Origin of the sequence: Actinosynnema pretiosum (genome assembly GCF_024171695.1) — a bacterium.
GTDB lineage: Bacteria > Actinomycetota > Actinomycetes > Mycobacteriales > Pseudonocardiaceae > Actinosynnema > Actinosynnema pretiosum.
Window position 1 is genome coordinate 115,344 of record NZ_JAMTCF010000009.1, and the last position, 230,686, is coordinate 346,029.

206 protein-coding genes, 3 tRNA genes, 2 pseudogenes and 1 riboswitch (2 of these 212 only partly in view) are annotated in these 230,686 nt (G+C 72.5%); of the genes and pseudogenes, 131 read left to right on the plus strand and 80 right to left on the minus strand.

From position 1 onward, the window contains the following. Window positions 1-402: the 3' portion of a hypothetical protein gene (locus LV78_RS19725; RefSeq protein ID WP_253846742.1), read on the plus strand. The gene continues 561 nt to the left of window position 1, outside the view; the window shows 402 of its 963 coding nt (coding positions 562-963); its start codon lies off the left edge, out of view; its stop codon occupies window positions 400-402. Between the two features lie 207 nt (window positions 403-609). On the opposite strand, the gene LV78_RS19730 is transcribed toward LV78_RS19725, so the two are convergent. Continuing rightward, entirely contained in the window at window positions 610-3,507 is a 2,898-nt protein-coding gene (locus tag LV78_RS19730) for a penicillin acylase family protein (protein ID WP_253846743.1), read from the minus strand. A gap of 346 nt (window positions 3,508-3,853) precedes the next feature. Here LV78_RS19730 and LV78_RS19735 point away from each other — a divergent pair, with 346 nt between their 5' ends. Beyond that, a complete protein-coding gene (locus tag LV78_RS19735; protein WP_253846744.1) occupies window positions 3,854-4,501 on the plus strand; it encodes a response regulator in 648 nt (215 codons plus the stop codon). A 43-nt stretch (window positions 4,502-4,544) separates the two neighbouring features. Here LV78_RS19735 and LV78_RS19740 read toward each other — a convergent pair whose 3' ends face one another. The 7 genes from LV78_RS19740 to LV78_RS19770 all read right to left on the minus strand — a co-directional run bounded on the left by LV78_RS19740 (window position 4,545) and on the right by LV78_RS19770 (window position 8,976). Continuing rightward, entirely contained in the window at window positions 4,545-6,479 is a 1,935-nt protein-coding gene (locus LV78_RS19740; RefSeq protein ID WP_253846745.1) for a diguanylate cyclase, read from the minus strand. A 76-nt stretch (window positions 6,480-6,555) separates the two neighbouring features. After that, window positions 6,556-7,188 carry a 5,6-dimethylbenzimidazole synthase gene (gene bluB, locus LV78_RS19745; RefSeq protein WP_253846746.1) on the minus strand — a complete coding sequence of 211 codons (633 nt, stop codon included), beginning with the start codon at window positions 7,186-7,188 and terminating at the stop codon, window positions 6,556-6,558. Window positions 7,189-7,287: 99 nt separating this feature from the next. Then, window positions 7,288-7,521: a 30S ribosomal protein S18 gene (gene rpsR, locus LV78_RS19750; protein ID WP_253846747.1), complete on the minus strand. Its 234-nt coding sequence runs from the start codon at window positions 7,519-7,521 to the stop codon at window positions 7,288-7,290. Between the two features lie 11 nt (window positions 7,522-7,532). After that, window positions 7,533-7,829 carry a 30S ribosomal protein S14 gene (rpsN, locus tag LV78_RS19755; protein ID WP_253846748.1) on the minus strand — a complete coding sequence of 99 codons (297 nt, stop codon included), beginning with the start codon at window positions 7,827-7,829 and terminating at the stop codon, window positions 7,533-7,535. 1 nt (window position 7,830) lies between these two features. Further along, window positions 7,831-7,998, minus strand: coding sequence for a 50S ribosomal protein L33 (rpmG, locus tag LV78_RS19760; protein WP_253846749.1), 168 nt, complete (start codon window positions 7,996-7,998; stop codon window positions 7,831-7,833). Beyond that, the gene (rpmB, locus tag LV78_RS19765; RefSeq protein WP_253846750.1) at window positions 7,998-8,237 is read right to left on the minus strand and encodes a 50S ribosomal protein L28; all 240 of its coding nucleotides are present in this window, start codon (window positions 8,235-8,237) and stop codon (window positions 7,998-8,000) included. Before rpmB ends, rpmG begins: the two co-directional genes overlap by 1 nt. A gap of 94 nt (window positions 8,238-8,331) precedes the next feature. Further along, window positions 8,332-8,976 (minus strand): histidine phosphatase family protein, encoded by a 645-nt coding sequence (locus LV78_RS19770; protein WP_253846751.1) that lies wholly within the window; start codon window positions 8,974-8,976, stop codon window positions 8,332-8,334. 55 nt (window positions 8,977-9,031) lie between these two features. Between LV78_RS19770 and LV78_RS19775 the strand changes: the two genes are divergently transcribed. The 5 genes from LV78_RS19775 to LV78_RS19795 all read left to right on the plus strand — a co-directional run bounded on the left by LV78_RS19775 (window position 9,032) and on the right by LV78_RS19795 (window position 13,615). Further along, a complete protein-coding gene (locus LV78_RS19775; protein WP_012783234.1) occupies window positions 9,032-9,382 on the plus strand; it encodes an EthD family reductase in 351 nt (116 codons plus the stop codon). After that, a complete protein-coding gene (locus tag LV78_RS19780) occupies window positions 9,379-10,209 on the plus strand; it encodes a 3-hydroxyacyl-CoA dehydrogenase family protein (protein ID WP_253846752.1) in 831 nt (276 codons plus the stop codon). Before LV78_RS19775 ends, LV78_RS19780 begins: the two co-directional genes overlap by 4 nt. A gap of 68 nt (window positions 10,210-10,277) precedes the next feature. Then, window positions 10,278-11,414: a GNAT family N-acetyltransferase gene (locus LV78_RS19785; RefSeq protein WP_253846753.1), complete on the plus strand. Its 1,137-nt coding sequence runs from the start codon at window positions 10,278-10,280 to the stop codon at window positions 11,412-11,414. Window positions 11,415-11,504: 90 nt separating this feature from the next. After that, complete coding sequence (locus LV78_RS19790; protein ID WP_253846754.1) at window positions 11,505-12,191, plus strand: response regulator transcription factor; 687 nt, start codon at window positions 11,505-11,507, stop codon at window positions 12,189-12,191. Then, window positions 12,188-13,615: a sensor histidine kinase gene (locus LV78_RS19795; protein ID WP_253846755.1), complete on the plus strand. Its 1,428-nt coding sequence runs from the start codon at window positions 12,188-12,190 to the stop codon at window positions 13,613-13,615. Before LV78_RS19790 ends, LV78_RS19795 begins: the two co-directional genes overlap by 4 nt. 60 nt (window positions 13,616-13,675) lie before the next feature. Here LV78_RS19795 and LV78_RS19800 read toward each other — a convergent pair whose 3' ends face one another. Genes LV78_RS19800 through LV78_RS19810 form a run of 3 tightly spaced genes read right to left on the minus strand, consistent with a single transcriptional unit; the run spans window position 13,676 to window position 16,745 of the window. Beyond that, window positions 13,676-14,536 (minus strand): carbohydrate ABC transporter permease, encoded by an 861-nt coding sequence (locus tag LV78_RS19800; RefSeq protein ID WP_253846756.1) that lies wholly within the window; start codon window positions 14,534-14,536, stop codon window positions 13,676-13,678. Then, entirely contained in the window at window positions 14,533-15,450 is a 918-nt protein-coding gene (locus LV78_RS19805; protein ID WP_253846757.1) for a carbohydrate ABC transporter permease, read from the minus strand. Before LV78_RS19805 ends, LV78_RS19800 begins: the two co-directional genes overlap by 4 nt. Beyond that, window positions 15,447-16,745, minus strand: coding sequence for an ABC transporter substrate-binding protein (locus LV78_RS19810; RefSeq protein ID WP_253846758.1), 1,299 nt, complete (start codon window positions 16,743-16,745; stop codon window positions 15,447-15,449). Before LV78_RS19810 ends, LV78_RS19805 begins: the two co-directional genes overlap by 4 nt. 234 nt (window positions 16,746-16,979) lie before the next feature. Between LV78_RS19810 and LV78_RS19815 the strand changes: the two genes are divergently transcribed. The 4 genes from LV78_RS19815 to LV78_RS42035 all read left to right on the plus strand — a co-directional run bounded on the left by LV78_RS19815 (window position 16,980) and on the right by LV78_RS42035 (window position 23,148). Continuing rightward, window positions 16,980-18,998 carry a beta-galactosidase gene (locus LV78_RS19815; RefSeq protein ID WP_253846759.1) on the plus strand — a complete coding sequence of 673 codons (2,019 nt, stop codon included), beginning with the start codon at window positions 16,980-16,982 and terminating at the stop codon, window positions 18,996-18,998. Window positions 18,999-19,000: 2 nt separating this feature from the next. Then, entirely contained in the window at window positions 19,001-19,801 is an 801-nt protein-coding gene (locus tag LV78_RS19820) for a DeoR/GlpR family DNA-binding transcription regulator (RefSeq protein WP_096497579.1), read from the plus strand. Then, window positions 19,798-20,892, plus strand: coding sequence for a galactose-1-phosphate uridylyltransferase (galT, locus tag LV78_RS19825; RefSeq protein WP_253846760.1), 1,095 nt, complete (start codon window positions 19,798-19,800; stop codon window positions 20,890-20,892). The genes LV78_RS19820 and galT overlap by 4 nt, the downstream gene beginning before the upstream one ends. Window positions 20,893-21,210: 318 nt before the next feature. Next, window positions 21,211-23,148, plus strand: a complete 1,938-nt coding sequence (locus LV78_RS42035) for a trypsin-like peptidase domain-containing protein (protein ID WP_372494964.1) — start codon at window positions 21,211-21,213, stop codon at window positions 23,146-23,148. 168 nt (window positions 23,149-23,316) lie between these two features. On the opposite strand, the gene LV78_RS19835 is transcribed toward LV78_RS42035, so the two are convergent. Next, window positions 23,317-23,502 carry a hypothetical protein gene (locus LV78_RS19835; RefSeq protein WP_253846761.1) on the minus strand — a complete coding sequence of 62 codons (186 nt, stop codon included), beginning with the start codon at window positions 23,500-23,502 and terminating at the stop codon, window positions 23,317-23,319. A 159-nt stretch (window positions 23,503-23,661) separates the two neighbouring features. Between LV78_RS19835 and LV78_RS19840 the strand changes: the two genes are divergently transcribed. Beyond that, window positions 23,662-24,162, plus strand: a complete 501-nt coding sequence (locus tag LV78_RS19840; protein WP_012783247.1) for a MogA/MoaB family molybdenum cofactor biosynthesis protein — start codon at window positions 23,662-23,664, stop codon at window positions 24,160-24,162. Beyond that, complete coding sequence (locus LV78_RS19845; RefSeq protein ID WP_253846762.1) at window positions 24,159-24,329, plus strand: hypothetical protein; 171 nt, start codon at window positions 24,159-24,161, stop codon at window positions 24,327-24,329. Before LV78_RS19840 ends, LV78_RS19845 begins: the two co-directional genes overlap by 4 nt. Window positions 24,330-25,110: 781 nt before the next feature. On the opposite strand, the pseudogene mscL reads toward LV78_RS19845, so the two are convergent. The 4 genes and pseudogenes from mscL to LV78_RS19865 form a co-directional block, all read right to left on the minus strand. Then, window positions 25,111-25,494: pseudogene (gene mscL, locus LV78_RS19850) on the minus strand (large conductance mechanosensitive channel protein MscL); the annotation flags it as partial. Window positions 25,495-26,140: 646 nt separating this feature from the next. Beyond that, on the minus strand, window positions 26,141-26,779 hold the full coding sequence (locus LV78_RS19855; RefSeq protein WP_253846763.1) for an SAF domain-containing protein: 639 nt from the start codon (window positions 26,777-26,779) through the stop codon (window positions 26,141-26,143). A gap of 90 nt (window positions 26,780-26,869) precedes the next feature. Beyond that, window positions 26,870-27,175 carry an FmdB family zinc ribbon protein gene (locus LV78_RS19860; RefSeq protein WP_253846764.1) on the minus strand — a complete coding sequence of 102 codons (306 nt, stop codon included), beginning with the start codon at window positions 27,173-27,175 and terminating at the stop codon, window positions 26,870-26,872. Between the two features lie 101 nt (window positions 27,176-27,276). Next, entirely contained in the window at window positions 27,277-27,843 is a 567-nt protein-coding gene (locus tag LV78_RS19865) for a 5-formyltetrahydrofolate cyclo-ligase (RefSeq protein WP_253846765.1), read from the minus strand. Window positions 27,844-27,881: 38 nt separating this feature from the next. Here LV78_RS19865 and LV78_RS19870 point away from each other — a divergent pair, with 38 nt between their 5' ends. From LV78_RS19870 to LV78_RS19890, 5 genes are all read left to right on the plus strand, one after another. Further along, a complete protein-coding gene (locus tag LV78_RS19870) occupies window positions 27,882-28,763 on the plus strand; it encodes a UTP--glucose-1-phosphate uridylyltransferase (RefSeq protein ID WP_253846766.1) in 882 nt (293 codons plus the stop codon). A gap of 32 nt (window positions 28,764-28,795) precedes the next feature. Then, window positions 28,796-30,019: a molybdotransferase-like divisome protein Glp gene (gene glp, locus LV78_RS19875; RefSeq protein ID WP_096491420.1), complete on the plus strand. Its 1,224-nt coding sequence runs from the start codon at window positions 28,796-28,798 to the stop codon at window positions 30,017-30,019. Between the two features lie 4 nt (window positions 30,020-30,023). Then, complete coding sequence (locus tag LV78_RS19880; RefSeq protein ID WP_253846934.1) at window positions 30,024-30,683, plus strand: GNAT family N-acetyltransferase; 660 nt, start codon at window positions 30,024-30,026, stop codon at window positions 30,681-30,683. A 153-nt stretch (window positions 30,684-30,836) separates the two neighbouring features. After that, a complete protein-coding gene (sepX, locus tag LV78_RS19885; protein ID WP_253846767.1) occupies window positions 30,837-31,478 on the plus strand; it encodes a divisome protein SepX/GlpR in 642 nt (213 codons plus the stop codon). 70 nt (window positions 31,479-31,548) lie between these two features. Next, window positions 31,549-31,624 (plus strand) — tRNA-Ala (locus LV78_RS19890). Here LV78_RS19890 and LV78_RS19895 read toward each other — a convergent pair. After that, window positions 31,613-32,890 carry a type IV secretory system conjugative DNA transfer family protein gene (locus LV78_RS19895; RefSeq protein ID WP_253846768.1) on the minus strand — a complete coding sequence of 426 codons (1,278 nt, stop codon included), beginning with the start codon at window positions 32,888-32,890 and terminating at the stop codon, window positions 31,613-31,615. The two genes, LV78_RS19890 and LV78_RS19895, sit on opposite strands and share 12 nt — an antisense overlap. A 483-nt stretch (window positions 32,891-33,373) precedes the next feature. Here LV78_RS19895 and LV78_RS19900 point away from each other — a divergent pair, with 483 nt between their 5' ends. From LV78_RS19900 to LV78_RS19945, 10 genes are all read left to right on the plus strand, one after another. Continuing rightward, complete coding sequence (locus tag LV78_RS19900; protein ID WP_253846769.1) at window positions 33,374-35,806, plus strand: type I restriction-modification system subunit M; 2,433 nt, start codon at window positions 33,374-33,376, stop codon at window positions 35,804-35,806. After that, complete coding sequence (locus LV78_RS19905) at window positions 35,803-37,056, plus strand: restriction endonuclease subunit S (protein ID WP_253846770.1); 1,254 nt, start codon at window positions 35,803-35,805, stop codon at window positions 37,054-37,056. The genes LV78_RS19900 and LV78_RS19905 overlap by 4 nt, the downstream gene beginning before the upstream one ends. A 5-nt stretch (window positions 37,057-37,061) precedes the next feature. Beyond that, complete coding sequence (locus LV78_RS19910; RefSeq protein ID WP_253846771.1) at window positions 37,062-40,139, plus strand: type I restriction endonuclease subunit R; 3,078 nt, start codon at window positions 37,062-37,064, stop codon at window positions 40,137-40,139. Next, entirely contained in the window at window positions 40,126-40,848 is a 723-nt protein-coding gene (locus tag LV78_RS19915) for a M48 family metallopeptidase (RefSeq protein WP_253846772.1), read from the plus strand. Before LV78_RS19910 ends, LV78_RS19915 begins: the two co-directional genes overlap by 14 nt. Continuing rightward, window positions 40,845-41,735, plus strand: coding sequence for a nucleotidyltransferase domain-containing protein (locus tag LV78_RS19920; RefSeq protein ID WP_253846773.1), 891 nt, complete (start codon window positions 40,845-40,847; stop codon window positions 41,733-41,735). Before LV78_RS19915 ends, LV78_RS19920 begins: the two co-directional genes overlap by 4 nt. Continuing rightward, window positions 41,732-42,358: a Cap15 family cyclic dinucleotide receptor domain-containing protein gene (locus LV78_RS19925; protein ID WP_253846774.1), complete on the plus strand. Its 627-nt coding sequence runs from the start codon at window positions 41,732-41,734 to the stop codon at window positions 42,356-42,358. The genes LV78_RS19920 and LV78_RS19925 overlap by 4 nt, the downstream gene beginning before the upstream one ends. A 354-nt stretch (window positions 42,359-42,712) precedes the next feature. Next, on the plus strand, window positions 42,713-43,012 hold the full coding sequence (locus tag LV78_RS19930) for a helix-turn-helix domain-containing protein (protein WP_253846775.1): 300 nt from the start codon (window positions 42,713-42,715) through the stop codon (window positions 43,010-43,012). A 79-nt stretch (window positions 43,013-43,091) separates the two neighbouring features. Further along, entirely contained in the window at window positions 43,092-43,682 is a 591-nt protein-coding gene (locus tag LV78_RS19935; RefSeq protein WP_253846776.1) for a hypothetical protein, read from the plus strand. A gap of 10 nt (window positions 43,683-43,692) precedes the next feature. Next, a complete protein-coding gene (locus LV78_RS19940) occupies window positions 43,693-46,698 on the plus strand; it encodes a UvrD-helicase domain-containing protein (RefSeq protein ID WP_253846777.1) in 3,006 nt (1,001 codons plus the stop codon). Between the two features lie 273 nt (window positions 46,699-46,971). Further along, window positions 46,972-49,095, plus strand: coding sequence for a serine/threonine-protein kinase (locus tag LV78_RS19945; protein WP_253846778.1), 2,124 nt, complete (start codon window positions 46,972-46,974; stop codon window positions 49,093-49,095). Between the two features lie 177 nt (window positions 49,096-49,272). On the opposite strand, the gene LV78_RS19950 is transcribed toward LV78_RS19945, so the two are convergent. Then, window positions 49,273-50,838, minus strand: coding sequence for a dolichyl-phosphate-mannose--protein mannosyltransferase (locus LV78_RS19950; RefSeq protein WP_372494972.1), 1,566 nt, complete (start codon window positions 50,836-50,838; stop codon window positions 49,273-49,275). Between the two features lie 30 nt (window positions 50,839-50,868). On the opposite strand from LV78_RS19950, the gene rsmI reads away from it, so the two are divergent. Next, window positions 50,869-51,714: a 16S rRNA (cytidine(1402)-2'-O)-methyltransferase gene (gene rsmI / locus LV78_RS19955; protein WP_253846779.1), complete on the plus strand. Its 846-nt coding sequence runs from the start codon at window positions 50,869-50,871 to the stop codon at window positions 51,712-51,714. Here rsmI and LV78_RS19960 read toward each other — a convergent pair. The 4 genes from LV78_RS19960 to LV78_RS19975 form a co-directional block, all read right to left on the minus strand. Next, on the minus strand, window positions 51,701-52,144 hold the full coding sequence (locus LV78_RS19960) for a hypothetical protein (RefSeq protein ID WP_253846780.1): 444 nt from the start codon (window positions 52,142-52,144) through the stop codon (window positions 51,701-51,703). The two genes, rsmI and LV78_RS19960, sit on opposite strands and share 14 nt — an antisense overlap. Window positions 52,145-52,181: 37 nt before the next feature. Next, window positions 52,182-52,340 carry a hypothetical protein gene (locus LV78_RS19965; protein WP_253846781.1) on the minus strand — a complete coding sequence of 53 codons (159 nt, stop codon included), beginning with the start codon at window positions 52,338-52,340 and terminating at the stop codon, window positions 52,182-52,184. Between the two features lie 282 nt (window positions 52,341-52,622). Beyond that, window positions 52,623-52,997: a hypothetical protein gene (locus tag LV78_RS19970; RefSeq protein WP_253846782.1), complete on the minus strand. Its 375-nt coding sequence runs from the start codon at window positions 52,995-52,997 to the stop codon at window positions 52,623-52,625. 3 nt (window positions 52,998-53,000) lie between these two features. Then, a complete protein-coding gene (locus LV78_RS19975; RefSeq protein WP_253846783.1) occupies window positions 53,001-53,621 on the minus strand; it encodes a hypothetical protein in 621 nt (206 codons plus the stop codon). 95 nt (window positions 53,622-53,716) lie between these two features. Here LV78_RS19975 and metG point away from each other — a divergent pair, with 95 nt between their 5' ends. The 11 genes from metG to LV78_RS20030 all read left to right on the plus strand — a co-directional run bounded on the left by metG (window position 53,717) and on the right by LV78_RS20030 (window position 66,691). Next, on the plus strand, window positions 53,717-55,507 hold the full coding sequence (metG, locus tag LV78_RS19980; RefSeq protein WP_253846784.1) for a methionine--tRNA ligase: 1,791 nt from the start codon (window positions 53,717-53,719) through the stop codon (window positions 55,505-55,507). Next, window positions 55,504-56,328 carry a TatD family hydrolase gene (locus LV78_RS19985; RefSeq protein WP_253846785.1) on the plus strand — a complete coding sequence of 275 codons (825 nt, stop codon included), beginning with the start codon at window positions 55,504-55,506 and terminating at the stop codon, window positions 56,326-56,328. The genes metG and LV78_RS19985 overlap by 4 nt, the downstream gene beginning before the upstream one ends. Before the next feature lie 298 nt (window positions 56,329-56,626). Next, window positions 56,627-58,042: a resuscitation-promoting factor gene (locus tag LV78_RS19990; RefSeq protein ID WP_253846786.1), complete on the plus strand. Its 1,416-nt coding sequence runs from the start codon at window positions 56,627-56,629 to the stop codon at window positions 58,040-58,042. Window positions 58,043-58,375: 333 nt separating this feature from the next. After that, the gene (gene rsmA / locus LV78_RS19995; RefSeq protein ID WP_253846787.1) at window positions 58,376-59,272 is read left to right on the plus strand and encodes a 16S rRNA (adenine(1518)-N(6)/adenine(1519)-N(6))-dimethyltransferase RsmA; all 897 of its coding nucleotides are present in this window, start codon (window positions 58,376-58,378) and stop codon (window positions 59,270-59,272) included. Window positions 59,273-59,359: 87 nt separating this feature from the next. Continuing rightward, window positions 59,360-59,452, plus strand: a riboswitch (SAM riboswitch). A 216-nt stretch (window positions 59,453-59,668) separates the two neighbouring features. Next, window positions 59,669-60,670, plus strand: coding sequence for a methionine ABC transporter ATP-binding protein (locus LV78_RS20000; protein WP_012783271.1), 1,002 nt, complete (start codon window positions 59,669-59,671; stop codon window positions 60,668-60,670). Further along, window positions 60,667-61,350 (plus strand): methionine ABC transporter permease, encoded by a 684-nt coding sequence (locus LV78_RS20005; RefSeq protein WP_012783272.1) that lies wholly within the window; start codon window positions 60,667-60,669, stop codon window positions 61,348-61,350. The genes LV78_RS20000 and LV78_RS20005 overlap by 4 nt, the downstream gene beginning before the upstream one ends. A gap of 62 nt (window positions 61,351-61,412) precedes the next feature. Further along, window positions 61,413-62,234 carry a MetQ/NlpA family ABC transporter substrate-binding protein gene (locus LV78_RS20010; RefSeq protein ID WP_253846788.1) on the plus strand — a complete coding sequence of 274 codons (822 nt, stop codon included), beginning with the start codon at window positions 61,413-61,415 and terminating at the stop codon, window positions 62,232-62,234. A gap of 103 nt (window positions 62,235-62,337) precedes the next feature. Next, the gene (locus tag LV78_RS20015) at window positions 62,338-63,303 is read left to right on the plus strand and encodes a 4-(cytidine 5'-diphospho)-2-C-methyl-D-erythritol kinase (protein WP_253846789.1); all 966 of its coding nucleotides are present in this window, start codon (window positions 62,338-62,340) and stop codon (window positions 63,301-63,303) included. 18 nt (window positions 63,304-63,321) lie between these two features. Next, window positions 63,322-65,094: an ABC-F family ATP-binding cassette domain-containing protein gene (locus LV78_RS20020; RefSeq protein WP_253846790.1), complete on the plus strand. Its 1,773-nt coding sequence runs from the start codon at window positions 63,322-63,324 to the stop codon at window positions 65,092-65,094. A gap of 157 nt (window positions 65,095-65,251) precedes the next feature. Further along, window positions 65,252-65,980, plus strand: a complete 729-nt coding sequence (locus LV78_RS20025; RefSeq protein ID WP_253846936.1) for a type IV toxin-antitoxin system AbiEi family antitoxin domain-containing protein — start codon at window positions 65,252-65,254, stop codon at window positions 65,978-65,980. Between the two features lie 132 nt (window positions 65,981-66,112). Continuing rightward, window positions 66,113-66,691 (plus strand): nucleotidyl transferase AbiEii/AbiGii toxin family protein, encoded by a 579-nt coding sequence (locus LV78_RS20030; protein WP_253846791.1) that lies wholly within the window; start codon window positions 66,113-66,115, stop codon window positions 66,689-66,691. A gap of 52 nt (window positions 66,692-66,743) precedes the next feature. On the opposite strand, the gene LV78_RS20035 is transcribed toward LV78_RS20030, so the two are convergent. Then, a complete protein-coding gene (locus LV78_RS20035; protein WP_308208734.1) occupies window positions 66,744-68,609 on the minus strand; it encodes a DivIVA domain-containing protein in 1,866 nt (621 codons plus the stop codon). Window positions 68,610-68,712: 103 nt separating this feature from the next. Here LV78_RS20035 and LV78_RS20050 point away from each other — a divergent pair, with 103 nt between their 5' ends. Continuing rightward, window positions 68,713-70,353, plus strand: a complete 1,641-nt coding sequence (locus LV78_RS20050; RefSeq protein ID WP_253846792.1) for a fatty acyl-AMP ligase — start codon at window positions 68,713-68,715, stop codon at window positions 70,351-70,353. A 53-nt stretch (window positions 70,354-70,406) separates the two neighbouring features. Here the strand turns inward: LV78_RS20050 and pth are convergent, their stop codons facing one another. The 8 genes from pth to LV78_RS20090 form a co-directional block, all read right to left on the minus strand. Continuing rightward, window positions 70,407-70,976 (minus strand): aminoacyl-tRNA hydrolase, encoded by a 570-nt coding sequence (pth, locus tag LV78_RS20055; RefSeq protein WP_253846793.1) that lies wholly within the window; start codon window positions 70,974-70,976, stop codon window positions 70,407-70,409. Further along, entirely contained in the window at window positions 70,966-71,448 is a 483-nt protein-coding gene (locus LV78_RS41655; protein ID WP_253846794.1) for a DivIVA domain-containing protein, read from the minus strand. Before LV78_RS41655 ends, pth begins: the two co-directional genes overlap by 11 nt. Before the next feature lie 85 nt (window positions 71,449-71,533). Further along, window positions 71,534-72,127, minus strand: coding sequence for a 50S ribosomal protein L25/general stress protein Ctc (locus LV78_RS20065; RefSeq protein ID WP_253846795.1), 594 nt, complete (start codon window positions 72,125-72,127; stop codon window positions 71,534-71,536). A 563-nt stretch (window positions 72,128-72,690) separates the two neighbouring features. Continuing rightward, entirely contained in the window at window positions 72,691-73,662 is a 972-nt protein-coding gene (locus LV78_RS20070) for a ribose-phosphate diphosphokinase (protein WP_253846938.1), read from the minus strand. Window positions 73,663-73,678: 16 nt separating this feature from the next. Then, window positions 73,679-75,154, minus strand: coding sequence for a bifunctional UDP-N-acetylglucosamine diphosphorylase/glucosamine-1-phosphate N-acetyltransferase GlmU (gene glmU / locus LV78_RS20075; RefSeq protein ID WP_253846796.1), 1,476 nt, complete (start codon window positions 75,152-75,154; stop codon window positions 73,679-73,681). Window positions 75,155-75,220: 66 nt separating this feature from the next. Next, entirely contained in the window at window positions 75,221-76,846 is a 1,626-nt protein-coding gene (locus LV78_RS20080) for a GGDEF domain-containing protein (RefSeq protein ID WP_301306945.1), read from the minus strand. 120 nt (window positions 76,847-76,966) lie between these two features. Next, window positions 76,967-77,037 (minus strand) — tRNA-Gln (locus LV78_RS20085). A gap of 126 nt (window positions 77,038-77,163) precedes the next feature. Beyond that, the gene (locus LV78_RS20090; RefSeq protein ID WP_253846798.1) at window positions 77,164-78,279 is read right to left on the minus strand and encodes an alpha/beta hydrolase family protein; all 1,116 of its coding nucleotides are present in this window, start codon (window positions 78,277-78,279) and stop codon (window positions 77,164-77,166) included. Between the two features lie 205 nt (window positions 78,280-78,484). Here LV78_RS20090 and LV78_RS20095 point away from each other — a divergent pair, with 205 nt between their 5' ends. The 4 genes from LV78_RS20095 (at window position 78,485) to LV78_RS20110 (ending at window position 82,364) form a co-directional block, all read left to right on the plus strand. Further along, window positions 78,485-79,510: an acyl-CoA desaturase gene (locus tag LV78_RS20095; RefSeq protein ID WP_253846799.1), complete on the plus strand. Its 1,026-nt coding sequence runs from the start codon at window positions 78,485-78,487 to the stop codon at window positions 79,508-79,510. Window positions 79,511-79,634: 124 nt separating this feature from the next. Continuing rightward, window positions 79,635-80,231, plus strand: coding sequence for a TetR/AcrR family transcriptional regulator (locus LV78_RS20100; RefSeq protein ID WP_253846800.1), 597 nt, complete (start codon window positions 79,635-79,637; stop codon window positions 80,229-80,231). A 50-nt stretch (window positions 80,232-80,281) separates the two neighbouring features. Continuing rightward, on the plus strand, window positions 80,282-80,812 hold the full coding sequence (locus LV78_RS20105; protein ID WP_253846801.1) for a DUF4291 domain-containing protein: 531 nt from the start codon (window positions 80,282-80,284) through the stop codon (window positions 80,810-80,812). A gap of 448 nt (window positions 80,813-81,260) precedes the next feature. After that, on the plus strand, window positions 81,261-82,364 hold the full coding sequence (locus tag LV78_RS20110) for a PQQ-dependent sugar dehydrogenase (protein WP_253846802.1): 1,104 nt from the start codon (window positions 81,261-81,263) through the stop codon (window positions 82,362-82,364). A gap of 4 nt (window positions 82,365-82,368) precedes the next feature. Here LV78_RS20110 and LV78_RS20115 read toward each other — a convergent pair whose 3' ends face one another. Then, entirely contained in the window at window positions 82,369-83,238 is an 870-nt protein-coding gene (locus LV78_RS20115; protein ID WP_253846803.1) for a hypothetical protein, read from the minus strand. A gap of 272 nt (window positions 83,239-83,510) precedes the next feature. Here LV78_RS20115 and mfd point away from each other — a divergent pair, with 272 nt between their 5' ends. The 5 genes from mfd to LV78_RS20140 all read left to right on the plus strand — a co-directional run bounded on the left by mfd (window position 83,511) and on the right by LV78_RS20140 (window position 93,533). Continuing rightward, window positions 83,511-87,074 carry a transcription-repair coupling factor gene (mfd, locus tag LV78_RS20120; RefSeq protein WP_253846804.1) on the plus strand — a complete coding sequence of 1,188 codons (3,564 nt, stop codon included), beginning with the start codon at window positions 83,511-83,513 and terminating at the stop codon, window positions 87,072-87,074. 13 nt (window positions 87,075-87,087) lie between these two features. Next, window positions 87,088-88,029, plus strand: coding sequence for a peptidylprolyl isomerase (locus tag LV78_RS20125; protein ID WP_253846805.1), 942 nt, complete (start codon window positions 87,088-87,090; stop codon window positions 88,027-88,029). A 47-nt stretch (window positions 88,030-88,076) separates the two neighbouring features. Beyond that, window positions 88,077-89,036 (plus strand): nucleoside triphosphate pyrophosphohydrolase, encoded by a 960-nt coding sequence (locus LV78_RS20130; protein ID WP_372494973.1) that lies wholly within the window; start codon window positions 88,077-88,079, stop codon window positions 89,034-89,036. Between the two features lie 173 nt (window positions 89,037-89,209). Then, window positions 89,210-92,386, plus strand: coding sequence for a S41 family peptidase (locus LV78_RS20135; RefSeq protein WP_253846806.1), 3,177 nt, complete (start codon window positions 89,210-89,212; stop codon window positions 92,384-92,386). Between the two features lie 226 nt (window positions 92,387-92,612). Then, on the plus strand, window positions 92,613-93,533 hold the full coding sequence (locus LV78_RS20140; protein ID WP_253846807.1) for a lytic transglycosylase domain-containing protein: 921 nt from the start codon (window positions 92,613-92,615) through the stop codon (window positions 93,531-93,533). Window positions 93,534-93,761: 228 nt separating this feature from the next. Here LV78_RS20140 and LV78_RS20145 read toward each other — a convergent pair whose 3' ends face one another. Next, window positions 93,762-94,145 carry a tetratricopeptide repeat protein gene (locus LV78_RS20145; protein WP_253846808.1) on the minus strand — a complete coding sequence of 128 codons (384 nt, stop codon included), beginning with the start codon at window positions 94,143-94,145 and terminating at the stop codon, window positions 93,762-93,764. A gap of 197 nt (window positions 94,146-94,342) precedes the next feature. On the opposite strand from LV78_RS20145, the gene eno reads away from it, so the two are divergent. The 10 genes from eno to LV78_RS20195 all read left to right on the plus strand — a co-directional run bounded on the left by eno (window position 94,343) and on the right by LV78_RS20195 (window position 105,473). Continuing rightward, complete coding sequence (gene eno, locus LV78_RS20150; RefSeq protein WP_253846809.1) at window positions 94,343-95,629, plus strand: phosphopyruvate hydratase; 1,287 nt, start codon at window positions 94,343-94,345, stop codon at window positions 95,627-95,629. Next, window positions 95,629-96,348, plus strand: a complete 720-nt coding sequence (locus LV78_RS20155; protein ID WP_253846810.1) for an FtsB family cell division protein — start codon at window positions 95,629-95,631, stop codon at window positions 96,346-96,348. The genes eno and LV78_RS20155 overlap by 1 nt, the downstream gene beginning before the upstream one ends. A 71-nt stretch (window positions 96,349-96,419) precedes the next feature. Further along, complete coding sequence (locus LV78_RS20160; RefSeq protein WP_253846940.1) at window positions 96,420-96,842, plus strand: DUF501 domain-containing protein; 423 nt, start codon at window positions 96,420-96,422, stop codon at window positions 96,840-96,842. A gap of 210 nt (window positions 96,843-97,052) precedes the next feature. Further along, a complete protein-coding gene (locus tag LV78_RS20165) occupies window positions 97,053-98,345 on the plus strand; it encodes a lytic transglycosylase domain-containing protein (protein ID WP_253846811.1) in 1,293 nt (430 codons plus the stop codon). A gap of 463 nt (window positions 98,346-98,808) precedes the next feature. Further along, complete coding sequence (locus LV78_RS20170) at window positions 98,809-99,771, plus strand: Ppx/GppA phosphatase family protein (RefSeq protein ID WP_253846812.1); 963 nt, start codon at window positions 98,809-98,811, stop codon at window positions 99,769-99,771. A gap of 177 nt (window positions 99,772-99,948) precedes the next feature. Then, the gene (locus LV78_RS20175; protein ID WP_253846813.1) at window positions 99,949-101,574 is read left to right on the plus strand and encodes a peptide ABC transporter substrate-binding protein; all 1,626 of its coding nucleotides are present in this window, start codon (window positions 99,949-99,951) and stop codon (window positions 101,572-101,574) included. A 69-nt stretch (window positions 101,575-101,643) separates the two neighbouring features. Beyond that, window positions 101,644-102,570 (plus strand): ABC transporter permease, encoded by a 927-nt coding sequence (locus LV78_RS20180; RefSeq protein WP_253846814.1) that lies wholly within the window; start codon window positions 101,644-101,646, stop codon window positions 102,568-102,570. Beyond that, window positions 102,563-103,486, plus strand: a complete 924-nt coding sequence (locus LV78_RS20185; RefSeq protein WP_253846815.1) for an ABC transporter permease — start codon at window positions 102,563-102,565, stop codon at window positions 103,484-103,486. The genes LV78_RS20180 and LV78_RS20185 overlap by 8 nt, the downstream gene beginning before the upstream one ends. Window positions 103,487-103,498: 12 nt before the next feature. After that, entirely contained in the window at window positions 103,499-104,482 is a 984-nt protein-coding gene (locus tag LV78_RS20190) for an ABC transporter ATP-binding protein (RefSeq protein ID WP_372494967.1), read from the plus strand. Continuing rightward, on the plus strand, window positions 104,475-105,473 hold the full coding sequence (locus LV78_RS20195) for an ABC transporter ATP-binding protein (protein ID WP_253846816.1): 999 nt from the start codon (window positions 104,475-104,477) through the stop codon (window positions 105,471-105,473). The genes LV78_RS20190 and LV78_RS20195 overlap by 8 nt, the downstream gene beginning before the upstream one ends. Before the next feature lie 51 nt (window positions 105,474-105,524). On the opposite strand, the gene LV78_RS20200 is transcribed toward LV78_RS20195, so the two are convergent. After that, the gene (locus LV78_RS20200) at window positions 105,525-107,006 is read right to left on the minus strand and encodes a S10 family peptidase (RefSeq protein ID WP_253846817.1); all 1,482 of its coding nucleotides are present in this window, start codon (window positions 107,004-107,006) and stop codon (window positions 105,525-105,527) included. Window positions 107,007-107,234: 228 nt separating this feature from the next. On the opposite strand from LV78_RS20200, the gene LV78_RS20205 reads away from it, so the two are divergent. The 11 genes from LV78_RS20205 (at window position 107,235) to LV78_RS20250 (ending at window position 117,202) form a co-directional block, all read left to right on the plus strand. Next, the gene (locus tag LV78_RS20205) at window positions 107,235-107,933 is read left to right on the plus strand and encodes a uracil-DNA glycosylase (protein WP_253846818.1); all 699 of its coding nucleotides are present in this window, start codon (window positions 107,235-107,237) and stop codon (window positions 107,931-107,933) included. Window positions 107,934-108,129: 196 nt separating this feature from the next. After that, window positions 108,130-108,801: a DUF4129 domain-containing protein gene (locus LV78_RS41660; protein WP_253846819.1), complete on the plus strand. Its 672-nt coding sequence runs from the start codon at window positions 108,130-108,132 to the stop codon at window positions 108,799-108,801. After that, window positions 108,798-109,259, plus strand: coding sequence for a hypothetical protein (locus LV78_RS20215; protein ID WP_253846820.1), 462 nt, complete (start codon window positions 108,798-108,800; stop codon window positions 109,257-109,259). Before LV78_RS41660 ends, LV78_RS20215 begins: the two co-directional genes overlap by 4 nt. Further along, window positions 109,256-110,209: an AAA family ATPase gene (locus LV78_RS20220; RefSeq protein ID WP_253846821.1), complete on the plus strand. Its 954-nt coding sequence runs from the start codon at window positions 109,256-109,258 to the stop codon at window positions 110,207-110,209. Before LV78_RS20215 ends, LV78_RS20220 begins: the two co-directional genes overlap by 4 nt. Before the next feature lie 26 nt (window positions 110,210-110,235). Continuing rightward, a complete protein-coding gene (locus LV78_RS20225; protein WP_301306955.1) occupies window positions 110,236-111,516 on the plus strand; it encodes a DUF58 domain-containing protein in 1,281 nt (426 codons plus the stop codon). A gap of 34 nt (window positions 111,517-111,550) precedes the next feature. Further along, window positions 111,551-112,519: a hypothetical protein gene (locus LV78_RS20230; protein WP_253846823.1), complete on the plus strand. Its 969-nt coding sequence runs from the start codon at window positions 111,551-111,553 to the stop codon at window positions 112,517-112,519. Between the two features lie 148 nt (window positions 112,520-112,667). After that, entirely contained in the window at window positions 112,668-113,993 is a 1,326-nt protein-coding gene (locus LV78_RS20235) for an NAD(P)/FAD-dependent oxidoreductase (RefSeq protein ID WP_012783313.1), read from the plus strand. A gap of 239 nt (window positions 113,994-114,232) precedes the next feature. After that, on the plus strand, window positions 114,233-114,355 hold the full coding sequence (locus LV78_RS40880; protein WP_012783314.1) for a hypothetical protein: 123 nt from the start codon (window positions 114,233-114,235) through the stop codon (window positions 114,353-114,355). Then, window positions 114,352-115,989: an ATP-grasp domain-containing protein gene (locus LV78_RS20240; RefSeq protein ID WP_253846824.1), complete on the plus strand. Its 1,638-nt coding sequence runs from the start codon at window positions 114,352-114,354 to the stop codon at window positions 115,987-115,989. Before LV78_RS40880 ends, LV78_RS20240 begins: the two co-directional genes overlap by 4 nt. Then, entirely contained in the window at window positions 115,970-117,040 is a 1,071-nt protein-coding gene (locus LV78_RS20245; RefSeq protein ID WP_253846825.1) for a SagB family peptide dehydrogenase, read from the plus strand. The genes LV78_RS20240 and LV78_RS20245 overlap by 20 nt, the downstream gene beginning before the upstream one ends. Window positions 117,041-117,127: 87 nt before the next feature. Next, window positions 117,128-117,202, plus strand: a tRNA-Leu gene (locus tag LV78_RS20250). A gap of 234 nt (window positions 117,203-117,436) precedes the next feature. Here the strand turns inward: LV78_RS20250 and LV78_RS20255 are convergent. Beyond that, entirely contained in the window at window positions 117,437-119,080 is a 1,644-nt protein-coding gene (locus LV78_RS20255; RefSeq protein ID WP_253846826.1) for a DUF885 domain-containing protein, read from the minus strand. Between the two features lie 141 nt (window positions 119,081-119,221). On the opposite strand from LV78_RS20255, the gene LV78_RS20260 reads away from it, so the two are divergent. Then, on the plus strand, window positions 119,222-119,845 hold the full coding sequence (locus LV78_RS20260; RefSeq protein WP_253846827.1) for a GyrI-like domain-containing protein: 624 nt from the start codon (window positions 119,222-119,224) through the stop codon (window positions 119,843-119,845). A 92-nt stretch (window positions 119,846-119,937) separates the two neighbouring features. Here the strand turns inward: LV78_RS20260 and LV78_RS20265 are convergent, their stop codons facing one another. The 3 genes from LV78_RS20265 to LV78_RS20275 all read right to left on the minus strand — a co-directional run bounded on the left by LV78_RS20265 (window position 119,938) and on the right by LV78_RS20275 (window position 123,315). Continuing rightward, on the minus strand, window positions 119,938-121,107 hold the full coding sequence (locus LV78_RS20265) for a polysaccharide deacetylase family protein (RefSeq protein WP_253846828.1): 1,170 nt from the start codon (window positions 121,105-121,107) through the stop codon (window positions 119,938-119,940). Between the two features lie 81 nt (window positions 121,108-121,188). Then, the gene (locus LV78_RS20270) at window positions 121,189-121,875 is read right to left on the minus strand and encodes a class F sortase (RefSeq protein WP_253846829.1); all 687 of its coding nucleotides are present in this window, start codon (window positions 121,873-121,875) and stop codon (window positions 121,189-121,191) included. 72 nt (window positions 121,876-121,947) lie between these two features. Next, window positions 121,948-123,315, minus strand: a complete 1,368-nt coding sequence (locus tag LV78_RS20275; protein ID WP_253846830.1) for an MSCRAMM family protein — start codon at window positions 123,313-123,315, stop codon at window positions 121,948-121,950. A 276-nt stretch (window positions 123,316-123,591) separates the two neighbouring features. Here LV78_RS20275 and LV78_RS20280 point away from each other — a divergent pair, with 276 nt between their 5' ends. Continuing rightward, window positions 123,592-124,401, plus strand: coding sequence for a Bax inhibitor-1/YccA family protein (locus LV78_RS20280; RefSeq protein WP_253846831.1), 810 nt, complete (start codon window positions 123,592-123,594; stop codon window positions 124,399-124,401). Between the two features lie 988 nt (window positions 124,402-125,389). Here the strand turns inward: LV78_RS20280 and LV78_RS20285 are convergent. Further along, on the minus strand, window positions 125,390-126,610 hold the full coding sequence (locus LV78_RS20285; protein WP_253846832.1) for an acetyl-CoA C-acetyltransferase: 1,221 nt from the start codon (window positions 126,608-126,610) through the stop codon (window positions 125,390-125,392). A 224-nt stretch (window positions 126,611-126,834) separates the two neighbouring features. Here LV78_RS20285 and LV78_RS20290 point away from each other — a divergent pair, with 224 nt between their 5' ends. From LV78_RS20290 to LV78_RS20300, 3 genes are all read left to right on the plus strand, one after another. Then, complete coding sequence (locus LV78_RS20290; RefSeq protein ID WP_253846833.1) at window positions 126,835-128,205, plus strand: cystathionine beta-synthase; 1,371 nt, start codon at window positions 126,835-126,837, stop codon at window positions 128,203-128,205. Between the two features lie 260 nt (window positions 128,206-128,465). Continuing rightward, window positions 128,466-129,584, plus strand: a complete 1,119-nt coding sequence (locus LV78_RS20295; RefSeq protein WP_253846834.1) for an RDD family protein — start codon at window positions 128,466-128,468, stop codon at window positions 129,582-129,584. Between the two features lie 246 nt (window positions 129,585-129,830). Next, window positions 129,831-130,982 (plus strand): cystathionine gamma-synthase, encoded by a 1,152-nt coding sequence (locus LV78_RS20300; protein ID WP_253846835.1) that lies wholly within the window; start codon window positions 129,831-129,833, stop codon window positions 130,980-130,982. 109 nt (window positions 130,983-131,091) lie between these two features. Here LV78_RS20300 and LV78_RS20305 read toward each other — a convergent pair whose 3' ends face one another. From LV78_RS20305 to hppD, 3 genes are all read right to left on the minus strand, one after another. Further along, the gene (locus tag LV78_RS20305; protein WP_012783328.1) at window positions 131,092-131,364 is read right to left on the minus strand and encodes a DUF2277 domain-containing protein; all 273 of its coding nucleotides are present in this window, start codon (window positions 131,362-131,364) and stop codon (window positions 131,092-131,094) included. A gap of 33 nt (window positions 131,365-131,397) precedes the next feature. Next, window positions 131,398-131,622 (minus strand): hypothetical protein, encoded by a 225-nt coding sequence (locus LV78_RS20310; RefSeq protein WP_096491478.1) that lies wholly within the window; start codon window positions 131,620-131,622, stop codon window positions 131,398-131,400. A gap of 133 nt (window positions 131,623-131,755) precedes the next feature. Continuing rightward, window positions 131,756-132,937: a 4-hydroxyphenylpyruvate dioxygenase gene (gene hppD, locus LV78_RS20315; RefSeq protein ID WP_253846836.1), complete on the minus strand. Its 1,182-nt coding sequence runs from the start codon at window positions 132,935-132,937 to the stop codon at window positions 131,756-131,758. Between the two features lie 75 nt (window positions 132,938-133,012). Here hppD and LV78_RS20320 point away from each other — a divergent pair, with 75 nt between their 5' ends. Further along, entirely contained in the window at window positions 133,013-133,525 is a 513-nt protein-coding gene (locus LV78_RS20320) for an Lrp/AsnC family transcriptional regulator (protein ID WP_253846837.1), read from the plus strand. Window positions 133,526-133,659: 134 nt separating this feature from the next. Here LV78_RS20320 and greA read toward each other — a convergent pair whose 3' ends face one another. Then, window positions 133,660-134,154 (minus strand): transcription elongation factor GreA, encoded by a 495-nt coding sequence (gene greA, locus LV78_RS20325; RefSeq protein WP_253846838.1) that lies wholly within the window; start codon window positions 134,152-134,154, stop codon window positions 133,660-133,662. Window positions 134,155-134,360: 206 nt separating this feature from the next. Then, on the minus strand, window positions 134,361-134,780 hold the full coding sequence (locus LV78_RS20330; RefSeq protein WP_253846839.1) for a DUF4307 domain-containing protein: 420 nt from the start codon (window positions 134,778-134,780) through the stop codon (window positions 134,361-134,363). Between the two features lie 109 nt (window positions 134,781-134,889). Here LV78_RS20330 and mca point away from each other — a divergent pair, with 109 nt between their 5' ends. Together mca and LV78_RS20340 are read left to right on the plus strand one after the other, a co-directional pair. Next, the gene (gene mca / locus LV78_RS20335; protein ID WP_253846840.1) at window positions 134,890-135,771 is read left to right on the plus strand and encodes a mycothiol conjugate amidase Mca; all 882 of its coding nucleotides are present in this window, start codon (window positions 134,890-134,892) and stop codon (window positions 135,769-135,771) included. Further along, window positions 135,768-136,136, plus strand: coding sequence for a hypothetical protein (locus LV78_RS20340; protein WP_253846841.1), 369 nt, complete (start codon window positions 135,768-135,770; stop codon window positions 136,134-136,136). The genes mca and LV78_RS20340 overlap by 4 nt, the downstream gene beginning before the upstream one ends. Before the next feature lie 49 nt (window positions 136,137-136,185). Here LV78_RS20340 and LV78_RS20345 read toward each other — a convergent pair whose 3' ends face one another. Next, window positions 136,186-136,746: a hypothetical protein gene (locus tag LV78_RS20345; protein ID WP_253846842.1), complete on the minus strand. Its 561-nt coding sequence runs from the start codon at window positions 136,744-136,746 to the stop codon at window positions 136,186-136,188. Window positions 136,747-137,289: 543 nt separating this feature from the next. Between LV78_RS20345 and LV78_RS20350 the strand changes: the two genes are divergently transcribed. The 3 genes from LV78_RS20350 to LV78_RS20360 all read left to right on the plus strand — a co-directional run bounded on the left by LV78_RS20350 (window position 137,290) and on the right by LV78_RS20360 (window position 140,933). After that, window positions 137,290-139,263: a thioredoxin domain-containing protein gene (locus LV78_RS20350; RefSeq protein ID WP_253846843.1), complete on the plus strand. Its 1,974-nt coding sequence runs from the start codon at window positions 137,290-137,292 to the stop codon at window positions 139,261-139,263. A gap of 363 nt (window positions 139,264-139,626) precedes the next feature. Further along, window positions 139,627-140,286: a Panacea domain-containing protein gene (locus tag LV78_RS20355; RefSeq protein ID WP_253846942.1), complete on the plus strand. Its 660-nt coding sequence runs from the start codon at window positions 139,627-139,629 to the stop codon at window positions 140,284-140,286. 2 nt (window positions 140,287-140,288) lie between these two features. Continuing rightward, complete coding sequence (locus LV78_RS20360) at window positions 140,289-140,933, plus strand: hypothetical protein (RefSeq protein WP_253846844.1); 645 nt, start codon at window positions 140,289-140,291, stop codon at window positions 140,931-140,933. Window positions 140,934-141,072: 139 nt separating this feature from the next. On the opposite strand, the gene trhA is transcribed toward LV78_RS20360, so the two are convergent. Further along, complete coding sequence (gene trhA, locus LV78_RS20365; protein WP_301306962.1) at window positions 141,073-141,699, minus strand: PAQR family membrane homeostasis protein TrhA; 627 nt, start codon at window positions 141,697-141,699, stop codon at window positions 141,073-141,075. A gap of 133 nt (window positions 141,700-141,832) precedes the next feature. Here trhA and LV78_RS20370 point away from each other — a divergent pair, with 133 nt between their 5' ends. After that, window positions 141,833-142,612 (plus strand): isoprenyl transferase, encoded by a 780-nt coding sequence (locus tag LV78_RS20370; protein WP_253846846.1) that lies wholly within the window; start codon window positions 141,833-141,835, stop codon window positions 142,610-142,612. 265 nt (window positions 142,613-142,877) lie between these two features. Here the strand turns inward: LV78_RS20370 and LV78_RS20375 are convergent, their stop codons facing one another. Continuing rightward, a complete protein-coding gene (locus LV78_RS20375; protein WP_253846847.1) occupies window positions 142,878-143,204 on the minus strand; it encodes a hypothetical protein in 327 nt (108 codons plus the stop codon). Window positions 143,205-143,378: 174 nt separating this feature from the next. On the opposite strand from LV78_RS20375, the gene LV78_RS20380 reads away from it, so the two are divergent. Next, the gene (locus LV78_RS20380) at window positions 143,379-144,617 is read left to right on the plus strand and encodes a DUF885 domain-containing protein (protein WP_253846848.1); all 1,239 of its coding nucleotides are present in this window, start codon (window positions 143,379-143,381) and stop codon (window positions 144,615-144,617) included. Between the two features lie 499 nt (window positions 144,618-145,116). After that, window positions 145,117-146,367: an RNA 5'-3' helicase PhoH2 gene (gene phoH2, locus LV78_RS20385; protein ID WP_372494974.1), complete on the plus strand. Its 1,251-nt coding sequence runs from the start codon at window positions 145,117-145,119 to the stop codon at window positions 146,365-146,367. An 87-nt stretch (window positions 146,368-146,454) separates the two neighbouring features. Here phoH2 and LV78_RS20390 read toward each other — a convergent pair whose 3' ends face one another. From LV78_RS20390 to LV78_RS20400, 3 genes are all read right to left on the minus strand, one after another. Next, complete coding sequence (locus LV78_RS20390; protein WP_253846850.1) at window positions 146,455-147,888, minus strand: GuaB1 family IMP dehydrogenase-related protein; 1,434 nt, start codon at window positions 147,886-147,888, stop codon at window positions 146,455-146,457. 12 nt (window positions 147,889-147,900) lie between these two features. Continuing rightward, window positions 147,901-149,496, minus strand: coding sequence for an ATP-dependent DNA ligase (locus LV78_RS20395; RefSeq protein ID WP_253846851.1), 1,596 nt, complete (start codon window positions 149,494-149,496; stop codon window positions 147,901-147,903). A gap of 86 nt (window positions 149,497-149,582) precedes the next feature. Then, window positions 149,583-150,977, minus strand: coding sequence for a class II fumarate hydratase (locus LV78_RS20400; protein ID WP_253846852.1), 1,395 nt, complete (start codon window positions 150,975-150,977; stop codon window positions 149,583-149,585). A 65-nt stretch (window positions 150,978-151,042) separates the two neighbouring features. Here LV78_RS20400 and LV78_RS20405 point away from each other — a divergent pair, with 65 nt between their 5' ends. Next, the gene (locus tag LV78_RS20405; protein ID WP_253846853.1) at window positions 151,043-152,014 is read left to right on the plus strand and encodes an NAD(P)/FAD-dependent oxidoreductase; all 972 of its coding nucleotides are present in this window, start codon (window positions 151,043-151,045) and stop codon (window positions 152,012-152,014) included. A 91-nt stretch (window positions 152,015-152,105) separates the two neighbouring features. Here LV78_RS20405 and LV78_RS20410 read toward each other — a convergent pair whose 3' ends face one another. The 7 genes from LV78_RS20410 to LV78_RS20440 all read right to left on the minus strand — a co-directional run bounded on the left by LV78_RS20410 (window position 152,106) and on the right by LV78_RS20440 (window position 157,236). Next, window positions 152,106-152,540, minus strand: a complete 435-nt coding sequence (locus tag LV78_RS20410; RefSeq protein WP_253846854.1) for a L,D-transpeptidase — start codon at window positions 152,538-152,540, stop codon at window positions 152,106-152,108. A 166-nt stretch (window positions 152,541-152,706) separates the two neighbouring features. Further along, window positions 152,707-153,471 (minus strand): S1 family peptidase, encoded by a 765-nt coding sequence (locus LV78_RS20415; RefSeq protein ID WP_253846855.1) that lies wholly within the window; start codon window positions 153,469-153,471, stop codon window positions 152,707-152,709. 200 nt (window positions 153,472-153,671) lie between these two features. Continuing rightward, on the minus strand, window positions 153,672-154,724 hold the full coding sequence (gene glpX, locus LV78_RS20420; RefSeq protein WP_253846856.1) for a class II fructose-bisphosphatase: 1,053 nt from the start codon (window positions 154,722-154,724) through the stop codon (window positions 153,672-153,674). A gap of 47 nt (window positions 154,725-154,771) precedes the next feature. Then, window positions 154,772-154,981 carry an exodeoxyribonuclease VII small subunit gene (locus LV78_RS20425; RefSeq protein WP_253846857.1) on the minus strand — a complete coding sequence of 70 codons (210 nt, stop codon included), beginning with the start codon at window positions 154,979-154,981 and terminating at the stop codon, window positions 154,772-154,774. Further along, window positions 154,978-155,391 carry a sugar ABC transporter substrate-binding protein gene (locus LV78_RS20430; RefSeq protein WP_253846858.1) on the minus strand — a complete coding sequence of 138 codons (414 nt, stop codon included), beginning with the start codon at window positions 155,389-155,391 and terminating at the stop codon, window positions 154,978-154,980. Before LV78_RS20430 ends, LV78_RS20425 begins: the two co-directional genes overlap by 4 nt. Next, a complete protein-coding gene (xseA, locus tag LV78_RS20435) occupies window positions 155,369-156,631 on the minus strand; it encodes an exodeoxyribonuclease VII large subunit (RefSeq protein ID WP_253846859.1) in 1,263 nt (420 codons plus the stop codon). Before xseA ends, LV78_RS20430 begins: the two co-directional genes overlap by 23 nt. Beyond that, window positions 156,628-157,236, minus strand: coding sequence for a lipid droplet-associated protein (locus LV78_RS20440; RefSeq protein ID WP_253846860.1), 609 nt, complete (start codon window positions 157,234-157,236; stop codon window positions 156,628-156,630). Before LV78_RS20440 ends, xseA begins: the two co-directional genes overlap by 4 nt. Window positions 157,237-157,300: 64 nt before the next feature. On the opposite strand from LV78_RS20440, the gene LV78_RS20445 reads away from it, so the two are divergent. After that, window positions 157,301-158,245, plus strand: a complete 945-nt coding sequence (locus LV78_RS20445) for a 4-hydroxy-3-methylbut-2-enyl diphosphate reductase (RefSeq protein WP_253846861.1) — start codon at window positions 157,301-157,303, stop codon at window positions 158,243-158,245. A 311-nt stretch (window positions 158,246-158,556) separates the two neighbouring features. Here the strand turns inward: LV78_RS20445 and LV78_RS20450 are convergent, their stop codons facing one another. Continuing rightward, a complete protein-coding gene (locus LV78_RS20450) occupies window positions 158,557-159,327 on the minus strand; it encodes a DUF6542 domain-containing protein (protein WP_253846862.1) in 771 nt (256 codons plus the stop codon). A 101-nt stretch (window positions 159,328-159,428) separates the two neighbouring features. Next, window positions 159,429-160,370: a DNA recombination protein RmuC gene (locus LV78_RS20455; RefSeq protein WP_253846863.1), complete on the minus strand. Its 942-nt coding sequence runs from the start codon at window positions 160,368-160,370 to the stop codon at window positions 159,429-159,431. 113 nt (window positions 160,371-160,483) lie between these two features. On the opposite strand from LV78_RS20455, the gene LV78_RS20460 reads away from it, so the two are divergent. Together LV78_RS20460 and LV78_RS20465 are read left to right on the plus strand one after the other, a co-directional pair. Beyond that, window positions 160,484-161,632: an exonuclease SbcCD subunit D gene (locus tag LV78_RS20460; RefSeq protein WP_253846864.1), complete on the plus strand. Its 1,149-nt coding sequence runs from the start codon at window positions 160,484-160,486 to the stop codon at window positions 161,630-161,632. Continuing rightward, window positions 161,629-164,682 carry an AAA family ATPase gene (locus LV78_RS20465; RefSeq protein WP_253846865.1) on the plus strand — a complete coding sequence of 1,018 codons (3,054 nt, stop codon included), beginning with the start codon at window positions 161,629-161,631 and terminating at the stop codon, window positions 164,680-164,682. Before LV78_RS20460 ends, LV78_RS20465 begins: the two co-directional genes overlap by 4 nt. 50 nt (window positions 164,683-164,732) lie before the next feature. Here the strand turns inward: LV78_RS20465 and LV78_RS20470 are convergent, their stop codons facing one another. Together LV78_RS20470 and LV78_RS20475 are read right to left on the minus strand one after the other, a co-directional pair. Further along, window positions 164,733-165,227 carry a methylated-DNA--[protein]-cysteine S-methyltransferase gene (locus LV78_RS20470; protein WP_253846866.1) on the minus strand — a complete coding sequence of 165 codons (495 nt, stop codon included), beginning with the start codon at window positions 165,225-165,227 and terminating at the stop codon, window positions 164,733-164,735. After that, window positions 165,224-166,621, minus strand: coding sequence for an AlkA N-terminal domain-containing protein (locus LV78_RS20475; RefSeq protein WP_253846867.1), 1,398 nt, complete (start codon window positions 166,619-166,621; stop codon window positions 165,224-165,226). Before LV78_RS20475 ends, LV78_RS20470 begins: the two co-directional genes overlap by 4 nt. Before the next feature lie 78 nt (window positions 166,622-166,699). Between LV78_RS20475 and ychF the strand changes: the two genes are divergently transcribed. After that, window positions 166,700-167,779, plus strand: coding sequence for a redox-regulated ATPase YchF (gene ychF / locus LV78_RS20480; RefSeq protein WP_253846868.1), 1,080 nt, complete (start codon window positions 166,700-166,702; stop codon window positions 167,777-167,779). 129 nt (window positions 167,780-167,908) lie between these two features. Here ychF and LV78_RS20485 read toward each other — a convergent pair whose 3' ends face one another. Further along, the gene (locus LV78_RS20485) at window positions 167,909-168,589 is read right to left on the minus strand and encodes a DUF4232 domain-containing protein (protein WP_253846869.1); all 681 of its coding nucleotides are present in this window, start codon (window positions 168,587-168,589) and stop codon (window positions 167,909-167,911) included. A gap of 675 nt (window positions 168,590-169,264) precedes the next feature. Between LV78_RS20485 and LV78_RS20490 the strand changes: the two genes are divergently transcribed. Then, window positions 169,265-170,461, plus strand: coding sequence for a mannosyltransferase (locus LV78_RS20490; protein ID WP_253846870.1), 1,197 nt, complete (start codon window positions 169,265-169,267; stop codon window positions 170,459-170,461). A gap of 3 nt (window positions 170,462-170,464) precedes the next feature. Next, entirely contained in the window at window positions 170,465-170,653 is a 189-nt protein-coding gene (locus LV78_RS20495) for a type II toxin-antitoxin system Phd/YefM family antitoxin (RefSeq protein ID WP_253846871.1), read from the plus strand. A 33-nt stretch (window positions 170,654-170,686) separates the two neighbouring features. Here LV78_RS20495 and LV78_RS20500 read toward each other — a convergent pair whose 3' ends face one another. Next, window positions 170,687-170,980 (minus strand): 4a-hydroxytetrahydrobiopterin dehydratase, encoded by a 294-nt coding sequence (locus tag LV78_RS20500; protein WP_253846872.1) that lies wholly within the window; start codon window positions 170,978-170,980, stop codon window positions 170,687-170,689. A gap of 135 nt (window positions 170,981-171,115) precedes the next feature. Between LV78_RS20500 and LV78_RS20505 the strand changes: the two genes are divergently transcribed. The 3 genes from LV78_RS20505 to LV78_RS20515 all read left to right on the plus strand — a co-directional run bounded on the left by LV78_RS20505 (window position 171,116) and on the right by LV78_RS20515 (window position 174,902). Next, window positions 171,116-172,150 carry a thiamine ABC transporter substrate-binding protein gene (locus LV78_RS20505; RefSeq protein WP_253846943.1) on the plus strand — a complete coding sequence of 345 codons (1,035 nt, stop codon included), beginning with the start codon at window positions 171,116-171,118 and terminating at the stop codon, window positions 172,148-172,150. A 182-nt stretch (window positions 172,151-172,332) separates the two neighbouring features. Beyond that, window positions 172,333-173,880 carry an ABC transporter permease gene (locus LV78_RS20510; protein WP_253846944.1) on the plus strand — a complete coding sequence of 516 codons (1,548 nt, stop codon included), beginning with the start codon at window positions 172,333-172,335 and terminating at the stop codon, window positions 173,878-173,880. After that, window positions 173,880-174,902 carry an ABC transporter ATP-binding protein gene (locus LV78_RS20515; RefSeq protein WP_253846873.1) on the plus strand — a complete coding sequence of 341 codons (1,023 nt, stop codon included), beginning with the start codon at window positions 173,880-173,882 and terminating at the stop codon, window positions 174,900-174,902. Before LV78_RS20510 ends, LV78_RS20515 begins: the two co-directional genes overlap by 1 nt. Window positions 174,903-174,959: 57 nt before the next feature. Here the strand turns inward: LV78_RS20515 and LV78_RS20520 are convergent, their stop codons facing one another. The 4 genes from LV78_RS20520 to LV78_RS20535 are packed head-to-tail and all read right to left on the minus strand — an operon-like array spanning window position 174,960 to window position 181,301. Continuing rightward, window positions 174,960-175,841 (minus strand): ABC transporter permease, encoded by an 882-nt coding sequence (locus tag LV78_RS20520; RefSeq protein ID WP_253846874.1) that lies wholly within the window; start codon window positions 175,839-175,841, stop codon window positions 174,960-174,962. Next, complete coding sequence (locus LV78_RS20525) at window positions 175,838-179,089, minus strand: hypothetical protein (protein ID WP_253846951.1); 3,252 nt, start codon at window positions 179,087-179,089, stop codon at window positions 175,838-175,840. The genes LV78_RS20520 and LV78_RS20525 overlap by 4 nt, the downstream gene beginning before the upstream one ends. Then, the gene (locus LV78_RS20530; RefSeq protein ID WP_253846875.1) at window positions 179,086-180,114 is read right to left on the minus strand and encodes an ABC transporter ATP-binding protein; all 1,029 of its coding nucleotides are present in this window, start codon (window positions 180,112-180,114) and stop codon (window positions 179,086-179,088) included. The genes LV78_RS20525 and LV78_RS20530 overlap by 4 nt, the downstream gene beginning before the upstream one ends. Then, complete coding sequence (locus LV78_RS20535; RefSeq protein ID WP_253846876.1) at window positions 180,111-181,301, minus strand: LolA family protein; 1,191 nt, start codon at window positions 181,299-181,301, stop codon at window positions 180,111-180,113. Before LV78_RS20535 ends, LV78_RS20530 begins: the two co-directional genes overlap by 4 nt. A gap of 154 nt (window positions 181,302-181,455) precedes the next feature. On the opposite strand from LV78_RS20535, the gene LV78_RS20540 reads away from it, so the two are divergent. The 3 genes from LV78_RS20540 to LV78_RS20550 all read left to right on the plus strand — a co-directional run bounded on the left by LV78_RS20540 (window position 181,456) and on the right by LV78_RS20550 (window position 184,667). Beyond that, window positions 181,456-182,175: a response regulator transcription factor gene (locus LV78_RS20540; RefSeq protein WP_253846877.1), complete on the plus strand. Its 720-nt coding sequence runs from the start codon at window positions 181,456-181,458 to the stop codon at window positions 182,173-182,175. Further along, window positions 182,172-183,455 carry a sensor histidine kinase gene (locus LV78_RS20545; protein ID WP_253846878.1) on the plus strand — a complete coding sequence of 428 codons (1,284 nt, stop codon included), beginning with the start codon at window positions 182,172-182,174 and terminating at the stop codon, window positions 183,453-183,455. Before LV78_RS20540 ends, LV78_RS20545 begins: the two co-directional genes overlap by 4 nt. A 408-nt stretch (window positions 183,456-183,863) precedes the next feature. Then, window positions 183,864-184,667 carry a (deoxy)nucleoside triphosphate pyrophosphohydrolase gene (locus tag LV78_RS20550; protein ID WP_253846879.1) on the plus strand — a complete coding sequence of 268 codons (804 nt, stop codon included), beginning with the start codon at window positions 183,864-183,866 and terminating at the stop codon, window positions 184,665-184,667. A 165-nt stretch (window positions 184,668-184,832) separates the two neighbouring features. On the opposite strand, the gene trpS is transcribed toward LV78_RS20550, so the two are convergent. Then, window positions 184,833-185,798, minus strand: coding sequence for a tryptophan--tRNA ligase (trpS, locus tag LV78_RS20555; protein ID WP_253846880.1), 966 nt, complete (start codon window positions 185,796-185,798; stop codon window positions 184,833-184,835). A 198-nt stretch (window positions 185,799-185,996) separates the two neighbouring features. Here trpS and LV78_RS20560 point away from each other — a divergent pair, with 198 nt between their 5' ends. Beyond that, window positions 185,997-186,299: a YciI family protein gene (locus LV78_RS20560; RefSeq protein ID WP_096491513.1), complete on the plus strand. Its 303-nt coding sequence runs from the start codon at window positions 185,997-185,999 to the stop codon at window positions 186,297-186,299. 343 nt (window positions 186,300-186,642) lie between these two features. Here LV78_RS20560 and LV78_RS20565 read toward each other — a convergent pair whose 3' ends face one another. Further along, a complete protein-coding gene (locus LV78_RS20565) occupies window positions 186,643-186,801 on the minus strand; it encodes a hypothetical protein (RefSeq protein WP_253846881.1) in 159 nt (52 codons plus the stop codon). Between the two features lie 164 nt (window positions 186,802-186,965). Between LV78_RS20565 and typA the strand changes: the two genes are divergently transcribed. The 10 genes from typA to LV78_RS20615 all read left to right on the plus strand — a co-directional run bounded on the left by typA (window position 186,966) and on the right by LV78_RS20615 (window position 200,215). Next, a complete protein-coding gene (gene typA, locus LV78_RS20570; protein WP_253846882.1) occupies window positions 186,966-188,867 on the plus strand; it encodes a translational GTPase TypA in 1,902 nt (633 codons plus the stop codon). Between the two features lie 279 nt (window positions 188,868-189,146). Then, window positions 189,147-190,847, plus strand: coding sequence for an ABC transporter family substrate-binding protein (locus LV78_RS20575; RefSeq protein WP_253846883.1), 1,701 nt, complete (start codon window positions 189,147-189,149; stop codon window positions 190,845-190,847). 300 nt (window positions 190,848-191,147) lie between these two features. Then, window positions 191,148-192,962 carry an ABC transporter family substrate-binding protein gene (locus LV78_RS20580; protein ID WP_253846884.1) on the plus strand — a complete coding sequence of 605 codons (1,815 nt, stop codon included), beginning with the start codon at window positions 191,148-191,150 and terminating at the stop codon, window positions 192,960-192,962. 162 nt (window positions 192,963-193,124) lie between these two features. Continuing rightward, the gene (locus tag LV78_RS20585) at window positions 193,125-194,123 is read left to right on the plus strand and encodes an ABC transporter permease (RefSeq protein WP_253846885.1); all 999 of its coding nucleotides are present in this window, start codon (window positions 193,125-193,127) and stop codon (window positions 194,121-194,123) included. Window position 194,124: 1 nt separating this feature from the next. Further along, on the plus strand, window positions 194,125-195,063 hold the full coding sequence (locus LV78_RS20590; protein WP_253846945.1) for an ABC transporter permease: 939 nt from the start codon (window positions 194,125-194,127) through the stop codon (window positions 195,061-195,063). After that, window positions 195,060-196,238 (plus strand): ABC transporter ATP-binding protein, encoded by a 1,179-nt coding sequence (locus LV78_RS20595; RefSeq protein ID WP_253846886.1) that lies wholly within the window; start codon window positions 195,060-195,062, stop codon window positions 196,236-196,238. Before LV78_RS20590 ends, LV78_RS20595 begins: the two co-directional genes overlap by 4 nt. Further along, a complete protein-coding gene (locus tag LV78_RS20600; RefSeq protein WP_253846887.1) occupies window positions 196,235-197,284 on the plus strand; it encodes an ABC transporter ATP-binding protein in 1,050 nt (349 codons plus the stop codon). The genes LV78_RS20595 and LV78_RS20600 overlap by 4 nt, the downstream gene beginning before the upstream one ends. A gap of 127 nt (window positions 197,285-197,411) precedes the next feature. Further along, window positions 197,412-198,263 carry an N-acetyl-1-D-myo-inositol-2-amino-2-deoxy-alpha-D-glucopyranoside deacetylase gene (mshB, locus tag LV78_RS20605; protein WP_253846888.1) on the plus strand — a complete coding sequence of 284 codons (852 nt, stop codon included), beginning with the start codon at window positions 197,412-197,414 and terminating at the stop codon, window positions 198,261-198,263. Further along, window positions 198,263-198,736, plus strand: a complete 474-nt coding sequence (locus LV78_RS20610) for a hypothetical protein (protein ID WP_308208735.1) — start codon at window positions 198,263-198,265, stop codon at window positions 198,734-198,736. The genes mshB and LV78_RS20610 overlap by 1 nt, the downstream gene beginning before the upstream one ends. Before the next feature lie 276 nt (window positions 198,737-199,012). Further along, window positions 199,013-200,215, plus strand: a complete 1,203-nt coding sequence (locus LV78_RS20615; RefSeq protein ID WP_253846889.1) for a hypothetical protein — start codon at window positions 199,013-199,015, stop codon at window positions 200,213-200,215. On the opposite strand, the gene LV78_RS20620 is transcribed toward LV78_RS20615, so the two are convergent. Then, window positions 200,194-201,057: a GNAT family N-acetyltransferase gene (locus tag LV78_RS20620; RefSeq protein ID WP_253846890.1), complete on the minus strand. Its 864-nt coding sequence runs from the start codon at window positions 201,055-201,057 to the stop codon at window positions 200,194-200,196. The genes LV78_RS20615 and LV78_RS20620 overlap by 22 nt on opposite strands. 158 nt (window positions 201,058-201,215) lie before the next feature. On the opposite strand from LV78_RS20620, the gene fdxA reads away from it, so the two are divergent. Further along, window positions 201,216-201,542 (plus strand): ferredoxin, encoded by a 327-nt coding sequence (gene fdxA, locus LV78_RS20625; RefSeq protein WP_253846891.1) that lies wholly within the window; start codon window positions 201,216-201,218, stop codon window positions 201,540-201,542. Continuing rightward, window positions 201,539-202,630: a succinyldiaminopimelate transaminase gene (gene dapC, locus LV78_RS20630; protein ID WP_253846892.1), complete on the plus strand. Its 1,092-nt coding sequence runs from the start codon at window positions 201,539-201,541 to the stop codon at window positions 202,628-202,630. The genes fdxA and dapC overlap by 4 nt, the downstream gene beginning before the upstream one ends. Before the next feature lie 67 nt (window positions 202,631-202,697). Here dapC and dapD read toward each other — a convergent pair whose 3' ends face one another. After that, complete coding sequence (gene dapD / locus LV78_RS20635) at window positions 202,698-203,672, minus strand: 2,3,4,5-tetrahydropyridine-2,6-dicarboxylate N-succinyltransferase (protein WP_253846893.1); 975 nt, start codon at window positions 203,670-203,672, stop codon at window positions 202,698-202,700. 25 nt (window positions 203,673-203,697) lie between these two features. Between dapD and dapE the strand changes: the two genes are divergently transcribed. The 3 genes from dapE to LV78_RS20650 are packed head-to-tail and all read left to right on the plus strand — an operon-like array spanning window position 203,698 to window position 206,097. Further along, on the plus strand, window positions 203,698-204,768 hold the full coding sequence (gene dapE, locus LV78_RS20640) for a succinyl-diaminopimelate desuccinylase (protein ID WP_253846894.1): 1,071 nt from the start codon (window positions 203,698-203,700) through the stop codon (window positions 204,766-204,768). A 19-nt stretch (window positions 204,769-204,787) separates the two neighbouring features. Beyond that, window positions 204,788-205,555 carry an LOG family protein gene (locus LV78_RS20645; protein WP_253846895.1) on the plus strand — a complete coding sequence of 256 codons (768 nt, stop codon included), beginning with the start codon at window positions 204,788-204,790 and terminating at the stop codon, window positions 205,553-205,555. Then, entirely contained in the window at window positions 205,555-206,097 is a 543-nt protein-coding gene (locus LV78_RS20650; RefSeq protein ID WP_253846896.1) for an LOG family protein, read from the plus strand. The genes LV78_RS20645 and LV78_RS20650 overlap by 1 nt, the downstream gene beginning before the upstream one ends. 65 nt (window positions 206,098-206,162) lie before the next feature. Here the strand turns inward: LV78_RS20650 and LV78_RS20655 are convergent, their stop codons facing one another. Then, window positions 206,163-207,707 (minus strand): CocE/NonD family hydrolase, encoded by a 1,545-nt coding sequence (locus tag LV78_RS20655; protein ID WP_253846897.1) that lies wholly within the window; start codon window positions 207,705-207,707, stop codon window positions 206,163-206,165. A 93-nt stretch (window positions 207,708-207,800) separates the two neighbouring features. Between LV78_RS20655 and folP the strand changes: the two genes are divergently transcribed. The 5 genes and pseudogenes from folP to LV78_RS20680 all read left to right on the plus strand — a co-directional run bounded on the left by folP (window position 207,801) and on the right by LV78_RS20680 (window position 210,785). After that, entirely contained in the window at window positions 207,801-208,661 is an 861-nt protein-coding gene (folP, locus tag LV78_RS20660) for a dihydropteroate synthase (protein WP_253846898.1), read from the plus strand. A gap of 94 nt (window positions 208,662-208,755) precedes the next feature. After that, entirely contained in the window at window positions 208,756-209,115 is a 360-nt protein-coding gene (locus LV78_RS20665; protein WP_253846899.1) for a PadR family transcriptional regulator, read from the plus strand. 125 nt (window positions 209,116-209,240) lie between these two features. After that, window positions 209,241-209,549, plus strand: a pseudogene (locus tag LV78_RS20670) (DivIVA domain-containing protein); the annotation flags it as partial. Window positions 209,550-209,799: 250 nt separating this feature from the next. Then, window positions 209,800-210,231: an SRPBCC family protein gene (locus LV78_RS20675; protein ID WP_253846900.1), complete on the plus strand. Its 432-nt coding sequence runs from the start codon at window positions 209,800-209,802 to the stop codon at window positions 210,229-210,231. Between the two features lie 2 nt (window positions 210,232-210,233). Further along, window positions 210,234-210,785 (plus strand): DNA-3-methyladenine glycosylase I, encoded by a 552-nt coding sequence (locus tag LV78_RS20680; RefSeq protein ID WP_308208737.1) that lies wholly within the window; start codon window positions 210,234-210,236, stop codon window positions 210,783-210,785. On the opposite strand, the gene LV78_RS40885 is transcribed toward LV78_RS20680, so the two are convergent. After that, complete coding sequence (locus LV78_RS40885) at window positions 210,782-211,726, minus strand: TetR/AcrR family transcriptional regulator (RefSeq protein ID WP_308208736.1); 945 nt, start codon at window positions 211,724-211,726, stop codon at window positions 210,782-210,784. The two genes, LV78_RS20680 and LV78_RS40885, sit on opposite strands and share 4 nt — an antisense overlap. A gap of 118 nt (window positions 211,727-211,844) precedes the next feature. Here LV78_RS40885 and LV78_RS20690 point away from each other — a divergent pair, with 118 nt between their 5' ends. From LV78_RS20690 to LV78_RS20700, 3 genes are all read left to right on the plus strand, one after another. After that, window positions 211,845-212,888, plus strand: coding sequence for a medium chain dehydrogenase/reductase family protein (locus LV78_RS20690; RefSeq protein WP_253846902.1), 1,044 nt, complete (start codon window positions 211,845-211,847; stop codon window positions 212,886-212,888). 2 nt (window positions 212,889-212,890) lie between these two features. Next, entirely contained in the window at window positions 212,891-213,460 is a 570-nt protein-coding gene (locus tag LV78_RS20695) for a TetR/AcrR family transcriptional regulator (protein WP_253846903.1), read from the plus strand. An 89-nt stretch (window positions 213,461-213,549) separates the two neighbouring features. Next, window positions 213,550-214,152 (plus strand): ABC transporter permease, encoded by a 603-nt coding sequence (locus LV78_RS20700; RefSeq protein WP_253846904.1) that lies wholly within the window; start codon window positions 213,550-213,552, stop codon window positions 214,150-214,152. A 113-nt stretch (window positions 214,153-214,265) separates the two neighbouring features. Here the strand turns inward: LV78_RS20700 and LV78_RS20705 are convergent, their stop codons facing one another. Beyond that, window positions 214,266-215,048 carry an enoyl-CoA hydratase-related protein gene (locus LV78_RS20705; protein WP_253846905.1) on the minus strand — a complete coding sequence of 261 codons (783 nt, stop codon included), beginning with the start codon at window positions 215,046-215,048 and terminating at the stop codon, window positions 214,266-214,268. A gap of 141 nt (window positions 215,049-215,189) precedes the next feature. After that, window positions 215,190-215,996: a PaaX family transcriptional regulator gene (locus tag LV78_RS20710; protein WP_253846906.1), complete on the minus strand. Its 807-nt coding sequence runs from the start codon at window positions 215,994-215,996 to the stop codon at window positions 215,190-215,192. 263 nt (window positions 215,997-216,259) lie between these two features. Between LV78_RS20710 and LV78_RS20715 the strand changes: the two genes are divergently transcribed. Then, window positions 216,260-216,427 carry a DUF3117 domain-containing protein gene (locus LV78_RS20715; protein ID WP_012783412.1) on the plus strand — a complete coding sequence of 56 codons (168 nt, stop codon included), beginning with the start codon at window positions 216,260-216,262 and terminating at the stop codon, window positions 216,425-216,427. A gap of 106 nt (window positions 216,428-216,533) precedes the next feature. Then, a complete protein-coding gene (locus LV78_RS20720) occupies window positions 216,534-217,901 on the plus strand; it encodes a leucyl aminopeptidase family protein (protein WP_253846907.1) in 1,368 nt (455 codons plus the stop codon). A 142-nt stretch (window positions 217,902-218,043) separates the two neighbouring features. Here the strand turns inward: LV78_RS20720 and LV78_RS20725 are convergent, their stop codons facing one another. Then, the gene (locus tag LV78_RS20725) at window positions 218,044-219,204 is read right to left on the minus strand and encodes a LysR substrate-binding domain-containing protein (protein ID WP_372494975.1); all 1,161 of its coding nucleotides are present in this window, start codon (window positions 219,202-219,204) and stop codon (window positions 218,044-218,046) included. 56 nt (window positions 219,205-219,260) lie between these two features. Here LV78_RS20725 and LV78_RS20730 point away from each other — a divergent pair, with 56 nt between their 5' ends. Further along, window positions 219,261-220,472, plus strand: coding sequence for an MFS transporter (locus LV78_RS20730; RefSeq protein ID WP_253846908.1), 1,212 nt, complete (start codon window positions 219,261-219,263; stop codon window positions 220,470-220,472). Between the two features lie 6 nt (window positions 220,473-220,478). Here the strand turns inward: LV78_RS20730 and LV78_RS20735 are convergent, their stop codons facing one another. Together LV78_RS20735 and glgA are read right to left on the minus strand one after the other, a co-directional pair. Then, window positions 220,479-221,864, minus strand: a complete 1,386-nt coding sequence (locus tag LV78_RS20735; protein ID WP_253846909.1) for a hypothetical protein — start codon at window positions 221,862-221,864, stop codon at window positions 220,479-220,481. Between the two features lie 152 nt (window positions 221,865-222,016). Next, complete coding sequence (gene glgA / locus LV78_RS20740; protein WP_253846910.1) at window positions 222,017-223,180, minus strand: glycogen synthase; 1,164 nt, start codon at window positions 223,178-223,180, stop codon at window positions 222,017-222,019. Window positions 223,181-223,294: 114 nt separating this feature from the next. Between glgA and glgC the strand changes: the two genes are divergently transcribed. The 5 genes from glgC (at window position 223,295) to tatB (ending at window position 228,390) form a co-directional block, all read left to right on the plus strand. Beyond that, entirely contained in the window at window positions 223,295-224,515 is a 1,221-nt protein-coding gene (gene glgC / locus LV78_RS20745) for a glucose-1-phosphate adenylyltransferase (RefSeq protein WP_253846911.1), read from the plus strand. A gap of 543 nt (window positions 224,516-225,058) precedes the next feature. After that, entirely contained in the window at window positions 225,059-225,643 is a 585-nt protein-coding gene (sigE, locus tag LV78_RS20750) for an RNA polymerase sigma factor SigE (protein ID WP_253846912.1), read from the plus strand. Continuing rightward, window positions 225,640-226,287 (plus strand): anti-sigma factor family protein, encoded by a 648-nt coding sequence (locus tag LV78_RS20755; protein ID WP_253846913.1) that lies wholly within the window; start codon window positions 225,640-225,642, stop codon window positions 226,285-226,287. The genes sigE and LV78_RS20755 overlap by 4 nt, the downstream gene beginning before the upstream one ends. Window positions 226,288-226,354: 67 nt before the next feature. Next, window positions 226,355-227,896, plus strand: coding sequence for a S1C family serine protease (locus LV78_RS20760; protein ID WP_253846914.1), 1,542 nt, complete (start codon window positions 226,355-226,357; stop codon window positions 227,894-227,896). A 101-nt stretch (window positions 227,897-227,997) separates the two neighbouring features. Then, window positions 227,998-228,390, plus strand: a complete 393-nt coding sequence (tatB, locus tag LV78_RS20765; protein WP_253846915.1) for a Sec-independent protein translocase protein TatB — start codon at window positions 227,998-228,000, stop codon at window positions 228,388-228,390. Between the two features lie 168 nt (window positions 228,391-228,558). Here tatB and LV78_RS20770 read toward each other — a convergent pair whose 3' ends face one another. After that, complete coding sequence (locus LV78_RS20770; RefSeq protein ID WP_253846916.1) at window positions 228,559-229,704, minus strand: Mrp/NBP35 family ATP-binding protein; 1,146 nt, start codon at window positions 229,702-229,704, stop codon at window positions 228,559-228,561. A gap of 138 nt (window positions 229,705-229,842) precedes the next feature. Here LV78_RS20770 and LV78_RS20775 point away from each other — a divergent pair, with 138 nt between their 5' ends. Next, on the plus strand, window positions 229,843-230,301 hold the full coding sequence (locus LV78_RS20775; RefSeq protein WP_253846917.1) for a MarR family winged helix-turn-helix transcriptional regulator: 459 nt from the start codon (window positions 229,843-229,845) through the stop codon (window positions 230,299-230,301). Window positions 230,302-230,358: 57 nt separating this feature from the next. On the opposite strand, the gene LV78_RS20780 is transcribed toward LV78_RS20775, so the two are convergent. Continuing rightward, window positions 230,359-230,686 carry the 3' portion of a DUF1003 domain-containing protein gene (locus LV78_RS20780; RefSeq protein ID WP_253846918.1) on the minus strand. It continues 284 nt past the right edge of the window, so 328 of the gene's 612 nt are visible here — the last part of the coding sequence; its start codon lies beyond the right edge, outside the window; it ends in the stop codon at window positions 230,359-230,361.

Genomic DNA, 230,686 nt, shown 5'->3' on the forward strand with positions numbered 1-230,686 from the left:
CACCGCAACGGCTACCAGGTGGAGCAGGCCGTGGGGCTCGCCCAGCAGCTCGGCGACCTCGTCCGGATCGCCGCCCAGCGCCGCGACCAGCACTGGGCCGACGCCCTCGTCGCCAGCTTCGAGAGCGCCATCCCGCGCCTGTCCCACGACCACCGCACCGACCTGCGCCAGCACCTCGCCCAGGCCCTCGGCGTCTACGGGGGCACCTCCGTCGCGGCCGAGTTCGCCGACCAGGTCGGGCTTCCCCAGGGCCAGCCCCAGCAGAACCAGCAACCACCGCCCCCCACCATCCCCGCCCAGAAACCCCCGGAGCAGCTCACCACCGGCCCCGACGACCCCCGCGACCGGCTCGAACCCGGTGACGCCACCCCGCGCAACGGCGTCGCGAACCCGCACCGCTGACCCCGCCCCGCGCCGGAACAGCCGGAACAGCGGAAGACCCCGGTCCCTGGGGGTGGACCGGGGTCTTCCTGTGGGCCGGTCCACGGTTCGTAGACCTCAAGTTCGTACAGCGAGTATCCGGAACCGGGCCCTGGTTGGGAACCCGTCATTTGTACGAACCCCTTCTGGCGGGGTCACGTGAAATACCGGAAAACCCGCTCCCACCAGCTACTTCGCGCGCAGTGAAGCCCATTCCACGTCGTTCCGGAAGACTTCGACCGAATGCGCGCTGCCGAACACCGAAGCGGTTCGCCGCGACGGGAACTGCACCACCTGCTGGTAGGTCGGCCGGTTCTGCCAGCTGATCTTGTCCTGGGTGATGCCGCCCATCGCCCGGTGCACGATGGTGTCCGCGCACCACTGGTCGCCCGCCGAGCAGCTGTCGTCACCGGGGTAGGTCGTGGTCGCGGGCACCGCGATCGCCCGCCGCAGGCTGTCCAGCAGCACCTGCCTGCACCGCGCCAGGTCGCCGTCACCGCAGTACTCCGCGCCCAGCGGCCCGGCCACCTGGTCGCCCAGCACCGCCCGCAGGTCCTTCTGCGCGAAGCCCCACCAGCCGTACTGGAACGCCGACCCCTTGTGCTGCTGCACGCCGCGCGGGTCGGACGGCGACTCGTCCACCTGGAGCGCCCCGACGAGCGCGCTGTTCAGCGCGTCGCCGAGCCCCGGCCGGAACTGCGCGTCCACCAGCAGCGTCCACCACGCGTCCAGCGTCCGGATGGCGTCGGCGTGCGCGTACACCTTGCTGCCCTTGGCGGTCTCGGTGCGCAGCGACCCGGAGGCCACCCACGCCCTGAGCTTCTGCACGGTCGGCGCCAGGTCCGCGTCGGTCACCGTCCCCAGCACGCGCAGCACCTCCGGCAGCACCCGCTCGGCCCGCAGGTCCGCGAGCCCGGCCTCGGCGACCGCCTTCGTCACCGCCGCCCGGTCCACCTTCGCGCCGTTCGCGATGAGCGCCCGCACCCGCTTGTCCAGCAGGTCGCCGCGGTGCACCGACGACATCCCGTAGCCGCCGGACGAGTGGTCCAGCGCCTGCTTGTTGTTCCAGCTCACGTAGAAGTCCTGGTTCACCGACTGCGGGTGCTGCGCGAACGTCGTGTACGACGCCGAGTTGTCGTCGGGGTTCCAGTTCTGCCACTCGTACGCCTGCTCGGCCTTCACCGGCAGGTCCGGGTCGACGTCGGCCTTGCGCACCGGGTTCAGCCCCGAGTTGAAGTAGGCGATGTCGTTCGCGTCCGCGTAGAACCAGTTGAACGCGTACCCGACCCGCTCGGCCGCCCGCTGGAACGCCTGCGCCGAGGTGATCGCGCCGGGGTCGTTGAACTCCTGGAACCCGATGATCGGGTCGACCTCGCGCATGTAGGTGGACCGCAGCGCCGTGTAGGCCACGAACTTGCCGCCGACCTTCGCCCGCGACTGCACCAGCCCGTACTTGGTGCGGTACACCACGAGCGTGTAGGAACCGGCGGGCGTCGGGTCGGCGACCGTCGACTTCCAGGCGTTCTTGCGCTCCAACCGCTCCATCGGCACGCACTGCCCGCGCAGCAGGTAGTGCGCCGAGCCCGCCGTCGGCTGCCCGTTCGGCTCGCACAGCTCGACCGCGTAGGTGTCGGTGATGTCCTGGCCCGACGAGGTCGCGCTCCACGAGTAGTCCAGGCCGCGCCCGAGCTGCACGTACATGTTGACGCCCGCGAACGACACGCCGCGCGCCCGCAGGCCGGGGCCGTTGAGCTCCTGGAGCATCAGCAGCTGCGGCGCGAAGTAGCCGGTCTGCGGGCCCCACACGGCGATCGGGTTGCCGGTGGTGGTGTGCGCGCCGGAGATCGCGACCGCGTTCGACATGCCGCGCGGGCGGGACAGCAGGTCCTTGGGGAGCACGCCGTCGGCGAAGATCCCCTCCAGCGCCTTGAGGTCGTCCGGGGTGTCCACAGTGGACTGGCGGGCGGAGGTCTGGTCGTAGACGATCGGCTCCGGCGTCACCGCCCCGCCGTCCGGCAGCGCCACGCCCCTCGGGTTCGCGGGCTCGGTCGCGTACGGGAAGCGCTGGCCGTCGTGCAGCGTCAGCGTCGCCTCGGGGTCGTTGCGCGCCCGGAACGAGCGCCACACCCGGTCGCCCGCCTCGGCGCCGTACTTGTTCTGCGCGGCCAGCCGCACCAGCGCGTTCTGCACCTCGCCGCCGCCGCCCGCGCCGAACAGCCCGCCGACGACTGCCGCGATCGCGACCAGGTCGGTGGCCTTGAACGGCTGGATGTCGTTCCAGTTCGTGATCGCGTCGGCGTGCCCGGTCAGCACGTACTCGCCGGGGAAGTTCCGGTTCGCGATCGCCTGCGTGATGTAGGCGTTGACGCCCTGCAGGTAGTCGGTGACGTCCTGGAACGCCTGCCGACCGCGCTCGCCCTGCGCGGCGACCCGGTCGATCTGGGCCTGGAGGTCGGCCTCGGTGTAGGCGATCTGCTTGACGAAGCTCTGCTCCAGCACCCGGTTGCCCTCGGCGCCGCCCGCGAACCCGGACAGCTGCCCGCGCCCGAGGTGCCGGAACAGGTCCATCAGCCACAGCCGGTCCTGCGCGGCGGCGTACCCGGCGCCGAACTGGGTGCCGGAGCGGGTGGTGCCGGTGATGTGCGGCATCCCGATCAGCTTGTCGCGCACGATGGTCACGTCGGCGCGCGGGCTGATCGTGCTCTCGACCTGGTTCGCGGGGACGCCGAACGAGGCGTCGTTGAAGAAGGTGGTCAGCTGGGCGTTGGTCAGCCCCTTGTGGCCGCTCGCCAGCGCGTCGTACTTGCCGAGCTGGTCGGCGGAGTGCGCGGGCCGGGTGCCGAAGACCTTGTGCGCCAGGATGTCGGCGAGGGTGGCGTTGCCGCTCTGGCCGGGCGGGACGATGTCGTGGCACTGGCCGAGGCAGGGGTCGTCGGCCAGTGCGGTCGGGCCCGCCACCGGGGCGGCGGGCGCGGGCGCCGTGATCGGCGGCTCGGTGACCGGGGCCGCCGACGCGGTCGCGGCGGTCACCGTCGTCGTGGCGGTGAGCAGTGCCACCGCCAGTGCTAACCGGGCGTTCTTCCGCACGGGGATCGGGCTCCTCTCCGAGGGGTTGCCTGTGACGGAGGCTACGTTTGGCGGGGTGTTTGCGAAAGGCTTTCGCGTTTTATGAGTACGCGGTGAGCGGTGGAGCGGCAGCGCGTCCACGTGGCGTGGAACTGTGAAAACGGCCGATTCGGCGGACCGTTTCCGCACCTCCCGACGGGGGCGGTCCGCGCTGCTCCCGGTTATTCCTGGTAACTGTGAACGAGGTCGGGCCGTACTTCGGCGCGCCGGGACCGTGGTGAGATAACGGCGTATTAACACCGGCTTGCGCATTGCCGCGCGGGTTCGGTTGCCGCACAAGCACGAAACGCCAACTCGGGGAGGCGTCGTGATCAAGGTTGTGCTGGCCGACGACGAGGACCTCGTCCGGTCGGGCCTCCGGCTCATCCTCAGCAGCGCGGGTGACATCGACGTCGTCGCCGAGTGCGACGACGGGCACCTGGTGGCCGAACTGGCCCGCCAGCACCGGCCGCACGTGGTGCTCCTGGACATCCGGATGCGCACCTCGGACGGGCTGGTCGCCCTCAGGAGGCTGCGCGCGCTGCCGGACCCGCCGAAGGTCGCGATGCTGACGACCTTCGACGTGGACGAGTACGTCAGCGAGGCGCTCCGGTTGGGCGCCAGCGGGTTCCTGCTCAAGGACACCGAGCCGGAGCAGCTGGTCAAGGCCGTCCGGGACCTGGCGCGCGGCGGCGCGGTGCTCGACCCCGGCGTCGCGGCCCGCGTGCTGGCCGCCGTCGCGGACGGGGAGCGGGCCGCCGAGCCCGCGCGCAGACTGCTGTCCTCGCTGTCCGAGCGGGAGCGCGAGGTCCTGGTGCTGATCGGGCAGGGCATGTCCAACGCCGAGATCGGCGGGACGCTGCACCTGTCCGAGGCCACGGTCAAGGGCTACGTGTCGTCGGTGCTGGGCAAGATCGGCGCCGTCAACCGGGTCCAGGCCGCGCTGGTGGCCTATCGGGGCGGGCTGATCGCCTGAGCGCGCACCGCCGGACCCCGGCGGGCGCCGGGGTCGCGGCGCGCTAACCCACCGAGCCGGGACCCGCCGAGGGGACGCTGGACCGGTCGGCGGCGGGCTCGTCGGCGGCGGGTGCGCTGACGTCGGGTGCGCTGACGTCGGGCACGTTGACGTCGGCCGCGCCTGCGGTGCCGACCTCGGATCCGCCGACCTCGAAGTCGCCGACCTCCGAGTCGTCGCTGCCGGGCGCCTCGGCGTCGAGCGCGGGCAGCGGCAGCTCTTCCACCACAACGGTTTCCGGCTCCTCGGCGACCGGCTCGACCGCGGGCCGGTCCGCCTCGGCGGCCGGGACCTCGGCGGCTTCCACCGCCGCGACCGCCGCGGGTTCCCCGCGCTCCGCGTCACGTCCCGGCCGCCCGCGCCCGGCGCCGTCCCGCCCGCGCCTCGTGCCGTCCACCCCGGAGGCACCCGAGCCGTCCACCACCGCGCAGTCCACCTCGGCGCCTGCGGTCACCGCTTCCCCGGCGTGGCCCTCCGAGTCCGGTCCCTCGACCTCGACCCGGTTGCGCCCCAACCGCTTCGCCCGGTACAGCGCCATGTCCGCCGCCGCGAACAGCTGGTCCAGCTTCGCGGGCCCCGCCGCGACCCCGATCGACACCGTGGGCCGCCGGGTGATCCCGAGGACCACCTGCCAGTCGTGCCCGTCCACCGCCGCCCTGATCCGCTCGGCCACCACCGGACCGGCCTCCGGGCCGCCGCCGCCCGCCGAGTTCCCCAGCAGCACCACGAACTCGTCGCCCGCCCACCGCGCCACCAGGTCGTCCGACCTGGTCTCCCGGCGCAGCAGCTGGGCTATCTCGCGCAGCGTCGCGTCACCGGCCGCGTGCCCGGCGTCGTCGTTGACGTCCTTGAACCAGTCCACGTCCACCAGCACCAGCCACGGCACCCGCCCGCGCGCCGCCGTGCCCTCCAGCAGCGTCGCGGCGGCCCGCTCCAGGCCGAGCCGGTTCGCCAGCCCGGTCAGCGGGTCGCGCGCCGCGGCCTCCTGCGCCGCCAGCGCCAACCGCTGCGCCTGCACCGCGACCCTGCGCTGCTCCAGGGCCTGCCCGAGCCCCTCCTGCAGCGTCACCGTCGCGGTCGTGCCCGCCGACACGCTGCACCGCAGCGCCGCCGCCTCGCCCACCGGGTCGCCGAGGCCCGCGCAGATGTCCGCCAGGTCCTGGGAGAACCGCAGCAGCAGCGACGGGTCGTTGATCGACTCGGCGGCGGTCACCGCCCGGCTGCCCAGGGTGCGCGCCCGCAGCAGGTCGCCGCGATCGCGGTGCACCACGGCCAGCACCCAGTTGCCGACCGCCAGCGCCCACTTGTCGTCGGCCACCAGCGCCCGCCGCACCGTCTCGTCGGCGTGCAGCTGGGCCTGCCACAGCTCGCCGACCCCGGCCAGCGAGCGGCTGTACGCGCCCAGCAGCGCCCGCGCCATGTGGTCGTCGTCCACCAGCGGCAGCCCCTCGGCCAGGCACTGCCGCGCCTCCTCGAACGCGGCCCGCGCCACGTCGGGCGGCGACGAGATCGCCCGGAAGTTCAGCAGCCCGCCGAGGCCCTGCAGGGAGATGGCGAGCACCTCGGGGTCGCCCGCGCGGCGCGCGATGCTCACCGCGACCCGCATCATGTCCACCGCCGCCCTGCGGTTGCCGATGCCCTCCAGCAGGTAGGCGAGGGCGTGCGTGGCGCGCGCGGCGTCCGGGTGGTCGGGGTCCTCGCCCTCCAGGTCGCTCCAGCCCTCGGCGGCCAGCTCCAGCGCCAGTGGGATGCGGCCGAGCCGCCACGCCAGCTTGGCCCGGTTGACCAGGGCGGCCGAGCGCGCCCAGCGGTCGACGTCCGGCGGGGGCCGGTTGACCACCTCGTCGAAGGTGGTGTTGGCCTCCGCCAGCCTGCCCGCGTTCAGCAGCGCCTTGATCCTGGCCTCGGGGTCGGAGACCTCGTCCGCTCGCTGGTCCACTCGTGCTCGCCACTCCATTCCGACTCGGCGCGCTGGGCACGCTGACCCGCTCGCCCGCCGTCACGGCTTCACCAGGCTACCGGGAGGAGCGCTGCGTGTATCGCTCCTGGTGCAGTACCGCCTCCAGGGGCACTCGGTTGCGCCACCCGTGGCGTTCCAAGTCGGGTGCACCGGGGAGTTCCGTGACCGGTCCGAGGCACAGCCACGCGACCGGGCGAACCCCTTCGGGTAGTCCGAGCAACCCGCTGAGCACCTCCTCGCGGTAGAAGCTCACCCAGCCGACGCCCAAGCCCTCCTCGGTGGCGGCCAGCCACAGGTTCTGGATGGCCAGGCACACCGAGTACAGCCCGGCGTCGGCGATCGCGTGCCTGCCGAGCACGGCGGGGGAGCCGCGCTCCGGGTCGTAGGCCACGGCCACGCCGAGCGTGGACTCCATGATCCCCTCGACCTTGATCCGGGAGAAGACCTCGGCGCGCTCGCCGGTCAGCTCGGCGGCGAACACCTCGCGCTCGGCGGCGACGTGGTCGCGGAACGCCGAGCGGGTCGCCGCGTCGCGCACCAGCACGAAGTCCCACGGCTGGGTCAGCCCCACGCTCGGGGCGGCGTGCGCGGCGGACAGGACGCGGCGCAGCACGTCGTCCGGGATCGGGGCCCCGGTGAACTCGCCCCTGGTGTCCCGGCGGCGGTGCAGCACGTCGTAGAAGCTCATTCGGGTGATCGTGCCCGACGCGGACCCGCGAGCGGGGTCGGCGTGGTGATCACCACCGGCGCGCGCCGGGCGGTGCGGCGGACCGCACCGCCCGCGCGCCTACCTGCCCTTCGAGGGGTAGGGGAGCAGCGCCATCTCGCGGGCGTTCTTCACCGCGGTGGCCACCTGCCGCTGCTGCTGGGGCGTCAGCCCGGTCACCCGGCGGGAGCGGATCTTCCCCCGGTCCGACAGGAACTTCCGCAGCAGCGACGCGTCCTTCCAGTCCACCGCCTCCACGCCTTCGCGGCGCAGCAGGTTCGCCCGCTTCTTCGGGGCGCGTTCGGGCTTGGGCATCGCGGTCCTCCTCACCAGCTCGACTTGCGCACACCCGGCAGTTCACCGCGGTGCGCCATCTCCCGCAGCCGCAGCCGCGACAACCCGAAAGCCCGGTTGAAGGCGCGCGGCCTGCCGTCCACCGAGTCCCGGTTGCGCAGCCTGGTCGGGCTCGCGTCGCGCGGCAACCGCTGCAGCGCCCGCTGCGCCTCGTCCCGGCGCTCGGGGTCGGTGCGGATCAGCTCCTTCAGCTCGGCCCGCCGCTCGGCGTGCCTGGCCACGACCTCGCGCCGCTGCCGGTCCTTGGCGATCTTGGACTTCTTGGCCACGTCAGCGCTCCTCGCGGAAGTCGACGTGCCTGCGCACGACCGGGTCGAACTTGCGCAGCACCAGGCGGTCCGGGTCGTTGCGGCGGTTCTTGCGGGTCACGTAGGTGTAGCCGGTGCCCGCCGTCGACCGCATCTTGATGATGGGCCGGATGTCGTTGCCCTTGGCCATCAGACCTTCTCCCCACGCCCGCGCAGCTCGGCGACGACGGACTCGACGCCGCGCCGGTCGACGGTCTTGATGCCCTTGGTGGACAGGGTGAGCACGACGTAGCGGTTCTCCGACGGCAGCCAGTACCTGCGGCGCTGGGTGTTGGGCAGCCAGCGGCGGTTGGTGCGGCGGTGGGAGTGCGAGACCTGCTTGCCGTAACCGGGTTTGCGCCCGGTCAGCTGGCAGTGGCGCGCGGACAAGGGTGGCCCCCTCCTGTAGGGAATGACAATCATTTTCACCTAGAGGGTAGCCGAGGAGCGCGCACCGCCGCGAGCGGGCGCGCCGAGCCGGGGCTCAGCCCTGGGTCTCGCCGTCCGGGGAGTCGCGCCACTGGTCGAACGGCCGGTCCAGCCGCCACCGCTCGCCGTCGTGCTCCAGCACCCGGTGCCCGCAGGTCTCCAGGTTGGACAGCGACTCGAACAGCTCCACGCTCCACCCGAACAACCGCCTGCACAGCAGCCGGATGGTCAGCCCGTGCGACACGACCAGCGAGGTGCCGGGGTGCCCGCCCGCGCGCGCCCGCGCCTCGAGGCCGTCCAGGAACGCGGCGACCCGGTCGTCCACGTCCGCGCCGGACTCGCCGTTGGGCAGCCGGAAGAAGAAGTGCCCGAACGCGTGCCGCTGGTGCTTGAGCACCTCCTGCTGCACCGGGTCCTGCAGGTTGCCCCAGTCCTGCTCGCGCAGCCGGGGCTCGGCGACCACCCGCTCGGCCAGCGCGCCCAGCTCCAGCAGCCGCAGCGTGCTCCTGGTGCGGGTGTACGGGCTCACGTAGACGGCCGCGGGCACGTCCTGGAGCAGCGCTTTCACCCGATCGCCCGCTTCCTTCGCCTCTCGCTCCCCCAGCGGGGTGAGAGGCATGGTGTGATCGGGTACCCGGCAGTAGGCCAGTTCGTCGACGTTGCCCAGGCTCTGGCCGTGGCGCAGCAAGATGATCCGCACAGGACCCATCGTGCCGGTGTTACAGTCCGGCGGCGAGGGTGACGGAAGGTGTTACATGATCAAGTGCATCGCGCTGTACCGGCGGCCCGACCGGCCCGAGGAGTTCGACGAGGCCTACTTCGCCTCGCACCTGCCCCTGGTGCTCAAGACCCCCGGCCTGCTGCGCGTCGAGGTCGCCAGGGCCGGTCAGCTGCTCATCCCCGGCTTCCTCGCCGAGAACGAGCCGCACCTGATCGCCGAGATGTACTTCGAGTCCGAGGACGCCATGAACCGGGCCTTCGGCTCGCCCGAGTGGCAGGCGGGCGGCGCCAACCTCAGCGAGATCGGGGCCGCCGAGCTGATCTCCCTGTTCACCGCCGAGGTGCTCCAGTCCGGGGCGGTCGTGGACGGGGTGGCCGAGCGGTGATCGCGGCGGTGATCGGCGGCGGCACCATGGGCGCGGGCATCGCGCACGTGCTGCTGGCGGGTGGCCACCGCGTGGTGCTGGTGGAGGCGGGCGCCGAGCGGGTCGCGGCGGCCGGGCAGCGGGTCGAGCGGTCCCTGGCCAAGGCGGACGAGCGCGGCAAGCTGCCCGCCCCGCCCGCCGAGCTGCTCGCCCGGTTGACCGTCGCGCGCGAGATCGCCGACCTCGCACCCGACGTGGAGCTCGTGGTCGAGGCCGTGCCCGAGGACGCCGCGCTCAAGCGCGCCGTGCTCGCCGCCGCCGCGACCGCGTGCCCGAACGCCGTGCTGGCCTCCAACACCTCGTCGCTGTCGATCACCGCCCTCGCCGAGGGGCTGCCCGGCCACCGGGTCCTCGGCCTGCACTTCTTCAACCCCGTCCCGGTCCAGCCGCTGGTCGAGCTGGTCAGGCACGACGGCGCGGACCCGGACGTGCTCGCGCGGGCGCGGGTCTGGGCCGAGTCGCTGGGCAAGACCGTGATCGAGGTCAGGGACAGCCCCGGCTTCGCCACCTCCCGGCTCGGCGTCGCCGTCGGGCTGGAGGCGATCCGGATGCTGGAGGAGGGCGTTGCCGACGCCGAGGGCATCGACACCGGGATGCGGCTCGGCTACAACTGGCCGGTCGGGCCGCTGCGGCTCACCGACCTGGTCGGGCTCGACGTGCGCCTGGCCATCGCCGAGCACCTGGAAGCCGAGCTGGGACCGCGCTTCGCCCCGCCCGCGCTGCTGCGCGCCAAGGTCGCGCGCGGCGAGCTGGGACGCAAGAGCGGGCAGGGCTTCTTCGCTTGGTAGCCCCCACCGCCACCTGGTAGTCCTGGGGGCGCGCCACGACCCGGCGCCGCTCGTGGAGGGGGTACCCGGTGCTGATCAGGACCACCGAGCAGGCCGACGCCGCAGCCGCCGCAGGACTGAGGTCCACGGCGTTCGGCGGGCCCAAGCCGGTCGACCCGGTGCTCCCGCCTGGCCAGGACCCGCTGGTCGCCGAGGTCGACGGCCGCGTCGTGGGCGCCCTCACCGTGTGGCGGCACCACCAGTTCTGGGGCGGGCGCACCGTGCCCGCAGGGGGCGTCGGCGGGGTCGCGGTCGACCCGCACGCGCGCGGCCGGGGCGTGGCCACCGCGATGCTCACCCGCGCCGTCGAGGACATGCGCGAGCGCGGGCAGGCACTGTCGCTGCTCTACGCCACCGTGCCCGCCCTGTACCGCTCGTGCGGCTGGGAGCGCGCGGGCGTCCACGAGTGGATCAGCCTCACCCCCGGCCAGCTGCCCTCCGGCGGCAGGCCGCTCTCCCGCGCCGCCCGGCCGGAGGACGCCTCCGCCGTGCACGCCTGCTACACCGACCTCGCGTCCACCGTGGACGGGATGCTCGACCGCTCCGCGCCCGCGTTCGACCCGGCGGACGCCCTGGAGCACAACGTGGTCTCCGTCGTGCCCGGCCACGACGGCGAGGTGCGGGGCTACCTGCTGGCCGACCGCGACGCCGAGGGGCTGCGCGTGCAGGACGTCGTCGCCCGCGACCTCGACACCCAGCTCGGGCTGCTGGGCGAGCTGGCCAGCTGGGGCGGCGTGCTGCCCTCGTTCGACCTGCGCGTGCTCGACCCGGCCACCACCGGCCTGCTCACCGACCAGGCGATCAAGCACACCGTCACCACCCGGACCTGGCTGATGCGCGTGGTCGACCTGACCGCTGCCGTGGCCGCGCGCGGCTGGCCCGCCGCGACCGGGCTGCGCTCCGCCGCCGTCGACCTGGACGTCACCGACCCGATCGCCCCCTGGCACGCCGGGCGGCGCCGGATCGTGGTGGAGGACGGGCAGGTCAGGGTCGAACCCGGCGGCAGCGGCGCGGTGCGGCTGAAGGCGCGGGCGCTCGGGCCGTGGTTCAGCGGCTTCCAGAACACCCACGCCCTGCGCCGCGCCGGACTGCTCGACGGCGACGCGGCCCTGCTCGACCGGCTCACCGCGTCGACCGGCGTGCCCAGGCTCGGCGACTACTTCTGACCGCTCGGCCGACGGGCGCCCCCGGAACTTGACTGCCTCCTCACACCCGCTTCTCAGGCGGCTCTCAGGACCAGCGGCGAGACTGTCGACATGCGCATCCTCGTTGTCGACGACGACAGGGCCGTGCGTGAGTCGCTCCGCCGCTCACTGCAGTTCAACGGCTACCAGGTGGACCTCGCCGGTGACGGCCAGCAGGCACTGGAGTCGGTCCTGTCGCAGCGCCCGGACGCCATGGTCCTGGACGTGATGATGCCCAGGCTCGACGGCCTGGAGGTCTGCCGCAGGCTGCGCAGCACCGGCGACGACCTGCCCATACTCGTGCTCACCGCGCGCGACGCGGTGAGCGACCGGGTCTCCGGCCTGGACGCGGGCGCCGACGACTACCTGCCGAAGCCGTTCGCGCTGGAGGAGCTGCTGGCCAGGTTGCGCGCCCTGCTGCGGCGCACCGCCTCCGAGGTGGAGGAGACCGCCAACCTGCTGCGCTTCGCCGACCTGGAGCTGGACCCCGGCACCAGGGACGTGCGCAGGGGCGAGCGCCCCATCAGCCTCACCCGCACCGAGTTCGCGCTGCTGGAGCTGTTCCTGGCGCACCCCAAGCAGGTGCTCACCAGGGGCCGCATCCTGGAGGACGTCTGGGGCTACGACTTCCCCACCTCCGGCAACGCGCTGGAGGTGTACGTGGGCTACCTGCGGCGCAAGACCGAGGCGGGCGGCGAGCCCCGGCTGCTGCACACGGTGCGCGGCGTCGGGTACGTGCTCAGGGAGACGCCCCCGTGACCGCGCCCGGCGGGACCCGGTTCCAGCGCGCCTCGCTGCGCACCCGCGTGACCCTGCTCGCCGCGCTGTGCGTGGCGGGCGCGGTCGCCGTGGTGTCGCTGAGCGTGTACATGACGGTGCGCGACAACATGATCACCTCGTTCGACGAGAACCTGCGCCAGCGCGCGCAGGCCGCCGTGAACGCGCCCAGGGTCAACGACACGGTCAGCGAGATGCCGGGCGCGTTCCTCGCCGCCGGTGACATCAAGATCGGCAAGCTGGACTCGGCAGGCCGCATCCTGTACCCGAAGTTCACCACCGCCCCGCCGACCAACTCGGACGACCTGGCGGTGGCGAACGGCGAGCTGCTGGAGCACATCTGGACCGACAAGCGCACCGAGTACCGGGTGCTGACGGTGCCGTACGGCGACGGCGAGGCGATGGTGCTCGCCCAGTCGATCAAGCCGCTGAACACCACGCTGGGCAAGCTGAGCCTGGTGCTGTTCGTGATCGGCGGCCTGGGCGTGGTCGCGGCGGCGGCGGCGGGGACGGCGGTGGCGCGCACCGGCCTGCGGCCCGTGCAGCGGCTCACCGAGGCCACCGAGCGGGTCGCGCTGACCGGTGACCTGCGGCCGATCCCGGTGTCCGGCGACGACGAGCTGGCCAGGCTCACCCAGCGGTTCAACGCGATGCTGGGCGCGCTGGCCGAGTCGCAGGAGCGGCAGCGCAGACTGGTCGCGGACGCGGGGCACGAGCTGCGCACGCCGCTGACGTCCATGCGCACCAACCTGGAGCTGCTGCTGGCGTCCGAGCGGCCGGGGTCGCCGACGCTGTCCGACGAGGACAAGGCGGAGATCAACGACGACGTGCGGGCCCAGCTGGACGAGCTGACCACGCTGATCGGCGACCTGGTCGAGCTGGCCCGCGAGGACGCGCCGCAGGTCGTGCACGAGCCGGTCGACCTGGTCGAGGTGGTCGAGCGGGCGCTGGACCGGGCCCGCAGGCGCGCGCCCGCCGACGTGGCGTTCGACGTGAGCCTGGAGCCGTGGTCGCTGCTGGGCGACTCGAACGCGCTGGAGCGCGCGGTGCTGAACCTGCTGGACAACGCGGTGAAGTTCAGCCAGGACACCGAGGGCGGCGTGGTGCGGCTGCGGCTGCGGCAGGTCGCGGAGGGCGCGGCGGTCGTCGAGGTGGCGGACTCGGGCCACGGCGTGGCCGAAGCGGACCTGCCGCACGTGTTCGAGCGCTTCTACCGCTCGTCCGAGGCGCGCACCCTGCCGGGGTCGGGCCTGGGGCTGGCGATCGTGAAGCAGGCGGCGGAGCGGCACGGCGGCGCGGTGTACGTGGGGAGCTCCCCGGAGGGCGGGGCGCTGTTCACCCTGCACCTGCCGGGGCGGCCCGCGCTGGTGCCCGCGAACAACGGCATGGGGTACGCGGGGGTCTGAGCCGACCACGAGGAGCGGGGCGGCGCCGGGACCACCCGACGCCGCCCCGCCGCTTCCCGCTCACCCCTTCGTCGACCCCAGCGTCAGCCCGCCCACGAACTGCCGCTGGAGCACGAAGAACACCACCAGCGTCGGCAGCGCCACCAGCAGCGCCCCGGCGGCCACCAGGTTGTTGTCGGTGAAGAACGCCCCCCGCAGGTTCTGCAGCGCCGACGTCACCGGCATCTTCTCCCCGGTCTGGATCAGCACCAGCGCCCACAGGAAGTCGTTGTAGATCCAGGTGAACTCCAACGTCGCCAGCGCCGCCAGCGCGGGCCTGCACAGCGGCAGCACCACCTGCCAGTACCGCCGCCACACCCCCGCCCCGTCCACCCGCGCCGCCTCGCCGATCTCGCGCGGGATGGTCTTCATGAAGTTGCTCAGCACGAACACGCAGAACCCCGACTGGAACGCCACGTGGATCAGCACCAGGCCCAGCCGCGAGTCCAGCAGCACCCCGCTGTCGCTCACCCAGCCCGGCACCGGGGTCAGCAGGTACAGCCGGTACAGCGGCGTCACCACCACCTGCTGCGGCAGCAGGTTCCCGGCGGTGAACAGCATCAGCAGGCCCAGGTTCAGCCGCCTCGGCAGGCGGGCGACGCCGAACGCCGCCATCGAGCTGAGCAGCAGCACCAGCACCACCGACGGCAGCGCCACCACCAGCGTGTTCAGGTAGTAGCGCGGCAGCTCGGCCCGCGTCCACGCCTCCGCGTAGTTCGCCAGCGTCAGCTCCTCCGCGACCGAGAAGTACCCGTTCCGCGCGGTGTCGTCGTAGCTGCGCAGCGACGCGTACAGCGCCCACAGCAGCGGCGCGATCGTCCCGAGGCAGGCCAGCACCAGGAACCCGTGCAGCGCGACAGAACCAGCCCGAACGCCCCTCACTCCGACTCCTCCCGCCGGAACACCTGCACGAGGTAGGTGACGATGAACCCGAGCGAGATCACCAGCAGCACCACCGCCAGCGCCGACCCCCACCCGATCCGGCTGGACTCGCCGATGATGTTGTCGGTCACCAGCACCGACAGCAGCTCCAACCCGTTGCGCCCCTTGTTGATGACGTAGACGACGTCGAACGCCCGCAGCCCCTCGATCACGGTCACCACCAGCACCACCACGTTCACCGGCCGCAGCACCGGGAACACCACCCGCGTGAACGCCTGCCACCCGTTGGCCCCGTCCAGCGCCGCCGCCTCGCGCAGCGCCGGGTCCACGGCCTTGAGCCCGGCCAGGTAGAGCACCATCACGTACCCGGTGTGCCGCCACGCCGCCGCGACGAGCACCGCGTACAGGTTGACGTCCTTGTCCCCCAACCAGTTCACCGGATCGCCGTCGGCGGTCCCGAGCAGGTTGTTCAGCAGTCCCTGCTCCGGCTGGTAGACCAGCTGCCAGATGAACCCGACCAGCGCCAGCGACAGCACCACCGGCAGGTACAGCACGCTCTGGTACACCCGCCCGAACCGCAGCTTCCGGTCCAGCAGCACGGCCAGCAGCAACCCCGCCGAGGTCGGCACGAGCACCAGGAACACCAGCCACACCAGGTTGTTGCGCACGGCGGGCCAGAACCTCGGGTAGCCGGTGAGGATGTCGACGTAGTTGCGCGCCCCCACCCACTCCAGGTCCTCGACCCCGCCGATGCCGTTCCACGAGGTGAACGACAGCCCGACCGACCCGAGCGCGGGCGCCCACACCAGCGCCACGTGCAGCAGCGCGGGCACGCCGATCATCAGCGCCAGCGCCACCCGCTCGCCGCGCGTCAGGGACGTGGCGCGCTTCCCCTTGCCAGCCAAGGGCTTCACTCGGAGAAGATGGTCTTGGCCTGCTCCGCCATCCCGCGCAGCACCGAGTCCACGTCACCGGGCTCGGACAGGAACGCGGTCAGCCCGTTGGTCGCCGCGTCGCTGGCGAACCTCGGATCGGTGTCCCGGTCGAGGAACTGGGTGATGTGCGCGGCCGAGGAGATCACCTCGGAAGCCTTGCGCTGCAACGCGCTGTACCCGCTCACGTCGACGCCGGTGTTGGTGGCCACGGTCGTCGGGTCGGCCTCCAGGTACGCCAGCTGCGCCTGCGGCGACGCCAGGTGCTCCAGCAGCTTCCGCGCCCCGTCGGGGTTGCCCGGCTTGCGGGAGAGCATGAACCCGTCGATCGGCGCCTCGACGGTGTCCGTGCCGAACTCGGGGTTCACCTCGGGGAACGGGAAGAAGTCCAGGTCGTCCCGGTCCGCGCCGGTGAACTGCTGGGCCAGGAACGAGCCGAGCAGGTACATCCCGGCCTCGCCGCGCTGGAGCGACTGGGCGGCCTCCTGCCAGTCGCGGCCGAGCGCGTTCTCCTGCTGGAACGGCAGCAGCCGCTTCCAGGTGTCGAACACCTCCCGCACCCGAGGCCCCTGCCAGTCCTCCTTCCCCGCCATCAGGTCCACGTGGAACCGGTAGCCGTTGACCCGGAAGTTGAGCTGGTCGAACGTGCCCATCGCGGGCCAGCCCTGCTTCTGCGCGAACGCGATCGGCGCCAGCCCGTCCGCCTTCATCCTGGTGGCCAGCGCGACCAGCTCGTCGAGCGTGCCGGGCGGGGCGTACCCGCGCTGCCGCCACACGCTCGGCCGGTAGAACATCCCCCACGGGTACTGGGTGAACGGCACCAGGTACTGCTTGCCGTCCGCCGCCGTCGCGGCCTCCTTCACGGCGGGGGAGAAGCCGGAGCCGACCTTGGCCCACACGTCCGACAGGTCGCCGGTGAGGCCCTGCTCGGCGAAGAACCTCATGCGGTAGCCGGAGAACCAGGACAGCACGTCGTCCGGCCGCCCCTGCAGGTAGTTGTTGATCTGCTCCTGGTACTGCTCGTGCTGCTTGGTGTTGATCCGCACGCCCAGCCCGGAGGAGCCCTCGAACGACTTCAGCACCGCCGTGATCGCGTCCTTCGGCACCGGGTCGGACTGGTTGTTGCCGAACGTCACGACGTCCGCCGACCCGCCGCCGGGGTCGCCGCCGCACCCGACCAGTCCGGGCGCCGCGCTCACCCCCGCTCCCAGCGCGAGGGCGCGCAGCACGGCGCGACGGCCTAATCGGGGGGACCGCTGGGGCGTGGGCCTGGACATGATCGCTCCTGTCGGGTTGACGCAGCGCTGAACCAACCGAACGCGAATCCAACAAAGTTGCGCATAATGTGTCCTCTGTCACAAGGAACGTCAATGGCTGTTACCGGCCCGTTAAGGCGCTAGTCCGAAGCTTCTCGCCGCGCATACCAGCGGGTCGGGTGACGTGTACCGCCAAACAGTGTCAAACGGGCGTTACTGTTTGACTGTGTTGAGTTTGTGGTTCACTCTTGCGCCATGACGAGCTGGCCGACCGGACTGCCGGGCCTCGCCTGGGGCGCCGACTACAACCCTGAGCAGTGGCCCGAGGAGGTCTGGGACGCCGACGTCGAGCTGATGCGCGCGTCCGGTGTGAACCTCGTGAGCCTCGGGATCTTCTCCTGGGCGCTGCTGGAGCCCCGCGAGGGCGAGCGCGACTTCGCCTGGCTCGACCGGGCCATGGACCGCCTCGCCGCGGGCGGCGTCCGGGTCGACCTGGCCACCGCCACCGCCGCGCCCCCGCCCTGGATGACCACCGACTACCCCGAGGTCCGCCCGGTCCGCGCGGACGGCGTCCGCCTCACCCACGGCTCCCGCCAGGCCTACTGCCCCACCTCCGAGGTCTACCGCACCCGCGCCGTCGCGCTGGCCCGCGCGCTGGCCGAGCGCTACCGCGACCACCCCGCGCTGTCCGCCTGGCACGTCGGCAACGAGTACGGCTGCCACGTCCCGCGCTGCTACTGCGACAACTGCGCCGAGGCGTTCCGCACCTGGCTGCGCGAGCGCTACGGCGACCTCGACGGCCTCAACGAGGCCTGGGGCACCCTGTTCTGGTCCCAGCGCTACAGCGCGTGGGAGCAGGTCGTGCCGCCGCGCGCGACCCCCACGTTCGGCAACCCCGGCCAGCTGCTCGACTTCAACCGCTTCGCCTCCGACGCGCTCCTGGAGCTGTTCAAGGCCGAGCGGGACGTGCTGCGCGAGGTCACCCCCGGCGTGCCCGTCACCACCAACTTCATGGTCGGCTGGACCTTCGCCGACCTGGACTACTGGTCGTGGGCCAAGGAGATGGACTTCGTCTCCAACGACCACTACACCCGCTCCGAGGACCCCGACCGGCACATCGAGCTGGCCATGGCCGCCGACCTCACCCGAGGCCTCGCGGGAGGCCGCCCGTGGCTGCTCATGGAGCAGTCCACCTCGGCGGTGAACTGGCAGCCCCGCAACATCGCCAAGCTCCCCGGCGAGCAGCGCCGCAACTCGTTCTCGCACGTCGCGCGCGGCGCCGACGGCACGCTGTTCTTCCAGTGGCGCCAGTCGAAGGCGGGCGCCGAGCGCTTCCACTCGGCGATGGTCCCGCACGGCGGCGAGGACACCCGCGTGCACCGCGAGGTGCGCCGCGTGGGCGGCGAGTACGCCAAGCTGAACGAGCTGCTCGGGTCCACCGTGGACGCCTCCGTCGCGATCGTCTACGACTGGCACTCGCGCTGGTCCCTCGGCCAGGAGGCCACCCCCACCGCCGACTTCTCCTACCAGGAGAACGTCTTCGGCCTGTACCGCGCGCTGTGGCGCTCCGGCGTCACCGTCGACTTCGTGCCCTCCGGCGCGGACCTGTCCGCGTACAAGGCCGTCGTGGTGCCCTCGCTGTTCCTGCTCGACGACGCCGAGTGGCTCACCTCCTACACCGGCCACCTGCTGGTCACCCACCTCACCGCGATCACCGACACGCGCGGCCACGTGCACCTGGGCGGCTACCCCGGCCTGCTCGGCGGGCTGCTCGGCGTGCGCACCGAGGAGTTCCACCCGCTGCGCGCGGGCGAGGTCGTCCGGCTCGACGACGGCGGCGAGGTCGCCGTGTGGACCGAGCTGCTGCGCGCCGAGGGCGCCGAGGTGCTCTCCCGCTACGCCGACGGCCCACTCGCGGGTGAACCGGCCGTCACCCGCAACGGCAACGCCTGGTACCTGGCGTGCGGTCTGCGCGGCACGGCGCTGGAAACCCTGGTGTGCTCGGTGGTGGCCGACGCGGGCGTCGAGCAGGTCCTGGTGACCGGCGAGGACGGCGGCGCGGACGTCGGAGCGGGCTCGGCGGGCGTCGAGGTCGTGCGCAGGCGCGGCGACGGCGGCTCGTGGCTGGTCGCGATCAACCACGCGGGCGAGCCCGCCCTGGTGCCCGCGCGCGGCGTGGAGCTGCTGTCCGGTGAGACCGTCGCCGGGACGCTCACCGTCCCGGCGGGCGGCGTCGTCGTGGTCCGGGAAGAACCCACCGCAGAAGGGGAGTGACCGTGCTCGCGCGGCAGAGGCAGGCGGTGATCCTGGAGGAGGTGCGCCGCACCGGCGCCGTCCGGGTCAGCGACCTCGTGGTCCGGCTCGGCGTGTCCGACATGACGGTGCGCCGCGACCTGGACGTGCTCGCGTCGCGCGGGCTCCTGGAGAAGGTCTACGGCGGGGCCACCACGGTGGTCGTGCGCAGCACCGACGAACCCGGCTTCGAGGCCAAGTCGGTGCGGCAGCTCCCGGAGAAGGAGGCCATCGCCGCGCGCGCGGCGGGCCTGGTGCGTCCGGGGACGGCCATCGGGCTGTCCGCGGGCACCACCACGTGGACGCTCGCCAGGTTCCTGGAGGACATCCCGGACCTGACCGTGGTCACCAACTCCATCCGGGTCGCCGACGTGCTCCAGCAGGGCGGGCGCACCGACCGCACGGTGGTGCTCACCGGCGGCGTGCGCACCCCGTCCGACGCGCTCGTCGGACCGGTCGCGGTGCAGGCGCTGCGCTCGCTGCACCTGGACGTGGTGTTCCTGGGGGTGCACGGCATGGCCGAGCGCTCCGGGTTCACCACGCCCAACCTGAACGAGAGCGAGACCGACCGGGCGCTGGTGGACGCGGCCGGTCGGGTCGTCGTGCTGGCCGACCACACCAAGTGGGGCACGGTCGGCATCTCCACCATCGCCGACCTCGACGAGGCGGACGTCCTGGTCACCGACGCCGGACTGCCCGAGGAGGCGGTCGCGGTGCTCGGCGAGCAGGTGGGTGAACTGGTCCTGGCGCACGTGCCCGGACGGGGAGAAGAGGAACTGGCGTGACTGGCGTCAAGCGCACGGCGGGCGAGCTCGCCGACGGCCGCGAGATCATCTACTACGACGACTCGGCCGACGCGCCCCCGCGCACCGCGGTCGACACGAGGGACCTGCCGAAGACGCAGCCGCTGTCCGAGGTGCGGCAGGACCCGCTGACCGGCGAGTGGGTCGCGATGGCCGCGCACCGGCAGACGCGCACCTACAAGCCCCCGGCCAACCTGTGCCCGCTGTGCCCGACCGAGCCGGGCAAGCCGACCGAGATCCCCGAGGCCTCCTACGACGTCGCGGTGTTCGAGAACCGGTTCCCGTCGCTGGCGCAGAACACGCCCGACCTGCCGGAGACGGTCGACGGGATGCCGATGGTCGCGCGGCGGCCGGGGCGCGGGCGGTGCGAGGTCGTGTGCTTCACCTCGGACCACAACACCTCGTTCGGGCAGCTCACCGCGCAGCGGGTGCGCACCGTCGTGGACGTGTGGGCCGAGCGCACCGAGGTGCTGGGCGGGCTGCCGGGCGTCGAGCAGGTCTTCCCGTTCGAGAACCGCGGTGAAGAGATCGGCGTGACCCTGCACCACCCGCACGGGCAGATCTACGGCTACCCGTTCGTGACGCCCAAGACCGAGAAGATGCTGGCCGTCGCGGAGCGCTACCACGCCGAGCACGGCCGTCACCTGATGGGCGACGTGCTGGCGGCGGAGCAGGCCGCCGAGGTGCGCGTGGTCGCGAGCAACGCCACCTGGACCGCGTTCGTGCCCGCCGCCGCCCGCTGGCCCGTCGAGGTGCACCTGGTGCCGCACCGCCACGTGCCGGACCTGCCCGCGCTCACCGACGCCGAGCGCGACGACTTCGCCACCCTGTACCTGGACGTGCTGCGCCGCCTCGACGGCCTGTACGACCGGCCGCTGCCGTACATCGCGGCCTGGCACCAGGCGCCCGCGAAGGTCGGGCGGGAGCACTCCTGGCTGCACCTGGAGGTGTTCTCGGTGCTGCGGACGGCGGACAAGCTGAAGTACCTGGCCGGGTCCGAGTCGGGCATGGGCGTGTGGATCAACGACGCGACGCCGGAGCAGATCGCGGAGCGGCTGCGCGCGCAGGCGTGACCGGTTGTCCGACGGCCGCCGGGCCGGCGCCCCTCGGGGTGCCGGCCCGGCGGTTTTCCGTCACTCCTCCGGCCGCCCGTCGCCCGAGCGCGCCCGCCGACGCGCGTCCGACCACCGGGAGATCCCTCCGCGCCCTCGCCGCGCCCTCGCCGCGCCCTCGCCGCGCCCCCTCCGTGCCCCCTCCGTGCCCCCGCTGCGCCCCCGCCGCGCCCCTGCGGCGATCCCTCCGCGCCCCTTCCCGGTGGCTTCGGAGGACTCACAAGTGATGCCCAGATTCGTTTAAGGCTCCTCTCAGGCGCACACCCCAGAGTTGTGGACATGACCGAGAACGAGCCGCAGCGCCAGCCGCAGCAGTCCGCCGACCAGAGTCCCTGGGCGCGCGGTGGCGGCGAGGCCGGTCTTCACGCCGGTGGCGGGCAACGGGATGTCCACCAGCCGGACTCCGCGCGGGAGAGCACCGCCCGCGACGGTCAGGAGGACCGACCGACCACGCGGCTCGGTTCGGACGACTCCGACCGGTCGGGCGCGCAGGGCGCCACGACCGGTGCGGACCAGGCCGGCAGGCCCGAGGCGTTGCAGGGCGCTTCGGCCGGAACGGCCGCCGACCGGCCCGCGAGGGCCGAGTCGGACACCACCGGTGGGGCGGAGGCTTTGCAGGGGGCCGACGCCGATCGGGGAACCGGAGGGCAGGGCGTGCAGGGCGCCCAGTCCCTCGCCGGGTGGCCGGGCGCTTCGCAGGGGGCGCCCGCCCACCCGGCCTCCGGGCCCGCCGCCCAGCACCCCGCGCAGACTTCAGCGCAGAACTCGGCGCAGACCTCCGGGCAGCCGCTCACCGCAGCCGCTCAGCCCGGTTTCGCCCAGCAGCCCGGTGTGACGCAGCAGATCAGCGCGTCCCAGGTCCCGCAGGGCGGTTCCACGCAGCAGATCACCCCCGGTCAGCGGCCCTTCGGCGAGCAGCCCACCCAGACGGGCCCGTTCGCGGGGCCGGGTGGCCGGCCGACCGAACAGGGGGTTCAGGTGAACGCCTTCGGCCAGCCCGTCCAGTCCGACCCCGCCACCGGGACCGCCTACGGCCCGCCCGCGCCCGGTCGGTTCCCCGGTCAGCCGGGGGGCGGACAGCCGGGGTCCGGCCCGTACTACGCGATGCCGGGCGCGGACGGCCAGCTCCCGCCGCAGCGCGTGAAGTCCGGCGGCAGGGGCAAGGTCCTCGCCGGGGTCGCCGCCCTCGTGCTCGTGGTCGGCGGAGTGGCCGGTGGGGTCGGCGGTTACGTCGGCTACCAGGCCGCAGGCGGCTCCGGCACCGTGGTCAACGCCCTGAACGCGGCCCCGCCCGCCCAGCAGACCGCCGACGCACCCGCCGGTTCGGTGGAGGCGGTCGCGCAGAAGGTCCTGCCCACGGTGGTCCAGGTGCAGGTCAGCGGCGGCGCCGGGTCCGGCTTCGTGATCAGCTCGGACGGCCTGGTCGTCACGAACAACCACGTGGTCGAGTCGGCCGCTCGCGGCGGCGCGGTCCGCGTGGTCTTCCAGGACGGCAGGACCGCCAGCGCCAAGATCGTCGGCCGCGACCCGTCGTCCGACCTGGCCGTGATCAAGGCGGACGGCGTCTCCGGTCTGGCCACCGCCGAGCTGGGCAACTCCGCCGACCTGAAGATCGGCCAGCAGGTGATCGCGGTCGGCTCCCCGTTCGACCTGACCGGCACGGTCACCTCGGGCATCGTCAGCTCGCTGAACCGCCCCGTGCGGGCCGGTGGCGAGACGGGCAGCCAGTCCACGGTGCTCAACGCCATCCAGACCGACGCGGCGATCAACCCCGGCAACTCCGGCGGGCCGCTGATCGACATGAACGGGCGCGTGATCGGCATCAACTCGGCCATCTACAGCCCGAACTCCAGCCAGACCTCGCAGGGCGGCTCGGTCGGCATCGGCTTCGCCATCCCGATCGACCAGGCCAGGCGCACCGCGACCGAGCTGAGCGAGACCGGCAAGGCCACCCAGACGGTGCTCGGCGTGCAGGTCACCGACGCCCAGCAGGGCGGCGCGGCGGTCCAGGAGGTCACCGAGGGCGGCGCGGCGGGCCAGGCGGGCATCAAGGCGGGCGACGTGGTCACCAAGTTCGGCGACCGCCGCATCGACAGCTCGGACGCCCTCGTGGCCGCCGTCCGCTCGGACACCCCCGGCGACAAGGTCACCCTCACCCTGGCCGACGGCCGCACGGTGGAGGTCACCCTGGGCAGCCAGGAGGCCCCGGTCAACTGACCGGTGCCGCGCCCCCACGACCCACCTCCGGCGAGCCAGTCCGATCCGCCCAACGCGGAGGCCCTCGCCCCCAGAACGGCCGACCGGCCCGGTCCCCCCTACCGAGCCGGTCGGCACGCCCACCCAGCCCAGCCGGGTTCAGCTCCACCGGGTTCAGCTCGACCGGGTTCAGGCTCCCGACTCACGCGCCTCCGAGTCGGTCCCGAGGCCGCGCTCCAGCCGGTACACGCCCTCGTCCCGGCTGGAGCGCGGCCTCGTCCACTTCCCGGCCCACGTCAGCCGGGTCCCCTCCCAGCACCTCCGCGCCCGCACCCCGTGCCTCCGCACCCGGTGGCAGCGCACCGGCGCTCCCACCGCACCACCATCACCACAATCACCACCACGGGACGGTCGATGTCCGAGCAGAGCGCACACCTCCGGGTAGCCCGATCCAGTGATCACCCCGAGCCGGTCCACCACGGGCAGCAAGGTGTCATCGCACCCCCGGATCCCCCATTGGTTACGGTGGCCCGCATGGAACGCAGCGCGCAGCGCCTGGGACGCGCCCTGGTCGTGATCGTGGACGACCGGGTGGCACACGGTGAGCACGAGGACAGCACGGGCCCCCTGGTCACCGAGCTGCTGGAAGAGGCGGGGTTCATCGTCGACGGCACAGTCGCGGTGGAGGGCGAGGTGGTCGACATCCGCGCCGCGCTGAACACGGCGGTCATCGGTGGTGTCGACCTGGTGGTCACCGTGGGAGGCACGGGCGTGTCCCCCAGGGACGTGACCCCGGACGCCACCCAGGGCGTCCTGGACCGCCCGATCGCGGGCATCGCCGAGGCGCTCCGCGCGTCGGGCCTCGCGGCGGGCGCGGTGGACGCGGGTATCTCCAGGGGACTGGTCGGGATCTCCGGCAGCACCCTGGTCGTGAACCTGGCGGGCTCCCGCTCGGCGGTCCGCGACGGCATGGCGACCCTGTCGTCGCTGGTGCCGTACGTCATCGAGCAGATCTCGGGCCTGGACGAGGCATGAGCACCCCGGACCAGCCCTCCCCCCTGACCCCGGCCGAGGCCGAGGCCAGGCGCAGGAGGCTGGCCGAGGTCTTCGGCGACGTCCTGCCGGAAACCCCGGACGAACCGAGGGCGCAGGGAAGACCGGACAGCTGGTACGAGGAGAACCGCCCCCCGCACCACGGCTGACCAGCACCGCACCACCCCGAGCCACCGGCCGACCACGACCGGAGCGAGGAAGAGCCAGGCCCACCCGCCCACCAGCCTTCGACTGCGGGCGTTCACCGAACGCCCGCAGGTCGAAGGCACGCAACACCCGCACAGCACGCCCGCACAGCCGCAGCCGTACCCACGCGCCCACCGCCCGACCGCCGCGCCGCAACCCTGGTGCCGCAGCCCTGGTGCGAGGCCCCCTGATGCCGTAGCCCTGGTGTCGCAATCCCGGCGCAGCAACCTCGACGCAGCCGATCCGGCACCGCAGCCCTGGTTCCGGAGTCCCGGCGCAGCCGATCCGTAGCCACCGCACCGCACGAGCGCACCCCGACGAGCAACGCCGCGAGCGATGCCGCGAAGCGACCACCCGCCGCGCACCCGTCCGGCCCGGCCCGCACGACGCCGTCCCGTTCCACGGTGCGACTGTCCCCACCGCAGGACAGTCACCACCGCAGCTCGTTATCGCGGGTCGTCGGCCACCGCAGTGCATCGGCCACCGCCGCTTGCCTGCGATCGCCGCGCGTCGGCTACCGCGACCGCGCGAGCCCCACCGCGAAGCGCCCCGCAGTCCGGTGCGACCGGTTGCCGGACGTGCCTGCGGTGGTGATCAGCCTCGGGGGTGCTGCTGGGTGTTCGGGCGAGGCGGCTGGGCCGGCCTCGGACCGGTGCCCGGCTGGTTCCCGTACTGCTGCGGGGCGCCCTGCTGGACGGACTGCTGGACGGACTGCCCCGAAGGCCGCTGGTTGCCCTGACCCGCCTGGGCCACCAGCAGGTCGCGGATCTCCTTCAGCAGCTCGACGTCGGTCGGTTCCGACGGACCCACCTCCTGACCGCGCTCCCTCCTCTCCTTGATCTTGTTCATGGGCATCACGAACACGAAGTAGACGACCGCCGCGATGATCACGAAGTTCATCACCGCGGTGACCAGCGCACCGAAGTCCATGGTCGTCTTCGGGCTGGCGCCGAGCTGCACGGCGAACCCGACGGGGTTCTCCATGCCGCCGACCAGCGCGACCAGCGGGTTGATCAGGTTGTTGGTGAACGCGGTGACGATCGAACCGAACGCGGCGCCGATGACCACGGCAACCGCCAGGTCGATGACGTTGCCGCGCATCAGGAAGTCCTTGAAACCCTTGATCACTGCCGCTTCTCCTCCTCGGGAAGTCTCAGAGCCAGCGGAGGGTAACCGCCCCTCACGATCCCCACACCAACCCGCCCGCACCGCGCCCAGACCACCCGCCCGGCCACCCACTTTCCCGCTCACCCGGCCACCACCCGCGCGGCCACCACGGGCGCAAGCACCACCCGCGCGATCACCACCTGCGCGGCCACCACGGGCGCAACACCACCCGTCCGGCCACTATGGGCGGCAACCACCCGGTCACCCGACCCTCGACCCCCACCTGCCTGCCCGGCCATCTGCCTGGCCACCAGGCAGGCAGTTTGGCTGCCGGGCCGACCGACCGTCGGGCCGACCAACCTGCTGGTTGACCAGCCGTCGGCCGCCCGGCCGACCAATCACCGGGTTGTCGGGCCGTCCAACCACCGAGCACCTGGATGGCCTTGATGACCTGAGCGGTCCGGCGGCCTGGCAGCCGTTCGACAGTCGAGCACCGGGTGGTCGGCTGGCGGAGAGCGCGTGGCTCGTGGGGCGGAGTCGTTCGGTGTCGTTGAAGAAGCCCGTTCTGGTCCACGGAGGTCGGATGACCGGCTTGATCGCCGGAGAACGCGGCTGAGCGGTCGTCCCGGCACCTTTGCGCCGAGTTGGCGCGAGCGCGTCCCGCGACTCAGTTCGAGCGCAGCGTCAGGCCCACCTCCTGCCCCAGCGCCTCGGCCGCGACCACCGCCGCCAAGTCGCGCGGCATCAGCAGGACCACGGCCTCCTCCCGCAGCGCCACCACCACCGCGTCCCGAGCCAGCACCCGTGCTTCCGGACCAGCCCAACCCGTCCCCGGCGGACCGGAACCGCTCGCGCCCGGCTCATTCGCATCCAGCCCGGCCGAACCCGGCCCACCGGCGCCCAGCCCGCCAGCACCGAACCCGCCAGCACCGAACCCGCCGCCCACCCCGACCACGTCCACCCGGCCGCCCGTGCGCAGCAGCCCCGCCGTCACCGGGTCGAAGCGCACCGCCACCGTCGCCGCGTCCGGGTCGACCCCCGTCAGCCGCGCGTCCGTCAGCGGCTCGCCCGCGCGCGCCGCCGACACCAGGGCGCGCCCCACCACGACGTCCGCCGCCACCGCGCCATCGGGCGCTAACCCCAGCGGCGCCTCGACCACCCGGACGTCCCCCGGCGCCAGCGCGACACCGGGCGGCAGGTCGCGTGCGGCCACCAGCACGGCGGTCGTCGGCGGGGCAGGCCACAGCAGCGCTCCCAGGCCGAGCAGGGCCAGTGCCAGCGCGAACAGCTTTCGGGCGAGGTTCATGCCTCGAAGTTAGAAGGCCCGGAGCGGGGCCGGGAAGCACAAAGCCCCCGAGTTGTGGACAACTCGGGGGCCTGTGGAGAACTCGGTGCGTCAGGAAGCGGCGGCCGTCTTCGAGGAGGACGATGCCGGCGCGGAAGACGAAGACGAGGACGTCGAAGAAGAAGACGTCGAGGAAGACGAAGACGAGGACGACTCGCTCTTCGGCGACGAGGACGACGATCCCCGGCTGTCGGTCCGGTAGAAGCCGCTCCCCTTGAACACGACCCCCACGGCGCCGTAGAGCTTGCGCAGCTTGCCGGAGCACTCGGGGCACTCGGTCAGCGCGGAGTCGGAGAAGGACTGCACCGCTTCGAACCGGTGGTCGCACTCGGTGCAGGCGTACTGGTAGGTCGGCACGATCGCCCCTCCACGAGTCCTGATTGGCACTCCCACGTCACGAGTGCCAACGACGATGATGCGCTGAGGGGCGCGCCGCGCGCAAACATGCCTGGTCAACGTCACAGCGGCAAGCGCACCACACCACTCTTGCGAGTGAGTACGGCACTCATCCGGACGTCATGAGCCTCCGCGGGCAGCGATTCCACGAACTCCTCGTCGCGCACCACCGCCACGACCGGACCACGGGCCAGCGGCAGCGTCCGGTCGTAGTACCCGCCGCCCTGACCCAACCGCACCCCGGCCCGGTCCACCGCCAGCGCGGGAACGAGCACCAGCGCCGCCCCCGCCACCGCCCCGACCCCCAGCACCGGCCCGTCCGGCTCCCGCAGCCCGAACGGCCCCGGCCGCAGCGCCCCGGTGAACTCCGCCCACTCCAGCGGCCCGACCCCCGCCACCACCGGCAGCAGCACCCGGAACCCCGCCCCCCGCAACGACTCCAGCATCCCCACGGATCCCGGCTCGCCCCGCACCGCGAGGTACGCGCACACCACCCCACCGGCCGGAACCCCGAAAGCGGCGGTCGCCAGCAGCACCTCGGACACCATCGGGACCGGCTCGGCCCCGCGCCGCGCCGCCCGCAGCCGTGCGCGCTCCGCGTCCTTGCGATCACGTTCACCGGACGTCATGGCAGGACAGCCTATGGACGCCGTTAGGCTCGCTGGGCATGAGCGCCTTCACGACAGCAATCGTGCCCGCGGCCGGGTTGGGCACCCGCTTCCTCCCGACCACCAAGGCCGTGCCCAAGGAGCTGCTGCCGGTCGTCGACACCCCCGGCATCGAACTCGTCGCCACCGAGGCGGCCGAGGCGGGCGCCACCAAGCTGATCATCGTCACCTCCCCCGGCAAGGAGTCGGTGGCGCAGTACTTCCGCCCCCAGCCCGAGCTGGAGGAGACCCTGGAGAGCCGGGGCAAGACCGAGCTGGTCGCCAAGGTCCGCCGCGCCCCCGCCCTGCTCGACGTGGAGACCGCGCTCCAGGAGAAGGCGCTCGGCCTGGGCCACGCCGTCGGCTGCGCCGAGGCCAACCTGACCGACGCCGACGAGGCCGTCGCCGTGCTGCTGCCGGACGACCTGGTGCTCCCCACCGGCGTGCTCTCCCGCATGGCCGCCGTCCGCGAGCGCTTCGGCGGCAGCGTCCTGTGCGCGTTCGACATCCCGCGCGAGCAGATCTCCGCCTACGGCGTGTTCGACGTGAACGACACCGACGACGACGACGTCAAGCAGGTCGTCGGCATGGTCGAGAAGCCCAAGGCCGAGGACGCCCCGTCCACCTACGCCGCCGCGGGCCGCTACCTCCTCGATCGGGCGATCTTCGACGCCCTCAAGCGGATCACGCCCGGCGCGGGCGGCGAGCTCCAGCTCACCGACGCCATCGCGCTGCTGATCTCCGAGGGCCACCCGGTGCACGTCGTGGTCCACCGCGGTGGGCGACACGACCTGGGCAATCCGGGAGGTTTCCTCAAGGCTGCGGTTGACTTCGCGTTGGAGCACCCCGACTACGGGCCGGCGCTCGGGGAGTGGTTGCGGGGTCGCCTCGGCAACTCCTGAACGAGGTATGAGCATGAACGAGGTATGAGCACATGAGGTCAGTGGACGAGCAGCTCGCCAGGGTCATCGCCGCCGCGGTGCGGCCTGCCCCGGTGCGCGTGGCGATCTCCGAGTCACAGGGTCTGCTCTGCGCCGAGGAGGTCGTCGCCGAGCGCGCTTTGCCCGGTTTCGACCAGGCGGCGGTGGACGGCTACGCGGTGCGCAGCGTGGACGTGCAGGGCGCTGGTGAGGAACCGGTGACGCTCCCGGTGGTCGGCGAGATCACCGCGGGGTCGCGCCAGCCGAGACGGCTCCAGCCGGGGCAGGCGGTCCGGGTGGCGACCGGCGCCCCGCTGCCGACGCTGGCCGACGCGGTGGTCCCGCTGGGCTTCACCGACGGCCACGCGGCCAAGGTGACGGTCCAGCGGCCCGTCCCGTCGGCGGCGTTCGTGCGCCGCACCGGCGAGGACGTGCAGACCGGGGACGTCGCCGTCCGCCGGGGCACGACCATCGGCGCCGCCCAGGTCGGCCTGCTGGCCGCGGTCGGGCGGAACAAGGTGCTCGTCCACCCCCGGCCCAGGGTGTCGGTCATCTCCGTCGGCGAGGAGCTGGTGGACGTCGACCGCACCCCAGGCCAGGGCCAGGTCTACGACGTGAACTCCTACGCGCTCGCGGCGGCTGCCCGCGACGCCGGGGCCGAGGTCAGCCGGGTCGGCATCCAGTCGGCCGACCCGCGCAGGCTCCGCGAGGTCGTCGAGGGCAGGCTGCTGCTGTCCGAGGTGGTCGTCGTGGCGGGCGGGGTCGGCGGGGCCATCGGCGACGAGGTCAGGGCCGCGCTCGCGGACCTGGGCGACGTGGACATCACGCGGGTCGCCATGCACCCCGGTTCCGTGCAGGGCTTCGGCAGGCTCGGGCCCGACGCGGTGCCGACGTTCCTGCTGCCCGCCAACCCGATGAGCGCCCTGGTGGTGTTCGAGGTGCTGGTCAGACCGCTGATCAGGGCGGCGCTGGGCAAGCGGAACCCGTACCGGCGCGCGGTCAGCGCCCGGCTGCTGTCGCCGCTGTCGTCCACCAAGGGGCGGCGCGGCTTCCTGCGCGCGCAGCTGCTGCGGGACGAGCAGACCGGCGAGTTCCTGGTCCAACCGCTCGGGCAGTCCGGGGCGCACCTGCTCGCCTCGCTCGCCGAGGCGAACTGCCTGGTCATGGTGGACGAGGACGTCACCGACGTCGCCGTCGGCGAAGAGGTGCTGGTCAGCTTCATCGCCCAGAAGGGGTAGGGAGATCGCACCGCTGGCGTGGGAGGGCGGACGGCACCCCGGTTGGCCCGTGCGGCTGGGGCCGCTGCGGGTGGCGGCCGGGGTGGTGGAGCTGCGCCCGCCGAGGCTGCTGGACGCGGCGGCGTGGGGCCGCATCAGGCTGCGCGACCGCGACCACCTGGAGGCCTGGGAGCCGACCGCCGTCGACGGGTGGCACGAGCGGAACTCGCCGCTCGCCTGGCCCGCCCAGTGGTCGGCGCTCAAGGGGCTGGCCAGGCGCGGCCAGGCGCTGCCGTTCGTGATCACCGTGGACGGCGAGCTGGCCGGGCAGATCACGGTCGGGAACATCGTGCGCGGGGCGCTGCGCTCGGCGTGGGTCGGTTACTGGGTCGCCGCCGACCGGGCCGGTGGCGGGGTCGCGACGGCCGCCCTCGCCCTTGTGGTGGATCACACCTTCGGGTACGCCGGGCTGCACCGGTTGGAGGCCACCGTGCGGCCCGAGAACGCGGCCAGCTCGCGGGTGCTGGCGAAGGCCGGATTCCGCCGGGAGGGGTTGTTCGAGCGGTACCTCGACGTGGCCGGGCAGTGGCGTGACCACCTGTGTTTCGCCATGACGGCGGAGGAGGCGTCCCCCGAGGGGCTGGTCCGCCGAATGGAGGCCCAGGGGTACGTCCGAACATCGTGAAGGGCGTGCCGAACGGGTCAACTTGATCCGCCGAAGGTGGGGTCTGGACCACACCCGCGTACCTCTCCCGGTCGGCGAGCCTCCGAGACAGGTGTGACTGTTGTGGCTAGCGTGGTGTCTGCACTACGCGCTGTCAGGGGGAGGTGAACGGGGATGCCGAGTTCGCTGATCGTCGTCGGGCTGGGGGTGGCCTGGCTGGTCGTCCTCGTGCCGATGGTGGTCCGCAAGCGGGCCGATGCGCGCAGCAGCGTGGAAGAGGAGTACGACCCCGTGTCCGAGCACGAGTACGAGCTGGACGACGAGTACGACGACTACGAGGACGAGCTCCCGCAGCGCGCCTACCGGCCGGGGCGGGGCGGCTACGACCCGGAGACCGCCGCCATCGTCGCCCAGGCCAAGTACGCGTTCCGGCGCCGGGTCGTCGCGGTCCTGCTGCTGCTGGCGGCGGTCACGGCCGTCGTGGCGGGCTTCCTGCTGCCGGTGCTGTGGTGGGCGCACGGGGCGGTCGACCTCGCGCTCGTCGGGTACCTGACGTACCTGCGCCGCCAGGTCCGCATCGAGGAGGACGTCCGGGCCCGCCGTCAGGCCCGGCTGGCGTCCCGGCGGCGCGCGGCCCGGCACGAGGAGCCGGTGGAGGACGAGGACGAGTCGCGGCACGACGTGCCCGCGCCCAGGCGCGAGCAGCAGCCGGTGGCGCCGGGGGCGGTCGTGGTGGACGCGGACGACGAGGACCCGGTGTTCCTGGAGCTCGACGGGCCCGGTGACCTGCGGTACCGGCGCGCGGCGGGGGAGTGATGGGGGGTGGTGAAACCACCCCCCGAAGTACTGCTATAGTTCTCCTGCACGACAACGAAGAACTGAACACGGGGCTGTAGCGCAGTTGGTAGCGCGACTCGTTCGCATCGAGTAGGTCAGGGGTTCGATTCCCCTCAGCTCCACCAGAGTAAGTACGTTCGAATCCCGGTCCCGGCCCCGGTTGGGGCCGGGGTTCGTCGTTTCGGCGGGAAGTGGGCCGCACGAACGGCGACTTCATAGACCGGCAGTTCCTTGAGGTCGGCTGCGGTCATGGCGGGGGCGAAGCGCTTCTCCAGTGTGCGAGCGTCGTCGTGGTCGAGCTGGAAGGCGACTTGTGATCGCGCGGTGCCGATAACGGCCGACTGCACCTGACGGGGAAGCTGGTCGAGGTACTGGTGTGCCAACGTCAGCCCCAGGCCGAGCCCGCGCGCCTGGGCCAGCATGTCGGCCAGCTCGTTGTCAGACCCGAGCCTCAGCACGTCTTGGAACTCATCGAGGTAGGCCCACGCCGGACGCCGCCTCTCGGCAGGGACGGCCGCCCGACCGAGGGTGGCTTGCCAGAGCGCAGCCATGAGCAGCGAGCCGAGGAGGTGCGCCGTTTCGGTGCCGACAACTCCCTTGCTGAGCGGTACGAGCACGATGCGCCGCTTGCGGAACACGTCCGCCAGGTCGATGCCCGTGCTCTGGCCGAGCATCAGGCGAAGTGACGTGCGGGTGGTCAGGGTGCGCAGCTTGTTGAGGCTTGGGCCGATGACCTGCGCGCGTTCGCCCTCGCTCATGTGCTCGCAGGTGGCCCAGAAGCTCCGCACCGAGTCCGGGACGCCGGCCTGCGACGTGACGAACCTACGGAAGGTCGGATTGAGCAGCAGCTCGGGAACCTCCGTCAGCGCGAAGGCCGAACCGTCCGCGGCCCGTGTGTGAGTCAGCGTCAGCAGGCAGTTGCGGAGAACGTCGCTCGTCCTCGGTCCCCAGGACGAACGCCACAGTTCCGAGAAGACGTGCACGACGTGATCCACAACAAGCTCGTGCTCGCTGCGACCGACCTGTAGGACGTTGAAGCCGACCGGGAAGTCCGTTGCGGACGGGGCGAGGACGATCACGTCCTCCGTCCTGCTGCTCGGTACGCGGGACAGGACGTCGGCCACAAGATCGCTCTTGGGGTCGAGCAGCACCAGGCCGTCACCGCGCTCGATATCCTGGAGCGCCGCGTTGGCGATGAGCGTGGACTTGCCGACGCCCGTTGGCCCGATGAGGTGCAGGTGCCTCAAGCGGTCTTCGGTCGTAAGGGTGAGTGGACGGTTTTGGGCGCCGGGGAAGTTGCTGTCAGCCAGCACGAGCCCCATGCGCGCCATGCCTTCCGGTGGCGGAAGCTGCCGCGAACGGCCGAGCTCCAGCCCTGTGAGGTACAGCACAGTAGGTGGACGATTGGAGTGCAGATAGAAGGCCGACCAGCTCTATTGAGCGACCTGCTGCAATTGAAGAAATGACCAGCCTCGACCATATCCTTATTATTCGCAGGGGGCAATCTCTATCCTGCTTTTCGAAGTGGATTCGTTGTCTTATAATTGACCTCAGAAAATGAAGCCGTATCTATTGCAATTCCGGTTGAGTGCAACAGCAAGCCGCTGCCACTTGTGGCTCCAGGGTGTCCATCGGGACGCTTCGCGCCGTCGTGACCTTTTCGTGACCCATCTGGGGCGAACTCGCGGTCGGCACGGCGGAGGTTGGCTGTCGGTGCCCAGCGCTATCGTGGGAGCATTCAGGGCTGGTGTCACTCTGTGTGATGAAGGCCGTACTGGTTGGCGCGCGAAGGATGGATACAAGAGTATGGCCAGGTCAGTCGCACCTTCCCCAGCGAGCCCAGCTCTCGACGCGGGCAAGGGGGTGGCGTGGTAGTGGCCCTCAAGAAGTCGGATCTGTACAGCTCGCTCTGGCGGAGCTGCGACGAGCTGCGTGGCGGCATGGACGCCAGCCAGTACAAGGACTACATCCTCACCCTGCTGTTCGTGAAGTACGTGACGGACAAGGCCAAGACCGACCGAACCTCCTTGATCGACGTCCCGGCGGGCGGCTCCTTCGATGACATGGTCGCTCTCAAGGGCGACAAGGAGATCGGCGACAAGATCAACAAGGTCATCGGCAAGCTGGCCGAGGCCAACGGGCTGGAGAAGGTCATCGACCTGGCCGACTTCAACGACGAGGAGAAGCTCGGCAAGGGCAAGGAGATGCAGGATCGTCTCTCCAAGCTGGTGACGATCTTCGCCGACCTGGACTTCCGGGGTAGCCGCGCTGAGGGCGACGACCTACTCGGGGACGCCTACGAGTACCTGATGCGGCATTTCGCCACGGAGTCGGGCAAGTCGAAGGGCCAGTTCTACACCCCAGCTGAGGTCTCACGCATACTCGCCAAGGTCATCGGCATCGGGCCGGGCACCCGGCAGGACCACACGGTCTACGACCCCACGTGCGGGTCGGGCTCGTTGCTCCTCAAGGTGGCTGATGAGGCGCCACGAGGCATCACGATCTATGGCCAGGAGAAGGACAACGCCACCTGGGCGCTGGCCAAGATGAACATGATCCTCCACGGCAACGAGGACGCGGACATCCGCAAAGGCGACACGATCACCAGCCCGCAGCTGATCACGGGTGTGCAGTTGCGGACGTTCGACTTCGCCGTGGCCAATCCGCCGTTCTCGATCAAGTCGTGGAGCAACGGCCTGGAGAACGAGTACGGCCGCTTCGAGTTCGGCCGGCCGCCGGAGAAGAACGGCGACTACGCCTTCCTGCTACACATCCTCAAGTCGCTAAAGAGCAACGGCAAGGCCGCGGTCATCCTGCCACACGGTGTACTCTTCCGTGGTAACGCTGAGGCCAGCATCCGCAAGGAGCTGCTGCGCCGCGGCTACATCAAGGGCATCATCGGCCTGCCCGCCAACCTCTTCTACGGCACCGGTATCCCGGCCTGCATAGTCGTCCTCGACAAGGAGAACGCCCAGGCGCGCACCGGCGTCTTCATGATCGATGCTTCCAAGGGCTTCATCAAAGACGGCAACAAGAACCGCCTCCGTAGCCAGGATATTCACAAGATCGTCGATGTCTTCAACAGGCAGATCGAGATCGAGCGCTACTCGCGAATGGTGTCGCTCCACGAGATCGCCGACCCGAAGAACGACTATAACCTCAACATCCCGCGCTACATCGATTCCTCCGAACCGGAGGACATCCAGGATCTCCACGCCCACCTGCACGGCGGGACCCCAGGCCGCGACTTGGACGCGCTCAGCGGGTACTGGGACGCGTTCCCAAGCCTTCGTACCGCGCTCTTCAAGCCAAACCGCCCCGGCTACAGCGACCTTGCGATCGGCGTGACCGAGGTGCAGCAAACCATCCTGGACTCCGACGAGTTCCAGAAGTTCGCGATCGACGTTCGTGGCCAGGTTGACGACTGGTTCGCCGCCCACCGGCCTATCCTGCAAGCGATCGACGCCAACACCGTCCCGAAGGATCTGATCGCTCACATCAGCGACGATCTACTGGCCCGGTTCAAGGACACTCCGCTGCTGGACGAGTACGACGTTTATGAGCAGCTCATGATGTATTGGCATGGCCTCATGCACGACGATGTCTTTCTCATCATGAACGACGGATGGCTCGACGCGGCGAAGCCTCGTAAGACTATCGAGGACAAGGAACGCAAGCTCTCCGAGACGCCGGACCTAGTCGTTGGCTCGGGGCGTAGTACCACGAAGTACAAGATGGACCTCATCCCACCTGCTCTCGTCGCCGCCCGCTACTTTGCAGACGAGCAGGCCAAGGTCGACACACTGAACGCGGCAGCCGAGGAAGCCGGCCGCGCCGTCGAGGAGCAAGTCGAGGAGCACGCTGTCGAAGACGGCTTGCTCGCCGAGGCGATGGACGACGGCAAGATCTCTAAGGTGCTTGCTTCGGCGCGGCTCAAGGTAGCCCGGCACGAAGGAGCTGACCCAGAAGAGATCAAGGCTCTCCAACACCTGATCAAGCTATACAACGAGGAAGTCGTCGCCAAAAAAGCCGCCAAGGAGGCCCAGGCCGCGCTCGACCTCGCGACCCTCAAGAAGTATGGCGACCTCACGTTGCCCGAGATCAAGCAGCTTGTACTCGACGATAAGTGGGCAGCTACTGTCAGCAACCGCGTCGCTGGCGAAGTCAACACCCTCACCCTGGCCCTCGTCGAACGCATCCAGCAGCTTGGCGAGCGCTATGCCGAGACAGTCGGTGCGCTCGACGCCGAGCTGAAAAGGCTTGATACCAGGGTCGCCATGCACCTAACAGAGATGGGGGTGGGATGAAACACAACAGCTGGAATTCGGTGTTGCTTCGCGATGTGGCTACGTTTGCTTCCGGCAAGACGCCCTCACGATCCCGTCAAGCCGATTACTTTGACGCAGGGACGGTGCCGTGGGTGAAAACCATGGACCTTACCAACGCTGGAGTTCTTCGAACAGATGAACGTGTTACCGAGCGTGCAATCTCGGAGACACGGCTCGCAGTCCTTCCAGTAGGTACTGTCCTGGTAGCCATGTATGGGGGCTTTAAGCAGATCGGACGAACTGGCATACTGCGTGTGCCTGCGGCTACCAATCAAGCCATCACGGCAATCCTGCCAAATCCTGAACGCTTGAACTCTGACTACCTGTTGTACTTCCTGAATTACAACATTGGCTACTGGCGGACCGTCGCAAGCAGCAGCCGAAAAGATCCGAATATCACGAAGGCGGATGTGAAGGCATTGCTATTGGCTCTGCCGTCGCTTCATGAGCAAACCGTGATAGCGAGAGTCCTCAATGGTGCCGACGAGCTAATTGCGACCCTGGAGCGGATGATCGCCAAGAAGCGGGCGATCAAGCAAGGCATGATGCAGCAGCTTCTAACCGGCAAGACCCGCCTCCCCAGCTTCACTGCTCCTTGGCGTGAGGTCCTGCTTGGCGAGCATGTGAGCTACGTCAAAACGGTTGCATTGTCGCGAGCGCAGCTTGATGGCGAGTCGCCAGTCCGCTACTTGCACTATGGCGACATCCATACTCGAAGCAGAGTCACGTTGGACGCAGCACACGAGGCGATGCCACGAGCGAGTTCGACGTTGCTGCGGAACGCCGGGCGGCTCCAGGTTGGGGATCTCGTGTTCGCCGATGCGTCAGAGGACCCGGACGGAGTGGGCAAGTCAGTCGAGGTGACGTCGGTGCCCGATGCGGGAGTGGTTCCCGGTCTTCACACCATCGCAGCACGGTTCGACGAGGCCGTGTTGGCGGACGGCTTCAAGGCGTACCTTCAGTTCATCCCGTCATTCCGGGATGCCTTGCTCCGCCTTGCTGCGGGTACCAAGGTGCTGGCGACGACGCGCTCGTTCATCTCCAGCATCACGTTGACGCTGCCGGATATCGACGAGCAGCGAGCAATCGCGTCGGTCATCGCCGCCGCTGATCGTGAGATCGCTATTCTCCGCGTTCGGCTAGCGAAGGCGAGGGAAATCAAACAGGGCATGATGCAAGAGCTGCTCACAGGCCGTACGCGCCTCCCCTTCACGGAGGGCACGGCATGAGTAACGTGGGACAACCCGAGCGTAAGGCTCAAGATCGTGTCGTCGAGCTGTTCCGGAACTTGTTGGGCTATGAATATCTCGGCAATTGGGAATATCGCGAGGGAAACTCCAACGTTGAGGTCGAGCTGCTTGCTCAGAACCTCCGTGCTCGCGGCTACAGCGACAACCTGATCAACAAGGCAGTCGACAAGCTGAAGAGCGACGCTTCGCTCGGTGGTGGACGTGACCTGTACGAGGCGAACCGTGATGTCTACGGCCTGCTGCGTTATGGGGTGAAGGTCAAGCCTGGCGTGGGTGAGCAGACGGAGACGGTGTGGCTAATCGACTGGGCGCGGCCGGAGGCCAATCACTTCGCCCTGGCCGAGGAAGTCACGGTGCTAGGTCAGCACACCAAGCGCCCAGACATCGTGCTGTACGTCAACGGCATTGCCCTCGAGACAATCGAGCTGAAGCGTTCGAAGGTCGCGGTCTCCGAGGGTATCCGGCAGAGCTACGGGAACCAGCGTCCGGAGTTTATCCGGTCATTCTTCACGACTGTGCAGCTCGTGATGGCTGGCAATGACGTGGAAGGGCTCCGCTATAGCGTCATCGACACGCCGGAGAAATACTGGCTGGCCTGGCGCGAGCCGTCTGACGTAGCCGACCCGCTCGACCGTTCCCTGACCCAGCTCTGCTCGAAAGGGCGTCTGCTTGAGCTGGTCCACGACTTCATGGTCTTCGACGCGGGGCAGAAGAAAACGTGCCGACACAGCCAGTACTTCGGCGTCAAGGCGGCGCAGGAGCGCATCGCCAAGCGCGAGGGCGGTATCGTCTGGCATACACAGGGGTCCGGCAAGTCGCTGACCATGGTGTGGTTGGCCAAGTGGATTCGCGAGAACCAGCCAGATGGCCGCGTGCTACTCATCACCGACCGCACCGAGCTGGACGAGCAGATCGAGAAGGTCTTCCGTGGTGTCAACGAGTCGATCTACCGCACCAAGAGCGGCGGCGACCTGCTGGCCACCCTCAACATGAGCGAGGAATGGCTGGTCTGCTCGCTGGTCCACAAGTTCCGCAGCTCGGAGGACGAGTCGGCCCGCGACCAGGCCGAGAGCGAGTTCATCCGCGAGCTGAACGCGACCGTCCCCAAGGACTTCCGAGCCAAGGGCAACCTCTTCGTCTTCGTCGACGAGGCCCACCGCACCCAGTCGGGCAAGATGCACGACGCCATGAAGGCGCTCATGCCGGGCGCTATGTTCATCGGCTTCACCGGCACGCCGCTTCTCAAGGCCGACAAGGCCACCACGATCGAGAAGTTCGGCAGCTTCATCCACACCTACAAGTTCGATGAGGGTGTAGCCGACGGCGTTGTGCTCGACCTGCGCTACGAGGCGCGCAACATCGACCAGGAGCTGACCTCGCCCGAGAAGGTTGACAAGTGGTTCGAAGCTAAGACCAAGGGCATGACGGACCTGTCCCGCGCTGAGCTTAAGAAGCGCTGGGGCACGATGCAGAAGGTCGTCAGCTCAGAACCGCGCGCCCGGCAGATCGTCAACGACATCCTGCTCGATATGGAGATCAAGCCGCGCTTGTCCGATGGCCGCGGCAACGCGATCCTGATCAGTTCGAGCATCTATCAGGCGTGCAAGTTCTATGAGCTGTTCACGCAGGCTGGGTTCAAGGGTAAGTGCGCCATCGTCACGTCGTATGCGCCGCAGGTCCGCGACATCGCCAAGGAAGACTCAGGCCACGGTGCTACCGAGCGACTGCGTCAATACGAGATCTACCGGCAGATGCTTGCCGACCACTTCAACGAGCCCGCTGACAAGGCGATGACCAAGGTCGAGCAGTTCGAGAAGGACGTCAAGGACCGCTTTATCAACCATCCCGGCCAGATGCGCCTGCTCATCGTCGTCGACAAGCTCCTGACCGGCTTCGACGCTCCGAGTGCAACTTACCTATACATCGACAAGAAGATGCAGGATCACGGCCTGTTCCAGGCGATCTGCCGAGTCAACCGCCTCGATGGCGATGACAAGGATTACGGCTACATTGTCGACTACAGGGACTTGTTCAACTCACTTGAGTCCGCCATCACCGACTACACCGGTGGCGCTCTGGAAGGCTATGAGAAGAAGGACATCGAGGGCCTGCTGTCCGACCGGATCGAGAAGGCTCGCGAAGATCTCGATGAGGCTCTGGAGAAGATCCGCGCGCTGTGTGAGCCAGTTGAGCCGCCGAAGAATACACTGCAATACCAGCAATACTTCTGCGCCCGCGAACAGGGCAACGTCGAGCAGATCAAGGCCAACGAACACAAGCGGGTCGCGCTGTACAAGGCGGTCGCGGCCGTGACCCGCGCGTACAGCAACCTCGCCAACGAGATGAACGCCGCTGGATACAGCGATACTGAAGCCGCAGCGATCAAGGACGAGATTGCCCACTACGCCAACGTGCGCGAGGAGGTCAAGCTCGGCGCAGGCGAGAACGTCGACTTCAAGCAGTACGAGGCTGGTATGCGCCACCTGCTCGATACCTACATCAGCGCTAAGCCCTCCGAGGTGGTCTCGGACTTCCAGGACGCCGGGCTGATCCAGCTGATCGTTCAGATGGGGGCCAGTGCGCTCGACAAGCTTCCTGCGGGCATCAAGAAAGACCCCGAAGCGGTGGCAGAGACGATCACTAACAACATGCGCAAGGTGATCATCGACGAACGCGCGATGAACCCCAAGTACTACGACAAGATGTCCGAGCTGCTCGACACCATCCTCGAAGAGCGGCGTCAAGGGGCTCTGGACTACAAGGAGTACCTCGCGAAGCTGCTGGAGCACGCGACCAAGCTCGGCAAGGGCGAGTCCGACACCGAATACCCAGAGTGGGCCAACAACGGTGCTCGCCGCGCCCTGATCGACTTCTTCTGGCCGTCAACCGAGATCGCTGTCGAGATCGACACGACGATCCGGCACACCAAGCCGGACTCGTGGGTGGGCAACCCGATCAAGGAGAAGAGGGTCAAACGCGCAATCGCTCGGGTACTGCCAGACGGCTTCGACCGGCTTGATGAACTGTTTGACCTGGTACGGACACGCCATGAGTACCGCTAGCGCCTACCTTACCATCCTTGGCATCGACGTCGATGTCATCTATAAGGACATCAAAAACCTGCACATCGGCGTCTATCCACCACTCGGTCGCGTCCGGGTTGCTGCTCCACACAAGCTTGACGACGAGCACGTCCGATTGGCCGTGATCCAGCGGCTGCCGTGGATCAAACAGCGGCGCGACCAGCTCCGCTCGGCCGCGCGCCAATCCGAGCGAGAGATGGTCACTGGCGAGTCCCACTACGTGTGGGGCGTTCGCCGCCGTATGAAGGTCATTGAGCGCCCAGGGCGAGCGCACTTCGAGGTAGACGGCGAACGGCTGCTGCTGTACGTCCCTGCTGGCACCACAGCCGAACGACGACGTGAACTGCTCGATCGGTGGTACCGGGAGCAGCTACGACAAGCGATCCCGAACCTCATTGCCAAGTGGGAACCGATCCTGGAAGTGTCGGTGCCGCGATGGACAATCAGGCGCATGAAGACCAAGTGGGGGTCATGCAACCGCGAGAGCGGGCACATTTGGTTCAATGTCGAGCTTGCCAAGAAGCACCCAGACTGCTTGGAGTACATCGTCGTCCATGAGATGACGCATCACCTTGAACGCAACCACGGCCCGCGCTTCACCAAGCTCATGGACCGGTTCATGCCCAACTGGCGGAGCCTCCGCGACCAACTGAACGACGCACCGCTGACACAGGAGCAGTGGACATGACTGCACTGGAGGACAAGCTCAGCAGCTGGACTGGGCCATCGAGTACGACCGAACAGGAGAAGCAGGAGCGGACTGAGCGGATGATCCGCGAGGCCGTGAAGGAGCATCCTGCCTTTGGCGGTATTGATCTCGATATCTACGCCAAGGGCTCGTACGCCAACAACACCAACGTTAAGGCCGACAGCGACGTAGATATCGCTGTCCAATGCGGAGAGTGCGTCTACTGGGATGAGGCGGCCAAGGGCACTCATCCATCCAGCTCGACCTACGAGGGGATCTGGACACCCACCAAGCTGCGTTCCGAGCTGGAAGCGGCCTTGAAGAAGAAGTTCCCCGGCCAGGTTGACTCGTCTGGCTCGACCGCGTTCCGCATTCACTCAGGTTCAGCTCGGGTGGATGCCGATGTTGTTCCCTGCTTCGACTACCATTACTACCTCTCGTCGGGCAGCTATCGGGAGGGTGCGAAGGTCTTCAAGAAAGACGGGAAGAGCCTAGTCAACTATCCGGCTCAACAGCTGGCGAAGGGGCGGGCGAAGAATGCTCGTACCAATCAGTACTACAAGAAGGCCGTTCGGATCATGAAGCGGGTCGAGAACGCTATGGTCGTCGACGGCGTTCACTGCGAAGTTCCGTCCTTCTTTGTCGAGTGTCTCGTATGCAACTGCCCTGACAGCGTTTTCCTTGAGTCGACGTGGACCAAAACGATCCGAGGTGTTATCGTCCACATCTGGAACGGCCTTGAAGGTTCAGAACCGACCGAGGAATCTGAGCGATGGCTAGAGGTAAGTGAATGCAAGTTCCTCTTTCACAACGCTCAGTCGTGGAGTCGTCAGGATGGGCGTGACTTCGCGAAAGCGGCCTGGAACTACTTGGGGTACGCCTCATGAAACGAACGATCACTATCCGCGTTATCGTCGCGGTGGTCGTCGTTGTTTTCGTGATTGGAGCCTGGGTACAAGACGGCCAGCCGGATCTGGCCGCGCTCAAGTTCTTCTCTGCCGCCGTCCTGGTCAGCACTGCCGTCTTCAACCTGTGGGACTTCTGGTTGTGGCGACTACCCCTCGTCCAGCGGATACCAGGAGTTTCGCGGAGCATCCGTGGCACTTGGAAGGGAACGCTGACCTCTTTCTGGGTCGATCCCGCCACCGGTAAGCAGCCAGAACCAAAGACGGTTTACCTCGTTGTGCAGCAAACCGGCTCGCTCGTCATTGTGAAGCTGCTAACCGATGAGTCCAGGTCTACCTCGGCATCGGCCAACGTCTCCGAAGTTGACGGATCTGTCTTGTTGACGTATCTGTATCTAAACAAGCCGGATATGCGTGTCGAGCACCGCAGCCGCATTCATCACGGCTCGGCTGTGTTTGATGTGTCAGGAAACCCGACAAGACGCCTAAAAGGTCGGTACTGGACTGATCGGGACAGCAAGGGCGAACTTGAGTTTGTGGAGCGGAGCAAGAAGCTCGCCGACGACTACGCAGAGGCAGCCGGATACTTTGGGAGCCAGGCATGACCGTGAAGGTACAACTTAGCCAGGTGTGAACTCTCGGGGAATGCATCGGCGGGTCGTTCACGTTCAGATCACCTGATGGTTGCCACCTAGAAGCCGAACATTCTGATTAGAAAATCGCTTTAAATGTCAGCGTGTTCATGGGGTCGGAGATAAAATTCCCTCTTTGCTAAATGGCAAAGATGTTTCATATTTAAATTGGCTCTTCAGTCAAGGGGTTGACACAAGACGTGCCGACCCCTTTTTCGTACGTTCACAACTAGGTATGAGAAAGCAGGTGAACCATGCGATGACGCGTGCGCGACGCTCCTCGCGATCCGGTCGGACGAGTACGAGAGCCGCCTGTTCTCCGGTGAGGTGGACGCGGGGGTCCTCCGCGCGCTGGTCGAGCTGGCGGAGCCCTCGGGCGCGGGGTGGGCGGTGCCGCTGAACCAGGAGGAGGTCGGCATGTACGTCCAGGTCTCCAAGGCGACGGTGCAGCGGACCGTGCGGAGGCTGCGCGGCGCGGGCCTCGTCGGCAAGACCGGCAGGGGCAGCCTGCCCGTCCCGTGCCTGCCGTGCTTGGCAGAGGCGCAAAAGTACGGGCAAGGCGTCAGGGGATGTCGAGGAGACAGGGGATGTGCTGTGAGGCTGCGCAGGGACACCGAGTACCGGTAGCGAAGCTCAGAGTGAGGTCCACCGCCGTGATGCCCGACACCCTGCCTCCCCGCCCCTTCCCCTGGCGGTCAACCAGTCCGTGCTGCGCCTGGACGTGGTCGGTTCGAGTTCCGGCGGGCCGCACCGCCAGGCGCACCTCGACCGCGCGTTCCGGGAGGTGCTGGACATCGCCCTGGAGCGGGTGCGGTTCGACCGGCGCTACGAGCAGTTCCTGTGGTTCGAGCGCATCGACGGGGACAGCGCCATCCTGTCCTTCGGCGCGTCCGTGCCCAAGGCGTTCGTGCTGGGGGATTTCGTGTTCCACGAGATCGCGATGGCGCTCGGCCACGTCAACCGCTCGGTCAACGACGCCTACCGGCTCCGCCTGCGCATCGCGGTCGACGACGGCGAGGCGGTGGTCAACCACCCGCAGATCGCGGGCGAGCCGGTGGTCACCACGTCCAGGATCATCGAGGCCGCCCCGTTCCGGGACGCCGTCGCCGAGGCGTCCGACCGGGACTTCGGGGTGATCGTGTCCGACCAGTTCCACAGCGAGGTCGTCCTGAGCGGTGACCAGGGGCTGGACCGGCTGCCCTTCCGGCGGGTCGACGTCGCGGTCAAGGCCTTCCGGGGTCACGCCTGGGTCCACGTCCCCGGTGGCTGTCACTGCGCGCCACCGCTCCACCACTAAGGTGTGCCCGGTGCGCTTCGTGGCCGATCTCCACATCCACTCGAAGTACTCGCGGGCGTGCAGCCGGGACTGCGACCTCGAACACCTGACCTGGTGGGCGCGCCGCAAGGGCATCGCCCTCGTCGGCACCGGGGACTTCACCCACCCCGCCTGGTACGACCACCTCCGCGAGAACCTCGTCGACGCCGAGCCCGGCCTCTTCCGGCTGCGCGACGACCTCGACCGCGAGATCGACCGGAAGCTGCCGCCCAGCCTCGCGGCCTCGCCCGTCAGGTTCACGCTCTCCGTCGAGATCTCCACCATCTACAAGCGCGGCGACCGCACCCGCAAGGTGCACCACCTCGTCTACATGCCCGACCTGGACGCCGCCGCCGAGTTCAACCGGCGCCTCGGGAAGATCGGCAACCTCGGGTCCGACGGGCGGCCCATCCTCGGGCTCGACTCGCGCGACCTGCTGGAGATCACCCTGGAGTGCGGCGGCTACCTCGTGCCCGCGCACCTGTGGACGCCCTGGTTCGCGGTGCTCGGGTCCAAGTCCGGGTTCGACGCGGTCGAGGACTGCTACGTCGACCTCGCCGACCACGTGTTCGCCGTCGAGACCGGGCTGTCCAGCGACCCCGAGATGAACTGGCGGATCTCCGGCCTGGACAAGTACCGGCTGGTCAGCAACTCCGACGCGCACTCGCCGCCCATGCTCGGCCGCGAGGCCACCGTGTTCGACACCGAGCTCGACTACTTCGCGGTGCGCCGGGCGCTGGAGACCGGCGTCGGGCACGCCGGGACGCTGGAGTTCTTCCCCGAGGAGGGCAAGTACCACGTCGACGGGCACCGCAAGTGCGACGTGCGCATGGAGCCCGCCGAGACCCGCGCGCACCGGGGGGTGTGCCCGGAGTGCGGCAAGCCGCTGACGGTGGGCGTGCTCAGCCGCGTCGAGGAGCTCGCCGACCGGCCGGAGGGGTTCCGGCCCGACGGGGTCGCGGGCTTCACCAGCCTCGTGCCGCTGCCCGAGATCGTCAGCGAGCTCCTGGGCACCGGTCCCAAGAGCAAGAAGGTCCTCGCCGAGGTCGACAAGCTCACCGCCGCGTTCGGACCCGAGCTGCGCATCCTCCAGGACACCCCGCTCGCCGACCTGTCCAACCACTCCGAGCTGCTCGGCGAGGCGATCATCCGGCTGCGGCGCGGCGAGGTGGTGCGGGACGCCGGGTACGACGGCGAGTACGGCGTGATCAAGCTGTTCCAGCCGGGGGAGCTGGCCAAGAAGGTCGCCGCGCCCGCGCTGTTCGAGGACCTCGTCGCGACGCCCGAACCGGAGAAGCCCAAGGTCCGGCGCGCCCCCGCCGTCGAGGCGCCGACCGCCGCCGAGTCCGCCGCCGAACCCGCCGTCGCGCCCGCGTCGGACCCGACCACCGGCCTGCTCTCCGGCCTCGACCCCGACCAGCGGGCCGCCGCGGGCGTCGAGGGCGGACCGCTGCTGATCATCGCCGGGCCCGGCACCGGCAAGACCCGCACGCTCACCCACCGCCTCGCCCACCTGGTCGTGGAGCGCGGCGTGCCCGCCGAGCAGTGCCTGGCGATCACGTTCACCCGCCGCGCCGCCGAGGAGATGACCGAGCGCATGGCCGCGCTCGCCCCCGCGCACGCGCCCGCGATGACGATCACCACCTTCCACGCCCTCGGCGTGCTGGTCCTGCGCGAGCAGCACGACCGGGTCGGCCTCAGCCGCTCCTTCGGCGTCGCCGACCCCGACCAGCAGCTCGCCGTCGCGCTCTCGGTCGCCGCCGACGAGAAGGCCGCCAAGGAGCTCCTGGCCACCGGCCACCCCGCCTACAAGGACGCCCTGCGCGCCCAGGACCTGGTCGACTTCGACGACCTGATCACCCTGCCGCTGGCACTGCTGGAGGGTGACGCCGACCTGGCCGCCGCCTACCGCGACCGGTGGCGGTGGGTGTCGGTGGACGAGTACCAGGACGTCGACGAGCAGCAGTACCGGCTGCTGCGCCAGCTCGCCCCCTCGGACGGCAACCTCACCGCCATCGGCGACCCCGACCAGGCGATCTACCGCTTCCGGGGCGCGGACGTCGGGTTCTTCCTGCGGTTCCGGGAGGACTTCCCGACCGCCCGCACCGCCCACCTCACCCGCAACTACCGCTCCAGCGCGCCCGTCGTCACCGGCGCGCTCCAGGTGGTCGCGCCGACCACGCTGGTCCCCGGCCGGGAGCTGCGGCCGTTCGGCGACCACGGCGACGCGCTGATCGGCGTGCACCACGCGGGCAGCGAGCAGGCCGAGGCGGTGTTCGTGTCGCGGACCATCGAGCAGGTGCTCGGCGGGGCCACGTTCCACGCCTTCGACAGCGGGCGGGTCGACTCGGACGGGACCCAGGACCTCGGGTTCTCCGACTTCGCCGTGCTCTACCGCACCGACCGGCAGTCGCGGGCCGTCGTGGACGCGCTGACCGCGTCCGGGATGCCGTTCCAGAAGCGCTCGCACGACCGGCTCGCCGACCGGCCCGGCGTGGAGCGGATCGTGCGGGAGCTGCGGTTCGCCGCCGGGGAGAGCGTGCTGGACCGGGTGCGCGCGGTCGCCGGGGAGGACCACACCGCCTACGAGCTGCTCAAGCCGCTGGCGGGGGAGTGCGGGGCGGACTTCGAGCGGTTCCACACCGAGCTGGCGCTGGGCGTCGAGGTCGACACCTGGGACCCCAGGGCGGACCGGATCTCGCTGCTGACGCTGCACGCCTCCAAGGGGCTGGAGTTCCCGGTGGTGTTCGTCGTGGGCTGCGAGGACGGGCTGCTGCCGCTGCGCTGGCCGGGCGCCGACCCGGTGCCGGACGAGGTCGCTGAGGAGCGGCGGCTGCTGTTCGTCGGCATGACCCGCGCCCAGCGGCACCTGTTCCTCAGTCACTCGACCGGGCGACCCAGGTCGCCGTTCCTGAACCAGCTCGACGGGGTGTTCGAGCAGGTCGGGGACGTGCGACCGGCCCGGAAGAAGAAGGAGACGCAGTTCAGCCTGTTCTAGGGGCGCTCCGGGGTGTTCCAGGGCGTTCCAGGGCCGCCGGAATTGTCGGACCTGCCCGCTAGCGTTCGTGACGTGGAGCACACCGCTGATCCGACGTCCCGCCGCACGCGCCCCGCCGACTTCGCCGGGAGTGCGGGCGCTCCCCGCGTCCGGGGGCGTCCGGCGCGCGTCCACCGGTGTGGGAATCGCGGGGGCGGGGCGGCGGATGCGCCCGTGGGCGGGCGGTCCTCACCCGTACCCTGAGAGGCGACTAGAAGGGGTGGGTGGTGAGGCGTGGATCTGGCCAAGTCAGTGCTGCTGTGGCTGCACGGCTGGTCCGTCGAGCTGTGCCCCGGTGACTGGGCGTTGACCACCACGGCCTTCGGCGCGCTGATCGGGGCGCTGCCGACGATCGCCTCGCTGCTGGCGATCGTGATCCGGCGGGTCGTGGGCAACTCGTACGGCCCGGTGACCGGCGGCCTGTTCGCCGTGCTCGGCGTGACCAGCACGCTGGTGCTGCCGTGGGTGATGTTCTCCGCGACGGTCAAGCTCCTCGGCAGCCGCGCGCTGCCCGGTTCCGAGACCCTCGACGACCGGCCCTGCGGCGCGTTCACGCAGCAGGAGTACCTGCTCGACGGGCCGTCGATCGCCAAGTCCTTCACGGACGGCAACCTGATGTACGTCATCGCGGGCGGGACCGCCGCGGTGCTCGCGCTGCTGTGCCTGCTGGTCGTGATGCTCCAGGCCGGTTCGACGTTCCGGCTCGGCCCGAGCTGGCCGCGCAAGGTGTTCTGGGTGCCGTTCATGGTGCTCCTCGTGGCCACCTCGGCACTGCCCGTGGCGCTGATGGCGCACCTGTACGCGGGGTTCTTCCCGGTTGCGCTGATCGGGTCAATCGTGGTGCGGATTTTCGGGTTGACTACGGCCATGCTGAACCGCCCAGGCCGTGATCGCGGCAACTCCGCGCCCCCGCAGCCGCAGGTGGCGCAGCCACCGGCGCACCAGACCCCGGTCGAGCGCAAGAAGCCCGCGCTGCCGCAGAGCTCGGCGCAGAGCTCGCCGCCGCCGTACCAGCCCGCCGGGTCGGAGAGCTCGGGACCGCACCAGAAGCCCCCGCCCTACCAGCCCGCGCCCTACGCGGCCGTGCCGCAGCGGCAGCAGTCCTCGACGTTCCCCCCGCAGCAGTCGGCCCAGCAGTCGGCGGCGCACCAGCCGTCCGCGCAGGCCAGGCAGTACCCGCCGACGCGCGTCGCCGACCTCGGCCAGGTCAGCGGGCCGAACGCGACCCGCGTGGGACCGCCGCCCTTCGACCACTCGGGCCAGGGGCCCGCCGTGCCGCAGGGGCCGAACCAGACCAGGATGGACGTCCCGCAGGGGGCGCGGGGCCCGAACCCGACCCGCGTCGAGCCGCTGCCGCTGTGGGCGACCGACGAGCCGACCGCCGTCGACCAGGCGCGCCTCGACGGGCCCGCGCGGCTCGCCGACACGCCCGGTCCGCTGCCGTTCGGCGCGGGCGCGGCGAGCGCGTCCATGCCCGCCGCCCCCCAGAAGGGCAAGGTGTGGAACCCGGCCAGCGGGCGGTTCCGGCGGGTCAAGCAGCTCGGCAGCGGTGGGTTCGGCACGGTGTGGCTGGCCGTCGACACCCAGCTCGACCGGACGGTCGCGGTCAAGCTCGCGCACGCCCCGGACAACGACACCGAGCAGCGGATGCTGCGGGAGGCCCGCGCGCTCGCCGCGCTGCGGCATCCGAACTGCGTGCGCGTGTTCGACATCGTGCAGGACCCGGACGGCCTGGCGATCGTCATGGAGTACATCGACGGCCAGGCGCTGTCCGACGTCGTGCAGAACGACGGGTTCCTCACCGACGTCCTCGCCGCCCGGCTGTGGATCAACATGGCCGACGCGCTGGCCGCCGCGCACGAGAAGGGCGTGCTGCACCGCGACGTGAAGCCGTCCAACGTCATCGTCGACGGCGAGGGCACCGCGCACCTGATCGACTTCGGCATCGCGCGGTCCAAGGGCGACAGCACGCTCACCGCGACCGGGATGATGGTCGGCACGCCGGACTTCCTCGCGCCGGAGACCGCGCGCGGTGACGCGGCCACGCCCGCGTCCGACGCCTGGCAGCTCGCCGCGACGGTCAGCTACGCGCTCACCGGCCAGCCGCCGCGCGGCACGCGGGAGAACCCGATCTCGTCGCTGATGGCGGCGGCGCAGGGCGAGCCGTGCGTGAAGCTGCCCCACCAGAGCACCCACCTGCGGCTGCTGACGGCCGCGCTGGACGCCGACCCGGCCCGACGCCCCACGCTCGCGGCCATCCGGTCCGAGCTGGGCTCGTGGCTGATGCGGGCGGGCGTGAGCAAGGAGGGCCCGGTGACCCAGATGATGAGCAAGCCGGACCCGCGGCAACATTCCTAGAAGCGGAGCTGTGACACTCCTAGAAGCGGAGGCCTGACCGCGCACGGGGAAAAGCGTCCCGTGCGCGGTCACCGCTCCGCTTCAGCACTTCTAGAAGCGGAGGCCTGACCGCGCACGGGGAAAAGCACCTCGTGCGCGGTCACCGCTCCGCTTCAGCACTTCTGGCGGCCGTCGTGGTCACCGCCAGCTGGGGAGCCAGCGCTGGGCGTCCCAGATCTCCGGGGTGATCGGGTTCCCGTTGAGGATCGGCCACAGCCACACGAAGTTCGCCACGACCAGGCCCACGTACAGCGACACCACCAGCAGCCCGGTGCCCCGGCGCTCCAGGCCCGCGCGGGCCGAGCCGAGGACGTCGCCCAGGCACAGCACGATGCCCAGCACCAGGAACGGCGCCATCGGGGTCACGTAGAAGAAGTACATCTGCCGGTCCACGTTCGTGAACCACGGCAGGAAACCGGCGCCGTAGCCGACCAGGACGGCCGCGTAGCGCCAGTCCAGCTTGGCGATCGCCTTCCACAGCGACCACGCCAGCACCGGGAACGCCAGCCACCACATCGCGGGCGTGCCGATCAGCATGATCGCGCCGACGCAGCTGCTCTGCCCGCAGCCCTGCACCGCGCCCTCGAAGTAGTAGAGCATCGGCCGCAGCCCCATCGGCCACGTCCACGGCTTCGACTCCCACGGGTGCTTGTTCGTCTCCGACGTCACCAGGTTCGTGTGGAACTCCAGCACGTTGCTGCTGTAGTACCAGAGCGCGCGCAGCGGGTCCGGGACCCAGCTGTCGCCAGTGACCTTGCCGCCGACCACGTGCCGGTCGATGGCGGTCTCGCTGCCGAACCAGGCCCACCACGTCGACAGGTACACCAGCAGCGCCACGGCGACCAGCGCGAACAGCGACGGCAGCACGTCGCGGACGATCGCGCCCGCCCACGGCCTGCGCACCCCCGCCGCGCGGCGCGCGCCCACGCACCAGAACACCGACAGCAGGCCGAACGCCATGATGAACCACAGGCCCGACCACTTGATCGAGCAGGCCAGGCCCAGCGACACGCCCGCGCCGAACCGCCACCAGCGGAACCCGAGCGTCGGCCCGAACGGCGAGTGGGCCGCCCAACCGCCCGCCACCGCCTCGCCGAGCCGCCGCCGCACCTGCTCGCGGTCCACCACCAGGCAGCCGAACGCGGCCAGCACGAACAGCGCCATGAAGATGTCCAGCATCCCCATGCGGGACTGCACGTGGCTCACGCCGTCCGCGATCAGCAGCACGCCCGCGATGGCCGCCAGCAGGTCGGAGCGGGTGAGCCTGCGGGCGATCCGCACGATCATCAGCACCATGAGCGTGCCCGCGACCGCGGAGGAGAACCGCCAGCCGAAGCCGTCGTAGCCGAACAGCCACTCGCCGATCGCGATCAGCTGCTTGCCCAGCGGCGGGTGCACCACCAGCTCGTAGCCGGGGTTGTCCTCGTAGCCGCCGTTGCGCAGCGCCTGCGAGGCCTGCGGGACGTAGTGCTTCTCGTCGAAGATCGGGGTGCCCTTGTCGGTCGGGAACCCGAGGTTCCAGAACCGCACCACCCCGCCGACCAGCGCGAGCGAGAGCGCGACCAGCCAGCCGCGCAGCCGGTCGGCCTGGGGGCCGGGGTCGAGCATCCGGGCCCGCTCCCGGCGGTCGCTACCCGGCGGAGGCGAGGTCGGCGGGAGCTCGCCGACGTTCACCACGTCGTCTGCGGACTGCGGTGCGCTCAGGGTCACGGCCCCGATCGTAGGGTGAGCGGCGTGAGCCCCGTATCCGGATCAGGCAGGCTCGTCCTCGCCGCCACGCCCCTCGGTGACATCCGCGACGCGTCCCCCAAGCTGGTGGAAGCGCTGCGCACCGCCGACGTCATCGCCGCCGAGGACACCAGGAGACTGCGGTCCCTGGTCGCCGCGCTCGACGTGACACCGCCCGGACGGGTGGTCAGCTTCTACGACCAGGTCGAGACGAGCAGGTTGCCGGGCCTGCTGGAGTCGCTGCGTGGCGGCGCGACCGTGGTCCTGGTGACGGACGCCGGGATGCCGAGCGTCTCCGATCCGGGATTCCGCATCACGGCGGCGTGCGTGACCGAGGGCATCACCGTGACGTGCGTGCCGGGCCCGTCCGCCGTGACCACCGCCCTGGCCGTGTCGGGCCTGCCGTCGGACCGCTTCTGCTTCGAGGGCTTCCCGCCGCGCAAGCAGGGCGAGCGGCAGCGGTGGTTCGCGGGGTTGGCGGCGGAGCAGCGCACGTGCGTGTTCTTCGAGTCCCCGCACCGGTTGGCGGCGACGCTCGCGGACGCGGCCGAGGTGCTCGGCGGGGAGCGGCGGGCTGCGGTGTGCCGGGAGCTGACGAAGACGTACGAGGAGGTGCGGCGGGGCGGGCTGGCGGAGCTGGCGGCGTGGGCCGAGGAGGGGGTGCGGGGGGAGATCACCGTGGTGCTGGAGGGGGCGGAGCCCGCGGAGGCGCCGTCGGTGGAGGTGCTGGTGGAGCGGGTGCTGGAGCTGGTGGCGGGCGGGGAGCGGATGAAGGCGGCGGCGGCGGCGGTGGCGGAGGCGGCGGGGGTGAGCAAGAAGGCGCTGTACGACGCGGCGGTCAGCCGTCCTTGACGGGGGAGTCGGGGGCGGGGGAGTCGGGGGCGGCGGCGCGCTTGGCGGCCTCGCGCTCGGTGATGCGGGCGGGGAGGTCGAACCAGCAGATGTCGCCCATGTGGATGCGCTCGCCAGTGCGCAGGTGCTCGGCGACCTCGCGTTCGATGCGGGCGACGGACTCCTCCGGGGTGAGCGGCCACGGGCCGAAGCCGTCGGTGCGCCAACCGAGGTCGCCGGGGACGATCGTGCCTTCGAGGATCAGCTCCTTGGCCGCCTCGAAGGCGGTGCGCAGGACTTCGTCGTGGCCCCTCAGCGCGGTCTCGGCGAGGACCATGCCCTCGAACTCGGCGAAGTAGACGTAGTCGTAGTTCATCGCCTCGATGGCGTGCTCGCGCAGATCGGGGTCCACGGGGCAGTCCCGGCCTTTCGCGTTGAAGTGGATCTTCACGCGTTTCTCGTTCGTCGCCTGCATGTCGATGGCGGGTTCAGGGGGTGCTGGAGGACTCGGGGCGGTAACCGATCGTGGTGCCGTCCGGCAGCTGGTAGTAGAAGCCGTCGTAGTCGGGAGGCGAAATTCGCCGCCCTCCGCGCACCAGCGTCCGAAACGCGCCGTCCAGCTCCTCGGTGGAGCGCACCTCGCGCACTGGGTACCTCTTCCTGCCCGGTGCTGGGCGGCCGATGTTCGTCGCCCCCTTACTGGCGTGCCCGTGGGCGTCCTCGCTGTGGAGTCGGCCCACCGGGAGCCGCCACAGCGGGATGGCCGTCGCCCAGCAGGTGCTCCAGGTAGGCCTCCACGTGCTCCTCGGCCGCAGCGAGGCGGTCGAGCAGGGCCTCGGCGGCGCGGTGGCAGTGCGCGAAGGCCCCGAGCAGCTCGGCGGCGGTGCGCAGGAGGTCGCGGGCAAGGAAGGCGCTGCGCGACGCGGCGGTCAGGCGTCCTTGACGGGCTCGTCCTTGCGGCGCTCGCGCTCGGCGATGCGGGCGGGGAGGTCGAACCAGCAGATGTCGCCCATGTCGGGATTGGTGCCCGCGCGCAGGTGCTCGGCGACCTCCCGCTCGATGCGGGCGACGGACTCCTCGGGGGTGAGCGGCCAGGGTGCGAAGTCCTCGTTGGCCCACCCCAGGTCGCCGGGGACGATGGCGCCTTCGAGGACGAGTTCGGTGGCAGCGGCGAGCGCGGCGCGCAGCACCTCAGCGTGGTCGGTCACGCCGGTGGACCTGATGACCATGCCCTCGAACTCGGCGAAGTAGACGTAGTCGTCGTTCGTCGCCTCGATGGCGCGCTCGCGCAGATCGGGTTCCATCGTTCAGGCCCACCCCTTCGTGTTGACGTGGATCTTCAAGCTCGGCTCGCCCGGAACGTTCAGGTCGACGGTCGGTTCCGGTGTGCTCGAGGACTTGACCCGGTAGCCGATCGTCGTGCCATCGGGGAGCCGGTACAACAAGCCCCGATAACTGGGCTTGTGCACGCGTCGACCTCCGCGCACCAGGGCTCGGAACACGACGTCCAGCTCTTCGGTGGAGCGCACCTCGCGCACGGGCTCCTTCTTGCTCCCCCTCGCCGGACGGCCGATGCCCACGCCCTCGCGGTCGGTGTGGCCGTGCGCGTCCTCGCCGTGGAGCCGACCGACCGGCAGTCGCCACAGCGGCACCCCGTCGCCGTCGCCCAGCAGGTTCTCCAGGTACGACTCCAGGTGCTCCTCGGCCGCGCCGAGCCGGTCGAGCAGGGCCTCCGCCAGTCGGTGGCAGTGCGCGAAGGTTCCCAGCAGTTGGGAGGCATCCGGGTTCGACGAGCCGAGCAGGGTGGTGGTGAGGTCGGCGGTCGCCTCCTCCAGCAGGTCAGCGGTGGTGCGCAGGAGGTCGCGGGCGCTGTCTGTCTGGTCCGTGACCTGACGCAGCACCGCCGCTATCTCCGCCAGTAACGACACCCGGTCACCCTATCCTCACCCTCCGTCGCAAACCCTTCGGATTAACCGCCCCGGCCCGTCGAAAACCGCTGGAGGCAACTCCGTAGGCTGGTCGCATGAGTGCCTCCGTGCTGACCGCGGTGGCGTGGCCCTACGCGAACGGCCCACGCCACATCGGTCACGTTTCCGGCTTCGGTGTCCCCTCCGACGTGTTCTCCCGCTACATGCGCATGTCGGGCCACCGGGTGCTCATGGTCAGCGGCACCGACGAGCACGGGACGCCCATCTCCGTCCAGGCGGAGAAGGAGGGGCTGTCCGTCCGCGCGCTCGCCGACAAGTACAACCGCGTCATCGCCGAGGACCTGCAGGGGCTCGGGCTGTCCTACGACCTGTTCACCCGCACCACCACCGGCAACCACTACAACGTCACCCAGGAGCTCTTCCTGGCCATGTGGCGCAACGGCTACGTCGTGGCCAAGACCGGCAAGGGCGCCATCAGCCCCTCCACCGGCCGCACGCTGCCCGACCGCTACATCGAGGGCACCTGCCCGCTCTGCGGCTACGACGGCGCGCGCGGCGACCAGTGCGACAACTGCGGCAACCAGCTCGACCCGGTCGACCTCAAGAACCCGCGCTCGCGCATCAACGGCGAGACCCCCAAGTTCGTCGAGACCGAGCACCTCTACCTCGACCTGCCGCAGTTCATCGACTCGCTCGGCTCGTGGCTCCAGACCCGCTCCGAGTGGCGGCCGAACGTGCTCAAGTTCAGCCAGAACCTCATCGGCGACCTCCGCCCCCGCGCGATCACCCGCGACCTCGACTGGGGCATCCCGATCCCGCTCGACGGCTGGAGCGACCAGTCGATGAAGCGGTTCTACGTCTGGTTCGACGCGGTCATCGGCTACTTCTCGGCGTCCGTCGAGTGGGCCCGGCGCAGCGGGAACCCGGACGCGTGGCGCGAGTTCTGGACCGGTGACGCCCAGGCCTACTACTTCATGGGCAAGGACAACATCGTCTTCCACTCGCTCATCTGGCCGTCGCTGCTCCTGGGCAACAACGGCGAGGGCGCGAAGGGCGGCGAGCCCGGCTCCTACGGGAAGCTGAACCTGCCGACCGAGGTCGTCTCCAGCGAGTTCCTCACCATGAGCGGCTCGAAGTTCTCCACCTCGCGGGGGACCGTCATCTACGTGACGGACTTCCTGCGCGACTTCGGGCCGGACGCGCTGCGCTACTTCATCGCGTCCGCCGGGCCGGAGAACCAGGACACCGACTTCACCTGGGAGGAGTTCGTGCGGCGCACGAACTTCGAGCTGGCGAACGAGTGGGGCAACCTGGTCAACCGCTCCATCTCCATGGCGCACAAGAACGTCGGCGCGGTGCCGACGCCGACCGCGCCCACGGCGGCCGACCACGAGCTGCTGGAGACCTCCCGCCGGGCGTTCGGCGTGGTGGGCGACCACCTGCGCCGCTCGCGCTTCAAGGCGGCCTCCTCGGAGGCGATGCGGGTGGTCGGCGCGGCCAACCGCTACCTGTCCGACCAGGAGCCGTGGAAGCTCAAGGACGACCCGGCGCGCCGCGACACCGTGCTGCACACCGCGCTCCAGGTCGTGCAGGACGCCAACACGCTGCTCACGCCGTTCCTGCCGCACTCCGCGCAGAAGGTGCACGAGCTGCTGGGCGGCACGGGCGTGTGGGCGGCGCAGCCGCAGATCACCGAGGTGACCGACCTGGACGTGCCCGAGCGCGAGTACCCGGTGCTGACCGGCGACTACGCGTCCGAGCAGGCCCGCTGGGAGTCCACCCCGATCGAGGTGGGCCGCCCGCTGGCCAAGCCGGCCCCGCTGTTCGCCAAGCTCGACCCCGAGCTGGGCGAGACCGGTCCCGAGTGGGCCCCGATCGTCAAGTGACACCACGTCGCGGGGAACGACCGCCGGCGCCGGAGACCCTTCCGGCGCCGGCGGTCGACGCCCACACCCACCTGGACGCCTGCGGCGCGAAGACCGCCGAGGACGTCCGGGCGATGCTGGACCGGGCCGAGGCCGCGGGCGTCAGCCGGGTCGTCACGGTCGCCGACGACCTCGCGGCGGCGCGCTGGGCCGCCGAGGCGGCCACCTGGGACGACCGGGTCTACGCGGCGGTGGCGCTGCACCCGACCCGCACGTCCGACTTCTCCGACGCGGACCGGGCCGAGCTGGCCGAGCTGGCCGCCCGGCCGCGCGTGGTCGCGGTCGGCGAGACGGGCCTGGACTACTACTGGGACTACGCCCCGCGCGACGCCCAGCAGGAGGCCTTCCGCTGGCACATCGAGCTGGCCAAGCGGGTCGGCAAGCCGCTGATGATCCACGACCGGGACGCGCACGCCGACGTCCTGGCCGCGCTGGACGCCGAGGGCGCCCCGGAGAAGGTGGTGTTCCACTGCTTCTCCGGTGACCTCGACTTCGCGCGCGCGTGCGTGGAGCGCGGGTTCGTCCTGTCCTTCGCGGGACCGGTGACCTTCCGCAACTCCTCGGCGCTGCGCGAGGCGGCGGCCTGGGTGCCCTCGGGGCAGCTGCTCGTGGAGACGGACGCGCCGTTCCTCACCCCGCACCCCTTCAGGGGACGGCCGAACGAGCCCTACTGCGTCAACTACACGCTGCGCGAGCTTGCCACTCTGCGTCACGTGGAATTGATCACCCTTGCCAATGAAGTCACTCGAACCGCCGAAAATGTTTTCGGAATAGGGGCCTGAAACCACTCTTAGTGGTTACTGCTGCCAATGGGTGACAGGGTTGCTCCCCTATGGGTGTGATGCGACACACAATCCGGAATGGGGGTGTTTGCAGAACCCCCGCCCACCCGTTACGGTCCCGTGACCGTGCCCCTCTTGCGCGACGGGGGCACCGGACCCGTTGTCGGGGCGGGAACCGGCACCAGGAGCGAGAAGTCGGAACCGAGCGAACGAAGGAGCTGTCGGCGGATCAGGAGCTGACCACTGGCAGCCCGCGCGCGGAGCCCGTGCTTTGCGCCTTCAGGAGGTATGGACACCCGTGACGTTCTTCAACCAGGACACCGACTGGTTCACGCCGGTCAGACCCGACACCGCGGTCGCCGTCGTGGACCGGCCGTTCGAGGAGTGGGACACCGCCGTCTTCTCGATCACGCCGGAAGACGTGATGGAGGCCCTGGGCCCGCAGGCCGACCAGGTGCTGGCCGACGCTGACGTCGACGTCGACGAGCTCATCCGCCTGATCAACGCGGAGACCACCCTCCTCCCGCCGATCATCATCCCCGACGAGGTCTCCCAGGACCGCGTCGCGCTCGCGGCCGAGGAGCCCGACGCGCCGCCCGCCGCCCTGGTCGAGGCCGCCGGGAAGTGGAAGCGCCGCTTCCTCAAGGCCGCGGTCGCCACCGTGCTGGTCACCATCTCCGGCGGCGGCGCCACCGCCATCGCCATGGACAAGTCGGTCACCGTCGACATCGACGGCCAGGCCCACACCGTCCGCACCTACGAGTCCACCGTCGGCGAGATCCTCGCCGACGAGGGCATCGCGATCGGCGAGCACGACGCGCTCAGCCCCTCCCCGCAGGCCAAGGTCGGCGACGGCGGCAAGATCAGCCTCGACCGGGGCCGCCAGGTCAAGGTCACCGTCGACGGCGAGCAGCGCGAGGGCTGGGTCCGCTCCGTCAACGTCGCCGAGGCGCTCGACCAGCTCGGCGTCAGCGCGGGCGAGGGCTCCTGGTTCTCCGCCGCCCGCGACGCCGACGTGCCCCTGGAGGGCATGTCGCTGGAGGTCAAGAGCCTCAAGGCGGTCACCGTCTTCGACGGCGCGAACGAGCCCCGCCAGCTCCAGACCACCGCGCTCACCGTCCAGGAGCTCCTGGACTCCGAGAACCTCACCCTCGGCCCGGACGACCGGGTCGAGTCGGCGCTGGACCTGCGCATCAGCAACGGCGCGGAGATCCACATCAGCCGCACCGGGGTGTCCGTGATCAACGCGACCGAGGCCATCGCGCCGCCGGTCGAGGAGGTCACCGACGCGAACATGATGAAGGGCACCAAGGAGACCGTCGAGGCGGGCGAGCCCGGCGAGCAGATCGTCACCTACCGCGTCACGGTCAAGAACGGCAAGGAGACCGGCCGGGAGAAGCTCGGCGTCAAGGTCACCAAGGAAGCCAAGCCCAAGAAGGTCAAGGTCGGCACGAAGCTGCCGCCGGACGGCGCCGTGTGGGACTCGCTCGCCAAGTGCGAGGCGGGCGGCAACTGGGCCATCAACACCGGCAACGGCTACTACGGCGGGCTCCAGTTCAACAAGAGCACCTGGGACGCCTACGGCGGCAGCGCGTACGCGGCGTACCCGCACCAGGCCAGCCGCGAGCAGCAGATCGCGATCGCGACGAAGCTGCGCGACGCCCGAGGCGGCTACTCGGCGTGGCCCGGTTGCAGCTCCAAACTGGGGCTCTGACTGTGACATTTCTAGAAGCGGAGGCCTGACCGACCAGGAGGTAAAGCGTCTCCTGGTCGGTCACCGCTCCGCTTCACTGCGACATTCCTAGAAGCGGAGGCCTGACTGCCCAGGAGGAAAAGCGCCTCCTGTGCAGCCACCGCTCCGCTTCACTGCGACATTCCTAGAAGCGGAGGCCTGACTGCCCAGGAGGAAAAGCGCCTCCTGTGCAGCCACCGCTCCGCTTCACGGAGCGGGTCCGAAGGTTTGCCGAAGGCCCCCTGCGCGTCCGGCGCGGGGGCCTTCGGCGTTACCGGGGGCGGGGTGGGTGTGGCCATCGTGGACAATGGTTCGGTGAGCGAAGCCCCCACCGGCACCCCGCAGAGCGACCCCGGCGCGGCATCGGCGCTGCTGGGCCCGGCGGACGTGCGCAGGCTCGCCGCCGAGCTGGACGTCCGGCCGACCAAGAAGCTCGGCCAGAACTTCGTGCACGACCCCAACACCGTCCGCAAGATCGTCGCCGCCGCGAACCTGCGGCCCGACGACGTGGTGCTGGAGGTCGGCCCCGGCCTCGGCTCGCTCACCCTCGCCCTGCTCCCGGCCTGCGCGAACCTGGTCGCCGTCGAGATCGACCCGGTGCTCGCCGCGCGCCTGCCGGCCACCGCCGCCGAGCGCGCCCCGTCGCTGGCCGCGAACCTGTCGGTGGTCACCGCCGACGCGATGCGCGTCACCGCCGACCAGCTCCCGCACGCGCCGACCGCGCTCGTCGCGAACCTGCCGTACAACGTCGCCGTGCCCGTCGTGCTGCACCTGCTCGCCGAGCTGCCGTCGCTGCGCACCGGTCTGGTGATGGTGCAGTCCGAAGTCGCCGACCGGATGGCCGCAGGCCCCGGCTCCAAGGTCTACGGGGTGCCCAGCGTCAAGCTCGCCTGGTACGCCGACGCCCGCCGCGCCGGTCCCGTCGGGCGCTCGGTGTTCTGGCCGGTGCCCAACGTGGACTCCGCGCTGGTCGGCTTCACCCGCCGCGACACCCCGCTGTCCGACGTGCCGCGCGAGGTGCTGTTCCCGCTGGTGGACGCCGCTTTCGCGCAGCGCCGCAAGACCCTGCGCGCCGCCCTGTCCGGCTGGGCTGGCTCCGCCGCCGAGGCCGAGCGCAGGCTCGTCGCCGCGGGCGTGGACCCCTCCGCCAGGGGCGAGCAGCTGGCCGTCGCCGACTTCGTCCGGATCGCCGAGGTCCCGGTCCGTCACTGACCGTTGATCTTTCGGCCGACAGTGTGATCTGACGAACGATCCTCTTACAGGCTTGCGTCAGGCGCGTTTCATCGGGTCTACTCGTTCCTGCCATCCCGAGCGGCCGAGAGACCTGGCTCTACGACGCCGCAGCAACCACCCTCCCAAGGGGGCAGGTGCTTCCGCCAGGGTCGATGGAGGATCACGTGCCCACGATGCGAATGCTCACGCGCAGGCGAGTAGTCGACCACGGCCGCCGCACGGCGACCGCCTGTCGCACCTGCCTCGTCTAGAGCGCATCCCCCCAGGCACTTCGTCGTCCCCTCTCTCCAGCAGCGGGACAACCACACCCTGAACTGGTCCCCGGTCGCCCACGCCACGAGCGTGCGCCGCCGCACGCAGTCGTGGAGCGAAAACGTGATCACTGTCGAGAACCTCACCAAGTCCTTCCCCGGCGGCACCCGCGCCCTCGACGGCGTCAACCTCGAGGTCGCCGCGGGCACCGTCATCGGCGTCGTCGGCCCCTCCGGGGCGGGCAAGTCCACGCTCGCCCGCTGCGTCGCGCTCCTGGAGCGCCCCGACAGCGGCGCCATCCGCGTCGACGGCACCGACCTCGTCTCGCTCGGCGGCACAGCGCTGCGGGCGGCCCGCAGGCAGATCGGCGTCGTCCCGCAGGGCGACTCGCTGCTGCGCCAGCGCACCGCCGCGGGCAACGTCGCGCTCCCGCTGGAGGCCGCGGGCGTCCCCGGCCCGCAGCGCCGCGCCCGCGTCGGCGAGCTGCTGGACCTGGTCGGCCTCACCGACAAGGCCGCCTCCTACCCCGACCAGCTCTCCGGCGGCCAGCGCCAGCGCGTCGCGGTCGCCCGCGCCCTCGCGGCCAGCCCGTCCGTGCTGCTGGCCGACGAGCCCACCTCCGCGCTCGACCCCGAGACCACCGGCTCCGTGCTGACCGTGCTCGACCGGGCGCGCGCCGAGCTGGGCGTCACCGTCCTGATCGTCACCCACGACATGGGCGTCGTCCGGAAGATCTGCGACGACGTCGCGGTCCTGGAGGACGGCCGGGTCGTGGAGAACGGCAAGGTCCTCGACCTGGTGGCCGACGCGAGCAGCCGCACCGCGTCCTCGCTGCTGCCCTCGGTCACCCAGAACCCCGGAGCCGAGCACGGCTACGACCGCACCGCCGACGTCGTCCTCGTCGGCTTCGCCGCGGTCGGCGCCCTGCTCCCGGAGGTCACCGCCCGGTTCGGCGTCGAGCTGAACCTGCTGGGCGGCGGCATGACCCGGCTCGGTGAGACCCCGGTCGCGCGCTTCCGCGTCGGCCTCAACGGTGAGCGCGCCGACTCGGCGCTGGAGTGGATCTCCGAGGCGGGCGGCTCCGTGCGCCGCGCCGCCAAGGGACCTCAGGGAGTAGCTGCGTGAGGAAGGCAACACCCTGGTCGACCGTGTTCGACTACCTCGTCACGGCAACGGGCGAGACGTTGTACATGGTGGCCGTGTCCACGCTGATCGCCACCGTGCTCGGCGTGCCGGTCGGAGTCTGGTTGCAGCTCACCGCACCCGGCGGGCTGCACCCCCGGCCACTGCTCCACAAGGTCCTGGGCTTCGTGGTCGACCTCGGCCGCGCCATGCCGTTCCTGGTGCTGCTGGTCCTGCTGACCTCGCTGACCAGGACCCTGATCGGCCAGTCGATCGGCCCGACGGCGGCGATCGTGCCGCTGTCGGTGGGCGCCATCCCGTTCGTGGCGCGGCTCGTGCAGAACGTGCTCTCCGAGGTGCACGTCACGATCGTGGAAGCGGCCGTGACCACCGGGGCGAGCACCCTGCGGATCGTGCGCAGCGTCCTGCTGCGCGAGTCGCTGCCCGCGCTGGTCAACGCCATCGGCGTGACCGCGATCGCCCTGCTCGGGTACTCCGCCATGGCGGGCGTGCTCGGCGGCGGCGGGCTCGGCGACCTGGCCGTGCGCCTGGGCTACCAGCGCTTCGACGACCGGGTCCTGTGGTCCACGGTCGCGGTGCTCGCGGTGGTCGCCACGGTCATCCAGTTCGGCTTCAACCGCCTGGCCCGAGGTCTCGACCGCAGGCGCCACGCGTCCATCTGAGTCAGGCTCAGGGCCTCCTCGAACCTCCCCACACCCGCACCACCACACCGAAGGAACACCCCATGCGTATTCGTGCTGCCCTCCTCACGCTGCTGCTGGCCGCCTCGGCGACCGCCTGCGGCAGCGGGGACTCCGCCGGGGGCGGTGCGTCGGCCGACCCGAACGCCCCGCTGAAGGTCGGCGTCAGCCCCGTCCCGCACGCCGAGGTCCTGCGCCACGTCGCCGACAACCTCGCCTCGGCCAAGGGGCTGAAGATCGAGGTCGTGGAGTTCACCGACTACGTCCAGCCCAACACGGCCCTGGTCGACGGCTCGCTGGACGCCAACTACTTCCAGACCGTGCCCTACCTGGACACCTTCAAGGCCTCCAGCGGCGCGACCCTGGAGTGGATCGCGGGCGTGCACATCGAGCCGCTGGGCGTCTACTCCGAGAAGCACGAGGCGCTCGCCGACCTGCCCGAGGGCGCCAAGGTCGCCGTCGCCAACGACGCCACCAACGAGACCCGCGGCCTCAAGCTGCTCCAGGCCAACGGCCTGATCAAGGTCAAGGCGGGCACCGAGGACACCGCGACCGTCCAGGACGTCGAGGACAACCCGAAGAAGCTGGAGTTCGTCACCCTGGAGGCGGCCCAGCTGCCCCGCTCGCTGGCCGACGTCGACGCCGCCGTGATCAACGGCAACTACGCCATCGACGCGGGCCTCAAGCCCGCCGACGACGCCCTGGTGCTGGAGAAGGCCGAGGGCAACCCGAACGCCAACGGCCTGGTCACCCGCGCCGAGCTCAAGGACGACAAGCGGATCAAGGACCTGGCCGAGCTGCTCCAGTCGCAGGACGTGAAGGACTACATCACCAAGACCTTCAACGGCGCCGTCCTGCCCGTCTGACGCGCGCTGAGCTGCACCGGAACGCCCCTCGCCCGCACGGGTGAGGGGCGTTCCGCGCGCGGGGCGGCAGCGCGCACCCCCGTCGCGCCCGTAGGCTTCACCTGTGCTCGCCGTAGTCCCACCACCGGTCACCGTCCGCGTCCCGGCCAAGGTCAACCTGCACCTGGCCGTGGGCGACCTCCGCGACGACGGGTACCACGACCTCGTCACGATCTTCCAGGCGCTGTCGCTGACCGACGAGGTCACCGTCGGCGCCTCCGACGACCCAGGGGTCGAGGTGCGCGGGGAGGGGGCCGAGTCGGTGCCCACCGACCCGTCCAACCTCGCCTGGAAGGCCGTCCGGTTGCTGGCCGAGCACACCGGCCGCGACCCCGAGGACGTCAAGGTCAGGGTCAGCATCCGCAAGGCCATCCCGGTCGCGGGCGGCATGGCGGGCGGCTCCGCCGACGCCGCGGCCACCCTCGTCGCGCTGGCCGCGCTGTGGAAGCTCGACACCACCCGCGACGAGCTGGCCGAGCTGGCCGGGCGGATCGGCGCCGACGTGCCGTTCGCGCTCTACGGCGGCACCGCGCTCGGCACCGACCGGGGCGACCGGCTCGTGCCCGTGCTCGGCAAGCACCCGTTCCACTGGGTGCTGGCGTTCGACAAGCAGGGCCTGTCCACGCCCGAGGTGTTCCGCGAGCTGGACCGGCTGCGCGCCGAGGGCAACCCGCCGCGCGTCGGCGAGGCCGAGGCCGTCCTGGAGGGCCTGTCCTCCGGCGACCCGCGCCAGCTCGCGCTGCTGCTGGGCAACGACCTGCAGGCCGCCGCCGTGTCGCTGCGGCCGAACCTGCGGCGCACGCTGCGCGCCGGGGTCAACGCGGGGGCGCTGGCGGGCATGGTGTCCGGGTCCGGGCCGACCTGCGCGTTCCTGTGCGAGGACGGCGACACGGCGGTGCGGGTGGCGGCGGAGCTGGCGGGCGCGGGCGTGTGCCGCACGGTGCGCGTCGCCCAGGGGCCGGTGCCCGGCGCGCGGGTGGTCGGGGCCGAGGAGTCACCTCGCCCCACGCCGCCCGAGGTCCACGCTTAACTACTTAAAGGTGAGTTGATGGCCAACTTGGTCAACTTGGAGAACGTCTCCAAGTCGTTCGGTGTGCGTCCGCTGCTCGACGGGGTGTCCCTGGGCGTGGGCGAGGGGGACCGGATCGGCGTCGTCGGCCTCAACGGCGGCGGCAAGACCACCCTGCTGGAGGTGCTGGCGGGCGTCGCCGAGCCCGACGACGGGCGGGTCAGCCAGAACCGGGGGCTGCGGATGGCCGTGGTCACCCAGCGCACCACGCTCGCCGAGGGCTCGACCGTGCGCGACGCCGTGATCGCGCCGCTGAACTTCGCCGCCGAGCACGAGTGGGCCGCCGACGCGCGCGTGCGGTCCGTGCTCGACGGGCTCGGCATCACCGCGCTGGGGCTGGACTCGCCGGTCGGCACCATGTCCGGCGGCGAGCGGCGCCGGGTGGCGCTGGCGGCGGCGCTCGTGCAGGAGCTGGACCTGGTGGTGCTCGACGAGCCCACCAACCACCTGGACGTCGAGGGCGTGCGCTGGCTCGCCGAGCACCTGCTGGCCCGGCGCACGGCGCTCGTCGTGGTGACCCACGACCGGTGGTTCCTGGACACGGTCTGCTCCCGCACCTGGGAGGTCGTCGGCGGGCGCGTCGAGCAGTACGAGGGCGGGTACGCGGACTGGGTGTACGCGCGCGCCGAGCGCGGCAGGCTCGCCGACGCGGCCGAGGAGAAGCGCCGCAACCTGGCCCGCAAGGAGCTCGCCTGGTTGCGCCGGGGCGCCCCGGCCCGCACGTCCAAGCCCCGCTACCGCATCGAGGCCGCCGAGGCCCTGATCTCGGACGTGCCAGCGCCGCGCGACGTGGTGGAGCTGATGGCGTTCGCCAAGCGGCGGCTGGGTCGCACGGTCGTGGAGCTGGAGGACGTGACCCTCACCGTCGGTGAGCGGACGCTGGTGCGCGACCTGACCTGGCGCGTGGGCCCCGGCGACCGGATCGGCATCGTCGGCGTCAACGGGTCCGGGAAGACCACGCTGCTGCGGGCGCTCGCCGGTGAGCGGGAGCTGGACGGCGGGAAGCGGATCGAGGGGCAGACGGTCAAGCTCGCGCACCTGAGCCAGGAGCTGCACGACCTGGACGGGTCGATGCGGGTGCTGGAGGCCGTGGAGGAGGTGGCGCGGCGGATCGTGCTGGGGAAGATGGAGCTGTCCGCGTCCCAGCTGGCCGAGCGGTTCGGGTTCTCCTCGCAGCGGCAGTGGACCCCGGTCGCCGACCTGTCGGGCGGCGAGCGGCGGCGGTTGCAGCTCGCGCGGCTGCTGATGGGCGAGCCGAACGTGCTGCTGCTCGACGAGCCGACCAACGACCTGGACATCGACACCCTCCAGCAGCTGGAGGACCTGCTCGACTCGTGGCCGGGCACGCTGGTGGTGATCTCGCACGACCGGTACCTGGTGGAGCGGGTGTGCGACAAGGTCGTGGCGCTGTTCGGCGACGGCGGGCTGACCGACCTGGTCGGGGGGATCGAGGAGTACCTCCAGCGGCGCGACCGGCAGAGCGCGGCGGCGGCGGCCCCAGGGCCCGCGGCGGCGACGGTGAAGGCGCCGTCGTCGGCGGCGGACCAGCGGGCGGCGCGCAAGGAGCTGTCGCGGCTGGAGCGGAGGCTGGAGGCGCTGCAGAAGAAGGAGGCCGGGCTGCACGCGTCCCTGGCCGAGGCGGCGACGGACCCGGAGCGGCTGATGGCGCTGGGGGCTGAGCTGAAGGCCGTGCTGGCGGAGGCGGCGGAGGTCGAGGAGCAGTGGATGGAGGCGGCTGAGGCCGCCGAGTAGGACGAGGTGGAGGTGGGGGCGTGCGCTTCGGTGCACGCCCCTTTTTTTCGCAGCGTTTGTTGCGGGGAAGTGCAGCGTTTGTCACTCTTGGGGGTGACAAACGCTGTTAGAGGGGGCGACAAACGCTGTTGAGTCGGGCGACAATCGCTGTGTGGAGATGACCGAGGCGCTGAGGGTGCTGTCCGGGCTGACCGCTGATCAGTGGGGCCTGGTGACCACGACGCAGGCCAACGCGATCGGGGTCGGAAACGCGACCCTGAACCGCATGGTCGCCGCCAACCTGCTCGACCGCGTCACCAGAGGCGTGTATTCGGTGACCACCGCCGTCCCGGACCCGTTGTGGCGGCACAAGGCGGCGTGGTTGTTGCTCGAACCGGCCGCGCCCGCCTGGAAGCGCGAGCCGCTGGGGCGGAACGGCGGGGTGGTCTCGCACGTCAGCGCGACAGTGGTCCTGGGGCTGGGCGACCTGGGAGAGGAGCACGTCGAGCTGTCGGTGCCGCGCAGGCGCACCACCCGCAACCCCGGCGTGCGCTTCCGGATCCGCGAGTTGGCGCCGCACGAGGTGACCGAGGTCGGCGGGCTTCCCGTGACCGGGGTGGAGCGCACCGTGGCGGATCTGCTCGACGACGGGGTGGACGGCGGGCACGTGGCTGACGTCGCCGCGCAGGCCTTGCGGCGCGGGATGGCCGATCGGGACGGGCTGGCGCGGTCGTTGGGCGGGCGCGCCAGGTCGTTGGGTGCGCGAGGCCAGGGGCACGACGCCGAACTCGCCGCTCTGGACCTGTTGCTGGCGCAGGCGACGATCCGTCCTGATGTGGAAGTAACACCCGAAATGATGAATGTTCTGTTCAAGTCGTTCAGGCTTCACCGCTCTGCACCAGGCTGACCCCTCGCAGAGGGGAGGTGGAAGGCGTGGTCGAACCATCGCGGGGCGGGAACCACTGCCCCGTCAGTACCGCCAGCGGTTGAACAGCAAAGCCCAGAAAGCGGGCAGACTGATGAGGCCCCCGGCGATGAAGTGCTGCACCGCTTCTACCTTGCACGGCTGCTGGCGCGCGTGTTCCACCACGATCCCGACAGCTGGGTCCTCAAAGGCGGGCAGGCCCTGCTGGTCCGCTACTCGGACGCCAGGCACTCCCGCGACGTCGACCTGATGCGCCCTGCGGTGGTGGACGTCGACGCCGCCATCGCACAGCTGATCGCCGCTGTGGGGCAGGACCTCGGGGACCTGCTGGTCTTCCGGCACCGGGACACCGCTCGCGCCACCGGAGACGGCTGCGTCACCACCGTGCGCTTCGACCTCCGGGTGGGCAACACGCCGTTGACCACGATCAGCGTCGACGTGGTCTTCGACCGGGCTCCTGTCGGCGCCCACACCATCAGGAGGCTTGACACCATCATCGACCTGTCCGGCATGGAGGACGTGCCGGGGCTGGCCATCTGTCCCGAGGTCCGGCTCTACCCGCTCCAGGACCACCTCGCGGACAAGATCTGCGCCATGGTCGAGCAGCGCGTTGCGGCGTTCGTGGACCTGCTCCTCGGCCGGACAGCACCCGGCCGCCGGTGCCCCGTCCAGCACGGCTGGCAGTCGAACTGACGCGGCGACCACCGGGCCCGCCGCGCTGCGAGCCCGGTCCTGCGGCGCGGCCCTACTTGCCCTTGCGCTTCAGCTCGGCCACCAGCATCGGCATCAGCTCGTCGACGAAGGCGCAGTCGTAGCCCTGGCCCGCCGTCATCGCCAGGGCGAAGCGGGTCTTCTCGACCTCCTCCGCGGACGCGCCCAGCATCCCGTCCAGCGCGATGCCGACCTCCTCCAGCACCCGGTCCACCTGCGTGGTCCGGTAGCCGCGCTGGCCGGGGGACGCGTCGGGGATGCGGATCGCCCTCAGCTGCTTCCACGACGTCACCACCGGCGGGCCCGCCGGTGGGGGCGGGGTCTGCGAGAGCTGCTTCTCCACCCTCGCCAGGAAGGCGTCGACCTCGGTCTCGTCGTAGCCCCTGCGGCCGATCATCGGGCGGCTGAACTGGATCTCGCGGACGTCCGACGCGGTCAGGTCGTCCTGGCCGAGGAGGGTGTTCTCGATGCGGTCCAGGAACTTGTCCACCTGGGACTCCTGGTAGCCGCGCCTGCCCCTCGTCGGCTTGCCGAACGCGGCGGTGCGGACGTCGCGCGCGGTCAGCGGGGCGTCCCTGGCGTCCTGCTGCTCCTCGTCCGGCTCGTCCTGCGGGGCGTCCCGGCGCGAGTGGGTCGGGCGCAGGGACGTGGAGGACGCCGTCGCCGGGGACTCCGGGCGCTCCTCGGTGAACGCGGACGAGCGCACCGGTGGGAAACCGGCGGATGAGGCCCCGACCGGAGGAAATCCGGCCGAGGACGCGTCCACCGGTGGGAAACCGGCCGAGGAGGCGCCGGCCGGGGGGAAGCCCGCCGACGACGCCTTGACGGGTGGGAAACCGGCCGACGACGCGCCTGCGGGTGGGAAGCCCGCCGACGACGAACCGGCCGGGGGGAACGGGGACGAGCCCACGGTCGGGATGGCCGCCGTGGGGGCGTCGTGCACGGGGGTGAAGATCGACTGGGCGGACGGCTTCGCGGGTGGGAAGACCGGGGGTGGCGGCTTGACCGGGGGGAAACCGGCCGAGGACGCGTTCACGGGCGGGAAGCCCGCCGACGAGGCGTTGACCGGGGGAAAACCGGCCGACGACGCGTTCACGGGCGGGAAGCCCGCGGACGAGGCGTTGACCGGCGGGAAACCGGCCGAGGACGCCCCCACCGGCGGGAAGCCCGCCGACGACGCCCCCGCGGGCGGGAAGCCCGCCGGGCGCTGGGTCGGGCCCGGCTGCTGCGGCCTCAGGTGCGGCTGGCCGCCGCGCGCCGGACCGCGCTCCAGGGTCAGCACGACCATGTCGAGGAACGTGTCCACGTCGTCCTCGTCGTACCCGATCTCCCCCGGCCCCACGTACGTGAAGTCCGCGTCCTGCACCTCGCGCGCCGTCAGCGAGTCCACCCCGGCCAGGGTCAGCTCGATCCGCTGGAGGAACGCGTCGACCTCGTCCTCCAGGTACCCCCGGTTCCCCGACCTCGGCTTGTGGAAGCGCACCGCGCGCACGTCCTGCGGGGACAGCGCGGGCGGCGTCGTCGCCGGTCTCATGCTCGTGGACGTCGCGTGCGCGCCCTGCGCGGGCGCCATCGCCTGACCGCGCTGCGGGGTCGACCGCAGCGTCTCGGCCACCAGCTCCAGGAACGCGTCCACCTCCGCCCCGTGGTAGCCCGGCCGCGCCGGTCGGAACCGCATGGTCCTGACCTGCTGCTCGGTCACCTCGTCCCGGCCGAGCAGGGTCTGCTCGATCCGGTCGAGGAAGTTGTCCACCTGCGCCTCGTCGTAGCCCGGTTGACCGGGCGGCGGGCGGTGGAAGGTGACCTGACCCAGGTCCCGCGCCGTCAGCAGCGGAGCCGGGTGTGCCGGTCTGTGCTGCTGGCGCGCGCCGTGTGGCACGTCGTACCCGGCCCGATCCACCTGAACCTCCTTCACGATCCGTTCCGGGGAGTATCGCGTTACCCAGGGCGAATTGTTTCGCCCTAACGGATTAATACCAGTGTGTCGCTCTACGCTGACGAGCATGAGCCGGTTCGTGGACACCGTCGTGGCGACCGCAACAGGGGAACGGGGGACCCGCAAAGGCATGACAACCGGGGAACCCAGCGCCCCCGAGCACCGAACGTGGGCCCAGGTGCACGCGCGCGCCACGCGCGTCGCGGGCGCCCTGGCGGAGGCGGGCGTCACACCCGGCGCGGCCGTCGCCGTGCTCGCGGGCGACCCCGCCGAGATCGCCCCCGCCGTGCAGGGCGCCTGGCTCGCGGGCGCCAGCACCACCATGCTCCACCAGCCGACAGCGCGCACGGACCTGGCCGAGTGGGCCGAGGACACCGTCCGGGTGCTCGGCATGATCGACTCCGGGCTGGTCCTGCTCGGCGCCCCCTTCGACGCCCTCTCGCCCGTGCTCGTCGAGCGCGGCATCGCCCACCACCGCATCACCGACCTGGACGCCGACCCGCTGACCACCCCCGTGGAGGTCCCCGAGAGCGCCACCGCCCTGCTCCAGCTGACCTCGGGCTCCACCGCCCACCCCAAGGCCGTCCGGATCACCCACGGCAACCTGTGGGCCAACATGGAGGGGATGCGCGAGGCCGTCCACCTCGACCCCGAGAGCGACCGCATGGTGTCGTGGCTGCCGCTCTTCCACGACATGGGCATGGTCGGCTTCCTGACCCTGCCGATGCTCTACGGCGTCGACCTGGTCAAGGTCACCCCCGTCGACTTCCTCGGCCGCCCGGTGCTCTGGCCCGAGCTGATCAGCCGCCACCGGGGCACCATCACCGCCGCCCCGAACTTCGCCTACGCCGTCGTGGCCAAGCGGATGCGCGGCGTCGAGGACGGCGAGCTGGACCTGTCCTCGCTGCGCATCGCCCTCAACGGCGCCGAGCCCATCGACCCGGAGGCGGTCCGCTCGTTCACCGCCGAGGGCGCCCGCTTCGGCCTGCCCCCCGAGTCGGTGCTCTGCGCCTACGGCATGGCCGAGACCACCCTCGGCGTCACGTTCGCGCCGGTGTTCACCGGCATGGCCGTGGACGTCGTGGACGCCGACCTGCTGGAGGCCGAGCGCCGCGCCGAACCGTCCGCCGAACCCGGCGCCCGCTCGTTCGCGCTCCTCGGCCCGCCCCTGCCGGGACTGGAGATCCGGGTCGTCGACGACGCCGGGACCCTCCTCGGCGACCGGCGGGTCGGGCGGCTCCAGGTGCGCGGCGAGGCCGTCACGCCCGGCTACCTGACCGTCGACGGCCCGGTGCCCACCACCGGCCCCGGAGGCTGGCTCGACACCGGCGACCAGGGCTACCTCGTGGGCGAGCAGGTCGTGGTCTGCGGCAGGCTCAAGGACGTCATCATCATGGGCGGCCGGAACATCTACCCGACCGACGTCGAGCGCGCCGCGAGCGCCGTTGACGGGGTCAGGGCGGGCAACGCGGTCGCCGTCCGGCTCGACGCGGGCACCCGGCGCGAGCGGTTCGCGGTGGTCGTGGAGTCCCGGCTCGCCGCCGACGAGGACGAGGTCAAGCGGCTGACCAAGGCGATCACGGCGAAGGTCGTGGACGCGGTCGGCGTGCGGCCGTTCTCGGTCGTCGTGCTGCCGCCGGGGAGCGTGCCCAAGACGCCGTCCGGGAAGCTGCGGCGCGCCTCGGCCGCCGCGCTCGTGGCGGTGTAGCGGCGACGCGAAGAGGGGCCCACCGGTGTGGTGGGCCCCTCTTTCGCGGAAGATCAGTGAAACTGGTTCTGCGCGGCTTCCAGGCCTGCGGACACCAGGGCCTCCACGGCGTCCGCCGCCCGGTCCAGCTCCAGCGCCAGCTGCTTGCGCTCCACCACCGAGAAGTCCTTCAGCACGTAGTCCGCCGGGTCCATCCGGCCGGGCGGCCGGTCCACGCCGAACCGCACCCGCAGGTAGTCCTTGGTTCCCAGCGACTTCGTGATCGAGCGCAGCCCGTTGTGCCCGTTGTCACCGCCGCCGAGCTTCATCCGCACCGCGCCGAACGGCAGGTCCAGCTCGTCGTGCACCACGATCACCGACGCGGGCTGCACCTTGTAGAACTTGGCGGTCCCCGACACCGGGCCGCCCGAGTTGTTCATGTAGCCGCGCGGCTTGGCCAGCACCACCCGCTGCCCGGCCAGCCTGCCCTCGACCACCTCGGCGCCGCCCTTGTGCGCCTTGAACCGCCCGCCGACCCGGTCGGCCAGCTCGTCCAGCACCAGGAACCCCGCGTTGTGCCGGGTGCCCTCGTACTTCGGACCGGAGTTGCCCAGGCCCACCACGAGGGTCAGCTCATCGCCCACGGAACCGCAACTCCCGCTCCAGCTCGTCCAACAGGTTGTCGACCTCGCGCACCCGGTACCCGCGCCGCATCCCCGACGTGGTGGTGAACCTGGTGTGGCGGACCTCGCCCGCCGTCATCCGGCGCCCGCCGTCCAGCGCGAGCGCGGCCCTGGCGAGGAAGGCGTCGACCTCGGCGCGATCGTATCCGGCGGCCCCGCGCGGGAGCACCACCGCCAGCAGGTCCCGACCGGACCGCAGCGAGGTGGGGGGCAGGGCCTGGTGGGTCAGCTGCCACTCCAGGGCGGCGAGGAAGGCGTCGACGGCCTGCTGCTCGTAACCGCCGGGCACCTCCCGGAACACCGCCGCGCGCACCTGCTCCGGGCGCACCCTGACCCTGCCGGAGAGGGCGTCGGCGATCCGGTCCAGCAGCGCGTGCACCTGATCGGGGTCGTAGCCCCTGGCCCGTCTTCGCGGGAAGCCGGCGGCCCGCACCTGCTCGGGCGTCGAACGCGGGAACGGCTCCCCACCACCGGCGTGCGGTGGTGGGGAGCCGTTCGACCAGCCCGACGTGATGGGCTCAGCTCTCCGGGGTCGCCTCGGCGCCCTCGTCGGTGCCCATGGAGGCGGCCGAAGGGGCGTCGTTGACGGCGAGGATCAGCACCTCGGCGTCGGTGGCGAGGGTGGAGCCCTTGGGGAGCTCCAGGTCGGACGCGTGCACCTGGGTGCCCGCGCCGAGACCGGCGATCGAGAACTCGATCTGGTCCGGGATGTTCAGCGCGTCGGCCTCCACCTGGATGGTGGTGCTCTCCTGGGTGAGGAGGGTGGCCGCGGCGGGCTCGCCGGTCAGCACGATCGGCACGTCGACGGTGACCTTCTCGCCGCGCTTGACCAGCAGCAGGTCGACGTGCTCGATGTAGTTCTTGAGCGGGTGGGTCGTGACGGTCTTCGTCAGTGCCAGCTCGGTGGCGCTGTCGATGTCCAGCGTCAGGACGGCGTTCTGACCGTGCTCACGGACGACTCGGGCGAACTCCAGCGCCGGCAGGGCCAGGTGCTTCGGGTCGGAGCCGTGGCCGTAGAGCACCGCGGGGATCTTGCCGGCGCGACGGGTGCGGCGGGCAGCGCCCTTGCCGAACTCGGTGCGCTGCTCGGCGGCGAGACGGACCTCGGACACGGTGGGGCTCTCCTTCGATATGGCCTTCGCACGTCGGGCAAGGCGTAAGCGGGGTGCTGGTCTGCGACGGAGGGCGGCGCGGAAGGGATGGGCACGCGCATCACCACAACCGCCGCGTCGATCACGCCGAGCGTGATGCTCGTCCTCGCCGAGGCAACCCGACCAGTGTAGGACGACCTGGACGCCCCGGCCTAATCGGGGGGTGGGGTGGGGTTTCGGGGTGGGGGAGCGCCGCTGCGGTGGTGGGGCTGTTCGGCCCGAGCGGTGATCACCCGGACGGGGGCGCAGGTGCTGCCAGGGGCGGTGGCAAGCGTTTGCGGGGGTGGGGGTGGGGTGAGAGCGGTGGGAGCGGGCGGTGGGGAGCTGGGGTGAGAGCGGGAGCGCGCGATCGGCGGGCGGCTGGACGGGGCGCGGGAAACCGGGCGGGTGAAGGGCGGGGCGGTCTCCGGGGGCGGGAGCGCACCCCGGCCCCCGAAACGGGCAGCGGCCCGACGGGGAGTCCCGTCGGGCCGCTGGTCCAGTCGATCGACTCCTCCGGAGCCGAAGCCTTGACGGCTGCGCCGTCAAGCGTTCCCGTCGAACAGGCTCGTGACCGAGCCGTCCTCGAAGACCTCCTGGATCACCCGCGCCAGCAGCGGCGCGATCGGGATCACCGTCATGGCGTCGAAGCGCTTCTCCTGCGGGATCGGCAGCGTGTCGGTGAACACCACCTCGCGCGCGCCGCAGTTCTGCAGCCGCTCGACCGCCGGGCCCGACAGCACCGGGTGCGTCGCCGCGATCACCACGTCGGACGCGCCCTCGGCGAGGAGCTGGTCCACCGCCTTGGTGATCGTGCCGCCGGTGTCGATCATGTCGTCGATCACCACGCACAGCCGGTCCTTGACCTGGCCGACGACCCGGTTCGCCACGACCTCGTTCGGCCGCAGCGGGTCGCGGGTCTTGTGGATGAACGCGATCGGCGTGCCGCCGAGCGTGTCCGCCCACTTCTCCGCCAGCTTGGTGCGCCCCGCGTCCGGCGAGACCACGGTGATGTCGTGGCCCGCGTACTTGTCGCGCACGTGCTCGGCCAGCAGCGGCATCGCCCACAGGTGGTCGACCGGGCCGTCGAAGAAGCCCTGGATCTGCGCGGTGTGCAGGTCGACGGCGACCAGGCGGTCCGCGCCCGCGGTCTTGAACAGGTCGGCGACCAGGCGGGCCGAGATCGGCTCGCGGCCCCGGTGCTTCTTGTCCTGCCGCGCGTACGGGTAGAACGGCATGATCACCGTGATGCGCTTCGCGGAGGCCCGCTTCAGCGTGTCGACCATGATCAGCTGCTCCATCAACCACTGGTTGATGGGCGCCTTGTGCGACTGGATGACGAACGCGTCGCACCCGCGCACCGACTCCTCGAACCGGACGAAGATCTCGCCGTTCGCGAAGTCGTACGCGGCCTGCGGGGTGACCGACACGTTGAGGTGCTTGGCCACCTCCTCCGTCAGCTCCGGGTAGGCCCGCCCGCCGAAGAGCATCAGGTTCTTCTTGGGTGTCCCGGACATGATCGGGTTCTTCACGTCAGCGCCCTTCCTCGTTCTTCTCCGCGACCTGAGACAGGGCGCGCTCGGCGGCATCAGCCGCAGCGGTTCCGGGCCTTCGGTTCAGGACCCAGTCCGCGAAGTTGCGCTGGGCGCCGCCCGAAACGGCCAGAGCACCGGGGGGCACGTCGCGCCGCAGCACGGTCCCCGCGCCGGTGTAAGCGCCGTCGCCCACGGTCACCGGGGCGACGAACATGTTGTCGGAGCCGGTCCGGCAGTGCGAGCCGATGACCGTCCGGTGCTTGTCGACGCCGTCGTAGTTGACGGTGACGCTCGCGGCGCCGATGTTCGACTTCTCGCCGATCGTCGCGTCCCCGATGTAGCTCAGGTGCGGCACCTTGCTGCCCGCGCCGATCTGCGAGTTCTTGACCTCGACGAACGTGCCGATCTTGCCGTCCGCGCCGAGCTCGGTGCCCGGCCGCAGGAAGGCGAACGGGCCGACGCTCGCGCCCGCGCCGACCACCGCGCCGCTGCCGTGCGTGCGCACCACGCTCGCGCCCGCGCCGACCGAGCAGCCGGACAGCGTGGTGTCCGGCCCGACGACCGCGCCCGCGCCCACGGTGGTGCCCGCGCGCAGCTGCGTGCCCGGCTCCACCAGCGCGTCCCGGCCCAGCTCCACGTCGGCGTCCAGCCAGGTGGTGTCCGGGTCGACCACGGTCACGCCCTCGCGCATCCAGCGCTCGACCAGCCGCCGGTTCAGCTCCTTGCCGAGCCTGGCCAGCTGCACCCGGTCGTTGACGCCCTCCACCAGCCACCGGTCGCCGGTCACCAGCGCGCCGACCCGGCCGCCGTCGCCGCGCGCGATGCCCAGCACGTCGGTCAGGTACAGCTCGCCCTGCGCGTTGTCGGTGCCCAACCGGGACAGCGCGTCGCGCAGCACGACCGCGTCGAACGCGTACACGCCCGAGTTGATCTCGGTGATGGCCCGCTGGGACTCGTCGGCGTCCTTCTGCTCCACGATGCCCAGCACCGAGCCGTCCGCGTCGCGCAGGATGCGCCCGTAGCCGGTCGGGTCGTCGAGCACGGCGGTGAGCACGGTCGCCGCGTTGCCGCGCGCCCCGTGCTCGGCCAGCAGGGCGCGCAGCGAGTCCGCGTCCAGCAGCGGCACGTCGCCGTAGGTGACCACGACGGTGCCGGTCAGGTCCTCGGGCAGCTCGGCGAGGCCGCAGCCCACCGCGTGCCCGGTGCCCTTCTGCTCCGCCTGGACCGCGACCACGACCTCGCGCCCCAGCGCGTCCGCGACGGCCCCCAGGTGCTCGGTGACGGCCTCCCGGCCGTGTCCGACCACGACGGCCAGGTGCTCGGGATCGGCGCCTGCGGCAGCCCGCACGGCGTGCTCGACCAGCGAGCGGCCCGCGAGCCGGTGCAGCACCTTCGGGGTGGCGGAGCGCATGCGGGTGCCCTCACCCGCTGCGAGGACGATAGTGCTGACCGGGGCGGGAACACCCTGGAGCATCAGCGGCTCTCCCTCTGCTGAGTCCGTGCCTGCGGCGGGAGGCCTGGCTCCCGCCAGGTGCCGATACTAAGCCTCCGCGGGTGCTTCCCCGTCTGCCGAAGCAACCTGGCAGCCACCTCTGCGCTTCGCGGTGTACATCGCGGAGTCCGCTCTGGACAGCACCTGGTTGTCGCTCTCCTGGGGGCGCACCGCGATCACCCCGACCGACAGCGTCACCCCCCTGGACAGGTCGGAAGGCAGGCCAGCGACGGCATCCACGGCTCTGGCCAGCGCGGCCTCGGCCAGCGACAGGGTGGTGCCCGGCAGCAGCACCACGAACTCGTCGCCGCCGTACCTGGCCACCATGTCGTCACCCCGCAGGGCGTGCCGCAGTGTGCCGGCAATCACGCGCAGGACGTCGTCACCCTCCGCGTGCGAGTGCTTGTCGTTGACGCCCTTGAACCCGTCCAGGTCGACCAGCGCCACCGCCATCGGCAGGGTCTGCGCGCCGAGCAGCGCGGCCAGCCGCTCGTCCAGCGCGCGGCGGTTCGGCAGCCCGGTCAGCGGGTCCTGCATCGCCTGCTGCGAGATCGCCCCGTGCGCCCTGGTGAGCCGCTCGTGGTCGCGCCGGGTGATCAGGGTGGCGGTGCGGGCCTCCTGCATCAGCCACAGCTCCACCTCCAGCGCGCTCGCGTAGGTCTGGAGGGCCGAGACGGTGTGCTCGCCCTGCGGGCCCGCCAGCCGGGCGTACTCGCGCACCAGGCACAGCATCAGCGTCGGCTCGGAGGTGTCGGTGGCCAGCTTGGTGCGGGCGTGCGTGAGCACCTGGAGGGCCTGCTGCGGCAGCTCCTCCATCTCCAGGCAGCGCGCCAGCGCGATCGACACGATGATCAGCTCGCGCGCGTACATGGACAGCTCGCGCAGCGTCCACAGCCGGGCGATGTGCTCGGGACCGGGGGACGCCAGCGCCTGCGCCGCGCCGATCACCGGCACCTGCTGCGCGGCGGTGCGGTCCCGCCTGCGCGGGTGCAGCGACTGGAGGAACGGCGCCTCGGTCGCCTCGGCGATCCGCGCGGCCATGGTGAACCGGGCGGCGGCCTCCTCGTGGTTGTTCACCCGCTCCAGCCGCAGCCCCCAGCCCAGCAGCATCCGCACCCGGTTCACCAGGTGCACGTAGATCAGGTGGGGGTTCGCGCTGTCGCGGATCGCGTTGTGGGCCCTGGCCAGGACCTCGTCGGCCATCTCGTAGACGCCGAGCTGGGTGAGCACTAAACCGGTGTTCTGCAGCGCCGAGGCCAGCAGGCGGTCCCAGGTGCGCTTGTCCAGCACCGGGTCGGGGGTGAGGTCCTCCTCCAGCATCGCCAGCCCGTTGGCGATCTCGCTGAGCGCCTTGTCCTCCAGCCCGACCAGCAGGTACCTGCGGCCGAGCAGGGCGTGCGCCTCCGCCTCCAGCACCACCAGGCCGTGCCTGCGGGTGTGGTTGAGCATCTCCTCCAGCAGGGAGTCGGACATGTCGCCGACGCCCGGCGTCACCAGGCGCACGATGGCGGCGGCGCGCAGCAGCTGCGCCACGATCCGAGGCTCGCCCCGGCTCTGCGCCTCGGCGAGGATCTCGTCGACCTCGTTCGCGGCGTCGAGCTGCTCGGCGACGTGGCTGCTCTGCGCGACGGCGACCAGCTCGCTGGCGCGGCCGACCAGCCAGGCGTCGGACATCTCCTGGAGCGCGGGCACGACGCTGGCCTGCTCTTCGACGGCTTCCCCCGGCAGCGACCAACACCCCCCTACGCAGGGCAGGCCGGGCCGGAGGGCCCGACCCGGTTCGAGACACTCTCGCTCCGCCACCAGGATTCGAACCTGGACCATCGGAACCAAAATCCGAGGTGCTGCCTTTACACCATGGCGGATCGGACGGGGACTGCCCCGGCCGTGGGAACACATCGTGTCACGGGCGGGGGTCCGCGGTCAGCACCACCACGCAAGTGGCGGCCACCTCCTCGCCAGTGGATCATAACGGAGCGTGTAGCGCCTGGTCACGACGGGGTGGTGAGCGAAGTCACGAAGTCGGCCAGCTCGCGCTCGTAGCGCGTCGGGTCGGCGTTCCAGGCCGCGACGTGCGCCGCGCCGGGCACCTCGACGTACCGCACGTCCCAGTCCAGCGCCCCGCTCGCGGCCCGCGCGGCGAGGTCCCTGCTGCCCTGCACCGGCACGGTCGTGTCCGCGTCGCCGTGGACCAGCAGCGTCGGCGGGCGGTGCGCGGGCGGGTGGTCGGCCAGGTCGAAGCGGGAGAAGTCCAGGTCCGCCCGCCAGCCGGAGACCAGTTCGGCCAGCGGCACCAGCCAGGTGGGCACGCCGCGCTCGCGGGACTGGAGCTCCAGGGTGCCGGTCCAGCTGGTCACCGGGGCGTCCAGGACGAGCGCGGACACCTCGCCCGCCAGCTCGGAGCGGGCCAGCAGCTGGCCCGCGATCGCGCCGCCCATGGACCAGCCGTAGAGGACGATCTTCCCGGCCCCGCTGTCCCTGGCGTAGCGGACGGCGGCTTCGGCGTCCCGCCACTCCGAGTCACCGAGGTGGTAGAGCCCGTCGGGCGAGGCGGGGGCGCCGTCGTCGTTGCGGTACGTGATCGACAGGACGGTCAGGCCCGCGTCGTGCAGCACGGGGAGCGCGCGGAGGGTCTCGGCGCGGGTGCCCGCCCTGCCGTGCACGGCCACGACCCAGGTGCCGCCGTCGCCGCCGCCGCCGGGCACCAGCCACGCGGGCGCGTCGCCCAGCTCGGTGGGCACGCTCACGTCCCGGTAGTCCAGGCCGAGCGCGCTGCGCGGGTCGCTCGCCCAGACCGAGCCCTCGACGCGGACGCGGGTTCCCGCAGCCGGCGCGGTCCCCTTCGTGATCGGCCTGCGGACCTCGCCGCCGGAGCGGGAGGCCACGTCGCCGACCTCCAGCTCACCGCCCGGCCACACCAGGCCCCAGGTGCCGCGCTGGGCGGTGTTCCCGGAGTCGGCCAGGACGACCTCGCCGTCCGACGCGCCCAGCACCACGTCCGGGAAGCCCGGTCGGGCGGTCGCCGGGTTGAGCAGTTGCTCGCTGTAGTGCCACCCGATGCCGCCCGAGGCGGCCACCGTCAGGACCAGCGAGGCCGCGACCACCATCGCCCCGATCCGCCGGAGGCGGTTGGACCGAACGCCAGAAGAATCCCGCACCCGATGATCCTGCCCGAACGGGTGACAGGTGGAGGAGCTTCCTGAGAACAACCGGTAAAAAGCCGCACCCCCCTGGCGGGAGCGGCGGGGACTAACTTACGCTGGCGTAAGTTACGGTTCCGTAGGTAGCTTCCGGACGACGACGAGGTATCGCATGACGAGCACCGTGGAGAGCAAGTCCACGTCCAGCCCGCCCGCCAAGGGCCCCAAGCCGCTGGTCGAGGGGCAGCGCGGCAATGCTGAGCAGTTCGGCGTGTACGTGTTCGTCCTGGTGCCCTTCCTGGCGCTGTTCGCGGCCATCCCCGTCGCGTGGGGGTGGGGTCTGGGCTGGGTCGACGTGGCCCTGTTCGCCGCGTTCTACTGCATCGCCGGGCTCGGCATCACCGTCGGGTACCACCGGTACTTCACGCACGGCTCGTTCAAGGCCAACCGGGCGCTCAAGATCGCCCTGGCCATCATGGGCAGCATGGCCCTGCAGGGCCCGGTCATCGTCTGGGTCGCGGACCACCGCAGGCACCACGCCTTCTCCGACCGCGAGGGCGACCCGCACTCGCCGTGGCTGTTCGGCAGCGGCCCGATCGCCCTGGCCAAGGGCTTCTGGCACGCCCACATGGGCTGGCTGTTCGAGCGCGACAAGACCAACGCCAGCCGCTTCGCCCCCGACCTGCTGGCCGACGACGACCTGGTGAAGGTCGACCGGCTGTTCTGGCTGTGGACCACCATCAGCGTGCTCGCGCCCGGCGTCCTCGGCGGCCTGATCACCATGTCCTGGTCCGGCGCGCTCACCGCGTTCTTCTGGGCGGGCCTGGTCCGGGTCGCGTTCCTGCACCACGTGACCTGGTCGGTCAACTCGATCTGCCACATGATCGGCGACCGGCCGTTCACCGCCCGCGACAAGTCCGCCAACTTCTGGCCGCTCGCGATCCTGTCGTTCGGCGAGTCGTGGCACAACCTGCACCACGCGGACCCGACCTGCGCGCGGCACGGGGTCAAGCGGGGGCAGATCGACATCTCGGCCCGGATCATCTGGGCGTTCGAGAAGTTCGGGTGGGCGACGAGCGTGCGCTGGCCGAACGCGCAGCGGTTGACCCGGATCTCGGCCAAGGGTGAGAGCAAGGGTGAAGGGAAGAGCAAGAGCAAGGGCGAGGGGAAGAGCAAGAAGGAGAAGCAGGCGGTCTGACTCTGTGACGCCACTGCGCGCCCCGAGGCCCGTGCGGGCTTCGGGGCGCGTTGGTGTTTAGGCTGGTCCTGACCGGGTGTCGGGAGAAGGAACAGGGACGGCTGTGCCAGCCCCAAGGGTTCGGATGACGGGCAAGGAGCGGCGCGAGCAGCTGCTCGACGTGGCGCGCGCACTGTTCGCGGAGAAGGGGTACGAGGTCACCTCCGTCGAGGAGATCGCGCACCGGGCCGGGGTGAGCAAACCGGTGGTGTACGAGCACTTCGGGGGGAAGGAGGGGATCTACGCGGTCGTGGTCGACCGGGAGATGCAGTCGTTGATGGATCACGTGGTCAACGCGCTGTCCGGGGGGCATCCCAGGGAGTTGTTGGAGCAGGCGGCTTGTGCGCTGCTTGATTATATTCAGGGGTCGACGGACGGGTTTCGGATTTTGGTCCGGGATTCTCCGGTTGCTTCCACGACGGGCACGTTCTCGTCGTTGTTGAACGACATCGCTTCGCAGGTCGAGCACATACTGGGGTTGCACTTCTCGCGGCAGGGGTACGACCGGAAGTTGGCCGCGCTGTACTCGCAGGCGCTGGTGGGGATGGTCGCGTTGACCGGGCAGTGGTGGTTGGAGGTGCGGAAGCCGAAGAAGGATGAGGTTGCCGCGCATCTGGTCAACCTGGCTTGGAACGGGTTGTCGAGCTTGGAGCACAAGCCGAAGTTGCGCATCCGGCCCTGAGGTGGGGTGGGGGGCGGAAAAGTTGTTGCGGATCGGTTGATACTGGGGGCGTGGAGCAGCGCAGGCAGATCCGGGCCGATTACGACGATCGCACGGTTGTGGTGTACCAGGCGTATTCGGATGAGATCGCGGAGCCTGCGCTCGCTGCGGGGACGTTCGTGCCGCCGTTCAAGCCTGGGCGGATGACCTGGGTGAAGCCCTCGTTCCTGTGGATGGCTTACCGGTGCGGGTGGGCCCGGAAGCCGGGGCAGGAGCGGGTGTTGGCGGTTCGGGTGTTGCGCGAGGCTTTCGACGAGGCTGTGCGGAGTGCGGTGCCCAGTCGGGAAGTGGTTCGGGGGAAGCCGGAGATCCGGGTGCAGTGGGACCCGGAGCGGGGGCTTCGGCATGAGGCTTTGGAGCAGCGGTCGTTGCAGCTCGGGCTTGGTGGGGACGCTTCTCGGCGGTACGTGGAGGAGTGGATCACCGGGTTGGTGGACGTCACCGGGGTGATGCGGCGGGTTGGGGCTGCGGTTGCCGCCGGGGAGTTGGAGCTGGCTCGGGAGTTGTTGCCGGTGGAGCGGGTTTATCCGTTGGAGGTTTGAGCGGGGAGGTGCCGTTTCTGGCGGCGCCTCGCCGGCGGGGCAGACCTCCAAAAAAGAGGGGACACGGGCTCTGCCGGCCGGTGGCGGTTGGTCTTGTGGTTGCGTTTACCCCTGCGGTGGGCGGGGTCCCTCTTCTCCGTTTGGCCTCCTTTCAGGCAAGCACACTCGTCAAGACGCCGGATGACTCGGGCGGTCTGCCGTGGCGGTGCGGCGGCATCTTGACGAGCGTGCTCGGGCTTCGCCAGGCCAAACGGAGAAGAGGGACGCGGGAGTGGGGCTGCTTGGGCTCGCTTCGCTCGCCCCGCAGCCCGCGAGTGCGGGGACGTTGGCGAGTGGGTGCGGCTGGCTGGTGCGTGCGGCTGCGGTGTGGTGGCCTTGGTGGGGGTGGACTGCCCCCTGACTTCTTGCTTGCACGTTGGGCTCACGTCGTGGTGGGCATCCTCGGGGTATGGGTCGAATCGCCGGATTTGCCGCTGTCCTCCTGTTGACCGGGTGCAGTGCTGCGCCTGCCAACGGTGACGGGTCCCCTTCGGGGAGTGCCGCGCCTACCGAGGGAGCTGCCGCTGGGCTCTCCGTTGAGACTGTCGCCTCCGGGTTGACGCACGCCTGGGGGATCGACTGGTTGCCCGATGGGCGGATGTTGGTCACTCAGCGGCCGGGCACGGTCAGTTTGGTGGCTGATGGGCAGGTCAAGGACCTCCAGGTGGACACCGGGGCGGTTGCCAGGGGGGAGGGTGGGTTGCTCGGGATCGCGGTTCATCCGGGGAGCAGTCGGTTCACCACGTGTCAGAACACCGCCTCGGACATCCGGTTGACCACCTGGGAGTTGGGGGAGGGGGACGTGGTCGGCAAGGTCGGGGATCTGCTGACCGGGTTGCCCGCCAATCCCAGTGGGCGGCACTCCGGGTGTCGGTTGGCGGTGGACGGGGACGGGAAGTTGCGGGTGGGGACCGGGGACGCTGCTCGGGCCGACACCTCTCAGGACCGGGAGGGGCTCGGGGGGAAGACGCTCGTCGTCGACCTCTCCAGTGGGGAGCACCGGGTTGAGAGCTACGGGCACCGGAACGTGCAGGGGATCGCGGTTCGGGAGGACGGGCTGGTGGTCAGCGCTGAGCACGGGCCGTCGGTGGACGACGAGTTGAACGTGATCAGGAGTGGTGGGAACTACGGGTGGGACCCCAGTCGGGGTGGGACGCAGGGTGGGTACGACGAGAGCGTGCCCATGACGGACCTGGAGCGGTTCCCGGACGCGGTGCCCGCGATCTGGTCCAGCGGGAGTCCCACGGAGGCCATTTCCGACGCGGCTTTCCTGCAGGGGGAGCAGTGGGGTGGGTTGGACGGGGTTCTGGCCGTCACCGCGTTGAAGGGGTCGAAGTTGTTCCTGTTCCAGATCACGCCCGAGGGTGGGGTGCACTCGGTGTCGGTGCCGCCTGAGCTGGACGGGACCAAGGGGCGGCTGCGGGCTGCCAAGCAGGGGCCGGACGGGGCGCTGTACGTGACCACGTCCAACGGGGACGGGGACGAGGTGCTCCGGGTGACCGTCGCTGGGTGAGGTCTCAGGTTGGGGTTGGGGCGTCTTCCTGGAGGCGGGACAGGGCGGTCAGGGTGCGGTGGATGTCCCTGAGGTCGGACTGGGCGCCTTTTTTGCCGGTTCGGTCGGTCGGTCTGGCGAAGGTGGGGCAGGCGGCTCGCATCAGGCGCATGGTGTCCCTGGTGACCCGCGCGCCGGACTCGGTGTAGCCGTCCAGGACCCTGCCGTGCTCCACGGCGCTCATCCACGGGCGTCTCGGGGGTGCGGCGTCGGGGTGGTCCAGGAGGAGGTCCAGGCGGTTCAGGTCGTAGTCGGGGTGGGGGCGGCGGGCCTGGTGGAAGCGGCGCTCCTCGTAGCGGGCGCGGCGTTCGGCCACTGCGGCTAGAAGGGCCTCGACCTGTTTTGTGGTGGTCACGCCCCACTCGCGCGCGTGTGCCCAGAGGGCCGCTGAGCGCTCGTCGTGGGCCCGGTTCTCGCTGTCCACCAGGAGGCGGAGCACGTCCAGGGCCGGGGCGGTGCTGCGGGGGACGTGGTGCACCGCGCGCACTCGGGGGCGCAGGGCGCGGTACTCGGGGAACGGGGCCAGGTCGGCCGGGGCGCCGACGTGCAGGACGTGGGTCGCGCAGGGGGCCAGGGCCGCCGCCAGTTCGGTGAAGCGGGCGCGGGCGGCGTTCGTCCTGCGGTTCGAGGCGGCCGAGGCCGAGGTGGGGAGGACCAGGACCGCGCCCCGGAATCTCGGGAGCGTGGCCGGGGCGACCTCCTGGATCGTGGTGAGCCAGGTCGTGGCGCCGCTGGCGCGCAGCTGGTCGGCCGCCCGCTGGGCCAGGCGGTAGGACAGGTCGCCGTAGCCGTAGACGACCAGCCACGGGGTTGGGAAAGCGCCGGGACCGGCCATTCGGGGATTGTGGGGGGCCGGGGCGAGTGGCGTCAACGAGGGAATCGGCAGGTCACGGGTAGCGCTGGGGAAGATTCACCGGAGCGGCGGAAGATTCGGGAATAATTCCAGAGGGGGTGGGGGAATGGGTGCGGGCGACCCGCCCGGCTCTTTCGGGGACCGGCGCGCCGTCGGGGCGCGGTCGTACCCTGGAGCGGAGCCCCCGACCCCGGCGCCTCGTCCGGGGGAGGGGTCTGTCCGCGTTTTCCACCAGTCACGGGAGCCGCACTCCGATGTCCCAGCCCGGCCCGCTGTCCGGCCTGCTGACCGCCGTCCTGCCCGACAAGGCCCTGCGCGCGCTGGCCGAGGCCGCGGGCTCACCCGAGCTGGAGCTGGAAGGACCGCCCGCCGCCCGGCCGCTGGTGGCCGCCGCGCTCTCGCGCACCTCGCCGGTGCTCGCCGTGACCGCCACCGGGCGGGAGGCCGAAGAGCTGGCCTCGGTACTGCGGGACATGGTCGGGCCCGAGGCGGTGGCGATCTTCCCGTCCTGGGAGACGCTGCCGCACGAGCGGCTCTCGCCCAGGGCGGACACGGTGGGCGCGCGGTTGCAGGTGCTGCGCAGGCTGGCCCACCCCGGCGACCGGCCGCTGCGCGCGGTGGTGGCGACGGTCCGCAGCCTCATCCAGCCCATGGCGCCGGGCCTGGGCGACCTGGAGCCGGTCGACCTGGCCACCGGGTCCGAGCACGACTTCGACGCCCTGCTGCACCGGCTGGCCGAGCTGGCCTACACGCGGGTCGACATGGTGGAGAAGCGCGGCGAGTTCGCCGTGCGCGGCGGCATCCTCGACGTCTTCCCGCCCACCGCCGAGCACCCGCTGCGGGTCGAGTTCTGGGGTGACGAGGTCACCGAGATCCGGCCGTTCTCGGTGGCCGACCAGCGGTCGCTGCCCAAGCAGGTGGACGCGTTCACCGCGCCGCCGTGCCGCGAGCTGCTGCTCACCGGGCGGGTGCGGGAGCGGGCGCGGGAGCTGGCCGCCGAGCACGAGGCCGACGCCCAGCTCGCCGAGATGCTCACCAAGCTCGCCGAGGGCATCCCGTCCGAGGGCATGGAGGCGCTGATCCCGGCGCTGTGCGAGGGCGAGCTGCAACTGCTCACCGACGTGGTCCCGGACGGCACGCACGTGCTGGTCAACGACCCGGAGAAGATCAGGGCCAGGGCGCGCGACCTGGTCCGCACCGGGCAGGAGTTCCTGGAGGCCTCCTGGATGGCCGCCGCCGGTGGCGGCAAGGCGCCGATCGACCTCGGGGCCTCGGCCTACCGCTCGCTGGACGAGGTCGCCGACGCCGCGCGGGCCGCCGACAAGCCGTGGTGGACGCTCAGCCAGCTCACCACCGAGGGCTCGGACGTGCTGCGGCTGGAGTTCAAGCACGTCCAGGCCTACCAGGGCGACGTGGACCGGGCGTTCGCCGACCTGCGCGCCCACACCGCGTCCGGCGGCACGGCCGTGCTGGTCGTGCCCGGCGCGGGCACCGCCCAGCGGGCCACCGAGCAGCTGCGCGAGGCCCAGGTCGGCGCGGTGTGCGTGGACTCGCTGGACGAGCCGCCGAAGACCGGCGCGGTCACCGTGGTGCGGGGCGCGCTGGAGGACGGGTTCGCGCTGCCCGAGCTGTCCCTGGTGGTGCTCACCGAGACGGACCTGACCGGCGGGCGCGGCGGGACGTCCACGAAGGACATGCGGCGGATGCCGTCCCGGCGGCGCAACGCCGTCGACCCGCTCGCCCTCAAGACCGGCGACTACGTCGTGCACGAGCAGCACGGCATCGGCCGGTACGTGGAGATGGTGCAGCGCACCGTCGCGGGCGCCACCCGCGAGTACCTGGTGCTGGAGTACGCCTCCAGCAAGCGCGGCCAGCCCGGCGACCGGCTGTTCGTGCCCACCGACCAGCTCGACGAGGTCTCCCGCTACGTCGGCGGCGAGCTGCCCACGCTGAACAAGCTGGGCGGCTCGGACTGGAAGAACACCAAGGCCAAGGCCAAGAAGGCGGTCAAGCAGATCGCCGCCGAGCTGGTGCAGCTCTACGCCGCCCGCCAGTCCGCGCCCGGCCACGCGTTCGCGCCCGACACCCCGTGGCAGCGCGAGCTGGAGGACGCGTTCCCGTTCACCGAGACCGTCGACCAGATGGCCGCCATCGACGAGGTCAAGGGCGACATGGAGCGCGGCGTCCCGATGGACCGGGTCATCTGCGGCGACGTGGGCTACGGCAAGACCGAGATCGCGGTGCGCGCGGCGTTCAAGGCGGTGCAGGACGGCAAGCAGGTGGTGGTGCTGGTGCCCACGACCCTGCTGGCGCAGCAGCACCTGAACACGTTCACCGAGCGGATGCGCGCGTTCCCGGTCGTGGTGCGGGGGCTGTCCCGGTTCACCGACCCGACCGAGGCCGAGCAGACCACGGCGGGGCTCGCCGACGGCGACGTCGACGTGGTGATCGGCACGCACCGGCTGCTGCAGAAGAGCCTGCGGTACAAGGACCTCGGCCTGGTGATCGTGGACGAGGAGCAGCGCTTCGGCGTCGAGCACAAGGAGCACATCAAGGCGCTGCGCACGCACGTGGACGTGCTGACGATGTCCGCGACGCCGATCCCGCGCACCCTGGAGATGTCGCTGGCGGGCATCCGCGAGATGTCCACGATCCTCACCCCGCCCGAGGAGCGGCACCCGATCCTGACCTACGTCGGCGGCTACGCAGACAAGCAGGTCGGCGCGGCCATCCGGCGCGAGCTGCTGCGCGACGGCCAGGTGTTCTACGTGCACAACCGGGTCTCCTCGATCGAGAAGGCCGCCCGGCGCATCCGCGAGCTGGCGCCCGAGGCGCGCGTGGTCACCGCGCACGGCCAGATGAACGAGGACAAGCTGGAGAAGATCATCCAGGGGTTCTGGGAGCGCGAGTACGACGTCCTGGTGTCCACCACGATCGTCGAGACCGGCCTGGACATCTCCAACGCCAACACGCTCATCGTGGAGCGCGGCGACCTGCTCGGCCTGTCCCAGCTGCACCAGCTGCGCGGGCGCGTCGGCCGGGGCCGCGAGCGCGGGTACGCGTACTTCCTCTACCCGCCGGAGTCCCCGCTCAGCGAGACCGCGCACGACCGGCTCGCCACCATCGCGCAGAACACCGAGCTGGGCGCGGGCATGGCGGTGGCCATGAAGGACCTGGAGATCCGGGGCGCGGGCAACATCCTCGGCGCCGAGCAGTCCGGGCACATCGCGGGCGTCGGCTTCGACCTGTACGTGCGGCTGGTCGGCGAGGCGGTCGAGGCGTTCCGCCGCTCCGCGGGGGCCGACGGCGAGGTGGAGGCCGAGTTGGCCGAGGTCCGGGTGGAGCTGCCGGTGGACGCGCACATCCCGCACGACTACGTGCCGGGCGAGCGGCTGCGCCTGGAGGCCTACCGGAAGATCGCGGCGGCCGTCGACGAGGCGGGGCTGACGGCGGTGCGGGACGAGCTCAAGGACCGCTACGGCGCGCCGCCGCTGCCGGTGGAGCGGCTGCTGGACGTGGCCAGGCTGCGGCACACCTGCCGCGCGCACGGCGTCACCGAGGTCGCCCTGCAGGGCAGCTCGATCCGGTTCGCGCCGCTGGAGCTGAAGGACTCGCAGACCGTGCGGCTGCGCAGGCTGCACCCCAAGGCGGTCTACAAGCAGGCGGTCGGGACGGTGACCACGCCTCGGCCCACCGAAGGCGCGGCGGGCGGCCGGATGGGCGCGCCCCCGCTGCGCGACCAGGAGTTGCTCGCCTGGTGCGCCCGCTTCCTCGAATCGCTCGCGGGAGCGCCCGTGAGCGGTGTCACGAGTTCGTGAGAGGGTACTGGGCGTGAGGACTGTGCAGAGGCGCTTCACCCTGACCGTCGCGGCCGTCGCACTGCTGGTGGCGGGCTGCGGCTCGGGCCCCGGCAAGATCGGGTCGGCGGCCATCGTCGGCGACTCGGTGGTGCCGCTGGCCGACGTCCAGCACCAGCTCGAACTGGTGCTCGCGAAGGAGCCCGACGTCAAGGTCGCCCTCCAGCGCGAGCGCAAGCTCGACCAGGTCGCCGACACCCTCGTGCAGATCAAGGTCTGGCACGAGCTGATCGCGAAGGCCGCCGCGAACGAGGGCGTGTCCGCCACCGAGGAGGAGGTGGCGGAGGCGGTCGAGAGCGCGGGCGGCGCGGAGGCGGCGTCCCAGGGCACCGTGTACACGAAGGAGACCTTCGCGGAGCGGGCCAGGGACCAGCTGCTGCTGGTGAAGCTGGCCAGCAAGTACGCGGACCGGATGGAGGTCACCTTCGACTACTTCTTCACCACCAGCGGTGAGGACGCGAAGGCGAAGGCCAGGCAGGTCGCGGCCGACCCGTCGAAGATGGCGGGCTTCATCGCCGCCGCCCCGAGCGGTCCCGAGGGCCAGCAGCTCGCCGGGCGCGGGCAGAAGGTCAGCTCGGCCGAGTCGCCCGAGGCCGCGCAGGCCCCGCTGTTCGGCGCCGAGCCCGGCACCGTGCTGGCGTACCCGCCGAGCCAGAGCAGCTCGCAGTGGCTGGTGGCCTACGTGACCGACCGCGACACCGACGCCACGGCGAGCGGGCTGGACGCGGGGGGCGCGCAGCTCACCCCGTCCGCGCTGGAGGGCATCGGGCTGCGGCTCATGCAGAGCCTGGCCGGGTCGCCGGACATCGAGCTGAACCCGCGCTACGGCGTGTGGGACGCGATCAACTACGGCCCGGTGCCGAGCGAGGGCGAGCTGAGCGGCCTGCAGCTGAAGGCGAGGCAGGTCCAGTCGTGACGTCGGACGTCCCACCCGCCACAGCGCCGACCGGGCCGGGCGCTGCGGTGCCGGGCGCCGTCGGGTCGAACGCGGCGCCGCCGGTCACCGTCATCGTGGTCAGCGCCCGCCTCGGCTGGGCGGTGCCCCTCGCGGAGCTGTCCGCGCTGCGGGCCGCGCCGGTGGTCTGCGCGAGCGCGGGCGTGCCCCTTCAGGAGGGGGTGCGCCCCGCGCCCGGCTCCGCGTCCGAGCTGGACGCGGGGTCGGTGCTGCTCACCTCCGACCCCGCCGAACCGCTGGCCGCCGAGCTGGTGGCGCGCGGCGCGCGGCTGGTGCGCGCGCCCGAGCCGCCGATCGTCGAGGCGGTCGCGGTGATGGACCGGCTGCGCTCGCCGGGCGGCTGCCCGTGGGACGCCGAGCAGGACCACGACTCGCTGCGCAAGTACCTCGTCGAGGAGACGTACGAGCTCCTGGAAGCCATCGAGGACGGCGACCGGGACGCGATGCGCGAGGAGCTGGGCGACGTCCTGCTCCAGGTGCTGTTCCACGCCCGCGTCGCCGCCGAGCACCCCGAGCGGCCGTTCGGGGTGGACGAGGTGGCCGCCGACCTGGTCGCCAAGCTCGTCGGCAGGCACCCGCACGTGTTCGCGGGCGGTGACCCGGCGGTGCGCGACGCCTCCACCCAGGAGCACCGCTGGGAGGAGCTCAAGCAGCAGGAGAAGAAGCGCGAGTCCAGCGTCGACGGGGTCGCCCTCGGGCAGCCCGCCGCGGCGCTGGCGGCGAAGCTCGTGCAGCGGGCCGCGCGCGCCGGGTGGCCCGCCGACCTCGTCCCGGACGGGGACGACACCGGCACGACGCTGTTCGGGGTGGCCGCGCTGGCGAAGCTGGCGGGGGAGGACCCGGAGGCCGAGCTGCGGGCGGTGGCGCGGGCGTTCGAGAAGAGCGTGCGGCAGACCGAGCTGGCGGCGCGCGCGGCTGGGCGGACGACGCTCACCGCTCAGGACTGGCGGGAGTTCTGGACGACCTGATTTCCCGGTGCTTGACGAGGGATCGTTCAACAAGAGGATTGTTGAACGATCCCTCGGCTTTTGTGGGCCCTTCTCGGCGAAATCGCGGTTCCGCTCATCCCATCCCCTGACCACCTTCGCCCTCACGGGTGTCCGATCCGGTGTTGACGGGGGTGGCCGCTAACGTCGAGGGGGTGACCGAACCCGCCTACCTCCGCTTCCCCCACCTGCACGGGGATCTCGTCACCTTCGTGGCCGAGGACGACGTGTGGCTGGCCCCGCTCGACGGTGGCCGGGCCTGGCGAGTGTCAGCCGACCAGGTACGCGCGTCGACCCCCCGCTTCTCCCCCGACGGCGCCCACCTGGCCTGGACCAGCCACCGCGACGGCGCCCCCGAGGTGCACGCCGCCCCCGTCTCGGGCGGCCCCGCCCGCAGGCTCACCCACTGGGGCGACCACATCACCGGCGTGCGCACCTGGACCCCGGACGGGCGCGTCGTCGCGATCAGCACCACCGGCCAGGCCACGAGCAACCGCGAGTGGGCGCACGCCGTCCCGCTCGACGGCGGTCCCTCGGAGAAGCTGCCCTTCGGCTGGGTCGGCGACGTCGCCTACGGGCCGGACCGCCAGGTGCTCACCTCCAGCGCGGCGGGCCGCGACCCGGCCTGGTGGAAGCGGTACCGGGGCGGCATGGCGGCCAAGCTGTGGGTCGACGTCGAGGGCGGCGGCGAGTTCACCCGCGTGCTGCCGGAGCTGACCTCCCCGCTCACCTCGCCGATGTGGGTGGGCGAGCGGATCGCGTTCCTGTCCGACCACGAGGGCGTCGGCTCGGTCTACTCCGCCCTCCCGGACGGCTCCGACCTGCGCAGGCACACCCACCAGGACTTCTTCTACGCCCGCGTCGCCACCACGGACGGCCGCCGCGTGGTCTACCAGTGCGCGGGCGAGCTGTGGCTGCTCGACGGCCTGGACGCCGAGCCGCGCAGGCTCGACATCGCCCTCGCCGGTCCGCGCACCGCGCGCACGCCCCGGCACGTCGCGCCCAGCCCCGACGACGCCCACCCGGACCGCACCGGTCGGGCCAGCGCCGTCGAGGTGCGCGGCACCGTGCACTGGGTGACCCACCGGGACGGCCCGGTGCGGGCGCTGGCCGAGGAGCCGGGCGTGCGGGCCAGGCTGCCCAGGGTCCTCGGCGACACCGTCGTGTGGGTGACCGACGCGGACGGCGAGGAGGCGCTGGAGTTCAGCCCGGTCGGCGGGCGCGAGCCGGGCGAGGAGCCGCGTCGCGTCGCCGCCGGGCAGCTCGGCCGGGTGCTGGAGCTGACCGCGTCCCCGGATGGCAAGAAGCTCGCCGTCGCCACCCACGACGGGCGGCTGCTGCTGGTCGACGTCGAGTCCGGCGAGGTCCGCGAGGTGCTCTCCGGGGCCAACCCGCACGTGGACGACCTGGTGTTCTCGCCCGACTCGCACTGGCTGGCCTGGGCGCAGCCCGGCCCCAGCCCGCTCCAGCACATCCGGATGGCGAGCACCGAGGACCTCGTGCCGGTGGACGTCACGCCGCTGCGGTTCTCCGACTTCTCGCCCGCGTTCACCGAGGACGGCCGCCACCTGGCGTTCCTGTCGGTGCGCAGCTTCGACCCGGTGTACGACGCGCACGTGTTCGACCTGTCGTTCCCGACCGGCTGCCGCCCGCACCTGGTCCCGCTGGCCGCGACCACCCCGTCCCCGTTCGACCCGCTGCGGCTGGGCCGGGCGGTGGGCGACGACTCCGGCGACAAGGACAAGGACAAGGAGGAGGAGAACCCGATCACCGTCGTCGACCTGGAGGGCCTGGCCGACCGGGTGGTCGCGGTGCCGGTGGCCGCCGGGCGGTACTCGGGGCTGACCACCGCCAAGGGCGGGCTGCTGTGGCTGCGCAGCCCGCTGCACGGCGTGCTGGGCGACAACCAGGCGAGCGCCGACTCGCGGCCCGCGCGCGCCGTGCTGGAGCGGTTCGACCTGGCCAAGAGCCGGACCGAGGTGCTGGCCGACGGCGTGGACGCGTTCACCGTCACCGGCGACGGGCAGCGGCTGCTCGTGCACGACGGCGACGAGATGCGGGTGGTGCCCAGCGACCGGAAGGTCGACGGCGAGGACACCGACTCGGTCGACGTCGACCTGTCGCGGGTGCGGGTCGTGGTGGACCTGGCCGCCGAGTGGCGGCAGGCCTACGCCGAGGCGTGGCGGCTCATGCGCGACCACTTCTGGCGCACCGACATGGGCGGCGTCGACTGGGCGGGCGTGCTGGAGCGGTACCGGCCGCTGGTCGACCGGCTCGGCAGCTACGACGACCTCGTCGACCTGCTGTGGGAGGTGCAGGGCGAGCTGGGCACCTCGCACGCCTACGTGATGCCGTCGCGGCGCGCGCGGGGGCGCAGGGTCGGGCTGCTCGGCGCGGACCTGGAGCGCGGCGAGGACGGCTCGTGGCGGATCGCGCGGGTCATCCCCGGCGAGACCTCGGACCCGGCGGCGCGCTCGCCGCTGTCCGCGCCCGGCGTCGCGGTCCGCGCCGGTGACGTGATCACCGCCGTGGACGGCCGCCGGGTCGACCCGGTGACCGGGCCCGCGCCGCTGCTCGTCGGCACGGCGGGCAAGCCGGTGGAGCTGACCGTGCGGCCCGGCGGCGACGGCGACCCCCGGCGGGTGGTCGTGGTGCCGCTGGCCGACGACGAGGCGCTGCGCTACCACGCGTGGGTGGCCGACCGGCGGGCCCGCGTGCACGAGCTGTCCGGCGGGAAGGTGGGCTACCTGCACGTGCCCGACATGATGGGCGCGGGCTGGGCGCAGCTGCACCGGGACCTGCGGGTGGAGGTGGCGCGCGACGCGGTCGTGCTGGACGTGCGGGAGAACGCGGGCGGGCACACCTCGCAGCTCGTGGTGGAGAAGCTGGCCAGGAAGGTCATCGGCTGGTCGGTCGGGCGGGGCTTCACCGCGCACGAGACCTACCCGGCGGACGCGCCGCGCGGGCCGGTGGTGGCGATCGCCGACGAGTACGCGGGCTCGGACGGCGACATCGTGAACGTGGCCATCAAGGAGATGGGCATCGGGCCGGTGGTCGGCACCAGGACGTGGGGCGGGGTGATCGGCATCGACATGCGGTACTCGCTGGTCGACGGCACCGGCGTCACCCAGCCCCGCTACGCGTCGTGGTTCGCCGGACCCGGTTGGGGGGTGGAGAACCACGGCGTCGACCCGGACGTGGAGGTGGTGATCACCCCGCAGGACCGGGTGGCCGGGCGCGACCCGCAGCTCGACACGGCGGTGCGGATGGCGTTGGAGGCGCTGGAGTCCCGTCCCGCCGCCGTGCCGCCCGCGCTACCTCCGTTGGGGTGAACTTGATCGACGGCCGGTTCCCCGCCGGGGGCGCTCGCGCCCGGCGGGGGACGCCCGGCCGCGTGACCACCGGGTTCTCCGGTGGTGGCGCTGCGTCAGCGCGGTGGTGAGCCCCCCTCGGGGGGCCACCCCTCAATCCCGGTCCCGACCAGTCCCTTCGGACAAACGGGACGTTCCGTCCGGGTTTTCCGGCGGGTAGCGCAGCGTGAACCCGTAGCCTGGGCAGGTGGTCGTCCCGCCGCAGTCCAAGCCCGCGCCGAACCGGCGTTCCCGCCGTGGAGCCTTCTTCGGCCGATTCGTGCTGGTCCTGATCCTGCTCGGCGTCGTCGCAGGCGGCGCCTACGGCATCGCCATGCTGGGGCGCACACCCAGGGCCGAGCCCGAGCCGCCCTTCCAGGTGCCGTTCCAGGAGCTGGAGCCGGGGAGCGCCGTGCCGAACGCGGCGGGCGAGCCGACGGCCGCGCCCAGCGCCTCCCCGTCAGGCTCCTCCTCCCCGTCCCGCTCCACGTCCCCCTCGGCGTCCACCTCCAGGGACGGTGGCGACACCTCCGCCGCCGTGGCCGCCTGGGCCGCCGAGCTGTCCAAGAAGATCGAGGTCCCCGCGCGGGCCCTGCGCGCCTACGGCGAGGCCGAGCTGCTGCTGCGCGAGGAGCTGCCCCGGTGCGGCATCACGTGGGCGACGCTCGCGGGCATCGGCCGCGTCGAGTCGCACCACGGCACCATCGGCGGGCTCAAGCTCGGCGAGGACGGCAGGCCCAACGAGCCGATCATCGGCATCCCGCTCGACGGCAGCCCCGGCGTGAAGGCCATCGAGGACACTGACGGCGGCAAGCTCGACGGCGACACCGAGTGGGACCGCGCGGTCGGGCCGATGCAGTTCATCCCGACCACGTGGAAGCAGTACGGGATGCGCGCCAACGGCGACGGGAAGGACCCGGACCCGCAGGACATCGACGACGCGGCGCTGACCGCCGGGCGGTACCTGTGCGTCAGCGGCGGCGACATGGCCAGCGGCGCCGGGTGGTGGCGCGGGGTGATGACCTACAACGAGTCGGTGGAGTACGCGCGCAACGTGTTCAGCGGGGCTGACGCGTACGCCCGCGCGAGCGTGGGCGCGCCCGCCCCGACCGGCAAGCTGACGGGCTGAGCGGGGCGCTCAGGGGTTCGAGCGGCGGGCGGTGGGCGCGGGTGGCCCACCGCCCGTTCTGCTCGTCGGGGGCCGTTCGGCGGGGGTGGTCGCGCGGGCGCCGGTTCCCGACCGTGCGACACGCCCGGCCGCGCGGGTGGTCTTGAGGTGCTCGCCACCCGCTTCGGCAAGCCGATCGGGGACGGTGGGGAGCGCTCTCCCGGCCCGTCCGCCCAGGCTCGGCGGGTCTCAGTCCGAGGCGTCGCGCTCCACGGCCAGGCGGGCGCTCAGCTCGCCCAGCGCCTCCTGGTACTCCGGCGTCGGGTTCATCGCGACCGCCATCCTGAACTGGGTCAGCGCCTCCGGCAGCCGGGACTGCCGCTGCAGGGTCCTGCCCAGCGCGAACCGCGCGTAGTAGTCGGACGGGTCGATCTCCAGGACCTTCCGGAACGCCTCCTCGGCGCGGCTGAACTGCGCCGACCCCAGGTACGCCCGTCCGGCGAGCAGGCGCACGGACGGTTCGTCGGGAGCCGCCTCCAGCACCGGTTCCAGCGCGCGCAGCGCCTCCAGCGGGCGGCGTTCCGCCAGCAGTGCCTCCGCCTTGCGGAAGGCGTCGAACGTGCTCTCGGCCATCGTTGCCACGCTACCCCCGTGCCGCGGAGCAGCGCGAGAGCGCGAACCACCGCACCGCGACGCCGTGGCCGCGCTCGTGCCGCCGGGCGCTTCCACCTGGACGAGCCGCCCCCGGCACCCCCCGTCGGAGCAGCTTCCCCGCCGTCACCAACTAGTCTCGTCACCGATACAGGAATGGTCTGACGAGGGAGCAGCACGTGGCTGTCATCGAGCAGGTCGGCGCCCGCGAGATCCTGGACTCGCGCGGCAACCCCACCGTCGAGGTGGAGGTGGCGCTGGACGACGGCACGCTCGAGCGCGCGGCCGTGCCGTCCGGCGCTTCGACCGGCGAGCACGAGGCGGTGGAGCTGCGCGACGGCGACGCGAAGCGCTACCTGGGCAAGGGCGTCGAGCACGCGGTCACCGCGGTGCTGGACGAGATCGGCCCGGAGCTGGTGGGCATCGAGGCCGTCGAGCAGCGCGTGGTCGACCAGAAGCTGGTCGACCTGGACGGCACCCCGGACAAGAGCAGGCTCGGCGCGAACGCGATCCTGGGCGTGTCGCTGGCCGTGGCCAAGGCCGCCGCCGCGTCCTCCGGCCTGGAGCTGTTCCGCTACGTGGGCGGCCCGAACGCGCACGTGCTGCCGGTGCCGATGCTGAACATCCTCAACGGTGGCGCGCACGCCGACACCGACGTGGACATCCAGGAGTTCATGATCGCGCCGATCGGCGCGGAGAGCTTCCGCGAGGCCCTGCGCTGGGGCGCCGAGGTGTACCACTCGCTCAAGTCCGTGCTCAAGAGCAAGGGCCTGGGCACCGGGCTGGGCGACGAGGGCGGCTTCGCGCCGAGCCTGTCCAGCAACCGCGACGCGCTGGACCTGATCCTCGTCGCGATCGAGAAGGCGGGCTACCGCCCCGGCCGCGACATCGCGCTCGCGCTCGACGTGGCCGCCACCGAGTTCTTCTCGGACGGCGCTTACACGTTCGAGAAGAACAAGCGCAGCGCCGAGCAGATGTCCGCGTACTACGCGGAGCTGGTCGACGCCTACCCGCTGGTGTCCATCGAGGACCCGCTGTCCGAGGACGACTGGGACGGCTGGGTGGCGATGACCGCCGCGCTGGGCGACAAGGTGCAGATCGTCGGCGACGACCTGTTCGTCACCAACCCGGAGCGCCTGGAGGAGGGCATCTCCCGCCGCGCCGCCAACGCGCTGCTGGTGAAGGTCAACCAGATCGGCACGCTGTCCGAGACGCTGGACGCGGTGTCCCTGGCCACCTCGTACGGCTACCGCTCGATGATGTCGCACCGGTCCGGCGAGACCGAGGACACCACCATCGCGGACCTCGCGGTCGCGGTCGGCGCGGGCCAGATCAAGACCGGCGCGCCCGCCCGAGGCGAGCGCACCGCGAAGTACAACCAGCTCCTGCGCATCGAGGAGGCCCTGGGCGACGCCGCGCGCTACGCCGGTGACACGGCCTTCCCGCGGTTCACGCCGGAGGGCTGATGGCTGGAAGGGAACGGGGCGCTCGGCGCGGCGGGTCCGCGCCGGGGTCCCGCTCTGCCTCGGGGGCCTCGGGCCGGACCTCGCGGTCCGGTTCGGGGCGCTCGGGGGCGCGGACGACCTCGGCCCGCGAGGGCGCGGGGGGCGGGGCCGGAGCTGGGGCTGGTGCTGGAGCTGGGACGGGTGCGGGGTCGGGTCCGGCTTCCGGCGGCGCCGCTCCGAAGGCCGGTGCGCGCGGGGCGGCCCGCGACGAGGCGGCCAAGGGGCGTGCCGGGGCGCGGCAGCAGCCCGCCCGGCGGCGGGCGCAGTCCAAGGCGCGCACCCGCGCGGGCGCGGGCACCGGTGGCGCGTTCGGCATGACCAGCACCCGCCAGGCCGCGATGCTGGCCATGGTGGTGTGCGCGCTGGCGCTCAGCATCGCCGTGCCGCTGCGGACCTACCTGGCGCAGCGGGACGAGCTGCGCGACGTGGCGACGTCGCAGCAGGCGCTGCGCGAGCAGGTGGCGCGGTTGGAGGAGCGCAAGGAGCAGCTCGACGACCCGGCCGTCATCGCGGCCGAGGCGCGGCGCAGGCTGCACTACGTGCGACCGGGCGAGACGCCCTACGTCGTCCAGCTCCCCGGTGACTCGGGGCGTCCGGAGCAAGAGGAGAGGCCGGCCAGCGAGCCGGTCGCGAACAAGGCTTGGTACCAGCAGCTGTGGGACTCGGTGGCGGCGAAGTGAACGGCGAAGCGAACGTGGACGAGCAGGACCTGGCGATCGTCGCGGAGCAGCTCGGGCGGGTTCCGCGCGGGATGCGGGCGATCGCGGCGCGGTGCCCGAGCGGGCACCCCTCGGTGGTGCAGACCAACCCGAGGCTGGAGGACGGCACGCCGTTCCCGACGCTGTACTACTTGACGTGCCCCCGGTTGACCGGTCAGGTCAGCAGGCTGGAGAGCGAGGGGGTCATGCGGGAGATGCAGGACCGGCTCGCCGAGGACGAGGAGCTGGCCGCCGCGTACCTGCGCGCCCACGAGTCGTACCTGGCCGAGCGGGACGCGATCGAGTCGCTGGGCACGAAGGTCACGGCCGGTGGGATGCCGGACCGGGTCAAGTGCCTGCACGTGCACGTCGGGCACGCGCTCGCGGTCGGTCCCGGCGTGAACCCGTTCGGTGACGAGGCGCTCGGGCTGCTCGCGGACGTGTGGCCGAGCGGGGACTGCGCCGCCCGGACGTGAGGAAGGCTCCCGTTCAGGGAACGGGAGTGTTGGCCACAGGTGAAAAGCTGACCGCGAGGGCAGACCTGGGGGCACAAAGCAGGTGCACGCCCGTGACAGGCACCCCTGGATCGGGCAGTCTGGTCGGCGGGAACGGGGGATCCACCGACTAGGGAGTTCGCTGCTGTGCCGAAGCGACGGGGACGCGGCCGAAGAGCAGATCGAGGCGCCATGACGCCCAGGCAGCGGGGTCTGGCGGCGACGGCGACGTGCGCCATGCTGGTGCCCGCGCTGCTGAACGGGGCGCTGGGCGTCGACTGGTTGCCGGTGTCCGCGCGGAGCGCGCTGAGCGCCGTGCCGCCGGGTGTCGGGGACGTGCTGAACGCGCTGTCGGCGGGGTCCGGTTCCGGGGCGGACACGTTCGGCGTCGGTGGCAAGCTCCCCCGGACGGACGCGCTCGGGGCGGACCTGATCGCGGACGCGGACGACGCGAGCGCGTTCGGCGACTACCTGCCGACCGGGGTGGACGGCCTGCCCACCGGGCCGCTGGGGGTGCCGGGGGTGATGCTCGACGCGTACACGCGGGCCGAGCAGCGGTTGGCGCAGACGACGCCGGGGTGCAAGATCCACTGGTCGTTGCTGGCGGGGATCGGGCGGATCGAGTCCGGGCACGCGCGCGGCGGGCGGGTGGACGCTCGGGGGAACGCGGTTCCGGCGATCCTGGGGCCGGTGCTGAACGGCGGGCCGGGGATCGCGGCCATTCGGGACACGGATGGTGGGCGGTACGACGGCGACACGACGTGGGACCGGGCCGTGGGGCCGATGCAGTTCATCCCGTCGACGTGGCAGGGGTACGCGGCTGACGGGAACGGGGACGGGGAGCGGAATCCCAACAACGTTTATGATGCGACTGTTGGGGCTGGGAATTATTTGTGCGCTTACGGGTCGGATTTGAGCGATCCGGCTCAGCGGGCCAAGTCGGTTTTTCGGTACAACCACTCCGAGGAGTATGTGCGGACGGTTTTGTACTGGGCTGACGCTTATCGCAACGGGGTGACGTTGCTGCCCGATCTGGCGGGGTCGGATGAGGACTTCACGCCGATCGCTCCGCCTGGGAATTCCGGTGGGACGGGGAGTGGGAACCAGGGAAGTGGGAACGGGCAGAGTGGTGGGTCGAGCACTTCGACCACCACGACGACCACGACGACAGATGGGTCGAGCGTGCCCTCGTCCAGCGGGTCGGGCAAGCCGTTGCCCGATGTGCCGAGCGTGCCGATGTCCAGCAGGCCGAGCGTGCCGCCGTCCAGCGGGTCGAGCGTGCCGCCGACTGGCGGGGAGTGCCCGAGCGCTCCGGTCGTCACGACGACCACCGAGACCAGTCCGTCTGAGCCGGTGACGGTGACCACCACGACCGAGGTTCCGCCGGGGTGCGAGTCGGCGTCCGCGACCAACGGCACGAAGGCGAAGCCGAGCGTGGAGTCGGCGCTGCCCCAGGGCAGTGCGGTTCCGATGACCACGGCTTGAGAGTTGAAGTGCTGGAGATCAAAAGCTGAAGAGCTCGCCTCGCCGGCGGGGCAGGCCTCCAAAAACGAGGGGGACTAGCCCTGTCGGCCGGTGGCGGTTTTGTTGGTGGCCCCGTCTACTGCGGAATACTGCGGTGGGCGGGGTCCCTCGTCTCCGTTTGGCCTCCTTTCAGGTAAGCACACTCGTCAAGACGCCGTTTGGCTCGGGCGGTCTGCCGGGTAGTGCGGCGGCATCTTGACGAGCGCGCTTAGGCTTCGCCAGGCCAAACGGAGACGAGGGACGCGGGATTGGGTGGCTGCGGGCTCGCTGCGCTCGCCCTGCAGCCCGCGAGTGCGGTGAGCCTGGGAGTGCGTGAGTGCGGTGAGCTTGCGTGTGCGGGGCGGGGCTTGGGTGGGTCTGGTGTGCCAGGACGTTGGGGTGCGGGTTAGCGTTTTGTGCTGGCTCGACAACGGAGGGCACCACCATGGCGCGCGTGGCCGCGATCGACTGCGGGACCAACTCGATTCGGCTTCTCGTCGCCGATGTCACCGCTTCCGACGACGGGTCGCGGTGGTTGCGGGACGTGTACCGGGAGATGCGGGTCGTCCGGCTCGGGCAGGGGGTCGACGCCACGGGGGCGTTGCACCCGGACGCGTTGGCGCGCACCCGTGCGGCGTTGGTGGACTACTCCGCCGTGCTCCGGCGCAAGGGGGCCGAGCGGGTGCGGATGGTGGCCACCTCGGCCACTCGGGACGCGTCCAACCGGGATGACTTCTTCGGGATGACCGAGGAGGTGCTCGGGCAGGTCGCCGAGGTGATCAGTGGGGACGAGGAGGCCGCGCTGTCCTTCACGGGGGCTGTGGCTGACCTTGAGGCCGAGGACGGGCCGTTCCTCGTCTCCGACGTCGGTGGGGGGTCCACCGAGATCGTGCTCGGGGGGTGGGACGGGGTTGTCGGGAGTGTGGAGGCTGCCCGGTCCGTCGACATCGGGTGCGTTCGGTTGACCGAGCGGCACTTGCACGACGACCCGCCCAGTGCGGCGCAGGTTGAGGACGCGGTGGTGACGGCCAAGGCCGTGTTGCAGCAGGCGTTCGACCACGTTCCTGTTGAGCGGGCGCGGACCTGGATCGGGGTTGCGGGGACGGTCACCACGCTTGTCGCGCTGGCCAAGGAGTTGGACACGTACCGGCCGGATGAGATTCATCTCGCGCGGTTGCCGTTGGCTCGGATCCAGGAGATCACGGAGCGGTTGTTGCTGATGCCGCACGACGAGCGCGCCGCGCTCGGGGCGATGCACCCCGGACGGGTCGACGTGATCTGCGGTGGGGCGATCGTGGTTCGGGCCATCGCGGAGCACCTCGCCGAGCGGGCCGGGATCACCGAGCTGGTCGCCAGCGAGCACGACATCCTGGACGGGATCGCCTTCTCGCAGGCCGTCGGGGGGTGAGCGCGGTGGGTGGAGTCCGCTCGGGGAGAACGGTCAACGGGGAATGTTCGTGATCAGGATGTAACCCCTTCACCCGTGTGGACTCCGCCACATCACGGATAGCGTCCCTCTCACGCTGTGCAAGCAAATGGCTCTGCTCGGTCACCGCCGATCGGGTCGGTTGTGAGGGGAGGACGCATGTCGCGTGTACGCTTGGTGCCCATCTTAGCCGCGTCTGTGATGGTGGTCACGGCCTGTGGTGGCTCTGCGGGCGACGGGGCAGGCAGCTCCGCGGACGCGGGGATCACGATCTTCAACACCGAGCCGGAGAACCCGCTGGTCCCCGGCAACACCACCGAGGTCGGTGGCAGCCGCATCCTCGACGCCATGTTCACCGGGCTGGTCGACTACGACGCCGACACCGGGCAGCCCGGCAACGCGATGGCCGAGTCGATCGAGACGACCGACTCCAAGGTCTTCACCATCAAGCTCAAGCCCGACTGGAAGTTCCACGACGGCACCCCGGTGACCGCCAAGAGCTACGTGGACGCCTGGAACTGGACCGCCTACGGGCCCAACGCCACCCAGGGCGCGTCGTTCTTCTCCCAGATCGAGGGCTACGCCGACGTCCACCCCGAGGACCCGGACGGCGCGGACGGGCCGCAGCAGGCGCCCACGCCGACCACCGAGACCATGTCGGGGCTGAAGGTCGTCGACGACAGCACCTTCACCGTCACCCTCACCGAGGCGTTCTCGGTCTTCCCGGTGACCATCGGCTACGAGGTCTTCTCCCCGCTGCCCGAGGCGTTCTTCAAGGACCAGAAGGCCTTCGAGGCCGCGCCGATCGGCAACGGGCCGTTCAAGTTCGTCTCCCGGCAGGTCGGGGCCGAGGTCAAGCTGACCCGGTACGACGACTACAAGGGCGACGACAAGCCGAAGATCAAGGACGTCACGCTCAAGGTCTACCAGAGCCGCGAGTCGGCCTACGCGGACCTGGTCGCGAACTCGCTGGACTTCATGGAGGAGCTGCCCCCGAACGCGCTGGCGGGCAAGAAGTACGAGGGCGACCTCGGTGAGCGGGTCCTGCAGAAGGAGACCCTCAACAACCAGACCATCGCCTTCCCGTTCTACCTGCCGCCCTACGACAACGTGGACCTGCGCCGCGCGATCTCCATGTCGATCGACCGCGAGCAGATCACCCAGGTGATCTTCGAGGGCAGCCGCGTCCCGGCCGACGGCTGGGTGCACCCGCTGACCGAGGGCTACACGCCGAACCAGTGCGGCGAGTACTGCGAGTACAACCCGACCAAGGCCAAGGAGCTGCTGGCCAAGTCCGGGTACAGCGGCCCGCTGCTGCTGCTGTCCAACACCGACGGCGGCCACCAGGAGTGGGCCGAGGCGGTGGCCAACAGCATCAAGAACGCGCTCGGCCTCGACGTGCGCTTCTCGCCGTCGACGAGCTTCGGCGAGTTCCGCCAGAAGGTCAACGCGCACGAGATGACCGGCATGTACCGCGCGGGCTGGATCGCCGACTACCCGTCGATCGAGAACTGGCTCACCCCGAACTACCGCACCGGCTCCTCCTCCAACGACGGCCTGTACTCCAACCCGGCCGTGGACGCGAAGCTCGCCGAGGCGGACAAGGCGGCCGACCCGGACGAGGCCATCGCCCTCTACCAGGAGGCCGAGAAGCTCATCGCCGCCGACATGCCGTCCGCCCCGCTGTGGACGCAGAACACCATCGGCGGCAGGTCCGACCGGCTCACCTCCGCCAAGATCGACCCCTTCCGCGCCCTTGACCTGGCCTCCGTCGAGGTCGGCTGAGTCCCCTAGCTCGACGCCCGGCCGCGCCCCCTCCGGCGCGGCCGGGCCCCTCGGGAGGAGAGTGCGCTCTTGGGGCGCTACGTGCTGCGCAGGCTGCTGCAGATGGTGCCGGTCTTCCTCGGCACCACGTTCCTCATCTACGCCCTGGTGTGGGCGGTGCCGGGCGACCCGTTCGAGGGCAAGTGCGGCGAGCGGGACTGCCCGGAGTCCTACGTCTCGGCCATGCGGGAGAAGTTCAACCTGGACGACCCGCTGCTCGTCCAGTACGGCAAGTACCTGCTGAACCTCGTCCAGGGCGACTTCGGCGAGACGTCCTCGGGCATCGAGGTCGCCGACCGGATCGCCGACACGTTCCCGGTCACCCTGCAGCTCGCGCTGGTCGCGCTGCTCATCGAGGCCGTCATCGGCATCGCGGCGGGCGTGCTGAGCGGGCTGCGCGGGCGGGGGTTCCTTGACAGCCTGGTGCTGGTGTCCACGCTGTTCCTGATCTCCATCCCGGTGTTCGTCACCGGGTACGTCGTGCAGCTGGTGTTCGGCCTGCAACTCGGCTGGATCGCGCCCACGGTCGGGTCGTCGCCGACGTTCGGCGACCTGCTCGTCCCCGGCTTCGTGCTCGCGAGCCTGTCGATGGCCTACGTGGCGCGGCTGACCAGGGCGAGCATCGCGGAGAACCGCCGCGCCGACTACGTGCGCACCGCGCTGGCCAAGGGCCTGCCGGACAAGCGGGTGGTGGGCGTGCACCTGCTGCGCAACTCGCTCATCCCGGTGATCACCTTCCTGGGGACCGACCTGGGGGCCTTCCTCGGCGGCGCGATCGTCACCGAGGGCATCTTCAACGTGCCCGGCATCGGCGGGCTCGTGTTCCGCTCGATCCTGACCAAGGACGGCGCGATGGTGACCGGCCTGGTCACCCTGCTGGTGCTGGTCTACCTGCTCATGACGCTGCTGGTGGACCTGCTCTACGCCGTGCTCGACCCGAGGATTCGCTATGACTGAGTCGGTGGCGGCCAGCGGTCTGGCCGAGGTGGGCGGCGCGCCTGGCGGCGAGTCGCGCGGGCTGTTCGGCGACGCCTGGCGGGAGCTGCGGTCCCGGCCGCTGTTCTGGGTGTCGACCGCGCTCATCGCGCTGGTGGTGGTCATGGCCGTGTTCCCCGGCCTGTTCACCTCGGCGGACCCGAACCTGGCGGTGCTGTCCAGGAGTCGGGGAACGCCCTCGGCCGAGGCCTGGTTCGGCTACGACAACCAGGGCTACGACATCTACGCCCGCACGGTGCACGGGGCGCGCGCGTCCATCATCGTCGGGCTGCTGGCCACGCTCGGCGTGCTCATGGTCGGGGCCGTGCTCGGGCTGCTCGCCGGGTTCTACGGCGGCTGGCTCGACGCGGTCGTGTCCAGGGTCGCCGACGTGTTCGTCGGCGTGCCGTTCGTGCTCGGCGCGATCGTCATCCTGACCACGCTCAACGCGGGCGGTGACGCGGGCGCGACCCGCATCGTCGCCCAGGTGGTGCTGTCCATCTCGGTGCTGTCCTGGCCGGTGGCCATGCGCATCACCAGGTCGACGGCCGTCGCGGCCAAGCAGCAGGACTACGTGAAGGCGGCGCGCGCGCTCGGCGCGGGCTCGGGCAGGCTCATGGTCAAGCACCTGCTGCCCAACTGCGTCGCGCCCGTCCTGGTGTACGCCACGATCGCGCTCGGCGCGTTCATCGGCGTCGAGGCCACGCTGTCCTACCTGGGCATCGGGCTGCGACCGCCGGTCGTGTCCTGGGGCGTGATGATCAACGGCGCGAAGGACTACATCCGGGTCGCCCCGCACGCCCTGCTGTTCCCCGCGGGCTTCCTCACCGCGACCGTGCTCGCGTTCGTGATGCTCGGCGACGCGGTGCGCGAGGCACTCGACCCCAAGCTGCGCTAGGAGGAGCTGTCGGTGACAGCGTTGCTGGAGGTCGACGACCTCCGCGTGGAGTTCCGCACCCGCGACGGGGTCGCGCGCGTGCTCAACGGCGTCAGCTACCACGTCGCGGCCGGTGAGACGCTGGCCGTGCTCGGCGAGTCCGGCTCGGGCAAGTCCGTCACCGCCCAGGCGGTGATGGGCATCCTGGACACCCCGCCCGCGCACGTCACGGGCGGCGCGGTCCGGTTCCGGGGCGAGGAGCTGCTCACCGCGACGCCCGAGCGGCGCCGCCAGGTGCGCGGCGAGGGCATCGCCATGGTGTTCCAGGACGCCCTGTCCGCGCTGAACCCCGTGTTCACCGTGGGCTTCCAGATCGAGGAGCAGCTGCGGCTGCGGCGCGGCATGTCCCGCAAGGAGGCCCGCGCCCGCGCGGTCGAGCTGCTGGACCAGGTGAAGATCCCGCACGCGAGGCAGCGGGTGCGCGAGTACCCGCACCAGTTCTCCGGCGGGATGCGGCAGCGCGCCATGATCGCGATGTCGCTGGCGCTGGACCCCGAGGTGCTGATCGCCGACGAGCCGACCACCGCGCTCGACGTGACCGTGCAGGCCCAGATCATGGACCTGCTCGCCGAGCTCCAGCGCGACCGGGGCATGGCGATGGTGCTGATCACGCACGACCTGGGCGTGGTCGCCGAGGTCGCCGACCGGATCGCGGTCATGTACGCGGGCCGGATCGTCGAGCACGCCGACGCCCGGTCGCTGTTCCGCGCGCCCGGACACCCGTACACGTCCGCGCTGATGCGGTCGCTGCCGCACGTCGAGGCCAAGGGCTCGGAGCTGAGCACCATCTCCGGCCTGCCGCCGAGCCTGCTCGCCATCCCGCCCGGCTGCCCGTTCCACCCGCGCTGCCCCAGGGCCCAGGACGTCTGCTCGGTCGACGTCCCGCCGCAGGTTCCGCTGCCGGGCGGGCGGGACAGCGCGTGCCACTTCGCCGAACAGGAGGTCAGCGGTGCCTGAACCGGTGCTGAGCGTGCGGGACCTGGTCAAGCACTTCCCGGTGACCAGGGGCGTGCTGTTCAAGCGCGCCATCGGCCAGGTCAAGGCGGTCGACGGGGTCTCGTTCGACCTGATGCCCGGCGAGACGCTGGGCGTGGTCGGCGAGTCCGGCTGCGGCAAGTCCACCCTCGCCCAGGTGCTGATGTGCCTGGAACCGCCCACCTCCGGCGAGGCGCACTTCGAGGGCAGGCCGATGTTCGGGCTCAAGGGCTCGGCCATGCGGTCGCTGCGCCGGGACCTGCAGATCGTGCTCCAGGACCCGTACACCTCGCTCAACCCGAGGATGACCGTCGGCGACATCGTCGGCGAGCCGTTCGAGATCCACCCGGAGGTCGCGCCCGCCGGGTCGCGGGCGGCGCGGGTGCGGGAGCTGCTGGACGTGGTCGGGCTCAACCCCGAGCACGCGAACCGCTACCCGCACCAGTTCTCCGGCGGGCAGCGGCAGCGCATCGGCATCGCGCGGGCGCTCGCCCTGCGGCCCAAGGTGATCGTGTGCGACGAGCCGGTGTCCGCGCTGGACGTGTCCATCCAGGCGCAGGTGATGAACCTGCTCGGGCGGTTGCAGCGCGAGTTCGGGCTGGCCTACGTGTTCATCGCGCACGACCTGTCGGTGGTGCGGCACCTGTCCGACCGGGTCGCGGTGATGTACCTGGGCAAGTTCGTTGAGGTGGGCACCGAGGACCAGATCTACGCGCACCCCACGCACCCGTACACCCAGGCGCTGCTGTCGTCGGTGCCGGTGGCCGACCCGGAGCTGCGCGGCAGGCGCGAGGTGATCCGGCTGACCGGGGACGTGCCGTCGCCGATCGACCCGCCGTCCGGCTGCCGGTTCCGCACCCGGTGCTGGAAGGCGCAGGACGTCTGCGCCACCGAGGAGCCGCCGCTGGTGGAGCGGCTCGGGCACCTGAGCGCGTGCCACTTCGCCGAGGAGCGGTCGGTGGTGCCCGGCTAGGGGTTCCCGGTGCGGGAGCGGCCTTCCCGGTCGCCCCCGCACCGGTCCCGGCTAGCGGTTGGACGCCGCGCGCACGAACGCCGCGATGTCCTTCGACTGCTGCACGCGGGACTCCTCGTGCACGTACATCATGTGCCCGGCCGGGTAGTACGCCGACTCGACGTTCTCGGCCAGCTCGCGCGGGATCTTCAGGTGCGCCAGCACGTGCTCGGCGGCGAAGTACGCGGTCGCGCCGTCGTGGTAGCCGAACGCCACGTGCACCTTCAGGTGCGGGTTGGCCCGCATCGCCGACGCCAGCTTGTTCGCCACCGTCACGTGCGCGCCCTCGAACTCCTTGTAGGACCACGGGTGCACCGCGCGCGAGATGATCTCGTACGGCAGGTCGTTCTCGTAGCCCAGCTCGACCCGCGCGTAGTGGTTGAGCGCCGCCGAGTACGGGCCGAGGATCGCGCTGTACGACGGGTCCTCGCTGAACAGCTCGCGGCCGTAGTCGCTCTCCCAGCCGGTGAACCGGCCGTCCAGCCGCCCGACCGTGCGGCGCTGCGGGCGCAGCAGCTCGGTGAAGAACCGGACGTGCTCGATCCGCAGGTCGACCCGGTCCACGTAGTCCTCGGACAGGCCGGTCAGCGCCGCGAGCCTGGCCACCACGTCGGCCCGCTCCTCGTCGGTGAGCCTGCTGCCGCGCGCCAGCGCCCACGGGTAGTCGTCCGAGGCGAACTCCTCGGCCTCGGCGAGCACGTCCGCGAGCTCCCGGTCGCCGTGCAGGCCGTGGTGGTGGGCGATCGCGGCGTAGGTCGGCAGGAACAGCGAGTACGGCAGGTCGTTGCCCTCGTTGAAGTCCAGCGTCGCGAAGTCCAGCACGGACGAGATCAGCACCAGCCCGTTGAGGTACATGCCGTGCCGCTGCTGGAGGTGCTCGGCGAGCGCGGCGGCGCGGGTGGTGCCGTAGGACTCGCCCGCGAGGAACTTCGGGGACAGCCAGCGGCCGTTGCGGGAGGTCCACAGCCGGATGACCTCGCCGACCGACTCGACGTCGCCCTGGAACCCGTGGAACTTGCCGGGCTGCTCGCCCTCGGCGGCCCGCGAGTAGCCGGTGGAGACCGGGTCGATGAACACCAGGTCGCTGTGCGCCAGCAGGGTCTCGGCGTTGTCGACCAGCTCGTACGGCGGGGGAGCGGGCTCGCCCGCGTCGCCGGACACCACGCGGCGCGGCCCGAACAGGCCGAGGTGCAGCCACACGCTGGCCGAGCCGGGGCCGCCGTTGAACGCGAACACGACGGGGCGGGTCGCGGGGTCGCCGTCGTCGGCGGTGTAGGCGGTGAGGAACACCTCGGCCCTGGGGCGCAGCCCCTGGAACTTCCCGTCCTCCACGACCTCCTCGCGCAGCACGACCCGGCCGGTGGTGGCGGTGTAGTTCAGCTTGCGGCGCTTGACGGTGATGCTGTGGGAGGTGGTGACGAGGTCGTCCTCGGGGGTCGCCTTGACGGGCGCGTCAGGCGAGTCCTGGGCGGGGGTGGTGTCCTTGTCGCTCATGGTCCGAACCCTACGTTCGGGGAGGCGGCGGGTCAGGTGGATAACGGGCGGGTGGCTGGGCGGCGAGGGCATGGGCGGCGGGACTCGGGGGCGGGGGTTGGCGCAGGCGCGTCCGGTGGTGGTGGCGCGCCGGACGGGACCGGTGCGCCTGAGGGGGCTGGCGCGCCTGACAGGGCCGGCGCGCCGGACGGAACCGGCGCACCGGACGGGGGCGGCGACCTGGCCGCCGTGCCGGACCTGCCGGAGCTGGACCGCCGGGTGAGCGGCTGCCGGGCGTGCCCGAGGCTGGTGGCGTGGCGCGAGGAGGTGGCGCGGGTCAAGCGGGCCGCGTTCCGCGACCAGGACTACTGGGGCAGGCCGGTGCCGGGCTTCGGCGACGCGGACGCGCGCCTGGCCGTGGTGGGCCTGGCCCCGGCCGCGCACGGCGGCAACCGCACCGGCCGCATGTTCACCGGCGACGCCTCCGGCGAGGTCCTGTACGCGGCGATGCACGCGGCAGGCCTGGCGAACCAGCCGGAGGCGGTGTCCCTGGACGACGGCCTGCGCCTGCTGGGAGCCCGGATCACCGCCCCGGTGAAGTGCGCCCCGCCGGACAACGCGCCGACCCCGGCCGAGCGCGACACCTGCCGCCCGTGGCTGGAGCGCGAGCTGACCCTGCTGCGCCCGACCCTGCGCGCGGTGGTGGTCCTGGGCGGCTTCGGCTGGCAGTCCCTGCTCCCCGCCCTGGCCGCCCACTGGACCGTCCCGAGACCCCGCCCGCGCTTCACCCACGGAGCGCGGGTGGAGCTGCCCGCGTCGGACGGCGGCCACCCGCTGGTCCTGCACGGCTGCTACCACGTGAGCCGCCGCAACACCCAGACCGGTCTGCTGACGACGGCGATGGTGGAGGAGGTCCTGGCGCGCGCGAAGGCCGACGCGGGGCTGTGAGCGGGGCCGAGAGCGGGGGCGGGAGCGGGGGCGGGAGCTGGGCCCGCCGCCGGACCGGGCGCCGAGCCGCCGGGGTGACCGGCCCGCCGTGCACCGCCCGCTCGCCGCGCACCGCCCGCCCGCTCCGCGATCACAACACCGCATCCGACCGCCCACCGCGCTCCCGCCGCGCGCCCCGCGCGGGCATCATGATCGGGTGCGTCCCAGGGCAGCGCTCCTCCTCGCCACCGGCACCTGCCTGGTGCTCGCCGCGCTGGCCTCACTCGGCTCCTCGCCGGTGGACTACCGCCTCCCCACCCCGACGCCGCACACCCCGCTCACCGGCACCACCTGGACCATCCCGCTGCCGCCCGATCCCGCCCCGCCGCCGGAGGCCAGCGCCGGGTTCACCCTGTTCACCATCGTGATCGCGGTCGCCGCGCTGGTCCTCTTCCTGGTCCTGCTGGTCCAGCACCTCCTGAACTGGCGCCCGAAGCGCCGCCGGGCCACCGAGCGCTCCGGCTGGGTCGAGGCCGTCGTCCCCGGTCCGCCGCCCCCCGAGCTGGTCACCGGCGCCCGCCGGGCGCTGTCCGACCTGAGCGCGCCCGAGGCCGGACCGCCCGGCGACGCCGTCGTCGCCGCCTGGCTGGCGCTGGAGCGGGCCGCCTCGGCGTCCGGCGTGGCCCGCGCCCCGCACGAGACCGCGACCGAGTTCACCACCGCCCTCCTGGACCGCCACCACGTCGACCCGGCCGCCACCACCGCCCTGCGCCGCACCTACCAGCGCGCCCGCTTCGGCAGCGCCGAGGTCACCGAGGCCGACGTGCGCACCGCGACCACCGCCCTGGAGGCCGTCGTGCGCGACCTGACCGACCGGGACCCCTCGTGAGCGCCACCGCCCGAGCCGTCCTCTCCACCGCGGCCTGGCTCCTCACCGGCGGCCTCCTCCTGCTCTTCGGCGCCCCCCTGCACTGGGCCGCCCTCACCGCCCTCCCCGTCGCCGCCCTCGCCCACCTCGCCACCCGCCTCCCCGGCGGCGGCGACGTGCTCTGGTCGCCCGTGCGCGACCACGCGGCCACCAGCTCCCAGCACACCCACCACCAGGCCAGCGTGCTCGCGGGCCGCCTGGCCGACGCCACCGAGCACCCCGTCCGCTTCACCACCCGCGTCCAGCCCCGCCTGCGCGCCCTCGCGCTCGCCCGGCTCCGCCAGCGCCACGGCGTCAGCGACCTGGCCGACCCGCGCGCCGCCCGCCTGCTCGGCCCGGAGCTGCACGCCCTGCTCACCGACCCCGGCGCCACCGCGCCCCCGCCCGACGTGCTCGCCCGACTGCTGGAGGACCTGTGATCGAGGACATCGCCGCGGAGGGCGCCGCCGTGCTGGACGCGGTCGGCACCGCCGTGGTCGGCAGGCGGGACACCGCCCGGCTCGCGCTGGCCGCCGTCCTCGCGGGCGGGCACGTGCTGCTGGAGGACGTGCCCGGCCTCGGCAAGACCCTCATGGCCCGCTCGCTCGCCCAGGCGCTGAGCCTGGACTTCACCCGCCTCCAGTGCACCCCCGACCTGCTGCCCGCCGACGTCACCGGCTCGTTCCTCTACGACCCCGGCAGCCGCGACTTCGACTTCCGCGCGGGCCCGGTGTTCACCGGCCTGCTGCTCGCCGACGAGATCAACCGCACCCCGCCCAAGACCCAGTCGGCGCTGCTGGAGGCCATGCAGGAGAAGCAGGTCACGGTCGAGGGCCGCACGTTCCCGCTGCCCCGCCCGTTCCACGTGCTCGCCACCGCCAACCCGGTCGAGCACGAGGGCACCTACCCGCTGCCCGAGGCCCAGCTGGACCGGTTCCTGCTGCGCCTCGCCGTCGGCTACCCGCCCGCCGACGAGGAGGTCGAGGTGCTGCGCCGCAGGCTCGCCAGGGGCCGCGAGGAGACCGAGGTGCCCGCGGTGCTGGCCGAGGGCAGGCTCGCCGAGCTCCAGCGCGGCCTGGAGGCGGTGCCGGTGGACGAGGACGTGCTGCGCTACTGCGTCGACCTCACCGCCGCCACCCGCCTCCACGGCTCCGTGGAGGTCGGCTCGTCCCCGCGCGGCGCGCAGGCGCTCGTGCTGGTCGCGCGGGCGCTGGCCGTGCTGGACGGCCGCGACCACGTCGTGCCCGAGGACGTGAAGGCCTGCGCCGTGCCCGCGCTCGCCCACCGGCTCACCCTGCGCCCCGAGACGTGGACCTCCGGCGCCACCTCGGTGGAGGTGGTCACCGAGCTGCTCGGCAGCGTCCCCGGACCGGCGAGCAGCAGGCGGTGACCGGCGCCGAGCCCGACCGCGCCCGGCTGACCGGGGCCTGGGGCGCGCCGTGGCGCGGCACGGACGCGCTGGCCAGGGGGCTGCTGCTGGGCGTGGTCCTGGTGGTCGCGGGCGTGCTCGTCCACGAGGTCGTGCTGGTGCTGTTCGGCGCCCCGCTGCTGATCACCACGGTGCTCGCCATGCTCCGCCCGCCCGGCGGCGCGCCGGACGCGCGGGTGCGCCTGCTGTCACGGGTCGGCGAGATCGGCAAGGCGGGCGCGGTGGTCGACGTGGCGGCGGACGGCGAGCTGGTGGCCGTGCGGCTGCCCGTGCCCGGCCGCGAGGGACCGGGGCCGGTGCACCTGCTGCCCGCCTCGACGACCGCCGTCAGCGTGGTGCTCGACCGCTCCACCTGGGGCGACGGCCTGGACGTGCGCCCCGACCACCTGGTCGCGGGCCCGGACGGGCTGGTCGTGCACGGGCCGGTGACCGCGCCCGAGTGGGGCCGGGCGATCCTGCCGCCGATCGCGCCCCTGCCGACCGGGCTGCTGCCCGCGCGGGCGCGTGGCCTGGTGGGCGTGCACCGCTCGCGCGGGCCGGGCGACTCGGTGGAGCTGCGCGACATCCGGGCGTTCGCGCCCGGCGACCGGCTGCGCCGGGTGGACTGGCGGGTGTCGCTGCGCACCGGGAACCTGCACGTCCGCGAGCACCACGCGGAGACCGACGCGGACGTGGTGCTCGCGCTGGACACCAGGGCGGACGTGGAGGCGGACGTCGCGCTGTGGACCGAGAGCGGCCGGGGTTCGCCGAGGCCCGGCGGCAGCCTGGACATGGCGGCGCGGGCCGCCGTGTCGCTGGCGGCGGCGTACCTGCGGCAGGGCGACCGGGTGGGCCTGGTCGACCTCGGCAGGCCCGCGCTGTGGCTGCGGCCCGGCTCGGGGCGGCGGCAGCTGCTGGCGCTGCGCAGCAGGCTCGTGGCGTGCGCGCGGGTGGCCGGGTGGGCGCAGCGGCCCGTGCTGGACGCGCGGCAGGCGCCGACGGGCGCGGTCGTGGTGGTGCTGTCGCCGTTCCTGGACGACGAGGTGGTGGAGGTGGCGGTGCACGCGGCGCGGCGCGGCCACCCGGTGCTGGCGGTCGACGTGCTGCCCGCCGACCTGCGGCCCGACCCCGAGACCGAGTGGGGCGGGGTGGCGCTGCGGGTGGTGGAGTTGGAGCACGAGGTCCGGGTGACGGCGCTGCGCTCGCACGGCGTGCCGGTGATCCGCTGGGACGGCGAGTCCGCCGTCGTGGCCACGGCGCTGCACGCGACCACCCGTCCGAGGCGCTGACCGGGGTGAACGGGTGACCGGGGGAGGCGAGGGCGTGGGGCGACGGGCTGACCGGGACGCGGGCGTGGCGGGCGTGGGGAGGACGGGCGCCGGGAGGACGGGCGCCGGTGGAACGGTCGCGGCGAGGACGGGCGCAACGGGGGACGGCGTGGCGGGGGACGACTCGGTGACCGGTGGCACGGCGCAGGACGACACGGCGGCTGGTGGCACGGCGCAGGACGACACGGCGGCTGGTGGCACGGCAGCCGGTGATTCTGGGGCAAGTGACCCGGCGACCGGTGACCCGGCGACCGGTGACCCGGCGACCAGCGGCCCGGCGGCAGGCGGCCCAGCGGCAGGTGGCCCGGCGACCAGCGGCTCGGCGGCCAGCGGCCCGGCGGCCAGCGGCCCGGCGGCCAGCGGCCCGGCGGCAGGTGGTCAGGGAACCGGTGGTCGGGGAACCGGTGGTCCGGCGGCAGGCGACGCCCCCGCCGCAGGCGCTCCCGCCCCTCCCACCGCCCCCGTCCCCCTGGGCCGGGGCCTGCCCGGCTGGGTGCTGCGCCTGGCCGTCGTGCTCGTGGGCGGCGGCCTCACCGCCGTGCTCGCCGCCGAGGGCGCCGAGCCGCCGTTCGTGCTCGTCCACGCCGCCCTGGTCGGCTTGGCCGCCGCGCTGCCCGCGAGCGCGGCCCCGGTGCTCGTCATCGCCGCCACGGCCACCGCGCTCGCCCTCTCCGACGCCCCGGCGATCCGCCCCGCCGTCCTCGTCGCGGTCGCCCTCGCGCACCTGCTGCACGTCGTGACCGCCGTCGCCGCGCTGCTCCCGCTCGACTCCAGGGTTCACCCCGCTGCCCTCCGGGTTCCCGCGATCAGGTTCGCCTCGGTGCAACTCTGCGTGCTCGGCGCGGCGGGGCTGATCGGCCTAGTGCCGCAGGACCGGGTGGCCGTCCCGCTGGAGGTGCTCGGGCTCGCCGCCGCGACCGCCCTCGCAGCGGGTTCGGCGCTGCTCCTGCGGTCCAGGGGCTAGCGGTCGTCCCGCCTGCTGGATCGATCCTCGCTGGTGCGACGGCATCGCCGCAGGTGCGGGGCACAGTGTCTGCTATCACGTGGCGACCGTCGTCACAACCGGCCTTGTGGACAGGGACGTAGGGCCCTTGCGGTGGGACTATTGCGGTATGGCTGCTGTGAAGTCGCAACCCACACGGATCGTGATCGTCGGCGGTGGGTACGTCGGCATGTACACCGCGCTGGGGTTGCAGAAGAAGCTGCGCTCCGGTGAGGCGTCCGTGACCGTCATCGACCCGCAGCCGCACATGACCTACCAGCCCTTCCTGCCGGAGGCCGCCGCGGGCTCGATCGAGCCCCGCCACGTCGTCGCCCCGCTGCGGAAGGTGCTCAAGCGCTGCCACGTCGTCACCGGCCGCGCCACCCGCATCGAGCACGAGAAGAAGTCCGTCACGGTCGAGCTGGTCGACGGCCACGTCGAGAAGTTCGAGTACGACGTGCTGGTCTCCGCGCTCGGCGCCGTCTCGCGCACCCTGCCGATCCCCGGCCTGCCGGACGTCGGCATCGGCCTGAAGACCATCGGCGAGGCGATCTACGTCCGCAACCACGTGCTCTCGCGCCTCGACCAGGCGGCGAGCACGAACGACGCGGAGCGCCGCAAGCGCCTGCTCACGTTCACCGTCATCGGCGGCGGCTTCGCGGGCATCGAGACGCTGGCCGAGCTGGAGGACATGACCCGCTACGCGCTGCGCTACTACGAGGGCCTCAAGCCCTCCGACGTGCAGTGGGTGCTGGTCGAGGCCACCAACCGGATCATGCCGGAGGTGAGCGCCTCGCTGGGCGTCTACACGGTGCACCAGCTGGAGAAGCGCGGCATCAAGTGCTACCTCGACACCCGCGTGAAGTCGATGGAGGGCGGCCACGTCGTCCTCGACGACGGCACCGAGTTCGACTCCGACACCGTCGTGTGGACCGCGGGCATGAAGGCCAACCCGATGCTGCGCGACACCGACCTGCCGCTCGACGAGCGCGGCCGGGTGCGCTGCACCGCCGCCATGCAGGTCGTCGGCCTGCCGGGCGTCTGGGCCGCGGGCGACTGCTCCGCCGTGCCGGACCTGTCGCGCACCGAGGAGGACCCGAACGCGACCTGCGTGCCCAACGCGCAGCACGCGATCCGCCAGTCCAAGCTGCTGACCAAGAACATCCTCGCCTCGCTGCGCGGCGGTCAGCCGAAGGACTACTTCCACAAGTACGTGGGCTCGGTGGCGGGCCTCGGCCTGTACAAGGGCGTGGCGGACATCTTCGGGATGCGCTTCCGGGGCTTCCCGGCGTGGTTCATGCACCGCACCTACCACGTGATGTTCATGCCCACGTTCAACCGCAAGTTCCGCGTCCTGGCCGACTGGACCCAGGCGTTCATCTCCGGCCGCGAGGTCGTCGCGCTGGGCCAGCTCCACGAGCCGAAGGCCGAGTTCGACCGCGCCGCGCGGAGCTGACCGACCGGCGCGCTCGCCGCGCCGACGCGATCCGCAGCAGGTACCGTGCCCGCTACGCCGACTGGGTGTAGCGGGCACGCGCCCGTCTGGGGCAGTGACGTAACTTGATCCCCCGATCGGGGCAATGCATATGTTCCCATCTTGACATTGCGTAACGTGAACCAGAGACTACGGCTGGTGCATCACCTGAATGCGCGATGCAGAAGCGCGATGCATTAGTGGGGAGAGAGGTGACCGCGATGTCTCTTGAGGAGCTGGCCGCACAGCTTCGCCGCGGTGAGATCGAGGACCGGGTCCTGGCGGAGTACGCCGCCGAGTACGCCACCGCAGGGAAGTGCTTCCGCAGCAAGAAGGACGATTGAGCGCGACCGCTTCGAGGCGGGGGAGCGCAGAGCCCCCGTCCGCGGCGGAGCCCGCCGAGGCGGCGAGCCCCGAGGCGGTGCGCCCTGGACCGGGGAGTCACGGGGCGGGCCGCTCGGGCGCCGCCGGGACCGGTGACGTGAGCGCCTCGGACGACCGCCCGCCGGTCGACCACCCCGAGGCGGGCGCCGCCGACCCCTTCGCGCGCGCCTCCGCGCCCGACTACGCCGACGCGGACGCCACCCGGCGCTCCCGCGCGCGTGCGCTGGACCTCGAAGCGGGCGCCGCGCTGCCCGAGGAGCCCTCGTTCCTGGCCGGTCTGGTCCGCTCCGCCGAGTCCGCCCTCGGCTTCCGGGCCGCCCCGCTGACCCGCCCCGTCGCCGCCACCCCCGGCTTCCTGACCGACCCGGCGGGCGCCCCCGCGACCGCCGAGCCCGCGCTCCCGGCCCCCACCGCCTTCCTGGCCGAACCCGCCTCCCCGGCCGAGCCCGCGTCCCAGGTCGACCCCGAGCGCCCGCGCGCCACCCCGCAGCGCCCGGCCTCCCAGCGCCCCGCCGCGACCCGCACCCTCCCGCTCCGCCCCACCCCGCTGCTCATGCAGGGCCAGGAGTACCTGTTCCGCACCCAGCCCAAGTGCCTGGACTTCCAGGAGCAGGCCCACCGCCTCGGCGTCGTGGACGAGGGCGACGGCAGCCCCGTCCCGTGCGTGCTGGTCCTGGCCCGCTCCGCCGACATGGAGATGAACGAGCTCTCCATCGCGCTGGCCGAGCGCGGCATCCGCATGGTCCGCATCGACGCCGACCGCTGCACCGACCTCCCGCTCACCGTCTACACCGACACCCCGCTGCTGGAGCTGGACCGCTGGCTGGTCCGCCCGCTGCTGGTGTGGCGCAGGCACTTCGAGCTGTCCGCCGTGCCGGTCGAGCCCGGCACGCTCGCGGGCGCCTACGCGGTCGACCAGTGGAACGCCGTCGCGGGCTGGCTCTCCACCCGCCGCGACTGGGCGCACGTCAACCCGGTCAGGCACACCGCCCACCTCGACCGGCTGACGCAGATGGCCGACGCCGCCGCGTTCGGGCTGACCGTGCCGCGCACCGCCGTCACCACCCGCCCCGGCCGCACCCGGCCCGGCGGGGGGCACTGCATCGTCAAGACCGCGGGGCGGCACCTGCTGGAGCCCCGGCCGGGCGTGCAGCACGGGCTGTTCCCCCGGCCGCTGGAGACCAGCCGGTCCGGCGACGTGCCGGAGACCGCGCCGGTGATAGTGCAGGAGTACGTCACGGCCGAGACCGAGATCCGGGTCTTCACCGTCGACGAGGAGTGCCTGGCCTACCAGGTCGACAAGATCGACCCGGCCCAGCTGTGGGTGGACCCGGACGCGGTCCGGGTGACCCCGGTCGAGGTGCCCGAGGGGCTGCGCGGGAGGCTGTTGGCGCTCGCCCGGCACTGGAGGCTCCAGGTCGCGGCGTTCGACCTGCTCGTCGCGGGTGACGACCACGTGTTCCTGGAGGTCAACGTCAACTGCGACTGGCGGTGGTTCGAGCACCGGGCGGGCGACACCCGCGTCTCCGACGCGGTGCACAGCTGGGTCGCCGGGCGTTTCGAGGAGCTGCTGGGTGCGGGTCAAGGTCGCTGAGCACGCGGCGCTGTCCTACCGGGACGGCACCGCGGTCTGGGACGACTACCTCCACCACCGCCAGTTCGCCATCACCGAGACCGCCGAGCTGCTCTGCCGCAGGTTCGCGACCTTCACCGACGTGGACGCGCTGCTGGCCCCGCTCCCCGAGGCCGACCGGGCCGCCCTGCGCGCGGTGCTGGACGAGCTGATCGGCGCGCGCGTGCTGCTGGTCGAGGGCTCGCCCGAGCACGAGGCCGAGCGGCGGCTGCTGGCGGGCTGGGGCTCGTGGGGCGTGGCGGCCAGGCACTACCACTTCGCCAGCCGCACCCTGGCCGACGCGCCTTACCAGGGCGTGGACGAGCACGACGCCGAATTGGACGCGAAGCTCGGCACCGACCCGCCGCCCCCGCCCTTCAGGACTATCGGCGGTGGGCGTGTGGATCTTCCCGCGCCCTCGGAGGACCCCGAATGGGGGCGGGAGGGGTTGCGGAGCGTTCTGCTCGGCCGTCGCACAACGCGAGATTTTGGCCGTGGACCGCTTCCGCTGCGCCAAGTGGGTGAAATTTTGGCGGTGCTCGCCGCGCCCTCACTCGCCCGCTCCCGCGTCGGGCGCTCCGGAACCGTCTTCAAGATGACACCATCAGGCGGCGGTCGTCACCCGGTCGAGGTGTACGCGCACGTCAGGGCGGTCGAGGGCGTGCCGCCGGGGTGGTACCACTTCGACCCGCTCGGGCACGCGCTGGAGCGCCTCGGGGTCGAGTGGACGCCGGAGCAGCTCACCGAGGCCGCGGGCGGGCAGGAGTGGGTCGGCGAGGCCGCGCTCGTGCTGGCCTACACCGGGGTGCTCGACCGGACCCGCTGGCGTTATGACACGTCACGGGCTTACCGGGTGGTCCAGATGGACGTCGGGCACCTCTCCCAGACCGCGTACCTGGTCGCCACGGCGATGGGTTTCGGCATCGGTTTCACCGCCGCGCTGCGGGACGAGCTGGTGGAGCGCGCACTCGGTTGTGACGCATATCACGAGATCGTCCTGGGCTTCAGCGCGCTCGGCCCATTACTCGAATGAACGGAATAGCAGTTCGCATTGAGCCGTGCGGGGGATGTGCATCGAACAGCCTCCACGAACGCACGGTAACCGCTTAGGCTCCCCGCTGCCCCCGTAGCCCAACGGGTAGAGGCAGGCTCCTTAAAAGAGTCACAGGTACGGGTTCGAATCCCGTCGGGGGCACGCTCGACATAGCTGTTCGTCACCCGTTCGCAGGTCAACGACGTGCGGGCGGGTGACGCGCCGCGATGGAGCCGGAGAGCGGAGTTCGGCGCGCAGGGTAGGTCTTTTCGCTTGTTCGTGCAGCGGACCAACGGTTTCGACCCCCTGATTTAGTGAGGGAGTCAGCAGGTCAGCCCATATTTCCGCACTTTTGCGGACTAAGTGGGGCCGCCGCAAAGCGGCCCCGGCGCCCGTTCAGTTCGCCAATCGCGCGTTCACCCAGTCGGTGACCACTTCGTCCAGCACGGCCAGCGGGAGCGGCCCGCCGCCGAGCACGAGGTCGTGGAAGTCCCTGATGTCGAACGCCGCCCCGAGCGCCTGCTCGGCGAACGCCCGCAGCCGCAGGATCTCCAACCGGCCCACCATGTACGACAGCGCCTGGCCGGGCGCCGCGATGTACCGGTCCACCTCGTTCTCGATCTCCACCAGCGCCAGCGGCGTGTTCTCCCGCAGGTACGCCACCGCCCGCTCCCGGCTCCATCCCTTCGCGTGCAGCCCGGTGTCCACCACGAGCCTGCCCGCGCGCATCGAGTCCAGCGCCAGCATCCCCAGCCGCGCCACGTCGTCCGAGTACAGCCCCATCTCGTCGGCCAGCCGCTCGGTGTAGAGCCCCCAGCCCTCCAGGTAGGCCGTGACGGACGCCATCCGCCGCAGCAGCGGCAGGTCGGTCAGCTCCTGGGCGAGCGAGATCTGGAAGTGATGGCCGGGCACCGCCTCGTGGAAGGCGATCGCCTCGGCCTGGTAGCGGAACCGCTCCTGCACCCGGTGCGTGTTGGCGTAGTAGGTGCCGGGCCTGCTGCCGTCCAGCGCGGGCGAGGAGTAGTAGGCGGTCGGGGCGCCGGGCGCGTCGTCGGCGGGCACCGCCTCCACCGCGCAGCGCTGCGCGGGCAGCCGCCCGAACCACTTCGGCGCGACCTCCTCGGCGCGCGAGATCGCGGTCCTGGCCGCCTCCAGCAGCTCCTCCTCGGTGTCCCAGCGCAGCGCGGGGTCGGTCCGCATCCGCTCGAACACCCCGGCCGCGTCGGAGGCGCCGAACACCCGCCCGCCCAGCTCCGCGTACTCCCGCTCCAGGTCGGCGATGATCGCCAGCCCGGTCTCGTGCAGCTCGTCCGGCGTGCGCGGGGTCGTGGTGTGGTGGCGGGCCAGCGCGGCGTACGCGGCCTCGCCGTCCGGCAGCCAGCACAGCCCCGGCCGGTCGGCGGGCCGCGCGTCCGGCAGCAGCTCCCGCAGCACCTCCCGGTAGGCGGCGAACGCGGGCCGCACCCGCTCGGCCAGCACCCGGTCCCGCTCGGCCGCGACCTCCCCGGCCAGCTCGTGCCTGGCCAGCGGGTCGCGCTCGGCGGACAGGTACCGGTCCAGGTGCGCCACCGCCGCCTCGACGAGGTGCGCGACCGGCCTGCGGCCCGCTGAGCGCCCCGAGCGGTGCCGGTCGGCCACCCGCCCCAGGTACTCCGGGATCGCCGCCAGGCGGGCCACGTAGGCCCGCTGCTGGGCCTCGTCGGAGGGGGTGAGCATCGGCAGCATCGCCAGGAGCATCCCGGCGGGCGCGAAGAACGAGTCGGTGATCGAGTGCTCGACCAGCCGGGCGTCGATCCGGTCCACGATCGCGAGCGCCTGCTGCACGACCACCGCGCGGGTCACCGGGTCGTCGTCCTCGGGCAGCGCCTCGGCCCGCGAGGCGATGTCGAGCGCCCGCGCGCGGGACCCGGCCTCACCGGCCTCGCTGACGTCCTCCAGCCCCGCGTTGGCGACCGGCAGGCCGTACAACGACGCCCCGATCGGGTCCAGGTCCTTGACCAGTTCGAGGAGTTCCTCGGCCAGTCCAGCGGTCGTCGCCATGCGGGTGCTCCCAGCGCTCGTCGTCCCTGCCGGTCATTAGCTTAGGAAACGACCGCCCCCGCGCGCGGCCGGAACGCCCGGAAATCGTCGTACCCCCGCAGTACGGTGCCCGCTCCCGGAACCGCACCCCTGGAGGACCCCGTGGCGGACAAGGTCGACTTCAAGCGGACCGTCCCCGGCTACACCGCGAAGCGCGACAAGCCCGAGCTCGTCGAGGTCCCCGATCTGCGCTACCTGGCGATCGACGGCAGCGGCGACCCGAACACCAGCGCGTACGCGGACGCCGTCTCGGCCCTCTACCCGGTCGCCTACCGGCTCAAGTTCACCAGCAAGGGGGAACTGGGCCGCGACTACGCCGTCCCGCCGCTGGAGGGCCTGTGGTGGGCCGACGACCACGCCTCGTTCACCAGCGAGCGCGACAAGGCCAAGTGGAGCTGGACCCTGCTGCTCCTGCTCCCGGACTGGATCGGCGACGAGCTGCTGGCGGGCGCGCTCGACCGCGTCGAGGCGGGCGGCGCCCCGCCCACCAGGCTGCGCGAGGTCCGCGTGGAAGCGCTCTCCGAGGGCCTGTGCGTCCAGGCCCTGCACGTCGGCGCGTACGACGACGAGGCCGAGCTGCTGCGGCGCGTGCACGAGGAGTTCATCCCCGAGCACGGCCTCGCCCCGACCGGCAGGCACCACGAGGTCTACCTGAGCGACCCGCGCCGAACCACCCCCGAGAAGCGCCGCACGATCGTCCGCCAACCGGTCACCAGACTGCCCTGACCCCGATCCTCTGGCCCCCTGCCCGCGCCCACCGCGACCCACCCCGCCGCCCACCGACGCAGCCCGCCCCGCCGCCCACCGTGCTCGGACCGTCAGTTCATCGCCGCGGGCATCCGCCGGTAGTGCTCCAGCACCTCCGGGTCCTGCAACTGCATCCACTGCAGCACCTCGGTGTACGTCGCGCACACCGTCCCGTCCTTCCCGCACGCCTCGCCCATGAACCGCTCCACCGCGTCGCTGAACGCCCCGCCCGCCCAGTCGTTGAAGTGGTTGCCGATCACCACCGGCGCCCGGTTCCCGTTCGCCGCCGCCCGCAGCACCGACCAGTAGGTGTCCACCACCACCTGGGTGAACAGCGGCACGTTCGCCGGATCGGTCCGCTCCTTCGCGCCGTCCAGCGCGTACCAGAGGTTGAAGTCCATCATCACGACCTGCTTGCCCAGCGCGGGAACCCGCACCTCCGGCATCGGGAACTCCCACACCCCGTCCCGCACCGACGGCCACTGCACGCCCAGGCTCACGTGGCTGGTGTCGTACACCAGCCCGTGCTGGCGCATCGCCGGGAACGCCTGGTCCCACCTGCCCTCCAGGCACGGCGTGCGCCCGCCCCGCACCGCGCTCGGGTCGAGCTTGAACCCCTTGGCGCGGGCCTTCTCCACGATCTGGAAGAACTGGTCCAGCTCGCTGCCCCAGTCCGCCGAGTCCCAGTCGCCCACGCTGGACGCCCCACCCGCGCAGAAGTGCCCGTTGTAGTGCGTGCCGATCTCGTGCCCGGCGTCGATCGCCCTGTTCAGGTAGCCGATCCGCAGCTCCACGTCCGCCTGCGTGCCGCCGAACCCGATGTCCGACGCGCCCGCCCGCTGCTTGGGCCCCTTGTACGTCGCCGCGCCCTGCTGCTCGGTCAGCAGGTACACCCCGGACAGCAGCCCGGTGACGTGCGCGCCGGTCCGCTCGGCGATCGGGGTCAGCCGGTCCCAGTGCTTCTTGGACGCCGCCCCGTCGAACGAGAACAGCAGGAACTGCGGCGGCTTCTCGCCCGGCTGGAGCCTGCGCATCCAGGAGGGCGGGTTCGGGTGCGCCGGGACGGTCGGCGCGGGCGCCGCGCTCGCGCTCGACCCGGTCGTCACGCCGGGCAGCGGCGCGGCCAGCGCGCCCGCGTCACCGCCCGGCGGCGACTCCCGCACGCCCAGCACCGCGAGCACGACCAGGACCACCGCGAGCGCGACCACCGTCGAGAGCCAGCCCCATCGCTTCACAACCACCGTGGACGGGACATTGCGTCCGCAGGTTGCTTTCTTGCGAGAAACCGCACTTCCGCGTGCGCTCCCCACCGGGGCCCGCCACTACCCGACCGGCGTCGCCACCACCACGCGGTTCTCCTCGTACCCCAGCTGCCCGCCGACCCACCGGCCACCGCAGGTCACCAGCACCAGCCGGTGCTCCCCGGAGGGCCCGAACAGCTCCACCGCGCGCCCCGGCAGCTCGTCCTTGGACACCGCCAGCACGTCCCGCACCGCGAACCGGTACTCGGCCCCCGAGGTGTCCACCACGAGCACCTCGCGACCGGCCTCGGCCCGCCACAGCTCGTCGAACGGCCCCGTCGCGCCCTTCCAGTTCACGTGCCCCGCCAGCACCGTCGCGCCCTCGCCCGCGCCGAGGTCCACGCCCCACCAGGTCGCCTCGCCGACGCCGTCCGGCACCGGCAGCACCCCGTCCGGGGTCACCTCGCTGCGCACCAGCTTCGCCGTGTTCCCCAGCGGCAGCCGCACCGTCCCCGGCTGCACCTGCGCGGCGGGCGGTGGCGGCGGCTCGGGCGGGGGCAGGTCGGCGGGCGCGTTCGACCCGGCCCGCATCCCCGCCAGGTCCACCCCGCGCCCGCTGCGCAGGCTGTCGCCCAGCGGGTGCGGCACCACCGGGTCGGCGGGCCTGGCCAGCCCGACCACCACCACGTCGGGCGCCGTGATCGCCAGAGCGGCGGTGGTGGACAGGACGCCCACCACCGCCGCACCGGCCAGCAGAGCTCTCACCATCTGTTCAGCACCGCCGGATCGTCCTGTTCAGCACCGCCGGATCGTCCTGTTCAGCACCGCCGGATCGTCACCTCACGCCGCCAGCCGCCGCCGGACCACCAGGCCCAGCACGACGCCGCCGACCAGCACGGCGCCCGCGAAGCCCGCCACCGCGCCCGGCGCGGTCACCGTGGTGAAGGACGCCGTCGCCAGCGCCACCCCGCCCTCGGAGCCCGCCGGGATGGTGATGGGCACGATCGGCTTGTTCGGCTTGTTGCTCAGCTCAAGGACCAGGGTCTGGCCCGGCTCGACCTTCCCGCACGCCTTCGGCGGCGAGTTCGGGTCGTAGTTCTCCTCGTAGCCCTTCGGCGCGGCCACCTCGATCACGCAGATGTCCTGCGGGGTGCGCAGGTCCTCCACGACCGCGGTGCCGTCGGCGCCGGTCTGGAGCACCACGGGGGTGCCCTCCGGCCCCACCAGCGGGCTCTCGTCCTGCAGGACCGCCGGGGTGGACCCGTCCGCCCCGGTCACCCGCAGCGCCGCGCCAGCCAGCGGCTTCTTCGTCTCGGAGTCCACCTTGCCGATCTTCACGATCCCCGGAGGGGTCTTCGCGGTGGCGGACGCGTTCGCGGTGAGCTTCTTCTCGCCACCGGTGGTGACGATGCGCTGCATGTTGCTGTCGGCCGGGACGTGCACGACCGGCTTGTCGGCCGGGCTGTCCAGTCGAACGGCCACCGAGGGGGAGGGGCCGGTCGGGACGACCTTGAGCGTGAGGGGCTTGCCGTCGGCCGGGGTGACCAGCTCAGCGGTCCCGACCTCGCTGCCCTCGATCTTCGCGTCGGTCAGCTCGGCGGTCACCGGGACCCCGCCGACGCCCCCGCCGCTCTGCTTGGACACGGTCACGGTCCAGGTGTCGGCCGTGCCGATGAGCTGGTCGCCGGTCGGCGCGATGACCTGCGCGGCCCACGGCCCCCGGTTCGCCTCGGCGTCCGCCTTCATGCGGGCGATCGCCTCGTGCGCGGAGGCGGGGAGCCGGTCGAAGTTGAACTGCTCGTCGTAGGCGACCTTCTGGAACGGGACGTCCGCTCCGATCGCGATGCCCGCCTGGGCGTCCGGGGCGGCGGTCCAGGTGTGCAGCAGGTGCGACAGCCCTGCGGCCTCGTCGGCCGAGGTCGTGGTGCTGTAGCGCAGCAGCAGGTAGGAGATGTTCGCCGCGACGTCCGGCGCGAGCGACTTGCCACCCTTGGTGAGCAGCTCGTCGCCTTCCTCGTACTCGACGTCGCTGTCCGGCGCCTTGAGCGCGTAAGCGACGCACCACACTTGCTTCTTGTTCCAGATGTAAGAACCGGACCACCCCGGCCCGTCCGGGCGATCCTTGTAGGGCTGCGCCTCGTGCTGGTAACCGAGCCCCTCCTGCGGCGCCGCTTGGGCGATAGCCGCAGGTAAAGCGAGCAAGGTCACACCGGCCGCGAGCGTAGCCCCAGCGAGTCGTCTCCAGCCCATGATTGGCAAGACTCCCTGAAAATGGGTGCGGAAGGTGCTGGCCTGGTGAGCTTTCCCGGTACCGAAGGTGCGGACAAGCCGCCACTGGGGTAGGCATTGACTACGCTTCGTCACCCCGGTAGGTGGTAACCGAGGGCCACACTGGGTAAAGTCCGTTTTACCCGCCGGGAACCGATCTGCTCGTGCGGACGTTGAACCCCGTGAAGGCGCCAGGACGCCACAGGAGGACTTGAGGTGCGCACCAGCAGCAACCCCGCGTTCCGCAACCTGCCCCAGGGCGGCGGGCACGCGGGCTTCGGGCAGCAGCAGTACGGACAGGCTCAGCCCTACGGCCAGCAGTACGGCGGCGGCTACCCGCAGCAGCAGGCCTCGGGCGAGCGCCCCATCACGATCGACGACGTGGTCACCAAGACCGCCGTGACCCTGGGTCTGACCCTGGTCACCGGCCTGGTCTCGGCCTGGCTGGTGCTGACGGGCGCGGTCAACCCGATCGCCCTGACGCTCCCCGGCATGATCATCGGCCTCGTCGTCTCGCTGATCATCATCTTCAAGAAGACGCCGAGCGCCCCCCTGGTGCTCACCTACGCCGCGGCCGAGGGCGTGTTCCTCGGCGGCATCACCGGCGTGTTCGAGGCGTTCTTCCCCGGCATCGCCTGGCAGGCCATCCTCGGCACGTTCGGCGTGTTCGCCGGAATGCTCGTGGTCTACAAGACCGGCGCGATCCGCGTCACCCCGCGCCTGACCAAGTGGGTCATCGGCGCGGCGGTCGGCGCAGGCGTCCTGATGCTCGCCAACCTGCTCATGGGCATGTTCGGCGTGAACCTGGGCCTCCGCGACGGCAGCCCGCTGGCGATCATCTTCTCGCTGGTCGTCATCGGCATCGCGGCCTTCAGCTTCCTGCTGGACTTCGAGGCCGCGAACGAGATGATCCGCAGCGGCGTCCCGTCGAAGTGGGCCTGGTGGGCCGCGTTCGGCCTGATGACCACCCTCGTGTGGCTCTACCTGGAGATCCTGCGCTTGCTGTCCTACTTCCAGAACGACTGACCCGAAAGGGCAAGTCACTGGAGGGGGACCCCAGTACCAACTGAATGAGGAAGGCGCCTTGGCCGATTTTCCGGCTGGGGCGTCTTTCGCTTTCCAGGACCAAACGCACACAGGTGGACCACCGCACCAACCCACGACCCCGCACCAGCCCGCACTAGCCCACGACCCCGCACGAGCCCACGACCCTCGCACTCGCGGGCTGCGGGGCGAGCGCAGCGAGCCCGCAGCCGCCCAATCCCGCGTCCCTCTTCTCCGTTTGGCCTGGCGAAGCCCGAGCGCGCTCGTCAAGATGCCGCCGCACTGTTCGGAAGACCGCACAGTCATACGGCGTCTTGACGAGTGTGCTTGCCTGAAAGGAGGCCAAACGGAGAAGAGGGACCCCGCCCACCGCAGTGGTAAACCGCACCACCAACAAAACAGCCACCGGCCAGCAGAGCCCGTCCCCCTCTTTTTTGGAGGCCTGCCCCGCCGGCGAGGCGAGCCCTTAAGCTTTTGATCTTGGCTCGTCCCCCAAGCCAAACCCAAACCCCAAACCCAAACCCCTCAACAAGGCTGCCCACTCCGGGGCCCAGGGTGAACGATCAACGCACTCCCCTCCCCCCGCAACCGCAACAAGCAAGCCACGCACAACTCCCCGCGCGCCTCAAGCCCCACCCCATCCGGCAGCCTGATCCCCTCCGAACAGGCGGCCAGGTACGCCTCCCCGCTCCAGAGGTACGCGTGGCACAACCCCTCACCCCCGCCCCGCCACCACACGTGAGACATGAGGCCTCCTCCGTTCGGCGGACGCCCAACCGCCCGGATGGCGATGCTGCCACCCGCCGCCCCCGCCAAACACCCCCCGCCGGGCGGCGCTCACGCATTTCCACCGGATGGTTCAACGGAAACCACGCGAACCCCGCCCGCCACGAGAAACCCTCACCTCACCCCACCCGCTAGCTCACCAACTCACCCGCTAGCTCACCACCAACTCCCCCCACCCCACCCGCTAGCTCAACCGCTCCAACACCATCGCCATCCCCTGCCCCCCACCCACGCACATCGTCTCCAACCCGAACTGCTTGTCGTGCGTCCGCAAAGAGTTGATCAACGTGGTGGTGATCCGAGCCCCGGTCATCCCGAACGGATGCCCCACCGCGATCGCCCCACCGTTCACGTTCACCCGGTCCAGCTCGACCCCCAACCCCCGATAAGACGGAATGACCTGGGCCGCGAACGCCTCGTTGATCTCCACCAGGTCGATGTCCGACACCGACAACCCGGCCAGCGCCAAAGCCCGCCGCGAGGCCTCCACCGGCCCCAACCCCATGATCTCCGGCGACAACCCGGAAACCCCGGTGGACACCACCCGAGCCAACGGCGTGATCCCCAACTCCTTGGCCTTCACGTCGCTCATCACCACCAGCGCCGCAGCCCCGTCGTTCAACGGGCAGCAGTTCCCCGCCGTGACCCGCCCGTCCGGCCGGAACACCGGCTTCAACCCGGACACCCCCTCCAGCGTCACCCCCGCCCGAGGCCCGTCGTCCGCCGTCACCACCACCCCGCCCGGCGTGGTCACCGGCGTGATCTCCCGCGCCCAGAACCCGCTCGCGATCGCCTTCTCCGCCAGGTTCTGCGACCGGACCCCGAACTCGTCCATCTCCGCCCGCGTCACCCCCTCGGCCAGCGCCAGGTTCTCCGCCGTCTGCCCCATCGCGACGTACACGTCCGGCAGCTCCCCGAGCTCCCTGGGGTCCCGCCACTCGTCGGCCCCCTGCTCGGCCACCACCCGGCTCCGCTCACCCGCGGCCCCGAACAGCGGGTTCCTGGTGTCCGGCCAGCTGTCCGAGCTCCCCCTCGCGAAGCTCGACACCACCTCCACCCCGGCGCTGATGAACACGTCCCCCTCGCCCGCCTTGATCGCGTGCAGCGCCATCCGGGTGGTCTGGAGGCTCGACGCGCAGTACCGGGTCACCGTCGTCCCCGGCAGCCCGTCGTGCCCCAGCAGCACCGCCACCACCCGCGCCATGTTGAACCCCTGCTCCCCACCGGGGAGCCCGCACCCGAGCATCAGGTCGTCGATCTCCCTGGGGTCCAGCTCGGGAACCTTCTCCAACGCCGCCCGCACCACCTGCACGGCGAGGTCGTCGGGCCGGACGTCCTTCAACGACCCCTTGCCCGCCCGGCCGATCGGGGAGCGGGCCGCTGAGACGATGACGGCTTCAGGCATGGTGGGAACCCCTTCACGATGTCGCCGTTCGACGCGCCTCGACGCGCGCCACGCCCTCAAGTTAACGCTCGTTCAGCGCTTCGTCGTTAACGCTCGTTCAGCACTTCGTCGCCCGGACAGGTGACCTGGTCCCCGTCCCACCCCGTGCTCGGCGGCGGCGAACCGACCCCTCCGCCGGATACGCTCGTCCGCGTCGTGGAACGCCGTGGAAGGGACCTGGACCGGTGGAGTACGTCGAGAGCGTCGTCGACCTGGTGGGGAACACGCCGCTGGTGCGGCTCAACGCGGTCGCTGAAGGGCTCAAGCCGCTCGTGCTGGCCAAGGTCGAGTACCTGAACCCCGGCGGCAGCGTGAAGGACCGCATCGCACTGCGCATGGTCGAGGCCGCCGAGCGGTCCGGCGCCCTGGGGCCCGGCGGCACCATCGTCGAGCCGACCTCCGGCAACACCGGGGTCGGCCTGGCGCTGGTGGCGCAGCAGAAGGGCTACAAGTGCGTCTTCGTCTGCCCGGACAAGGTCAGCGTCGACAAGCGCAACGTGCTCAAGGCCTACGGCGCCGAGGTCGTGGTCTGCCCGACCGCCGTCGCGCCCGAGCACCCCGACTCCTACTACAACGTGTCGGACCGGCTCGTCGCCGAGATCCCCGGCGCCTGGAAGCCCAACCAGTACGCCAACCCGGAGAACCCGGCCAGCCACTACCACGGCACCGGTCCCGAGCTGTGGCGGCAGACCGAGGGCCGGATCACCCACTTCGTCGCGGGCGTCGGCACCGGCGGCACGATCTCCGGCACCGGCCGCTACCTCAAGGAGGCCTCCGAGGGCCGCGTCAAGGTCATCGGCGCCGACCCCGAGGGCTCGGTCTACTCCGGCGGGTCCGGTCGCCCGTACCTGGTCGAGGGCGTCGGTGAGGACTTCTGGCCGGACGCGTACGACCGCGGCGTGTGCGACGAGATCGTCGCGGTCTCCGACGCCGACTCGTTCGAGCTGACCCGCCGCCTCGCCCGCGAGGAGGGCCTGCTGGTCGGAGGCTCCTGCGGCATGGCGGTCGCCGCCGCGCTGCGGGTGGCCGAGAAGTGCGGCCCGGACGACGTCGTGGTCGTGCTGCTGCCCGACGGCGGTCGCGGCTACCTGTCGAGCGTGTTCAACGACCAGTGGATGGCCCAGTACGGCTTCCTGTCCCCGGACTCCACCGGCGCCACCGTGGGCGACGTGCTGCGCCGCAAGGACGGCACCATGCCCGACCTGGTGCACGCCCACCCGAACGAGACGGTCGCCGAGGCCGTGGCGATCATGCGCGAGTACGGCGTCTCCCAGATGCCCGTGGTCAACGCCGAGCCGCCGGTCATGGCCGCCGAGGTCGCGGGCGCGGTCAACGAGCGCGACCTGCTCGACGCGCTGTTCACCGGCAAGGCGCACCTGGCCGACCGGCTGGAGTCCCACATGTCGGTCAAGCTGCCCACGATCGGCGCGGGCGAGCCGGTGGGGGCCGCGATGACCGCGCTGTCCTCGGCCGACGGCGCGCTCGTGCTCGACGACGGCAAGCCCGCAGGAGTCGTGACCCGGCAGGACATCCTGGGTTTCCTCGCAGGCCGCTGACGGGTTCCCCGACGGCTCGCGAACTGTCAGAGAACCGCTCCCGAACCGTTCCCCAGCCGCTCACGAACCGCCCGAGAGCCGTCCAGGAACCGTTCTCGAAGTATTTCCCCGGTCCCGTCCCAGGTCTCTGATCTGGGGCGGGACCGCGCCGCGTTCTGCGGTTGCCCGCGATTCCACGAGTGCGATCCGCTAGCGTTGGCCGGGCACATCCGTGAACCACTACGACCAACGGGCCAACGCCTAGGGGGTTGGAAACTCCGATGAACGCTCCGCAGCCGCCAGGGGACCAGCAGTTCGGCGCTCAGCCCCAGCCCCCCGCGGCTCCCAACCCCGACGCGACCCAGGTCGTGCCGCCGGGCGCGGGCCAGCCCGCCGCGAACCCCGACGCGACCCAGGTCGTGCCGCAGGGAGCGGGCGCGAACCCCGACGCCACGCAGGTCGTCACCCCCGGCATGACCCAGGGCGCCCAGCCGAGCTCCGACGCGACCCAGGTCGTGCCCGGCGGCCAGGCCCCGCAGTACGGCACGCCGTCCGCGTCCGGCGGCTTCCCGGCGCAGCAGCCGGGGTACCCGCCGTCGAACCCGTACGGCCAGCCCGCCGCGCCGAACCCGTACGGCCAGCCCCAGGCCCCGTACGGCCAGCCCGGCTACGGCGGCCAGCCCGCGACGGGCATCCCCCAGGCCTACGGCCACGGCGGCTACGGCCAGCCCGCGCCGCCCGCAGGCGGGTACGCCGAGTGGGGCAGCCGCGTCATCGCCGGTCTGGTCGACCAGGGCGTCGTGGCCGTGGCCGCGATCATCGCCGTGATCCTCATGGTCGGCGTGGGACCGAGCGACATCGGCCTCATGATGAGCATCGCCGGGGTCCTCTACCTGGGCGCCTTCGGTTGGGGCATCTACAACCTCTACCTGATGGGCACCACCGGGCAGTCGTTCGGCAAGAAGGTCGCCAAGATCAAGCTGATCAGCGAGGAGACCGGGCAGGTCATCGGCTTCGGCGGCGCGTTCGTGCGCGGCCTGTGCCACTTCGTCGACTACATCGCCTGCGGCATCGGCTACTTCGCCCCGCTGTGGGAGAGCAAGAAGCAGACCTGGGCCGACAAGATCGTCAAGACGATCGTCGTCAACGTGCCCGACGCCCCCGGCGGCTACGGCCAGCCGTCCCAGCAGGGTTACGGCCAGGCCCCGCAGAACCCGTACGGCCAGCAGCCCCAGCCCGGCTACGGCCAGGCCCCGCAGCAGCCCTACGGCCAGCAGCCGGGTTACGGCCAGGCTCCCCAGCAGCCCTACGGCCAGCAGCCCGGCTACGGCCAGGCCCCGCAGAACCCGTACGGCCAGCCGCCCCAGCAGGGCTACGGCCAGCAGCCGCCCCAGTGGTGAGCTGACCCGCGAGAACCACTCGAGCGCCCGTCCCACCGCACCGGTGGGGCGGGCGCTCGTCTTTCCCGCTCACCACCCACCCGCCACCCCGCGCTCCCCTCCTCAGCCGCCACCCCCCACCCGCCCGGCCCACCCCACCCGCCCTCCGGCGGCCCCGCTTCACCCCTCCGGGCACCCCACCTCCCCCGTCCCGCCCACGCCGCGAGACGGGCGGTCCGTTCCGCGCCGGGGCCGTAGATTGACCCCATGACTGACAGCGGCCCACTCGGCTTCGCAACGCGGGCGATCCACACCGGACAGGAGCCGGACCCCACCACCGGCGCGGTCATCCCGCCGCTCTACGCCACCTCCACCTACGCCCAGGACGGCGTCGGCGGGTTGCGCAAGGGCTTCGAGTACTCGCGCACCGGCAACCCCACCCGCACCGCGCTGGAGCAGTGCCTGGCCGCGCTGGAGGGCGGCCGGTTCGGGCGGGCGTTCGCCAGCGGCATGGCCGCCACCGACACCGCGCTGCGGTCGCTGCTGCGCCCCGGTGACCACCTGGTCATCCCGAACGACGCCTACGGCGGCACGTTCCGCCTCATCGACAAGGTGCTGTCCCAGTGGGGCGTCGAGCACACCCCCGTCGCGATCTCCGACGTGGACGCCGTGCGCGCCGCGATCCGCCCGAACACCAAGCTGGTGTGGGTCGAGACGCCGACCAACCCGCTGCTCAACATCGCCGACATCGCGCTGCTGGCCGACGCCGCCCGCGACGCCTCGGTGACGCTGGTCGTGGACAACACGTTCGCCTCGCCCTACCTCCAGAACCCGCTCGAACTGGGCGCGGACGTGGTCATGCACTCCACGACCAAGTACCTCGGCGGCCACTCCGACCTCATCGGCGGCGCGCTGATCACCTCCGACGAGGAGCTGGACGCCAAGTTCGCGTTCCTGCAGAACGGTTCCGGCGCGGTGCCCAGCCCGTTCGACGCGTGGCTGACCCAGCGCAGCCTCAAGACGCTCCAGGTCCGCATGGAGAAGCACTCGGACAACGCCGAGGCGATCGCGCAGGCCCTGTCCGCGCACCCGAGGGTCGAGCGCGTGCTCTACCCCGGCCTGCCCGAGCACCCCGGCCACGAGATCGCGGCCAAGCAGATGCGCCGGTTCGGCGGCATGGTGTCGTTCCTGGTGAAGGGCGGCGAGCAGGCCGCGCTGGACGTGTGCGCGCGGACCGAGGTGTTCACCCTCGCCGAGTCGCTGGGCGGCGTCGAGTCGCTGATCGAGCACCCCGGCCGCATGACGCACGCCAGCGTCGCGGGCACCGAGCTGGAGGTCCCGTCCTCGCTCGTGCGGATCTCGGTCGGCCTCGAGGACGCCGACGACCTGATCGCCGACCTGTCGCGGGCCCTGGCCTGACGCCTGCCCGACAGCGCTCTACGACGAGCGGGGCGCCGGACCTCTTGAGGTCCGGCGCCCCGCTCGTCAGTTCCTACCGCTCAGCTCCTACCAGTCCTGCCCGTGCCGCTCAGCTCTTCGCGTACCGCTCGGCGGCCTTGGCCTTCGCCTTCGCCGCCTCGACCTCCCGGTCCCTCGGGGCCGCGGTGGTGACCAGCTCGCCCAGCAGCGCCCTGGTCGCCTCGGCCACGGCGGCGACGGCCGCCGCGAACGCCTCGGCGTTCGCGGCCGACGGCCGGGTGCTGCCGCTGACCTTGCGGACGTACTGGAGCGCCGCGGCCTCGACCTCGTCCTCGGTCGCAGGCGGCTCGAAGTTGTGGAGCACGCGGATGTTGCGGCACACGGCTTCTGCCACCTCCGAGGTGTCGGGTCAGGCTCAGGGCTGGAAGGGGTACTTGGCGTTGTCCGCCTGGACCGGAGCGGGTTCCAGGTCGGCGCCGTCCACGCAACCGCCCACGTACACGACCACATCGCCTTGCTCGACGAACCTGCCGACCTCGCCGCAACCAGCGTGCGCGACGGTGAAGAAGGCAGTCCCGGTGAGCGCCACGGCTGTGGCCACCGCTCCGGCGAACGACACGAACCGCGTCGAGAGCGCCATGCCACCTCCCCGGTGAGTGCTCGAACCCACCGCGAGCCTACCCGGACCACACACCGCCGCGCCCACGTCCTCGGCAGGTCGACAGCGCGTAACGGCAGGTAGGGGGTGTGTCACACCCTCGGTGATCACCCGGTCAGAGGTTGCCCCTGCGCTCCTGCTCGCGCTCGATCGCCTCGAACAGCGCCTTGAAGTTCCCCTTGCCGAAGCCGAGCGAGCCGTGCCGCTCGATCAGCTCGTAGAACACCGTCGGCCGGTCGCCCACCGGCTTGGTGAAGATCTGGAGCAGGTAGCCGTCCTCGTCCCGGTCCACGAGCACCTTGTGCTCCTGGAGCACCTCGATCGGCAGCCGCACCTGCCCGATGCGGGCCCGCAGCTCCGGGTCCTCGTAGTAGGAGTCGGGGGCGTCCAGGAACTCCACGCCCGCCGCGCGCATCGCGGTGATCGTCCCGATGATGTCGTTGGTGGCCAGCGCGATGTGCTGCACGCCCGCGCCGTCGTAGAACTCCAGGTACTCGTCGATCTGCGACTTCCGCTTGCCCGGCGCGGGCTCGTTGAGCGGGAACTTGACCCGGTGGTTGCCGTTCGACACCACCTTGCTCATCAGCGCCGAGTAGTCGGTGGCGATGTCGTCGCCGATGAACTCCGCCATGTTCACGAAGCCCATGACGCGGTTGTACCAGTCCACCCACTCGTCCATGCGGCCCAGCTCGACGTTGCCGACGCAGTGGTCGACCGCCTGGAACAGCCGCTTCGGCGCCCCCTCCGGCCTGCGCACCTGGGTCTGCCGCGCCTCGTAGCCCGGCAGGTACGGGCCGGAGTAGCGGGAGCGGTCCACCAGGCTGTGCCGGGTCTCGCCGTAGGCCGCGATGGCCGCCACCCGCACCGTGCCGTGCTCGTCGGACACGTCGTGCGGCTCCTCCAGCACGGTCGCGCCCTGCGCGCGGGCGTGCGCCACGCACTTGTCCACGTCGGCGACCTCCAGCGCGAGGTCGACGACGCCGTCGCCGTGCGCCCGGTGGTGCTCCAGCAGCGGGCTGCCCGGCCGGACCCCGCCGTGCAGCACGAACCGGGCCGACCCGGACCTGAGCACGTACGACTTGTGGTCGTGCTGCCCCGTCTCCGGGCCCGCGTAGGCGACCAGGTCCATGCCGAACGCGGACTGGTAGAACAGCGCGGCCTGGGTGGCGTTGCCGACCACGAAGACCACGGCGTCCATCGACCGCACCGGGAACGGGTCGCGAGTCCCGTCGTAGTCGACCAGGCCCACCAGTTGGCGGAGCTGGTCGTAGCTCACGTCGTCAAGCTGATGCGTCATGCGTCACAGCCTGGGCCCGCGTGCGCAAGATGGGCAACAGTCCGGGTTTCCGCTGAGCAGAATGTACAGTCAGGCGTGCCCGACGACCGGCAGGCTGAGCACTCTGACCACGAGGTGGACGCGCTCGACGCGCGGTTGCTGCTGCTGCTCACCGACGAGCCGAGGCTGGGCGTGCTGGAGTGCTCGCGCAGGCTGGGCGTCGCGCGCGGCACCGTGCAGGCCAGGCTGGACCGGCTGGTGGCGCGCGCCGTGCTGACCGGCTTCCCGCCCGCGCTGGACCTGGCCGCGATGGGCTACGGGCTGACCGCGTTCGCGGTGCTGGAGATCGCGCAGGGCGGGCGCCAGGAGGTCGTGCGCGGGCTGTCGGCGATCGACGAGGTGTGCGAGGTGCACGCCACCACCGGGCAGGGCGACCTGTTCGCGCGGCTGGTGGCCAGGTCGAACGACGACCTGCAGCGGGTCATCGACGAGATCGTGGCGGTGCCGGGGGTGCGCAGGATGTCGACCTCGATCGCGCTGTCGACCCCGGTCCCGCCGAGGGTGCGCCCGCTGCTGGAGCGGGTCCGCCGGGGAAGCCCCGACCGCTGACCTGCCCCGACCGCCACCCCGCCCTGACGTGCGAAAAGGGCGGGTCGACGCCGCAGCGCCCTCCCGCCCTCCCAGCTCTGATGCTCGAAGGGCGGCCATCCTGTCAGGAGGCCGCCCGTGGCATCTCGCACCGTTCAGCTCGCGTACGGAACCGCCTTGATCAGCGACACCTTCATCGTGCTGCCGTTGGGCAGCTCGTACTCGCGGGTCTCGCCCTCCTTGGCGCCCAGCAGGGCCTTGCCCAGCGGGGACGAGGGGGAGTAGACCTCGGTGCCGCCGTGCGCGCCCTCCTCGCGGGTGGCGAGCAGGAACTCCTCGGTCTCGTCGTCGCCCTCGTAGCGCACCGTGAGCACCATGCCCGGCGCGGCGATGCCGGTGACGGTCGGGGCCTCGCCGACCTTGGCGACGCGGAGCAGCTCCTGGAGCTGGCGGATGCGGGCCTCCTGCTTGCCCTGCTCCTCGCGCGCCGCGTGGTAACCGCCGTTCTCGCGGAGGTCGCCCTCCTCACGGCGGGCGTTGATCTCCGCGGCGATGACCGGACGGTTCTCGATCATCTCGTCCAGTTCGGCCTTGAGCCGGTCGTAGGCCTCCTGGGTCAGCCAGGTCACCTCGGTGTCGCTCACGGTCACCAACTCCTCGTCTTGCTCCAGGCCTGCCTGCGTGGGCCGGCAGTTCCCGGACGCGAACGCCCGGAACGGAAAAACACGGCCCACGCCGGGGCCGTGCTGAAGGGCTAGGGTAACACGACGGCAACGGCCGCCGGCCGGTTTCAGTTCCCGGTCGGGGCCTCGAACTCGCAGATCACCCGCTTGGCCGCCGAGGCGGCCCGACGCAGCTACTCCTGGTTCAAATAGGCGGGCACCTCGTAGGAGCAGCCGAAGACCTCACCGGTCACCGGGGGCTTGGACGTGCGCACGACACCGGTCTCCACGGTGCCCCCGTCGCTGGGCCGCACGAGCACCTCGCGCCTGCCCGCCTCCTCGCCGTCCAGCGAGAGCGCGCGCAGCACGCACACGGCCGGGCGCTCGGGCTGGTCGCGGTCGACGGTGAAGACGACCTCCATCAGGTCGTCGCCCAGCGCGTTGTACCGGAGCTTGTCGGAGGCGATCGGGGACGAGCCGAAGTTCGAGTACCCGGCCCAGCCGACGGCCGCGCCCGCGACGATCCCGGCTACCAGGAGTGACCAGCGGGCCCACTTGGGCAGCGGCTTCCTGGCCGTTCCGTACCTGCCTTCGGGGAGCGCGCGCCGTGCCACTTCCGTGATCCTCCCACCGGTGGGGAACAATCCACCTCGACAACCGAGTTGAAGTGTCGCAGGGCCCGACCGGGCCTTTAACGGCAGGGTTCCGGAGGAACTGCACGGCATGGGTGAGAAGCTGCGGCTGATGGCGGTGCACGCGCACCCCGACGACGAGTCGAGCAAGGGCGCGGCCACGATGGCCAAGTACGTCGCCGAGGGTCACGAGGTCATGGTGGTGACCTGCACCGGCGGTGAGGCGGGCAGCATCCTGAACCCCGCGATGGACCGGCCGGACGTCCTGGCCAACATGGGCGAGATCCGCAAGGCCGAGATGGCGCGGGCCGCCGAGATCCTGGGCATCCGGCACCGCTGGCTCGGGTTCGTCGACTCCGGCCTCCCCGAGGGCGACCCGCTGCCCCCGCTGCCCGAGGGCTGCTTCGCCCTCGTGCCGCTGGAGGAGTCGGTGCCCCCGCTGGTGGAGGTGATCCGCGAGTTCCGGCCGCACGTCATCGTCACGTACGACGAGAACGGCGGGTACCCGCACCCCGACCACATCCGCTGCCACGAGGTCTCGATCGCCGCGTTCGACGCGGCGGGCGACCCGGACGCGCACCCCGAGCTGGGTGAGCCGTGGCAGCCCCTCAAGCTCTACTACTCGCACGGCTTCTCGCGGGCCAAGCTGACCGCCTTCCACGAGGCGATCCTGGCCAGGGGCGAGGAGTCGCCCTACACCGAGTGGCTGTCCGGTTGGAACAAGGACCAGCCCGACGTCATGGAGCGGGTCACCACGCAGGTCGAGTGCGCGGACTACTTCCCGCAGCGCGACGCGGCCCTGCTGGCGCACGCCACCCAGATCGACCCGGCGAGCCGCTGGTTCGCCGTGCCGCTGGAGCTCCAGCGCGAGCTGTGGCCCACCGAGGAGTACGAGCTCCACCGGTCGCTGGTCGACAGCACCGTGCCGGAGGACGACCTGTTCGCGGGAATTCGGGAGAGGGTGACGGTGTGAACCCGGTGCCGTGGTCGCAGACCACCGCCTTGGTGGTGGCGCAGCAGCCGAGGGAGAACGACCCCGGCGGCCAGAAGGAGGACTTCGGCAAGTCCTCCCCGGTCGGCCTGCTGATGCTGGTGCTGCTGCTGGCGTCGGTGTTCCTGCTGGTCAGGTCGATGAACAAGAAGCTGAAGAAGCTGCCGGTGTCGTTCGGCGCCGAGGGGGCCGACGGGGCGGGCGCCGAGGCGAAGGAGCCGGTGGCCGCGAACGCGGGCGCGAGCGTCATCGCCGCGGGCAAGGCCGCCGCGAAGGCCGCCAAGGCCGAGAAGAAGGCGGGCGGGGACTCCGCCGCACCGGCCGCCGAGGCGCCGGAGAAGGACTGAGCCCGAGCGCGGGGCGGGGTCGGGGGCACGTGCTCCCGACCCCGCACCGTCACGCCCGCCAGCCGGTCTCGTCGCCCCGGCCCAGCCGCACGGGACAGTCGTCCAACAGCCCGTCGATCCGGCAGCCGACCTCGGCGAACGCGACCAGCTCCCGGCTCAGGTAGCCCATCACGTCGTACAGGTCCTCGCGCAGCGCGTGCAGCGGCAGGTGCCACACCGGCTCGCCGTGCGAGTTGCGGTTGCGCAGCCGGTGCAGGTTCCCGACCTGGCGCTCCACCAGCTTGCGGTCCTTGCCCGGCAGGTGCGGGAACGCCCGGCGCGCGCTCGGCCACAGCGTGCTGGTGTAGCGGGTGGTCAGCAGGTAGCGCCAGAACCCGAACCCGAGCGCGGTGACCAGGTAGTCGCCGGTCACCGGCTTGCCCCACTTGCGCAGGTCGGTGCGCGCCTTGCCGATCGCCTGGTGCGCCGCGACGTTCAGCTCGCGCGCCGGGTCGTCCCACCACGCCCCCGGCCGCCCGAGCCTGCGGTGCCGCCGCTCCAGCTCCCGCGCCACGCCGTTGCGCAGCGCCACCTCCAGGTGGCCGCTGGTCTCCTGGAACGCCGACGTCACCTGCCCGTTCCACCGGTACAACCGGGCCGCGAGCCCGACGTCCCCGCCGCACCGGGCGAGGTAGGGGGCCGTCCTCGGGCCGCTGAACAGGTCGATGAGGGGGTCTCGGGAAATTGCCGCTGCTCCTTCGGCCGGGGTACGTTGGTGGTGGAAACCGCTGAACGGTCCCTGGCTCTCCTCATCCGAGCGGCCACACCACCGCGGTCGAGGGACACCGAAGGTGCCGCCCCCGCGAGCGGGCGGCACCTTCTTCTTCTCAGGCCTATTCCGAGCTGACTCCGGGGCAATTCACGGGTCGGTCGTCGACCCTGGCTGAGGTCCATTGGAATGGATCAACCCTAGCAGTGCGCCAACTGTGGGGTCAAGATCGTTCAGGTTGCGGTGCGGTGAATGTTTCCGCAGGTCGGAGCGGGTAGAAGGATTGTTCTAAACCGCTTTTCCCTTTCCCGTTTAATCGTTTGAACGGATTGTCCCCGAGAGCGCCGTCGAACCGGGTTCACGGCTGTCGGACCTTCTTCGCGCGTCGGGACTAGGGTTGGAACCATGACGAACCGGCTCGCGTCCGCGACCAGCCCGTACCTGCTCCAGCACGCCGACAACCCGGTGCACTGGTGGGAGTGGAGCCCGGAGGCGTTCGCCGAGGCCCGCGAGCGCGGCGTCCCGGTGCTGCTGTCGGTCGGGTACGCGGCCTGCCACTGGTGCCACGTCATGGCGCACGAGTCGTTCGAGGACGCGGAGACCGCCGAGTACCTGAACGCGCACTTCGTCAACGTCAAGGTCGACCGCGAGGAGCGGCCCGACGTGGACGCGGTCTACATGTCGGTCACCCAGGCGCTCAGCGGGCACGGCGGCTGGCCCATGACCTGCTTCCTCACCCCGGACGGCGAGCCGTTCTACGCGGGCACCTACTACCCGCCGACCCCGCGTCCGGGGATGCCGTCGTTCCGGCAGGTCCTGGAGGCCATCGAGCACGCGTGGCGCGAGCAGGGCGACGAGGTGCGGGCGTCGGCGGCGGGCATCGTCGCCCAGCTCGCGCACACCCCGCTGCCCGAGGCGGCCGTGGACGCGGACGTGCTCGACGGGGCGGTCGTGTCGCTGCTCGGGCACCTGGACCGGGGCAACGGCGGGTTCGGCGGGGCGCCCAAGTTCCCGCCGTCGATGGTGCTGGAGTTCCTGCTGCGCGACCACGAGCGCACCGGGTCCGTGCAGGCGCTGTCCATGGCCAGGCTGACCTGCGACGCGATGGCGTCCGGCGGGATCTACGACCAGCTCGGCGGCGGGTTCGCGCGGTACAGCGTCGACGCGTCCTGGGTGGTGCCGCACTTCGAGAAGATGCTCTACGACAACGCGCTGCTGCTGCGCGCGTACACCCACCTGGCCAGGCTGGTCCCGGACCAGCCGCGCTACCGCGAGGTCGTGGCGGACACCGCCGGGTTCCTGCTGCGCGACCTGCTCACCCCGGAGGGCGGGTTCGCCGCGTCGCTGGACGCGGACACCGGCGGGGTGGAGGGCGCGACGTACGCGTGGACGCCGGAGCAGCTGGTCGAGGTGCTCGGCGCCGAGGAGGGCGCGCGGGCCGCCGCGCTGTACGGGGTGACCGAGGAGGGCACGTTCGAGCACGGCGCGTCCACGCTGCGGCTGCTGGGCGAGTCCGACCCGGCGCTGAAGGCGGCCCTGCTGGCGGCGCGCGCCGAGCGCGAGCAGCCGGGGCGGGACGACAAGGTGGTGACCTCGTGGAACGGCCTGGCGATCGCGGCGCTGGCCGAGGCGGGGGCGGTGCTGGGCGTGCGGGCGTGGGTGGAGGCGGCCGAGCGCGCCGCCGGGCTGCTGCTGGACCTGCACGTGGTCGACGGCAGGCTGCTGCGCACCTCCCGCGACGGGCGGGCCGGTGGCGCGGCAGGCGTGCTGGAGGACCACGGCTGCCTGGCGGACGGGCTGCTGGCGCTGCACCAGGTCACCGGGACCGCCCGGTGGCTGACGGCGGCGTGCGACGTGCTGGACGTGGCGCTGGCCCGCTTCGCGGGCGACGAGCCCGGCGTCTGGTACGACACGGCCGACGACGCGGAGACCCTGGTCCACCGCCCGGCCGACCCGGCCGACAACGCGAGCCCGTCCGGGGCGTCGTCGCTGGCGGGGGCGCTGCTGACCGCGTCGGCGCTGGGCGCGCCGAGGGCGGGGGAGTACCGGGAGGCGGCCGAGCGGGCGGTGGCGCGCGCGGGGCTGCTGGTGGCGCGGGAGCCGAGGTTCGCCGGGCACTGGCTGAGCGTCGCGGAGGCGCTGGCGATGGGCCCGGTGCAGGTGGCACTGGTGGGCGGCTCCCCGAGCCTGCTGGCGGCGGCCTGGTCGGGCGTGCACGGCGGCGGAGTGGTGGTGTCGGGCGACCCCGACACGGCCCCGCTCCTGGCGGACCGGCCGCTGGTGGGCGGGGAACCGGCGGCGTACGTGTGCCGGGGCTTCGTGTGCGACCGGCCGGTGACGACGGTGGAGGACCTGACGGCGGCGCTGGTGGGGCGGTAAGGGCAACGTCGGACGTGGGGCCGTGGAACTGCGGCCCTGCGCCCTGGGGCCGGGAAAATCTCACCTGAATGGGTGAGCTTGACGGTGTTTGCCCCTATGCGCTGATCACGGCCATCATGGACAGCGCGAGATCTCCGCGTTCCGAGGGCCGGGTGTGATCAGGGAGCGCGGGAGTGATCGTGCGATGGGCAGTAATGATCATGGGATGTGACACGTGGTGAATCACGTGCGACGCGATCGTGGCGAACTAGAACGTTTGGGTTACGCGACTCGGGAACGCACTGGTGGCTGCCGTAGTCATGGGAGACTGAACATGGTGAACGGTGGGATGTTCCTCTGGTGGTGGAGCGGAGCGTGAAGGGGATGCTGTCGGCTGACGACGTCGCTTCGGTGATCATCGCTCGTTCCGGCGAGTGGATGGACGCGATGCGGTTGCAGAAGCTCCTCTACTACACCCAGGCGTGGCACTTGGCCGTCACCGACGAACCGCTCTTCGGTGAGCAGATCAAGGCCTGGAAGGACGGGCCCGTCGTACCGCAGGTGTGGCACTCCCGGCGTGAGAAGGGCAGTCGCCGCCCTGCCGTGCAGGAGGTCGAGTCCGTTGAGCTGGATGAGTTGGCGTCGAACCTCGTGGACCTGGTCCTGGGCTCTTACGGCTCCATGTCGGGGGAGGAGCTCAGTGCGCTCACCCATGTGGAACAGCCTTGGTTGGACGCGCGCGGCGACTTGCCCGCCGATGCTGAAGGTCGTGTCGTGATCCCCGCTGATTCCATGGCGGACTACTACCGCGCCAGCCGGAAGCTGGGTGGGCGAACAGCCTCGGACCTGGCGGTTGGCGGAGTTCACCTGCGCGCTCCCCGTGCTGTCCCTCCGGTGGACGTCGACGCCATTCTCCAGTCGTTGTCGGAGGAGTGGCATGAACCAGGTGACAACCCGTGGGGCGGCGCAAGCCTTGAAATCGGCGACGAGTACGACGCTGACGGTATAGTTCGCGAACCTGGTCGGGCCTACACGGATTCGTGACTGTGACAGATGAGCCGCGACGGCACGTCGTCGTCTTTGACTGCAACATCTACCTCGACGTGGCCCGAATCGTCGGCCCGCCTTTCTCCTGGCAGAAGTTCGACAAGATTGCTGCCCGTTTGAGCAGGGAGTCCTTTCCTCATCCCGACCGTGCAAATGATTCGTTGCGCGCGGTGGCGGTCTGCTCCTCGGGGCGGTTCGCCGGTGGCGAGCTCCTCGAGGTGTGGACGAACGCGCACATCGACAAGATCGTGCGCGGGAAGGCAGCCGACCCGCGCCGTGTGGCCCCCTCGAGTGATCGGCGTGGCCTGGGGTGGTCCGGTGAGGACGCCCAGTCGCTCGTGGACGTGCTCATCACGGACACCATCGCCAGGTCAAGCGGTGGAACGCTGGGAAGCGGCAACTACCCCGATGGAAACCCGCCGCTGGACTACGAGGACGGCATGGTTTACGGGGCATGTCGAAAGATCTCCTCGGACGACCCGCTCTGCCACGTCTACTGCGTCACGAGGGACAAGGGTTTTCTGCAGGCCGGAGCGGAGGGGCGCTTAACCGGTCACAGCCGCGTGATCACGCCGTCGGCCTTCGTCGGTCTGGTGCGGAGTGCTCGCCAAGCCCATTCCGTCGCGGCCATGCGACCGAGGTGAGCTGCTCGGTCGGTCGTGGTTCGGCCGAGGTGGAACGCGCAAGGACCAAGCCGCCGACCGCGTCCTCCGGAGAAGGAGCGGTCGGCGACCTGCGCCTGGTCGTGGTTTTGGAGAATCCAGAAGAGCGCGGCCTCCTCGGCTACGAGTAGATCGACAACCAGATCGCCACGCAGTGGCAGCTCGCCGCGAGCACCGTCATCGCGTGGAAGAACTCGTGGTACCCGAACACGTCCGGCCAGAAGTTCGGCCAGCGGGTCGCGTAGAAGACTGCCCCGATCGTGTACATCAGGCCACCCGCGATGATCAGGGCCACCACGCCCACGCCCGCGTGGGCCAGCATGTCCGGCAGGGTGAACACGGCCACCCAGCCGAGCGCGATGTAGATGGGAACGCCCAGCCACCTGGGCGAGTTGGGCCACAGCATCTTCAGCGCCACGCCGCCCAGCGCGCCCAGCCACACGACCCACAGCACGGTGTACCCCGTGGACGCGGGCATCGCGGTCAGCGCGAACGGCGTGTACGAACCGGCGATGAACACGAAGATCATCGAGTGGTCCATGCGCTTCATCCACGTCCGGGCCTTGACGCTCTTCCAGTTCACCCGGTGGTAGAGGGCGCTGACGCCGAACAGGCCCATCAGCGTGATGCCGTACACGGTTGTCGAGTAAGCCGCCTTCGCCGACACGGTTGTCGCCGCCAGGGCGACCAGTGTCGCCGCCATGGCCACCGACACCACGAACGACCAGAGGTGCAGCCAGCCCCGCATCCGGGGGCGCAGCGCCGGAGAGGGCTGCGAAGGAACGGTAGACGCGGTCACCTGAGTGAGGTTACGGGAGCGTAGGTTTACCGGTCAGCACACGGGCGCGTGACCGAAGCCACCCGGCGTACGCTCTTTCGACGTGGGTCTCCGCGAACGCGTCAAGAACGTCCTCCTCAAGGGCTACGAGTACCGCCTCACCCGCTGGTTGGACGGAAGACAACGACCACGCCACGTCGGCGTGGTGCTCGACGGCAACCGCAGGTGGGCCAAGGAAGCGGGCTTCGACGACGTCGCCCACGGCCACCTCGCCGGTGCGCGCAAGATCCTGGAGCTGCTGAACTGGTGCCGGGAGGCCGAGGTCGAGGTGGTCACCCTGTGGCTGCTGTCCACGGACAACCTCACCCGTCCCACCAAGGAGCTCGAACCGCTGCTCGGCATCATCGCCGACATCGTCGACAAGCTGGCCGAGCCCGCCAACCCCTGGCAGGTGCGCCACGTCGGCGCGCTCGACCTGCTGCCCACCGAGACCGCGGCCCGCCTGTCCGCCGCCTCGCTGCGCACCAGGGGCCGCACGGGGCTCCAGGTCAACGTGGCGGTCGGCTACGGCGGTCGCCAGGAGATCGCCGACGCGGTGCGCAAGCTGCTGCAGAAGCACGCCGAGACCGGCGGGACGATCGAGGAGCTGGCCGAGGTCCTGGACGTGGACCACATCGCCGAGCACCTCTACACCTCCGGCCAGCCCGACCCGGACCTGCTCATCCGCACCTCGGGCGAGCAGCGGCTGTCCGGGTTCATGCTGTGGCAGTCGGCGCACTCGGAGTTCTGGTTCTGCGAGGCCTACTGGCCCGAGTTCCGCAGGACCGACTTCCTGCGCGCCCTGCGCGACTACGCGATCCGGCACCGGCGCTTCGGGTCCTGAGGGCCCGGCGGCGCCGGGGCCGACCCCCGAAGCCCGGAGGTTCGTGGTGCCGGAGCGGGGGAGCGGTTCCGGGGTTGGCGGCGGCGGGGATCGGGTAGCGGCGGTCGCCTGGCGGGGACGACCCCGGACGGGGACGACCCCGGAACCCGGCGGGAGCGCGGGGCCCTGGGGCGCTGCTTCCGGCGGCCCGGAAGCCCGTGGACGGGACCGCGCGGTCCTCAGCGGGCTTCCGGGTCGTTCCGGGTCGGCTGAGCGCCTCCGGACCTCAGCCGGGCAGGATGCCGGTCAAGCCGCCCAGCACGTCGGTCACGCCGTCGAGCGGCGACTCGCCGGTCGCGCCGCCGTCACCGGTGTTGCAGTTGTTGGACGACGGGGCGTCGGCCAGCGGCAGCGGGACCTGGACCAGGTTCACGCTGGTGCCGCACAGGCCGCCCGCGACCTTCGTGTCGGCGCCCACGTTCGCGTCGGCGTCGGCGTTCACGTCGGTCGTGGCGCCGCTCAGCACCGTCACCAGCGGGTCGGCGAACGCGGGCGAGCCGATCATGGTGAGACCGGTCGCGGCGGCCAGCAGTGCAGCGGCCTTCTTCAGCACGGGAACTCCTCGGGAGTGCGGGTGTACCTGCGGTTTCGATCGCGCCGGAAGCTACCGGCGGCGGGGAGGCGCCCCTGACCACTGACACCTTCGTGTGACGCCCTCCCCCAGGCCGGTTCGCCCGTGCGCGTGACCGTGGTGCAGCCGCCCGCCCGCTCGTAAGCTCCCCTGCTCATGGACGGCAACCGCCTGGCGCGCGGCTACCTCGCCCTCGGGCTCCGGCTCGACCGGCTCGTCCCCGGCCTCGTGGACGCCTACACCGGCGACCCCGCGCTGCGCCGAGCCGTGGCGGACGAGCCGACCCCGCGCCCGGCCGACCTGGCCGCGCAGGCCGCCCTGCTGCGCGCGGAGCTGCCCAGCTCGGACCTCGCGCCCGAGCGCGTCGCCTTCCTGGACGCCCAGCTCGCCGCGGCCGAGCAGTCCGCCCGCTCCCTCGACGGCGCCCGCACCTCCTTCGTGGAGGAGGTGCGGGCCTACTTCCAGGTCCGCGTCCACCCCGGCTCCACCGACGCCTACCGGGCCGCGCACGCCGCCCTGGACGAGCTGCTGCCCGGCGACGGCCCGCTGCGGCTGCGCCTCGCCGAGCACCGCGACGCCGACGCCGTCCCCCGGCACCGCCTCGCCGACGCCGTCACCGCCCTGTCCGACGCCCTGCGCGCGCGGATCGCCCCGGAGTTCGGGCTGCCGCCGGACGAGGGCGTCGAGCACGAGGTGGTCACCGACCGGCCGTGGAGCGGCTTCACCCACCACCTGGGCGGCAACCGGTCGCGAATATCGGTCAACGCCGACATGGGGCACCGCTACGGCACCCTGCCGCACCTGGTCGCCCACGAGGCCTACCCCGGCCACCACACCGAGCACTGCCGCCGCACCACCACCCTCGTCGACGGCCTCGGCCACGTCGAGCACTCCCTGTTCCTGGTCAACAGCCCCCGCTGCCTGGTCTCCGAGGGCGCGGCCGAGCTGGGCCTGCACGTCGCCGTCGGCCCCGGCTGGGGGCGCTGGGCCGAGGAGGTGCTGGGCGCGATCGGGCTGCGGTTCGACGGCGGGCACGTCGAGCGGGTCGAGTCGGCGCTGTCCGGGCTGCTGACCGTGCGCCAGGACGCCGCGCTGATGCTGCACGACCGGGGCGCCGACCCGGACGACGTGGTGGACTTCCTGCGCCGCTGGCTGCTCGTGCCGGGGGAGCGGGCGGGCCAGCTCGTCCGGTTCCTGTCCGACCCGCTGTGGCGGGCCTACACCACCACCTACGTCGAGGGCGTCCGGCTGGTGGGAACCTGGCTGGACCTGCGCCCGTCCGGCAGCCCGCTGGCCCAGCGCTTCCGGCGGCTGCTGGACGAGCCGCTGGTGCCCCGTTCGCTGGAGGTCGAGCTGGCGGCGGGCGTGCCCTGGCTACCCCGCAACTCTGCGTAAACCCCCTCACTCGGACCGGTGTCAAGCCGTAGAACTGCGGCTATCACGCAATGTTGCGTGCCGATGACGCTGTCCGGGGGAGTGCAAGCCCCCGGTGGAACCATCTTTCCGGCGGTTTGCGCGCAGGTGAAGCTTCCATCTCACACCCGTTCGGCCGCCCCGAAACGTGGGTTCCGCAGGTAGCTTCCGAACTTGCGGGGCGCGTCCACTGCGCTCCGTGCAGGGGAGGTCCCGAACGTGGCGGTTTGCGCGAGGGGGCAGGCACCCGGCCCTCGTGGAGGCGCCGTCCGCTAGTCGGACGAGGTCATCCATTCGGGACAGTGCCTGGCCCAGCGAGGAGCGGACGCGGGTGCCGCGTTCGTGAGGAGTTGCCGTGAACGCACGACGACCCGCGAGCCGTTCCTCAGGCTCAACGCGCAGCGCGTCCCGGCGCCGCAAGGCGCCCGCCCAGCACACCTACGTCCTCGACACCTCGGTCCTGCTGTCCGACCCGGCGGCGATGACCAGGTTCGCCGAGCACGAGGTCGTCCTCCCGCTGGTCGTGATCAGCGAGCTGGAGGGCAAGCGGCACCACCCCGAGCTCGGGTGGTTCGCCAGGGAGGCGCTGCGGCTGCTCGACGAGGAGCGCCTGCGCCACGGCAGGCTCGACGCCCCGATCGCCGTCGGCGGTCACGGCGGCACGCTGCGCGTCGAGCTGAACCACACCGACCCGGAGGTGCTGCCCGCCGGTTTCCGCACCGACTCCAACGACGCGCGCATCCTCGCCTGCGCGCTGAACCTCGCCGCCGAGGGCGCCACCGTCACCCTGGTCACCAAGGACATGCCGCTGCGCGTCAAGGCGGGCGCGGTGGGCCTGGCGGCCGAGGAGTACCGGGCGCACGACGTCACGCTCTCCGGGTTCACCGGCATGTCCGACGTGGACGTCGACCAGTCCCTCGTGGACGCCCTCTACCGGGACGGCTCGGTCGACCCGGCCGAGCACGACCTCGCCGAGCTGGCCGAGCTGCCCTGCCACAGCGGCCTGCGGCTGCTCGCGGGCAGCTCCAGCGCGCTGGGCCGGGTCACCGCCGACAAGCAGGTCCGGCTGGTGCGCGGCGACCGCGAGGCGTTCGGGCTGCACGGGCGGTCCGCGGAGCAGCGCGTCGCGCTCGACCTGCTGCTGGACAACGAGGTCGGCATCGTCTCGCTGGGCGGACGGGCGGGCACCGGCAAGTCGGCGCTCGCGCTGTGCGCGGGCCTGGAAGCGGTCATGGAGCGCAACCAGCACCGCAAGATCGTCGTGTTCCGGCCGCTGTACGCGGTCGGCGGCCAGGAGCTCGGCTACCTGCCCGGCTCCGAGACCGAGAAGATGCAGCCCTGGGCGCAGGCGGTGTTCGACACCCTCGGCGCGCTGGTCAGCCAGGACGTCCTGGAAGAGGTCATGGACCGGGGGATGCTGGAGGTCCTGCCGCTGACCCACATCCGGGGACGGTCACTGCACGACTCGTTCGTCATCGTCGACGAGGCGCAGTCGCTGGAGCGGAACGTGCTGCTGACCGTGCTGTCCCGGCTCGGGGCCAACTCGCGGGTCGTGCTCACCCACGACGTCGCGCAGCGCGACAACCTGCGCGTCGGGCGGCACGACGGCGTCGCGGCCGTGATCGAGAAGCTGAAGGGCCACCCGCTGTTCGCGCACGTCACGCTGACCCGCTCGGAGCGCTCCCCGATCGCCGCGCTGGTCACCGAGATGCTGGAGGACTACTCGTCCTGACCGGCCCGACCGGGGCCTCCCGCGCTGTGCGGGAGGCCCCGGTCCCGGCCTGCGACCGGTGGTGGCGGGGGTGGACCGGGCGGCCGGTCACCAGCCAGCGGGGAGCGGCCTGCCCTCGGCGAAGCCCGCCGCCGACTGCACGCCCAGCACGGCGCGCGCGTGGAACTCCTCCAGGGTGGTCGCGCCCGCGTAGGTGCACGCCGACCGCACGCCCGAGGTGATCGAGTCCAGCAGGTCCTCGACGCCCGGCCTGGTCGGGTCCAGGCGCATCCGGGAGGACGAGATGCCCTCCTCGAACAGGCCCTTGCGCGCCCGGTCGAACGCGCTGTCCGTGCGGGTGCGCGCGCTCACCGCCCGCTTCGACGCCATGCCGAACGACTCCTTGTAGAGCCTGCCCGCCTCGTCCCGCTGCAGGTCGCCGGGCGACTCGTAGGTGCCCGCGAACCACGAGCCGACCATGACGCTGGCCGCGCCCGCCGCCAGCGCGAGGGCCACGTCGCGCGGGTGCCGCACGCCGCCGTCCGCCCACACGTGCTTGCCCAGCTCACGCGCCTGCGCGGCGCACTCGGCCACCGCCGAGAACTGCGGGCGGCCAACGCCGGTCATCATGCGGGTGGTGCACATGGCGCCGGGGCCGACCCCGACCTTGATCACGTCCGCGCCCGCCTCGACCAGGTCGCGCACGCCCTCGGCGGTCACCACGTTGCCCGCCACCACCGGCACGGTCGGCGACAGCGCCCTGACCGCCTTCAGCGCGGTCAGCATCTTCTCCTGGTGCCCGTGCGCGGTGTCCACGACCAGCGCGTCCACCCCGGACGCCAGCAGCGCCTCGGCCTTCGCCGCCACGTCGCCGTTCACGCCGACGGCGGCGGTCACCCTGAGCCTGCCGCCCGCGTCCAGCGCGGGCTGGTAGACCTCGGCGCGCAGCGCGCCCAGGCCGGTCATGATGCCCTTGAGCCTGCCGTCGCCGTCCACGCCCAGCGCGGCCCGATGCGCGCCGAGCCGCTCGAACACCTCGCGCGGCGCGGTGTCCAGCGGCAGCACGACCACGTCGTGGTCGGCCACCTCGCTCAACCGGGTGAACCGGTCCACGCCGCCCAGGGCGTGCTCGTCGACGGTGCCCACCGGGCGCCCGTCCTGGCCGACGACCACGACGGTGCCGTGGGCGCGCTTGTGCAGCAGGTTGAACGCGTCCGCGACCGAGTCGTTCGGGGACAGGACCAGCGGCGTGTCCCACACGGGGTGCCGCTCCTTGACCCAGGACACGATCTCGGCCACCGCCTCGGGGGCCACGTCCTGGGGGAGCACGACCAGGCCACCGCGCCTGGCCATGGTCTCCGCCATGCGGCGGCCCGCGACGGCGGTCATGTTGGCGACGACCACGGGGATCGTGGCGCCCGTGCCGTCGGAGGTGGAGAGGTCGACCCCGAACCGGGAGTCCACGGCCGAGCGGCCGGGGACCAGGAAGACGTCGTCGTACGTGAGGTCGTTGGCGGGCTGGTGCCCTTCGATGAATCGCACGTTGCGGTGACACTACCCCTGGCCGTCGGCGGTGTCCTGCGATCGGGGGTCGTCAGCGGCGGGCTCTCGGGGGTCCAGGGGGGCTCCGCCGCCGTCCGGGGCCGTCCGCTCGGGCAGCATCGCCCGGACCGCGTCGAGCGTGTCGGCCTCGGCGGCGGTCTTGTCCGGCCGGTACCGCACCACCCGCGCGAACCGCAGCGCCACCCCGCCGGGGTAGCGCGGGCTGACCTGCGCCCCGTCCAGCGCGATCTCCACCACCAGCTCGGGCCGCACCCGCACCACCCACTCGCCGCGCTCCTCGGCGATCGCGAGCAGCGCCCGCGTCTGCCACGCCAGCAGCTCGTCGGTGAGCCCCTTGAACGTCTTGCCGACCATCACCGGCGGCCCGCCGTCCGCGTCGCGCGCGCCGAGGTGCAGGTTGGACAGCAGCCCCTCGCGCCGCCCGCTGCCCCACTCGACCCCGAGCACCACCAGGTCGAGCGTGTGCACCGGCTTGACCTTGCGCCACGCCTTGCCGCGCCGCCCGGCCGCGTAGGGCGAGTCGAGGTCCTTGACCACCACGCCCTCGTGCCCGCCGTCCAGCGCGTCCCGCAGCACCCCGGCCGCGCTCTCCGGCGTCGCGTCGGCGACCCCCGGCACCACGTGCCGCCCGGCAGCCGACCGCAGCGCCGCGAGCCGCTCGCGCAGCGGCCGGTCCAGCAGGTCGTCGCCGTCCAGGTGCAGGCAGTCGAAGAAGAACGGGCTGAGCAGCAGCTCACGCGCGTCCCGCGCCCCGAACCGGCTCATCGTCTCCTGGAACGGCCTCGGCTTGCCGTCGTCGCGCAGCGCCAGGGTCTCCCCGTCCAGCACCACCGACTCGCACGGCAGCCCGCGCACCAGCTCGACCAGCTCCGGCACGGTCCCGGTGATCTCGCGCAGGGTCCGGGTGAACACCCGCACCTCGTCGCCGGACCGGTGCACCTGGATGCGCGCCCCGTCCAGCTTGTGCTCCACCACGACCGGTCCCGCCCCGGCCAGCGCGCCGTCCAGCGACTCGGCGGGGGAGGCCAGCATCGGCCGCACCGGGCGGCCCACCTCCAGCCGGAACCTGGCCAGCCCGCCCACCCCGTCGCGCAGCGCCGCCGCCGCGGTCGCGGGCAGCGCGCCGGACAGCATGAACGCCCGCCGCACCGCCTCGCCGGGCACGTCCGCCGCCCGCGCCACGGCGTCGAGCATCACGCCCTCCAGCGCGCCCTGCCGCAGCTCGCCGGTCAGCAGCCGCTTGAGGAAGTCCTGCTCGTCGGCCGTGGCCCCGGCGAACAAGGCCGCCAGCAGCGCGGCCCGCCGGGCGGCGCTGCCCTTCCCGGACTCGGCGGCGAACTCGCCCAGCGCGCCGTCCACGTCGGACACCCGCAGCGACGCCTCGTCGGCGGGCGGGGCGGCCAGCTGCCGCGCGGTGCGGAAACCCGCCCCGATCCGGCCCTGCCTGGGCACGCCCACCAGGAACGACACCACGGCCTCGGTGTCCTCGGACCCGCGCAGCAGCTCGGCCAGCGCCGACACCTTCGCCAGCCGGGAGCGGGTCGACCCCACCTCGGCGGACACCTCGACCACCCGTGAGAACAGCACGGACCGATCGTGCCCCGGATCACCGGCCCCCGCCGATCACGGACGCGACCGGGGGACGGGCCGACCGGACCCGTCCCCCGGACGCCTCAGCGGTCGTTGCGCGCCATCCGCACCACGTCCAGCGCCGCGTCCAGCTGCTCCTCGCTCAGCTTCCCCGGCACGTGCCCGCGCTCCAGCACCACCTGCCGGATCGTCTTGCGCTCGGCCAGCGACTGCTTCGCGATCGACGCCGCCTCCTCGTAGCCGAGGTGCTTGTTCAGCGGCGTCACGATCGACGGCGAGGACTCGGCGTACTCGCGCATCCGGTCCGCGTCCGGCTCCGCGCCCGCCACCACCTTGTCCGCGAGCAGCCGCGCCACCGCCGCCAGCAGGCGCGCCGACTCCAGCACGTTCCGCGCGATCACCGGCAGCATCACGTTGAGCTGGAAGTTGCCCTGGGTCCCGGCGAACGCCACCGCCGCGTCGTTGCCGATCACCTGCGCCACCGCCATCATCGTGGCCTCCGGGATCACCGGGTTGACCTTGCCCGGCATGATCGACGACCCCGGCTGGAGGTCCGGCAGCGCCAGCTCGCCCAGCCCCGCGCGCGGGCCCGAGCCCATCCAGCGCAGGTCGTTCGCGATCTTGTAGATGCCCACGGCGGTGGCCCGCAGCTGCCCGGACACCTCCACCACCCCGTCCTGGGTGGCCTGCGCCTCGAAGTGGTCCTCCGCCTCGGTCAGCGGCAGCCCGGTGACCCGCGCCAGCTCCTCCGACACCGCCGCGCCGAAGCCGTCCGGCGCGTTCAGCCCGCTGCCCACCGCCGTGCCGCCGATCGGCAGCTGCGCCAGCCTGGGCAGGCTGCTCCGCAACCGCGCCACCCCGTTGGCCACCTGGCTCGCCCACGCCTGCGCCTCGTGCCCGAGCAGGATCGGCACCGCGTCCATCAGGTGCGTGCGCCCCGACTTCACGATCCCGGCCCAGTCCGCCGCCCGCACGTCCAGCGCGTCCCGCAGGTGCTCCAGCGCCGGGATCACCTCGTTCGCGACCGCCTCCGTCGCGGCTACCCGAAGCGTCGTGGGGAAGGTGTCGTTGGACGACTGGGAGGCGTTCACGTGGTCGTTCGGGTGAACCTCCCGCCCCAGCGCGCGCGACGCCAGGGTCGCGACCACCTCGTTCGCGTTCATGTTCGACGACGTGCCCGACCCGGTCTGGAACACGTCCACCGGGAAGTGCTCGTCGTGCCGCCCCTCGGCGACCTCGTCCGAGGCCGCCGCGATCGCCTCCGCGACCTCGGCCTCCAGCACGCCCAACCGCCCGTTGACCCGCGCGGCAGCGGCCTTCAGCAGCCCCAGCGCCCTGATCTGCGACCGCTCAAGGCCGCGCCCCGAGACCGGGAAGTTCTCCACCGCCCGCTGCGTCTGCGCCCGCCACAGCGCGTGCGCGGGCACCCGGACCTCACCCATCGTGTCGTGCTCGACGCGGTACTCCTGTCCACCCATGCCACCGAGTCTGGCCCCGCAGCGGGGGATGGGCACGGTGGTCCGGGACACCTAGGGTCGGGGGAATGGACCTCGATGTCGATCTGCTGGTCGTCGGAGCGGGACCCACCGGACTCTTCGCGGCCTACTACGCCGGGTTCCGCGACCTGGCCACCGCCGTGGTGGACGCGCTGCCCGAGCCGGGCGGCCAGATCACCGCCATGTACCCGGAGAAGATGATCCTCGACGTCGCGGGCTTCCCCGCCGTGCGCGGTCGCGACCTGGTCGACGCGCTGGTCACCCAGGCCGGGCAGTGGAACCCGACCTACCTGCTCGGCCGCCAGGCCCGCGAGCTGACCCCCGTGGACGGGAAGCTGCACGTCGGGCTGGCCGACGGCGCCACCGTGCGCGCGGGCGCGGTGCTGCTCACGGCGGGCATCGGCGAGTTCAAGCCCCGGCCGCTGGTCGCGGGGGAGGGCTGGCTCGGCCGGGGCCTCGTCCACTTCGTGCCCGCGCTGGACGCGCACGTCGGCCAGGACGTCGTGGTGGTCGGCGGCGGCGACTCGGCGTTCGACTGGGCGCTCGCGCTCGCCCCGATCGCGGGCAGCGTCACCGTCGTGCACCGCCGCTCCACGTTCCGGGCGCACCCGCCGACCGTGCGGCAGGTCCGCGACCTGGGCGTGCGGATCATCACCGACGCGCAGGTCACCCGGATCGGCGGGGACGGTCGGGTCGCCGAGGTCGAGGTCGACGTCAAGGACTCCGGCAGCGAGGTGCTGCCCGCGCAGACCGTGGTGGCCGCGCTCGGCTTCACCGCCGACCTCGGGCCGATCGAGTCGTGGGGGCTGGAGCTGGACCACCGGGCGGTCGTGGTCGACCAGACCATGCGCACCGCGCTCGCCGGGGTCTACGCGGCCGGGGACGTCGCCACCTACCCCGGCAAGGTCAAGCTCATCGCCACCGGGTTCGGCGAGGCGGCCACGGCGGTCAACAACATCGCGGTCGCGCTCGACCCGGACGCGCACCTGTTCCCCGGCCACTCCAGCGACGCCAAATAAGGGCCCGCACAACGCCGGGCGGGGCCGGGGGACGACCCGACACCCTCGGGTCGTCCCCCGGCCCCGCCCGCGTCCGGACAGGCGGCCCCGGTCAGGGCACCACCTGCACCTGCTCGCCGGGGAACAGGTTGTCGAAGAACACCACCGACGCGTCGGGACCCAGGTGCACGCACCCGTGCGACTGGTCGGTCAGGCTGCCCTCGTGGAAGGCGATGCCGTCGGCGGTGAAGTACACCGAGTTGGGCATCGGCGCGTTGTAGGGAACGCTCCAGTCGTTCTTCACCTTGCGCAGCACCGGGAAGGTGCCGACGGGCGTCTCGTAGCCCGGCCTGCCGGTGGTGATCGGCACGGGGCCGTAGCTCGCGCTGCCGTCGTAGACCAACCAGGCCTGGTTGGTCGACAGCTGGATGCACGCCCCGTTCTGGACGCCGCCGCACGGCGTCCCGGACGCCGCCGAGGCCGGAGCCGCGAGACCGAGCGTCAGAGCGGTCGCGGCCAGTGCAGTGCCGAGAATCCTCTTCTTCATCTCGAAATCACCCCTCGAAGCCGGACTACCCCCTGGAATTCGCGGCCAACCCCTGAAAAGACCAGTGGCCCACCCCCGACCTGCGGGAATGGGCCACCGGTGGTAATCGGCGCTGCGCCTCACGGGCGCGGGTGGATCACCCTCGGGAGTGAGGGGCGGGGATCGGTCACACCGCGCCCGCGTACCCGCTGATCCAGGTCCGGAACGACGGGACGTCCATGTAGATCGACGGGCCGGTCGCGCAGGTGGAGTTGTTGTTGCCCGCGCGGCTGGTCGCGCCGATCAGCTGCCAGGCGCCGCCAACGGACTTGATCTGCGGGCCGCCCGAGTCGCCGTAGCAGGCGCCCTTGTTGCCGCCGGGGTTGTTCGTGCAGATCTCGTACGCGCCGTAGATGCCCGAGCAGCTGCCGTCCGCCACGATCGAGGTGTTCAGCTCCTGCAGGATGGTCGGCGCGCCGCAGCCGCCCGCCGGGGCGCAGGTCTGGCCCCAGCCGATGATGCGGGTGGCGGTGCCGGTCGCGCCCGAGGTGGAGGCGACGGTGATCGGGGCCTGGGTCACCGAGGTGGCCAGGCGCACCAGCGCGATGTCGTAGCTCGGGTGCACGACGACCTGCGCGCCCGTGGCGACGGTGCCGCCGCTGGTGCGGTTGGTGGTGCCGACCCGCGCGCGGATCGACGACGGCGAGCGGCCCTGCACGCAGTGCTTGGCCGTCACCACCCAGTTGGCCTTGATCAGCGAGCCGCCGCAGAAGTGGCTGCCCGCCGTGCTCTGCAGGGACACCATGAACGAGTAGGTCTGGGTGGCGTTGCCGCCGCCCACGATGGCCGGGGTCAGGTCCGGCTCGGTGGGGGCGGCCTGCGCGCCGCCGACCGACGCCAGCGCGGCGCCGACCGCGACGGCGACGGCCGTGAACAGGGTGCGGATCCTCATCGCTCTTCCTCCCCGCCGCCCGCGCAGGGGTGCGGGCGGCCAGGTCGGAAACGTAAGGACTGGGCACCGGGCGCGACTACCTACGGACGGACGGTAGCCGCGCCTTGACCGTTGACAGCTCCAGGGGGTGACCCCGGTCACTCTCCGGCGCTACTCCCGGCGTCACTCCCCGGCGTCGTGTCCCGGCGCCCCCCGGCCCGCTACGGCAGCGGGGGCAGCGGCTCCTCGCCCGAGGGCGGCAGGTCGAAGTCCACCGACGCGTACTCGCGCAGCTTCGTCAGCCGGTGGAACCCGTCGATCATCCGCACCGTGCCCGACTTCGACCGCATCACGATCGACTGGGTCGTGCAGCCACCGGCCTGGTAGCGCACCCCGCGCACCAGGTCGCCGTCGGTGACGCCGGTCGCGCAGAAGAACACGTTGTCCCCGCGCACCAGGTCGGACGTGGTCAGCACCCGGTCCAGGTCGTGGCCCGCGTCCAGCGCGCGACCGCGCTCGGCGTCGTCCTTCGGCCACAACCGCGCCTGGATCGCGCCGCCCATGCACTTGAGCGCCGCCGCCGCGATGATGCCCTCCGGCGTGCCGCCGATGCCCACCAGCAGGTCGACGCCGGTGTCCGGGCGGGCCGCCGAGATCGCGCCCGCCACGTCGCCGTCCGAGATGAAGTGGATGCGCGCGCCGGACTGGCGCACCTTCAGCACCAGGTCCTCGTGCCGGGGCCGGTCCAGCACGCACACCGTCACGTCCGACACGTCGACGCCCTTGGCCTTGGCCACCCGCCGCACGTTCTCCGAGATCGGCGCGGTGATGTCGATGACGTCCGCCGCCTCCGGCCCGGTGGCCAGCTTCTCCATGTAGAACACCGCCGACGGGTCGAACATCGCGCCCCGCTCGGCCACCGCCAGCACCGCCAGCGCGTTCGGCATCCCCTTGGCCATCAGCGTCGTGCCGTCGATCGGGTCGACGGCCACGTCGCACTCCGGGCCGTTGCCGTCGCCCACCTCCTCGCCGTTGAACAGCATGGGCGCCTCGTCCTTCTCGCCCTCGCCGATCACGACGACCCCGCGCATCGACACCGTGCCGATGAGCTTGCGCATGGCGTCCACGGCCGCGCCGTCGCCGCCGTTCTTGTCACCCCGACCGACCCAGCGACCCGCCGCCATCGCCGCCGCCTCGGTCACCCTGACCAGCTCCAGCGCCAGGTTCCGGTCCGGAGCCTCGCGCCTGCGCTCCGACGTGCTGTTGGACGTCATGCTGCTCCCCTGCGGTAGACCGGCCGATAGCCGATCCTCGCACGTGGTCAGCCCCGAGGACCGTCCTCTTCGGTCACCGCGAGAGCTTGATCGATCCGCTCGCGGGCGCCCGCGAGATGCCGCTCACACGTCTTCGCCAGCACCTCGCCGCGCTCCCACAGCGCGAGCGAGTCCTCCAGCGGCAGACCGCCCGCCTCCAGCTTGCGGACGACCTCGACCAGCTCGTCCCGCGCGGCCTCGTACCCCGGCTCACTCACCTGGACAGGTTCCCCAATCGGTTGCTCACGTGCACCACCACCGTCGCCGCCGCCTGGTCGTAGTCGGCCAGAGCCTCGGCGAACTCGGCGCCGTCAGCCTCCCGCACCGCCTCGTCCACCCGCAGCTCGGCCTCCGCCAACCGCCTGCGCGGCACCGATCCGCACAGGTCACCGGCCCGCTCGGAGGCCGCCGAGGTCAGCGCGCGCACCGCGTCGAGCACGGCCTGCCTGCCCGAGTCGCACCCGGCGACCAGCGCCAACCAGCAGCCCGCCGCCGCGCTGTCGGCGGCCTCGGCGCGCCTGCTCAGCGCCAGCGCGGCCGGGTCGTCGCCCGCCCGCTCGGCGGCCTGCTCGGTCGCGGCCACCGTCAGCGGCAGGAACGTCGGCTCACGAGCCGGACTGGGCACCACCACCGCCTCCTCCCTCGACGACCGCGTGCACGGCCCCGTCCGCGACCCTGACCCGCAGGCGGGTCCCGGCGGGCGCGTCGGCGGCCGACCGGAGCACGCCCTCCGTCCCCTCGGACGACACCAGCTGCACCACGGCGTACCCCCTGGCCAGGGTGGCGGCGGGACCGAGGGTCGTCAAGCGCGCCGCGGTCGCGGCGAGTCCCGCGCCCTCCGCGTCCAGCCGGTTGCGGACCGCGCGCAGCGCCCGGTCCCGCAGCCGCTGCACCTCCTCGGACCTGCGCTCCAGCGGCCCGTGCGGGTCGGCCAGCGCGGGCCGGGTGCGCAGCGCGTCCAGCAGCTTGCGCTCCCGGTCGACCCAGCCGCGCAGCGCGCGCCTCGCCCGGTCGCGGGCCTGCCGCAGCCGCTCGGTCTCCTCGGCGACGTCCGGCACCACGCGCTTGCCCGCGTCGGTGGGCGTCGAGCAGCGCACGTCGGCCACGTGGTCGACCAGCGGGGTGTCCGGCTCGTGCCCGATCGCCGACAGCAGCGGCGTGCGCAGCGCGGACACCGCCCGGCACAGCGCCTCGTCGGAGAACGGCAGCAGGTCCTCGACGCTGCCGCCGCCGCGCGCCAGCACGATCACGTCGACCTCGGGGTCGGCCTCCAGCACGCCCAGCGCGCGCACCACCTCGGGCACCGCCGACGGGCCCTGCACCGCCACGTTGACCACCCGGAACCGGGCGGCGGGCCACCTGGCCTGCGCGTTCTTCAGCACGTCCCGCTCGGCGGCCGAGGCCCGACCGGTCACCAGGCCGATCTTGTTCGGCAGGAACGGCGGCTTGCGCTTGCGGCGCCGGTCGAACAGGCCCTCGGCGTCCAGCAGCTTGCGCAACCGCTCGACGCGGGCCAGCAGGTCGCCGATCCCGACCGCGCGGATCTCGTCCACGCGCAGGCTGATCGTGCCGCGCGCCGCGTAGTAGCTGGGCCTGCCGTGCACGACCACCCGGCTGCCCTCGGTGAGCTGGCCGTCCCGGACCAGGTCGGCGGGCGCGGTCAGCGACATCGACAGGTCGGCGGACGGGTCGCGCAGCGTCAGGAACGCCGTCCTCATGTTCGGGCGGGCGCTGAGCTGGGTGACCTGGCCCTCCACCCACACGTCGCCGAGCCTGCCGATCCAGTCGGCGATCTTCTGGGCGACCGTGCGCACCGGCCACGGCTCCTCCGGCGAGGAGCGCGGCGGCTGGGCCTTCTGCTCCGTCACGACTCGGCGCGCAGGTTGGCCAGGCGGCGGGCCAGCATCCCGGTGAACTCGGGGCGCGACTCGTGCGCGCGCTCGTGCGCGAGCAGCTGCTCCAGGTCGGTCGCGGACAGCGACCGCAGCTTGGCCCGGAGCTGCGGCAGGCTCATCGAGTCGTACTCGGGCAGCGCGGACGGCGACTCGGCGGCCAGCGCCCGCTCCTCGCGGGCCCACGGGTCGGCGGAGTCGTCATCAGCGTCGGCCGTGGCGTCGGCGGTGGCCGCGGCGACCTTCGCGATGCCCTCGGCGGCGGACTTCCGCTCCTGGTCGGAGGGGGTCTTGGCGGCGGGCGCGGCGGGCTTCGCGGCGCTCGGGGCGGCGTCGGTCCCGTCCTCGTCGAACACGGCCCACTCGGGCTCCTGCTCGACGGGCCTGAGGCCGGCGAGCACGTCGTCGCCCCTGATTGCGAGTTCGGTCACCGTCTGCTGCACGCGCATCGACAGCTGCAGGGCCTCGCTGACCACGGTCACCGGCAGCCCGGCGAGCTGTCCTGGCAGCTTCTTGGCCTGCTCGACCGCGGTGACGGCCAGTCCCGCGGCGAGGCGGACGGGCAGCGGGAGTTGCTTCATGCACCCAGATTGCCCCAGTCGGGCGGCGTGTGCCTAGGTTCGCCACGCCCGTACCCTGGACGACATGGACAAGCGAGTGCTCCTGGCCAATCCGCGCGGGTACTGCGCGGGCGTTGACCGCGCAGTCGTCACGGTGGAGAAGGCGCTGGAGAAGTACGGCGCGCCGGTGTACGTCCGCAAGGAGATCGTCCACAACAAGCACGTCGTGGAGACGCTGTCGAAGCGCGGCGCGATCTTCGTCAACGAGACCGACGAGGTGCCCGAGGGCGCGCTGGTGGTGTTCTCCGCCCACGGCGTCTCGCCCAAGGTGCACGAGGAGGCCGCCGACCGCAGCCTGCGCACCATCGACGCGACCTGCCCCCTGGTGACCAAGGTCCACAAGGAGGCCCAGCGGTTCGCGCGCGAGGACTACGACATCCTGCTCATCGGCCACGAGGGTCACGAGGAGGTCGAGGGCACCGCCGGTGAGGCGCCCGACCACATCCAGCTCGTGGACACCGCCGAGGACGTCGCGAAGGTCGAGGTGCGCGACCCGTCCAAGGTGATCTGGCTGTCCCAGACCACGCTGTCGGTGGACGAGACGATGGTCCGGGTGCGCCAGCTCAAGGAGCGCTTCCCCGACCTGCAGGAACCGCCGTCGGACGACATCTGCTACGCCACCTCCAACCGCCAGGTCGCGGTGAAGACGATGGCGCCGGAGTGCGACCTGGTGCTCGTGGTCGGCTCGAAGAACTCGTCCAACTCGGTGCGGCTGGTCGAGGTCGCGCTGCAGGCGGGCGCGAAGGCCTCGTACCTGATCGACTACGCCGAGGAGGTCGACGAGGCCTGGTTCGACGGCGTGACCACGGTCGGCGTGACCAGCGGCGCCTCGGTGCCGGACATCCTGGTGATGGACCTGCTCAAGCACCTGGCCGAGCGCGGCTACGCGGACGTGGAGGAGATCACCACGGCCAACGAGAAGATCGCGTTCTCGCTGCCGCGCGAGCTGCGCAAGGACTCGGTGCGCTGACCGGGGAGAGCCGGACCTGATCGGGGGACCCGATCGGTCCGGGCCGACGACGGGCGCCCGCGCTGGGGCGCCGCGACGCGGTGACGACGCGGCTGGGAGGAGCCGGAGCGGATGACCCGCTCCGGCTCCTCCGCGTTCAAGGCACGGACGGGCGCCGCTCCGGCTGCCGTCAGTTGACCGTCAACAGTTGTCGGCCAGCCGCTCGCTCCTCCGGCCGCCGCCCTCCCCCTGGAAAGCCAAGAGCCCCGGCGCTGTCACCAGCACCGGGGCTCCCGGATCTCGCTCTCCAGCTCGTGCTCCCGAGGACCCGCTCAGTCCTCGTCGCGCGGACGCGGCCTGCGGGGCCGCTCACCGGCGGGCTTGCGCGGGCGGTCACCCGACGGGCGCTCGCCCGCAGGCTTCTTCTTCTCGCCCGCAGGCTTCTTCTCCCCGGACCCCGCCGCCCCGGACGGCCGGGGCCGCCTCGGGCGCTCGGCGTCCTCGGCGGGCGCGGGCTTGCGGGGGCGCTTCGGGCGCTCGTCGGCCTCGACGTCGGCCTCGACGTCGTCCACCGGCCTCGGGCGCTTCTTCGGCGGCCTCGGGGCCTCCTCGGCGTCCAGCTCGTCCTGCGTCACCCGGTTCGGGTCGCGCTGCAGGAACACCCGCGCGACGCCGATGCCCACGGTGAACAGGGTGGTCAGGGCCATCGCCGGGAAGGCGTTCATGAGCGGTTTGCCCAGGTCCAGCGCCAGCGCCATGCCCTGGCTGGACGAGTCGCCGGTGGCCAGCACGACCAGCGGCACCACCACCGCCACCACCAGCGGCGGCTGCACGACCGGGCCGAACATCGACCTGCGCTCGACGAACACCACGGCGCCCACCGAGCCCACGAAGAAGACCACCCCGAACAGCAGCCCCACTGTCTTCGACGAGTTCACGTCGATGAAGGCGCCGACGAACGCGAGGGCGAACGCGATCAGCACCGCGGCCCACCACTGCAGCCCGCGGAAGGTGCCGAACATGGCGCGGTCGTTCCAGCGGACTTCCTCGAACTCGTCGTCCTCATCCGGCTCGCTGCGCCGGTCACGCGTTGCGGCGGTCACGCTCACTCCTACGTTCGGGCCGGACCGATCCGGCATACGGTATCCGACTCCCGCCGCGCTGCGCGGGCTCCCGCCACGCCTCGCGCGGACGTCACTTCTTGTTACGCCTCACGGGCCTCCGAGGGTGCACCGACCGCCTCCCGCTCGTCGGCCCTGCGGACCACCGGGAGCGGCGCGGGCGCCCCCGACGCGGCCGACAGCGGCCCCGCCGCCGCCCGGAAGCCCTCCAGCGCGTCCAGCTCACGCCTGCGCGCGGACAGGAACCGCTGCAGGTGCGTGCTGGACAGGTTCACCGCCTCCACCGCGCCCTCGGCGGCCCGGTGCGCCCGCCCCGCCTGCGCCTTCACCCGCTCGACGTCGTCGGCGAGCGCCCGGTCGGAGGCCGCGAACACCGCCGCCGACGCGATCACCGCGAACCCGGTCGGGCCGCACAGGAACACCCTGCGGTCCAGCAGCCAGCGCAGCAGCTCCGGATCGGTGTCCAGCGCCGCGACGACCGCGCCGTCGTTGGGCACGAACATCACCGTGCCGTAGATGGCGTCGGCCCACCGCTGGTAGCCCTTGCCCGCCAGCTCCGCCGCCCGCGCCCGGATGGTGCGCACGTGCACCCGCAGCGCGTCGGCGCGCTCGCGCGGGTCGTCGGTCTCCACGGCTTCCGCCCAGAGCGCCATGGACATCTTCGCGTCGACCGGGACCCGCCGTCCACCGCCGACCTCCAGCACCAGGTCCGGCCGCACCGAGCCACCGCCCGCCACGTCCACCTGGACGCTGAAGTGCACGCCCTCGCGCAGCCCGAGCGCGCGGGCGGTCTCCACCAGCACCCGCTCGCCCAGCTCGCCGCGCCCGCTGGAGGAGGAGAACGCCACCTCGTACCGCTGGAGCGCGAGCTGCCGCACCTCGCCCCGCTCCCGCTCCAGCCGCACCTCGTCCAGCGCGGCGTCCACGCGCCGCACGCTGTCCTGGTAGAGCCGCCACAGGAACCCGAGCGCGCCCGCGAGCAGGAGCGCCACCACCACCGCCGCCGTGCTGAGGACCGCCGTCACGGCGCTGAATCATGGCGCTGAATCCCGGCCCGCCCACCCGTCCTCACCTGATCGAGCGACACGCCGACCGGCAACGCCCGGATCTCCCGGTGATCACCCCTAGCGTGGCCGCCATGCGCTTGCTGCACACCTCCGACTGGCACGTGGGCCGCGTCTTCCACGGCCGTGACCTGCTGCGCGAGCAGGAATCGGTGCTCGGCGGGCTGGCCGACCTGGTCAGCGACGAGCGGGTGGACGTGGTCGTGGTGTCCGGCGACCTGTTCGACCGCGCCGTGCCCAACGCGGAGGCGGTCGCGCTGTGCTCGCGGGTGCTGGAGCGGGTGCGCGCGGCGGGCGCGCGGGTCGTCGTCACGCCGGGCAACCACGACTCGGCGGCGCGCCTCGGCCTGTTCGGCGGCTTCGCGGCGGCGGGCGGCCTGCACCTGCGCACCCGCGTCGCCGACCTGGCCGACCCGGTGCTGCTGGCCGACGAGCACGGCCCGGTGGCGCTGTACGGCATCCCGTTCCTGGAGCCCGAGACGGCCCGCCGCGCGCTGGACGTGCCGTCCGCGCGCGGCCACGCCGGGGTGCTCACCGAGGCGATGCGCCGGGTCACCGCCGACCTGGCCGCCCGGCCCGACGGCACCCGGTCGGTGGTGCTCGCGCACGCGTTCGTGACCGGCGGGGCGCCGTGCGACTCGGAGCGCACGATCGCGGTCGGCGGGGTGCAGGAGGTGTCCGGGTCGGTGTTCGACGGGGTCGACTACGCGGCGCTCGGACACCTGCACGGGGCGCAGGAGCTCGCCGACCACCTGCGCTACTCGGGCAGCCCGCTGGCCTACTCGTTCTCGGAGGCCGGGCACACCAAGTCGGTGTGGCTGGTCGAGCTGGACGCGGGCGGGCTGGCCGGGGTGGAGCGCAGGGAGCTGCCGGTGCCGCGCCCGCTGGGGCGGTTGCGCGGGGAGCTGGGCGCGCTGCTGGCCGACCCGGCGAACGCCGCCGTGGAGGACAGCTTCCTGTCCGTGGAGCTGACCGACCGGGTCCGGCCGCTGGACGCGCTGCGCCGGTTGCAGGCCCGGTTCGAGCACGCCGTGCACGTGGAGTGGAAGCCGGAGGGCGGCAGGCGCGCGGAGCTGCGGTTCGCGGAGCGGGTGCGCGGGCGCAGCGACGAGGAGGTGACGTGCTGCTTCGTGGAGGACGTGCGCAACAGCCCGCCGTCACCGGGTGAGCTGGCGCTGCTGCGCGAGGCGTTCGCGGCGGCCGGGCGGGAGGAGAGCGCGTGAGGCTGCACCGGTTGGAGGTGTCCGCGTTCGGGCCGTACCCCGGTCGCGAGGTGGTGGACTTCGACGCGCTCGGCGCGGACGGGCTGTTCCTGCTGCACGGGGACACCGGCGCTGGCAAGACGACGCTGCTGGACGCGGTGGCGTTCGCGCTGTTCGGGCAGGTGCCGGGGGCGCGCGGCGAGGTCAAGCGGCTGCGCTGCGACTACGCGTCGCCGGACGTGGACACGGTCGTGTCGCTGGAGCTGACCGTGCGGGACCGGCGGCTGGTGATCACCCGCAGCCCGGAGTACGACCGGCCCAAGAAGCGCGGCGACGGCACGACCAAGCAGAACGCGCGGGCGTCGCTGGCGTGGGTGAGCGGCTGGGAGGGCGAGGGGCACAGCCGCATCGACGAGGTGGCCCGCGAGGTCGAGTCGCTGCTGGGGATGACGGCGCACCAGTTCTTCCAGGTGGTGCTGCTGCCGCAGGGCGAGTTCGCGCGCTTCCTGCGGGCCGACACGGTCGAGCGGGAGAAGCTGCTGGAGAAGCTGTTCGGCACGGAGCGGTTCCTGGCGGTGGAGAAGTGGTTCCGGGAGCGGCGGCTGGAGCGCGGGCGGGAGCTGCAGGAGCTGCGCGACCGGAACGCCCAGCTGGTGAGCAGGCTGGCCGAGGCCGCGCTGGTGGAGCCGCCGGAGGGCGGGGGCGGTCCGGAGTGGTTGGCGGGGGTGCTGGGCGGGTTGGTGGCGGCGTCGGAGGCGGCGCGCGAGCTGGCCGGGACGACCGCCGCGACCAGGGCTGAGGCCGAGCTGGCCTGGCAGGAGGCCCGCGACCTGGGCGCGCGGGTGGGGCGGGTGCGCAGGGCGCACGCGGAGCTGGTGCGCTGCGCCGAGGCGGAGCCGGGGCGCAAGCAGCTGGTGGCCGAAGCAGACGCCGCCAGGCGGGCCGTGCCGGTCGCCCTCGCCCTCCAGGGCCGGGACCGCGCGCGAGCCGCCCTGGAGGCCGCTGAGGCGGCCGAGCGGGCCGCCGGGGGAGCGGTGGCGGCGCTGGTTCGGGGCGCGGGTGCCGGTGGGGCGGTTGACGGGGGCCTGGCCGACGGCGGTTCGGGCGGCCGTGCTTCGGGCAGCGGCGGTCCTGGTACCTGCGACGCGGACGGCGGGAGCCTGCTTGGCGATGGCTTGGCCGGTGGTGCTCCGGGTGCCGGTGGCCCCGGCGCCGCCGCCGCGTTCGGCGGTGACCCGCGCGCCGAGGGCCAGCGGTTCCGCGACGAGGCGGGCGGCCTGACCCGGTTGGCCGAGGAGGCGGAGCAGCAGCGGGTCGCGCTGCGCGCGCTCGACGCGGTGGCGGCCGAGCGGGAGCGCGCCGCCGCCCGGCTGGCCGAGCTGGCGGGTGCGCTGGACGGCGCCCCCGAGCGCCTGCGGTCCGCGCAGGAGGCGCTGGAAGCGGCGAAACTGGCCCGCGCGGCCCTCCCCGAGGCCACCACTCGCGCCGAGGCCGCGACCGCCCTCCCCGCCGCCGAGCGCCGGGCCGTCGAGGCCGAGACGGCCCGCGTCGCGGCCGTCGACGCGCACCAGGCGGCGGTGGACGAGCGCCAGGCCGTCCGGCAGCGCCGCTTGGACGGCATGGCCGCCGAACTCGCCGGTGAGCTGGCCGACGGGCAGCCCTGCCAGGTCTGCGGCTCGGCGGAGCACCCCGCGCCCGCCGCGTTCGACGGCGCCGCCGTCACCGCCGCCGACGAGGACCGGGCGGGCGCCGCCGAGGCCGCCGCCCTGGAGCGCCGCCGCGCGGCGGAGAGCACCGCGCACCGGGCCGCGAGCGCCCTGGACGGCCTGCGCGCCACGATCGGCGACCGCGCGCCCGCCGACCTGGTCGCCGAGCACCGCGAGCTGGCCGGACTGGCCGCGCTGGCGGGTGAGCGCGAGTCGGCCCTGCGCGCGCTGGAGACCCGGAGCGCCCGGTTGACCGAGGAGCGCTCCGCGCTGGAGCGCGAGGTGGTCGGGCTGGACGCGCGCCGGTCCGAGCTGGCGGCGACCACCACCGAGCGCGCGGCCCGCCTGGAGCAGGCGCGCGAGGGCTTCCCGGACGTGGCCGCCCGCCGCGCCCACCTGCTCGCCCTCGCCGACGCCCTGGACGGGCTGGCCGACCGCCGTGCCGAGGCGGCGGGCGCGGCCGGGCGCCTGGGGCAGCTGGAGGACGAGGTCGCGGCGCAGGTCGCCGAGGCCGGGTTCACCAGCGCCGACGACGCGCGCGACGCCGTCCGCACCCCCGGTCAGATCGCCGAGCTGGACCGCCAGGTCCGGGTGGTCGACGACGCCCGCGCCGCCGCCGAGGCGGTGCTCGCCGAGCACCCCGGCGTCGACCCGTCCACCGAGGTGGACGCGGTCGGCGCCGAGCAGCGGTTCCGCGCGGCGGGCCGGGAGGCCGAGGAGGCCGCAGGCGCGTCGAGCGCGGCGGCGGGCCGGGCGACCCGCGCCGAGGAGCTGGCCACCCGGCTGCGCGCCGCGTGGGCGCGGCTGGAACCGGTCGAGGCCGAGCACCGGGAGCTGGACGCGTTCACCGACGTGATCAACGGCAGGGGCCAGAACACCGAGAGCATGACCCTGCGCACGTACGTGCTGGCCGCGAAGCTGGAGGAGGTCGCGGTCGCGGCGAGCGAGCGGCTGGACCGGATGAGCCAGGGCCGCTACCGCTTCGTGCACTCGACCGAGGCCGGGCCGCGCGGGGCCAGGGGCGGGCTGGGGCTCGACGTGCTGGACGACTACTCCGGCCAGCGGAGGCCCGCGAAGACGCTGAGCGGCGGCGAGTCGTTCCTGGCGTCGCTGGCGCTCGCCCTGGGGCTGGCGGACGTGGTGTCGCAGGGGGCTGTGCTGGACACGCTGTTCGTCGACGAGGGGTTCGGCACGCTCGACGCGGACACCCTGGACCTGGTCATGAACACCCTGGACGACCTGCGCGCGGGCGGCCGGGTGGTGGGGCTGGTGTCGCACGTGGAGGAGCTGCGGCAGCGCATCCCGACCCGGTTGGAGGTCCGGAAGGCGCGGAGCGGGTCGACGTTGGCGGTGACCACGGCGTAGGCGGCGGGGCGGGCGCGCGTACTCGCGCCCGCCCCGCCGCCGCCCCCGCCTCACCCCTCGTGCTTGAGCAGCCACCGCTTCGCGTCGACGCCCCACCGGAAGTTCCCGATCGCCCCGCCCGTGCGCACCACCCGGTGGCACGGCACGAACAGCGCCGCCGCGTTCTTCGCGCACGCCGTGGCCGCCGCCCTGACCGCCGCCGGTCGCCCGGCCAGCTCGGCGTACCGCGCGTAGCTCACCGGCTGCCCGGCCGGGACGAGCCGCAGCGCGTCCCACGCCTGCTCCATGAACACCCCGGACCGCTGCCGCACCGGCACCTCCGCGACCGCGCCCAGCTCACCCGAGTGGTAGGCCCGCACCGCCCTCGTCACCTCCCCGAGGTCCCGCCGCTCCTTGATCTCCTCCGGCTTCAACGACGCCGACACCTGCGGCATCAGCTCGTCCAGCGACGCGGTCCAGCCGCTCGCCAGCACCGCGCCGTCACCCGCCACCACGGCGGTGAAGGGGCCGATGGGGGTGTCCACGGTGGACGTGAACGCGGTCACGCTGTCCTCCTGCTTCGCTCGTTCGAGTCACTTCGCCCGTTCAGGTCATCCCGCTCGCGCGGACCCAGCGCGCCCAGGTGCACGGCCGCGTAGGAGCGCCACGGCCGCCACGCGGCCCCGTCTCCCCGCTCCCCGTCTCCCCGCTCTCCGTCTCCTCGCTCCCCGCCCACCTGCGCGTCACCTACTCGCGTGTCACCCACCAAGGGGACGTCCGGCGAGCCCAGCACCCGCGCCACGACCCGCCGCGCGACCGCCGCCCCGACGCCGGGGAACGCGGTCAGCTCGGCCAGCAGCTCGTCCGCGTCCCGCCCGACGTCCACCACCAGCTCCCCGCCCGCCAGCGCCCGCCCGACCGGGGTGTCCACGACCGCCGGGTACAGGTGCGTCACCGCCCCGTCCGGGTGCTCCAGCGGCTCCCCGGCCTCCCGGTGCCCCAGCTCGCGCAGCAGCGTCTCGGCCCCGTCCACGCTCCCCGGCACCCGCGCCCCCGGCCGGGCCGCGACCAGCTCGCGCAGCGCCGGGTCCGCCCCGAGCACCGCGTCCACGGCCTGCGGGTCGGCGTCCAGGTCGAGCAGCCGCCGCACCCGGCTCACCGCCGTCCCCAGGTCCCGCAGATCACCCAGTCGAAGGGAGCACAGCACGTGCCCATCACGCGGGGTGAGCGCGACGGTGGCCGCGCCGTGCGGGAGCCGGAGCGAGCGCCGGTAGGTCCCGCCGCTGACCTCCTCCACGCCGGGCACGGCCTCGGCGCGGAAGAACTCCAGCAGCCCGGCGGCGTCGAACGGCGGCCGGTAGGGCAGCCGCAGCTCGATCCGCCCGGCCGCGCCGACGGTCGCGCGCGCCTCGCGCAGCCGCGAGGGCGTGGCCGCGAACACCGCCCGGATCGTGTCGTTGAACTGCCGCACCGAGGCGAACCCGGCCGCGAACGCCACGTCCGCGAACGCCAGGTCGGTGGTCTCGATCAGCAGCCGCGCCGAGTGCGCCCGGTACGCCCGCGCCAGCGCGAGCGGCCCGGCCCCCAGCTCCACGGACAGCACCCGCGACAGGTGCCGCTCCGAGTAGCCGAGCCGCGCGGCCAGCCCCGGCACGCCCTCCCGCTCCACCACCCCGTCCCCGATGAGCCGCATCGCCCGCGCCGCGAGGTCCGCCCGCAGGTTCCACTCGGGTGACCCCGGAACGGCGTCCGGCAGGCACCTGCGGCACGCCCGGTAACCGGCGGACTGGGCCGCGGCGGCGGTCGGGTAGAACTCGACGTTGCGCTGCTTGGGCGTGGTCGCCGGGCAGGACGGGCGGCAGTAGATGCGGGTGGTGCGCACGGCGGTGATGAAGCACCCGTCGAAGCGGGCGTCGCGGGAGGCCACCGCCCGGTAGGCGCGTTCGGCGTCGAGGAGCACGCACCCACTGTGCCGCAGGCCGCGCCGCACCTCTCGCGGAAATCGGACGCGGGGGCGCTGCGCGTAGACTCACCCACCGTGAGTTTGACCCTCGGTATCGTCGGCCTGCCCAACGTCGGCAAGTCCACCCTGTTCAACGCCCTCACGCGCAACGACGTGCTCGCGGCGAACTACCCGTTCGCCACGATCGAGCCGAACGTCGGCGTGGTGCCGTTGCCGGATGCCAGGCTGGGCAAGCTGGCGGAGGTCTTCGGCTCCGAGCGCGAGGTGCCCGCCGTGGTGTCGTTCGTCGACATCGCGGGCATCGTCAAGGGCGCCTCCGAAGGCGCGGGCCTCGGCAACAAGTTCCTCGCGAACATCCGCGAGGCCAACGCGATCTGCCAGGTCGTCCGCGTGTTCGACGACTCGGACGTGATCCACGTCGACGACCGCGTCGACCCGGTCGCGGACATCGAGACGATCAACACCGAGCTGGTGCTGGCCGACCTCCAGACCCTGGAGAAGGCCATCCCCAGGCTGGAGAAGGAGGCGCGGACCCAGAAGGACCGCCGCCCCGCGCTGGAGGCCGCGCAGAAGGCCCGCGAGATCCTCGACGCCGGGCGCACGCTGTTCTCCGCGCAGGCGGAGGTGGACGGCGAGCTGCTGCGCGAGCTGAGCCTGCTCACCACCAAGCCGTTCCTGTACGTGTTCAACGCCGACGAGGGCGTGCTCACGAACGACGCGAAGGTGAAGGAGCTGCGCGAGCTGGTCGCGCCCGCCGACGCGGTGTTCCTGGACGCCAAGGTCGAGGCCGAGCTGCTGGAGCTGGACGAGGAGTCCGCCCGCGAGCTGCTGGAGTCGATCGGCCAGCACGAGCCGGGCCTGCACGCCCTGGCCCGCGCGGGCTTCCACACCCTCGGGCTCCAGACCTACCTGACGGCGGGCCCGAAGGAGGCGCGCGCCTGGACGATCCCGAAGGGCGCGACCGCCCCACAGGCCGCGGGCGTGATCCACACGGACTTCGAGCGCGGGTTCATCAAGGCTGAGGTCGTGTCGTTCGCGGACCTCGTGGAGACCGGCTCGATGTCGGCCGCGAAGGCGGCGGGCAAGGTCCGCATGGAGGGCAAGGAGTACGTGATGGTGGACGGGGACGTGGTGGAGTTCCGGTTCAACGTCTGAGGACTTCCGCAGCCCTCCGGGGCGCGTCGAAATCCCTTTCGGAGAACCGGGGAATTCATTCCTCGGGAATGGGGAACGCCGGGAAGCTGCATCAGCTTCCCGGCGTTCCCCATTCCCGGCCCCGCTGGCTCACTTGTTGCCGACGTCGACGATGTTGACGCCGCCGACGTAGGTGCCGGGGCGCGTCGCGCCGTCCTGGCGCACGAGCGTGCCGAACCCCCACGGGAAGCTCCGGGTGTCGGTGGTGTTCGGCGGGGTCACGAGGATGCTGTCGGGCGCCCAGTGCGAGGTGCCCTCGGCGGAGTCCGCGCCCAGGAAGACGAGCTGCGCGTTGGTGCTCTCACCGGGCGCGAGGCTGATCGGCTTGATCGGGTCGTCGCTGCGGACCACGTCCCAGGTCTCGCCGTTGCGCTTCTGGAACTGGACGCCGGGGAAGCCCTGGAGCGTGCAGCGGGTCGCGGAGTCGTTGCGGAAGAGCAGCTGCAGGGTCTTCTGGTCGGGCGAGCCGCCCTGGTGCGGGAAGTCGATGCCTAGCCCGGTCTCCGCGGTGGCGCACAGCTCCTCGCCGCTGGCGGGCTTGGCGCCGTTGGACCGCAGGGCGTCGGCGCCGCCGGTGACCCTGGCGCCGCCCTCCCCGCCCTGCGGCGCGGCGGAGGAGTCGGCGGCCGGGGTGGCGGAGGAGCCGGTGGCGGGGGCGGAGGAAGCGGCGCCGGTGGTCTGGCCGGGCGAGCAGGCGGACAGCGCGCCGAACGCGGCCAGCGCGGCGATGGTGGTGGCGCCACGGACGACCCGCTTGGTGTTCGTACGCATTCTCAATCCCCTCGATTCATTCTTCGCTGTTTTCCCCTTGCACAAGTAGAGATGTTCGGGACCTCGGCGGGGATGTCTTTTTGTGAACCAGATCACAGTCGGGCAACTTGTTTTTGCGCTGCCCGTCGTGACCGCTGTTCCAATTCTCAAACATTGATTCGCGAAAAATTCTGGGCGGGATCGCCGCTGCGGCGTCCGCACCCGAAAGCCCTGCTCGAGCGGGGGTGAACGGCCGTCCCGGCCCGACGACCACGCCCCGTGACCGCCGTCCGGGTAGGCTCCGCCTCGCTCGCCCCGACGAGAGCCCGTTCCGGGCGCAGACCAGACCGAGCAGGAACCCGAGGTCCGCCATGCCCCGTCCCCCGCGACGGACCCAGGGCATGACGAGGCCCCGCGGTCGCGTTCACCACGGGGCCTCGACGCGCGCCTCGATCGCGGACCTCCCCCCGGAGGTCCCGCGTCGGGTCAGCGAACCTGCTTGCGGCTGTGCCTGGCCATCGCCAGCACGCCACCGGCGGTCGCCAGCATCCCGAAGGCGGCCACGGTGAACACGAAGATGTCGGCGGTCATGCGAATTCCCCTTGTTGCGGTTGATCTCCCACAGGTCTTGACGCACGGGTACCCGGAACGTTGCTCCGGCAGTCATGAAACTCACACGATCGTGGAGGATCCTCGGTGAACCTGCGCACCCTGGAAGCGCGCGTGCTACCCCTCGCGCCCTGGCTGTTCGGGCTCTCCCTGCTGGGGCACCTGCTGATGGTCGCCCTCCAGACCAAGATGACCATGGTCGACCTGATGGTCTACCGGAACGCCGCCCCCGAGCTGTTCACCGGCGAGCTGTACCAGTGGCGCCTCAAGGAGTTCTCCGACCAGTTCGCGCTCCCGTTCACCTACCCGCCGTTCTCGGCGCTCGTGTTCGTCCCGCTGTCCTGGGTCCCGTGGGGCGTGGCCCGCTGGTTCTGGCAGCTGCTGTCCCTGGCCTGCCTCTGGTACCTCACCCGCACCTCGCTGGAGCTGGCAGGCAGCGCGAACCCGCGCCGCGTCCTGCTGTGGACCGGCCTGCTGATCTGGGTCGAGCCCGTCCGCACCACGCTGAACTACGGCCAGATCAACCTCGTCCTGGCCGCGCTGCTCATCGGCACCATGGTCAGCGCGCGCTCGTGGGTGGCGGGCCTGGGCACCGGCGTCGCGGCGGGCATCAAGCTCACCCCGGCGATCACCGGCCTGTACTTCCTCGCCACCCGCCGCTGGACCGCCGCGCTCTGGTCGTTCGCCGCGTTCGCGGGCACGGTCGGCCTCGGCTACGCGATCTCCGCGAGCCAGTCGCACCAGTTCTGGTTCCAGCTCCTCGGCGACGCCACCCGCGTCGGCCCGGTCGGCTCCGCGATCAACCAGTCGCTGCGCGGCGCCCTGTCCCGCACGGTCGGGCACGACGTGGAGACCGGCCCGATCTTCCTGGTCGCCGCCGCGCTGGCCGCCGCGCTCGCCCTGTGGGCGCTGCTGGAGGCCGTGCGCGCGAACGACAGCCTCGCGGCCGTGGTGAGCACCCAGTTCCTCGGCCTGCTCGTCTCGCCGATCTCGTGGAGCCACCACTGGGTGTGGATGGTCCCGGCGCTGATGTGGCTGACCTACCGCGCCACCCACCGCCTCGCGACGACCGCCGCGTGGGTCTGGCTGGTGGCGGTGGGCAGCTACCTGATCTCGTTCCTGCTGATGGCCCAGGAGTCGATCTGGATCATCCCGCGCCCGTGGCACCTGTCCGCCCTGGGCTGGGTCTACCCGGCCGCCGGACTGCTGACGCTGGTCGCGGTGGTGGTGGAGCTGCGGGCGCGCCGGCGCGTCGAGCGCCCGGTCGACCTCGTGGGGCGGTGACTGGTGGAGCGCGGTGAGCTGCCCGCAGGGGGGATGTCCGCCGAGGAGCGCGCGGCCCTGCGCGAGGGCGAGCACCTGATGCGCTCGCCCGCGAACGCGCGCCGCCTGCTCAAGGCGTACGAGAACGCCCTGAACGGCGCCGGGCTCGCCGAGCGCGCGCTCATCGACCCCGGTGCGCCGGGAAGCGGATGACGGCGCGCGCCGGAGGGACCCGCCGAGCCGCGCTCACGCCAGCGCGTCGAGCGCCCGGTCGACCTCGTGCGCCAGTGACACGTCCAGCGCGGTGATCCCGCCCGCCGACCGGGTCGAGCAGCGGAACACCAGGGTGCGCCAGCGGATGTCCACGTCCGGGTGGTGGTCCATGCGCTCGGCCACGTCGGCGACCCTGCCCACCACGTCGATCGCCGCCCGGAACGACGGCAGGTCCGCCGCGCGCACCAGCGCCACCCCCTGCGCGGTCCACTCCGGCAGGTTCGCCAGCTCCGCGGTCAGCTGGTCGTCGGTCAGCAGCTCGGCCATGCGCGGATCATCCCACCGGGTGACGTAAGCTGCTGAACACCACGGGAGTCCGGTAGTGCGCCGGGCTGAGAGGAAGGCACGCCAGCCTTCGACCGTCCACACCTGATCCGGGTCATGCCGGTGTAGGGAGAGATGATGCTCCGACGTGCCCTGTCCGCAGCTCCGCTGATCGTGCTGCTGGCCTCCTGCTCGGTGGCGGGCAACCAGCCCGCCGCGCCCGGCGAGCGCGTGGTCACCCTGGTCACCCACGACTCGTTCAACGTCGACCAGACCCTGCTGGACGAGTTCAAGTCCGACACCGGCATCACCATCAAGCCCCTGGCCAGCGGGGACGCCGGTGAGCTGACCAACAAGCTCGTGCTCACCAAGGCCAACCCCATCGGCGACGTGGCGTTCGGCGTCGACTCGACCTTCGCCTCCCGCGCCCTCAAGGAGAACGTGTTCGCCGAGCACACCTCCCCCGAGGGCGACAAGGGCGCGCAGCGGTACCAGCTCGAACCCGCCAACCGCCTGCACGCCGTCGACGTCGGCGACGTCTGCCTGAACGTCGACGTCGCCGCCCTCAAGGACGTCGGCGAACCGCAGAAGCTCGCCGACCTCGCCGACCCCAAGTACCGCGACATGCTCGTGGTCGAGGACCCGGCCACCTCCTCGCCCGGCCTGGCGTTCCTGCTGAACACCATCGCCACCTTCGGCGAGCAGAACTGGACCAACTACTGGGGCCAGCTCCAGGCCAACGGCGTCAAGGTCGTCAGCGGCTGGGAGGAGGCCTACAACCAGGAGTTCTCCGGCTCGGCGGGCAAGGGCCCGCGCCCGATCGTGGTCTCCTACGCCTCCTCGCCGTCCGCCGAGATCGGCGACGACGGCACGCCGCGCACCAAGGCCCTGCTCGACACCTGCTACCAGCAGGTCGAGTACGCGGGCGTCCTGGAGAACGCGAAGAACCCCGAGGACGCCGAGAAGGTCGTCGACTTCCTCCTGGGCGCCGACTTCCAGGCCCAGGTGCCCGAGCAGATGTACGTCTACCCCAGCCGCGCGGACACCCCGCTGCCGGAGGCGTGGGCCAAGGCCGCGCCCCTGCCCGCGAACTCCCGCACCCTGCCCGCCGACCAGGTGGACGCCGGGCGCGAGCAGTGGGTCCAGCAGTGGCGCGATCTCGTCCAGGGCTGACGCGGCGGGACGCGGGCGGCACGTCGGGGGCCGCCCCCGGCGGTGACGGCGCGGTGGCGGGGACCGGGACGGCCGAGCGGGTGAGCGGCGACGGTCCCCACCGGACCGGGACCGCCGCCCGCCGCCTCACCACCCGCCGCCCCGTCAACCGCAGGGCCGCCCTCGGCTGGGGCCTCGCCGGGCTGCTGCCGCTCGCGTTCCTCGGCGTCTTCTTCGCCTGGCCCGTCGCCGCCATCGTCGGACTCGGGCTGCGCGAGGGCGGCGTGCTCACCGCGCTCGCGAACGGCGCCACGCTCGACCTCGTCGCCTTCACCCTCGGCCAGGCCGCCGCCGCCACCGCGCTCGCGCTGCTCGCCGGGATGCCCGTCGCGTTCCTGCTCGCCCGCGCGGAGGTGGCGGGCGCGGGCGTGGTGCGGGCGGCGGTGATGGTCCCGTTCGTGCTGCCCACCGTCGTCGTCGGCCTGGCGTTCCGGGCGCTCTGGCCGGACGGCGGCGTGCTGCCGATCGTGCTGGCCAACGCGTTCTTCAACGTCGCCGTCGTCGCCCGCACCGTCGGCGGCCTGTGGGCGCGGCTCGACCGGCGCGCCGAGGACGCCGCCCGCGCGCTCGGCGCGTCCAGGCTGCGCGCCTTCACCTCCGTCGTGCTGCCCGCGCTGGCGCCCGCCGTCGGCTCGGCCGCGTCCGTGGTGTTCCTGTTCTGCGCCACCAGCTTCGGCGTCGTCCTGGTGCTCGGCGGGGCCCGCCACCGCACCCTGGAGACCGAGATCTACCTGCGCACCGTCGAGCTGTTCGACCTGCCCGGCGCCGCCGCGCTGTCCCTGGTCCAGTTCGCCGCCGTCCTCGCCGTGCTGGTGCTGGGCGCGCTGGCCCGCCGCCGCCGCGAGGCCGGGCTCGCCCTGCGCGCCGAACCGCCCCGCAGGCCGCAGGGCGGCGAGTGGGGCGTGGTGGCCGCCGCGTGGCTGGTCGTGCTGGTGCTGCTGGTCCCCGTGGTGGCGCTGCTGGCCCGCTCGGTGTCCACCCGCGACGGCTGGAGCCTGGACGGCTACCGCGCCCTCGCGGGCACCGGCGAGCGCGGCACCCTCTCCGTCTCGGGCGTGGACGCGGCGCTGAACTCGCTGCGCGCCGCCACCGACGCCACCCTGCTCGCCCTGCTCGTCGGCGTCCTGTCGGCGGTCGTGCTGGTCGGCCTGCGCCGCTCCGGCTCCTGGCTCGCCGAGGCGCTCGACACCGCGCTCATGCTGCCGCTGGGCGTGTCCGCCGTGACGGTCGGCTTCGGCTACCTGATCACCATGGACGCCCTGCCCGGCGACCTGCGCACCTCGCCCGCGCTGGTGCCGCTGGCCCAGGCGCTCGTGGTGACGCCGCTGGTGGTGCGCATGGTGCTGCCGGTGCTGCGCGCGGTCGACGAGCGGCTGCGGCAGGCCGCCGCCTCGCTCGGCGCGAGCCCCTGGCGGGTGTGGCGCGAGGTCGACCTGCCGCTGGCGGCCCGCTCGCTCGTGGCCGCCGCCGGGTTCGGGTACGTGGTGGCGCTCGGCGAGTTCGGGGCGACCAGCTTCCTGGCCCGCCCGGACGCGCCGACCCTGCCGGTGGTGATCGCCCGGCTGATGTCGCGGCCCGGCGAGCTGAACAGCCAGATGGCCTACGCGGCGTGCGCGCTGCTGATGGTGGTGACCGCGGTGACCGTGCTGCTCGTCGAGCGGCTCAGGGCGCCGGGCAGCGGGGAGTTCTGATGTCGTTGCGGCTCGAGGGGATCGACGTGCGCTACGGCGACGTCGAGGCGGTGTCCGGGGTGGACCTGGAGGTGGCGGGCGGCGAGGTCGTCGCGCTGCTCGGGCCGTCCGGGTGCGGCAAGTCCACGCTGCTGCGCGCGGTGGCCGGGCTGGAGCGGGTCAGCGCGGGCGCGGTCACCTGGGACGGGGCCGACCTGTCCGGGACGCCCGTGCACCGCAGGGGGTTCGGGCTGGTGTTCCAGGACGGGCAGCTGTTCCCGCACCGGGACGTCGCCGGGAACGTCGCGTTCGGCCTGCGGATGCGCGGGGCCGCGCGCGGCGAGCGGGACAAGCGGGTGGCGGAGCTGCTGGAGCTGGTCGGGCTCGGCGGCTACCAGCGGCGGCGGGTCACCGAGCTGTCCGGCGGCGAGCAGCAGCGCGTGGCGCTGGCCCGCGCGCTCGCCCCCGACCCGAGGCTGCTGCTGCTCGACGAGCCGCTGTCCGCGCTGGACCGGTCGCTGCGCGAGCAGCTGGCGCTCGACCTGGCGCGGCTGCTGCGGGAGACCGGCGCGACGGCGCTGGTGGTCACGCACGACCACGACGAGGCGTTCACCCTGGCCGACCGGGTGGCGGTGATGCGGGCCGGGAGGCTGCGGCAGACCGGGCCGCCCGCGCGGGTGTGGCGGGAACCGGTCGACGTGGAGACGGCCCGGTTCCTCGGCTGCGGGGTGGTGCTCGCGCCGGAGGCGGCGGAGCGGCTGGTCGGGGTGCGCGCGCGGGTCGGGCTGCGGGAGACGGCGCTGCGGGTGGTCCCGGACGGCGCCGCTGGCGCGGTGGCCACGGCGGGCGCGGTGGGCGCAGCGGGTGGTGAGCCGCTGGACGCCGTGGTGCTGGCGCGCGTGCACCGCAGGGACCACGTGCGCCTGCTGGTGCGGATCGGGGACGACGAGTTCGACGCGGTCGGCCCGGTCGTCGGCAGCTGGGAGCCCGGTGACCGGGTGCGGCTGGCCGTCGACCAGGACGGGGTCGCGGTCATCGGCTGACGGCGACCGGCCGCTCGGGGAGGCGGGCTCGCGCGGAGCCCGCCGCTCCCGTGGTCGCTAGTGGTCCTTGGTGACCATGCGCATCGCGGCCAGCGACAGCCCGATCAGGATGTAGCACCCGGCCAGCGCCGTGCTCTCCCACAGCTGCCCGGTCGGCAGCGGGTCGCGGATCACGTCCGCCAGGCCGGTCCAGCTGTACGACAGCAGGTACGGGTGCAGCCAGGACAGCGAGTCGAACACCATCAGCAGCCCGAACACGATCAGCCCGGCCAGCGTCGTCGCCATCACGACCAGCGGGTGCTCGGTCGTCGTCGACACCGCCAGCGCGACCGCCGCCACCGCCCACACCTGCACCGACACCAGCAGCACCACCAGCGCGATGCGCGCCAGCGCCGGGCCGAGCGGCAGCGACGAGCCGGACAGCGTCAGCATCCCCTGACCGCCGAACAGCACCGCCCCGACGACCGTGCCCACCACGGCGATCACCGAGACCGACAGCAGCGACATCACCGCGACGCCGAACGCCTTGACGCCCAGCAGCCGCAGCCGACCCACCGGGGACAGCAGCAGCCCGCGCAGCGTGCCGTGCTGGGCCTCGCCCGCGATGCCGTCCGCCGCCCAGATCGCGCCGACCAGCGGCAGCAGCACGGGCAGCGTCATCAGCAGCACGAACACCGGCAGCACCAGGCCGTTGCCGGAGATGATCGCGGCGATGCCCGCGCCCGCCGGGCCGGGGCCGTCGGCGGCGAACCACAGGCCGACGCCCGCGACGATCGGGATCAGCGCGAGCGCGCCCAGCCCGAACAGCGTGCGGGGGCGGCGGATGATCCAGCGCAGCTCGGACAGCAGCTGCCTGCCGAGCGGCGCGCTGGTGCGGGTCGCGGCGCGGCTCGCCGCGGTGGGGGGCGGGGCGGCGGGGGTCGCCTGGGCAACCGTCATCGCGGGGTCTCCTCGGGGTCTTCGTGGTCCTGGCCGCCCTCGTCGGAGCGGTCGCGCGCGTTCATCGCGGCCACCCGCTCGGCCCGCGACCGCGTCTTCGCCCGCGCGCCCTGCGGCGGCGGGGTCTTGGCGGGGGCGGTGGGCGTGCTGCCTGCGGGGGTGGCGCTGGGGGGCGTGGCGCCCGCGTGCTCGGTGCTCGCGTGCTTGGCGGTGGAGCGCTCGGTCTGGTCCGGCTCCCCTGCCGGGGGCTCCGGGCGGTCCGCCCTGGACGGTCGGGGTTCGGCGGCCGGGTCGGTTTCGGACGGGAGGCGCAGCACCGGCTGCGGTCCGGTCGCCGGGGGTTCGGGGACGAGCGCGAGGTGGCGCTGCGGGCGGTGCTTGGCCCGCTTGCCGCGACCGGGCTCGCGGTCGGGGGTGGCGCCCGCCCCGGCGCCCGGCGCGGCGCCCGGCGCGCCCGCGTCGGTCCCGGTGTCGGGGGTCGGGGCGGGGTCCGAGAGCGCCGAGGGGGTGAGCGCGATGCCGCCCGGTTCGGCCTGCGCGGTGGTCCTGGCGCCGGGCTCGGCGCTGGACTCGGCGGCGGGGCCCGAGGGCCGCTGCCCGCCGATCCGCTGCTCGTCGCCGGGCGTGGTGGTGGGGTGTTCCTCGACCGGGTCCTGCTTGGTCCGACGTCGGCGCAGGCCGATGCGCGACCCGAGCGACTCGGACGACTTGGCCGCCTCGTCGGCGGAGGCGCCCTCGGACCGCTTGCCCCGCTTCCCGGAACCGTGCCCGCTCGCGCCCTTGCGCCGCACGGGCAGCGGCTTCTCCGGCGCGCCGCCGACCGGCGCGGGAGCGCTGCCGGGGGCGACGGGCGGGTAGTAGCCGCTCGCGGACGGGGTCACCGGCGGGTAGTAGCCGCTGGCCGAGGTGGTGACGGGTGCGTGGTAGCCGCTCGCGGACGGCGTGACGGGCGGGTAGTAGCCGCTGGCCGACGTGGTGACGGGTGCGTGGAAGCCGCTCGCCGAGGGGCCGACCGGCGGGGTCTGGCCGGGGGCGGGCGACGGGGTGTGACCGGTGGCGGGCGGGGTCTTGCCGCCCGCGAGGGCGTGTGCCGAGGGGGACTTGCCGCCTGCGGGGACGGCGACCGGTGAGGTCTTCCTGCCTGTGGGGGTGGCGGCCGACGGGGACTTGCCCGAGGCAGTGGTGGCGACCAGCGGGGTGTGGCTGCCTGCGGGGCGGGGGACGGGCGGGGGGCCGCCGTTCGGGCTCGGCGCGACCGGCGGGTAGAAGCCGCTGGCCGAGGGGGTCACGGGCAGGTAGTAGCCGCTCGCGGACGGCGGGTTGCCCGCCGGGGCCGGGCCGACCGGCTGGTGGAAACCGGTGCCGGGGGGAGTGGTGGGCCGGGCGCCGCCTGCGGGGGCGACGGGCCGGTGGAAGCCGCTCGCCTGCGGCGTGGGCGGCACGGCGGTGGGCGGCACGGGGGCGTTGGGGGGCGCGGACGCGGTCATGGGCGCGCGGGACACGCGCCTCGCGGCCGGTGCGGCGGGCGCCAGCGGCGCGGACGTGCTGATGACCTGCGTCGTCGCGGGCGAAGCGGGTTCGGGGGCGGGCGCTGCGGGCACGGCGGGCGCTGCGGCGGGCGCGTCGGCCGCCTGGGTCGCGACGGCGGCGGACACCACGGCGGCCGGGACCACGGCGGCGGACACCACGGCCGAGGGCACGACGGTGGACGGCGTCGCGGTCGGCAGGCTCCCCGCGCCCGAGGCGGTGACGGGCGGGTAGTAGCCGCTGGCGGTCGTGGTCACGGGCTGGTGGAAACCGGTGCCGGGACGGGTGGCCTGGCGGCCGGGCGACTGCCCGCGCGCTCCGGGAGCGGGCGCGGCCTGGGCAGCGGGCCGGGCGGGCGCGCCGGGCTTGGTGGGCGCCGTCGGCTTCAGGCGCGTGGAGGAGTCGGGGGGCGACACGGGCTTGCCGTGCGCGGGAGTGCGGGGCGCAGAGGTGCTTGGTGCGGGAGAGCGGGGCGCAGAAGTACTCGGTGCGGGAGTGCGGGGCGCGGGAGTGCCGGGCGGGATGGTGCCGTGCGCGGGCTTGCCGGGCGCAGGGCTGCCGGGCTGGATGGCGCCAGGCTGAACGGCGCCGGACGCGGGCTTGCCGGGCGCGGTGGTGGCGTGCGCGGGCTTGGCGGGCGGGGCGGTGGTGGGCACGACCTGGGTGACGGACGGGTCCAGCTCGGCGGGCACCGTGGGCAGCACCTGGGTGACCGAGGCGTCCAGCTCCGGGGGAGCGGTCAGCGCCGAGGGGGTGCCGAGGGCGGAGCTCAGCGCGGGGGGCGTCTCGGGGGCGAACCGCGTGCCGGGGGCGCTCGACGGCGCGGGCGCGCCCGGTCCGGCCTGCCCGTCGTCGGTCACGGCGGTCAGCCGGGTGGTCTCGTCCAGGCCGACCGGCGTCGGGTTCGGCAGCACCCGGTGGCCCGAGGCGAGGCGCTTCGCGCGCTTGCCCCTGACGGGCTTCTCGCCGCTCCGGCCGATCGCCTCCAGCTGCGCGGTCTCGGCCTCGCCTGCGGACTTCGCGTGCCGCGACGGGGCGGCGTCGAAGCGCTGCGGCCAGCCCGCGCCGATCCTGGCGCGCTGCTCCGGCGTCGACAGGCCCGGTCCCGCCGGGTGCTCCCCCTTGGCCCACTCGGGGACCGCGCCGATCAGCTCCGGGTCGACCGGCCGCGTGGCGCCCAGGTCCCCGTCGGACAGCTCCGCGCCGTCCGACCCGGTCCGGACCGGGCCGAGGGCGTCCTCGGGCGCGCTCGGCTCCTCCGCGCCGCGCTTGCGCAGGACCTCCAGGATGCTCCGCACCGCCGCGTCCGAACCGGAACCGGCGGGACCGGTGCCGTCCCAGCGCGAAGCGTCCCACCCGGACCTGCCCGGCGCGGACTCCCCTGGCGCGGACTCCCCGGACGTGCCCTCGGCGGGAGCGGAACTCCCGGTCGCCGCAACGCTCCCAGCACCGTTCGACCCAGCGCCGTCCGACCCGGCGTCATCCGACCTCGCACCGTCCGACCCGGCCCCGCCCCCCTCCCCACCCCGCTCGTGCTGCTCGTGCTCGTCCCTCGAGTGGCGCGGCACCCCCGCTGCCGGGCGCCGCGCGCCCTCGGGGTGCGCGGGCGCCGGGTGCGCCGCGGGCTCGTGCTCGGTCCGGGAGTGCCTCGGACCGCCGTCTGCCTGCGCGTGCTCGGACTCCGGCCTGGAGTGCCTCGGTCCTGGCGTGCGCACCGTCATCGGGACCCCTCTTCTATCGTGTCGACCGCCGACATGTGCTCGGCGTCGCCCGCCTCGGTCAGCCGGGCGAACAAGTCTTCCAGCCCCGTGCGCTGCCTGAGCGCCTCGTGCACCGGAACACCAGCCTCCACCAGTGTGCGCAAAACCTCCGGCGCTGTCGTGGAGATCAATTCCACTCGCACCCCGCCGTCCCACGGCCGGGCGGATATCCGCGCAGCTCGCAGGGCGTTCAGCGCCTCGTCAACTTCAGGGGTCGACACGAGCAGCGCGTTGCTCTCCGACTGGAGCAGGTCGGCCAGCTCGCCCTGCGCCACGACGGTCCCCCGGTGCAGCACGGCGGCGTGCGTGCAGGTCGCCTCGATCTCGCTCAGCAGGTGCGAGGACACCACGACCGTGCTGCCCGCGTCGTGCAGGTCCGCGATCACCTTCCGCACCTCGCGGGTGCCCGCCGGGTCGAGCCCGTTCGTGGGCTCGTCGAGCACGACCAGCTTGCGCGGCACCAGCAGCGCGCCCGCGAGGCCCAGGCGCTGCTTCATGCCCAGCGAGTACCCCCGGTACCGGCGGTGCGCGGCGCCCGCGAGCCCGACCCGCTCCAGCGCGTCCTCCACCGCCCGCCGGATCGCCCGCGTCTCCAGCAGCGGCTCGAACGCCGCCGCCCGCACCAGGTTCTCCCGCCCGGACAGGAACGGGTGGAACCCCGGCCCCTCCACGAGCGCGCCCACGTGCGGCAGGGCGCGGGCCGCGCCGTCCGGCATGTCCTCGCCGAGCAGCTCCACCTCGCCCTCGGTCGGCCGCACCAGGCCCAGCAGCATCCGGATGGTGGTGGTCTTGCCCGACCCGTTCGGCCCGAGCATCCCCAGCACCGCGCCCTCGGGCACCTCCAGGTCCACCCGGTCCACGGCCACCGTGCGCCCGTACACCTTGCGCAGCCCCCGCGTCCTGGCGGCGAGGACCGGGGCGGGGCCGGCGCCACGCGCCGACCCCGCCCGCTCGCCCGCCGGAGCGGAGACGTCCGAACCGGTCACTTCACCTGGCCGATCGCCTCGACGAGCACCTGCTCGGGCACCGCGCCCAGCGCGACCCGGCCGTCGCTGGCGATCAGCGCCGACCCGACGCGGGTGGTGATCAGCGTGCCGGTGCCCCAGTCACCGCTGACCGGCTTGCCCAGCTGCGCCAGCAGCTGCTGCGGGTCCAGACCCCGACCGCGCCTGCCCGACTCCTCGGACCCCTGCTCGGTCGAGCCCTCGGAAGCGCGAGCCCACGGCGGACGGCTGTCCGACCGGCCCTCGATCCCGTCGACCCGCTTGCCGAAGCCGCCCTCTCGCGCGCCCTGGCCCAGCTGCGCCAGCACGTCCGGACCGGCCTTGGCCACCAGCACGGTGTCCCAGCCCTCGCCGACGGTCTTCAGCCCGGACGCCTGCGCGAGCTTCTCGGCCTGCGCCGAGTCGGGGCCGCGCCGCTCGCCCTTCGCCTCGCCCTCCACGACCTCCGCGTTCGCGGGCGGCGTGAAGGTGAACAGCGAGGCGTCCTGCGCACCGGCCTGGAAGTCGGTGAACCCGATCTGCGCGGCCGGGTCGGTCGCGCCGTTGGTCAGCACCGAGACCCGCAGCGGCACGCGCAGCTCCGAGTCCACCGCGACCCGGACCTCGCGCAGCACGGTCCGCTCGTCCGGCTTCGGCGCGAGCACCAGCTCGTACGCGGACCGGTTCGCCACCCGCGCGGTGCCGTCGACGGACACGTCGCTGTACTTCTCGACGGCCGTCACGACCTCGCGCGCCGCGCTCACCGGGTCGGCGACCTTCTGCTCGGCGGTCCGCTCGGACGCCGGGAGCTTGGTGACCTTCTGCTCCGCGGAGTTCCACAGCCACAGCGTCGAGCCGTCGTTGACGAGGGTCCGCTCCGAGTTGCCGCTGGGCAGCTGGAGCCGCGTGCGGCCCTGCCCGTCGGTCCACATGCGGGCCTTGCTCTCGCCGTCGCCCAGCTGCGGCACGCCGGCGAGCGCCGGGACGCCCAGGTTGTTGTCCACCTGGATCGAGCCGCCGAAGGCCGCGGGCTCCGCGGTCAGCACGGACTCGACCAGCTCCTGGGCCCCGACCTCGGGCAGGACCGGCGCCGGACCGGCGCCCGCGGGCATGGCCAGCACGCCGAGGCCGACGACGCCCGCCGCGACCCCGGCCGCGGCGACCGCCACGGTCGTCCTTCTCCGGTTCATGTCCCCTCCTCGTGACGTCGGCGGACGGGGTTGTCCACCGACACGGCCCACCATGCTCCGGTGACGCTGAGACCGGGCTGAGAGGCTGAGAGCCCGCTGAGAGCCCACCGGGGTTCGGGTGCCGATTGTCCCCCGGACGGGCCATGCTGTGCCGGTGAGGCCACGGGTGCTGGTAGTCGACGACGAGGTGGGCGTTCGCCGCGCCCTGGAGCGCGGCCTCGCCGCCGAGGGCATGGAGGTGGTCAGCGCGGCCGACGGCGACACCGCGCTGAAGGCGGCCCTCACCGGCGCGTTCGACGTGGTCCTGCTGGACATCATGCTGCCGGGGCTGTCCGGGTACCGGGTGCTCCAGCGGATGCGCGCCGAGGGGGTGCGCACGCCGGTGCTGATGGTGTCGGCCAAGGACGGCGAGGTCGACCAGGCCGACGGGCTCGACCTGGGCGCGGACGGGTACCTGGTCAAGCCGTTCTCGTTCGTGGTGCTGGTCGCGCAGGTCAGGGCGCTGCTGCGGCGCGGGTCCGCCGAGCTGGCCAGGCGCAGGCTGCGGCTGGGCGAGCTGGTGGTCGACCGGGCGGTGCGCGAGGTCAGCTGGGCGGGCGTCCCGGTGCCGCTGTCGCCGCGCGAGTACGCGGTGCTGGACGTGCTGGCCGGGCGCGCCGGGTCCGTGGTCACCAAGGACGAGCTGCTGCGCACGGTGTGGGGCGACGAGCAGGCCGCCACCCGCAACGCGGTCGAGGTGTACGTCGGGTACCTGCGGCGCAAGCTGGAGGCGGTCGGCGCCGGTGAGGTCGTGCGCACCGTGCGCGGCCACGGCTACCTGGCGTCCGCGGGCGACCTGGACGCCTCGCTCGGCCCGGTGGTCAAGCGCAGGTGAACCCCGACCTGTGGTGGTGGGAGCGGTGGTGGCTGCGGCGCACCCTCAGGTTCCGGATCACCGTCGTCGCCACCGGGGCCGCGCTGCTGTGCCTGCTGGCGTTCACCCTGCTCGCCCCGCTGCTCATCGGGCACGTCCAGGTCGGCGCGGTCGACCGGGAGCTGGAGCGGGTCGGCGTCACCCGGCTGCTCGACGTCGCGGGCGCGCCCGTGGACGGCGGCCCGCCGCTCGACCTGACCGCCGCCGACGTCCGGCAGCTGCGCGGGGGCGAGTCCGTGCTGCGGCTGGACGGCGACAGCGCGCACCGCTGGGTCGGGCGGGTGGAGTTCACCGACGACGGCACGCCCAGGCTGCGGGTGACCGGGGACGTGCTGGTCGGGTACACCGAGGCCAACCGGCTCGGCACCCGGTGGCTGGCGCTCGCCGCCGTCGCCGTGGCGCTGCTGGTCGGGGTGGCGACCTGGCTGGCGGTGCGCACGTCGCTGCGGCCGGTCGAGCGGATGCGGGTCGCGGCCGGGGAGCTGCCGCACGGGCGGCGGCTGCCGCTGCCGGACGCGCGGGACGAGCTGCGGGAGCTGGCGGTGGCGCTGAACGCCCTGCTGGCCAGGCGGGACGAGGCCAGCGACCGGCTGCGGCGGTTCACCGGCGACGCCGCGCACGAGCTGCGCTCACCGGTGACGTCGGTGCGGGCGCAGGCCGAGGTGGCCGTCGCGCACCCGGACCCGGACTTCTCGCTGGAGGTCCTGGAGTCGGTGGTGGAGGAGTCGCAGCGGATGTCCGCGCTGGTGGACGCCCTGCTGATCCTGGCGCGCGCCGACTCGGGCGAGCTGCCAAGGCCCGAACCGGTCGACCTGGTGCTCCAGGCGCAGGCCGCCGTCGACCGGCTGGGGGAGGTGGACCTGCTCGTGCGGGTGACCGCGCCGATGAGCGCGTGCCTGGTGTGGGCGGCCGGGCCGGAGGTGGAGCTGGTGCTGGACAACCTGCTGCGCAACGCGGCCCGGTACGCGCAGAACCAGATCCGGGTGTCCGTGCTGCCCGCCGGGCGCGAGGTGCGGGTGGTGGTGGACGACGACGGGCACGGGATCCCGGAGGAGCACCGGGGGCGGGTGTTCGAGCGGTTCTACCGGGTGGAGAGCGACCGGGGGCGGGCCAGCGGCGGGTTCGGGCTGGGGCTGGCGCTGGTGGCGCACCTGGTGCGGGCGCGGCGGGGGGCGGTTCGGGCGGCGGAGTCGCCGGAGGGCGGGGCGCGGGTGGAGGTGCGGTGGCCGGTTTACCGGTGAGGGGGGTGGTGGGGGTTGAGCGGGGCGTGCTTTGAGGGCGTGTTTGCTGTCAACTGTTGACAGTTGGGCGGCGTGGTGGCGGGGCGCTGAGCAAGGGGCGGGATGTGCTCCAAGGGCACATTGGCTGCCAACTGTTGACAGATTCGCGGCGCGACGGCGGGGTCGCGGGGCTGCGTGACGGCGAACGGCGGGGTGGCCGGGGCGGGGCGTGGCAACGAGGCGAGGCTGTGGCCCGGTGCCCGGTGCCCGGTGCCCGGTGCCCGGTGCCCGGTGCTCGTGGCTCGTGGCTCGTGGCTCGTGGCCCGGTGCTCGTGGGTCGCGGCTTGCGGCTTGCGGCTTGCGGCTTGCGGCTCGTGGGTCGCAGGGCGCGGGGCGGTGGTCGGGTGGGGTCCGCTAGGTTCTGCGGCCGTGCCGGAGATCCTGGGGACGACGCTGGTGGACGCGGGGGTGCCCGCCGTGGCGGGCGCGCTGCTGGACACCGCACCGCTGGTCGAGGCGGCCCGCTCGGCGGGGGTCGAGCTGCGCGCGGGGAAGCTGCTGGTCGAGGGCGGTCGGGTCACCGGCACGCGCGGACCGGTCCTGCTCAAGCTCACCGCGACCAGGGCCGACCTGACCGGCGTCACCCTGTCGGGGCCGGGGTTGTCGCTGACCACCGACCTGGTGCGCACCGGTGGCGGCACGCTCGTCGTGGACCGGGTCGGGTGGACCGCGCCCGGTGGGCCGCTGGGGCGGGTGTTCGACGTCGTGCTCGGGCGGGCGCTGGCGCTGCGGCTGCTCGACGCGCGGTCGGAGCGGCTGGTCCGGCGGGCCGGGGAGCTGGTCGCGGCTCGGGTGGTGGTCGGGGCGGCGATCGTGCGCGGGGACCGGTTGCTGGTGCAGCAGCGGGCGTTCCCGGCGGACGCCGATGGCCGTTGGGAGCTGCCCGGCGGCCGGGTCGACCCCGGTGAGGACGACCGCGCCGCGCTGACCCGCGAGTGCCGCGAGGAGCTGGGCGCGGACGTCGCGGTCGGCGACCCGCTGGGCCCGGACGTGCCGCTGAAGCCGGACCTGCTCCTGCGCGTCCACACCGCCGAACTCGCCCCGAACAGCCCCGAGCCGATCGCGGTCGAGCACCGGGCGCTGCGCTGGATCGGCCGGGACGACCTGGAAGCCCTCGACTGGCTCCCCGCCGACCGCGCCCTGATCCCGGCCCTGCGCGCCCTGCTGACCTGACCTGAACGGGTCGGACCGGAGCTGGTTCAAGGCGCCTGATCTGACTGGAACCGACCGCGCCCCTGGCGTCCGACCAGCCCTGCCCCGAGCGGTCCGAGCCACCCCCGCGCCCCCCGCCCCGCGCGACCCCCTCCCCTCAATCGCGCAGGGCGGTGACCGCCCCCTTCAGCCCAGCCCGGACATCCGCAGCGCCGCGTCCAACCGGTGCCCCGACCGCTCCCGCGCCCGCTCCGCCCCCTCGGCCCGCACCCGGTCCAGCTCCGCCGCGTCCTCCAGCAGCGCCAGCGCCCGCTCGCGCACCCCGCGCAGCTCCTCCACCACCGCCTCCGCCGCGGTCTCCTTCAGCTCCGCGTACGACGAGATCCCCGCCGCCAGCTCCTCGACGTCCTTCCCGGTGCACGCCGCCGTGATCTCCAGCAGGTTCGACACCCCCGGCTGCCCCTCCGGGTCGTGCCTGACCACGCCCACCTGGTCCGTCACCGCGCGCCGGATCTTGCGGCGCACCAGGTCCGGCGGGTCCAGCACGAAGACCGTCCCGGCCGCGTCCACCGCCGACTTCGCCATCTTCCGGCTCGGGTCGGCCAGGTCCCTGACCCGCGCCGCCGTCCTCGGCACGACCGCGCTGGGCACCGCGAACACCTCGCCGTACGTCCCGTTGAACCGCCGCGCCAGCACCCGCGCCAGCTCCACGTGCTGCGCCTGGTCCTCGCCCACCGGCACCTCGTCGGCCCCCTGCAGCAGGATGTCCGCCGCCATCAGCACCGGGTAGGTCAGCAGGCTCAGCCGCACCGAGTCGCGGCCGGTCGACTTCTCCTTGAACTGGATCATCCGCGCCGCCTCGCCGTAGCTGCACGCGCACTCCAGCACCCAGGTCAGCGCCCCCAGCTCGCGCACCAGGTCGGACTGCACGAACACGCTGGCCGGGTCGACGCCCGCCGCCACCGCGACCGCCAGCTGCTCCCTGGTCAGCGACCTCAGCCTGGCCGGGTTGTGCGGGGTGGTCATGGCGTGCAGGTCGCTGATGAAGTACAGGTCGTCGGCGGTCCCCTCGCGGGCCCAGCGCCGCACGGCGCCGAGGTGGTTGCCGAGCTGGACGTGGCCCGACGGGGTGATCGCGGAAAGCCTGGTCACTGGTTCCTCCGGAAACGGGCCCGCCTCGGCGAAAGCCCCGGAAGAACACGAAGGCCGCCTCGGCGGGCGGCCTGTGGTCACTGAACGCGCACAGTTAAGCGGGCCACCGCGAGGTGGTCCACCAGAAGTGGTAAAGAGCGCGCATAGCGGGGATCATAACGTGTTTTACCCGTGGGGAACAGGTCTACATTTCGGAGCATGTACATCGTGCTGCTGCGGTACACCAAACCGCTGGACGTAGTCGACTGCTCCCTCCCCGAACACGGCGAGTGGCTGGCCAGGCAGTACCAGGCCGGGCACTTCCTCGCCTCCGGCAGGCAGGTCCCGCGCGACGGCGACGTGATACTCGCCCGTCCCATGCGCCGGGGTCAGCTGGACGCCCTGCTGGCCACCGACCCCCTCGCCATCCGGCACCTGGTCCGCCACGAGGTGGTGGAGTTCCAGGCCACGCGCACGGCCCCTGAGCTGCTCAGGGTCAACGAAGCCACCCTGACCACCTGATCGTGTGACCGTCGTCCTCCACCGCCCGGTGGAGGGGTCACCGGGCGGTGCGACGCCGGCTGCCAGCGCAGCCCCCGCCGCCGGACGACGACGCGCCCACGCGGCGCCCCCGCCCGACCGCCGAGCACGACCGCCGAGCACGACCGCTGCACCCGACCACTGCGCCCGCCCGCTGCGCCCGGCCTCGTGGGAACGGCGCCACGACCCCGTGCGGTCCGGGTAAAAATTAGAGAGAAATTCGCTTTCTCCGGGTTTTCTCGCGGACACCCCGATCGGCCGAACGCGCGACCGACCGCCGTGCCCCGATTCCGCGCGGCCCCGATTCGGCGGGACCCGCCCGGCCTCAGCCCTCGCGCTCCCGCTGCGCCTTCAGCGCCTTCCGCGCGGCTTTCTCCTTCGCCTTCTGGAAGACCACCACCGGGCACCGCTTGCACCTCGGCGTCGACCGGCAGCACTTGGACTTGACCTTCTTCTTGTCCTTCTTCTTGTCCTTCGCTCCCACGTGCTCATCTCCTCCTGTCGGGTGTCCCACCCCAGGGTGAGGCTGACCTCACCGCTGGCGCTGTGTGGTAGGGGTGTGGTGGCGCGGTAAGCTGTAGGACGGCTGCGCGCGTGAAAACCTGTCCGGCGCCCGGCCTCCCGCGACTGAAGCTCTAGGAGTTCCGCGTGCCCACGGCCACTGCGTCGATCAAGGAAACGCTGGTCCGCAACGACCTGCGCAACGTGGCGATCGTCGCGCACGTTGACCACGGCAAGACCACCCTGGTCGACGCCATGCTCCGCCAGTCCGGCGCCTTCTCCGAACGCGCCGAGCTCGTCGACCGGGTCATGGACTCGGGCGAGCTGGAGCGCGAGAAGGGCATCACGATCCTCGCCAAGAACACGGCGGTGCGCAGGCACACGCCGGACGGCGACATCGTCATCAACGTCATCGACACCCCCGGCCACGCCGACTTCGGCGGTGAGGTCGAGCGCGGCCTCTCCATGGTCGACGGCGTCGTGCTGCTCGTCGACGCGTCCGAGGGCCCGCTGCCCCAGACGCGCTTCGTGCTGCGCAAGACCCTCGCCGCAGGCCTCCCGGTCATCCTGGTGGTGAACAAGGTCGACCGCCCCGACGCCCGCATCGCCGAGGTCGTCGAGGAGGCCCACGACCTGCTGCTCGACCTGGCCACCGAGGTCGGCGCCGACGACTCCGTGCTGGACCTGCCGGTCGTCTACGCCTCGGCCCGCGCCGGTCGCGCCTCGCTGACCCAGCCCGAGGACGGCGGCCTGCCGGACGAGGAGAACCTGGACAGCCTGTTCAAGGTGCTGTTCGACTACATCCCCGCCCCGCAGGGCGACGCCGACGCGCCGCTGCGCGCCCTGGTGACCAACCTGGACGCCTCGACCTTCCTCGGCCGCATCGCGATGTGCCGCGTCGCCGCCGGTCGGATGCGCAAGGGCGAGACCGTGTCCTGGTGCCGCGAGGACGGCTCGGTCCAGAAGGTGCGCATCACCGAGCTGCTGATCACCGAGGCGCTGGAGCGCGTCCCCGCCGAGGAGGCCCGCGCGGGCGACCTGGTGGCGATCGCCGGCATCCCGGACATCACCATCGGCGACACCCTGGCCGACGTCGACAACCCGGAGCCGCTGCCCCGGATCACCGTCGACGAGCCCGCCATCTCGATGACCATCGGCGTCAACACCTCGCCGCTGGCCGGTCGCAACGGCGGCACCAAGCTCACCGCGCGCGTCCTCAAGGCCCGCCTGGACTCCGAGCTGGTCGGCAACGTGTCCGTCCGCGTGCTGCCCACCGAGCGCCCCGACACCTGGGAGGTGCAGGGCCGAGGCGAGCTGGCGCTGGCCATCCTGGTCGAGCAGATGCGCCGCGAGGGCTTCGAGCTGACCGTCGGCAAGCCGCAGGTGGTCACCAGGCAGGTCGACGGCAAGACCCACGAGCCGTTCGAGCGCCTGACCATCGACGCCCCCGAGGAGCACCTCGGCGCCATCACCCAGCTCCTGGCGAACCGCAAGGGCCGCATGGAGACGATGGACGGCCACGGCACCGGTCGCATCAAGCTCGACTACGTCGTGCCCTCGCGCGGCCTGATCGGCTTCCGCACCGAGTTCCTCACCGAGACCAGGGGCACCGGCATCGCGAACGCCGTGGCCGAGGGCTACGGCCCGTGGGCGGGCGAGATCCGCACCCGCCACAACGGCTCGCTGGTCGCCGACCGCACCGGCTCGATCACCGCCTACGCGATGATCCAGCTCGCGGACCGGGGCACCTTCTTCGTCGAGCCGGGCGCGGACGCGTACGAGGGCATGGTCGTGGGTGAGAACCCGCGCGCCGAGGACCTGGACGTCAACGTCTGCCGCGAGAAGAAGCTGACCAACATGCGCACCTCGACCGCCGACGTCATGGAGACGCTGGCCCGGCCGAGGAAGCTGTCGCTGGAGGAGGCGCTGGAGTTCTGCGCCGCCGACGAGTGCGTCGAGGTCGCGCCGGACGTCGTCCGGGTCCGCAAGGTCACCCTGGACGCCAACCAGCGCGGTCGCGAGCGCAACCGCGCCAAGCTGCGCGGCTGAGCGCACGAGCGCCGACCCGAGGGCCGACCGGACGACGTCCGGTCGGCCCTCGGGCTTTTCCGGGGGCGTGCGTCCCACCGGGTGGGCGCGTGCGCCGAAGGTGAGCGCCCGTGCACCCTGCGTCCCTGTTGTCCGGACCACCCCGGCCGACCGGACAACCCCTCAGGCAGGCCGCTGACCAGGCAGGACAACCTCCGGGCGGGGGAGCGCCCGCGTCCGGTGGCGATGATCACCGGGGGTAGCGGTCGGTAGTCGGGGGCGGCGTGGGACCCTCAGGGCATGACCAGGCCCAGGGGTTTCCTCCGGCGCGCGGGGGTGCTCGCCGCGCTGCTGGCCCTGTCGGCGTGCTCGATCACCCCGCCACCGCCCCTGGTCCCCACCACGCCCGGTGTCACCGTGGTCCCCAAGGAGAAGCTGAACGAGGTCGTCGTCGGCGTCGACGAGGTCAAGGGCGGCTACAACCCGCACACCCTCGCCGCGCAGTCCACGGTCACCACCGCGCTGAGCAGCCTGCTGCTCCCGTCGACCTTCCGCTCCAACGCGGACGGCAGCCCCGCGCTCGACCGGACGCTGCTGGTGGCCGCCGAGGTCACCGGCGCCGCGCCGTACACGGTGACCTACACCCTGCGCCGGGACGCCTCCTGGTCGGACGCCGCGCCGATCGCCGCCGAGGACTTCGTCTACCTGTGGCAGCGGATGCGCTCCGAGCCCGGCGTGGTCAACCCGGCGGGCTACCGGCTGATCTCCGACATCCGCTCCCGCGAGGGCGGCAAGGTCGTCGAGGTCGTCTTCTCCGACCCCTACCCGGCGTGGCGCGACCTGTTCCGCGACCTGCTGCCCGCCCACCTGCTCAAGGACGCCCCCGGCGGCTGGTCCGCCGCGCTCACCGAGAGCTTCCCCGCCACGGCGGGCCCGTTCGCGGTGCGCACCCTCGACCAGCCGCGCGGCGAGATCATCCTGGAGCGCAGCGACCGCTACTGGGAGCAGCCCGCCGCCCTCGACCGGGTGATCCTGCGCCGGGCGAGCCAGTCCGCGACGCTCGACGCGCTGCGCAGCGGCGACGACCAGGTCGCGCTGGTCCGGGCCGACTCGATCACCACCGCGAACCTGGCGAAGCTCGCCGAGACCACCCCGCTGACCACCGAGGCCGTCCCCAGGGGCGAGGTGGTCCAGGTGCTGTTCCGCCCGGCGTCCCCCAACCTGGCCGACGTGAAGGTGCGCACCGCCGTGCGCGCGCTGCTCAACCGGGACGAGCTCATCGGCGTCGGCGCCAGGGGCGGACCTGGCGCCGCGCTGCGCGCCGACTCGCTCGTGGTCCCGCCGTCCAGGGCCGGGTACGTGGCCACCGCCCCGCAGGGCGGGGCCGACGCCGCCGCGCTGCTGACCGAGGCCGGTCTCACCCGTCCGGAGGGCGGGAGGTGGGGCCGCGACGGGCGCCCGCTGGAGCTGGTGATCGCCGCGCCCGCCGGTGTCGAGCCGTACGCGACGATCGCCAACCAGGTGCAACGCCAGCTGTCATTGTCCGGAATCGAGTCCGAGGTCCTGACAACGCCGCCGGACGAGTTGTTCGGCGAACTCCTGGCGGACCCCGGCGGTTCCGGTGGACAAGGTGATCGAACTGTCGACATCGCCGTTGTCCCGCTAGTCGGCTCCGGTGATTCCGGCACAGTTCTGGCGTCAGCTTTCGGCTGCCCCGAACCGGACAACACCGGATCTTCGACAGCCTTTCCGGGGAATCCCGCCGGTTTCTGCGACCCGGCCGTCCAGAAGATCGTCGACGAGGTCCTGACCGGCCGCCTGCTGCTGTCCGACGCGCTCGCCCAGGTCGAGCCGCTGCTCTGGCAGCAGGCCGTCTCCCTGCCGTTGTTCCAGGTGACGGACCTGCTCGTGGTGCTCCCCCAAGCGCAGGGGGTGGCCTCCGGCGCGCCCTTCTCCGGGCCCCTTTCCGGGGCCGCGACCTGGCGGAGGGAAGACCGTTGAAGCGCGTCACCGCACAAACCGGGGAACCTCCTGGTGCTCACCACGTCAGCCGGGCATTATTGACAGTATTCCCGTCAACCGGTTAACGAAGACCCCCGTCCGGTAACGACGGTGTAGCGCGCTGCTACCGGCGTGTCACCCTTTGGTCACGATCAAGCTCTGGGCAGTGACCATCCGTCTAACACCTTCTTATCGTTCGCACCGGTGTGTCGGTTCGGGGCGCGTTTGGCACATCAACGTTAAGGGTGTGGAGTCCGGTCAGAGGTCCGCTCCATCCCGGTGCTAGGAGGGCACGTGTCGATGAGGAGAAAGACCGTCTCGGCGTTCGCGCTGATGACCAGTGCGACGCTCTTGCTGAGCGCTTGCGGCGGCGGCGGCGCCGGCGGCGAGGGCGACGGCGGGCAGCAGGACTCGAACCCCGGTGCGATCGGGGGCCAGGACGAGATCTTCAAGCGTCCGGCCGTCGACGACATCGGCGAGGTCGCTATCGCCGTTGAAGAGGGCTTCAGCAACTACAACAACTTCACGGGTGCGACGAACAACTTCGCCAGCACCATGGCGTTGTCGAACGTGCAGCCCTCGCCGTACATCGTGGACCTGGTCGACGGCAAGGTCGTCATCAAGGTCGACGGCGACCTGATGGAGTCCATCAAGGTCACCTCGAGCGACCCGCAGGTCATCGAGTGGAAGGTCCGCAAGGAGGCGGTCTGGTCCGACGGCCAGCCGATCGACTGCAAGGACTTCCACCTGAAGTGGCTGGCGGCCACCAGCAAGGCCACCACGACGACCTCCGACGGCGAGTCCGCCTCGATCTTCGACGCGACCCCCACCGGCTACGAGGACATCTCGAAGCTGGAGTGCTCGGACGGCAACAAGACGATCACCACCACCTTCAGCAAGCCGTACGCCGACTACCGGGGCCTGTTCTCGCAGCCCGGCAGCGACGGCCTGCTCCCGGCCCACGTGCTGGAGCAGAAGGCGGGCATCGAGGACATCACCAAGGTCACCCCGGACCAGAACGACGAGACGGTCAAGAAGGCCGCCGAGTTCTTCACCAAGGGCTGGAACGGCTGGAACGCCGACGTCGCCCTCTCCGGTGGCCCGTACGTCATCACCTCGGCCGACCTGAGCGACCAGACGGTCCTCGAGCGCAACCCGAAGTGGTGGGGCAACAAGGGCGGCCCGTCCAAGGTCATCCTGAAGACGAACCGCGACGCCCAGTCCGCGGCTCAGCAGCTCCAGAACAAGGAAGTCCAGGCGATCGCGCCGCAGGCCGACAACGCCGTGGCGCAGCAGCTCCGGGGCAGCGACGCCTACACGGTCTTCGCCAGCGGTGGCCAGACCTACGAGCACATCGACCTGAACATGGCCAACCCGCTGTTCGCCCAGAACAAGGAGCTCCGCGAGGCCATCGCGATCTGCACCCCGCGGACCGAGATCGTCGAGAAGCTCGTCCAGGACGTGCAGCCGGGCGCCAAGCCCCTGGGCAGCCTGACCTTCATGCCCAACGAGGTCGGCTACGAGGACCACTACGCCGACCTGGCCGACGGTGACACCGAGGCCGCCAAGAAGGTCATGGAGGCCGGTGGCTGGACCCTGGGTGGCGACAACGTCTACACCAAGGGCGAGTTCCGCGCGTCCTTCAAGCTGAGCCACAAGACGATCACCCGTCGCGCGCAGACCGTGCGCCTGGTCCAGGCCTCCTGCGCCAAGGCGGGCATCGAGGTCATCGCCGACGAGTCGGCCGACTTCAACGACAAGCGCCTCCCGGCCTCCGAGTTCGAGGCCGCCCTGTTCGCGTGGGTCGGCGCCCCGCTGAAGGCCGGTGCGTTCGGCAACTACGCCCAGAAGTCCAAGGGCGGCTCGGCGAACTACAACAACTACGACTCGGCGACCGTCACCGACACGTGGGCGAAGGCGAACAGCGAGCTCGACTACGAGAAGCGCATCACGCTGATGAACGACGTCGACAAGGCCATGCGCGCCGACCTGGCGAGCATCCCGCTGTTCCAGCACACCGACTTCGCGGCCTCGTCCTCGGACTACAGCCCGGTCAGCTACATCGGTGTCGCGGGTGGCATCACGTGGAACCTGTACGCCTGGCAGAAGAAGTAGCCCTGAGCTGCTGCTGATCTGCTGAGCCGTCAGGCTCCAGCGCACGACCCATCCGTCCGGGGGGCCGGTGCACACCAGCACCGGTCCCCCGAACGCCGTCAGCATCCGGTAGGCCCCCACCACGTCCCCCGCGGGAGGGCCTAGGGAGACTAGAGACCTCGTATGTTCCGTTACGCCATCCGGCGGGTTCTGATCTCGATCCCGCTGTTGATCGTGGCTTCGTTCCTGTGCTTCGGGCTGACCACCGCCATGGGAGACCCCCTGGGCGAGTGGAAGCTCCAGAAGCCCCGCTCCGACGCGGAGATCGCCGCCGCCTACGAAATGACCGGTTACAACAAGCCCGTCGTCGAGCGCTACACCGACTGGGCGGGCAACTTCGTCACCGGCGACTGGGGCCAGACCGTCGTCCCCGGCAACGCGGGCAAGCCGGTCAAGGAGACCCTGCTCAAGGCCTTCGGCGTCACCCTCCGGCTGATCCTCGCCGCCGAGCTGATCGCCCTCGCCCTCGGCATCGCCGTCGGCGTCATCGGGGCGGTGAAGCAGTACTCGGTCTTCGACTACACGGCGACCGGCATATCGTTCGCCATGTTCTCGATGCCCCTGTTCTGCGTCGCCCTGGTGCTCAAAGCGGGCGGCATCGAGTTGAACAACTGGCTGGAATCGCTCGGCCTCGACCGCTGGATCATCACCGCCGGTCCGCCCGGCGACGGCTTCGGCGGCAGCTTCGGCGAGCAGGTGTTCCAGTACTCCGGCGCGTACCTGCTGCCCACCATCTCGCTGGTCGTCATCCAGTTCGCGCTCTACAGCCGCTTCCAGCGCGCCTCCATGCTCGACACCCTGAACGCCGACTACGTGCGCACCGCGCAGGCCAAGGGCATCTCGCAGGCGCGCACGATCTTCCGGCACGCGTTCCGCAACGCCCTGATCCCCGTGATCACGATGTCCTCGCTGAACATCGGCGCGGGCTTCGGCGGCGCGGTCATCACCGAGACGGTGTTCGGCTGGTCGGGCATGGGCAACTACATCGTCAAGGCCATCGAGAAGATCGAGCCCTACCAGGTGCTCGGCTTCATGATGCTGACGGCCATCTTCATCGTCCTGTTCAACCTGATCGCGGACATCCTGTACGCCTTCCTTGACCCGAGGATTCGCCTTGACTGACATGGGTTCCCCGCTGGCGCAGGCGCCCGCGCCCGAGAAGGCTGAGGCGAGCCAGTTCGACACGACCACCGCGAAGAAGCAGTGGAAGGTCATCCTCACCCGCTTCTCGCGGCACCGGGCGGCGCTGTTCGGCCTCGTGCTGTTCGTGGTCCTGGTGCTGTTCGCCTTCTTCGGCGGACTGCTGTGGCAGCACAGCTACACCGACCTGAGCTTCCGGCGGTACCTGCCGCCGAGCGCCGACCACCCCTTCGGCACCGACAGCCTCGGCGGCGACATGGTCGCCCAGATCATCCGGGGCACCCAGTTCTCCCTGCAGATCGCGATGGTCGTGGCGCTGGTGTCCACGGTGATCGGCGTCGTGCTGGGCGCGCTGGCCGGTTACCTCCGGGGCTGGGTCGACGCGCTGATCAGCCGGTTCATCGACCTGCTGCTGATCATCCCCAGCCTGGTCATCGCGGCCGTGCTGGTGCGCAGCAGCTTCGTGGCGACCATCTCCGGTGGTTCCAACTGGCTCGTCGTGGCCGTCTACCTCGGCCTCATCGGCTGGCTGTCCATCGCCCGCGTCATCCGCGGCATGGTGCTGTCGCTGCGCGAGAAGGAGTTCGTCGAGGCGGCCCGCGCCCTGGGCGCGAGCACGTGGCGGATCGTGTTCCGGCACATCCTGCCCAACACCATCGACGTGATCATCGTGAACGCCACGCTGGCGATCGCGCAGGCCGTGCTGCTGGAGGCGGCCCTGTCGTTCATCGGCCTCGGCGTGCAGAGCCCGGACACCTCGCTGGGCCTCATGATCAGCCTGAACAAGAACGAGCTGACGCTGCACCCGTGGCTGTTCTTCCTGCCGTTCGTGTTCATCGTGCTGATCTCGCTGGCGGTCAACTTCATCGGTGACGGCCTCAGGGACGCCTTCGACCCGCGGCAGAAGAGGGTTAAGGCATGAGTGAGTTGGACGACGTGATGGGCGCACCCAAGAAGGCGCAGAACGCCGCGGGCGAGAAGCTGCTGCGGGTGGAGAACCTGTCGGTGGACTTCCCGACCGAGGACGGCACCGTGCACGCAGTGCGCGACGTGTCGTTCACACTCGGCGCGGGCGAGGTCCTCGGCATCGTCGGCGAGTCGGGCTCGGGCAAGTCGGTGTCGTCGATGGCGGTCATGGGCCTGCTGCCCAAGACCGCCAAGATCGGCGGTTCGATCAAGTTCCGCGAGCAGGAGCTGGTCGGGCGGTCCTACAAGGGGATGCAGCCGGTTCGCGGCAACAACATCGCCATGATCTTCCAGGACCCGATGACCTCGATGAACCCGGTCTACACGGTGGGCTGGCAGCTCGCCGAGGCGTACCGGGCGCACCACAAGGTCTCGAAGAAGGCGGCGCTGGCCAAGGCCGTCGAGGCGCTGGAGCTCGTGGGCATCCCGCAGCCCGACCGGCGCGCCCAGCAGTACCCGCACGAGTTCTCCGGCGGCATGAGGCAGCGCGTGATGATCGCGATGGCGATCATCAACGACCCGGACGTGATCATCGCGGACGAGCCGACCACCGCGCTGGACGTCACCGTGCAGGCGCAGATCCTGGACACGCTGCTGCGCATCCGGGACGAGACGAACGCGGGCATCATGATCATCACCCACGACCTCGGCGTCGTGGCGGGCATGGTGGACCGCGTGCAGGTCATGTACGGCGGCACGGTCGTCGAGCAGGGCGGCGTCGACGAGGTCTTCGAGGCCCAGCGGATGCCCTACACCGTCGGCCTCATCGGCTCCATCCCGAACCCGCAGATGCTCGGCAGGCGGCTCACGCCCATCAAGGGCACCCCGCCGTCGCTGATGAACCTGCCCAAGGGCTGCCCGTTCTCGCCGCGCTGCCCGCTCGCGGTCGACCAGTGCCGGGAGACCGAGCCCCTGCTGCTGGAGACCGACCGGGCGAACCACTTCGCCCGCTGCCACCGCTCCGCCCACCTCGCCACCATCCCGAACCCCCAGCGGCTGTTCGCCACGGAGGAGATCGGCGTCGTGGAGAACCCGGCCGCACTGACCGCCGCGAATCCCGGCATCCCCGTCATCGAGGACGCCGCCGCGGTCGAGGCGCGCCTGCACGAAGGGGAGAACCCGACCTCATGAGCACCTCGACCGACACCTCCGCCCGGCAGCCCGGCGCGAGCCGCACCCCGCTGCTGGAGGTCAAGGACCTGGTCAAGGCCTTCCCCGTGCGCGGCGGCGGCATCATCCCCCGCACGGTCGGGCAGGTGCAGGCCGTCTCCGGCGTCACCTTCGACCTGCACGCGGGCGAGACGCTCGGCCTGGTCGGCGAGTCCGGCTGCGGCAAGTCCACCACCGGTCGCGCCATCCTCCAGCTGCACAAGCCCACCTCGGGCTCGGTGAAGTTCGAGGGCCGCGAGCTGACCAAGCTCAAGGGCGGCCAGCTGCGCGGCGTGCGCAGGGACATGCAGATCGTGTTCCAGGACCCGTACGCGTCGCTGAACCCGCGCTGGCAGATCAACGAGCTCATCTCCGAGCCGTTCAAGATCCACGGCGTGGACGGCGGCGAGGGCCGCAGCGTGCAGCAGCGGGTCAACGAGCTGATGGAGCTGGTCGGCCTCAACCCGGAGCACCGCAACCGCTACGCCCACGAGTTCTCCGGCGGTCAGCGTCAGCGCATCGGCATCGCCCGCGCGCTCGCGCTCAACCCGAAGCTGATCGTGCTGGACGAGCCGGTGTCCGCGCTGGACGTGTCCGTGCAGGCCGGTGTGGTCAACCTGCTGGAGGAGCTCCAGGAGCGCCTCGGGCTGGCCTACCTGTTCGTGGCGCACGACCTGTCCGTGGTGCGGCACATCTCCGACCGCGTCGCCGTGATGTACCTCGGCAAGATCGTCGAGATCGGCGACCGCGAGGAGATCTACAGCAAGCCGACGCACCCGTACACCCAGGCGCTGCTGTCGGCCGTGCCGGTGCCGGACCCGAAGCTGGAGCGCAGGCGCCAGCGGATCGTGCTCACCGGCGACGTGCCGTCCCCGGTGAACCCGCCGTCGGGCTGCCGGTTCCGCACCCGGTGCTGGAAGGCGCAGGACATCTGCGCGACCGAGGAGCCGAAGCTGGAGCGCAGGGCCGGTAGCCAGACCCTGTCGGCGTGCCACTTCGCCGAGGTGAAGCCGATGATCGTCGGTTAGTTGGCGGGTCGCTGACTGATCTTCAGCGCCCGCGCGGGGGTATCGCCCCGCGCGGGCGCTGTTGTGTTCCCGTGGAACGCCGGCCCGCCTCCGGGGTCTGCGGCGGCGCAACCTCTACGCTGGTCGGGTGACGCTCACCGCCCCACCCCGGTTGCTGCTGGTCCACGCGCACCCCGACGACGAGAGCCTGTGGACGGGCGGCACGATCGCCCGGTACGCGGCCGACGGCGTGCAGGTCACCGTGGTCACCTGCACCCTCGGCGAGGAGGGCGAGATCATCCCGCCCGCGCTGCGGGAACTCGCCGCCGACGCCGCCGACCAGCTCGGCGGTTACCGCGTCGCCGAGCTGCGCGCCGCGTGCGCCGCGCTCGGCGTGACCGACCACCGGTTCCTCGGCGGCCACGGCCGCTGGCGCGACTCCGGCATGGTCGGCACCGCCGCCAACGCCCACCCGCGCGCCTTCGTCGCCGGGTCGGCCCAGGAGCAGGCCGACGAGCTGCTCGCGATCATCAACGCGGTGAAGCCCCAGGTCGTGGTGACCTACGACGACTTCGGCGGTTACGGCCACCCGGACCACATCCGGGCCCACGAGATCACCACGGCGGCCGTCGCCGCGTCGAGCTGCGTGGAGCGGCTCTTCCACACCGTGACCTCGCGCGAGGAGACCGAGGCGGGCGCCCGCGAGCTGGCCTCGCTGGAGGACCTGCCGTTCCGGCTGCCCGAGCCCGGTGAGCTGCCCGCCGTGGACGACGCGGTCATCACCACCACGATCGACGTGTCCGAGCACCTGATGGCCAAGCTGCGGGCGCTGCGCGCGCACAGCACGCAGGTCACGGTGTGGCAGGGCGGCGCGGGCGGGGCCAGCTACGCGCTGTCCAACGGGATCGCCCAGCCGGTGCTGCCGAACGAGCACTACGTGCTGGCCAGCGGGCCCGCCGAGGGCGCGGAGCACGACCTGTTCGGCGGGCTGGGCGGCTGATGGCGGCCGACGACCGGACAGCGGGGGGACCGACCTCCGGCGGTAGTGCACCCGGCGGTGGCACGGCGGTCCGGCCGCCGTCGCGCGAGCGGATGGGGGCGGACGACCGGGTCGCCCACGTCGCGGTGCTGGTCCAGACGGCGGTGCTGGCGGTGCTGGAGCTGTTCTTCCTGCCGCTGCGCCTGGACGGCACCCTCCTGCCCGCCGTGGGCGGCTGGCCGTTCCCGATCTCGGTGGTGGTGGCGGCGGTCTCGATGCCGCTGCTGGTGATCGCGGCGTCGAGCTGCTCGCGCAAGATGTCGGTCGCCGCGTCGCCGCTGCTGGTGTGGCTGGCGGTGCTGCTGGTGCTGGGCGTGCTCGGGCCCGGTGGTGACGTGGTGCTGGCCAACGACTGGCGCACGCTGGCGCTGTTCGGCGCGGGCGCGCTGCCGGGCGCGGTGGCGCTGGGGGCGATCATGGGGCGACCGGCCTGAGGAGCGACCCTGCTGGCTTGAGGGTGACTTTGCTTGGAGGGCGGCCTGCTTGAGGGCCCCTGCATGAGGGCCCTTGAATGAGGGGCGGCCTGCTTGAGCGGGCGCTGAGATGGGCGCGGTCGAGTGGCGGCGCGGGTGCTCAGACGGGGTTGCCGAGGCGGGCGCACCGGGGCCGGGCGGGTGGCCGGTGGTTCGCGGGCGTGCTCGGGGGTAGGCGTTGGGTGTGGGCTCGTCCGGCGCCCGCCGGGCGGGTGCGGTGGGCGCGGGGAGGCTGGCGTGGGCGGCATAACCGATCGGGACGTGGTGCTGGCGCTGCGGCCGTTCGTCCGGGCGACCGGGCCGGTGCTGGCGGCGGTGCGGGACGTGGACCTGCTGGGGCTGCGCGAGCGCGAGATCGGCGCGGGCGCGGACCGCAAGGCCGTCGACCGGCTGTGGGACCAGCTGGCCGCGTTCCGGGTGCCGGGCACGGCCGCGTGGGCGGCGATGGACGTCGAGCAGCGCGACGACTGGTGGGCCAACCGCCTCGGCAGGCTGCTCGCCCTGCTGGCGGCCGTCCCCGGCGTCGGCGGCGCGCTGGCCGATCGCCTGCCGATCCAGTCCTCGCTCGGCGCTGCCGGGCAGGGGCTGCTGCTGGCGGCGTTCGCGGGGGAGCGGGGCGTCGACTCGGTCGAGGACCGGGTGCGGCTCATCGCGCACGTGCTGTTCCAGCGCGAGGTCGACGGCAGGCTCACCGACCCGGCCGACCGCGCCGAGGAGGACCGCCGCACCGCTGAACTGACCGCTGAGCTGACCGAAGCGATGCGCGAGGCCGACGCCGATGCCGACACCGTGGCGAACACCGAGGGCGCGCCCGGCAGTACCGGCGCAGTTGGCCCGGCAGCCGAGACCACCGCGAGTGGCACCGCAGGCGCGGCCGGCCCTGCTGACCCGGCTGCCGCGACCGGCTCGGCCGCCGCCGGCCCCCAACCACCCGCAGCCGGCCCCGAACTGATCGGTACCAGCCCCGAGGCGGGCAGTGCCGGCTTCGGGGCGGCAGGCGCCCTTCCCGGTTCGGCCGGTGCCGCCCCTGGTTCGGCCAGCACCGTCCCCGGTTCAGTAGGCACCGGCCCTGGTTCGGCAGGCACCGGCCCCGGTTCGGCCAGCACCGCCCCCGGTTCGGCAGGCCCCGGCCCCGAACCGGCCGGTTCCGCCCGGCCCGGAATCGGGCAGCGGGCCGCCGAGGGGGCCAAGGCCGGGGTCAAGGTGGTCGGGCGGGCGGTGTGGAAGCTCGCGCGGGTGCTCTGGTCGCTCGAGGGCGAGCTGGACAAGCGGCCCCAGGGGCGCTTGCACCACCAGGTCATCGGCATGTTGCCGCTGGTCGGGGCGGTCGGCGACTACTTCGGCGAGCGGCACGGCGGCAAGCGGGTGCGGCGGGAGGCGCTCGCCTGGTTCGCCGCCGAGGCCGCCCGGAAGGCCGCTCAGGACGACGGGCGCCAGTAGCGGTAGCGGTGGTGCTCCGCGCAGCCCAGCGACTCGTACAGGGCGATCGCGGGCTTGTTGTGCTCGGCCACCTGGAGCGCCAGCACGGTGGCCCCGCGCGCCGCGCCCCACGCCGCCAGCTCCGCCATCAGCGCCCGCGCCAGCCCCAGCCGCCGCGCCTCCTGGCGCACGGCCAGCCGCGCCACGTGCAGCACCTCGCCCACCACGGCCCCGCGCACCACCCCACCGGCCGCCGCACCACCGCCGAGCGCGCCGCCCGTCGGGCCGCCGAAGTCCTCCGCCCCCGACCCCGAACCGCCCACCGGCAGCGCGATCCCGAAGCTCACCGCCAGCCCCTCCGGGGCCAGCACGTGCCGCTGCGCGGGCGTCGGGTCGGGCTGCGCGGCCAGCTCCCACCAGCGCGCGTCCGGCTCCTCGGGCACCGACACCGCGTACCGGCCGCGCGCCACCCCGCCCACCGCGCCACCCACCGGACCGCCGTCCCGCTCCGTGGACCCGCCCCGCGCGTCCCCGAACCCCGTCAGCGGCCCGGTCATCACCAGCGACTCGACCCCTCCGGGGTGCTCGACATCCGGCTCCCACCCGGCTGCCGCCAGCCCCGCCTCGTGCTCCGACCCCAGCACCACGTGCGCCAGCGGCGGCACCCCCTGCTCGGCCGCGAACGCCCGCACCGACGCCAGCGCCGCGCCCAGCGGCACACCCGGATCGCCCGTGGTCAGGGCGCTGTTCGCCCGCCCGGTGAACCCGGCCGCCGCGCGCAGCCTCCACCCCCCGAGCGGGCGGTCGACGAGTGCGGGCCATGCGGCGGCGCAGCGCTGCTCCAGAACGGTGATCGGGTCCACCGCCACATCCTGCCGCACCCCCGCCCCGAAGCGAGGTCGTCCGTTCTGGCAGGTGGGATGGGAGTTTGATAAGGCGAGCCTCACCGGCGCGGCGGGCGCGCAGCCGCGTACCCTCCGCTGTGCGCGGTGTGGACTAAGAGACAGAGCAGGAGAGCGCAGTGACCTATGTGATCGCCCAGCCGTGCGTGGACGTGCTCGACAAGGCGTGCATCGAAGAGTGCCCCGTCGACTGCATCTACGAAGGCGACCGGATGCTCTACATCCACCCGGACGAGTGCGTCGACTGCGGTGCCTGCGAGCCGGTGTGCCCGGTGGAGGCCATCTACTACGAGGACGACGTCCCCGACGAGTGGGCCGCCTACACCAAGGCGAACGTGGACTTCTTCGACGACCTGGGCTCCCCCGGCGGCGCCTCCAAGGTCGGCAAGGTCTCGGCGGACCCGGCGTTCATCAAGGCCCTCCCGCCGCAGGCGTCCCACGAGTGACGCTCCACCGCTCGCTCCCGGACTTCCCCTGGGACTCGCTGGCCGACCACGCCGCCACGGCGCGCGCGCACCCCGGCGGTGTGGTCGACCTGTCCGTCGGCACGCCGGTCGACCCGGTGCCGGACGTGATCCAGCGGGCCCTGTCGTCGGTGTCGGCCGAACCGGGCTACCCGACCACGCACGGCACCCCCGAGCTGCGCGAGGCCGTCGTCGGGTCGATGGCCCGCCGCTACGGCGTCACCGGCCTGGACCCGGCCGCCGTGCTGCCGACCATCGGCTCGAAGGAGCTGGTGGCGTGGTTGCCGACGCTGCTCGGCGTCGGCCCCGGCGACGTGGTCGCGATCCCCGAGCTGGCCTACCCGACGTACGAGGTGGGGGCCCGGATCGCGGGCGCCGACGTGGTGCGGCTGGCGGACGGCGAGGCCCCGCCCGCAGGCGTGAAGCTGGTGTGGCTGAACTCCCCGTCCAACCCGACCGGCCGGGTGCTGGACGCCCCCGCGCTGGCGGACGCGGTCGCCGCCGCCCGCGAGGCGGGCGCGGTGGTCGCCTCGGACGAGTGCTACCTGGCGCTGCACTGGACGGCGGAGCCGCTCTCGGTGCTGGACGAGCGGGTCAGCGGCGGGTCGCCGGACGGCCTGCTCGCGGTCCACTCGCTGTCGAAGTCGTCCAGCCTCGCCGGCTACCGGGCGGGCTTCGTCACCGGCGACCCGGAGCTGGTGTCCGGGCTGCTGGAGGCGCGCAAGCACGCGGGCATGATCGTGCCGAGGCCCGTGCAGGCCGCGATCACGGCCGCGCTGGACGACGACGCGCACGTGGCCGACCAGCGCGAGCGGTACGGGAAGCGGCGCGAGCTGCTGCACGCGGCGCTCACCGGCGCGGGGTTCCGCGTCGACCACTCCGAGGCGGGCCTGTACCTGTGGGCCACCAGGGGCGAGGGCGCGTGGGACACCATCGCGTGGCTCGCTGACCGGGGCGTGCTGGCCGCGCCCGGCACGTTCTACGGCCCCGGCGGCTCCGAGCACGTCCGCGTCGCGCTGACCGCGAGCGACGAGCGGGTGGCGACCGCCGTGGAGCGGCTCGCCGAGTAGGTCCCCCGAGCACCGCGAGAGCCGGGTCGCAGCGCGGCGGCCCGGCTCTCGCGTTCGCGGAGGGGGATCAGTCGTTGGCGTGCAGGATCGAGTTCAGCTCGACCCCGGTGCCCTTGCGGGCCCGCACGCGCACCGCGCCGCTCACCGAGTCGCGGATGAACAGCAGGTTCGACACCCCGGACAGCTCGCTCGCCTTCACGACCGAGCCGTCGTCGCCGGTCACCTTCGACGCGGCCGTCACGTACAGCCCGGACTCCACGACGCAGTCGTCGCCCAGCGAGATGCCGATGCCCGCGTTCGCCCCGATCAGCGACCGCTCGCCCACCGAGATGACCTGCTTGCCGCCGCCGGACAGCGTGCCCATGATCGACGCGCCGCCGCCGACGTCGCTGCCGTCGCCGACCACGACCCCGGCCGAGATCCGGCCCTCCACCATGGACGAGCCGAGCGTGCCCGCGTTGAAGTTCACGAAGCCCTCGTGCATGACCGTCGTGCCCGCCGCCAGGTGCGCGCCCAGCCGCACCCGGTCCGCGTCCGCGATCCGCACGCCCGACGGCACCACGTAGTCCACCATCCGGGGGAACTTGTCCACCCCGTACACGGTGACCGCGCCGCGCCCGCGCAGCCGCAGGCGGGTGGCCTCGAAGCCCTCCACCGCGCACGGGCCGTGGTTGGTCCACACCACGTTGGTCAGCAGGCCGAACACGCCGTCCAGGTTCACCCCGTGCGGCCTGACCAGCCGGGACGAGAGCAGGTGCAGCCGCAGCCACACGTCGTAGGTGTCGGCGGGCGCGGAGTCCAGCGAGGCGATGCCCACGCGCACGCCCACGACCTCGACGTCGCGCTCCGCGTCGACGCCGAGCAGCTTCGCCGCGGCCTCGCCCAGCTCGGCCGCGACCTCGACCGGCGACAGCCGGGCGGTGCCCGCCTCGGCCTCGCCGAGCCGGGGCGCGGGGAACCAGGTGTCCAGCACGGTCCCGTCGGAGGTCACGGTCGCCAGTCCGACGCCGTGCGCGCCGGTGGTGGTGTCTTCGGTGCTCACAGCACTGAACGGTAACGTGCCGGGCGTGGCCGACACCCTTGACCTCTCCGCCGATCCCGTCACGCTGACCACCGCGCTGGTCGACGTCCCCAGCGTCTCCGGGGACGAGCAGCGCATCGCCGACCTGGTCGAGCGGTCCCTGCGCGAGCAGACCGGCCTGGAGGTCGTCCGCTCCGGCAACACCGTCCTGGCCCGCACGAACCTCGGCCGCGAGCGGCGCGTCGTGCTCGCCGGGCACCTGGACACGGTGCCGGTCAACGACAACCTGCCGTCCCGGCTGGAGGACGGCGTGCTGCACGGCCTCGGCACGGTGGACATGAAGGGCGGCGACGCGGTCATGCTGGCCCTCGCGGGCACGCTCACCGACCCGCGCCACGACCTCACGTTCGTGTTCTACGACTGCGAGGAGGTCGAGGCCAGCCGCAACGGCCTCGGCCGGATCGAGCGCGAGCTGCCCGAGTGGATGAGCGGCGACCTGGCGATCGTGTGCGAGCCGTCCAACGGCGTCATCGAGGCGGGCTGCCAGGGCACCATCCGGGTCCAGGTGCGGGCCACCGGCAAGCGCGCCCACACCGCGCGCGGCTGGATGGGCGTCAACGCCATCCACCTGCTCGGCGACGCCATCGCCCGGCTGCGCGACCACGAGTCGCGGGTGGTGGAGATCGACGGCTGCACCTACCGCGAGGGCGTGCAGGCCGTGGGCATCACCGGCGGCGTCTCCGGCAACGTCGTGCCGGACGAGTGCGTGCTGACCGTGAACCACCGCTTCGCCCCCGACCGCACCCCCGCGCAGGCCGAGGCCTACCTGCGGGAGCTGTTCGACGGCTACGAGGTCACCGTCACCGACTTCGCCGCGGGCGCCCTGCCCGGCCTCGCCTCGCCCGCCGCGCGCGAGCTGGTCGAGGCGGCGGGCGGCGCCCCGGTCGCCAAGCTCGGCTGGACCGACGTGGCCCGCTTCGCCGCGCTCGGCACGCCCGCCGTGAACTTCGGCCCCGGCGACCCGCTGCTCGCCCACACGCAGCAGGAGAACGTCCGGGTGAACGAGATCGGACACTGCTACGAAGTCCTGTCGCGCTTCCTCAGCGCGATGCCCTGACCGGTCTAGACTCCGGCCAATGAGCGAGAACGGCGTGGACGAGCACCCGCAGGAGAAGCGGCGCGGCCCCGTGGTGCTGCGCCGCGAGCGCAACACGGAGCTCACCACGACGGACCAGCGCCTGCTCGACTCGCGCGGCCCCAGCGACTGGGTGCACACCGACCCGTGGCGGGTGCTGCGCATCCAGGCCGAGTTCGTGGAGGGCTTCGGCGCGCTCGCGGGCATCCCGAGCGCCGTCACCGTGTTCGGCTCGGCCCGCACCGAGCGCGCCCACCCCGAGTACGAGGTGGGCAGGCAGCTCGGCGGCGCGCTCGCCGAGGCCGGGTTCGCGGTCATCACCGGCGGCGGTCCCGGCGCGATGGAGGCGGTGAACCGGGGCTGCTCCGAGGCGGGCGGCTACTCGGTCGGCCTCGGCATCGAGCTGCCGTTCGAGCAGGGCCTGAACCCGTGGGTCGACCTCGGCGTGAACTTCCGCTACTTCTTCGTCCGCAAGACCATGTTCATCAAGTACTCGCAGGCGTTCATCTGCCTGCCCGGCGGCTTCGGCACCCTGGACGAGCTGTTCGAGGCGCTGACCCTGGTGCAGACCAAGAAGGTCACCAAGTTCCCGGTCGTCCTGTTCGGCCGGTCCTACTGGCAGGGCCTGTACGACTGGGTGCGGGACTCGGTGCTGGACAGCGGGAAGATCGGCGACAAGGACCTGGCGCTGCTGCACCTGACCGACGACGTCGAGGACGCCGTCCGGGTCGTCAAGGAGGCGCACCAGGCGTGGGGGGAGGCGCACTGATGGGCGGGCTGACCGTGACGGTGTACTGCGGCTCGCTGAGCACCGTGCCGCAGAGCTACCTGGACCTGGCGGGCGACGTCGGCAAGCGGATCGCGGGCCGGGGCTGGGACCTGGCCTGGGGCGGCGGCAAGCGGTCCATGATGGGCGCGGTGGCGCAGGCCGTGCGCGACGGCGGCAGGCGCACCACCGGCGTGATCCCCCGGTCACTGGTGGAGCGCGAGTGGGCCGACACCGACGCCGACGACCTGCTCGTGGTCGAGACCATGCGCGACCGCAAGGCGCTCATGGAGGCGCACGGCGACGCGTTCCTGGCGCTGCCGGGCGGGATCGGCACGCTGGAGGAGCTGTTCGAGGTCTGGACCTCGCGGACGCTGTCGATGCACGCCAAGCCGGTGGTGCTGCTGGACGTGGACGGGCACTACGCCGGGCTGGTGCGGTGGCTGGAGGAGCTGCGCGACCGGGGGTTCGTCGCGCCCGCCGCGATGGGGATGCTGACCATCACCGACGACGTGGACGCCGCGCTGGACGCCTGCGCGAGCTGACGGGTCCGCGACCGGTCTTTTGGGAAGAGCGCCCCGGCTTTCCCGCCGGGGCGCTCTTCGCTCGTTCAGCCCGAGAACGGCACCTCCAGGGTCGACCCGGCGCCGATCGCCACGGCCGCGCCGCGCGTGCCGACGCTGCCGTACCGGCCGTCGGCGGTGTCCACCACCAGCGCCAGCCGGTTGCCCGCGCCCACCTGCCACAGCGCGGGTTCCAGCTCCAGGTCGACCACCCGGCTCCCGGCCTGGACCACCACCGGCTTGTGGCTGATCAGCGCGCCGAGCCCGAGCCCGTTCACCTCGTACAGGTAGGCGAACAGCGAGGTCTCGGCCGCCGCCGTCACGGTCAGCCGCACCTTCGGCGTGCCGCCGACGAACGCGCTCGACCGCAGCGCCGGGCCCGTCCACACCGCCGCGCCCGACCGGTCCACCAGCGGCAGCGCCACCCCGGTCGGGATCTTCAGGAACGCCTGGAGCGCGCCGCTCACCAGCACGGCGCCGCTGTCCGCGACGGTGGCCCGCCCGGCGCCGAAACCGGTCTCCGCCAACGGGATCGACTCGCGCGCGGTGGTGACCGCCGACCACGACGGGTAGGTCCGCCACGCGCCGCCGTTGTTGGGGCGCAACCACACCGGGGCCTCCCGGTCGACCCCGTTGGCGACGCCGCGCAGGTGGTGGTCGAACCAGCGGCCGACCGCGTCCCACACCTCGTTGGGCAGCCCGGCGGCCCCGAACAGCTCGGACGTGGCGTGGTCGCCCGGCGTGAGCAGCAGCCGCTTCGGGCCGGTGAGCTTCGCGAACAGGTCGGTGATCTGGCTCGGCGGGAACAGGCCGTCGTTCCAGGCGTTGCCGATCAGCACGGCCGCGCGGCTGAGCGCCGGGACCTTCGTGGACGGCGAGCGGGGCGGCGAGATCGGCACGACGTCCTCGAACCGGCCCTCCCGGTACGCGGTCTCGGCGTCCCTGAGCACCTGGCCGGGGCGGCCGGTGAGCTTGCCCGCCGTGAGCAGCAGGTCGACGGCCTGGGAGCTGACGGTGCTGTTGGGGTAGAGCGACTGCGCGAGGTCGGACCAGGTGCTCAGGGCGGCCACGGCCTTGACCCTGGGGTCGGCGGCAGCGGCGAGCAGCGACTGGCCGCCGCCGTAGGAGATCCCGGCGACGCCGATCCTGGCCGGGTCCGCGTCCAGGTTCGCGATGCCCCAGTCGATGACGCGGCTGACGTCGGCGACCGTCGCGGTCCCGGCGACGTCGATCTCGCCGCCGGAGTCGTGGAAGCCCCGGCTGGTGTAGCTGATCACCGCGTAACCGGAGCGGTAGGCGAGCTTGGCGGCGGCGCCGACGTACTCGATGCCGCTGACCGCCCAGCTGGACGGCATCACCAGGAGCGGGAACGGGCCCGTGCCGGTGGGGGTGACCACGAAGGCGCGCAGCGGGGTGCCGCCCTCGCCGGTGATGGTGCGGTAGGTGATCGAGGCGACCTGGGCCTCGCTGGCGGTGGCGGGTGCGGCGGGCGCGGCGGTGGCCGTCGCGGTGGCGGGGAGCAGGAGCAGGGGGGCGAGCAGCAGGGCGAGTGATCGGCGCACCAGGTCCTCCTTGACCGTGAGCTGGATCACGCAGGGTGCGGCCGAGTCAAGTGGCGGCTACTGGCGGGTAGCAAGATCCTGTGAGGCAGCTCACATTCTGCGGTGGCGTGGCACGATGCCCCCATGCGGTTCGGCACACGCGACGTCCCCACAGACCGCGCGCTGGTCATGGCGATCGTCAATCGGACGCGGGACTCCTTCTACGACCGGGGCGCCACCTTCACCGACACCGCCGCGCTCGCCGCCGTGGACCGGGCGGTCGCCGAGGGCGCGGACATCGTCGACATCGGCGGGGTGCGCGCGGGCGCCAGGGGCGAGCACGTCGACGCCGCCGAGGAGGCGCGCCGGGTCGTCCCGTTCGTCGCCCAGGTCAGGGAGCGGCACCCGGACCTGGTGATCAGCGTCGACACCTGGCGGCACGAGGTCGGCCGGGCGGTCTGCGAGGCGGGCGCCGACCTGATCAACGACACCTGGGCGGGCGCCGACCCGAAGCTGGCCGAGGTCGCCGCCGAGTTCGGCGTCGGCATCGTCTGCTCGCACACCGGCGGCCTGCCGCCCCGGACCGACCCGCACCGCGTCCGGTACGCCGACGTGGTCGCCTCGGTCGCCGAGGAGCTGGTGGCCAGGGCCGAGCTGGTGACCTCGCTGGGCGTGCCCAGGGCGGGCGTGCTCATCGACCCGACCCACGACTTCGGCAAGAACACCTGGCACGGCCTGGAACTGCTGCGGCGGCTGGACGAGCTGGTCGCCACCGGCTGGCCGGTGCTGATGGCGCTGTCCAACAAGGACTTCATCGGCGAGACCCTGGACGCGGACGTCGGCGACCGGGTGGACGGCACCCTCGCCGCCACGGCGGTGGCCGCGCGGAGCGGCGCGCGGGTGTTCCGCGCCCACGAGGTCCGCCGGACCCGCCAGGCGGTGGAGGTGGTCGCGGCCATCGCGGGCACCCGACCGCCCGCGCGGGCGCTGCGGGCGCTGGCGTAGCGGGCGGGGCTCGGCGGGCGCTGGCTCGGCGGGCGCTGCCCGACCGGGTTCTCCGGCTGTGGTCCGGTGAGCGGAAACCATAAACTCCGAACGCATGAAGTCCGACGCGCTGCGCGGTCACCTGGAAGGTCTCCTGCTGGCCACGCTGGACGGCGCGAAGCTCCACGGCTACGCGATCATCGAGGCCCTCCAGCTCCGCAGCGGCGGCGCGCTCGACCTGCCCACCGGCACCGTCTACCCGGCGCTGCGCAGGCTGGAGGCCGCCCGCCTGGTGGCCAGCGAGTGGAGCACCGTCGGCGGCAGGCAGCGCCGCACCTACCACCTCACCGAGCGGGGCAGGCTGGCGCTGGCCGCCGAGCGCGCCGAGTGGCGGCGCTTCGCGGCGACGATCGAGGGCGTGCTGTCCCCGCCGGACCTGACGGCGGCCGGCGTGACGGCGGCGGCGCCCGGCTGATCCGGCCCACCGGCGCTCGCGGGCGGCGCCCACCCCCCCCGGTGGCGCGGGCCCGAAGTCGTTCGCGGGCGTGACGCGCCGCAGTGGTGTGTGCGCTGCCGGTGGTGTGTGCCACGATCGTCGGTGTGACCACAGCGCTCCTCTACCTCGTCGTCATGGCACTAGTCGCCGCGGTGGTGTTCCTGCTGGCCTCACTGCTGTTCGGGCGCGGGGAGGAGATGGCGCCGCTGCCACCGGGCGCGTCCCCGACCAGGCTGCCCGCCGACCGGGTGACCCCCGAGGACGTCCGCGCGCTCCGGTTCCAGCTGGTGCTGCGCGGCTACAAGATGTCCGAGGTCGACTGGGCGCTCGGCAGGCTGGCCGGCGAGGTCGAGCGGCTGCGCGAGCGGGTCGCCGAGCTGGAGGAGCTGGTGCCCGAGGGCGCGCTCCGCGACCGGGACGCCGCCGAGTCGGCCGAGATCGGGCCCGGTGTGGCCCGACCCGAGAAGCGGGTGGCCGAACCTGGCGTCGCCGGGACCGCCGTCCCCGAGTCCGGTGCCGCCGAGGCCGGAACCGTCGAGCCCCGTGCCGCTGAGCCCACCCCCGAGTCCGCCGCCGCCGGGACCGAGCCCGGTGGGTCCGGGCAGGCGGGCGCCACCCCCGGCGCCACCACCGACCCGGCCGAGCCCGCGCGGGAACCCCAGCGTGACCCGGCTTGAGCTGACCGTCCCGGTCGCCGCGCCCGCGAGCCGGACCTGGGCCGCCGTCACCGACTGGGAGCGCCAGGGCGAGTGGATCCTGGCCACCTCCGTCCGCGTCACCTCCGGGCCGGGACGGGCGGTCGGCGACGAGTTCACCGCGATCACCGGCATCGGCCGGTTCGGCGTCGTGGACCCCATGCGGATCACCCGGTGGGAGCCGCCGTCGCTGTGCGCGGTCGAGCACCTCGGGCGGGTGGTGCGGGGGACCGGCGAGTTCCGCGTCGCCCCGGCGGGGGAGTCGGCCTCCGAGTTCACCTGGGTCGAGGACGTGGTGCTGCCCGCGATCGCGCGACCGGCGGTGCTCGCGGGCGTCCGGTACTCGCTCACCCGGTTCGCCAGGTTCGCCGAGCGCTACCGCGTCGACGGGGAGGGGTGAGCGTGGTCCAGCGCTGCGCGTGGGGCGACTCCAGCCCCGACTACGCCGAGTACCACGACACCGAGTGGGGCGTCGAGCTGCACGGCGGGACCGAGCTGTTCGAGCGGATGTGCCTGGAGTCGTTCCAGTCCGGGCTGTCCTGGATCACGATCCTGCGCAAGCGGGAGAACTTCCGGACCGCGTTCGACGGGTTCGACCCGAAGCTCGTCGCCGCCTACGACGGGGACGACGTCACCCGGCTGATGGGTGACGCGGGGATCGTCCGCAACCGGGCCAAGATCGTCGCGGCGATCGGCAACGCGGCGGCGGTGCTCGCGCTCGACGAGCCGCTCGACGGGCTGCTCTGGTCGTTCGCCCCGACCGGGCCGAGGACGCGCCCGGCGACCCTCGCCGACGTCCCGGCGATCACGCCCGAGTCGACGGCCATGGCGAAGGCGCTCAAGCGCGCGGGCTTCGTGTTCCTCGGCCCGACCACCTGCTACGCGCTGATGCAGGCCACCGGCATGGTCGACGACCACGTCGAGACCTGCTTCCGCGCCCGGAAGGCCGACTAGGGCGCGGTCTGCCCGGCTCCGGTGAAGTGCGCGAGCGCGCCGATGATCCGGAGCTCGATGTCGTCCGGCCAGGGGAACGTGCGGGTGACCGAGCGCTGGTGGGCGAGCCCGTGCAGGCCCATCCACAGCGCCACGGCGTCGGCGAACAGGTCGTCGCTGGTCGCCTGCCCGGCCGCCACGCACGCGTCCAGCCCCGCGACCAGCACCTCCAGCGGCTCGTTGCCGAGCGCGACCAGCTCCTCGGCGGTGATCGACGTGGTGTCCAGGTCGGGCATCCACAGCCCGCCGAACATGGTCCGGTACCGGCCGGGGTGGGCGCGGGCGATCTCCAGGTAGGCCAGGCAGATCGCGACCAGCCGCGCGCGCGGGTCGGTCTCCAGGTCGCGGGCCTCGCGCAGCTGGGCGGCCAACCCCTCGAACTCCCGGCGCACCACCGCCAGCATGATCGACGGCTGGTCGGGGAAGTGCGGGTAGATGGACGGCGCGGCGATGCCGATCCGCCGCGCGACGGACCGCAGCGTGACCGCCCGCTCGTCGCCCTCCTCGTCCAGGATCGCGGTGGCGGCGTCGACGATCTCCTCCCGCAGCTTGGCGCCCTCACCGCGCCGGTTGCGCCTGCGGGCGGGCTTGCGGGCCGGGGTCTCGGCCGCGCCGTCACCCAGCGCACCGCCGTTGCCGGTCGCACCGCCGTCGCCCGTCGCACCGTCGCCGGTAGCACTGCGGTCGCCGGTCGCGCCCTCGCCGGTCGCGCCGCTGTCTCCGGCCGCGTGCGAGGCGTCCGCGCCTGCGGCCTGCGGGCCAGTGCCCGCGCCTGCACCCGCCTCCGCGCCCGCACCCGCGTCCGCGTCCCGCGCGCCCGCGCTCACCCCCGCGTCGTGCGCGCCCACGCCCGTGACCTGGGTTTCCGCTGTCTCCGACACCCCTGAGCTGCTGTTCTCCACCGCGTAACCATACACCGTGAAGTTTATGGGTGTTAGGACTTGCGCGCCATGAACTAACGCCTGTAGCTTTACGGCTGTAAGCACAACGACCCCACCACAACCTCCCAGGAGAGATCCCATGACCAGCGCCACCGCCACCCGCGCCACCGAGGTCGTCCTCCCCGCCGCGGTCGAGCCGGAGGGCCTCCAGGTCCGCGTCCGCGACCTCCCCGCCCTCGCCGACGGCCAGGTGGTCCTGCGCATGGACGCCACCGGCGTCTCGTTCGCCGAGCAGCAGATGCGCCGGGGCAAGTACTACGACCAGCCCGCGTTCCCCTTCGTCCCCGGCTACGACGTGGTCGGCACGGTCGTCGCCACCGGCCCCGGCGCGGACCCCGCCCTCACCGGCAAGCGGTTCGCCGCCGTCACCAAGATCGGCGCGTGGGCCAGCCACCTGGTGCTCGACGCCGCCGACTTGGTCCCCGTCCCGGACGGCCTCGACGCGGCCGAGGTCGAGACCCTGGTGGTCAACGGGATCACCGCGTGGCAGATGCTGCACCGGGTCGCCAAGGCCCGCGCCGGGGCCACGGTCGTCGTGCTCGGCGCGAACGGCGGCGTCGGCAGCACCCTCGTCCAGCTCGCGAAGCACGCCGGGATGACGGTCATCGGCACCGCCTCGCCCCGCCACCACGACGCCGTCCGAGCCCTCGGCGCCACCCCGGTCGACTACCGCGACCCGGCCGTGCACGACCGCATCCGCGAGCTGGCCCCCGACGGCGTGGACGCCGTGTTCGACCACGTCGGCGGCAAGGGCCTGACCGAGTCCTGGAAGCTGCTGCGCAAGGGCGGCACGCTCGTCTCCTACGGCACCGCCGCCACCAAGGACGTCGAGGGCAGCTCGCAGCTCCCGGTCCTGGCCCTGTTCGCCCAGCTCGCCCTGTGGAACTACTCGCCCAACGGCAAGGGCGCGCACTTCTACAACTTCTGGGCGGGCCTGCGCAACCGCGCGGAGTTCCGCCGCAAGCTCGCCGAGGACCTCACCCAGGTGCTGCGGCTGCTCGCGGAGGGCGTGCTCACCGCGAAGGTCGCCGCCCGGTTCCCGCTGTCCGACGCCTCCGCCGCGCTCGCGCTCGCCGAGTCCAGGACCGTGCTGGGCAAGGTCGTCATCGTCCCCGAGGTGTGACCGTGACCCGGCCGCGCGGGCGCAGGGGCCAGGGCGCGCTGCTGCGGGACGAGATCCTGGCCGCCGCGACCCGCCTGCTCGACCTGGGCGGCGAGCGCCTGGTCACCCTGCGGGCCGTGGCCCGCGAAGCGGGCATCACCGCCCCGTCGATCTACCCGCACTTCCCCGACCCGCCCTCGGTCCTGAGGGCCGCGGCGGACGCGGGCCGCGCCGAGCTCGGCGCCGTGCTCGCCGCCTCGGCCGCACGCTCGGCGGACCCCCGGCGCGGGCTGCACGACGCGTGCCGCGCCTACCTGGACTTCGCCACCACCCGCCCCGGCTGCTACCGGGTCATGTCCGACCACCCGGACGAGACCGACCCTGGGGCCCCGACCACCGGCCACCTGGCGCTCCTGATCGCCGAGTGCGCCGCGACCGGCCGCTCCACCAGCACCGACCCGGAGGCCGACGCGCTGGCCCTGTGGCTGGGCCTGCACGGCATCGCCCACCAGCGCGCGGCGCACCGGCTGTTCCCGTGGCCCGCAGACCTGGTGCCCGACCTGGTCACCGCGCTCTCCGGCGCCACCCGCTGACCCGCGCCACTCGGCTCCGCAGCACACGGCTCCGCAGCACGACTTCGCAGCACGAACCCCACCGCACGGCCCCACTCCCAGGAGGAACCATGTCCGCCACCACGATCGCCGCCCCCGTCCCGGCCACCAGGCCCCGCGAGGTCGACAGCCGCGCCGCGTACGCCGCGTTCGGCTTCGCCTACGTCTTCGGCCACGGCGGTGCGGCCCTGTCCCACGGCGCGGACCCGCTCCTGGCCCTGCCCGGCTGGCTGCCGACCGCGTTCCTGGCGACGGGCCTGGCGGCGGGCACGGTCCTGAGCACCGTCGCCGCCGTCCGGGCCAAGAAGGGCCTCGGCAAACCCGAGGCCACCACCGCCTCGCTGCTCGGAGCCATCTGGGTGACCGGCTTCGCCGCGCTGTTCCTGCTGATCACCGCGCTGGCCGACCTGACCGGCTCGCCCGACCTGCAGAGCGTCCTGTGGCCGACCGGGTCCGCGCTGGTGGTGGGCCTGATCTACCTGGCCGAGGGCTCGGCCAGGCGCAACACCCTGCACTACGCCCTCGGCACCTGGCTCGCCCTGCTGGCGGGCGCGGCGATCTTCCTGGACGGCTCGGGCCTGTTCTCGCTGCTGGCGGTCGCGGGCGGCGGCGCGTACCTCGTCGCGGCGCTGCTGGAGCGCCGCAGGCTGGTCGGCGCGGGCGCGCTCGCCTGACCCCGAACCGCCCGCCCCGATCTCGAACCGCACCGCCCCGAGCGCGGCCGGGTCCCGGCGCCGATCCGGCGCCGGGACCCGGCCGTCCCAGTTCGTCCCCGCCGCCGTCCCCGCTACCGCCCGGTGAACCGCGCCTCCCGCTTCCCCACGAACGCCGCGACCCCCTCCCGGTGGTCCTCGGTGGCCCCGGCCTCGGCCTGCGTGCGCGCCTCCACGGCCAGCGACTCGTCGAGCGTCCCCCAGGCCGCCGCGAGCGCCTCCTTGATCTTCGCGTAGGCCACCGTCGGCCCGGCCGCGAGCCGCGCGGCCAGCGCGTGCGCCGACCCGGCCAGCTCCTCGCCCGGCACCACCCGGTTCACCAGCCCGATCCGCAGCGCCTCCTCGGCCCCCACCGGCTCGCCGAGCAGCAGCAGCTCCGCCGCCCGCCCGGCCCCGACCAGCCTGGGCAGCGTCCAGGACGCCCCGGAGTCCGCCGTCAGCCCCACGTTCGCGAACGACATCACGAACCGCGCCTTCTCCGACACCACCCGCAGGTCGCACGCGAACGCCAGCGACGCCCCCGCCCCGGCCGCGATCCCGTTCACCGCCGCCACCACCGGCTTCGGCATCGCCGCGATCGCCGACACCAGCGGGTTGTAGTGCTTCTCCACGGTCTCCAGCGGCGCGGGGTCGCCGGACTCCAGCAGGGCCACGTGCTCCTTCAGGTCCTGCCCGCCGCAGAACGCCCGACCGGAGCCGGTCAGCACCACGGCCCGCACCGCCGGGTCGGCCGCCGCCTCCCACACGGCCGCCAGCAGCGCCTCCTTCAGCGAGGTGGTCAGCGAGTTGAACGCCTCCGGGCGGTTCAGCACGAGGGTGCGAACGCCGTCGGCGTCGTCGACGAGGAGTTCGGACACGGGGGGACCTCCGTCAGCTCGGGTCTTGCTCGGCTCGGTCTGCCACGGCGGTTGAGCGACTGCGCGGTCGGGCGATCGCGGTCGAGCGACTGGTAGATGGCGTCGGCCGATCCGGTGTACCAGCGCGCGGCCCCGCCGGTCTCAACCGGACTCCTGCGCCTCGCGCGCGCCCGCCGGAGCCAGGCAGTCGTCCACGAACTCCCGCGCCGCGCCCGCCAGCCGCCCGGTGTGCCGGTCGAAGAACGCCGCCGCCTCCGTCCCCGCCCACCCTGCGGGCAGCAGCTCGTCCGGCAGCCCCGGATCGCGGAACAGGAACTTGCGCCACGCGTGCAGGAACCGCTGCGAGGCCGCGAACGCCACCGGCGGCGACCCGCCGTCCACAGCGGACACCACCGGCTCCCACTCGGCCACGAACCGCGCGTAGTCCGCGCCCAGCTCCGCCAGGTCCCACGCCCGCGCCGCCAGCCCGGACGGCTCGCCCTCGTGCTCGCCGAGGAACACCGCCGCCCCCACCCCCTCGGCCGCCAGCACCCCGCGCAGCTCCGGCGACGGCCTCGGCGCGATCCAGGTGACCGGCCCCAGCGACCCGTACCCGAGCAGCTGGAGCGACGGCGCGACCCGCTCCCGCACCTCCCGGTTCGGCGCCTCGTCCAGCACCACCACGTGCCAGCGACCGTCCCAGGTGGACGGCCGGGTCCGGTAGATCCGGGCCGCCGCCTCGTCGAGGCGCGTCTCCGCGCGGGGCGTCATCGCGTAACCGGGGCCGTCGGGCAGCCGCACCGGTTCCAACCAGCCCTGCCTGACCGTGCGGGACACGGCCGTGCGCACCGCGGGCGGTGCGAAGTCCAGGGGCTCCAGCAGTCGGACGAGGGCGGCGATGGTCGCGGCGCCACCGCGCTCCCGCAGGTGGCCGCCGTACACGTCGAAGAGCGCGGAACGGGCTCGCACGAGGTCCGAGTCTGTCAGGACGGCCCCGCGACACGCCACAGGTCGGGATTCGCTCACGGCCGGGTGACACGCCCGATGTGACGGAGAAGTCTTTGCGGTACCGCCATCCTGGGCGTGATCAGGGCGTTGTCGGAGGGGGAAACCGCCGTTCCGGACGGGCGGAAAGATCGGTTCGGTTTCACTGTGCAGTCTGCATAGGGGAGAATGGACGCCGTGTTCCGGCCCAGGTCGGAACGGGGAAGATCTGACGGAGGGAGCACGCTATGGCGGCCATGAAGCCCCGGACCGGCGACGGTCCCCTTGAGGTGACCAAGGAGGGGCGGGGCATCGTGATGCGCGTTCCGCTGGAAGGCGGTGGGCGCCTGGTGGTCGAGATGTCGGCCGACGAGGCGAACGCGCTGGGCGACGCGCTCAAGGCGGCCGCGGGCTGACCTGCCGGGACGAAGCCTCAGCGCCCCGGTTTCCCGAGCGGAACCGGGGCATCGCTTCGTCGTGCTCCGGAACGCAACCCCAGGAAACTCCAGGAGGAACGCCGCCGTGCACGTGCCGCTGCCCACCCCGCTGGTCGCCGTAGAGGTGGCCGACGAACCCCGTCCCGGCGTGCCACCGGTCGTGCTGACCGATGACGAGGCCGGGGAGACCCGCAAGGACGACGAGGGCCGTTGGCGGCTCGGGGTCGGCGGCGGGAAGCCCGCGCACTGGCGGCGCGCGGGCGCGGCGCTGACGCGGGAGCTGGCGGGCAGCGGCGCGCGGTTCGACGTCGAGCTGACCGACGCGGCCGACGCCGAGTCCGTCCGGGCGTTCGTGCTCGGCGCGGTGCTCGGCGGCTACAAGTTCGCCCTGACCAGCGGTGACGCCCCCGAACGGGTGGAGTCGCTGCGCCTGGTCGTGCCCGACGAGGGCTACACCGACGTGCTGGCCGCCGAGGCGTTCCGGGCGCACCTGCTCGCCTCGGCCACCGCGTTCAACCGCGACCTGGCCAACGCGCCGTCCAACGTGAAGGACCCGGCCTGGGTCGCCGCCGCCGCCGTCGACGCGGCGCGCGGAACCCCCGGCCTCCAGGTGCAGGTCCGCGACGAGAAGTGGCTGGCCAAGCGCGGCTTCGGCGGCGTGCTCGCGGTCGGCGGCGGCTCCACCCGGCCGCCGAGGCTGGTCGAGCTGACCTGGCGCGGCGGCGACGGGCCGCACGTGGTGCTGGTCGGCAAGGGCATCACGTTCGACACCGGCGGCATCTCGATCAAGCCCGCCGACGGGATGCACCTGATGCGCACCGACATGTCCGGTGGCGCCGCCGTGATCGCCGCCGTGGTCGCGCTGGCCCGCCGGGGCTCACCGGTCCGGGTGACCGGCCTGGTGCCGCTGGCGGAGAACCACGTGTCCGGCTCGGCCTACCGGCCGGGTGACGTGGTGCGGCAGTACGGCGGGACCACCACCGAGATCGGCAACACCGACGCCGAGGGCAGGCTCGTGCTGGCCGACGCGCTGGCGTACGCGGTGGACGAGCTGGAGCCGGACGTCCTGGTGGACGTGGCGACGCTGACCGGCGCGATGAAGGTCGCGCTGGGCCTGCGCACGGGCGGGCTGTTCAGCAGCTCGGACGCGGTCGCGGAGGCGCTGGCGGACGCGGGCGAGCGGGTCGGCGAGGCCTGGTGGCGGATGCCGCTGCTGGAGGACCACGCGGACGACGTGCGCGGCCAGCTCGCCGACCTGCGCCAGACCCCGCCCGGCCCCGGCGGCATCACGGCGGCGCTGTTCCTGCGCGAGTTCACCGGCGGCCTGCCGTGGGCGCACCTGGACATCGCCGGTCCCGCGCGGGCCGAGGACGCGCACGACGAGGTCGTGCCGGGCGCGACGGGCTTCTCGGCGCGGACCCTGGTGGAGTTCGTGGAGGCCTACAAGGGCTGACCGGCCCGCGCGCCGCTCGCGGGACCCCGGAGGGGGAGGCGGGCGGGGGAGTGGGAGCGACGTGCGAGGGGACCGGCGGGCTGACCGCCGGTCCCCTCGGTCGCGTTCGGGGAGCGCGCGGACCACCCCGTGGCGGTGTGGGTCAGCGCGGCGGCGCGGCGGTGGCGCGCTGCCCGAGCGCGTCGTTCCTGAGTACGTCGTTCCCGAGCGTGTCGTCCCCGAGTGCGTCGTCCCCGAGTGCGTCGTCTCCGAGCGCGTTGTCCTCGAGCGCGTCGTTCCCGAGCGCGTCGTCTCCGAGTGCGTCGTTCCCGAGTGCGTTGTCCCCGAGTACGTGGTCCCCGATGGCGTGGTCCCCGATGGCGTGGTCGCGGAAGACCCGCACGGCGGGCGGCAGCGGGTGGTCGGTCGGCCAGACCAGGGCGATGCGGCGCTCGGCGCGCGGCAGGAGCGGCAGCTCGACCAGGTCCGTCGGGTGGTCCGCGGCGGGCAGCACGGCCACGCCCAGCCCGGCCGACACCAGCCCGCGCACCGTCTCCGTCTCCTGCCCCTCGAACGCCAGTTCCGGCGTGAACCCGGCCGCCGCGCACAGCTCGTCGGTGATCTGCCGCAACCCGTACCCGTGCTCCATGCCGACGAACGCCTCACTCGCCAGGTCCGCCACCCGCACCGCCCGCCGCCGCGCCGCCAACCGGTGCGAGGCGTGCGCCACCAGCACCAGCTCCTGCACCCGCAGCACCCGCCAGGCCAAGCGCCCCGCCGCGCCACCGGCCTCGGCGCCCGCCGCGCCACTCGTCGTCCCGCCCGCCACCCGGCCCGCCGCGCCCTCGCCACCCGCCTCCGCGCCCGACGGCGGTGGCGCGATCAGGGCCAGGTCCACGCCCCCGTCCGCCAGCCGGTCGAGCAGCACCTGCCGCGAGTCCTGCACCAGCCGGAACCGCACCGCCGGGTGCTCGTCCCGGAACCCCCGCACCAGCTCCGGCACCAGCGACCGCCCCAGCAGGTGCAGGAACCCCAGCGCCACCTGCCCGCGCTCCGGGTCCACCTCCTCCTCGGCCGCCCGCCACCCCGCCTCCAGCGCCACGACCGCCCGCTCGGCCGACTCCGCCAGCAACCGCCCCGCCCTGGTCAACCGCACCCGCCTGCCGTCGCGCACCACCACCGGCGCCCCCAGCGCCTCCCCGAGCGCCGCCAGCCACCGGCTCACCGTGGGTTGCGGCACACCCGCGTGCTCGGCGGCCCGCGTCAGGTGCTCGTCGGTCGCCAGAAACCGCAGCACAGCGAGCTTCGGCGCCAATTCATCCATCACCGAATGAATTCTCCCCGAACAGCGCATTGGACGCATTGTTTAGCGTCGACAACATGAACAGGCTGACCACGGCCACCGCCGCGACCGGGTTCGCGACCTTCGCCCTGCTGTACGCGCCGCAGCCCGTGCTGCCGCAGCTGGCGGCCGAGTTCGGCCTCACCCCGTCCGGCGCGTCGTTCGCGATCGGCGCGGCCACCGGCGCGCTCGCGCTGGCCGTGGTGCCGCTCGCGACCCTGTCCGAGCGCCTGGGCCGCAGGCGCGTCATCGTCTGGTCGCTGGCCGTCGCCGCCCTCGTCGGGCTCCTGCTGCCGCTGGCCCCGAACTACCCGGTGCTCCTGCTCCTGCGCGTCCTGCAGGGCCTGGCCACCGCCGGGGTCCCCGCCGCCGCGATGGCGTTCCTGGCCGAGGAGGTCGGCGCGCTCGGCGTCGGCGCGGCGATCGGCGCGCTGGTGGCGGGCAACAGCGCGGGCGGCATGGTCGGCAGGCTCGTCGCGGGCGTCGGCGTCGACTGGCTCGGCTGGCGCGCCGCGCTGGGCCTGGTCGGCGCGTTCGGCGTCCTCTGCGCCGTCCTGGTCGCCCTGTTCCTCCCGGACGGCACGACCCGCCGCGCCCCCTCCACCCGCTCCGACGTGCGCGCGGGCCTCAGATCGGCGGTCGCGGACCCCGTGCTGCTGTGCCTGTACGCGGTGGGCCTGCTGGGCACGGCCGCGTTCATCTCCCTGTTCAACGCGATCCCGTTCCGCCTGGCCGGACCGCCCCTGTCCCTGCCCGCCCGGTTCGCCGCGCTGGTGTTCCTGGCGTACGCGGCGGGCGGGGTGTGCTCGGCGCTCGCGGGCAGGCTCTCCGACCGCGTCGGCCGCGCGGCGGTGGCGGTCGGCGCGCTGGCCGTGGCCGCGCTCGGCGCGCTCCTCACCCTCCCCGACCACCTGGCCGCCGTGGGCGCGGGCCTGCTGCTGTTCACCGGCGGCTTCTTCGCCGCGCACGCCACCGCGAGCGCCTGGGTGGGCGCCCGCGCGCGGGCCAAGGGCCAGTCGTCGGGCGTCTACCTGTTCGCCTACTACCTGGGCAGCAGCGCGGGCGGCGCGCTGGGCGCGACGGCCTACGGCGCGTGGGGCTGGCCCGGCCTGACGGCGGCGATCACCTGCTGGCTGGCCACGGCCGCCACCGCGATCGCCCTGGCCCACCGGCTGGGCGGACGACTCGCGGCGGCGGCCCCGGAAGCCGTCCCGGCGGCCGTCCCCGGCGCGTCGACGGCCGGTCCGTAGCGCGCCTCAGAACTCCAGCGGCACCGGCACGCCCGCGCCCGGCGCGATCTCCACGTCCCCCAGCCTCGGCAGCTGCTTCCGCCCCGGCTTCAGCCCGAACACCACCGACCGCGCGTCCGAGGGCACCTCGACGACCACCGCGAGCGGGAACACCCCGCCGCCCCCGCGCGTGCCCACCACCCGCGCGGGCGAGCCGTCCGCCAGCCGCACGTCGAACATCGGCGCCGTCAGCGCCGCCCCGTCCGAGTCGGGCAGCCCGTCGCCGCGCAACCGGAACTCCACCAGCGCCTCGTCCGCCCCGGACGCGGTCACCAGCTCGTGCCGCAGGTCCGCGCTCACCGGCCGCTGCCTGCCCATCCGCACGCCGATCACGGCCAGCTTCCCGGCCGCGCCGCCGACCCGGACGTCCAGGCCAACCTCGGTGAACCGGTCGGGCACCGCCTTGCGCCGCAGCGCGGCGGGCAGCTCGCCCACCGGCTTCCCGGACGGCAGCTCGATCCGCTGCTCCAGCGACCGCGCGCCCACCGTGCTCAGCGCCAGCGCGGGCGCCGCCCCGGAGTCCTCCCCGGCGGGCGCCGTGTAGACCACCAGCGCCGACCCCTTCTCCGGCAACCGGTCCAGCGGGACCACCCGCCGCCGTTCCGGCAGCTCCAGCGCCAGCTCCGAGGGCTGAGGCCGCCACCCCCGCCAGCTGTCCCGGTCGAACGCCGGGTCGGTCTCGTCGTGCCGCTCCACCTCGACCCGCAGCACCCGCAGCCCCACCCCGTGCTCGGCCCGCAGCTCCCCGGCCGGGGTCCGCCACGACGCGGGCTCGGCGTACCCGGTGACCCGGACCTCCAGCTGGTCGTCCCGCAGCACCGCCCCGCCGACCGCGTCGACCGGGGCCGCGCCGTCGTCCTCCAGCACGGCCAGGTAGTCCGGCCCGGCCGAGTCCACCCGGACCTCGCCGGGGACGCTGGTGCGCCCGTCGGCCCGCACCAGGTTCCCGACCGGGACGCTGCGGTTCCCCGCACCGGGCACCTGCGGCGGCTGCACCTCCAGCCGCACCCCGTCCGCCGACTCGGCGACCCGCTTCATCGGGATCGGCACCCAGTCCGCCTCGGCCGAGGTCCCCGGCACCTGGACCGGCCCGCACCACAGCCTCGGGTCGACGTCCGACTTCGCGGGCCCGGTCCTGGCGAACCAGCAGCTCACCCCGCCCCCGCCGACCCGCGCCACGTACCCGAGGTTCAGCGCGTAGCTCATCTCCGACTCACCGGCGGCCTGGAGCGACGCCGCGTCCAGCACCTGCTTCCCGCCGATGGTCGGCGGGGCCTCCACGCCGCGCGCGTTCGCCGTCGAGCACGCCCCGACGGCGAACAGCGCCACCACCGCAACTCCGGCGATCCGCACAACCGCACCCCCAACCGGTCGAGGGCGTGCCGCCGGGGTTCGGCGACAAAACACCCCCACCGCTTTAAAAGGCCTCGGAGGCGGTATTCAGGTTGCACAAATTACCCTGTGACGTGAATCACAAACAGGTTTAACTCCGTGGAGCAACTTTTCTAGCGCGTGTTTTCCAGTGCCGCCCGGTACACGTCCACGGTCTGCTCGGCGACCGTTCCCCAGGAGAACTCCCGCACCGCCCGCTCCCGACCGGCCGCGCCGAACGCCGCCGCCCGCGCCGGATCGGCCAGCAGCGCGTTCACCGCGTCCGCCAACCCGGTCCGGAACGCCGCCTCGTCCGACTCGTCGTAGTGCACCAGCAGCCCGGTCTCCCCGTCCCGCACCACCTCGGGGATGCCGCCCACGTCCGAGGCCACCACGGCGGTCCCGCAGGCCATCGCCTCCAGGTTCACGATCCCCAGCGGCTCGTACACCGACGGGCACACGAACACCGCCGCCCGGCTCAGGATCTGCTTCACCTCGTCCGGCTCCAGCATCCGCTGCAACCACACCACCCCCGGCCGCGCCGCCGACAGCTCGGCGACCGCCGCCCGCGTCTCCTCGGCGATCTCCGGGGTGTCCGGGGCGCCCGCGCACAGCACGATCTGCGCCTCCGGCGAGATCCGGTGCGCCGCCGCGACCAGGTGCCCGACGCCCTTCTGCCGGGTGATCCGCCCGACGAACGCGACGATCGGCCGCTCCGGGTCGATCCCGTTCGCGACCAGCGCGTCCACCCCGTCGACCGGCCGGTAGGCGACCGTGTCGATGCCGTTGCGCACCACGTGCACCCGCGCCGGGTCGAGCGCCGGGTAGCAGTCCAGCACGTCGGCCCGCATCCCCTCGCTCACCGCGATGACCGCGTCCGCCGCCTCGTAGGCGGTCCGCTCCACCCACGACGACACCCGGTACCCGCCGCCGAGCTGCTCGGCCTTCCACGGCCTGCGCGGCTCCAGCGAGTGCGCCGTCACCACGTGCGGCACCCCGTGCAGCAGCTTCGCCAGGTGCCCGGCCATGTTGGCGTACCAGGTGTGCGAGTGCGCCAGGTCGACCCCGCCCAGCGCCGCCGCCATGCCGAGGTCGGCCGACAGCACGCCGAGCGCCGCGTTCGCCTCCGCCAGCTCCCGCACCGGGTTGTGCGCCACCGCGTCGGGCCTCGGCCCGCCGAAGGCGTGCACGTCCACCTCGACCAGTTCGCGCAACCTCGGCACCAGGAAACCGACGTGCACCCCAGCCCCGCCGTAGACCTCCGGCGGGTACTCCCGAGTCAGCAGTCCAATTCGCACACGGGTCACGGTAGTCGGCTCCATTGGGGCGGCTGGGTGAACAGGCGGCCAAGCGTGCTGTTCGCCGCACTTGGCCATTGGTGGGGCGGCATCCCGCCGGTTAGGGTCAACACCGTGAAGGGGCAACCGCACGTCCTGGGAATTGTCCTCGCCGGTGGTGAGGGAAAGCGGCTGTGGCCGTTGACCGCTGACCGGGCCAAGCCCGCGGTGCCCTTCGGCGGCAACTACCGGCTGGTGGACTTCGTCCTGTCGAACCTCGTCAACGCGGGCTTCGTCCAGCTCTGCGTCCTGACCCAGTACAAGTCCCACTCGCTGGACCGCCACATCTCCACGACGTGGCGGCTGTCCAACGTGCTGGGGCAGTACGTGACGCCGGTGCCCGCGCAGCAGCGCCTGGGCCCGCGCTGGTACACCGGGTCGGCCGACGCCATCTACCAGTCGCTCAACCTCGTCCACGACGAGAAGCCGGACCACATCGCGGTCTTCGGCGCGGACAACGTCTACCGGATGGACCCCGGTCAGATGCTCCAGCAGCACATCGACAGCGGCGCGGGCGTGACCGTCGCCGGGATGCGGGTGCCGCGCGCCGAGGCCAAGGCGTTCGGCTGCATCGACTCCGACGAGTTCGGCAAGATCACCCAGTTCCTGGAGAAGCCCTCCGAGCCGCCGCACGTGCCCGGCGACCCCGAGGTCACCTTCGCGTCCATGGGCAACTACATCTTCACCACCGAGGCGCTGCTCGACGCCCTGCGCGACGACGCGGCCGACGCCGACTCGGACCACGACATGGGCGGCAACATCATCCCCGCCCTGGTGGACCAGGGGCGCGCGCACGTCTACGACTTCGCTGCCAACAGCGTGCCCGGCGAGAGCGAGCGGGACCGGGGCTACTGGCGCGACGTGGGGACCATCGACGCCTACTACGAGGCGCACATGGACCTGGTCTCGGTGCACCCGGTGTTCAACCTCTACAACCAGTCCTGGCCGATCCGCACCGCCACCCCGCCGCTGCCGCCCGCCAAGTTCATCGCGGGCGGGAGCGCCGAGGACTCGATGGTCGGGCCGGGCTCGATCATCTCCGGCACCGTGCACGGGTCGGTGATCAGCTCGGACGTGGTGGTCGAGACCGGGTCGGTGGTGCAGGGCAGCGTGCTGCTGCCCGGCGTGCGGATCGGGCGCGGCGCGGTGGTGCGGCGGGCGATCCTGGACAAGAACGTGGTGGTGCCGGACGGCGCGCTGATCGGCGTGCACCCGGCGACCGACCGGTCGCGGTACACGGTCAGCGCGGGCGGCGTGACGGTGCTCGGCAAGGGCGTGACGGCGCACCTGGACTGAGGGGGCGGGCGAGGGGCCGCCACGTCTGATCATGTCGGCGGGGGCGGCCGTAGGCCCGCGCCCGCGTCGGTGGGGACCCGTTGGAGAAGCCCCCTCGCCCGCGTCCGCGCGGTCATCCGAGCGCGGACGGTGACGATCTTAGGTGGCGGGCCCGCCCGGTCGTGGCCTTTTCGGCGACCTTGGCGACCAGCCGATCGCTCACGGCGAACAGGGCGGGGATCGTTCGACGATCCCCGCCTTTCGCCTGCTCGGACGTGGTGAAGGTGACAGGACCCGAGGTGTCGATTCCCCCTCGCGCGGGTACCTCGGCCCCGAGCCGGGTGTTTCTCAGGCTGCTCTCAGCCCGTTCTCACGAGAGTTATAAGCGGGACCGGCACGCTGGTCCCAACACCGGACACCGAGCCGTCCCCACACAGCTCAGCGACCACCCGATCACCCGATCACCACCGAGCACACGAGCAGGACTCACGGGAACACGCGGGCCACCACCGCCGTTGGACCGTGCACAGGGCAGCCCGCCCACTGGAGGTGCCACACCGCCCGATGCGAACCCAGCCGATCAACGCCGCCGCAGCCGCGCCCACCGCCACCATCGACGAGGCCGAGTGGACCCCGCCCTCGTGGGACGAGGTCGTGCGCGAGCACGCCGACCGGGTGTACCGGCTGGCCTACCGACTGACCGGCAACCAGCACGACGCCGAGGACCTCACCCAGGAGACCTTCATCCGGGTGTTCCGCTCCCTCGCGTCGTACAAGCCGGGCACCTTCGAGGGCTGGCTGCACCGCATCACCACGAACCTGTTCCTGGACATGGCCCGCCGCCGCTCGCGGCTGCGCATGGAGGGCCTCCCCGAGGACACCGACCGGCTCGCGGGCGACGACCCCAGCCCCGAGCAGGTCTACACCGAGACCCACCTCGACCCCGACCTGCAGGCCGCGCTGGACGAGCTGCCCCCGGAGTTCCGGGCCGCCGTCGTGCTCTGCGACGTGGAAGGCCTGTCGTACGAGGAGATCGGTGCGACCCTCGGGGTGAAGCTGGGTACGGTGAGGAGCAGGATCCACCGGGGTCGCCAGGCCCTCCGGGTCGCCCTGGAGCGGCGCCGTGCACAGCAGCGGGAGGACGCGTGACCGATCTGCGAGGTTGGGGACTGCCCGAGCAGCACCTGCTGCCCGACGCCGTCGTCGCCTTCGTCGACGGCGAGCTGTCGGCCTCTGCGCACGGCCGGGCCTCCGCGCACCTGGCGGTCTGCCCGTTCTGCGCCGCCGAGGCGTACTCGCAGCAGCAGGCCAGGTCCGCCGTGCGATCGGCGACCACCCCGTGCGCACCGGCGGGCCTGCTGGCCAGGCTGGGCGCGATCCCGCAGGAAGTCGACCTCCCCAGCGCCCCGGACGGCCTCGCCGTCACCGAGGACGGCCAGCTGGTCACCGTCCAGCGCCCCCAGCGCCCCACCGGGCACCCCTCCACCGCCTTCGGCTCCGGCCCCGCCCTCGGCCAGTCCCGCCCTTTCGGGACGGGCGCCCGCATCGGCTCAGGCGGGCGCTTCGGCAGCAGGGCCAGGCAGGGCGCGGGCGTGGTGGTGTCCGGCCTGATGCTCGGCGCGCTGGCCCTCGTCGTCCCCGGCGGTGACGACAGCGCGCCGCAGCCCGCGCAGGGCACCGTCCCCCAGCCGACCCCGGCGGTCGCGCCCGCGATGACGACCGTCCCGTCGCTGCCGGTCGACGACGGCGCGGACCCCCTCCGCGCGGTCTCCCACCAGCTGACCACCCGCTGAACGGCAACTTCACCGCAGACCGGGCACGATGGCCCCGCAACGCACGCACGGAAACGTTCGGGGAGCGATGAGCGAGCTGGAGCAGGGCAACGGCCAACGGCCCCCGACGCCCGTGTCCGGTGTGGACGACGGCGGCCACCGCAGGCTCGCGCCGCGCCCGCTGGACCGCCCGCCCGTCGACCCGACCCTCGCCACCGCCTTCGGCCGCCCGCACGGCGTCGACGGCGCGTTCGCGGGCCGCGCCCATGCCCCGCACCAGCAGCAGCCCGTCAACCTGGCCCCGCCCACGCCCGAGGCGCTGAGCAGCGCGTTCGGCCGCCCGCCCGGCGCGGGCGAGACCCGCCTGCAGCGCCCGCCCGCCCTGGACGCCTCCGGCGAGCCCGAGGTCGAGCCGGTCTTCTGGGAGGGCAAGCCCGCCGGTGACGCCTGGCGCGACCCGGCCGCGAGCGCCGTCATCGGCCCGCCCGCCATCGGCGAGGACCCGCCCAAGGCGGCCGACGCCCCGGCGACGCCCGGCCCGCAGCTGAGCGTGCCCGAGCTGCTGTTCGGCAGGCGCGTCAAGCCCACCGCCCTCGCGCTGCTGCTCGTCGTCGTGCTCGCCGTGGGCAGCGCGGGCGGGCTGGTCGGCTGGGGGCTCGGCCGCATGGGCAACCCGCTCACCGACGGCAGCGTCACCCTCGCCGAGGTCAAGACCGCCAAGGAGCGCCCGGTCGGCTCGGTCGCGGACGTGGCCAGCCGGGTCACCCCCGGCGTGGTGTCGATCGAGTTCAAGGGCGCCAACATCGCGGGCGTCGGCTCCGGCGTCGTCATCGACGGCGCGGGCTACGTCCTCACCAACGACCACGTGGTCGCCCCGGCCGTGCAGGACAGCAGCGCGAAGCTCACCGTCGTGTTCACCGACGGCAAGCGCGCCACCGCCCGCGTGGTCGGCCGCGACTCCAAGACCGACCTGGCCGTGATCAAGGTCGAGGTGACCAACCCGACCGTCATCCAGTTCGGGAACTCGGACGACCTGCAGGTCGGCGACACCGTGCTGGCGATCGGCTCGCCGCTGTCGCTGTCCAACACGGTCACCGAGGGCATCGTCAGCGCCCTCAACCGCCCGGTCACCGCGGCGGGCGAGAACGGCGGCCCCGCCGTCACCTACGACGCGATCCAGACCGACGCGGCGATCAACCCCGGCAACTCCGGCGGCGCCCTGGTCGACTCGTCCGGCGCGCTGGTCGGCATCAACTCCTCGATCCGCACCGAGACCGGCGGCTCGGTCGGCCTCGGCTTCGCGATCTCCGGCAACTACGCCCGCAGGGTCTCCCAGGAGCTGATCCGCGAGGGCCAGGTCAAGCACGCCGACATGAACGTCAACGTCAACTCGGTGTCCGCCGAGACCGCCGAGGGCGCGCGGGTGCAGAACGTGCCCTCCGACGGCGCGGCGGCGGCGGCGGGGATCGTCGAGAACGACGTCATCACCAAGGTCGGCGACCGGCTGGTGCGCAACGCGGCCGAGTTCACCGTGGCGGTGCGCGAGCACGAGATCGGCGAGACCGTGCCGGTCGTGCTGGCCCGCCAGGGGCGCGAGCTGACCCTCCAGGTCACCCTCCGCTCCGACTGACCGGGGCTCCGGTGGCCCAGCGTGATGGGGCCTACGGAGCACGGGGTTCTCCGCGCCGGTGCGGCTACGCTGGGAGCGGTCGGTCTGCGGGAGGGCGCGAGGTGTTCGAGAACGTCGGATTCGGCGAGCTGCTGGTGCTGGTGCTCGCGGGGCTGTTCATCCTCGGCCCCGAGCGGCTGCCGGACGCCGCGGCCTGGCTGGGGCGCACCCTCCGCCAGGTCAAGGAGTACGCGACCGGGGCGCGCGAGCAGCTCAAGAACGAGATGGGCCCGGAGTTCGAGCAGATCCGCAAGCCGCTGGAGGACCTGCGGGAGCTGCGGAACTTCAACCCGAAGCAGGCCATCACCAAGCACCTGTGGGACGACCAGCCCGACGAGAAGCCGAACGGCCACCCGTCGACCGGCTACCCGCCCGTCCCGACCGAGCAGGCCCCGCCGCCGCAGCGGCCCCTGGCGCACAACGAGCGCCCGCCGTACGACCCGGACGCGACCTGAGCGGCGCACCGCCCCGCGCGGCCTGAGCGGCCCGCTGGACCCCCGGCGCCCGATGATCGACGAGAGCCGCCCTCCCCTCGGGGAGAGCGGCTCTCGGGCGTTCTGGGGGCTTCCGGGCCCCTGGGACGGGTCCCCTCGGGGCCGGCCCTCGGGTCCCGCGCCTCGGGGCTAGCGCCCGGCGGGGGAGACGCTCAGCAGCCTGCCCGCCAGCCCGCGCGAGCGCGTCGACAGCTTCCCGGCCACCTCGGTCAGCACCTGCCCGGCCGCCGAGTCCGGCTCCGCCAGCACGATCGGCGTGCCCGCGTCGCCCTGCTCGCGCAGCCTCGGGTCCAGCGGGACCTGGCCCAGCAGCGGCACGTCCGCGCCCACCGCCTTGGTCAGCGAGTCGGCCACGGCCTGCCCGCCGCCCGAGCCGAACACGTCCACCCTGGTGCCGTCCGGCAGCTCCAGCCACGACATGTTCTCGATGACGCCCGCGATCCGCTGCCGCGTCTGGAGCGCGATCGACCCGGCCCGCTCGGCGACCTCGGCGGCGGCCTGCTGCGGGGTGGTCACCACCAGGATCTCGGCGTTCGGCACCAGCTGGGCCACCGAGATGGCGATGTCGCCGGTGCCCGGCGGCAGGTCGAGCAGCAGCACGTCCAGGTCGCCCCAGAACACGTCCGCGAGGAACTGCTGGAGCGCCCGGTGCAGCATCGGACCGCGCCACACCACCGGGGTGTTGCCGGGGGTGAACATGCCGATGGAGATCAGCTTCACGCCGTGCGACTGCGGCGGCATGATCATCTTCTCGACCTGGGTGGGCCGGTCCTCGGTGCCGAGCATCCTCGGGATCGAGTGCCCGTAGATGTCCGCGTCGACCACGCCGACCGACAGGCCGCGCGCGGCCATCGCCACCGCCAGGTTGACCGTGACCGAGGACTTGCCGACCCCGCCCTTGCCGGAGGCCACGCAGTACACCCTGGTCATCGAACCGGGCTGGGCGAACGGGATCACCGGCTCGTCCACCCCGCCGCGCAGGGTCTTGCGCAGCTCGGTGCGCTGCGCGTCGCTCATCACGTCCAGCTCGACCGCCACCGACGTCACGCCGGGCAGCGCCGACACGGCCGCCGTCACGTCGGCGGTGATCTTGTCGCGCATCGGGCAGCCGGACACGGTCAGGAAGACGGCGACGTCGACCTTCCCGTCCGGGGAGACCGACACGTCCTTGACCATGCCCAGCTCGGTGATGGGCCGCCGGATCTCCGGGTCCTGCACACCGGCCAGCGCCTTCTGGACGTCGGCGGTGCTGGGCACGGGCTGTGTGGTGGTCAAGATCGCCTCACGGGGGTGGACTGCGGTTCGGGACCAGCCATGCTACGGGCGGCCCATGTCCTTCCAAGTTACCGCCCGGTCGGGGCGCGGTTCGGGCCGAGCGCGATCGGCCGCGTGCTTTCCGTAACATCAAAACCCGTGTCCGACACCGGCCCGACCAGACGCGCGCCGACCCGCGACGAGCTGGTCGTGTGGCGCTCGTTCCTCAGGGCCCACGCCAGGCTCACCCGCACCCTGGAGGCCGAGCTGGTCCTGGACCAGCGGCTCACCCTGGCCTCGTACGACGTGCTGGTGCAGCTCGCCGAGCGCCCGGACCGCCGGATGCGGATGACCGAGCTGGCCGACGCGGTGCTGCTGTCCCGCTCCGGGGTGACCCGGCTGGTGGACCGGCTGGAGCGGTCCGGGCTGGTGCTGCGCGAGCGGGTCGACGGGGACGGGCGGGGCGTGGTCGCGGTGCTCACCGACGCCGGGCTGGACCGGCTGCGCGGCGCGTCCGGGACGCACCTGCGCGGCGTGGCCCGGCACTTCGCGGACGCGCTCGACGGCGAGGACCTGGCCGAGTTCCGGCGGATCTGCGAGAAGCTCGCCGAGAGCTGAGCGCGGGCGGCCGGGCGCGGACGGCTGAGCGCGAGCGGTTGAGCGCGGGCGGCCCGGCTACGACCGGACGTCGTCCAGCCTCGGGTCGTCCAGCTTCGGGTCGTCCCGCCTGCCGCTGCCCTCGCGGTTGCCGCCCCCGCGCCCACCCGGCTCCCGCTCGTCGCCGTCCCGCTCCTCGCGCTGCTTCTTCGGCTTCCCGCTCTTCTTCCGGTCCTCGCGGAACACCCGGTCCAGCTCGCCGCGCAGGAAGTCCCGCGTCGCGACCTCGCCCAGCGCGATCCGCAGCGCCGCCAGCTCCCGCGCCAGGTACTCGGTGTCCGCCTTGGTCTGCTCGGCCCGCCGCCGGTCCTCCTCCAGCGACACCCGGTCCCGGTCGTCCTGCCGG

Bases quoted from the DNA above. Each gene is read 5' to 3' on its own strand.
- LV78_RS20200 (WP_253846817.1), bottom strand. From the start codon at position 107,006: ATGAGCGACAAGGACACCACCCCCGCCCAGGACTCGCCTGACGCGCCC.
- LV78_RS20100 (WP_253846800.1), top strand. From the start codon at position 79,635: ATGACGGGCAAGGAGCGGCGCGAGCAGCTGCTCGACGTGGCGCGCGCA.
- LV78_RS20415 (WP_253846855.1), bottom strand. From the start codon at position 153,471: ATGAGGATCCGCACCCTGTTCACGGCCGTCGCCGTCGCGGTCGGCGCC.
- LV78_RS20050 (WP_253846792.1), top strand. From the start codon at position 68,713: ATGAGCCGGTTCGTGGACACCGTCGTGGCGACCGCAACAGGGGAACGG.
- rpsR (WP_253846747.1), bottom strand. From the start codon at position 7,521: ATGCCCAAGCCCGAACGCGCCCCGAAGAAGCGGGCGAACCTGCTGCGC.
- LV78_RS20525 (WP_253846951.1), bottom strand. From the start codon at position 179,089: ATGACGGTGCGCACGCCAGGACCGAGGCACTCCAGGCCGGAGTCCGAG.
- LV78_RS20560 (WP_096491513.1), top strand. From the start codon at position 185,997: ATGTACATCGTGCTGCTGCGGTACACCAAACCGCTGGACGTAGTCGAC.
- LV78_RS20460 (WP_253846864.1), top strand. From the start codon at position 160,484: ATGCGCTTGCTGCACACCTCCGACTGGCACGTGGGCCGCGTCTTCCAC.
- LV78_RS20145 (WP_253846808.1), bottom strand. From the start codon at position 94,145: ATGGCCGAGAGCACGTTCGACGCCTTCCGCAAGGCGGAGGCACTGCTG.
- LV78_RS19905 (WP_253846770.1), top strand. From the start codon at position 35,803: ATGAAACACAACAGCTGGAATTCGGTGTTGCTTCGCGATGTGGCTACG.
- LV78_RS20295 (WP_253846834.1), top strand. From the start codon at position 128,466: ATGAACGCTCCGCAGCCGCCAGGGGACCAGCAGTTCGGCGCTCAGCCC.
- LV78_RS20270 (WP_253846829.1), bottom strand. From the start codon at position 121,875: ATGGTGAGAGCTCTGCTGGCCGGTGCGGCGGTGGTGGGCGTCCTGTCC.
- LV78_RS20445 (WP_253846861.1), top strand. From the start codon at position 157,301: ATGGACAAGCGAGTGCTCCTGGCCAATCCGCGCGGGTACTGCGCGGGC.
- LV78_RS19840 (WP_012783247.1), top strand. From the start codon at position 23,662: ATGGAACGCAGCGCGCAGCGCCTGGGACGCGCCCTGGTCGTGATCGTG.
- LV78_RS20380 (WP_253846848.1), top strand. From the start codon at position 143,379: ATGGACGGCAACCGCCTGGCGCGCGGCTACCTCGCCCTCGGGCTCCGG.
- LV78_RS20400 (WP_253846852.1), bottom strand. From the start codon at position 150,977: ATGGGTGGACAGGAGTACCGCGTCGAGCACGACACGATGGGTGAGGTC.
- folP (WP_253846898.1), top strand. From the start codon at position 207,801: ATGCGGTTCGGCACACGCGACGTCCCCACAGACCGCGCGCTGGTCATG.
- phoH2 (WP_372494974.1), top strand. From the start codon at position 145,117: ATGACCAGGTTCGCCGAGCACGAGGTCGTCCTCCCGCTGGTCGTGATC.
- LV78_RS20410 (WP_253846854.1), bottom strand. From the start codon at position 152,540: ATGAAGAAGAGGATTCTCGGCACTGCACTGGCCGCGACCGCTCTGACG.
- rpmG (WP_253846749.1), bottom strand. From the start codon at position 7,998: ATGGCCAAGGGCAACGACATCCGGCCCATCATCAAGATGCGGTCGACG.
- hppD (WP_253846836.1), bottom strand. From the start codon at position 132,937: ATGACGCATCAGCTTGACGACGTGAGCTACGACCAGCTCCGCCAACTG.
- LV78_RS20650 (WP_253846896.1), top strand. From the start codon at position 205,555: ATGGGCGGGCTGACCGTGACGGTGTACTGCGGCTCGCTGAGCACCGTG.
- LV78_RS20440 (WP_253846860.1), bottom strand. From the start codon at position 157,236: ATGAAGCAACTCCCGCTGCCCGTCCGCCTCGCCGCGGGACTGGCCGTC.
- LV78_RS20025 (WP_253846936.1), top strand. From the start codon at position 65,252: ATGACCGAGGCGCTGAGGGTGCTGTCCGGGCTGACCGCTGATCAGTGG.
- LV78_RS19845 (WP_253846762.1), top strand. From the start codon at position 24,159: ATGAGCACCCCGGACCAGCCCTCCCCCCTGACCCCGGCCGAGGCCGAG.
- sepX (WP_253846767.1), top strand. From the start codon at position 30,837: ATGCCGAGTTCGCTGATCGTCGTCGGGCTGGGGGTGGCCTGGCTGGTC.
- LV78_RS20690 (WP_253846902.1), top strand. From the start codon at position 211,845: ATGACCAGCGCCACCGCCACCCGCGCCACCGAGGTCGTCCTCCCCGCC.
- LV78_RS20110 (WP_253846802.1), top strand. From the start codon at position 81,261: ATGGGTCGAATCGCCGGATTTGCCGCTGTCCTCCTGTTGACCGGGTGC.
- LV78_RS20095 (WP_253846799.1), top strand. From the start codon at position 78,485: ATGACGAGCACCGTGGAGAGCAAGTCCACGTCCAGCCCGCCCGCCAAG.
- sigE (WP_253846912.1), top strand. From the start codon at position 225,059: ATGCGAACCCAGCCGATCAACGCCGCCGCAGCCGCGCCCACCGCCACC.
- LV78_RS20595 (WP_253846886.1), top strand. From the start codon at position 195,060: ATGAGTGAGTTGGACGACGTGATGGGCGCACCCAAGAAGGCGCAGAAC.
- LV78_RS20300 (WP_253846835.1), top strand. From the start codon at position 129,831: ATGACTGACAGCGGCCCACTCGGCTTCGCAACGCGGGCGATCCACACC.
- LV78_RS20700 (WP_253846904.1), top strand. From the start codon at position 213,550: ATGTCCGCCACCACGATCGCCGCCCCCGTCCCGGCCACCAGGCCCCGC.
- mfd (WP_253846804.1), top strand. From the start codon at position 83,511: ATGTCCCAGCCCGGCCCGCTGTCCGGCCTGCTGACCGCCGTCCTGCCC.
- LV78_RS20500 (WP_253846872.1), bottom strand. From the start codon at position 170,980: ATGGCCGAGCTGCTGACCGACGACCAGCTGACCGCGGAGCTGGCGAAC.
- LV78_RS19915 (WP_253846772.1), top strand. From the start codon at position 40,126: ATGAGTACCGCTAGCGCCTACCTTACCATCCTTGGCATCGACGTCGAT.
- LV78_RS40880 (WP_012783314.1), top strand. From the start codon at position 114,233: ATGTCTCTTGAGGAGCTGGCCGCACAGCTTCGCCGCGGTGAGATCGAG.
- LV78_RS20505 (WP_253846943.1), top strand. From the start codon at position 171,116: ATGCTCCGACGTGCCCTGTCCGCAGCTCCGCTGATCGTGCTGCTGGCC.
- LV78_RS20725 (WP_372494975.1), bottom strand. From the start codon at position 219,204: ATGGATGAATTGGCGCCGAAGCTCGCTGTGCTGCGGTTTCTGGCGACC.
- LV78_RS20610 (WP_308208735.1), top strand. From the start codon at position 198,263: ATGGCGGCCGACGACCGGACAGCGGGGGGACCGACCTCCGGCGGTAGT.
- LV78_RS19815 (WP_253846759.1), top strand. From the start codon at position 16,980: ATGACGAGCTGGCCGACCGGACTGCCGGGCCTCGCCTGGGGCGCCGAC.
- LV78_RS20285 (WP_253846832.1), bottom strand. From the start codon at position 126,610: ATGCCTGAAGCCGTCATCGTCTCAGCGGCCCGCTCCCCGATCGGCCGG.
- LV78_RS20485 (WP_253846869.1), bottom strand. From the start codon at position 168,589: ATGCGTACGAACACCAAGCGGGTCGTCCGTGGCGCCACCACCATCGCC.
- mca (WP_253846840.1), top strand. From the start codon at position 134,890: ATGGGTGAGAAGCTGCGGCTGATGGCGGTGCACGCGCACCCCGACGAC.
- metG (WP_253846784.1), top strand. From the start codon at position 53,717: ATGAGTGCCTCCGTGCTGACCGCGGTGGCGTGGCCCTACGCGAACGGC.
- glmU (WP_253846796.1), bottom strand. From the start codon at position 75,154: ATGCTCCAGGGTGTTCCCGCCCCGGTCAGCACTATCGTCCTCGCAGCG.
- LV78_RS19870 (WP_253846766.1), top strand. From the start codon at position 27,882: ATGAGCGCCTTCACGACAGCAATCGTGCCCGCGGCCGGGTTGGGCACC.
- LV78_RS20115 (WP_253846803.1), bottom strand. From the start codon at position 83,238: ATGGCCGGTCCCGGCGCTTTCCCAACCCCGTGGCTGGTCGTCTACGGC.
- LV78_RS20600 (WP_253846887.1), top strand. From the start codon at position 196,235: ATGAGCACCTCGACCGACACCTCCGCCCGGCAGCCCGGCGCGAGCCGC.
- LV78_RS20350 (WP_253846843.1), top strand. From the start codon at position 137,290: ATGACGAACCGGCTCGCGTCCGCGACCAGCCCGTACCTGCTCCAGCAC.
- LV78_RS20515 (WP_253846873.1), top strand. From the start codon at position 173,880: ATGTCGTTGCGGCTCGAGGGGATCGACGTGCGCTACGGCGACGTCGAG.
- LV78_RS20645 (WP_253846895.1), top strand. From the start codon at position 204,788: ATGAGCGAGAACGGCGTGGACGAGCACCCGCAGGAGAAGCGGCGCGGC.
- LV78_RS20590 (WP_253846945.1), top strand. From the start codon at position 194,125: ATGGGTTCCCCGCTGGCGCAGGCGCCCGCGCCCGAGAAGGCTGAGGCG.
- LV78_RS20355 (WP_253846942.1), top strand. From the start codon at position 139,627: ATGCTGTCGGCTGACGACGTCGCTTCGGTGATCATCGCTCGTTCCGGC.
- LV78_RS20310 (WP_096491478.1), bottom strand. From the start codon at position 131,622: ATGGCGCTCTCGACGCGGTTCGTGTCGTTCGCCGGAGCGGTGGCCACA.
- glpX (WP_253846856.1), bottom strand. From the start codon at position 154,724: ATGACGTCCAACAGCACGTCGGAGCGCAGGCGCGAGGCTCCGGACCGG.
- LV78_RS19920 (WP_253846773.1), top strand. From the start codon at position 40,845: ATGACTGCACTGGAGGACAAGCTCAGCAGCTGGACTGGGCCATCGAGT.
- LV78_RS20405 (WP_253846853.1), top strand. From the start codon at position 151,043: ATGGACCTCGATGTCGATCTGCTGGTCGTCGGAGCGGGACCCACCGGA.
- trhA (WP_301306962.1), bottom strand. From the start codon at position 141,699: ATGCGGGGCTGGCTGCACCTCTGGTCGTTCGTGGTGTCGGTGGCCATG.
- LV78_RS20080 (WP_301306945.1), bottom strand. From the start codon at position 76,846: ATGTCCGACGCCTGGCTGGTCGGCCGCGCCAGCGAGCTGGTCGCCGTC.
- glp (WP_096491420.1), top strand. From the start codon at position 28,796: ATGAGGTCAGTGGACGAGCAGCTCGCCAGGGTCATCGCCGCCGCGGTG.
- LV78_RS20580 (WP_253846884.1), top strand. From the start codon at position 191,148: ATGAGGAGAAAGACCGTCTCGGCGTTCGCGCTGATGACCAGTGCGACG.
- LV78_RS19855 (WP_253846763.1), bottom strand. From the start codon at position 26,779: ATGAACCTCGCCCGAAAGCTGTTCGCGCTGGCACTGGCCCTGCTCGGC.
- LV78_RS20020 (WP_253846790.1), top strand. From the start codon at position 63,322: ATGGCCAACTTGGTCAACTTGGAGAACGTCTCCAAGTCGTTCGGTGTG.
- LV78_RS20010 (WP_253846788.1), top strand. From the start codon at position 61,413: ATGCGTATTCGTGCTGCCCTCCTCACGCTGCTGCTGGCCGCCTCGGCG.
- LV78_RS19810 (WP_253846758.1), bottom strand. From the start codon at position 16,745: ATGTCCAGGCCCACGCCCCAGCGGTCCCCCCGATTAGGCCGTCGCGCC.
- LV78_RS20185 (WP_253846815.1), top strand. From the start codon at position 102,563: ATGACTGAGTCGGTGGCGGCCAGCGGTCTGGCCGAGGTGGGCGGCGCG.
- LV78_RS20575 (WP_253846883.1), top strand. From the start codon at position 189,147: ATGACCAGGCCCAGGGGTTTCCTCCGGCGCGCGGGGGTGCTCGCCGCG.
- LV78_RS19970 (WP_253846782.1), bottom strand. From the start codon at position 52,997: ATGGAACCCGATCTGCGCGAGCGCGCCATCGAGGCGACGAACGACGAC.
- LV78_RS20160 (WP_253846940.1), top strand. From the start codon at position 96,420: ATGCGGGCGATCGCGGCGCGGTGCCCGAGCGGGCACCCCTCGGTGGTG.
- LV78_RS19775 (WP_012783234.1), top strand. From the start codon at position 9,032: ATGATCAAGTGCATCGCGCTGTACCGGCGGCCCGACCGGCCCGAGGAG.
- LV78_RS20090 (WP_253846798.1), bottom strand. From the start codon at position 78,279: ATGGTGGTCGCGGCCTCGCTGGTCCTGACGGTGGCCGCCTCGGGCGGC.
- LV78_RS42035 (WP_372494964.1), top strand. From the start codon at position 21,211: ATGACCGAGAACGAGCCGCAGCGCCAGCCGCAGCAGTCCGCCGACCAG.
- LV78_RS20520 (WP_253846874.1), bottom strand. From the start codon at position 175,841: ATGACGGTTGCCCAGGCGACCCCCGCCGCCCCGCCCCCCACCGCGGCG.
- LV78_RS20255 (WP_253846826.1), bottom strand. From the start codon at position 119,080: ATGGCGACGACCGCTGGACTGGCCGAGGAACTCCTCGAACTGGTCAAG.
- bluB (WP_253846746.1), bottom strand. From the start codon at position 7,188: ATGAGCTTCTACGACGTGCTGCACCGCCGCCGGGACACCAGGGGCGAG.
- LV78_RS20155 (WP_253846810.1), top strand. From the start codon at position 95,629: ATGGCTGGAAGGGAACGGGGCGCTCGGCGCGGCGGGTCCGCGCCGGGG.
- LV78_RS19925 (WP_253846774.1), top strand. From the start codon at position 41,732: ATGAAACGAACGATCACTATCCGCGTTATCGTCGCGGTGGTCGTCGTT.
- LV78_RS19865 (WP_253846765.1), bottom strand. From the start codon at position 27,843: ATGACGTCCGGTGAACGTGATCGCAAGGACGCGGAGCGCGCACGGCTG.
- LV78_RS20760 (WP_253846914.1), top strand. From the start codon at position 226,355: ATGAGCGAGCTGGAGCAGGGCAACGGCCAACGGCCCCCGACGCCCGTG.
- LV78_RS20535 (WP_253846876.1), bottom strand. From the start codon at position 181,301: ATGAACCGGAGAAGGACGACCGTGGCGGTCGCCGCGGCCGGGGTCGCG.
- LV78_RS20235 (WP_012783313.1), top strand. From the start codon at position 112,668: ATGGCTGCTGTGAAGTCGCAACCCACACGGATCGTGATCGTCGGCGGT.
- LV78_RS20665 (WP_253846899.1), top strand. From the start codon at position 208,756: ATGAAGTCCGACGCGCTGCGCGGTCACCTGGAAGGTCTCCTGCTGGCC.
- LV78_RS20715 (WP_012783412.1), top strand. From the start codon at position 216,260: ATGGCGGCCATGAAGCCCCGGACCGGCGACGGTCCCCTTGAGGTGACC.
- LV78_RS19790 (WP_253846754.1), top strand. From the start codon at position 11,505: ATGCGCATCCTCGTTGTCGACGACGACAGGGCCGTGCGTGAGTCGCTC.
- LV78_RS20070 (WP_253846938.1), bottom strand. From the start codon at position 73,662: ATGTCCGGGACACCCAAGAAGAACCTGATGCTCTTCGGCGGGCGGGCC.
- LV78_RS20730 (WP_253846908.1), top strand. From the start codon at position 219,261: ATGAACAGGCTGACCACGGCCACCGCCGCGACCGGGTTCGCGACCTTC.
- LV78_RS20585 (WP_253846885.1), top strand. From the start codon at position 193,125: ATGTTCCGTTACGCCATCCGGCGGGTTCTGATCTCGATCCCGCTGTTG.
- LV78_RS20175 (WP_253846813.1), top strand. From the start codon at position 99,949: ATGTCGCGTGTACGCTTGGTGCCCATCTTAGCCGCGTCTGTGATGGTG.
- LV78_RS20165 (WP_253846811.1), top strand. From the start codon at position 97,053: ATGACGCCCAGGCAGCGGGGTCTGGCGGCGACGGCGACGTGCGCCATG.
- LV78_RS20170 (WP_253846812.1), top strand. From the start codon at position 98,809: ATGGCGCGCGTGGCCGCGATCGACTGCGGGACCAACTCGATTCGGCTT.